This is a genomic window from Lentzea alba, from assembly GCF_047445655.1.
GTDB lineage: Bacteria > Actinomycetota > Actinomycetes > Mycobacteriales > Pseudonocardiaceae > Lentzea > Lentzea alba_A.
Genome location: NZ_JAJAEG010000001.1, coordinates 114,998 through 345,683 on the forward strand (window position 1 = coordinate 114,998; position 230,686 = coordinate 345,683).

Sequence of the window (230,686 nt, forward strand, 5' to 3'; positions counted from 1 at the left end):
CGGCAAGGCGCCGACGGACGCGCACGTCGTCTACGTGACGAAGCTGCACACGTTGCCCACCGTGGGTGAGCCCGGCAGCACTGTGCCGTACGTGATCCGCGACGGACGGGCCTCCATCCGCCTGACCAAGGGCGAGTGGGCGTTCAACATCGCGATCAGCGACGGCAACTCCGGAACGCTGCTCGTAGAACCGTTGGTGCGCACCGACAGCAACATCTCGTTGACGTTCGACGCCCGCCGCGGTGTTCCGGCCGGGTTCAAGGTGCCACGCGCCGACGCGGTGTCCTACTACAACACCCTCTTCACGCAGTACACGGCGCAAACCGCCGATGGCAGGCGCGCCAACAAGTTCCTGCTGCGCCCCGCGACGAACGACAACGTCTTCATCGCACCGGTGGAGGCTCCCGTCCCCGACCGTTTCGCGTTCGGCATTCAGGGCCAGCTGGGCTCGGCACCAACGGCCGCCGAGCCGTTCGTCTACAACCTCGCGTGGGGCGAGGGCGGCCGCATCGGCACGAACCTGCTGCGCCGCTACACCTCGCGCCAGCTCGCGACGTTCGTCTCCCGTTACCGCGCGCTGGGCGTCCCGGACACCGTCGCCGAACGTGCGGTGATGCCGAAGTTCCTGCCCACCCAGAACCTCATCACCGGCCCGTACCTCACGGTTCCTCTGCCGACCCGCAAGCGGACGGAGTACTACGGCACCGAACCGGGCGTGACGTACAAGCAGGTCATGACCCCGCACCACACCAGCGTGCCGGTCGTCGGCTGGGGCCGGATGGACGGCAACCCCGAGACCTATCGCGCGGGTTCCGTTGTCACCAAGAACTGGAACACCGCCGGCCTCAGCACCCAGACCGACATCCACGACAGCGCCCAGGGCATCTGGCGCGACGGCAACCGGCTGGTCACCAACTTCAGCGTCTTCACGCCGGAGGACCCGGGCCTCGGCTCGCTCTTCCTGAACTCCCAGGGCAACGGCACGAACGTGCTGGAGCGCGACGGCACGGTCCTGCGCAACACCCCGTTCCCCGACATCGGCGGCAGCAACGTGCCCGCCGACGAGGGCCGCTACACCGTCACGTCGACTGCTTCCCGGAACGTCGCGTACTCGGCACTGTCCACAAAGGTCACCGCGGCGTGGACGTTCACCTCGGCTCCGACCTCGGCGCTGACCTACCTGTCCGTGCCGACCGTGCGGGTCAGCGGCGACTTCGACGACTACAACCGGGCGCACAGCGGGTGCTCGTTCCCGTTGCGGATCACGGCCCGCACGCAGGACGGCGCTTCGGCTTCGCGCATCACGTCCGTGTCGCTGGAGGTCTCCGACGACGACGGCCTCACCTGGAAGCGGGTGCGCGTCCACGGCAACCGTGACGCGCTCGTGCAGCACCCGGACAAGCCGGGCGGCTTCATCTCGCTGCGGGTCCGCGCTGTCGCGGCCGACGGCGACACCGTCGAACAAACGATCATCAGGGCCTACGGCCTGACCTGATCGTCGCTGGTGGGGCCCGTCGCCGATGGGCCCCACCCCACTTCGAGCAGTTCGTGGCAGGATCGACCGTTGTGAGTGACATTCAACGTGTGGGAGTCGTCGGTTCCGGCCTCATGGGCTCCGGAATCGCCGAGGTGAGCGCCCGCGCCGGCCTCGACGTCATCGTCGCCGAGGTCAACGCGAGCGCGTCCGAGGCAGCGCAGGGGCGGATCGCCGCGTCGCTGGCCAGGGGCGTCAAGTCGGGCAAGCTGAGTGAATCCGACCGCGAGGCCGCACTGGCCCGCATCCGGTTCACCACCGACATCGGCGAGTTCGCCGACCGGCAGTTCGTGGTCGAGGCGGTCGCCGAGAACGAGCAGATCAAGACCGACGTCTTCACGGCCCTCGACAAGGTCGTGAAGGACGAGGAAGCGATCTTCGCCTCCAACACCTCGTCGATCCCGATCATGAAGCTCGGCATGGCCACCAGCCGCCCCGAGCAGGTCATCGGCGTGCACTTCTTCAACCCGGTGCCGGTGCTCAAGCTGGTCGAGATCGTGCCGTCCCTGCTGACCGGCGCCACCACCCAGGTCCGCGCCGAGGCGTTCGTGCGCGCTGTTCTGGGCAAAGAGGTCATCCGCTCGCAGGACCGCGCCGGCTTCGTGGTCAACGCGCTGCTGATCCCCTACCTGCTCTCGTCGATCCGCATGCTGGAGTCCGGCTTCGCCTCCGCCGACGACATCGACAACGGCATGGTGCTCGGCTGCGCCCACCCGATGGGCCCGCTGCGCCTCACCGACCTGATCGGCCTCGACACCACGAAGGCCATCGCCGAGTCGATGTACGACGAGTTCAAGGAGCCGCTGTACTCGCCGCCGCCGCTGCTGCTGCGCATGGTGGACGCGGGCCTGCTGGGCAAGAAGTCGGGCCGCGGGTTCCACAACTACGCCAAGTGACCGAAAGCTGGACCATCGACGGCGACCACCTCGCACCAGGCGAGGTGGTCGCTTCGTTGCGGGCACGGATCGGTGACGGGCACCTGGAGACTTGGCTGACCAGCTCGTGCGGCCGGTCGCTGGCGTTCGTGACCAACACCGAGCGCGCGATGGTGATGCTGCTCAACGAAGAAGGCGACCCCGGCGAGCACGCCGTCGACCCCGCAGCCGAGGGTGAGAGCGGCGGGTTCGTCCTCTCCAACGGGCAGAACGACGACTACGCGGACGCCGACACCGTGCCGATCGAAGGGGCGTTCCGGATCGTCGAGCACGTCGTCCGCGAAGGTTCCTGGCCCCCGGACGCGCACCACGTGAGCGATCACTAGCCGGCTGCTTCAGCCAAGGTGCCCTGGTGGAAGTAGATGCGCCAACCCGCCGGAGTCAGCCGCCACAGGGAGCTCCGCCACGCCCGCCGCCCCTGATGATCGCTGAAGTACGTCAGGTGCACGACGCCCGGAGCGAGGACGGTCCCGGACATCTCGCTGACCTCGACAAGAGCCTCCGAGGTCACCGTTCCGTCGCCGGTCACCGCGAGAATCGACTCCGCGTCCCACCAACGACCAGAAGCCCCGATCTCGGTGAACTCCGGATCCAACAACTCCGAGACGAGAGCCGGCGAAGCACGCACCTCAGGATCGAGCAGCCGCAGCTCCCCGTCCACAGCCGCGCGCACCGCCCGCTCGTTCTCGTCCGTCATGCGCGGATCTTATGATCACTACACGGCCGCTTCCAGCCGATTCATCGAATGCTGGATCAGCCCGACCAGCACCGACTTCGACGACTCCCGATCACGGGCATCACAAAGCACCACCGGGATGGCGTCGTCCAGATCCAACGCGTGCCGAACCTCGTCGACGGTGTAGAGCTGCGCCCCGTCGAAGCAGTTCACCGCCACCACGAACGGAATCCCGCGGTGCTCGAAGAAGTCGATCGACGGAAAAGACGAGTCCAGCCGCCGCGTGTCCACCAGCACCACCGCACCGATGGCACCGGTCGCCAGCTCGTCCCACATGAACCAGAACCGGTTCTGCCCCGGCGTGCCGAACAGGTACAGCACCACCTTGGTGTTGATGGTGATGCGCCCGAAGTCCAGGGCGACGGTCGTGGTGTCCTTGCCCTCGATCCCGGCGAGGTCGTCGACGTGCACACCGGCTTCGGTGAGCAGTTCCTCGGTTCGAAGCGGTTCGATCTCCGACACCGACGCGACCATGGTGGTCTTGCCGGTGCCGAACCCGCCCGCGATGACGATCTTGACCGCGGTCGGCACGGTCAGCTGGTCGTCAGATCCCACGAACACCATCCAGTACTGCCTGCAGGAGATCCCGGTCCGGAATCTGGGGGGACGAGTTCTGCACGAGCACGTCACCGCGCTCGATGAGGTCCGACAGCAGGACCTTCACCACGATGAGCGGCACGTCGAGGTAGGCGGCCACCTCGGCCACGGACAAAGGACGCGCGCACAGGGCCATGATCTCGCGATGCTCGACCGTCAGCGACGTCTGGTCGGCCGCAAATGAGGAGGCGCGGACCTGGGTGACGAGGTGTAGATCAGGCGCGTTCGGCCGGGTGCGGCCGCGCACCATCGCGTAGGGCCGCACCAGCGGCCCCGCGGCCTCGTCGTACCACCAGTCCTCCCGCGCGGTCATCAGCGCGACTCTCGTGCCGTGGGCACGGTCGCCTGTTCTGCGCGCGGGGCCGACGACAGGTAGGTGCCCACCCGCTTGACCAGCATGTTCATCTCGTAGGCGATCATGCCCATGTCGGCGTCTTCCTCGCCCAGAACCGCGAGACACGCGCCGTGGCCGGCCGCCGTCACGAACAGGTACGCGTGCTCCATCTCGACGATGGTCTGCCGCACCGCGCCGCCGCCGAAGTGCCGGCCGGTGCCGCGGGCCAGCGACTGGAACGCCGACGCCATCGCGGACAGGTGCTCGGAGTCGTCGCGGGACAGGCCGGCCGAGCGGCCGAGCAGGAGTCCGTCGGCGGACAGCACCACCGCGTGGCGCGCGCCGACCACGCGCTGGATCAGGTCCTCCAGCAACCAGTTCAGTTCGCCGTGCTGGCTGGTGTTGTCCTTCATGACGAGGGGGCTCCTTCTGATCTCCAGTCGTCGGTCAGCCGGGCGTCACGGGTGCCGCGCTGGAACGCGGCGAGCCCGTCACGGGTCCGCTCGGCCGACCTTTCGCCGGTCACCGGCTCGGCGTGGGGCGGCTCCTCCGCGGACTGCATGAGTTGCGGCGCGAGGTTCTGCCGCTTCTTCCTGCGGGGAAGGGGAGCCTTCCCGTCCGTGGGTGGTGCCGCTGGGGTTGGTTCGTCCACCGATGCGTCTACTGCGGGAACGGCTGCGGAAGCCGCGGAGTTCACCGCCTTGTTCAGTTGTGCGTTCAGCGCCGCCTGCACCTCGGGGTTCACCGTCACGGGGAAGCTCGGGTGGTCCTCGACGTGCCCGTGGTGCTGGTCGTGGAACGACCGCACCGGCATCTGGGTGGTCTCGGTGATGTCGCCCGCGGTGTTGTGCGGGGCGACGATGTTCGGCGGCAGCACGCACAACGCCACCGTGCCGCCGTACGGCGAGTCGCGGAGCTCCACCTTGATGCCCCGCCGTGCGGCGAGCCGAGCGACGACGAACAGCCCCAGCCGGGATTCGCCCCGGAACGCCATCGTCTCGAAATCGGGCGGGTTGGAGAGCTTCGCGTTGGCCTGGAGGCGTTCCTCCTGCGTCATGCCGAGACCGTGGTCCTCGATCTCGATCACGATCCCGTGCGGCACGGCGCTGGAGTGGACGATCACCTCGGACCGCGGCGACGAGAACGCCGTCGCGTTGTCGACGAGCTCCGCGAGCAGGTGGATGGTGTCGGCGACAGCCACACCCACCAGCGCGCGGTCCGGCACCGGGTTGACCCTGACCCGGACGTACTGTTCGGTCTCGGCGACCGCGGCGCGGATGACGTCGCTCAGCCGCACCGGCTTGCGCCACTGCCTGCCCGGCTGCTCCCCGGCGAGGATGATCAGGTTCTCCGCGTTGCGGCGGGCCCGCGTCGCCAGGTGGTCGAGCTGGAAGAGCGAGTCCAGCTGCTCGGGGTTCTCCTCCTCGCGCTCCAGCTTGTCGAGGATCTTGAGCTGGCGGTGCACGAGGCCCTGGTTGCGGTGCGCGATGTCGAGGAAGACCCGGTTCACGCCCTCGCGGGCCTGCGTCTCCTTCACCGCCGCCGCGACGGCCGTGTACTGGGCGGTGTTGAACGCGTCCGCCACCTGGCCGATCTCGTCGTTGCCGTAGTCCAACGGCGGCATGTCGCGGTGCACGTCCACCTGCTCACCGCCGCGCAGGCGCGCCACGATGTGCGGCAGCCGTTCCTGGGCGAGCCGCAGCGTGTCCTCCCGCAGCGACGCCAGCCGCGTGACCAGGGCACGAGACACGAGCCGGTTCGAGATCCGCAACGCCAGCACGATGCCGACCACCACCGCGAGCAACGCGATGAGGCTGCCGATCAGCACGGCGGTGAACCGGCTGGTGGCCTTGTCGAGCCCCAGGTTGGCGCCGTCCTCGGCCTGCCGCACCGCGATCTGCACGAGCTTCTCGTGCACCGGCGCGGTCGCCGCCCGCCACTGCTGCTCGGTGACGCCGGGATCGCCGTTGATCAGCTTGCCCTCGAGGTCGATCAGCGTCCGGTACTCCCCGGTGCTGCGCAGCGCGTCGTACTGCACCCGCGGCTGCTCCAGCGCGTACGGGATCGTGGAGTCGACACTGGAGTGATAGGCGCCCACGAGCCGTACGAACTCAACGCGCTCGGCGGGGGTGAACTTGCCGTTGAGCAACCCGCGCGAGCCGATCGTGGCGCTGCGGGACATCCAGTCGGCGGCCTGGAAGATCGTGACGGCCTGCACGTTGGCCTGGCTCGCCTCGGCGTCCGGCACCAGGCGGGCCTGCCGGGAGAACAACGCCACGCCCGAGTCGACGAGGCTGTTGTAGTAGTCGTAGACCTCTTGCGGGTTCGCGCGGCCGGCCTCGACCTCACCGCGGTGCCGCGGCAGCTGGTCCAGCACCGTGTTGAGCGCGTTGATCCGGTCCCGGATGTCCTGCGGCGAGCTGTCCGCGAGCTCCGCGAACGCGTCCTTCATCTTCCGGACGCCCTCGTCGGTCTGCTCCTGCTGCAGGTTCAGCGCGGCCGCGTCGGTGCCGCCGGTCCGGCTCAGCAGCACGAGGCTCAGCTGACGTTCCTTCTGCAGCCCGACGAACGCCTCGGCGGACGGGATCGTCACGTCCTTCACGCTCGACGCGATCGAGCGCATGTAGAAACCGTCGAAAACGGTGTAAGAGGAGAAAACGGCCCACATGACGAGCAAGACAACGCTTGGTACGACCACGACACCGGCCAGCCGGGACCGAATGGTCCGGTAGTTGGTCGGTGTGTAACCGCTCTTCTCGTTCACAGCGCTTCTCACGGTCTCCTGTGTCCCACGGCTAGCGCTGCGGGTAACCCGAGTCACTCCTTCGGCTGCAATACGGTAACAAGCAGAGATCATCGTTACCCAATGACAGCGATCACACGCAGTACGCGGTTGGCAGGCTACCCAGTCGAGTGAGCGGTGCAACACCCGGTCCGGGGGTTCTCACAAGGCAAGAACCCCCGTACGGGCTAGTTCAGCTGGAGTTCTACGGCCGTTCGATCGCGACCACGTTGTAGGTCGTGTCGGGCGTGGGCGGCGTGGTGAAGCGGGCATTCGGCAGGTAGAGGCGCTTGCCGAACGCGGCCACCGTCGTGGGAACGTCGAAGCGCTTGTCCTCGTGTTCCGCGGCGAGCGTTGCCGAGGATCCGTCACGACTGAGCGTGTAGCGCGCGACTTTGTTCAACCTGTTTTGCACCACGTACAACTGCCGTCCCTCACGCAACAACCCATCACCATTGGTCAGTGTTTGACCGCTCAAATTGATGTTGATCGTTTTTCCGCTGCGAGGATCGATCCGGAACAGCTTGCCGAGGTTGCTCTGCACGGCGATGAGGTCACCGTCGAGACCCGTGACGATGCCGTTGAGGTTCGTCTGGCCGGGCGTGACGGCGAGGTCGCCGGTGAGCTGCAGGGTCCGGTGCGGCTTCAGACTCAGCGGCACCTGGTAGAGCACCGCCTTGCGCGAGTCGGTGAACCACGCCGACTTGCCGGTCAGCACGACGTCGTTGACGAACGTGTCAGTGGTCGCGAACTGGAACTTCGCCAGCAACGCGCCCGTGCGGGTGTCGTAGACGCGTCCGTCGCCGCCAACACCACCCGCGACCCACAGCCGTTTCTTCTCATCGACCTTCATGCCGAGCGACGGCGTGCCCGGCCCCTTCGCGAACACCTTGCCCTGACCGGTGCGCAGGTCCGCCGCGTAGATCGACCCGTCGGCCCGCGACCCGAAGTAGGCCTTGGTGCCGCTGATCGCGATGCCTTCGGGTTGCCACCCGTTGGGCAGGGAGAACTCGGTGGGGAAGCTCTTGGACGCGTCTGCGGTGGCCGGCGCCGCGGCTGTGAGCGTGACGCCCAGGACCGCCGCGAGCAGGACACCGAATCTGCGGTACATGCCGCCTCCTATTTCGGATTGGGGAGCGCCTCTGATCCTTCTCCCTGCGGCGGCCGAACCGGAGTTTTCTCAGGAATCCGACATCTCTACAGCTCAGCGGCGGCCTCGGCGATGAGCTCCAGCGACTCGCCCTCGCCCAGGGCCAGTTCGCGCAGGCTCGCGAACCGCTGCGCGCACTGCTCGGTCAGCCCTGGGTCCTCGACGTACTCACCCTTGATGAACGTCTCCAGGTACGCCACGTCGTTGTGCTGGCGGTGCGGGAAGCTGAGCAACGTGAACGGCGACCCCATCGCCGGGTAGGCCCCGGCCCCGCGCGGCACGACCTGCACACTGACCGTCGGCTGCTCGCTGACCTCCATCAGGTGCAGCAGCTGGGCCTTCATCACGCGCGGCCCGCCGACCACCTGCCGCAGCACGGCTTCCGGGAACACCGCCTGCACGACGAGTGGATCTTTGTCGGTGAGGCGCGTCGACCACGCCTCCCGCGCCATCGCGAGCCTGGCCGTGCGCACGGGATCGTCGTCCTGCAATGCGGCGTGCGTGTACCCCGCGAGCTGAAAGACGGCCGGCACCAGATCCGTCGTGAACACCCGCAGCAACGTCGACTCGAACACGAGATTCGCGAAGTCCGCAGCCGGATCAAAGCGCGCCGCGTTGTTGAGCGCGCGCGTACGGACGTGTTCCGCGTACTGCGTCTGCAACACCACGGCTTGCCATTCCGGAGTCGGCACCTTGTACACGTATCCGAGCGCCATGATGTCGACGGCCGCCGAGGGCTGCACGGCGTTCTCCATCATGGACAGCTTGGCGCTGCTGAAACCCACGCGCTGGCCGGCCTCGGTGAGGCTGAGCTCCCGCTCGTTGCGCCACCCGGCCAGCTGCCGCCCGATGGCGCGTTCGAGCGCCGTGGCCCGGAAATCCTTCGGCATGACGCGAAGGATATGACCAATTCGGATTCCCGAATGGAAGACCCGCTGTGGACAACCCTTTACCGCCAGGTTTTCCCGTTTATCCGGCCCCTATGTCGTTAAACGCACCTAACGCATTGTTAGCGTTTCGTGCGCGCATGAGCACGCACGAGCTCATGGAACCTGAACGCGTCGTCTCCCACCTCGGTCAGCAACGACTTCTCGACCAGGTCGTCGAGCGCGTCCTCGACGTCGCACTCCGGCTCCCCCGCGATCGCCGCCGCGTGCGGCACCCCGAACGCGCCGGACTCCCACGCGCACAGCCGGTAGAGCCGCGCCTGCCGTTCCGGAAGCTCCACATAGGACAGATCGAGCAGGTCTTTCAGCCGTTCGGTGTCGGTGAGCGGCTCGACGTCCATCTCGTGAGCTCGCTCAAGGTCCAGCTTCTTCCGGCTGGTCACCAGCACCGTGCCCGACGCGGGCAGCAGCGGCGTTACCTGCTCGGCCGAATCGGCGTTGTCCAGCAACAGGGTGAGCTGCCGCCGCACCACGAGACTGCGGAACACCGCCGCTCTCTCGTCAGCGGGCACACCGTCGAGCCGGAACGCGCGCAGCACCCTGCCCAGGACCTCCGGTGCGGCCAGATCGACGTACAGCCCGTCGCCGGATCCCCGGTCCCGCAACCACTTCAGCGCCAGCGCGGTCTTGCCCACCCCGGCAGGCCCGCTCAGCACCGTCACTCCACCGGCCCGGATCTTCTCGAGCTCGGCGTCCCTGCCGACGAAGTGCCGCGGCGGCGCCGGAGGCCGGAACTGCGCGGGCACCTCGTTCCAGCCTCTGTAGCGGACAACCCCTGTGGTGGTGCCAGTCAAAACATCGCTCATCGCCCGTAACCTCCCCGGACTCTTGAAGCTACGGTCTTTCCCCGTCTTGCGTCAGACGGCCATCGAGTGATCGCACGTGAGCGCCGCCCCCTCGTTGGAAGTAGCGGACCGCACCTCCCGCCCGTTGATGATGATCTTGCACGTCAGCTCGCCCTTCACGCCTTCAAGCCTGATCATCACCCGCCCGTTGCGCGCTCCCATGCGTTCGAACGGCATGTCGGGGTTGCGCAGGGTTCGTTCCTGCTCACCGGGAAACGTGTACGTGAGCTGGTCCGTCGTGCCCGTTCCCTCGACCATCACGCGGATGTTGGGCTGTGCGGCGCAGCCGGTGGTTCCGGCCAGCAGCAAGCCCACGAGTAAGGCGGCGGTCTTCATGAGCGGAACGGTAGGAAGTGCGGCCGTGCTCCGGCATCAGCCTTAAGGCTCAAGAAGAGTCAGCCGTCAGACTGACAACCGTCACCTGAAACGTGAACGGACGAACGCCCGCCCACCTCAGGCAGCCGTCACCTTGCGGGGACGACGTTGACCCGCGCCGGTCGGCGCGGGTCTTCCCGTGGCGATACCCCTGCCCGCAGTGCGCGGGTCTGACGTGGGTTTCCATCGGGCTCGTTTCCTGTCACCCACCAACTGCGGGAAGACACCAACGACGCCAAGTTGCGGGCGACGTTGAGATCACGATCGAGCACGAGTCCGCACCCGTCGCACCGATAGCTGCGTTCGGACAGGCGCAGCTTGGCTTACACCGCACCACATCCCGAGCAGGTCTTGCTGCTGGCGTACCAACGGTCGGCGGCGTGCACGTAACTGCCGGACCAGGCCGCCTTGTACTCGATCTGGCGTCGCAGCTCCGCCATGCCCACACCGGCGACGTGACGTGCCAGCCTGCGGTTGCGCATCACGCCGGCGACGTTGAGGTCCTCGAGAACGATCACGCCGAACGATCGGACAAGCCGCGTCGAGAGCTTGTGCAGACCGTCACGACGAGCATTCGCCACCCGTGCGTGCAGAACGGCCACGCGGGTACGAGTCTTGCGCCACCGTTGCGACGACTCCTCGGCGCGAGAACCTGGACCTCGGCGTCGTGCCAGCTGACGCTGCAGCCGGAGCAACTCGCGTTGTGCAACTTCGAGATGCTTCGGGTTCGGAACTACTTCGCCGGTAGACAGCACCGCGAGCGACTTCACGCCAAGATCCACGCCCACCGTCGAACAAGGGCGGGCAGGCGTCACGTCGTTTCGGGTGATCTCCACGGAGAACGACACGAACCACCGGCCGGCCCTGAACGACACGGTGGCAGAGCGGATGCGGGCAGCGCCACGTTCCACGTGCCGAGCGAGCTTGCGGGTCGACTCGTGCGTCCGGATCACGCCGAGGGTGGGTAGTCGAACGTGCCTGCGGTCGCGATCGACCAACCAGGTACTTCCTGTGGTGAAACGGCACGACTGCGTCGCACGCTTGCCCTTGAACCGGGGGAAGCGCATCCGGGCGCCGCGACGCCTGCCAGCCGTGGAGGCGTTCCAGTTGGCCACGGCCGTCGCCAGGTTCGCAAAGCCTGACGAGTACACCTCTTTGGAGTTCTCGGCCCACCAAGGCGCAACGACGTGCTTGCGCTGGTTCCACTCCTTGCGCAGGGCATAGGCAGACCAGTTCAGCGGCGGCGTCAGTTCATCGTCGCCGAGACCACAAGTTCGTTCGGCGATGCGCTGAGCGAGGTTTGCCCTGACCTTCGCCAGACCGCAGTGCGACCTGTTGCTCAGCACTCGGGTCCAAGACGAACCGATATGCCTGCAGCACCGCACTCACTCGGCGAGTAAAACGTATGTTCGATCTCCTACACCGACAGTCCTCTGTGGCGAAGGCACTCTTCCAGCCGCAGCCGTTCGATGTCGCGGTCCACTCCCTCAGGCAGGGCGTCCAGCGAATGCTCGACGTCCAACGCCGCGCAGGCTTGGATCAGCAGCCCGTCGTAGGCCTGCCGAGCCCCGATCCGCTTGATCGCCGGAGTTCCCGGCTGGAAGCACGACAGCACCCGCCGCACCCGCCGCAGGTCGGCCGCGATGCACTCGATCGGAGGGTTCTCGGACACCAGTTCCGGGCGCCGCAGCCTGCGCAGGAGGCGCGGCACGTTGAACACCGCCCAGAACAACGCACTGGGCGCTACCGCCGCGATGGCGAACAGGACGACGTTGCCCGCAACAGACTGGGGCATACGTCCAATTTACCCCGCTTGCAACGCCAGGAAGAGGTCCACGCGGGCCTCGAACTCGGCCAGGTCGACGCCGAGCAGCTCCTCGACCCGGCCCACCCGGTACCGCAGGGTGTTGACGTGCACGTGCAGCTTCCCTGCCGCCGCGGTCCACGAGCCGGAGCAGTCGAGGAACACCTTCAAAGTCCCCACGAGATCCGAGCCGTGTTCGGCGTCGTAATCCAGCACGGGACCGAGCAGCCGGCGCCTCAACGAAGTGCGCAACTCCTCCGGCACGCCTGCGAGCAGCAGTTGGTGCAGCGCGATCTCCTCACCCGCCACCACACACGTGCGACCACCGCGCCGTTCGCTCAAACGGCGCGCGTGCGTCGCCTCCTCCGCAGCGCCACGCAGACCGCGTGACATGACCGGCGAGCTGATGCCGACGAGCACGCGCGACGAACCGAGCCCGGGCTCCATCACGCGCACCGCCTCGCGAACGTCGTCCGGCACCGAATCCTCGGCGCGAGCGATGCAGTAGACGGTGTCGCCCACAGGCGTGACCAAAGCGCGCGGCAGCGTTTCCTCCAGAACCGCGGCCGCGAGCTCGGCGCGTTGATCGGACGTCACGGCGCTGATGACGCGCAACCGCACGTTCTCCAGACCAGCCGCCGTCAGCCGTGACTCGACATCTGCGGAACCGCTCAACACAGCCGCAACGAGAGGGGCGGCGGTGCGGTTCTCGATCTGCCGGCCCTGTGCCTGACGAAGCCGTTCCAGCCCGACGAGCGAGGCGAGCTCGGCAGCGGCCTCTTGCTGTGGTTCGCCGCCCACGACGAGGATCCAGCTGGTGAGCCGGCTACCGCCGCGTTCGGAGACGGGCACGAGGGTCATCCCCCGGACGGTCCGGGGCAACCGGTCTGCCTGCAGGAACTCCTTGACCAGTGCCACCCGCTCGGGCAGCTCGCCGCCGGCGACCACGCGCCCGGTCGTCGACAGCACCCAGCACGACGCGCTCAGCTCGTGGCCGCCCGCCAGCAACAACGCGGGCAGACCCGATCCCTCCGCCACGACGTTCAGGAGCCGGCGGTGCCTCGACAACCCGACAAGTTCCATCGACACGCGTTCGGTGATGGTCGCGAACGACAGGTCGACCGGCACCTCCAGCAGCGGCACGTTGTGGCGCTCGCAGGCGTCCACGAGGTCAACGGGCAACGCGCGGTTCTCGGTCTCGGAGGCGGCCAGGCCGGCCACGCGCGCCGACGCGAGCGAGCGGACGAACGTCTCGGAGTCCTGCGGGCCGTGGTGCCAGAGCAGGCCGGACAGCACGAGCTCACCGCCGGAGAGATACCGGCTGGGGTCGGGCAGCTCCGTTCCGTACACGCGGGTGACCGTGCGGTCGAGCTGGTCCGCACCGGTTTGCAGGCTCAGGCGCAGTTCCGGCATCTGCAGCAACGTCCGCAGGAGCAACATGAGAGGTCACTTTCGTCCATTCGTGTTTGTAGGAAAGCACAAATTCGTTACGTGTAGGAGCCTCCTGATTCATGTGTCCCGGCCGTAGAGGTCCGGACCTGTGGCTATGTGTACTGGCTCACAACCAGATGGGAGGGCGAGTGACGATCTCCACGCACGTGCTGGACGCGGCCCGCGGGAAGCCGTTCTCGGGCATCGCCGTGTCGCTGCAGCGCCGCGACGGGACCGAGGTGAGTTCCGCTGAGACGAACGCCGATGGCCGGATCACCGGATGGGGTGAAGGCTTGGAGGCGGGGGTCTACCGGTTGGTCTTCGACACCTCGGAGGCGGCGCCGTTCTTCCCCGAGGTCGTGCTCACGTTCGCCTACTCCGACCCGGCACAGCACTACCACGTGCCGCTGCTGCTGTCGCCGTTCGCCTACTCCACCTACCGAGGTAGCTGAGATGGACTTCCTTCGACCGGAAACGCTTGCGGAGGCGTTGGAGCTGAAGGCCTCCCGGCCGGACGCCGTGCCGATCGCCGGTGGCACGGACGTCATGGTGGAGCTCAACTTCGACCACCGCCGCCCGGCCGCCCTGATGGACCTGACCCGGGTTCCCGAGCTGACCACGTACTCCGAGGGGCTGCGGGTCGGCGCGGGTGTGCCGTACGTGCGGATCATCAACGAACTGGGCTCCCAGCTGCCGGGCCTGGCCATGGCCGCACGAACGGTCGGGTCGCCGCAGATCCGCAACCGCGGCACGGTCGGCGGCAACCTGGGCGCGGCCTCCCCCGCCGGGGACACGCACCCGGTGCTGCTGGCGTCGGACGCGGTGATCGAGGTGGCCTCGGTGCGCGGGACGCGGATGATCCCGGCTGCCGAGTTCTACGTTGGTGTCAAACGGAACGCGTTGGAGCGCGACGAACTGATCGTGGCGGTGCACCTGTCGCCTGCCAAGGGGCCACAACAGTTCTCCAAGGTCGGTACGCGCAACGCCATGGTGATCGCGGTGTGCTCGTTCGCGATCTCGCTGTTCCCCGCGGAGAACCGGGTCGGCGCGGCGGTCGGGTCCGCCGCTCCCACACCGCGACGCGCCCACGAAGCCGAGCAGTTCCTGGCTTCCGAACTGGACTTCGCCAGCCCGAAGCCGCTGCTGGACTCGGTGAAGCGCGAGTTCGGCGAGCTGGTCTCGCAGGCCGCGTCGCCGATCGACGACGTGCGCGGCTCGGCGGCGTATCGCAAGCACGCCCTGGCGGTGATGGCTCGCCGGACCTTGGGCTGGGCCTGGCAGGAACTTCTGGATGGGGAGCAGCAATGCGCGTGAACGTGACCGTCAACGGCGAGCAGCGCCAGGCCGACGACGTGTGGGAGGGCGAGTCGCTGCTGTACGTGCTGCGCGAACGGCTCGGGCTGCCCGGTTCGAAGAACGCCTGCGAGCAGGGCGAGTGCGGCTCCTGCACGGTCTACCTGGACAACGTGCCGGTGTGCGCGTGCCTGGTCGCCGCCGGGCAGGTGCAGGACCGCGAGGTGCGCACCGTGGAAGGCCTCGCCGACGGCGACCAGCTGGACCCGGTGCAGGAGGCGTTCGTCGAGGCGGGCGCGGTGCAGTGCGGGTTCTGCACGCCCGGTCTCGTCGTGGCGGCGCACGACCTGCTGGACCGCGTGCCGGCGCCGTCCGACCCGGAGATCCGCGAGGCGCTCGCCGGGAACCTGTGCCGCTGCACGGGGTACGAGAAGATCCTGGACGCCGTGCGATTGGCGGCGTCGCGCCGATGATCGTCCTCGACCGCTGTGCGGTGTCCACTGTGGATTCGGCCGGTACCGAGCACGCCTCGGGTCACGTCGTCATCGCTGATGGCCGGATCCAGTCCGTCGGGTCCGGCGCATCCCCGCGCCCGTACGAGTCCCACACCTACGTCGACGCGTCGTCGTGCCTGGTCACGCCGGGGCTGATCAACACGCATCACCACCTGTACCAGTGGGCGACGCGCGGGCTGGCTCAGGACGCGACGCTCTTCGAGTGGCTGACCACGCTCTACCCGGTGTGGCGCGGGCTCGACGACTCAGTGACGCACGCCGCGGCTTCGGCAGGCCTGGCCAAGCTGGCGCTGACGGGCTGCACGCTGGCCGCCGATCACCACTACGTGTTCCCGTCGGGCGGCGGTGACGTGTTCAACGCGCTGGTGTCGGCCGGGCGGCGGATCGGGATCCGGCTGGAGGCGATCCGCGGGTCGATGGACCGCGGTGAGTCCCAGGGCGGGTTGCCGCCGGACAACCTGGTCGAGGACACCGAGGCCGCGCTGATCGCGACCGAGCAGGCGATCGGCGACTACCACTCCACCGCTGACGACGCGCTGATTCGCGTTGCCGTTGGGCCCTGTTCGCCGTTCTCGGTGTCGCGGGAACTGATGACCGGGGCTGCTTCTCTGGCACGCCGCCACGGCGTTCGGCTGCACACGCACCTCGCTGAAACGCTGGACGAGGAAGAACAGTGCTTGGCGGAGAACGGTTGTACGCCGACCGAGTACGCCGAACAGCTGGGCTGGCTGGGTTCTGACGTGTGGCTCGCGCACACCGTGCACCTGTCGTCGGACGCGGTGAAGCGACTGGGCGCCACTTCGACCGGTTCGGCGCACTGCCCGACGTCCAACGGGCGACTGGGCACCGGGATCGCACCGGTGCGCGACCTGCTGGACGCCGGTGCGCCGGTCGGGCTCGGTGTCGACGGTGCCGCGTCCAATGAGGACGGTGGGCTGGTCGTCGAGCTGCGCGCGGCGTTGCACCAGGCGCGCCAGCGGGGCGGACCGCGTGCGCTGGACGTCCGCAAGGCGTTGTGGATGGGCACGATGGGCGGGGCTCGGGTGCTCGGCCGCGACGACTCGCTGGGCTCGATCGAGCCGGGCAAGGTGGCGGACCTCGCCGTGTGGGATCTGTCCGGAATGGACTACGCGGGCATCGCGGACCCGGTGGCGGCACTGGTGCTGGGCACGCCCCCGCCGTTGAAACTGTTGATCGTGGGCGGTGAGGTCGTCGTGCGGGACGGGGTTCTGCTGACGGCGTCGACCGACGAGCTGGCGCGTGACCTCTCCGCGGCCAGTCTGAAGCTTCAGGAGGCAGCGCGATGACCCTCACTCCCGCCGAACTCACCTCCGCGGTGTCTGGTGGCATCGGGACGTCGCCGCAGCGCCCGGACGGCAATCTCAAGGTGCGCGGCGAGTTCGCCTACGCGTCCGACCTGTGGCACGAGGACATGATCTGGGGCGCGACCCTGCGTTCTCCGCACCCGTACGCCCGGATCATGTCCGTCGATCTGACGGAAGCGTTGAAGGTGCCAGGCGTCTACGCGGTGCTGACGCATTCGGACGTGCCTGGGCGCAACCTGTACGGGTTGGAGCACAAGGACCAGCCGGTGCTCGCGGTGGACGTCGTGCGCTACCAGGGCGAACCGATCGCGCTGGTCGGTGCCGACCACCCCGAGACGGCTCTGCGCGCCATGAAGAAGATCGCGGTGGTCTACGACGTGCTGGAGCCGGTGGTCGACATGGAGACCGCCGTGGACGACACCCCGCTGCACCCCGGTGGCAACCTGGTGAGACACGTCCCGATCCGCCGTGGTTCGCAGGACGTCACCGCCGACGTGGTGGTGACCGGGCGGTACGAGGTCGGGATGCAGGACCAGGCGTTCCTCGGGCCGGAGTCCGGGCTCGCGGTGCCGGCCACCGACGGTTCGGTCGACCTGTACATCGCGACGCAGTGGCTGCACGTCGACCGCGACCAGATCGCGGCCGCGCTGGGGTTGCCGCAGGACCAGGTGCGGCTGACGTTGTCCGGTGTCGGTGGCGCGTTCGGCGGCCGTGAGGACCTGTCGATGCAGGTGCACGCGTGTCTGCTCGCGCTGCACACCGGCAAGCCGGTGAAGATGGTCTACAACCGCGAAGAGTCGTTCTACGGGCACGTGCACAGGCACCCGGCCGTGCTGTACTACGAGCACGGCGCCGATCACACCGGCAAGCTGGTCTACGTCCGCACGAAGATGTATCTGGACGGCGGCGCTTACGCCTCCTCGACTCCCGCTGTGGTGGCCAATGCGGCGACTCTGGGCGTTGGGCCGTACGAGGTCGACAACGTCACGGTCGACGCGTATGGCGTCTACACGAACAACCCGCCTTGCGGCGCGATGCGTGGATTCGGTGCGGTGCAGGCCGGGTTCGCCTACGAGTCCCAGATGGACAAACTGGCTGAGGCCCTGGGAATGTCGCCCGTCGACGTCCGGGTGCGCAACGCGATGACCGAGGGTTCCGTGATGCCCACCGGGCAGGTCGTCGACTCGGCCGCGCCCGTGGCCCAGCTGTTGAAACTGGTGCAGGACAAGCCTTTGCCCGCCGGAACCTCCACCGACATCCGCGAGCTGCCCGGTGGTGTTTCGAACACCACGCACGGCGAAGGTGTCGTGCGTGGCGTCGGATATGCCGTCGGTATCAAGAACATCTGCTTCTCCGAGGGCTACGACGACTACTCAACCGCGCGCGTGCGCGTGTCGATGGTCAACGGCGAGTTGGCCGCTGCTGTCCACACCGCTGCCTGCGAGGTCGGCCAGGGCCTGGTGACGATCATGCAGCAGATCGTGCGGACCGAGCTCGGCATCGAGCTCGTGACCGTGCTGCCGATGGACACCACGATCGGCAACGGCGGCTCTACCTCGGCCTCGCGCCAGACCTACGTGACCGGCGGCGCCGTGAAGGCCGCCTGTGCGGTGGTTCGCGGCCTGCTGGACGGCCGGACCGACATCGGCGACGAGGTGATCGACGAGACCGTCGAGTGGCGTCACCGCGCGACCGAGCCGTTGGATCCCGAGACCGGACAAGGCAATGCGCACGTCCAGTACGGCTTCGCGGCCCACCGCGCCGTGGTCGACGTGGACGTCGATCTCGGCCTGGTGCGCGTCGTGGCACTGGACTGCGCGCAGGACGTCGGCAAGGCGCTGAACCCGCAGGCCGTGGTGGGCCAGATCCAGGGCGGTTCCGCCCAGGGACTCGGCCTCGCGGTGATGGAGGAGATCCAGACCTCCGGCGGCAAGGTGCGCAACCCGTCGTTCACCGACTACCTCATTCCGACCGTGCTCGACATGCCCCCGATGAGCATCGACGTGCTCGAACTCGCCGATCCCCATGCCCCGTACGGCATCCGCGGCGTCGGCGAACCGCCCACCATCTCGTCCACCCCGGCGATCGTGGCGGCGATCCGCGCGGCGACCGGCCTGGCGCTCACCCGCGTCCCGGTCCGCCCGGAACATCTCACCGGTACTTGAGTTTGATCATTTTGGGAGAGTTTCTCGCTGTGAACGCACATCTGCTCGCCACCATCGACCTGGCCACCCGCAACGTGGCCTCCGGCGGAGGCCCGTTCGGCGCCATGGTCGTCCGCGACGGCCAGGTCATCGCCACCGGCGTGAACCAGGTGACGCCCACGCTCGACCCCACCGCTCACGCCGAGGTCGTCGCGATCCGCGCGGCCTGCCGGGCGCTCGGTGACTTCCGTTTGACCGGCTGCACGCTGATCTCCTCGTGCGAGCCGTGCCCCCTGTGCCTGTCCGCCGCCCTCTGGGCGCGGGTGGACAGGGTCGTCTACGCCGCCGACCGCCACGACGCGGCGGCGGCCGGTTTCGACGACCGCGAGTTCTACGAGCTCTTCAGCAAGTCCCGCGATGACTGGGACCTGCCCGTGCACCAGATCTCCACAGGCGAGGACAACGCCCCGTTCACCGCGTGGATGTCACTCGCGACTCGTATCGACTACTAGGCCAAAAGCCTTTTTTCGCTGACCGGAGCTTGCATCGCTTAATTGCGTTCCGGCGTTGGAACGCGCCCACCGGCATGGGAAAGGCCGCCCCTCCATGACTCAGTTACGAACCCGGCAGTCGTCTGCCCTGGATCAGTTCTTCCGCATCAACGAACGCGGCAGCACCTTCGGCCGTGAAGTGCGCGGCGGCATCACGACGTTCGTCGCGATGTCCTACATCGTGCTGCTCAACCCGCTGATCCTCGGCGCTTCCGCCGACATCACCGGAGCCAAGCTCACCATCGCCGAGATCACCACCGCCACCGCTCTCGCGGCCGGCGTGATGACCGTCCTGATGGGACTCGTCGGCAACGCACCGCTCGCGATAGCCGCGGGCCTCGGCGTGAACGGCGTGGTGGCCTTCCAGATGGCGCCGACCATGACGTGGGCGCAAGCCTTCGGCCTGGTGGTGCTGGAGGGCGTGTGCATCGTGATCATGGCCGCCTCCGGCGTCCGCGAACGGATCATCAACGCGATCCCCGAACCGTTGAAGATCGCGATCACCGTGGGCATCGGCCTCTACATCGCGTTGGTGGGCCTGGTTTCCGCCGGTTTCGTGACCCGCACGCCGGACGCCGTCGGCTCGACCGTGCCCGTGCGGATGGGCATCGACGGCCACCTCAGCGGCTGGCCGATCGTGATCTTCTGCCTCGGCCTGCTGCTCATGATCGTCCTGATGGCGCGCGGCGTGCCCGGCGCCGTCCTGATCAGCATCGTGGTGGCCACGGTCGTCGCCGTGATCGTGAACTCCGCGTTCAACGTCAAGGGCTGGGGCCTGGTCGAGCCTTCGTTGCCTTCCTCGGTGGTCGGCTCACCGGACTTCGGCCTGTTCGGCAGGGTGGACCTGTTCGGCGGCTTCGTGTCGGCGGGCGTGATCGCGGCGACGATCTTCCTGTTCACGCTCGTGCTGTCCGGCTTCTTCGACGCGATGGGCACCATCACCTCGGTGTCCGACGAAGCGGGCCTCACCCGTGACGGCCGCGTCGAGGGCATGGGCAAGATCCTCATGGTCGACGGCGCCGGCGCGATCGCCGGTGGCGTAACGGGTTCAGCTCCGAACACCGTGTTCCTGGAGTCGGCGGCGGGCGTTGGCGAAGGCGCCCGAACCGGCCTGGCCTCACTGGTCACCGGCGGTCTGTTCCTGGTCGCGTTGCTCTTCACCCCGCTCGCCACCGTCGTACCCGCCCAGGCAGCGGCCCCGGCGCTGGTGGTGATCGGCGGCCTGATGATGACCCAGATCCGCCGAATCCCCTGGCAGGACACGGACTTCACCATCCCGGTGTTCCTGACCGTGGCCATCATCCCGTTCACCTACTCGATCACCAACGGCATCGGCGCCGGCCTCGTGTCCTACGTGGTCCTGCGCGTCTGCAAGGGCCGCTGGCCGGGCTGGCTGATGACGAGCCTCGCCCTGATGTTCGCCGTGTACTTCGCTGTGGACCTGATCAGCGGCAAGTGACCCGCGAGCCTCGGCCAGGCGGCCACCTGGCCGAGGCTCTCGTTCCTGGAGGTCTCATGCGTGACCTGGCATCGACTTTGCTGTCGTGGGACCGCTTCGCGGTCGCCTCGGTGGTAGCCGTCCGCGGCAGCGCACCCCGCCCGGTGGGCGCCGCGATGGCGGTCGGCCCGTCCGGCGAGGTGATCGGCAGCGTGTCCGGCGGCTGCGTGGAAGCCGAGGTCTACGAACTCGCCTGCACCGTGCTCGCGACCTCCTCGCCCGCCTTGGCAACGTTCGGCTACTCGGACGACACCGCTTTCTCTGTCGGCCTGACGTGCGGCGGCTCGCTGGACGTCCTGGTGCAGCGCGACAGTCCTTCTCTGCGCTCGGCCCTCCAGGCCTCTTTGGACGGACACCCCCTGTCGGTGCGCTTTTCCGTTGAGGGCCGCACTTTTGTGGAGTCGTGGCTGTCTCCGCCGCGCCTGCTGGTGTTCGGCGCCATCGACCACGCCGCCGCCGTGGCCGAGATCGGGCGCTTCCTCGGCTACCACGTCACGGTGTGCGACGCCCGCCCGCTGTTCGCCACTCCTTCACGCTTCCCTGCTGCCAATGAGGTCGTCGTCGACTGGCCGCACCGCTATCTCGCTTCGACGCCGACCGACTCCTCGACAGCCGTGGTGGTTCTGACCCACGACCCGAAGTTCGACATCCCCGTGCTGACCGAGGCGTTGTCCCGCCCGTTGGCCTTCGTCGGCGCCTTGGGCTCCCGCCGCACGCACGCCGAGCGCCTTTCACGGTTGCGCGCGGAGGGCGTTTCGGACGCCGCACTCGCTCGCCTGCGTTCACCGATCGGCCTGGACCTCGGCGGCCGCACCCCTGCCGAGACCGCTGTGTCGATCGCCGCCGAACTGGTCGCCCTGCGACACGGCGGCACGGGCCTGCCGCTGTCCACGCTGTCCTCCCCGATCCACTCCCCAGGTCAGGAGAACCATGGCACTGATCTTCCTCAACGGCGGCGGCATGCAGGGCGGCCCGCTGCACTCGCAACTCCAGGGCACCCCGATGGTCTGCCGAGCCCGCAGTGCGCCCAAGTACCGGTACTTCTCGGTGCGGGGGAAGTTCCCCGCGATGCACGAGTCGGGCTCGGCCTCGGTGGTAGGTGAGCTCTACGACCTGCCGCTGAAGATCCTGCGCGACCACCTCGTCCCCGCCGAACCACCGGAGCTGGAGATCGGCGTCATCGAACTGGAGGACGGCAGCGCCGCCCTGGCCACCGTCCTGCGGGACGCCGTCCTGGACTCACCGCTACTCCAGTCGGGTGACATTCGAGACATCTCGTATCTGGGCGACTGGCGCGAGTTCCTACATCGCGAGGGGTGAGGGAGTGGCAAGGGGGAGTTGCCGCAGGCGGCGGGGCCAACCGAAGTGGCCCCGCCGCGGGGGACTGCGGCGGCGCTGCCACTCACCGGGCCTGACCACCACCGGGCCCGGTTCGACCCGCCCTCAGTTCAGCGCCGCGCTGACCTTGGCGAGCTGCTCCGGGATGAAGGACGTCCCGTTGTGCGGGCAGCGGTCGCTGTAGGCGCCGTCGCAGATCCAGACACCGTCGCGCTCGCGCCAGTTCGCGCGGCCCCACTGACCCTGCTCGTCCAGCAACAGCCCGGCGAGCAACTCCGGCTCCTCGACCCAGGTCAGCTCGGCGAGAGCAGCGGCCACGCGATCGGTGGCGCCCAGCGGCACGTCGGCGTCACCGAGCATCGGCAAGAGCAACAGCAACGACCGCGCGTCGGTGGCCACGCCGTCCAGCTCCCGCCACGACAGCCCCGGCCCGCGGAACGAACCTTCGTCGCTGGCGAGGAGCAGCGCCTCCCCCGCCGCCGGGTCGTGGAGCACGTAGTCGACGCCCGCGTCACCTTCGAAGTTGCGGTAGATCACACGAATCACGCACCCGCTGAACACGGGCACGCTGAACACCGGCCAGCGGTCAGCCGAACCGAGCTCGGCGTGAAGCTCCTCGGCCGCCTCCCAGTCCGCGCCGAACGCGAGCTCCTGCGCCTTCTCGTCACGCAGCCACGACCCCAGGTGACTCGGCCAGAACAACGGCCGGTCCAGGTACTCGTCGCCCTCGACGAGCGGATCGTTCTCAAAACCCGGAATCACCGCTCACGCCCCCTCAGCAACCCGCGCTCGTAAGCCACCGCCACGGCCGCAGCCCGGTCCGAAACCCCGAGCTTCGCGTAGACGTGCAGCAGGTGTGTCTTCACGGTCGCCTCGGAGATGAACAACGCCGCCGCCACCGCGCGGTTGGTCGACCCCTTAGCCACCAACGCCAGCACGTCCAGCTCCCGCCCGGACAACGGCTCCAACGCAGGTTCACGCACCTGCCCCAACAGCCTCGTAGCCACCGCGGGCGACAACACCGCCTCGCCCGACGCCGCCGCGTGAATGGCGCGATGCAGCTCGTCGCGCGGCGTGTCCTTCAGCAGGTAGCCGGTGGCGCCGGCCTTGATCGCGGGCAGCACGTCGCGATCCGTGTCGTAGGTCGTGAGGACCAGGACGCGGCACGGATGGTCGCGCAGCCGTTCGATCGCGGAAAGCCCGTCGGAACCCGGCATCCGCAGATCCATGAGCACCACGTCGGGCGATACCGCCGTGACGACCGCGACGGCTTCGTCACCCGAGGCGGCCTCGCCCACCACCGAGAAGTCCGGTGAGGCGAGCATGCCGCGCAGGCCGTCGCGGACCACCGGGTGGTCGTCGACGATCACCAGGCGGATCACGGACCGCACGCCTTCACAAACACCACACCACTCACGCACGCTCCCCCGTCACATCCACGGACATCCACGCCACTCACGCCCACACCCCCGTCACATCCAAGCCACTCGCACGGGCCCCCCAGGCCGACGCCGAACCGCGCGCCTTCACGAACGCCACTCACACACGCAGCCGCTTCACATCCACGCCAGCCACGCGGGCACCCGACCACACGCCCTCACGACGCCACTCACGCACACTCCCCCGTGACATCCGCACCACTCACACGGACACGCGCGCCGATACCGGACCGCACACCTTCACGAACGCCAGACCAGTCATGCACGCTCCCCCTTCACATCCAAGCCAGCCACGCAGGCACCCGCGCCGACTCCGGACCGCACACCCTCACGAACGCCAGACCACTCACGCGCGCTCCCCTTCACCTCCGCGCCACTCACGCGGGCACCCGTGCCGAGATCGCCGTCCCCGCTCCGATCTCCGACTCCACGAACAGCGCGCCGGACAGCCGCCCGACCCGGTGCCTCATCGCGGTCAGGCCGAAGCCCGACGACGGCACCGCCAGGTCGAAGCCCACGCCGTCGTCGCGGACGTCCAGGGTCACCACGTCCTCCATGTACGACAGGGTCAGGCCCACGCGGGTGGCCGAGGCGTGCTTCGCCACGTTCGACAGGGCTTCCTGGGCCGTGCGCAGCAGGGCGACTTCCACGTCCGGGTGCATCACGCGCACGGAACCGGTCAGGGTGACCGACACCGGCACGCCAGACACCGAGGACCAGCCCGAGGCGACTTCGCCCAGCGCCTCGTGCAGCGCCGCGGAGTCCAGAGCCGGCGGGCGCAGGGCGTGCACCGAGCGGCGGGCTTCGGCCAGGTTCGAGCGGGCCAGCGAGGCAGCCACCGACACGCGGCGTTCCCAGTCGGCAGGCGTGGCCGCGGAGAGTTGCGTGATGATGCCCGCCAGGCCTTGGGCCAGCGTGTCGTGGATCTCGCCGGCCATGCGATGGCGTTCGTCCTGCACGCCGGCCTCGTGTGCCTGCACCAGCAACTGTGCGTGGAGGCCCTCGTTCTCCTCCAGCAGTTCCTTGCGCAGGCGCGCTTGTTCGGTTGTCACGTGGCCGACGAACGTGAAGGTGCACGCCACCACCAAGAAGATCAGCAGCAGCAACCAGAAGGCGGGTCGTGCCTCGGGAGGTGGGTAGCCGCCGAACAACGAGAACGTCGCCAGCACGGCGGTCACCCCCACCGCGATGAAGATCCAGCGGCCGCGCAGACACGCGCTCGCGTAGATGTAGACCGCGTAGGACACCGCGCCGAACAGGTCGTCGCGCAGGCCGAGCACGCCGTAGAACACGACCAGGCCGCCGACGAACACGGCCATCAGGTCGGCACGGCTGTGCCACGCGGGGTGCAGCGTGAACCACCACGCCATCCACGCGTAGCCGAACGCCACGACGCCGTAGGTGATCCAGCGTTCGGATGCCGTGTGGTCGGTGAAGATCGTGTACATCACCGTGGTCACGGTCAGCACGAAATACGGGATCACGTGTGCGATGAAAGCGAGCCTGCGCTCCCACCTGTCCAACGCGGCCATGTCCACGAACTACTCCCAGCGGAACGTTCTGGCCGCGACGGTACCCGCCACGAGGCTCACCAGCCCCATGATCGCGAGATGCCTCCAGTCCGGCGCGGTGCCGAGCCACGCCTGTTGCAGCGCCTCCACGCCGGGAGGCGAGTACGAACCGATCGTCTGAACCACATTGGGCAGCATGAACCGCGGCAGGTACACGCCGCCGAAGAACATCAGCAGCATGAACACCGCCGTCGCCCAGCCGCCGGCCGCTCGCGCGTTCGGGGCCAGTGCGGCGATCACCAGGCCCAGCGCGAACGTCCCCGCGCCTCCCAGCACCACGGCACACGCCAGGCCGAGTGGATGGTGAGGCAGGTCGACGCCGAAAACGACGTATGCCACCAGGATGGTGACGAGCACCGACAAGATCGCTGCGGAGAAGTTGACCACCATCTGACCGACCAGCAACCGCGCCGGATGCATCGGCGTCGTGGACAACCGCCGCAGCACACCCTTCTCGCGATACGTGGCCACAACCGTCGGCACGCGCTGCAACCCGATGAACGCCAGCGTCAACACCACCAGCGAAGACATGTAGCTGTCGATGAAACGCATGCCGCCGAACTCGGGTGCGGGCGTCCGCAGCATCGGCACCGCCCCGAGCACCAGCAACAACAACGTCGGGAACACCAGCGCGAACAACGAGTTCAGCCGATCGCGAACGAACAGCCGCGCTTCCACCTCAATGATTCGCCACATCACTACCCCCGGTGAGCTCAACATAGGCGTCGTCCAACGAAACCTGGTCAACACGCAGCTGCCGCGCCACGATCTGCTTACGCGCCAACAAAGAAGTCACGGCGTGCAGCAGGTTCTCCGACCCGCTCACGACGAACTGCTCCCCCACCATCTCCACCCCGGAAACCTCCGGCAAAGCCAGCAAAAGCGAAGAATCCAACGCGGCAGAAGGAACGAACCGAACCCGCGATGAACCGTCCACACGCGACACCAGCCCGGAAGGCGTGTCCAGAGCAGCGATCCGCCCGTCGCGGAACACGGCCACCCGGTCGCAGAGCCGCTCGGCTTCCTCCATGAAGTGCGTGACCAGCAGGATCGTCACGCCGGCCGCCCGCACCTCCTCGATCACCGACCACGTGTCCCGCCGCGCCTGCGGATCGAGCCCGGTCGTCAGCTCGTCCAGAATGGCCACCCGCGGCGACCCGATCAACGCCAGTGCGATCGACAACCGCTGCTTCAACCCACCCGACAACTTCCCGAACTCCACCCGTAGGTGCTCAGAAAGCCCAAGCCGCTCAGACCAGTCAGCAGGAGACGGGTAGAACGACGAGAACAGCGACAACGCCTCACCGACCCGAATCCGTTCGGGCAGCTCCGAAGCTTGCAGCTGCACCCCGATCGCGGAACGAACGTCCGCAGGCGCCTGCCCCAGCACCGACACACTCCCCCGGTCCGGCGTCCGCAGCCCCGACACGCACTCGACGGTCGTCGTCTTGCCCGCCCCGTTCGGCCCCAGAATGCCGAAGATCTCCCCCTCGGCGACCTCGAAAGACACCGAGTCCACCGCGACGCGAGGCCCGTACCTCTTGCCCAGGTCGCGCACTTCGATGATTGCCATGCCACAAGCCTCGAAGAACACAACCCGAAGATCATCGAACAACGAGCCACACCCGCATCAACCGATCGGTTGACTACTCCGTCTCCAGAACGGCTGAGCGCAAAGCGGCGGCCACGCGCGCGACCGGCTCCGGCACCGGTCCCGGCAGCCGCGCGAGCAGAACCCGACGCTGCTCGGCAGGCCCACCGCGCACCGGCAGAATCCGCACCCCGTCAGGGAGAACCGCGCCCAGCGACGTGGGAATCGTCGTGATGCCGAACCCCGCCGCGACCAGCTGCAGCTTCGCCAGCCAGTCGCGAGCGGTGTGCGCGACGACGGGTCGTTCGTCCAGCCCCGGCCACACCCCCATCACCCAAGGGTCGCCGGGACCCGAGATCCACCGCTGGCCACGCAGGTCGTCGACGTCGATGAAGTCGTTGCGCGCCAACGGATGTGCCGAAGGAACAGCCACGCGCAGACTGCGCTCGACGAGGGTGTCGACCTCCAGCGCTGGAATCTCGTCGTCCGGAGCGCGGAACGGCGGCGACGACGAGATCAACGCGACGTCCAACGTGCCCGCACGCAGCGCGCGCACCAACGCCGGTGTGCTCCCCTCACGCGTGACCACCGTGATCGACGGGTGTGTGCGCGCCAACGCCGTCAGCGCCTGAGGAAGCAGCCACGCCCCAGCAGTCGCGAACCAGCCGAGCCGGACGGTGCTCGCGTCCTCAGGCAGGCCAGCGAGCTCCCGCGTGCCCGCGTCGATCTCGTCCACCACGACAGCCGCGCGCCGCAGCACGAGCCGCCCGGCCGCGGTGAGTCGCACGCCGTCGTGGCGCCGCTCCAACAACTCCGCCCCTGCCGCTCGTTCGAGGGCAGCGATCTGCCGCGACACCGCGGACTGCGTGTAACCCAGCGCTGTCGCCGCCGCGGTCAACGTGCCACGCTCGGCAACCTCGCGGAACACGCGCAACGCGACCAGCGACGCGTCGGTGAAGGCCATGACATCTACGCATACCTCACTTGACACATTCTCGCTACCCGCATACCTCTGAGCGGCCTAGCGTCGAGGCGTGATCAAGACTCAGTTCGGATTCAGCAGCACCGCCGCCGAGGTCGCCGAGGGCATCGACCTGCCGGGAAAGCGCGTGATCGTGACCGGCGCGTCCTCCGGCATCGGCGTCGAGACCGCGCGGGCGCTGGCCGGCAGGGGCGCCGAGGTCACCCTCGCCGTCCGCAACACCGACGCGGGCGAGAAGACCGCCCAGGACATAGGCGGCAACGTCCGCGTCGCGCAGCTGGACCTGACCGACCTCGCCTCCATCGACGCGTTCGTCCGCGGCTGGGACGGCCCGCTGCACGTCCTGGTCGCCAACGCCGGCGTGATGGCCACCCCGCAGCGGTACACCGACCAGGGCTGGGAATGGCAGTTCGCCACCAACCACCTGGGCCACTTCGCCCTGGCCACCGGCTTGCACCCGGCGCTCAAAGCCGGCCGCGCCCGCATCGTCGTCGTCAGCTCCACCGGCCACATGCTCTCGCCCGTCGTCTTCGACGACGTCAACTACGCGTTCCGCAACTACGACGCGTGGACCGCGTACGGCCAGAGCAAGACCGCCAACGTCCTGTTCGCCGTCGAGGCGACCCGCCGCTGGGCCGAGGACGGCATCACCGCGAACGCCCTGATGCCAGGCCAGATCTTCACGAACCTGTCGAGCCACCTCGACATCAACCGCGACGACCTCAACCTCACGACGATGAAAACGGTGGAGCAGGGCGCGGCGACGTCGGTCCTGCTGGCCACGTCGCCGCTGCTGGAGGGCATCGGCGGCCGCTACTTCGACGACTGCAACGAGGCCCCGGTCGTCGACAGCCGCAAGGAGGCGCCGCCGCTGCACGGTGTCGCGCGCTACGCCGTCGACCGCGACAACGCCGCCCGCCTGTGGACGTACTCCGAGACCCTCCTCGCGAAGGCCTGAGCCATGACGATCACGCTGGTCACCGGCGCCACCCAGGGCCTCGGCCTCGCACTGGCCCAAGGGCTCGCGCAACGCCTGGAGCCCACCGACACCGTCTACCTGACCGGCCGCGACCTCAGCAAGATCACCGCCGCCGTGCAGGCCGTGCCCGGCGGCGGCGCCCAAGTCCGCGGCGAACTGCTGGACGTCGCGGCCCCCAACGCGGCGGCCGACCTCGCCAAGCAGATCGAGGAACGCCACGGCGGCATCGACATCGTGTTCGGCAACGCCGTCATGCGCATCGGCCCCGACGACAACCCGCGCGAGATCATCGACGACTACACCGAGGTCAACAACTTCGGCACCACCAGGCTGCTGAAAGCCTTCGCCCCACTGCTCAACGACAACGGCAGGCTGCTCGTCGTCGCCAGCTCGCTCGGCACCCTGCACCACCTGGCACCGATCCTGCACAAGCGCTTCACCGAACCGTCCTCTTTGGACGAGCTCGACGAGCAGATCGCGAACTGGCGCGACGCGGTGAAAGAGGGCCGCACCAGCGCGTGGCCGGCCTTCGTCAACATCCCGTCCAAGATCGGCCAGGTCGCCGCAGTGCGCATCCTCGCCTCACAACACGACTACCTGGCGCGCGGCATCCTGGTCGCCGCCGTGTGCCCAGGCATGATCAACACACCGACCTCCGCACTGTGGTGGGACGTCAGCACGGCACCGACTCCGGCCCAGGCAGCGGAAGCGTTGCTGGACCTGGCACTCAAGCCGGTCAAGCCGCAGCACTACGGCGAGCTCGTGCGCTTCGGAGAGGTCGTGCCGTTCAGCTGATCCGCTGATCCAGCCCGTGCACCACCTGGTCGAGCAACGTCTGGATGACCGCCTCGTTGTACTCGGTCCGCCCCGGCGTGATCATCCGCGACGTGGCCTCGACCATCGCGTGCACGAGCATCGCCCGCAGCTGCGCGCGCTGCACCCCGGCCGTCTTGAAGACGCCGACCAGCGGCGCCAGCAACCGTTCGTGCTCGGCCCTGATCTGCTCACGCGACGAGTCCGGCAACGTGTGCGCGGACAGGGCCACCACCGCCCCGTGACTGCCGTCGGTGATGATCGCCAGCTCGGTACGCAGGTAGGCCTCGATCTTCTCCGGCACGGACGACGCGCCGTTGACCGCGTCCTCCAGCTTGTCCGCCCACTCCGGCAACGCGTCCGACACGATCGCCGCGACCAGTTCCTCGCGCGACCGGAAGTACTCGTAGAGGCTCGGCCGGGACAACCCCACGCGTCTCGCGAGCGACGCGAGCGTCAGCGCCTCCGCCCCCTCGGTCGCCACGATCTCCCGCCCCGCGTCCAGCAGGGCGCGCAACCGGTTGGCGCGGTGCTCCGCCACGGTGTCGGCGCTGATCCTCGGCACCCCGGGATCCTATCGCGCTTGCTTTCCCGACGGGGAGTTGGAATAGTTCCCGACAGAGCGTCGGAATCAAGGAGGGCCCATGTTCATCGCGACGAACCGCCTGTTCGTCCCCGCCGAGCGTGCGGAGGAGTTCGAGGCCCACTTCCGCAGCAACATGCGCACGTTCCTGCCCGGCGTGCCCGGCCTGCTGCGCAGCACGCTGCTCAAGCCGACCAAGGAAGACCAGCCGTACGTGTCGGTCAACGAGTTCGAGTCCGAGGAGCACTTCCGCGCCTGGGTCGCCTCCGACTCGTTCCGCGAGGCGCACAAGCGCAACCGCGGCATCGCACGGCACGTGACGGGCAACGCCGTCGAGACCTTCCAGCACGCCGAGGACCTGGTGCTGCCGCAGCAGCGCGTCGAGCAGTAGGCGATACTCCCCCGTGTGGGGGACGTCCGATTCCTGATCCTCGGCCCACTGCGGGCGGAGGTCGACGGACGCCCGGTCGCACTGCCCACGGGTCGTGGCCGGGCCATCCTCGCGAGGCTGCTGGCCAACGCCGGACAGATCGTGGAACTCGACGAACTCGGTGACGCCTCGTCCACACGCACCGCCGTCAGCAGGCTGCGGCGCGCGCTGGGCGAGGCGAACTGCATCCAGACCCGCGGCACCGGCTACCTCGCCCACGTCACCGACTCCGACCTGCTGGACTTCCGCGCGTTGCGCGACGAAGGCCGCTACGCCGAAGCCCTCGCGTTGTGGCGCGGCGAACCGTTCGAGGACGTCGACGGTGTGAACGACATCGCCGAGAAGCTGACCAACGAACGCAAGGCCATCGAGGCGCTCGTGCCCGTGCCACGGCAGGTACCCGCCCCTCTCGCCCAGTTCGCCGGCCGCGAGAGAGAACTCACCGCACTGCACGACACCGGGCCGGTCACCGTGCTCAGCGGCACCGGCGGCGCGGGCAAGACCACGCTCGCACTCCAGTGGGCCAGCACCACCGACTTCCCGGCCGGGCAGCTGCACGTCAACCTGCGCGGCTTCGACCCGACCGCACCCGCACGGCCGGAGGAGGTCGTCCGCGGCTTCCTCGGCGCGCTCGGCGTCCCTCCCGACCGCGTGCCCGCAGGCTCCGCCGACCAGGCCGAGCTGTACCGGAAACTGGTGCGGGGCAAGCGAATGCTGCTCCTGCTCGACAACGCCCGCGACGCCGACCACGTGCGCCCGCTGCTTCCCCGGGACCCGGCGTGCCGCGTGCTGATCACCAGCCGCAACCGGATGGACGACCTCGACGCCGCCAAGCTCCGCCTCGACGCCCTCGCTCAGGCCGAGGCGGAGGAGGTGCTGGCCCAACGGATCGGGCGCGACCGCGCGGCAGCCGAACCCGAGGCGGTCGCCCGGCTCGTCACGCTCTGCGGCGGCCTCCCGCTCGCACTCGCGATCGTCGCCGCCCGCGCGGAACCCGGTCTTCCGCTCGGCGCGCTGGCCGACGAGCTGGCGGGCGACGTGCTCGACTTCCTCGACACGGGCGACGAGACGACGAGCGTCCGTTCCGTGTTCGCGTGGTCGTACCAGCGGCTTTCCGTTCCGGCACAGCGACTTTTCCGGCTGCTGGGTGTCCATCCCGGACCGAACCTGTCAGCCGCCGCCGCGACCAGCCTCATGGGCGAGCCGCCGCCGTTGGCGGAACTCGCCGACGCCGGACTCGTCACCGTGCACGCCGGCCGTTACGAGCTACACGACCTCGTCCGCGCGTACGCACGCGATCTCGTCACGGAGGAGGAGAAACGCGCTGCGCTGCGACGGATGATGGACCACTACCTGCACAGTGCGCACTTCGCAGACGCCCGGATCCACTCGTTCCGGTCCAAGGTCGTCGTCGATCCTCCAGTCGCCGGAGTCGTGCCGGAGATCGTGCAGGACCACGAGGAGGCACGGCACTGGTTCACGGTCGAGATCGCCGTACTGGCCGCCTCGTGCGAGCTGGCCGCGGCCAACGGACTTGACCGCCACACCTGGCAGCTGGCGTGGTCCGTCCGAACCTTCCTCGACCTCATCGGCGGCTGGCACGAGGCGCTCTCCCTGCTCGAAGCGGGGCTCGCCGCCTCAAGGCGTCTCGGAGACGACAACGGGTCCGCGATCATGCACCAGCTGATCGCGCACACCCGACACCGACTGGGCGAGATGCCGGCCGCCGAGGCGCACCTCACCGAGGCATTGCGACTCAACGTCCGCACCGGCAACCTCGACGGACAGATCCGCACGCACCGCAACTTCGCGCACTGCATGGAAACCGTGGGCGACCTGAACCGCGCGCTCGTGCACGCCTGGCAGGCGGCGACGCTCAGCGAACGCGCTGGCGACACCTCGGGCCTCGCCGGAGCCACCAACCAGGTCGGCTGGTACCTGGGCCTGCTCGGCAGGCACGAGGAGGCGTTGGAGCAGTGCCGGATCGCGCTCGCGCTGCATCTCGGCTGCGGCGACCGGCTCGGCGAGGCCAGCACGCTCGACAGCATCGCCTACAACCTGCACCACGTGGGTGACTTCGCCGGCGCGATCGAGCACTACCGGCAGTCGCTGGTGGTGTTCGAGGCGATCAGCGAGCAGTTCGAGATCGCCACCACCATGGTGAACCTCGGCGACACGTACGTCGCGACCGGCGAGGTCACCGAGGCCCGCCAGGTGTGGGAAGAGGCCGAAACGATCTACGACCGCCTCGGCCACGCCGACGTCGCGAAGGCCCGCCGCCGTCTCACAGAGTGGGCAGCAGCGCCTTCATCCGGTTGATCTCGTCGGACTGCGTGGCGACCACGTCGTCCGCCATCTCCTCGACCTGGACGTTGGTGCCGGCCGCCCGCACGTCCGTCGCCATCTTGATCGCACCCTCGTGGTGCTTGATCATCAGCTCCAGGAACATCCGGTCGAAGTCCTTGCCCCGCGCGGCACCCAGCGCGTTCAACTGCTCCTGGGTGGCCATGCCCGGCATCGCGCTGTGGTCGGCGTGCCCGCCAACCACGTTGAACGTCCGCTGCCACTGCTTCATGGCGCCGATCTCGGGCTCCTGACTGAAGCGGATGCGCTCTGCCAGGCCTTTCACGGTCTCGTTCTGCGCTCGTTCGGGCGCGAACCGAGTCATCGCGAGCGCCTGTTCGTGGTGGACGATCATCATCTCCACGTACTGGCGGTCGGCGTCGTTCGGCGCAGGCTGCTGCGCACGAGATGCGTCCGAAGGGGCGATTGTCGGCGCCGAACCGCCGGGTGTGTCCGGCGCGATGATCGGCGCCGACTCCGGCTCCGACGTACAGCCTGCCAACGCCACTACCAGCGCGATCACCGCGACCCCAGTACGCATGGTTAGCGAGAATACCCTCCGAAAGACGCTGGCCCTTAGCAAGGCGAAAGGTACATACTCCCCCTCACCAACCCGTACTGAGGGGGTAAAGCTGTGACTTCACGCGAAACGGCCCGACGGCGCAGAACGCCATTGGCGCTTCTGGGGGCGCTCGCGCTGACCCTGTCGACGTTGACCGCACCGGCGTACGCCGAGCCCGACCTGCCCAGCGACGGCGCCGGGCTGAGCGAGGCTCAGCTCGAGGCGCAGGCTGAACCGGTCAACGGCATCCCGGGTGAGAACGAGATCAGCCGCAGCCGCAACATGGTCCTGGTCTCCCACCTGGACAAGCAGGCTCCGCTCAGCTCGACGCAGACCGACATCGCGTTCCAGGGCAACTACGCGTTCGTCGGCAACTACGACGGCTTCGTCATCTACGACATCCGCAACCCGCGGAAGCCGAGCATCAAGAGCCAGGTCCTCTGCCCCGGCTCGCAGAACGACATCTCGGTGTACGGGAACCTGCTGTTCCTGTCGACCGACTCGTCGCGCAGCGACAACTCGTGCAGCAGCGTCTCCCAGCCGGCGACCGAGAAGTCGTCGTGGGAGGGCATCAAGGTCTTCGACATCAGCGACAAGGCGGCTCCGAAGTACGTCGCCGCCGTCGAGACCGACTGCGGCTCGCACACCCACACGCTGGTGCCGGGCAAGAACAAGAAGGACGTGTACCTCTACGTCTCGTCCTACTCGCCCAGCGCCACGTTCCCGGACTGCCAGCCGCCGCACGACAAGATCTCGATCGTCAAGGTGCCGGTGAAGGCTCCGGCCCAGGCGTCCCTGCTCAAGGCTCCGGTGCTGTTCCCGGACGGCGGTAACCCCGGTTCGGGTGGCGACGGCAGCAACATCGAGGTGCCGTACACCAGGCCGACCACCGGTTGCCACGACATCACCGTGTACCCGCAGCTCGACCTCGCCGCCGGTGCCTGCATGGGTGACGGCGTCCTCTGGGACATCTCCGACAGGGAGAACCTGAAGGAGATCCACCGGGTCCAGGACGACAAGCACTTCGCGTTCTGGCACTCGGCGACCTTCAACAACAACGGCACCAAGGTCGTCTTCACCGACGAGCTCGGTGGCGGCGGCGCGGCGACGTGCAACGAGAAGATCGGTCCGACGCGTGGTGCCAACGGCATCTACGACATCGTGGGCAAGGGCAAGGACCGCAAGCTGGTCTTCAAGTCCTACTTCAAGATCCCGCGCATGCAGGCCGACTCGGAGAACTGCGTCGCGCACAACGGTTCGCTGATCCCGGTGCCGGGCAAGGACATCATGGTCCAGTCCTGGTACCAGGGCGGTGTCTCGGTGTGGGACTTCACGAACTCGAGCAAGCCGCGTGAGATCGGCTTCTTCGAGCGCGGCCCGATGCCGAACAAGGCGGGCGGCGGCACGTGGTCGACCTACTGGTACAACGGCTACATCTACTCCTCGGAGATGGGCCGCGGCTTCGACGTGATCGACATGCGCGACCCGCGCACGTTCGTCGCGAAGTTCTTCCGCACGGACGAGCTCAACGTGCAGACCCAGGGCAACTTCTACCGCGGGTAGGCGTGCCATGAGGGTGACTTTCATGGACCTGAGGTCCATGAGGGTCACCCTCATGAAGTAGCTCTCTGATCAGCGCGGCTGTCGTTTCTCGGCAGCCGCGCTGACTGCTGTCAGGACCAGAGTGACCGCCACACCACCGAAAACGGCCCAGATCGGCGACCCGACGTCCATCGCCCAGGCCGCGACGACAGCCGTGAGGCCATAACCCGCGCCGGTCACCGCGTACATCATCGAGAACCCGGCCGCGTGCGCACCGACCGGAAGCCGTTCACGCAACGCGAGACTGCGCGTCACCAGCACCCCGGACTGGAAGAGCCCGGCCGCCAGCAACGCGCCCGCGATGCCCGGCAGGTTCGGGAACAACGCCACGGCCCCCACACAGGTCGCGGTGATGACGAGCAGCACCAAACCCTGCGTGCGCAACGATCCAGGCCACGGCCGCAGCCCGTACAGCACCGCCCCCAGCGCACTGCACGCGGCGAACCCCATGAGCAACGGCCCGATCCAGCCGATCGCAATCCCTCGGTGCTCCAGCAGCGCGGGCAGCACCAGTTCCGCGACCGCCAGCTGCGCCAACGCGGCCGCACTCACCAGGTAGATCGGCCACGCCGACGCGACGACGTGCGGTTTCGCCCGGCCGGACCGCGAAGTCACGTGCCCGCGCGGCAGGATGAACACGAGCCAGGCCGCGACCACGACGAGACTGACCGACACCACCACAGGCGCCCGCCGATCCACGCTCAACGCCAGCACGGTGACCAGCGCGGGCGCCACCGCCCACACCACCTGCGTGATCATGGCGTCGAAGCCCATCGCCTTGGGCACCAACGAGTCCGGCACCAGCCCGAGCAGCATCGCGCGCAACCCGCCCGGCGTCGTCGACGGCCCGGCGCCCGCGATGAACGCCGCAATCGCCAGCACGGTCACGTTGGTGGTGAGCGCGAGCGTCGTGAACGCCCCCGCACCCACGATGAGCCCGGCCGACAGCTGGCCGCGCATCCGTGACGGGTCGAGCAGCAACCCCAGCAGCCCGGCACCGAGGATCTCCCCCAGCACGTAGACGGCCGTGAGCGACGCCGCGAGCACGTAGCCGCCTTCTAGGCCCCTGGTCAGGAACACCATCATCAGCGGTGTCATCGACATGGGTAACTTCGCGGCGACCGTGACGACAGCGCACGCGAGCACGTCCCGGTTCGCGAGATCGCGGTAACCGGCAGCGGAGATCGTCACTCGCCCAGCTCCTGGAACAGGGTCAGCTGCAGCCCCGCGGGCGCTTTCAGTCTGGCGTTCAACGAGTTCCACGGCGTGCGCGTGGGTTCCGCGATCACCTCCGCGCCTGCGGCTTCCAAGGCACGAGTCGTGCTTTCGGAGTCGTCGACCTCGAACGCGACCCGGATGTGCCCGGCCACCCGCTGCCCCACCTCGACCCGGTCGATGAACTCGGCGTGCGGCGGGTCGGTGATCTCCAGCGTCGCCCGGCCGGCCTCCAGGATCGTGACCCGCCCACCGTCGGACGCGAACGCCGCCCGTTGCTCTAGGCCGAGCACGTCGCGGTAGAAGCGCAGGGCCTCGTCGTAGTCGGCGGCGGTGACGACTAGGCGGAGTTCACGAACACCGGTCATGCGCTGATCATCGCACCAGCCGTGTCAGAAGGAAGAGAACCCGCGAAAGTGCGGCGCCTGACAGGATGGCGGCCGTGCTGAACGGACTTGATCAGGTGAACTGGGCGAGACTGACCCACGCCTACGGACCTGCCGACGACGTGCCCGACCTGATCAGGGCGCTGGTGTCACCCGATGCCGCTGCCCGCAAGAAGGCGCTGTGGAAGCTGAACGGCAACATCTACCACCAGGGCACGATCTACGAGGCCACGGCCTTCGCGGTTCCGTTCCTGCTGGAGGTGCTGACCGCGCCGGAGTGCGACGAACAGCCGCAACTGCTGAGCCTGCTGACGTCCATCGTGACCGGGTTCGACGAGATGTGGCTGCCCGCCGGCCTGCCGGTCGCCGAACACCGCGCGGCAGCCGTGGGCGGCGAGGCGATCCTGGCCGCGGCGCCACGGCCCGGTGACGACGACTTCGACGAGGACGAGGCGGACTACGAGTACGTCGACGGTCTGCCGGACGAGGACCAGGCCCGGATGTTCGCGTACATCTGGGTGCGGGCCTACGACGCCGTGCGCGCCGGGGTTCCGTTGTTCCGCGAACTGCTGACCTGGGAACCGCCGGTGCAGTGCATGGCGGCGTACGCGCTGGCGTGGTTCCCGGAGGAGGCACCGGAAAGCCTGCGCGCACTGGCGAACGTGACCGAGGGTGATCCCGAAGGAGTCGTGGCGGCGACCGCGTCCGTGGCGATGGGCCTGCTCGGCGGACGCCCCGTCGTCACGCTCGACGATCCGCGGCCGATCGCCCGCTGGGGTGCGGCGATCGCGCTGGCCACCGTGGACGGACCGGACGCGGGCCACGACGTCGTCGACGAGTTGATCACCGTCACCGCCGGGTCGATCGGCGACAGCGACCGGGTTCCCTTCCTGGAGGGCAACGTCGCCGCCTACGCCGCCGGCGCACTGCGCCTGACCGGTGACGGGCACGCGGCGCGGACGTTCGGCGCGCTACTGGCACGCATCCCGTCGGTGTCCGGCAGCAGCGCGTTCCACGTCGTGAAGGAGACTTTGAGGCTGGCATTCCCCTCGGGTGCGCTGCCTTCCGGTACCGGCTACGCGGACCTGGACGACCGCCAGCGCCGCCTCGTCGACGTGCTCGCCGCCTCCCCCTCCACCTGGCTGATCAACGGCAGGAAGTTCGGCAACTTCAGCGCGCTGGTCGGCGGGTACGGCCTACCCGCCGCCAGCGAAGCCCTGCGGACCTACACCGAAACGCGCTGAGCAGGCGACTGCACCAACCGAGTGAGGATCACGACAACCAGGGTGATCCCCGCCGCGACGTGAATCGGGGCTGGTCCGAACGTCGCAGCGAGCACTGCGACCGCACCGATCGGCAGCAGGTACTTGCGCGCCCCCGCCTGCCCGGGACAGTCCTGCACGTACCAAACGCACATGAAGAAGATCGCCAGCGGCACCGTCGTGAACGGCGCGATCACGATCCCCGGCGCGTGCGCGATGTGCAGGTCGTAGTCCACCGAAGCCGCGAGCCCCGCACCGAGCGCCGCGATCGACCCGAGGATGAACAGGTGCGCGTAGCCCCACAGGAACGCCTTCTTCAGCGAGTGCAGGTGCGACGGCGCCTCGAAGTAGATCCACCAGACCGAGAACACGATGACCAGGCTGGCCACGGCGAGCGAGATCAGGTTGACCCCGCTGTCGAAGCCCTTTTGGAACGCCATCGTGGTCGACAGGATCGACTCGCCGAGCACGATCAGCGTGAAGAGCCCGTGCCGTTCCGCGATGTGGTGCGGGTGCCACGTCGTGGTCTCGGCGCGCTCGGCCCACACCGGCACCAGCAGCTCACCGATCATGAAGAGCACCCACAACGGGAACTGCAGGCTCGGCGGCGCGATGAGCACCCACAGCACCCAGAGCACCTGCATGCCCGTGATACCGGCGGCGTAGCGGCGCGTGCAGTTCCGGTGCGTCGGGTTGTCCCGCGAGGCGCGCAGCCAGTGCGCGACCATCGCGAGCCGGATGACGACGTAGCCACCCACGACGATCCGGTAGTCCTGCCGCTCGAACACCGCCGGGATGCCCGCCGCGATGACGAGCACGCCGGCGATCTGGACCATCGTGATGATCCGGTACAGCGTGTCGTCGTTGTCGAACGCGCTGGCGAACCACGTGAAGTTGAGCCACGGCAACCACAGCGCGAAGAACGCCATGCAGAACGCCAGCAGCCCGGCACCCGCGTGGTTCTCGGACACGGCGTGGTGCAACGAGGCGGCGGCCTGGGCGACCGCCACCACGAAGCTCAGGTCGAACAACAGCTCCAACGGCGTCGCGACCCGGTGGGCCTCCGCCGTGTCGCGCGCGAGGAGCTTTCTGATCATCTGACGTCCTCCGAGTAGACCCGCTTCACCCGACTGCACGGGTACGACTGCGGATTGCCAGCTTCAGCACGGTGAGTGGGCAGGTGAAGCGGGCGTTCAAACACCGCTTCTATCCGACCGAGGCGCAGGCGGTCGAGTTGACGCGCACGTTCGGGTGCGTTCGCAAGGTCTACAACCTCGCGCTGCAGGCCCGCGCGGAAGCGTGGGCCTTGCGCCAGGAACGTGTCGGCTACGACACGACTTCGGCGTTGCTGACCGCGTGGAAACGCACCGAGGGGCTGGCGTTCCTCAACGAAGTGTCGTCGGTACCGCTGCAGCAAGCGCTCCGGCATCTGCAGACGGCGTTCTCCAGCTTCTTCGCCAAGCGTGCTGGACACCCGCGTTTCAAGTCTCGGAAGAAGTCCCGCGCGAGCGCTGAGTACACGCGTTCGGCATTCCGTTGGCGTGACGGGGTGCTGACTTTGGCCAAGATGTCCGAGCCATTGGCCATCCGCTGGTCCCGGCCATTGCCGACCGGAGCAACGCCCTCGACGGTGACCGTTTCGCAGGACTCTGCCGGACGTTGGTTCGTGTCCCTGTTGTGCGAGGACCCGAACGTGAGGCCGATGCCGGTCATCGAATCGGCAGTGGGCATCGATGTGGGGCTCGACCACCTGCTCGTCTTCTCGACCGGCGAGAAGATCGCCAACCCTCGGCACGAAGTCCGTGCTCGGCGGGCGCTGGCCAAGGCTCAGAGGGCCCTTTGCCGCAAGCAGAAAGGCAGCAGCAACCGGGCCAAGGCACGCGTCAGAGTTGGACGCATCCACGCGCGGATCGCCGATCGGCGCGCTGATCACCTGCACAAGATCACTACTCGGCTCGTGCGTGAGAACCAAACGCTCGTGATCGAGGACTTGTCCGTGTCCAACCTTGCCGCCAACCGCAGCCTCGCCCGCTCGATCGGCGACGCGGGCTGGCGGCAGTTCCGACAGATGCTGGAGTACAAAGCAGCCTGGTACGGACGGACCGTGATCGCGGTCGATCGCTGGTTCCCGTCGTCCGAGCTCTGCTCGGTCTGCGGGGCGCTCGCAGCGGAAATGCCGTTGCGCGTACGCACGTGGACCTGCGTCTGCGGCGCGACCCATGACCGGGACGTGAACGCGGCGCGCAACATCCTGGCCGCCGGGCTGGCGGTGACGGTCTGTGGAGCCGACGTAAGACCTCAACGGAACCCTCCGGGCGGGCAGTCGGCGACGAAGCAGAAATCCCCGCAGCGCGAGCCGCAGGGATCCCTCGTCCACGTGGGAAAGGTCAACCAGGCACCACCATGATTCGCGATTCGCTGAGGTCCAGTGCGACCTTCGTGCCGGGCTGGTAGGCCCCCGCCTGGTTGGACGGCTGGTCGATCCGCAGGATCTGCTCGCCCACCTTGACGGAGATCCGCGTGACCGGCCCGAGGAACGACTGGGTCAGCACATCGCCCACGATCTTGCCATTCGAATCACCGTCGTGCGCGGAAACGCCGATGTCCTCCGGCCGCACGATGACGCGAACGTCGCTTCCGGACGGTTGGTCGTGCGACGCCGCGACCGTGATGCCGTTGACCACGACCGTCTGCCCCTCGGCCTTGGCGGCCACGCTGTTCGTGACGCCGACGAACTGCGCGACAAACGCGGTCTTCGGCTCCCGGTACACCACGGACGGCGTGTCCAGCTGCTCCAGCCGGCCGTGCGACATGACGCCGACCCGGTCCGAGACCGCGAGCGCCTCTTCCTGGTCGTGCGTGACGAACAGCGTGGTCATGCCGAGCTCCGTCTGGATGCGACGGATCTCGTCACGCAGGTTCACGCGGACCTTGGCGTCCAATGCGGACAGCGGCTCGTCCAGCAGCAGCACACGCGGCTGGATCGCCAACGCACGCGCCAACGCGACGCGCTGCTGCTGACCGCCGGACATCTGGTGCGGGTAGCGGCCGCCGAGGTGGCTGAGCCCGACCAGTTCCAGCAGCTCACCGGCGCGCTTCGGGTCGGAGGCCTTGCGCATCTTCAGGCCGAACGCGACGTTCTGCGCCGCGGTCATGTTCGGGAAGAGGCTGTAGGCCTGGAAGACCATGCCCATGTCCCGCTTGTTGGCCGGCACGCGAGTGATGTCCTTGCCGCCCACGGTGACCGTGCCGGAGTCGGACGTCTCGAAGCCCGCCACGATGCGCAGCGCGGTCGTCTTGCCGCAGCCCGACGGCCCGAGCAACGAGACCAGCTCGCCCTCGGCCAGGTCGAGGTCGAGGCCGTCCAGCGCCGTGTTGCCGCCGAACGACTTGCGAAGTCCCTTGAGTTCCAGGTGGCCCATTGTCTCAGTTGCTCCCCGGCAAAATTTCTTCTTCGGCAACGGTCTGACGGCGCCGCTGGCCGACATAAGAGAGTGCGAACAGGAGGACGAACGCGAAGAGCAGGCACAGCAGCGACACCGCGATGGACACACCCGCGTTGCGCTTGCCCAGAAGATTCACCTGCACCTGCAGCGTGTCGAAGTTGAGCAGCGACGCGATGGTGAACTCGCCGAGCACCAGTGCGACCGACAGCAGCGAGGCGCCGATCAGCGCGACGCGGATGTTCGGCACGACGACCTTCCACAGCACCGTGAACCACGACGCACCGAGGCTGCGCGCGGCTTCGGCCAGCGTCTTCAGGTCGATCGCGGCCAGACCGGCGTCGACCGCGCGGTAGGCGAACGGCAGCACCAGGATCGTGTACGCGAACGTCAGCGTCAGCGGTGAGTCGCCGAAGAAGTAGTTCACCCACGCGTAGAGCGGCGCCATGCCGACCACGAGCACGATCGCGGGGATCGCGAGCGGCAACAGACACAGGAACTCGACGAGCCGCTGCAGCTGCGGCAGTCGCAGCCGGATCCACGCCATCGTCGGCACGAGCAGCACCAGCATCAGCACCGCTGAAGTGACGGACAGCAGCAGCGAGTTGACGAGCGCTTCCATCAACCCTTCGTCGTCGACGATGGACGTCCACGACTCCATGCTGCGCGTGTTGTTCTTGCCGCGCGTCGAGAACTCCGCCATCGCGATCAGCGGCAGGATGAAGTAGACGCCGAGGACCAGCAGGATGATCGTGCGCAGGACGCGCTGCTTCACTAGCGAACCCACTTGGCCACCCTCTTCTGCAGCAGCACGTTCACGCCCATCGCGATGCTGACCACGATCACCATGCCGAGGCCGAGCGCCTTGCCCAGGTTCTCCTGGCCGAGCACGACCTCACCGGTGAGGAAGCCGCGGATCTGCAGCGGCACGATCGGGCTGCCCTGCGAGACGAGCGCGGCGGCCGTGGCGTAGGCGCTGAAAGCGTTGGCGAACAACAACAGCAGCGCGCCGAGGAACGGCGGCGTCAGGATCGGGCCGCCGACGTGGCGCCAGTACGTCCAGCTCGTGCCGCCGAGGCTCGCGTTGGCCTCACGCCACTGCGGGCGCAGCCCGTCCAGCGCCGGCAGGAACACGATGACCATCAACGGGATCTGGAAGAACGTGTAGACGAGCGTCAGGCCGGGCAGCTCGAACAGCCACGCGCTGCCGGCGAACAGGTCGATGCCAACGTTGTCACGCAGGAACTTCGTGACCAGACCCTCGAAGCCGACCGTCGCGAGGAACGCGAACGCCAGCGGCACGCCACCGAACTGGGCGAGCACACCGGACGCCGCGACGACGGTCCGGCGCAGCATCCCGTCCGGGTTGCCGACCGCGATCGCCCACGTGAGCAGCGCGCCGAAGATCGCGCCGATGACCGCCGTGAGCGCGGAAAGTTCGATGCTTCGCACGAAAGCGTCGAACACAACACCCGTGAACAGCGTCGAGAGGTTGTCGAGGGTGAACGCGCCGTTGGAGTCCTGGAAGGCGCCGAACAGCACGAGCACCGTGGGGTAGACGAGGAAGATGCCGACGAACGCCAGGAACGGCACCGCGACGAGCCAAGCGGCCGCAGATGGCCGACCGGCGGCCCCACCCTTGATCTTGGTGGAGCCGCCGGGGGTCGTCGCTACGGGAGCGACTGAGGTCATCCGATGGCCTGCGCCCAGGTCGCCGTGAGAACGGCCTTGGCCTTGTCGGCCTGGGCCTGCGTCTGGAACACCTGCTTGCCCTCGGTCTTGGGCAGCTTGTCCTTCGCCGCCTTGTCCGCCTTGTCACCCATCTTGTCCAGGCGAACCGGGCGGGACATGCCCTTCAGGTAGAGGTTCTGGCCCTCGTCGGAGTAGAGGAACTCCTGCCACAGGCGCGCGGCCGCGGGGTGCGGCGCGTCCTTGCTGATGGCCTGGTTGTAGTAGGCGCCGATCTGCGCGTCGGCCGGGACGACGACCTTCCAGTCGAGCTTGCCCTTGAGCTTCTCGGTCTGGGCGGCGTTGGTGTAGTCCCAGTCGATCACGACCGGCGTCTGGCCGGACTCGATCGTCGCGGGCGACGGGTCGACCGGCTGGAAGTTGCCGGCCTGCTTGAGCTGCTTGAAGAACTCGACACCAGGCGCGATGTCGTCGGCGGAGCCACCGTTGCCCAGCGCCGCCATCATGACGCCGGAGAACGCGGCACCGGCCTGCGTCGGGTCGCCGTTGAGCGCGACCTTGCCCTTGTACTCGGGCTTGAGCAGGTCCTTCACACTCGTCGGCGCCGGCACCTTGGCGGCGTCGTAGCCGATCGACATGAAGCCGCCGTAGTCGCCGTAGTAGGCACCGTCCGCGTCCTTGAGCTCCGCGGCGATGTCGTCCCAGGTGCTCACCTTGTACGGCGCGAACAGGTCCTTGTTGGCCAGCGCCACGTTGAGCCCGAGGTCGAACACGTCCGGCGCGCGGTCGTTGCCCTTGAGCTGCTTGGCGGCGTTGATCTCCTCCTGGCTGGAGGCGTCCGGCTGCGCGGAGTCGACCTTGATGCCGTACTTGGCCTCGAACGCCTTGATGATCTCGCCGTAGTTCGCCCAGTCCGGAGGCAGCGCGATGACGTTGAGCTTGCCCTCCTTCTTGGCAGCCTCGACGAGCTTGTCCATGCCGCCGAACTCACTCGCCGACTTGGCGGTTCCAGCGGCCCCGGTCTGCGTGTCCTTGGCGGGCGGGGCGCCACAGGCAGCCACCGCCAGCACCAACGCGCCGACACCAATCAGTTTCGTGGTGACGTTCCCTCGCTTCAGCACAGGCGGAGGATTCGCGCGGACTGCTTTCGTTGTCAAGCCAGCCGCGCCGGTTGAGACCTTCTCGACTCCTACGGTGAATTCTCGGTGCATCACAGGTTGCTGCTGAATGCTTTCCGAGCTTCGCTCAGGTGCTGTGCCGTGATACCGGTCGCGGGGTCGACGTGGACGAGTGCGGTGGTCAACGGTCGTCGCTTGTGGACGAATTCCCGGCACCTGTCCCGGTCCAGCGCGAAGTCGTCGTCGAACCAGGCGAGGGGCCGTTCGTAGGCGTACCGGGCGACCGCGGGGTACTTCCAGCCGTGCGCGTCGTGGAACTCGACCACCTTGAGCTCGGGCAGGCCGATCCTCGGCCCTATCTCGGTGTTCGCCCGGTGCAGCCAGGTCGTGGCCCAGGCGAGCTCGGCGCCGGTTTCCTCCGCCAGCCGTCTCAATTGGCCGCCGTGCTCCGGGTCGAGCCAGACGCGGAGCTTGCGCCACCAGCCGACCCTGATGTCGAACGGCCGGTAGTTCGGCGGCTTGGGGTTGGCCGCCCACGGGTTGAGCGGGCCGTCGACGTCGATGAGGATCAGCGGTCTCACCCCGCCCAGGATGCCCCGTTTCCCAGGCGGACGCCGCCGCTCAGCCCTACTGTTGGCAGACATGAGACGTCTCGCGCTCCTCGTGCTGCTGTGCGCCTCGCTCGTGGGGTGCGCGGCGATCGCCGACCTGGCCAACCTCCAGATCCGCATCGAGGACGCCGGCTACACGAACGTCTCGCTGTTCCACCGTTCGAACAACGGCACCGATCTCCTCGAGATCACCGCGACCGGTTCGGACCCCGAGAAGGTCGCCGAGATCGTCTGGGACACCTACCCGGAGCACGTCGACCAGGTGGCGATCACCCTCAGCGGCACCCCGAAGGTCTACACCGAGGCCGAGCTGCAAGCGGCGTTCGGCGACCGCGCGGTGACAGAGAAGCCCGACGACGACTCCGACATCATGAAGTCGATCATGACCTGGCTGATCGTCGGCGTCATCGTGTTCGTGCTGCTCATCGCCGGCGTGATCGTCCTCGTCGTCGTGCTGGTCCGCCGCTCCAACCGCCGCAAGGCCCAGCAGCAGCCGTACTACCCGCCGCCACCACCGGGCTGGCAGCCGCCCGGACCGCCGCCCGCCGCCTAGGACTCCATCACCGTGACGCAGCCGCCCTACCAGTACGGCCCGCAAGAGCCCAACCAGCCTCATGGGCAGCAGCAGCCTTGGCCGCAGCAACAGCCGTATCCGCAGCAGCAGCCGTGGGGCCAGCCGTACCCCGGCATGCCGCCGATGCCGCCCCCTCCGCCTCCGAAGAAGAAGTCCCCGGTGACGTTCATCGTGATCGGCGTAGTGGTCCTGATGGCCGCGGCCGGCGTCCTCGGCACCGGCCTGCTCTGGCCGGGCTGGATGAAGTCGAGCAGCACGACGAGCTCTGCCCCCGTGGACCAGTCCACCCCGGAAAGCACCGCGAACGCCGTCGCAGACGCCCTGAACCGCCGCGACATCGAGCAGTTCGTGAACGTCCTGGTGTGCAAGGACGGCCGCAACAAGGCCGAGAACAAGGACATCACCCTCGTCGAGGAAACCCTCTACCGCGACATCAAGCCGTTCGACCCCAAGAGCAAGGTCGAGGACGTCAAGCCGACCTTCAAGGTCGACGAGGTCCGCAAGATCAGGCCAAGCGACGCCGTCTACAACGACGGCAACAAGGACGCGACCGTCGCGATCATGTCCGTCGAGTACCCGAAGGACAGCGGCCTGGACAAGCAACGCGGTGTCCTGGCCCTGTTCGAGGAGGACAGCAAGTACGTCGTCTGCGAAATGGGCTTCGTGCCGGTGTCCGAGTCCCAGGAACCGCCACCGGACCCGGACCCGGCCAGCCCGACGGGCCGCATGCAGGCGTTCGCGAAAGCCGTCAACGACAAGGACATCGCCTCCGCCCGCAAGTACATGTGCGCGACGGCCCGCGCCGTCAACACGTGGGCGGAGAAGGCCATCGCGGCGGGCGGCAAACTGCGCCTGCACGACAAGGTGCAAACCACCAAAGCGGAGGACAGCGGCCAGGTCCGCATGTGGTACACGCTGAACGGCGCCGAGACGAAGGCGGGAGGGTTCCTGAAGAAGGAGTCCGACGGCTGGTGCCTCTTCACGTTCAACAACGACGCCAAGTAGTCGAAACCGCCCGGCCCTGTTCGTATAAGAGGCATGTTCACCGAGGACGAGATCGCCTACCTGCGATCACAACCGATCGCCCGCCTCGCGACCCTGAACGAGGACGACCAGCCCGACGTCGTCCCGCTGTCGTTCGAGTACGACGGCACACACTTCTGGGTCGGCGGCGCGGGCGAACAGGTCCTGCACACCCGCAAGTTCCGCAACATCACCGCGGGCCGCCGCAAGGTGTCCCTGGTGATCGACGACCTGGTGTCCTTCGACCCGTTCGTCGCCCGCGCGATCCGCGTCTACGGCGTGGCGGACGACCCCATCGAACGCGTCGGGCTCGTCGGCCCCGGCATCTACTGCCGCATCACACCGACGCGCGCGTGGGCGTGGAACATGGCGGGCGAACCGGCCGGCGAGACCTGGTACGAACCGCGCCGGTCATGAGGCGCGACGGGCCGAGCACGCCGCCGACCCACCCCACCGGACGCCGTAGAGAAGCCCTGGCAGCAGCCGACGGAACCGCAGGTGGATCTCCCCGGCCCGGTCCACGGCGTACTGGGTCCCGCTCGGCTCGGCGTCAGTCCGCTGCAGCACCCCGTCGAACGTCCGCACGAGCCGCTTGCGATCGTGTTCGAAGCGCACGCGTAGATCGAACATCTCGCACGGCCGTTCAGGCACGTGGAGCACGCACGGGTGCATCACGTCGCGGTTCGACAGCCGGTAGCGAATCGCGAAGTCGTGGGTCTCGCCGCGCCCGAGCGGTTCGGCGGGGAGCAGTCTGAAGCCGGGGCGTTCCACCGCGGAGCCGCGGTCCTGCAGCGTTCCGCCGTACAGGAGGTGGACGTCGACGTCACGCCGCCGCACGGGGAACACAGCGGCGAACTCCAGGTGATCCACCCGGTCCTCGTCGACCACGACCTGATACCGCTCCAGCACCTCGGGCTGTCCCTGGTCGAGCACCACCGCCACGCTCAGCTCCGCCGTGTGCCAACCGCCGGCGACGCGCCGCGTGGTCGTCGCGGCCAGCTCTGCCAGCTGGTCGACGGCCTCGTCCACGCGGCGGCGCACAGTGCGGGTGTCGCGGTCGATCGCCGCCGCCACCCAGCTGACGCGTTCCTGGTAGAGCGGGTGCCGGACCTCGGGGATGAGACCGAACGCCGCCCGCACCGCGAGCTGGAGGTCCTCGGGGAGCTGCTCGACCAGCTCGGTCAGCCTGGTGACCAGCTTCTGCCTGGTGGCGGCCGGCCCGTCGGCCCTGGTGATCCCGCACGCGGCGGCCAGGGCCGTGCCGACCCGTTCCACGATCCGCCCCGCGTGCACGCCTCGTCCCTTGCGAAGGGTCTTCAGCTCACGGACCAATGTCGCGTGTGTCGTCGTCATCGCCGCTCTCCCTCCCTTGCGCACTCACGTGCGGCGGAAGCAGGTTGCGATCGGCGTGTGGACGAGAAGTGGACACACCGTGGATCGGTCAGACGTGGTCTGACCGCAGGACCGTCCTGGTCACGGACGAGGCCAGCGCGACGCCCAGCCGGACACCGTCCCCGCCGAGGAACACCCGCGAGGTGCCGATGCGGGCCAGCACCAGCTGGTCGACGGCCCCGAGCCCGAACGCGATCATCTCCGGGCACGGCACCGCGGCGGTGAGCCGCGCCAACGCGGCCGGCCACCCCGGATCGGTCGGCCTGCCGTCGGAGATGAAGAACAGCACCGGACGGCGCACCCGGATTCGCTGTGCCTTGAGGCTTTTCACATCGTGCTCGATGGTGTTGCGCACGAGGGTGAACGCGGAACCGAAGGCTGAGCCCGATTCCTGGTGCGGGCTGATCGGCCCGGCCGCGTCGAGCACGGGCCGCAGGGGCCGCGCGACCAACGGTCTCTCCGCGAAAACGACCACACAGAGCCGAATCTGCGCGCTCACACGACGATTCGCGTGCACCACACCGCGGAACTCGCGCATTCCGGCGTTCACCTCGTCGATGTGGGCGCCCATCGAGAGCGACACATCGCACACCACGTAGCACGGCAGCACATCGGACACCATCAGTCTCTTCCCCCAGCTCAAGGCGTGACACGGAACACGGTTACCGGATCGTGTTGATCAAACGTGGACAAAAAGATGATTCGTTGACACACCAACGGGCCCTTGCGCGACATTCCTCCCAGACGGAGGCTCGGACACCAGGAGGACGGCGTGGAATTTCGCATGCTGGGTCCATTGGAATCGTGGCACGGCAACGCGCCCGTTCCCTTGGGCGACCAGCAACAACGCTTCATCCTCGTCGTACTTCTCTTGCACGCGAACAAACCCGTGTCACCCGAACGGCTCACCGAGATCGTGTGGCCGGACAACCCCGATCGCCGAAGCCTGGTCCGGAGCTACATCAAGAGGCTTCGCACGGCGTTCGAGCACACCGAAGCGTCGATCGAGACGACAGCGACCGGGTACGTGCTGCGCGTCGACGACGACCAGATCGACACCGTGCGGTTCGACCGGCTGCGTGAACAGGCCGTGAAAGCGTTGCAGGACAACGATCAACGCAAGGCCGTCGACCTGCTCCGAGCCGCGGTCGCGTTGTGGCGCGGCAGGTTCCTGGAGGACATCGACATCGACCGGGTCGGCGGCACCGAGGTGATCGTGCCGGACGAGAGTTACCACGACGCACTCGGTGACCTGGCCGAATTGGAGCTGGTCTCCGGCGACCACCGGTCGGCCAGGGACCGGATGCGCCGCGCGGTCCGCACCTCTCCCGATCACCAGAAGTACGCCGAGCTCCTGATGCGCGCGTTGATCGCGGGTGGCGACCGGGCAGGCGCGATCCGGGTGTTCGACACCGCGGTGGACGCACTCGCCGGGCTCGGCGTCGAGCCCGGCACCGTGCTGCGCAACCTCGCGGAACGGGCCCGGCGCGGCGAACCGGCCAGCTCACTGCCGTCCCGTCCAGGCGGGTTCACCGGTCGGTCCGGCGAGCTCGCCAAGGTCGAAGCGGCTGCGGCGGGTTCGGGCGAACGGCGAGCGGTGTGGATCAGCGGCGCACCCGGTGTGGGCAAGACCGGTCTGGCCGTGGAGGCCGCCCACCGGCTTCGCCACCGTTTCCAGGACGGGCAGCTCCTGGTGCGGCTCAACGGGTTCACGCCGAACGTGGCGCCGATGTCCGTGTCCGACGCGCTGACCCAGCTGCTGACCGAGCTGGGTGTGCCGGCCGAGCAGATCCCGGACACGGTGGGCCGCAAGGCCACGCTCTACCAATCGCAGCTGTACGGCACGAAAACGCTGGTGGTGCTGGACAACGCGGCGTCACCCGAGCAGGTCCGCCCGCTGCTGCCGGAGACGCGGGAGTGCTTCGCCGTCGTCACCAGCAGGAAGATGGGCGAGCCGGACATCAGCGAGCACGTGCGGCTCGGTCCGCTTCCCCCGGAAGACGCTTCCGCGCTGTTCCGCGCGCTGACCGATCCGTTCCGCGTGCGCGGCAGGTCGGCGGACGTGGCCGGGCTGGTGAAGCGCTGCGGATACCTGCCGGTGTCGATCAAGGTCGCCGCGGCGTTGCTGCGCAGGCACGACAGGTGGTCGCTGGACCACCTGCTCGGCAGGCTGGACGAGAACGGGCCGTGGCGGGAAGACGGTGCCGCCGCCGTGCACGCCTCCTACCGGCAGCTCGACGACGAGCTGCAACAGGTCTTCCGGCTGTTCGGACATCTGCCGGGCCCTGACGTCGATCTCGTCGGCGCAGCGGCGCTCGTGGGCCGCGACGTCGCCGGCACCCGCAAGCTGCTCGACGACCTGCACGAGGTCTGCCTGCTGGAGGAGGTCGCGCCGGACCGCTACCAGATGCTCGACTCGATCAAGGAATTCGCCGCCCTCGAACCTCCGCGCGCGGACGCGGTGCAGCGCCTCCTCGACTTCTACCTCACGACGCTGGCCAACGCGGTGAACGTCGCGTATCCGTTCGACCGCACCGTCTTGCCCTCGGTGGACCGCGAAAGCCCGCTCGCGCTGCAGTTCTCGAGCGAGGACGAGGCAATGGCGTGGATCACCGTCGAGCGCGACAACCTGATCGCCGCGATCCAGCACTCCGGACAGGACCACGCGTGGCGGCTGGCCGCGTTGATCTGGCGGCACTTCAACACCACGAACCGGTTCGAGGACTGGATCCACGCCGTCGAGGCCGTGCACGCGGACGGCGACCGCGGTCAGGCTCACGTGCTGCTGCGCCTGTCCATCGCGAACGAACGGCGCGGCCACCACAGCGAGGCTCTCGCCCTCGCCGAACAGGCCCTGCCGAGGTGGGCGCGGCTGGACGACGTGGCGGGTGAGGCCGCGACGCGGTGCGCACTCGCGATCTCGTCGTTGCAACTCGGTGCGCACGACGTGGCGATGCGGCACCTCGAAGCGGCACTGCCGAAGTACGAGCTGTGCCAGGACCTTCGTGGCCGGGCGCACGCGTTGAGCATGCAGGGCTACATCAACGAACAGCACCAGAAGTACGATCTCGCGCTCACGCAACACGACGAGTCCGTGCGGATCCTGCGAAAGATCGGCCACCAGCAGGGACTGGCCCACGCTCTGAACAACCTCGGCGCGATCCGGCAGCACCTCGGGATGATCGAGGAAGCCATTCCCGACCACTTCGAAGCGCACGAGATCGCCGTCGAGATCGGGGACGACTGCGTGGCCGCGTTCGCGTTGACCAACATCGCCGACGCCCACCGGCTGGCCGGCCGGCTCACGGAGGCGTTGCACCACCACGACCTCGCGGCCAAGGCGGCGGCCGGGCTGACCGATCCGGACCTGCAGGCGAGGCTCCTGCGCGACCGGGCCGCCACGATGCGGGACAGCGGGGACCTGGTCGCGGCACTGCGTCTCTACCAAACGCTGCTGGACGTGGCCGTCGGCACGGGCAACCGCACCAACCAGTCCCACGGCGAGATCGGCCTGGCGCGAACGCTGCACGCACTGGACCGGCACCCCGAAGCCGTCGCGCACTGGGACGCCGCCGAGACGGTGTTCCGCGACCTCGACCAGCCGGAAGCCGAGGAAGTGCGCGACGAGCGCGCGACCCTGACCTGCGCGTGCGGTCAGCGGTGAGTCAGGAGTCGTTTCAGGTCCGGGTAAACGGCGCGGACCGCGCGGTGGTTGTGCCATCTGCCCAGGGCTCTGGCCAGCTGACGCAGGTCGGTCCGCACCGTGGCGGAGTCGACGTGCGCGGCGTCGTCCAGCGTCTGCACGAGCGTGTGGCAGCTCTCGTCGACCTCGCCCGACAACGCGTGCGCCAGCGACCTCCTGGTGCCGAAGCGAGCCCTGGCACGCCGGGACGTGGCGGGCACGAGCGCGAGTTGCCGGTCCAGCACGAGCGCGGCCTCGGCGTTGAGCCCGAGGTCGGCCAGCGCCCATCCTCGCGCGAGCTCCAGCGGATCGGGCGCGCTCGATCCGAGCACCGGGTACGGACTGTCCGGCCGGACGAGCTCCATCAGCCCCGCGGCGCGGTCGAACGCGCTTTCCGCCGAGTACCGGTCTCCCGCCAGAGCGTGTCCCTGCGCTTCGCGTCGTGCGGCCAGCGCGAGGATGCGTGAGCCGGCGCTGCCGATCCACTGCGCCTGCTGGGAGAGGCTGATGGTGGCGGCCGCGTCCTGCCGGTAGAGCGCGAGACCCGCCTCCCGCACGAACGCGTAACTCGCGATGTCCGGATCACCTGCCGCGCGGGAGAGTTCCGAAGCGTGCCTCGTCCACCACAGCGCACCCTGCTCGTCGCCCGCCTCCTGGCACATCCAGCCGGTGTACTCGGCGATGCGCGCCGCGAGCCGCAGCAGCCGCGTGCCGATCGGCCCGGTGTTCTCCCGCGCCATCCCGTGCACGGCGTGCTGCAAGGCTTTCAGCGGTTCGAGTATCAGCATCGGACTGGTGTGCAGGCCGAGATTCCTCAGGTTCTCGAACGAGGTGCGCATCCCGGCGATCACCTGCTCGTCCGGCACCGGCCGCGGTCCACTGCCCGCGATCGCTCCGACGCCGAGCATCGTTCCGGCCACGAGCACCTGGCGCCGGCCGAGCGCAGGCCCCCGGTGCGCGGCGGCCTCGACCAGCCGGCCGCCGACGTCGAGCACGCCGTCGCACAGGCGCGCCACCGTCGGAGTGGGCGGCTTGAGGTCGTTCTCGATCTTGCTGAGATAACCCTTGCTGTAATGGATCAGCTTTGCCAGTTGCCCCATCGACAGACCTGCGGCGATGCGATGCTGCCGCAACAACTCACCAAAAGTTTCGGCCACGATTGCCTCCCGCTCCGGCGTGTGCCGAGTACATCATCCGAACCTGTTCAACGCAATCGCCCCGGCCGTGACAAAGAATGGCCGGGGCGCATTTGCGGTTATCTCACCCGTGCCAGACGTTGCCGCCGCCGTTCTGGGTCTCCGTGGTGGTCGGCGTGGCAGGCGGCGGGTTCTCGTCCGCGATGGCCGTCCCACCACCGGAAACAGCGGCGGCGACGGCGAGTGCCGTCACGAGCGTGGTGGCACCGGCGACGAAAGTGGACACGATTTTGGACATGACGAATCCTCCGAAGGAAATCGCGATTGATTCGGGATTTCGCCCGCCGTTTGCGGGCTACTTCGAGGATTCGTCCTCACAAACCGTGAAACCAGGTGTTTCCCGTTGCCCACGGCAGTGGTCAACGCGTCCACTCCTCATCCACTTCTGGTCAACACCCGGCGTGGATGCTGCGCGCAACCGGCCGCCGGCCGGTCCTGCAGGAGGAGGTTGGAGTGATCGAATCCGCGACCTACGACATCGCCGTGTCGTTCGCCGAGGAACAGCGCGCCGTGGTCGACGAGGTGGTCGAGGCCTGCCGGCAGCGAGGCCTGAGGGTGCTGGAGGGCAACGACCTGCCCCAGGCACAGGTGCGCTTCTTCGTGCCGTTCGTGTCCACTGTGGATGAACTCGCCACGAACGGCGACGAACACGTGCTGCCGGTGCTGACCGGCGAGGCCCCCGAGTCGTCCGCCTACCTGCGCGCCGACGAGGGCCTGGTGGACGCCCTGGTGAGCCGCGTCGAGGCCGCCGAAACCGCGGGCCAGGACCGCGTGGCCGTGGCCGACGTGGCAGCAGCGGTCGAGCAGCCGCCGCCACCCGCACCCGCACCGCCTGCTTTGCGCGCCCTGGCCGAACAGTTCGCCGCCGCGTCACCGGGCCGCGATCTCTCCGGCACCCTGCACCTGGGCGACACCACGATCGCCGTGCGCGTGGAACGTTCGGGCGACACGGTGTACGCGGTGGAGGCCGGCGACGACACGGTGAACTTCGTCGTCCTCGGCGGCTCCCCCGACGTGCTTTCCACGCTGTACCAACGAATCGAGTCCATGCTGACCGCGTGACGCGAAAAGGGCGGTGCCCCCTCGGGGACACCGCCCTTTCTCACTGCTTCCTGGCTCGCTCCACCACTTCCTCGAGCCGCAACGGGCTGGGCGGGTGATGACTCAGGCACAACGGCGCCCGCATCCGCCGGAACCCGAACCCGTCCCCGGTGACGTAGAACTGCCCGCGCTCCAACCGTGAGATGTCCGCGATCGAACTCCCCTTGGCCCGCGCCATGTCCGTGGCCGCGGCGATCTGCGCCGGACTGTTCAACCGCCCGAAGAACTGCGTGGTGGCGTTACCGGTCACCTGGTTGTGCACCCCCTTGGGCGCCTGCGTGGCGAGCAACAGCCCCAACCCGTACTTGCGAGCCTGCGAGGCCAGCAAGATCGTGGTCTGCAAACTGGCCGTGGCCCCACCGGACGGCGCGATCATCTGCGCCTCGTCCATCACCATCAGCCCACCGAGCGGCCGATCGACCGCCGGGTTCCGCTTGATCCAGGCGAACACCTCCAACTGCAACTGACTGATGAACCCCTGCCGCTGCTCCTCCGACGGCAACCCGACAAAACTGATCACCGAAACCCGAGCCCGCTTACCCTGCGCCGGCGTGAGCAACACTCCGGGATCAGTCGGTTCCCCCTGCCCACCAAGCAACGGATCGTTGACCATCGCGGCCCTGAGCGTCTCGGCCAGATCAGCAGCCGTAGCCGCCGCCGAGTTCAACTTGCTGACCCCGTCCGGCAACTCCGCCAGCAGATCCACGAGCCCGTTCAGGTCACGCCGATCCTCCCGCGCATACCTCTTGAGCGCCTCCCGAAGCACAGCCCGCCCTCTAACGGCGAACTTCGTCTCATTGGCAATCCGCGCGTGCGGCACCAACCGCGCCACCGCAGCCTCCACGGCAGCGCTGAACTCGTCCTCATCTCCCCGCACCTCAGCGAAGTCCGGCAAGGGATGAAAACTCAACGGCCGACCACCCGCCCGCCCCGGTGTCCACACGACAACCTCGGTGTTCGCGACGTACTCGGCAGCCTTCGCCTCGTCCCCGGCCCGCCACTCCCCCGGCACCTCGGGCCAGGCATCCCCGAGCCGCGCCAGGTCGTTGTTGGGGTCCAGCACGATCGCCGAAACCCCTTGCAACGCACACTCTTCAACGATCCGGCGCAACAACACCGTCTTGCCACTACCCGAGCCCGCGAACACGATCGCGTGCTTGCGCAACGACTCCAGCTCGATCCGGATCTCCCCGTCCATCCCGAGCACGATCTCGCCGGCACTTTCCAGCTTCGACCGCGGCTTCGGCGGAGGTCGTGTCTCCTGATGGCTCGCCGCGGTCCGCTCCTGATCCGGCAGCACCGACCGCAGGAACGCGGTGCCGCTGGCAGGTTTCCGCGCCACCAGCCAGGCCAGCAGCTGGTGGGTCTGGACCGCGCAGATCTCCTTGAGCGCACTGAACGTCCGCAGATCGTCGTCGGTGATGTCGACACACCGGCCGCCCGCGCGCTCCAGGTCGGCGACCATCTGCTGGGTCACGGCGCCGTTCCAGCCCTTGACCCCGTTGCGAATGATGATCAGATGCCTGCCCCGCCCACCACGGGACCCTTCCGCGGCAGCACGGGCGTCACGCAGCTTGCGCAGCACCCGGTTGCCGTGGCTGCTCGCGATGAACCGCATGCCCCAGCGTTCCTGGATGTCCAGCTCCTCGTTGACGGTGAGCCGCAGACCCGCGTGCAGCCGCATGTCGTCCGAGTGCGGTTCGGGATGCCACTTCAGGTCGTCGTTGCCGACCTCGGTGATCCAGGACTTCAGCCCGGCCAGGAGCAACGCCGGCAACACCTCGTCCTCGTTGGACTGCCTGATGTCCGCGGCGGTGATCTCGGCCGTCTGCTTCAGCTGCGCGAACCTGGCATCGAACTCGGCCATGTAGTCCGGCTCCGGCCCCGCGACCACCGGCGCGGTCACGACCTCGGTGGGCTGCGGCTCGCCGAACGAGCCCAGTTCCCTGATCTCACCGTACAAACAGGCTTCCGCGTGCTGGTGCACCCGCTTGAGCAGCTGGCGAGGCGTGCGGTTCGCCCAGTTCGCCGGGTCGAAGGCGCTACGCGCCACCGGCCAGGTCGAGTGCGGCGGCACGATCCCGTTGCGCTGGTAGATCACGCCGAGCCACTTCTCGACCAGCTTCCTGCCCAGCGCGGGATCAGCGATCGAGGCCAGGATCGGGGTCGTGGTGAAGCGGTCCTCGACAGTGTCGCTCGCGACCGACTTCAGCATCTTCCACGTGTTGGGCAGACACGCCACCACCGTGATGGTGCGCCGAGTGGTTTCGCGGAGCTGCATCAGACCATCCGAGATGTCGACGAGCTCCTGCACCAGCTCGGGGTTCGTCACCACCTCGCCGGTCACGTCCTGGCTCTTGTTGACCAGCGTGTCCAGCTGGTCGACGGCGATGACGCACGGGCCGGTCATCGCGAGGACGCGGGAGACGTCCCTCACGATGGTCCTGGACGAGTTCGCCTCGGAAGGCAAGCCCCAGCGGCGGCGTTCGTCGCTCGACTCGTCCACTCCCTTCAGGTAGGACTTGCCGACGTCCGAGTGCTCCGAGGCGTACAACACGAGCGCCCGGATGCTGTCTCCGCACTCCACCGCGATGCGACTGTCCACTTTGCGCAGTCCACCGAGGAAGGTGCTCAGGTGATCGGGCATCAGCTTCGACTCACCTGTGATGGCACTGGCGACCTCGGCCGGCACGTCGGCACCGAGACACAACTGGCGGAGCAACACCGTGAGCTGAATGTCGCCCTCGTCGTTGGCCCTGCGCAGCTCACTGCGCATGGCATCGGCGACGTCGTCCCAGAACGCCTTGCCCGACGTGACCTCGACCAGGAAGAAGTAGCCGCCCTGCTCCTGGACAGTGCGGCGCACCGAGCCCAGCAGGTGCGTCTTGCCGACGCCCTTCTCCCCCTGCAGCACCAGACCGCCGATGCTCGGCCCGACGCTGGCCCTGGCATCCGCGATGCCCGCCCGCAGCCGATGTTCCGCCCTCGTGTGCAGACCCTCGATGTGGAAGGGCGAGGCGTGCCAGACGTCGTCGGGAGTCTCGGCCGAGTTGAAGCGCACGACCGCCAGCGCCTCGCGCAGCTGCTCGGTCATGATTCCTCGATCGCCATGAGGTGCTTGTCCTCGCCGCCGATCCGGATCGCGGCCGCGTGGTCCTCCTCGGTCAGCATCTTGCGGTTCGAGTCGGGCACCAGGTGGGTGGTGCCGGTCTTGACCATCTTGAGCAGGGTCTCGTCCACCTCGTCGCGGTCAGCGCCGTTGAGCCGCGGCCGGATCCTGGCAAGCCGGACCCAGTCCTGAAAGCCGTCACCCAGCTCCAAGTAGACCTGCCGGATCAGCTCTTGCAGGCCCCGAGATCGGATCGCCTCGGCCAACAGTCCGCGTTCGCGCAGAAAGGGAACCATGCGCCGCAGCAGTTCCTGGTTCACCCGCGCCTGCGGCCCGACACGAGAGGGCAGTTCACTCTCGACGAGATGGGTCATGCACCAGTCGATGCCCTTGTCGGTGATCTTGTGGACGAACCGCCGCCCTTCCTTCCACGTCTCCAGGAGCTTGTCGCGGTTCACCGGCTCGCGGTCCTTGGGTACGAGCGAGATCTTGTAGGTCTCCTTCAGCTCCACGTTGGGCACTTCGCGATTGGCCAGCATGATGACCAACAGTGCCGACTTGGCGCTGGTTGCGTACTTCTCCGGCATCACGCCGCCTTTCAGTCGGTGAACGCGTTGATTCGTCGCTCGATCCGGGCGAGCAGTGCGGTCGCCTCGGTGCGCAGCTGCGCCGGTACCGCCACTTCGGCCCCGCTCCGGTGCGGCTTGCTCAGCAGCAGCAGGTCGGCCGACATGTCGCGCAGCAGGTCCATGTCGCCGACGTCGAAAGCGCCTGCCATACCGCGCACGGTGTCCTCGACGAGCGCGAACCTCCCCGCATACGGCAGCTGCTCCGGCAACTCACGCAGCGCTGCCTCGGCGTCCCTCAACGCTTCCTGGTCCCGCTCGGGCTCGGGCGCGGGGGTCGCCATGATCAGGTCGTGCAGTTCCCTCGCCACCTGCACGGGCCGCGAGGACTTTTCGAACTCCAGGTGCCGGAGGCTGCGCAGGAATCCCGGCAGCAGCTCGCGGTTCGTACCACGAGTGACCAGGCAGAACATTTGTCTCTGCGCACCGTCCGGCCCAAGTGCGCGGCGTGCGAACCGTTCCGCTTCAGAGAGCTGCCACCGGCTCAACGCTCCGTCGATGACAAGGCACAGGTGCTCTGCCGGGTCGCCGGTCTGGTCGAGGATCTCCGGATCACCGGACACGGACCTGTCCGCCTTCACCCCGAGCAGCCGCAGCTCGGTGATCAGCTCGGTGCTCGTGCGCCACAACGTCCTCGGAGACGACACCAACAGATCCAGGTCGAAGTTGCGGCGTCGTGAGCGTGCGGCCGCCACGTAGGCGTCGCGGTTGTCGGCCAGCAGGTCCGTGCGGTCGAACTCGTGCGCGATCACCGCGGCGACCGTCTCGAGCGCGAACGAGATCTGGTTCGGTGACGGAGACTTCTCCTCCAGCACGGGCAACAGCTCGCCGAAGCTCCAGTACGAGACGTATGGCACCGTGAGGTGACGCAGCATCAGGTCCGGCTGCACGCTCTTGACCAACCAGTTGCGGAAGAGCGGGGCCACCACCTTGGCGGACTTCTTCTGCCAGTCCGCTGCCCGCTCGTACTCGACGGTGTTGTCCAGCCGGGACAGGAGGGGCATCACCTGGTGCCGCGGCCGGTCGTAGGGCAGCCGGTCCCTCGCCTGGTCCGCGAGATGGGCGATGTCGACGACGTCGTTGAGGTTCTGGTCGTTGGCGGTGAACACCACCACGAGCCGATCGGGCAGTTGCGCGGTGCAGATGCTCGCGATGTCCGAGACACCGGTGCGACTGTCGAGCAGCACGAAGTCGTACTTGGCGATCCACTCGGCGCGGCGTTCTTCCAGGAACTCGGCGAACCCGTCCTCGTACAACGCCTCCCAGTTGATCTCCTGCATCCTGGGCGCGTAAGAGGGCCCGAGCCGGCCGTCGACGACCTTGCCGGCGGCCATGAGGTCGAGCACACCGCCTTCGACGTCGACACGAACGGTGTGGGAGGCGGGATACTCGACTCTTTGGATGAAGTCGTAGGCGAGATCGACCACACCGCTGCGCGGCATCTCCGAAAGGTGTGGGCGGAAGTAGAGGTGAAGACCCGGAGCTTCCAGGTCCCAGTCGACCACGAGCACCCGATAACCCCAGCGTGCAAGCAGCACCGCTGTGTTGGCCAGGGTGAAGCTCCGCCCGACGCCGCCTTTGTAGGAGTAGAACGTGATCACGGTTCCGGACATGGCTTGAACCTCGGTAAGGGCGGGCGCGGGGTGACGATCGGGTCGGGACGTTCGACGATCGGCCAGTCCTCCTGCCAGGCAGGCACCTGTTCGACCAGCTCGACGAGATCACGTGCCAGTTGTTTCACTTCTTTGTGGAAGTGGATGTAGTCGACCGTCTGCTGGTACACCGGATCAGGATGCGCAAATTCCTTGAAGTCGTGCCATTTGCGCATCCGTTCCGTCTCCGGGAAGTTTTCCGAATCCGAGAACAGGATCGGGTAGATCAGCCCTTGCGGGATCTTGGCGCTGGCGAACCCGAGCATCTCCTCCCGCGCCCGCATGCTGTCCAGCTCCGACATGCACCAGCCTGACCGGTAGTAGCTCGGCGTCATGACCTGGATCATGATCTTGCTGTGCCGCAGCGAGGTCTGCAGGTTGTGAGCCCACTCCACGGCCTTCGGCATGTGGCGGTCCATGTATATCCGCGGTGCGGGGGCGCACTCGTCGGCGAGGCAGTCCTTGAGCTTGTTGTAGAAATGGTTGAGCAGCCATTTCTGCACATTGCCCTCACGGCTGTAGCTGATGAAGAAATCGAACTCGTAACCGGACACAGCACTCAACGGTAGAGGCCGCACCCCTGTCGATAAAAGACAAAAAAGTGGGCATTTTCGGCCGTTCCGACCAAAAATTGGACAAAAACTGGGCTTCTAGCAGTTCTGCCCTCGAACAGCAAGAAGCCCCCGATCACGTTCGATCGAGGGCTTCCTGGATGAGTGGACGATACTGGGATTGAACCAGTGACCCCTACCGTGTCAAGGTAGTGCTCTCCCGCTGAGCTAATCGTCCGAGGCGGAGACGGGAATCGAACCCGTGTACAGGGCTTTGCAGGCCCTTGCCTAAGCCACTCGGCCACTCCGCCAGGAGCATGACTCCACAGCGGACGACCACTGGGGAACCACAGAGCGGATGACGAGACTCGAACTCGCGACCCTCACCTTGGCAAGGTGATGCGCTACCAACTGCGCTACATCCGCGTGCTCCGCAGGTTTCCCTTGTGGGGTTTCCCGTGGCGCGAGAGGAACTGTATCCGACGTCCCTGGCGACTTCCAAATCGGCTGATCTTGGGCTTCCGGCGGCCCCGAGCGCGTTCGCGAGTCACCTCTCGTCGCCTGGTCGTTGTTACGACATGATCCGACATGAGCCAGGTTGAGGGCATCTGCTCACGTTGACCGGCCACGCCGGCGAAGTGAACGCTGTCGCGTTCAGCCCCGACGGATCTCGGCTCGCCGCCGTCGGCAACGACCAGACCGTGCGCCTGTGGGCCGGCACCACCGGCGAACAGCTTCGCACCCTCACCGGGCACACCAGCGAAGTGAACGCCGTCGCGTTCCGCCTGGACGGCGGCAGGCTCGCGACCATCGACGACGATCATTCCGTGCGCGTGTGGGACAGCGCGACGGGCGAACACCTACTCGTCCTCGAATGCGACGGATCAGTCGCGTGGGGCGGCAAGAACGCCGTGATCTTCAGCCCGGACGGCACGTGGTTGGCCACTGGTGACGGCGAGGGCCGAGTACGCATCTGGGACAGCGAGACAGGAGAACGGCTGTTCGACCTGGACCTCGACCACAGCGGCGAGGTGCGCACCCTGACCTTCAGCCCGGACGGCCGTCAGCTCGCCACCGCCTGCGACGACGGCACTACGCGAGTCTGGGACTTCGACGGCGACAAGCTGCTGTGGCTCGCCGCCCAGTTCCCGGACGGGGCCGCCGCGTCGTAGTCGCCGGCCGAGGATCGTCTGATCGCGACGATCGGGGACGCCTGGAGGTATCTGCGCGCCGCGTGCTTCGACGAGCGGGGTCGCGAAGTCGGCCTGCGGCCGCACGAGCGGTATTACTCGATGCCGCGGCACGAATAGGGCCAGGAACGCCGAATGGCTCCGACCAAGTCTGGTCGGAGCCATTCACGCTTCGAGTGGACGATACTGGGATTGAACCAGTGACCCCTACCGTGTCAAGGTAGTGCTCTCCCGCTGAGCTAATCGTCCGAGGCGGAGACGGGAATCGAACCCGTGTACAGGGCTTTGCAGGCCCTTGCCTAAGCCACTCGGCCACTCCGCCAGGAGCATGACTCCACAGCGGACGACCACTGGGGAACCACAGAGCGGATGACGAGACTCGAACTCGCGACCCTCACCTTGGCAAGGTGATGCGCTACCAACTGCGCTACATCCGCGTACATCACTGACTTCGTGATGTTGAAACAACCTTATACGAGGGGTTCAAGCGGGTTTCACCGGGGGTACCCGCACCGCCTTCACGGGCCCCCTACCTCGGATTTTCAGCTGAGGTCGTTCGAGATGAGGTGCGTGAGCGCCTCGTCGACGTTGACCCACAGGTGCTCGTTGCCCGGCACGACGACGTCGTAGGTCCGGTCGAGGAAGTCTGCGAGTTCCTGGGCGGACGCCTCGAACATGGCGTGCCCGGAAGGCGAGCTCAGCTCGATCACGACGACCTCGGGGTCGTCGGCAGCCGGGCGGATCCGGACGTCACCGTCACCGGCGTCGGCGATGAGACCGTCGGCGAGCAGGTCGCGGGCGTACACCCACTCGACCCAACCGGCGCGGCCGGTCCGGAACGCGGCCACGACCGCGTACGGGTCCTTCGTGTCGTATCGAAGCTCCACCTGGACCGGAACCGCAGGGGTCCTCGGCGCCAGCAGGTCGAAGACCGCTGTCGAGCGGAGCGTCACGTGGTCGTTGCGCATCGTCGTTACCCTCTTCTCCCTTCCCGGTCAATGAAACGACCGAGCACCTTAGTTGTGACGTGCATGTGGCGAGGAACGCTCAGGAATCGGGCGCAGATCACCCCATCGGGTCAGCTTCACTGCGCACAGCGACCGCTTGCACGCGCTCCGTGTCCTCCTCGTCCGTTAGCCCGCGTTCAGCCACTCCCATCTTGCTGGGTCTAACCTGAACCCGGTACCGGCTGTTGCGCGAATGTTGGACGTGAGGACATCTCTGGTGGCTGACTCGCCCGGCCCATCCGCCGCGTCACGCGACGGCCGGCCGACCGATTTCGAGCTCGTGCAGAGGCTCGCACAGGGCGATCGGTCAGCGTTCGGTGAGCTGTACGACAAGTACGGCACACCAGCATATTCGCTGGCCAGACGCATCTGCGTGGACCCCGACCTGGCCGAGGACGTGGTTCAGGAAGCCTTCCTCGGCCTCTGGCGGCACCCTGCCAGGTTCGACCCCACGCGCGGAAGTTTCGGCACCTGGTTGATGACTCTCGTTCACCACCGCGCGGTGGACGCCGTACGTAAAGAGAACACGCAGCGTCGTCGGACTGTTCCCCTCACCGACGACGTCTCACCACCGGTCGAAGGCTCCGAACACGAAGCGTTGACGAGCGTGGTGAGTGCCGAGGTCAGGGCGGCCCTGCGGACGTTGCCGGAAGAGCAGCGCCAAGTGATCGCCCTGGCCTATCTGGGCGGCTACACGCAGTGCGAAGTGGCGAAGCTGACCGGCGTACCGCTGGGCACTGTGAAATCGCGCACGTTCGCGGCGATAAGACGCCTGAGAGGCACGTTGGGGAACTTGTGGGCCGGCGAGACCGGCGAGACGACAGGAGTCCACCGGTGAACGGCGAGTTGTGCCCCCACGAGGAGCTCGCGGTCGGCTGGGCGATGCACTCCTTGGAACCCGACGAGGAAGCAGTGGTCCGCGACCACCTCCCGACCTGCCCGACGTGCCAGCGCACGGTGCGGGCGACCCAGGAGGTCCTGGCGGGCATCGGCGGCGCAGTCCGCCAGGAGCAGCCACCACCCCGCCTGCGCGCGAGGCTGATGCAAGAGATCGAACACATCCCGCAGGACGTGCCAACCCCGCACACCCCGCGCCACGCGGCCCCGACTCCCCTGCGCCCGCAACACGGCCGCCGCACCGGCCGCGTCCTGCTGGCCGCAGCCGCAGCCCTCGCAGTCCTGGCAGGCGGCGGCTACCTGGGCACCCGCGTGAACCAGCTGTCGGGCGAGGTCACAGCCGCCGAAGCCCGCACCGACGAACTGAGCAAGGCCCTCTCCCTGGCCGCCGACCCGTCCACGAACAGGGCGGTCCTGCGCAGCGGCTCCGGCGACGACGTGGCCATCGTCCTGTCGAACCCGAACTCCGGCGCAGTGATGCCGATGAACCTGAAACCGAACGACTCAGGTCACGTATACGTAGTTTGGGGTGCAAGTACGAAAGCGCCGGTACCGTTGGCGATGTTCGACGTGCGCCCAGGCTCGACCGACCCGCTGCTGCTGGCCTGGCCGTCCGACGCGCACAACCACAAGACCTTCGCGGTGTCACTAGAACCCGGTCGCCAGCTCCCACCGAAGCCCTCGGAGGTCCTGGCATCGGGCCAGGTTGCACCCGCCTGAGTCCCAACAGGATGATCGACACATGACCAAGCCCGACGTGAAGCCCGACGAGCACAAGGGCTGGCGCCACTGGTTCCACCGCAACCCGGCGCTGAACCTCGCCTACCGCATCGGCGTGGGCGTGATCGGCGGCCTCGTGCTGATCGCGGGCATCATCATGATCCCGTACCCGGGCCCAGGCTGGCTGGTGGTCTTCGCGGGCCTGGCAATCCTCGCCACCGAGTTCGAGTGGGCAGGCCGAGTCCTGCAGTTCGCCAAGCGCTACTACGACCGCTGGGTCGAGTGGCTCAAGCGCCAACCCGCCTGGGTCCGCGGCCTGGTGATGGCAGGCGTCTGCGGCATCGTGCTCGTCACCTGCTACTTCCTCAACGTGTTCGCGCTGGTCGGCGGCTGGTTCGGCGTGGAGTGGAGCTGGTTGCAGAGCCCGATTTTTGGTTCTCGTTGATGATGTTGTAGGCTATGGCCACACCGCGAGAGCGGGACAGCAACACAACAGAACACGGGCGTTTAGCTCAGCGGGAGAGCGCTTCGTTCACACCGAAGAGGTCACTGGTTCGATCCCAGTATCGCCCATTGCAGGTCAGAGGCCCGGAGCCATTCACGGCTCCGGGCCTCTGGCGTTGTTGCAAGCAGCGAAGTACAGCAGCACCTCAAATGTCGAGGCTTTCACTCAGCTGCTGTAGCGCCTTCCGCGTCGTCTCGTCCGAGACCTCGGTGTAGATCTCCATCGTGACCTTCACATTCGCGTGCCGCAGAATGCGCATGACCACCCGAGGGTGCACGTTCAACTCCGCGAGCAGAGACGCACAGCTCCGTCGACCGTCGTGCACGGTGATCTTGGGAACGCATGCCTTCTCGCATCGGCGGTCCCATGATCGGTTGAAGTTGCGCGGCTCGATCGGCGTGCCGTGCCGGGTGGTGAACATCAGGCCGCTTTCGTGCCATGCCACATCCGCCTCCGCCTTGTCCGCCGCACGCTGCTTCCTCCTGAGCCTCACGGCCGTGGCCGCGATCGGTGGCATCGGCAACGAGTCGTCAGAGGCTTCGGTCTTGGTCTCGCGGTACAGGAGCTGACTACGCACCCGTTGCAGCTGCCACCCGATGTCGAGGAGCTGCTCGACCTCGTCGACCGCGTCCTCGGGCAAGCCGAGCACCTCACCCTTCCGCATGGCCATGGCGACCACGAGCACGTACGCCGCATAGAACGGATCATCGTCCTTGCGCGCCGACACCAGGAACGTCTTCGCCTGCTCCGTCGACCACCGCTTGCGTTTGGCCCCTGCGGGGTCGCTGTGTCGCACTGCTTATCCCGTCCGGCAAGGGGCTTAACGGCCCCGCCTCTTTGTCGCTCGGGCAAGCAGGCGGGGCCCGGCCTTCGGCCACCCACCCGCGCCCGGCGACGGGAGGTAGGGCCTACCCCGACCGGACGGGACAGCGACCCACCGACCCAGCGGCCCCACAGGAACCGCGAGGACGAGTGAGAGGTCCCGCACCCATCTCCCTCCATCGTTAACGCCTGGACGGCGGTGCCAAGAGCGCTTCGCGTCGCTACGCGATGGCCTACGGCCACTCTTGACACCGCCGTCCATTCGCTAAGCGCAGCAGGGACAAGGGACCGGGGAGGTGTGGCACGTCTGCCCTGACGCGAGGCTGGACATGATCGGGTTTTTACCCGTCGCCAAGTGCCCAGATCGTCTCGTACGGCTGCGGACATGAACGGTCCTGAGCACTACGCAGCCGCCGAGAGATTCCTCAACATCGCCGCCGACCTCGAAGCAGGCGACCCTGAGGAGGTGTCGAAGCTTGCTGCTGCACAGGTCACGCAACCCTGGCGTTAGCCGCAGCCACAGCACTTGCGGCCATAGGGGATGCGGCGCCCGGACTGCCGGCGCTCACGATGAGCGTCGCCTGCCAGCGTTGTGGGACCACCACGTTGCCAGTCATGGGACCACCGACAGCAGCGCAGAAGTGGAACAGGACATCGCGCTGACGATTGGCAAACGCTGCGTTCCCGTACGGCCGAAATGCGGCATGCGCGGACGCGTTGCCCTTGCGAAAACCATTGGTGACCGACTTGCTCCGCTGATGTACTGATGGCCACCGTGAGTCTGCCGCGTGACGGAGGTAGTAGTTGTGAGCAGCTATAACGCGCTTGCCGAGGTGTACGAGTGGCTCATCTCGGATGCAAAGCTGGCTCCGGCCGAGTTCGCCGCGTCGTTCGACGACGTCCTCAGTCTTCTGCCGTCGAACGCTCACGTCCTCGATTGTTCGTGCGGGACCGGACAGTTGGCGGTTGGCCTCGCCGGTCTTGGCATGCACGTTGTCGCAACTGACGCCAGCGAAGCGATGGTTCGTCGGACTGCGGAGTTGTCTGAGGAGTTCGGGGCATCTGTCCGGACAGTGCGGGCGGACTGGCAAGAGTTGCCCGACCATTTCGATGACGACACCTTCGACATGGTGTTCTGCGTTGGCAACTCGCTGCACCATGCCGAGGGCGCGCGAGGCAGAGTTGCTGCTCTGGAGTCGATGTCACGGCTTCTGCGCCGTGGCGGGCGCTTGGTACTCACCTCCCGCACTTGGGAACTCGTCAGGGCCAAAGGTTCCCGACTGGACATCAGTGACCGACTCGTCCGCCGGAACGGGCGCGATGCCGTCGTGGTCTACCGCTGGGACATTGCGCCCAACTGGGAGGACGAGCACCACATCGAGATTGCGATCGCGCAAGTGGATACGGCTGGGTCGGTTCTTGCCCGCTCGGAATTGCTGTCGAGCTGGCCCTACCGATACGAAGAACTCGAAGCCGAGTTGCACCGGGTCGGACTCCAGACGGAAATGAGCACGTTCAACCTTGAGGCCGAGAACTACATGGTGGTGGCGAGCAAGGTATAGACAGCGGGCTCTCAGTCCGTGGCCGGACCGCGCGGTTGCAACCAGGAGGCTTGCGTCCTCTCATCGGCATGAGCGGGCGTCGGAACTACATGCGGTGCCTTGGGGACACCACCTGGCTCTTGAGCGCGAGTGTGCACCTGGCCACGAAACCTAAACACTCAGTGGCTCAACCGAAGGTCTGCTTTGAGGCCGTTCAGGTCCGTTGACCAGCCGTTTGGTGCAGTTGAGCGCGGTTGAGGTCGGTTCTAGGACTCCTTCTGTGTGAACTATGGCACTGATACCGCGCTGACGTCTCGTACCGCTACGACGACTCCGGCAACGTCAAGCGAATCGCGGACTCGGTCAGCTCGGACACCCAGTGCTTCCAGACCGACTACCTGCGCCGGCTGACCGAAGCCTGGACTCCTGCCTCCGGTGATTGCACGGCCGTGCCGACTGTCGCCGGCCTCGGTGGTCCGTCTAAGTACTGGCATTCCTACAGCTACTACGTTGCGGGCGACCGCACGAAGCTGGTGGAGCACGGCACCAGTGCGGGTGAGCGCACGACGGACTACACCCTGACGGCGGGCAAGCACAGTTTGGCCAGCCTTGCCGACGTCAGACGGCCGATGCTGGTTGCTCGTGGTCGGCCACGGTCGGGGTGGTTGCTGTACTTTGCTGCTGTACAGCAGTGCGCTGACCAGGTGCTTCTTGCTGGGAGTCTACTTCTTCGCGACTCCGGCGGCAGCCTGCCAAGCCTTTGCGTCGGGGTCGGGCATCAACGTTGTCGTTTGCCACCGTCGTGGGACCACCGCGTTGCCAGTCATGGGACCACCGACTGCAGGTGATCCACTGAGAGAGCAGCTTCCAGATCTGCCTGAGGCCGGTCACAGCGACGGCAACCCAAACGTCCGGAAATGCCGATGAGCGGACGTTTCTGAGCGCAGTGCAGTCGTGTGTTTAGAACCGGGGCGTGCTCGGTGCGTTGCTGGGCGGCGCCTGGCGATACTCAGCCATTCGGGTCAGCGTGTCGATTCCGGCTACCTGGCGGAGGACGTTCGGAGCAGCGGCCCGAATGGTCGGCTCGTGCATGTTCCACACGCCCGGCGGGGTGCGAAACAGATCAGATCCACTATGGCCAGTTCACCATTCCGCTGCGCTGTTTGACGGCAAACGCTATGGTGCGATCGGAGGGGCAGCCATGGGGGGATACGAGGTAGACATCGCCGCGCTGCGCAAAGCCGCGGAGTCCGCGGTCAGCGCCGGCGAACAGGCGAAGCAGGTCAAGCTGGGTGAGGGCCCGGCCGAGATCCCGGCAGGCATGCGAGGCTCGCTGTCCGCGGCCACCGCGCCCAACCTGGCCAAAGCCTGGGACGCGAGGCTCGCCGCGTGGGCCGGCGAGATCACGAACTTCGCCGCCGACGTCCGCGCCGCCGCGGACCGCTACGAGAAGGACGAGAACGCCGCGGAGGACGACCTCTCGATCCTGGGCTGGTTGTTCAAATGACCTTCACCTACCACGACGTGCGCACCTGGAACTCGGGCGCGCTCGAGAGCGCGGCCGCCACCGTCAAGGCACGCAAAGACAAGATCATCGGCCTGCAGGACGAGCTCAACCTCGCGTTCGGCCCCGTCTACTGGCACGGCGACGCGGCGACGGCCGCACAGACCAAGCTCGCCGCCCTCGTCGACCGCGCAGAACACGTCGTCGCCGAAGCCGGCACCGTGCTGCGGACCCTGCACGACTCGGCCGACGCCCTCACCGCGCTCCGCCACGAGGTCGAGAACACCGACTCCACCGCAGCGTCCAACCAGTTCACCATCAGCGCTCAGGGCGACGTCGTCGACGAACGTCCGCCGGACGCGCAGGACACGCCGGAGAGCCTGCACCAGCGGGCCCGTCTCCGTGCTGAGCTCACCGAGGCCGTCGGCCGGATCCTGCGGGCGGCCCACGAGGTCGACGCGGTGCTCAACAGCGCGCTCACCAAAGCGGAGCAAGCGCAGATCTCCGACGGCGGCGCGACGAGCCTCGCCGAGGCGGACGTCAGCAACAAGACCAAGGACGGCCGCTACCGGATCGGCCCACCCGACCGTCCAGACATCAAGTTCGACGAGGACTTCGTCTACGACTCCAAGGAGTCCACGGCTGGTGACCATCTGGACAAGGCGAAGTGGCTCGCCAAGCTCCGCGGTGCCCAGGCGCTCGGCATGATGCCCGACGGCACCGAGATGTACGAGCACTACTGGAAGAACACCGGTGAGCCCAAGGAGTTCGACTACGAGAAGGCGTACCGCGACGACTCGGGCATCCGCCAGGGCGTCGACTCCGAGATCACCCGCGCCGCCGCTGCGGCCGAGGAGCTCATCCGCAGCGGCAACACCAACTTCCCGATGACAGGGCAGGCCTCGGTCGCCCAGCCCTACCCGACCACGGAGAACTGGCAGAAAGCGGTCGGCGGCTACCAGGTGTGGAGCCACTCCAACGTCCGGGTCGAGGGCAACAAGGTCACCATGGAGATCACCGTCAAGGCCGAGGACAGGTACAACTTCAACCGCGGCCAGGCCGACATCGCCACCGGTGCCGGCGACAACGAGAACGGCCGCTTCACCGAGATCGGCTGGGCCAAGCCGTTCGACACGCACGGCACGATCACCAGGACCGTCACCTGGGAGGTCGGCCACTCACCCGGTGGGCCGACAGGGGAGCCGGGCGACGATCGTGAGCCACGCGGGTCGGGCCGCGACCGGGGACCGACCCCCGACAATCCCAGGGAGCGCCGGTGACTTCCACCAGGTTGACCGCCGTGCTGCTGTGCGCGGTGCTAACCGCGGGCTGTCAGTCGTTGTGGAACGGAGGAACGAACGTGCGCACCACCGACGCCGCCGGCAAGTCCGGCACCGGCGAACTGCGAACCGACCTCGAGCCGCTCACCAAGCGGTTCGCGGCCCTGGGCACTCCGGAGCGGGCCCGCTGGATGTCGGGCACCCTCGGCTCCGACCGCGCACCAGGCCCGTCGACCTACTGGATCGATGCCGTGATCACGCTGCCGGAGAGCAAGATCGACGAGCTGAAATCCGCGTACAGCCCCGAGTCCGCAGGCAAGGCGCCGGACGTCGTCGATGGCCTGCGCGGTGAGCTGCCCAGCGGCAGCTTCCTCACCAGTGATCGGCTCGACCAGGCCTTCGCCGCCGACAAGTGGTTCGCCAAGGCCTACCTCGTGCCGGACGACCGCGCGCTCGTGCTCGTCGCCACCGGGAGCTGACGCCTACGGCACGTACCCGTTGCCGTTCCTGAGGTGCAGCTCGGCGCGGACAGCGTCGAGGTAGGTGCAGCCAGTGGTATAGAGATCCGCGCTCTCATGCCGCCGAGCGTGCACGCCGGCCTCAGTTGAGAAGCCGATGAGCCTTGGGAGCACGGAGTGGGAGCAGATTGGGAGCAACTCCGCGCATTGAACATGCCTAAACGGTCCTCAATGGACTTGAACGGACCCGCGCCAACCTGCAAGAGTCTCATTTCTGCAGGTCAGCGCGGCATCGGTGCCATAGTTCACACCGAAGAGGTCACTGGTTCGATCCCAGTATCGCCCATACCACCCGAAAGCCTCTGACCTGCAGACCTCTTGTTCCGGGGCCTCGGTAGTAAAAGTGGTAGTAAACCGGCGTAGTTCCACGTCAGACCTGTGGAGTGCCAAAAACACGGCCCGATAGGCCTGACCTGCGCATCAAGCAGCTGCAGGCGGCTTCCACGGCTACGGGACGATCACGGCCGGCAGGGCTAGGCGGCCGAACCAGCCGCGGCTGTGCGCCTTGGGCAATGGGATCTGACCCATCATGGACGAGCGCGCAAACCTCCGAGACATCCCTCTCCCGCGCACAGCACACCTCCGTGCACTCGGCAACGGCGTCGTCTCGCAACAAGCGGCCCACGGGACTTCACAACTGCTGAACGACCTTGTTGGCCATCTTCAACACGATCCAGTGTGCGGGCGTTCCGAGGACAACGCTGCAGCAGCGATGAACCGGAGCTCCCGGAACTGTCGGTGCTGAGAGCCACACTGACGGTTCAGTCCGCCGTTCACAGAGCTCGGTGGCGCGGTAAGACAGCGCCTCGTCAACGATCTCGGGTTGTGGCACCGAATTGTGGCGGCAAGGGGTTTGTTGAGCCCGGTGTGAGAGGGCTATGAGGCCGCTATGAGCGGTCTGTGACCGGGCAAGCCCATCGTCGCTCCATGCCCGCAAGGTCATCGGAGTGAGAGGTCCCCGGCCATGATGCGTTGGATCGTCGGGTCGAGTCAGAGGTACCGCCGTCTCGTCCTGGCGGTCGCGGTCGCCCTCATCGCGCTCGGCTTCGTGCAGCTGCGCAACAGCAATGTCGAGGCGCTGCCGGAGTTCGGGCCGGTTCGGGTGGACGTTCAGGTGGAGGCGCTGGGGCTCTCGGCGGAAGAGGTCGAGAACCTCATCACGAACCCCATCGAGAACGAGTTCTTCAACGGGATCCCGTGGCTCGCGAAGCTGGAGTCGCGCACCATTCCTGGTCTCACGTCGATGGAGATGACGTTCGAACCTGGCACGGATCCCATTCGCGCGCGGCAGGTCGTGCAGGAGCGGCTGACCATGTCGACCGCGCTGCCGCAGGCGTCGTCCAAGCCGCCGCTGGTGGTGCAGCCGCTGTCGTCCACCGGGCGGCTGATGATGGTCGGGATGTCGTCCAAGGACAAGTCGCTGATCGACATGTCGTTGCTGTCCCGGTGGACGGTCGTGCCGCGGCTGCTCAGCGTGCCCGGCGTGGCGAACGTCGCCATCTGGGGCTTCCGCGACCGGCAGCTGCAGGTGCAGGTCGATCCGTCGCAGCTCGCGAAGAACGCCGTGACGCTGGACCAGGTGCTGCGCACCTCGGCCAACGCGCTGTGGGTGTCGCCGCTGACGTTCGTCGAGGCGTCCACGCCGGGTCTGGGCGGCTTCGTGGACACGAAGAACCAGCGCATCGAGATCCAGCACAACCAGCCGATCAAGACGGCCAACGAGCTCGGCAAGGTGACGATCCAGGGCGCGGAGGACCGCGGCCTGAGGCTCGCCGACGTCGCTACGATCACCGAGGACCACCAGATCCTCATCGGCGACGCGGTGGTCAACGACCAGCCGAACCTGATGCTCGTCGTCGAGCGGTTCCCCGGTAGCAGCGTCTCCGAGGTCACCAGGAACGTCGAAGCCGCGCTGAACGAGCTCCGTCCGGGCCTGCCCGGTGTGCAGATGGACACGACGATCTACCGGCCCGCGTCGTTCATCGACCGGATGAAGGAGAACCTGGTCACCACCCTGCTCGTCAGCGGCCTCCTGCTGCTGCTCGTGCTCGGCGCGTTCCTCTTCCACTGGCGCAGCGCGCTGGTCAGCTTCGTCACGGTGGCGACGTCGGTGGCGGCCACGGTGCTCGTGTTGTCCTGGTTCGGGATTCCGCTGAACATGATGACCCTGGCGGGCCTGGTGATGGCGCTCGCCGTGGTGATCGACGACGCCGTCGTGGGCGTGGAGAACGTGCGTCGACGTCTGAAGGAGCGCACAGAGACGTCAACAGGGGCCGTCGACGTGATCGGCGCGGCGATCCTCGAGATGCGCGGGCCGTTGTTCGTCGCGGCGGTCATCACCGCGGTGTCGGTCGTGCCGCTGTTCGTGCTCGACGGCGTCAAGGGCGCGTTCCTCACGCCGGTGGCGATCGCCTTCCTGGTCGCGACCACGGTGTCGTTGCTCTGCGCGCTGACCGTCGCTCCGGTGCTCGCCACGGCGCTGCTGGCGAAGGAGTCGTTGGCGCACAAGCCTTCCCCGGTCGCCGAATGGCTGGAACGCGGATACGCCAGGGTGTTGACCACGTTCGTGACCTTCCGCGCTGCGGGGTACGCGCTCGCCGCGGTGCTGTTGATCGCGGCCGCGACCATGCTGCCGTTGCTCGTCTCGCAACCGCTGTCGCCGACGCTTCAGGAACGCGACCTGCTGATCAAGTGGGAGGCCGCGCCCGGTGCGTCGCGCCATGAGATGAACCGGATCACCTCAGCCCTCACCACGGAGTTGCGGGCGACGTCCGGCGTGCGCAACGCGGGCGCGCACACCGGCCGCGCGATGGCGTCCGACCAGATCGCCAACATCAACTCCGGTGAGGTCTGGGTCAGCATGCGGCCGGAGGCCAACTACGACAGCACGCTCAACGCCGTGCGCGGGGTCGTCGAGGGCTACCCCGGGATCCGCAGCGACGTGCTCACCTACTCGGACCGCCAGGTCCGCGACGTCCTCAGCCGTGGCAGCGCGGCAGACCTCGTCGTGCGCGTCTACGGCAACGACTACAACGTGCTGAACGACAAGGCGAACGAGGTGCTCGGCATCATCAAGGGTGTCGACGGCGTCGCCGACCCGCGGATCAACTCGACCGAGGTCCAGCCGACCATGGAGATCGAGGTCTTCGTGGACCGCGCGGCGAAGTACGGCCTCAAGCCCGGTGACGTCCGCAGGCAGTCCGCGACGCTGGTCGCGGCGACCGTCGCCGGCAACCTGTTCGACGACCAGAAGATCTTCGAGGTCGTGGTCTGGGGCAAGCCGGAGCTGCGGCAGAACCCCCACTCCGTCCAGAACCTGCTGATCGACGCGCCGACCGGCGGGCCGGACGGCGGCCCCACCCAGGTGAAGCTGAGCGAGGTCGCGGACGTCCGGGTCTCACCGAAGCCGGCGATGATCACGCACGACCAGGTGTCGCGCAGCATGGACGTCGTCGCCAACGTCCGCGGCCGCTCGCTCGACGACGTCACGGCCGCCGTGTCCGAACGGGTCAAGGGCGTGAGCTTCCCGCGCGAACACCACCTCGAGGTGCTCGGCGAGAGCCAGGCCCGGTCGGCGACGGACTTCCGCGTCTGGACCTACATCGCGGGTGCGGCAATCCTGATCTTCTTCCTGCTCCAGGCCGGCCTGCGCAGCTGGCGGCTGGCGACGCTGCAGTTCCTGCTGCTGCCGGTGGCGCTGTCCGGTGGCGTGCTGGCCGTCGTGCTCGATCGGAACTCGATGTCCGTGGCCGCGCTGCTGGGGCTGCTCGCCGTGCTGGCCGTGGCCGTGCGCACCGGTGTCCTGCAGATCGCGCATCTGCAGCGACTGAACGCGAACAGTCCGGATCTGGTCGTGCAGGCAGCACGCGAGCGGTTCACCCCTGCGGTGACGGGTCTGCTGGCGACCGGCCTCGTGCTCGTGCCGTTCGTGGTCTACGGCGCCGTGACCGGGCTCGAGATCCTCGCACCGCTCGCGTTGATCGTGCTGGGCGGGCTGTTCACCACCGCGCTGGTGAACCTGTTCGTGCTGCCCAACCTCTACCCCCAGTTCGCCGCCCAGGAGGCGACAGATGACCAGGAGAAGACTGGTGCCCAGGAGAAGACCGATGTCTAGCCAACGATGGGCCGCGGCGACCCTGGTCGTGCTCGGGCTCGCAGCAGCGGGGTGCAACGCCACCACTTCGGCCAGCGACGCGCCGCAGGAGAAGCCGGCGAAGGTCGAGGCCGTCCAGGGCAAGAACGTGAAGAGCGTGACTCTGACCGAACAGGCGATGAAGCGCGTCGGCGTGGAGACGACCACGGTCACCGCCGCCGCCACCGGGACGGTCGTGCCCTACCAGGCGGTGCTCTACACACCGGACGGCAACACCTGGGTCTACACCGTCACCGCGCCGCGCCAGTACATGCGCGAGCAGGTCACCATCGCGAACGTGGGCGGCAGCGCGGGCTCCGAGGCGTTCCTGTCCTCGGGCCCCGCGGCGGGCACCACGATCGTCAAGACGGGCCTCATCGAGCTGTACGGAACCGAACTCGGTGTCGGGAAGTAGCCGGCCATGATGCGCTGGATCATCGGTACGAGCCTGAAGCTCAAGTTCCTCGTGGTCGTCGGTGCGTCGATGCTGATGTTCTTCGGCGTCCTGCAGCTCAAGGACATGTCGATCGACGCGTTCCCCGAGTTCGCCCCGCCCCGCGTGGAAATCCAGACCATCTGCATCGGACTGTCCGCAAAGGACGTCGAAGAGCTCGTTTCCGTGCCCATGGAACAGGGGCTCAACGGCATCGAGGGACTGACCGCGATGCGGTCGAAGTCCGTGTCCCAGCTGTCGTCGATCGTGATGATCTTCGAACAGGGCACAGATCTGATGAAGGCGAGGCTGCTGATCCAGGAACGCGTCAACGCGATCACACCACGCCTTCCGCGGTGGGCCAACCCGCCGTTCATGATCCAGCCGCTGTCGTCGACCAGCCGCGCCATGAAGATCGGCATCTCGCAGGCGGACAAGTCCGACCAGGCCCACATCGACATGGCGCTGCTGACCTACTGGACGCTGCGGCCCCGACTGATGCGCGTGCCCGGTGTCGCGAACGCGGCGATCTGGGGCGACCGGTGGCACGTGAAGCAGGCGCTGGTGGACCCGGACCTGATGGCGAAGCACAACGTCACCCTGCAGCAGGTGCTCGACTCCACGGGCAACGCGGTCGACGTCGGGCAGCTGAAGTTCAAGGGCGGCTTCGAGATCGGCACCGGCGGGTACGTCGACACGGCCAACAACCGGTTCCCGGTGCAGCACCAGCTCCCGCAGCTGTCCGGGCAACAGCTGGCCGAGATCCCCATCGAGACCCCACCCGGCAAGCCGAAGGTCTACCTCAAGGACGTCGCCGAGATCCGCGACGACGTCATGCCACCGTCACTGCTCACCGGCGACGCCGTCATCAACGACGGCCTCGGCGTCATGATCATCATCGAGAAGTTGCCGTGGGCCAACACGTTGGAGGTCACGCGCGGCGTCGAGCAGGTGATCAAGGACTTCGAGCCGGGCATGCGGGGCCTGCAGGTCGACACCGAGATCTTCCGGCCGGCGACGTTCATCGAGACGTCGGTGAGCAACCTGGGCCGCGCGATGCTGATCGGCTTCGGCCTCGTGGTGCTGATCCTGATCTTCTTCCTGTTCGAGTGGCGGGTGGCGTTGATCAGCGCGATCACGATCCCGTTGTCGCTCGTGGCGGCGGGGCTCGTGTTGAACGCCATGGGCGCGACGATCAACGTGATGATCCTGGCAGGCCTGGTCATTGCGCTCGGCGTCCTCGTGGACGACGCGATCATCGACATCGAGAACATCGTTCGACGAATACGGCAGCATCGCCGGGAAGGCGGCGACAGGTCCACCGCATCGATCATCCTGGAGGCCTCGATCGAGGTCCGCGGCCCGATCGTGCACGCGACGCTGATCATCCTGGCGTCGACGGCGCCGGTGTTCCTCCTCAGTGGACTGACCGGAGCCTTCTTCCGCCCGCTCGCGTTCGCGTACGGGTTGTCGATCCTGGCGTCACTTGTGGTGGCGTTGACGGTGATCCCGGCGCTGGCGTTGATCATGCTGCGCAACGCACCGGTCGAACGCCGCGAGTCACCGCTGGTGCGGTGGCTGCAACGCGGCTACACGGCACTGCTGGCGCGGATCGTGCCACGGCCGGGCGTGGCGTACTCGAGCGTGGCCGTGGTGATGGTCGCGGGCATCGCGATCGTGCCGTTCCTCGGCCAGAACCTGTTCCCCGCGTTCAAGGAACGCGACTTCCTGATGCACTGGGTCGCCCAGCCGGGCGCCTCGCGCGAGGAGATGGTCCGCATCACCCAGCAGGCCAGCAAGGAGCTGCGCGCGATTCCGGGTGTGCGCAACTTCGGCGCGCACATCGGCCAGGGCACGCTCGCCGACGAAGTCGTCGGCATGAACTTCACCGAGAACTGGATCAGCATCGACAAGAACGTCGACTACGCGAAAACCGTTGCCGCCGTGCAGAAAGTCGTCGACGGCTATCCGGGTCTGCAACGCGACGTGCAGACGTACCTGAAGGAACGCACGAAGGAGGTGCTGACCGGCTCCAGCGACGCGATCACCGTCCGCATCTACGGCGACGACCTCGACGGCATCCGGCAGAAGGCCAACGAGATCAAGGACTTCATCGCCGGGATCGACGGCATCATCGAGGAACACGTGACGCTGCAGACGAACATCCCGCAGGTGGCCGTCGAGGTCGATCTGCAGAAGGCGTCGCAGTACGGGATCTCGCCGGGCGAGGTGCGGCGGACGGCCTCGGCGTTCATCTCCTCCGAGGAGGCAGGCGACATCTGGCGCAACGGCAAGAACACCGAGGTGCACGTGTGGTCGCAGCCCAAAGCCCGGTTCAGCGTGGAGTCGGTGCGCCAGTTGCTGATGGACGCGCCGGACGGCCGGAAGGTGCCGATCGGTGACCTCGCCTCGGTCAAGGTCGTGTCCGCGCCGAACCAGATCCTGCGGGAGAACGGGTCGCGCCGGATCGACGTGGGCGCCAACGTGGCCGAGGGTTTCGCGCTCGGCGACGTGGCAGGCGAGGTCGAACGGCGGCTGGCTCAGGTTTCGATGCCCGCCGGGTTCCACGCCGAGCTGCTGGGCGAGTACAAGGAGGCCACCGCGGCGCAGAACCGGTTGCTGATCTTCGCCGGCGCGGCGCTCATCGCGATCCTGCTGATCCTGGTGACCGCGTTCGGCAGCTGGCGGCTCGCCGTGCTGGTGCTGCTGACGTTGCCGATGGCACTGGTCGGTGGCGTGCTCGGAGCGTGGCTGACCGGCGGCATCCTGTCGCTCGGGTCGCTGGTCGGGTTCTTCACGGTGCTCGGCATCGCGGCCCGCAACGGAATCCTGATGATCAACCACTTCCAGCACCTGGAGAGGGAGGAGGGCGAGCCGTTCGGCAGGGACCTCGTGCTGCGCGGTGCCCGTGAACGTCTCGCGCCGATCCTGATGACCTCACTGGCCGCCGGTCTCGCCCTGGTGCCGCTGGCCATCGCCGGCGACCTGCCGGGACACGAGATCGAGCACCCGATGGCGATCGTCATCATCGGCGGCCTGTTCACCTCGACCCTGCTGAACCTGTTCGTGACCCCGTCCCTCTACCTCCGCTTCGCCGGGCCACGCCGCAGCAAGCCAGAACCCCCGCCCGACCCTCAACCCAGGCCTGCCACCGCCTAGCCCCCCGAGCCCAAGTGCCATGAGGGTGACTTTCATGGACCTGAGGTCCATGAAAGTCACCCTCATGGCACACGACCCGGAATTGTCAGGGGTGCTCGGCAATATGGGCTCATGGACCGAGGTAGGTGGGATCGCGCTGATGGTGAGCTGTGGCGACACAGCCGATTCGGCGTTATCCGGGCATCGACGCTGGAGGAGCTGGGAATCAGCCAGAAGACCGCGTACCGGCAGTGCCAGCCGGGGGGACGCTGGCGCCGCCTGCTGCCAGGCATCATGTTGCTCGCGCGATCCCAGCCGAACGAACGTCAGCGGATCGAAGCAGCGCTGATGTTGGCGAGGGATGACGCGGTCGTGACCGGTCTCCAGGCAGCGCGCCTCTACCAACTCCGCGACGGCATGGATCCCGAGTTCGTCCACCTGCTGGTCCCGCACGGTCACCAAGTCCTCAGTTCAGGATTCGCAGTTGTGGAACGCACGAGGTTCCTTCCACACGCGATCTACCGGGACGGCGTACCGCTCGCCCCTCCGACGCGAGCTGTTCTCGACGGGGTACGTCGTATCCGGGAGCTCGATCCCGTACGTGCGTTGTTGATCGAAGCCATCCAACGTGGCCTCACGAACACGGCCGACTTGCGTCGCGAACTGGATACCGGGACAAAGCGAGGAACCGCCTTGCCCAGACGCGTGCTGAACGAACTCGATCTCGGTGTGCGGTCGGTCGCTGAGGCCGACGCGTTGGAGGTCTGGCACAAGGCGGGCTTGCCCGTGCCGCACTGCAACGTCGTCATCGTGGACTCGGACGGCACCTACATCGGCATGCCTGACACGTGGTGCGACGAAGTCGGCCTCGCCTGGGAGATCGACAGCAACGAGTTTCACTACAGCAAGGACGCATACGCCAGAACGCTCGCGCGCAATTCCAGGTATGCCGCCGCAGGTATCAGCGTCGTGCAGACGCTGCCGACACGCCTGCGCGTCGAGCCTGACGTGGTGATCGCAGAGCTTCGCGCCGCCTATGCAGCCGCCAAGCAGCGACCACGCCCAAACGTATCCATCAGGAAGACGACAGCAGCATGATCGGCTTCAACGACCATGAGGGTGACCTTCATGAACCTGAGGTTCATGAAGGTCACCCTCATGGTCGTTCAGGCTGTGTTGCGTAGGCGGCGGCGGACCGCGTAGACCGCGGCCCCCAGCAGGATCGGCACGAGCAGCGCGATCGGCAGCGCACCACCGGCGCTGAGCGTGCGCCGCCCGGCCACCTCGACGTGGATGGGTGGACTGACGGACAGCGAGGCGGAGCCGTCCGGCAGCACGACGGCGTACACGTTGAACACCCCGGCGTTCACCGCCTGGATGTCCCACGACACCTCGGCGCGCTCCCCCGGCCCCAGCGGCGGCAGGGACTGCGTCGGTGCGGCCGTCCAGTCCTCCAGGTCGACGTAGACATCGTTCAGCGAAGCCACGTTCAGGTGCGCGATCAGCTTTCCGGTCGGTGCCGACCCGGTGTTGGTGACCGTCGAGGAGATGTTCAGGTACTGACCAACGGTGCCGGTGATGCGAGACTCCGACACCGCCACCTCGACGGTCGCCGACGCCGTGGCGGGGAACAGCGTCAGCACCAGTGCGGCGAGCAGCAGTCTCATTCCGACGGGCAATCTCATCCGGAACCAACCCCTCCCGTGAGCCGGACGATGCGCGGCCCGGTCACAGCCAGCGCCACGGCGGTCGCCACGACGGCCACCACCGGTGAGATCAGGTACGACAGGTCCTGGGTCCACGTGTGCCCCTTGAGCAGGACCAGCCCGATGTAGTGCATCCCGGCCGTCACCGGGTTGATCCGCACCAGCAGGTCGCCCACCGACGACGTCGGCATCGCGGGCAGCTGCGTCGGCGCGAACAGGGCGAGCAACAGGAACAGCGACGCGGCGAGGCTCACCTTGTTGGTGGAGGACCGGGCGCTGATCAGCAGGCCGACCGCCGCCATGGACAACGCCAGCAACGTCCCGATGACCAGGCCGAGCAGCACCGCCTCCCCGACCACGGCGACGCCCTTGCCGAGCACCCACAGGTACGGCAGCGCGACCACGAAAACCGCGCCCCACAACGACATCGCGGCCACCAGCTTGCCCAGCACGATCGAGCCGCGGGACACCGGTGTGAGCAACAGGCTTTCGAGGGTGCCGCGCTCGCGTTCGCCGCTGATCGCGTCCGCGGCGACCACCAGGGTGAGCAGCACCCCGACCGCGACCGCGATCTGCAGCACCAGGTTCACCGACTCCCGCTGTTCCAGGAAGTTGAGGATCTGGTTGGTGGCGGCCAGGTACGTCACCACGCTCAGCAGCACGGCATAGGCGAATGTCAGCACCGGGCCGCGACCGCTCAGCCACAGGTCGCGACACTCCTGGCCGGCGACGATCCGCGCGTTCACGACGTGCCTCCCCTCGTCATCGCCAGGAAGGCGTCGCTGAGCCGCGCGCCGTCGACCTCGAACGCGACCACGGTGAGCCCGGCGTCGAGCACAGCGGACAACGCGTTGTTCATGCCGTCCGCCGACGTGACGGTCACGACGTCTTTCAACACCTCGACCGAGACGCCGGGCACGCGGCGCAGCACCTCGGCCGCCCGCGCCATCTCCTCCGGCGGGACGCGCAGCCGGCCGGACTGGTGGCCGGCCGCCTCCGTGCTCGTCACCTCCGCCACGCTGCCGGACGCCAGGACCTTGCCCTGGTTCAGGATCAGCACCGAGGAGCACACCTGCTCGACCTCGGGCAGCGTGTGCGTCGACAGCACCACGGTCGTGCCGCGCGCCTCGGCGATCGTCCGCACCAGGGTGAGAATCTCCCGCTGTCCGGCGGGATCCAGTCCCAGGGTCGGTTCGTCGAGGAACACCACGGACGGGTTGTTCACCAGAGCCCGCGCGATGCCGAGGCGTTGCCGCATGCCCCGGCTGTAAGTCGCGATCCGGGACTGCGCGCGGTCCGCGAGCCCCACCTGCTTGAGCAAACGCACGGCGGTCTGCCTGGCCTCGGCACGAGACAGCCCGAAGAGCCTCCCGTGGTACATCAGGTATTCCAATCCCGTCTGGAACGCGGGATAGCCCGCGCTCTCCGGCAGCACGCCGATGCGCGCCCTGATGTCCGCGGGCCGGGACGACGGCACACCTGCGACGGCGAAGTCGCCGCCGGTGGGCGACAGGATCGTCGAGAGCATGCGGATCGTCGTGGTCTTTCCCGCCCCGTTGGGGCCGAGAAGACCGATCACCTCGCCCTCCTGGACGGCGAAACTCACCGAGTCGACAGCCGTCCGGGAACCGAACCATTTCGACAACTCACGAGCTTCGAGGCTCACACCCGACATGGCATCTCCTCCTCATTCGGAGCAAGTGCCCATAAGTGAAGTCAATAGAGATAAGAGGATGATGAGAGTCAATTGAATTGGCTTCCAAAGAGCCTTCAACCTGCAGCGATAGGTTGCACACTCCGGGTGATGCACTCCAACGGAGCAACAACAAAATGCGTGATTCGACCGATTTACAGATAGGGAGGACCAGGCGGAGGGGGCGCATCGTGGAGTTTCGGCTACTTGGCGCAGTCGAGGCTTGGGAGCAAAAGCTTCAACTCGACCTGGGACCACGCAAACAACGTTTCGCCTTCGCGGTGCTGGCGTTGCACGCGAACCAGCTCGTGCCCGTGGACAGGCTGGTCGACCTGACCTGGCCGACGCAACCGCCGCGCACCGCGCAGCACGCGATCCACGTGCGGGTCTCGCGGTTGCGCCGAGCGATCGCCGACGCGAGGCCCAGCCAGAACGACGCGGACATCATCACCCGCGGCTCGGCCTACATGCTGAAGGTCAACCCGCTGTCCGTCGACGTGCACCGGTTTCGCGCGCTGGTCACGGGCGCCAGGCAGGAGACCGACGACTCGGTCAAGGTGTCGCTGCTGCGGCACGCGCTGTCGATGTGGCACGGTCCACCGCTGGCGGACGTCACCACGCCGGACGCCGCCTCCGTGCTGTGCCAGGGGCTCGAGGACGCCCGGCTGTCCGCGCTGGAGGAGTGCCTGGACGCCGAGCTCCGCCTCGGCAGGCACACCGCGGTGGTCGAAGAACTGACCGACCTCGTGGCGCAGCACCCGTACAGGCAACGACTCCAGGCGTTGCTGATGCTGGCGCTGTACCGGTGTGGCCGGGTGACCGAAGCGCTCGACACCTACCGCGCGACCCGCTCCCGGCTGGCCGACGAGCAGGCACTCGAACCCGAGTCGCGGCTGAGCGACCTGCAGCGCGCGATCCTGCGCGCCGACCCCGTGCTCGAGCCGCCGCTCGTGCGAACACTCGTCAGAACCCAGCTGCCGCACGAGATCTGGTCGTTCGTGCGCACCGACCCGCTGTCCGACGAGATCACCGTGGACGTGCGCGACCTGTCGAAGTGGTACGGCACGCGGCGCGTCGTGAACGGGGTGAGCTTCACCGCCCGCAAGGGCGAGGTGCTCGGCCTGCTCGGCCCGAACGGCGCCGGCAAGACCACGACCCTTCGCATGCTGTCCACCGTGATCAGTCCGACCCACGGCGAGTTCTCCGTCGCCGGTGTCCCCGGCACCCGCCAGCGCGACCTGCGCAAGCTCATCGGCGTGTTACCGGAGAACGCCGGATATCCCGGCCACCAGACGGGTGTGGAGTTCCTGATCTACCACGGCCGGCTCTTCGGCCTGTCCCGCACGGAGGCACGCGAACGCGCCGCCCGGTTGCTCGGCCAGGTCGGGCTCGGCGACCGCGGCACCGCCCGCATCGCCACGTACAGCCGCGGCATGCGGCAACGCCTCGGCATCGCAAGGGCTCTGGTGAACGACCCGGTGGTCGTGCTGCTCGACGAACCCACGATCGGCCTCGATCCACCCGGCCAGCGCGATGTCCTCACCCTGGTGCGGACGGTGGCCGAGGCACGGGGAATCACGGTGTTGCTGTCCACGCACGACCTGCCGGAGGTTGAACGGATCTGCACCGGTGTGCTGATACTGGAACGAGGCAGGCTGGTGTCCAGTCAGGTGATGGCATGACCCCGTTGGGCCGGGTGCTGGTGATCGAGGACGAGGCGTCGTTCGCCGACGCACTCGCCGAAGGTCTGCGCCAGGACGGCTTCGAGGTCGAGACTGTCGCCGACGGCCTGCTCGGCCTGGACGCCGGACTCACCCGCCCGTTCGACGCGATCGTGCTCGACCTGATGCTGCCGAGCCTGCCCGGTCTCGACCTGTGCGGTCAGCTGCGCCGCGCGGGAATCCGGGTGCCGGTGCTCGTGCTCACCGCACGCAACGGCGAACTCGACCAGCTGCGCGCGTTGCGCATCGGGGCGGACGACTTCCTCACCAAACCGTTCTCCTACCGGGTGTTGCTGGCCCGCCTGCACGCTCTGCTGCGGCGGTCGGGGCTGCGGCGGGCCGACGTGCTGACCGCGGGCGACCTCGCGCTGGACCGGGTGGCCCGGCGCTGCCGCCGCGGTGAGACCTCGATCGACCTGACGCCGCGTGAGTTCGCGTTGCTGGAGCTGCTCATGTCGCGGCCGGGTCAGGTGGTGTCCAAGCGGTTCGCGCTGGACGAGGTGTGGGACTCGGCCATCCCGGTCGGGTCGAACGTGCTGGAGGTCTACGTCGCCTACCTGCGGCGCAAGATCGACCTGCCGTTCGGCAGGCACGCCGTCGAGACCGTCCGGGGATCCGGCTATCGGCTGGCTCCCGATGGCGGCTAGCCGGCGCGCCGGCGTCCGCGTCCGGTTGACCGCGCTGGCGGTGCTGGTCGTGGGACTGGGGCTGGTCGCGGGCGGCGCGGTGGCTCTGACCCTGGTGCGCGATCAGCTCACGGGCAACGCCGAGGCCGAGGCACGCCGCCAGGCCGGCTCGTACGCGCCGATGATCTCCGGCGGTCTGACCTCCGCCCTGCCGCCGCTCGTCCAGGTCGTGACACGGGACGGCACGGTGCTCGGCGCCGGTTCCGAGCTCGCGCACACCCGGCTGCTCGCGCTGTGGCCGGAAAACGGTGCGGTGAAAGGCACTTCGCGACTGCCCGATGGCGAGCACTACGTCGTGGCCGGCGTGTCGGCCTCCGTGCGTGATCGCCCTGTCGCGGTGTACGCCGCGGTGTCGCTGGAACACGCCGACGAGGGCGTCGAAGCGGCCACGACGGCGTTGGTGATCATCGTGCCGATCCTGCTGATCGCTGTCGGCGGCACCGCGTGGCTGGTGGTGGGGCGCACGTTGCGTCCGGTGGAGGCGATCCGGGAGCGGGTCACCGAGATCACCGCGAGCCAGCTCGATCGCCGGGTGCCGGAGCCACCGACCGACGACGAGGTGGGCAGGCTGGCCCGCACCATGAACGAGATGCTGGCCCGCCTCGAAGAAGTGCACGACCGGCAGCGCCGTTTCGCCGCCGATGCCGCGCACGAGCTGCGCAGTCCGCTGGCGAGCCTGCGCACCCGGTTGGAGGTCGGCCTCGCCCACCCGTCCCGCACGAACTGGGTGCGGCTCGCGGGCGACCTGCACCGCGAAGCGGTCCGGCTCGGCGACCTGACCGACGAACTGATCGTGCTGGCACTGGCGGACGGCGTCACCGAGCCCGTCGAGCAGGTCGACCTGGACGAGGTGGTGCTGACCGAGATCGACGCGGTCCGCACCCGCGGTGTCGTGGACGTCGAGCTGACCCCGTTCTCCGCAGCCCGGCTGCGCGGCCGAGCGGGCGAGCTCAGCCGCGTGGTGCGCAACCTGCTGGACAACGCCGAACACCACGCCGCGCACCGGATCACAGTGGGCCTGTGGTCCGCAGACGGGTTCGCCGAACTGGTCGTCGCCGACGACGGTCCCGGAATCCCGGCCCCGGACCGGGCGAAGGTGTTCGAACGGTTCTACCGCTCACAACGCGCCCGTGACCGCGACACCGGTGGCGTCGGCCTAGGGCTCGCGATCGTGCGTGAGGTGACCGAACGGCACGGCGGCGCGGTGTGGCTGGCCGACTCGGCCGACGGCGCGTGCTTCCACGTGCGCCTGCCCCTGGCCGCCGATCCGGCCTGATCCTCACGATCCTCTAATCCGCGGGCCGCACCGTCGGAGCATGAAGTGCCCCCTACTGACAACGGCGGCGTCCACGATCGTGTTCGGCCTGCTCTTGTCACTGGTGCTGGGCAAGTGGACCCCGTTGCTGGCCGTGGACGACGGCGCCCGCGACGCCCTGCACCGCTACACCGCCGAGAACCCCGCCTTCGCCACGGCGATGAAAACGTTGAGCACCATCGGTTCCGCACGGGTCTACCTCACGGCATTCGCCCTCGTCGCGGCGCGGCTGCTGTACCGGCACCGTCCGAGGCAGGCGGTGTTCGTCGTGGTGACCGTGGTGGGCAGCGCCCTGCTGAACGTGTTGGTCAAGAGAGCTGTCCAGCGAGCCCGTCCGATGGTGTCCGACCCGCTGATCACTGCCCCAGGCCTGAGTTTTCCCAGCGGCCACGCCCAATCGGCCGTCGTCACCTACGCGACTCTGCTGGTGGTCTTCTGGCCGGCGATGCGGTCCGCATGGCGCCGGATCGCAACCGTGGCAGCGGCGGCGATGGTGCTGGGGATCGGCCTGTCCCGAGTCGCTCTGGCGGTGCACTACGTGTCCGACGTGCTCGCGGGCTACGTCCTGGGCGCTGCCTGGCTCGTCGCGACGATCGCGATCTTCGACCTCAGGCGCTCCGGCAGCCGTGACGGCCACACCTCCGGATGGCCATCACGGCGTCGATCTACGGGACGCTGACCACCGACTCACAGGTCGACGCGGTGTCCACGCCACGTGCCGCCGACCGTGCACGCCGGCCTCAGACGAGACAAAGCCGAGGAACCTCGGGAGCACCGAGTGGGAGCAGATCGGGAGCAACTCCAGCCGCCCAGCCACCTCTCGACCGAGCTCCTCATCGGCCGGAACCAGCCAACTCGGCGAGCCGCAAATCGGCGGTGTGCCGTGATTACCGCCGCTCAGCGCGACACAAGGCCGGCTCGCCTTCGGCGTTGCCCTGCGTGACATGAGGCCTGCAACGATGTCCGACCGAACCTGCTCATGCGACGACGTCAGGAGGTTGATCACGCCCTCGCCCGCGGACGGGCCAGCGGTGAGGTTGGGCTCAGCGCATCCGGCAGCCGGAACAGCGTCCTCGTGATGATTTCGCACGAGACCCGCATAGGAGTTCAGCTGAAAGGTTGTTCACCGCAAAGCTCATTGAACCCCTCCGTCCAGCGTCAGACAGGGGCAGACAACAACCAAGTCAACCCATCCGGACACCTCACGGCAGTGGCATGCAACTCGATCAGGTGATCCAGCACCTCATCACCGGGCTCGTCCGGCTCGTTCGATCGGTCTTCCCCGGCCAATCCACGAGATCTGCGCGAAGTCCAGCTACCAAGATTTACAAACTCGCAGATCAGCGGATTGACGACAAACAGATCGCTGGTGACCTCTTCGCCACCGCCCAAGAGGTCACCAGGCGGAGTTGCAGGTGATGCGGAGACGTTCTCCGGCAGGCCTCGCACGTCACCCACTCACGCACCACAGCGTTGCGGGCCCAGGCCATCCGGTGTCCTCGACGACCACGTCATCGGCGCAATCCGAGCACCGACAGGGCCGTTGAGCGAGGAGCAGCTTCGCGCGAAGCGAGCGCGCTCGATCGACATCGTCGATGGTGACCGGCTCAGCGTCGCCGGCTACGAGATCGACTGCGCCGACGGCCGCTGCAGAACGGGCCGCTCACTGCGAGGTGAAGCCACCCCGGACGGTGAAGGCATCAGCCTGCGCGACATAGGTGTCGGGGCGGGCGTCGCGCCGGCCAGGGGCGTGGTTGTACTGGGCTGCGAAGGTGTGCACTCCTTCTGGCACCGTACGGCCCTGCTTGAGTTCCCAGCGGTAGACCACCGCCCCGCCGGTCTCCTTCACGGTGACCGTGAAGTCGTCGCCGGCCATGGTCTGCCACTGGCCGGTGGTTCCCACGCCACCCGTCTGCGCGATGCGCAACTCCACGCTGAACGCGGAGAGCGGCTGAGTGGTTTTGAGGACCAGCCTGCTCTGCGCCCAGTTGGGGTGCTCGTGCAGATCGACGAAGCCCATCGACGACAGCGGTCCGTCCGTGACCGGCTTGCCGCTGAGCGGCGCCGGATCCGCCGCCGACGTCGAGGTGCCGGTGGAGGTCCGCTCCGGCTCGCCCTGGACGGGCGGCACGACTGGTGCGCCGGGGCTCTCGCTGGTGCGCGCGGGGGGCGTGGAGCTCGTGGTCGCGTTCGGCGACGACACCGTCGGGATCGTCCCGGTGTCCGGAGGGGGAGCCGACCCGACGATGGTGGCCACGGCGAGGCCGGCGGTGGCCAGGGCGCCTGCCGCGGCGAGGCCGGCGAACGTCACCCTGGTCCAGGACCTCGCGATGCCCGGTCTCGGGGCGGGGACGCTGGAGCCCGCCATGCCCTGTCGCACTCGTGCCAGCATCCGGCCGCGGTCCGGCTGGTGCGCCTCGGCGGCCTCGTGCAGCTTCCTGCTGATCTCGTCGTTCACCGGGTCCCCCTCCCCGACACCGCGTCCCCGGCCTCTCGTGCACCGAGAACGCGTTCCAGCTCGGCCATTCCCTTCGAGGTCTGGCTCTTCACCGCGCCCACCGAGATTCCCAGCGCCGCTGCGGTGTCCTTTTCGGACAGATCGAACGCGTGGCGGAGGATGACACAGGCCCGTTTGCGGAACGGCAACCGGTCCAGCGCTGCCCGCACGTCCACCACGGCGGCCATGTCCGGTCCGTGTGTCTGTTGTGGACCGCGTGACCAGAACAGCGCGACCCGCCGGCGTTCGCGGGTCACACTGCGGATTCGTTCCCGTGCCAAGTTCGCCACCACGCCACGGGCGTACGCCAGCGGATGCTCCGCCGCGCGCAGCTTGTCCCACCGTTGCCACAACGCGACCAGGGCGTCCGCCGCCAGATCATCGGCGACATCCGCCTCGCCGGTCAGCAACCAGGCGAACCGGGCCAGGTCGGCGTGGTGGCGGTCGAAGAAGTCGTGGAACTCCGCCGATCTGTGGTCGACGACCATGTTTCTCGGTTGCCCTCTCCCCGCCACGCCGCCCTCGGGCGGCAATGTACCTGCTGCTCTGGTAGGCCGGGCGGCCCCAACCCGGGGCATGGGCCGAGGCCGCCCGGTGATCAGGACGGGTCTCCGTACAGGACGCCACGGCCGTTGGTGCCCACGTAGACGCGGCCGAACACGTCGGGGTCACCGGTGATGACACCGCCCGCGGTCCCGCCGAACTGGTTGCGGTCGTCGTTCACCCGTGTCCACGTGGTACCGCCGTCGACGGAGCGGAAGATCCCGGTCACGCCCTTCACGGTGCCGATGAGGTAGAGCGCCTGGTAACGGGCGCCGGGCGCGGCCTTGCCGAACCCGACGGCATCGGCCCGCTGGACGCTGCTCAGCTTCTGGAAGCTCGCCCCTCCGTCGGTGGAGTGCGAGAGCCCGTCGTGGCTCGCGATCCACAGGTCCCCAGCGGTGCCGGGAGCGGCCTTGAGGCGGTCCCCGGTGAGCCCGCGTGCCTTGGCGCCGAAGCTCTTTCCGCCGTCGGTGCTGGCGAACAAGGTGCCGCCGTTCAGCGCGTAGAAGGTGCCGGCCGCGGAGCGGTCGGCCAGCACCGCCGTGCCCGGCGGCAGGCCGGAGGACGCCTTCCACGTCTTGCCCAGGTCGGTGGAGACGTGCGGCACCTGCCCGGACGCTGTCCACACCACGGTGCCGCCGTCGGCGGAGACCGCCACCGTGCCACCGCCCGCCGCGTTCACCGGTGCCCCGGTGAACGGCTTCCAGGTCGCGCCGCCGTCGGTGGAGTGGGCGCCGCGCTGCTCGTCGCCGTAGCCCACGCGAACCACGACGTTCGGCTTGGCCTGCGCGAAGTCGATGCCGGTGGTGTTGGTGAAGCGCGGTCCGGACGAAGCACCGGCAGGCACCCGGTTCAGGTCGTCGTGGCGGAACCCGCCGACGTCGCCCAGCGCGCTGACCAGCTTGCCACCGGGAGGAGCGATCAGGCCCAGAACCGCGGTCTCCTCCAAGCCCTCGACCGGGATCGACCAGTGCGTGGCGCGCCCGCTGTCCGCAGCGGTCAGATCCTTGGTGGCCCACAGACCCGATCCGGTGCCGTACAGCGCGTGCCCGGAGTCGAACGGGTCGATGGCCAGCGCGCCCATCCAGTGACCGACACCGGTACCGACGTACGGCGCGGCGGACGAGTCACGCACGGCCGAGCCTCCGAGAGCCTTCCAGGTGGCACCACCGTCGGTCGACCGGAACAGCTCGTCCGACGGCCACCAGCGGTCCAGGGTCGTGACCATCACCGTCGACGGGCGCTGCGGATCGACCGCCAGGCCGGCGAAGCCGAAGCCGTTGCCGGGCATCGGCGAGATGTCCTTCCACGCACCATTGGACGGCGTGTGCTTCCAGACCGACCCCGCCTTCACCCCGTTCGGGCCGGGGACGTCGGTGTAGGTCACGTAGAACGAACCGTCACCGGACAGCACGCCGTGGTGCGGCAGGTACCCGGCAGGCTGGCCGGGCACGGCGTCCCAGGTGGCGCCGCCGTCGGTGGAGCGGTACAGCGAGGTCGTCTTGTCGGCTACGCCCACGTAGATCGTCCTGCTGCCGGCCGGCCCGAAGGTCACGAAGGAGAGCCCGACTCCGCTGCTGGCGCCGTCCTTGACGGGGAACGCGGACACCTGGCTCCACGTCACGCCGTGGTCGGTGCTGCGCCACAACCCGTTCTGGCGGGTGCCGAGGTAGAGCGTGCGGTGGTCGGCCGGGTCGATCGCGAGCCGCTCGCCCATGGACCGGCCGTCCTCGTTGCTGCCCAGTTTGAACGGCAGGTCGGTGCGCTGGAACGTCCTGCCCTGGTCGGCGGAACGCAGGATCGCGCCGTTGCCGGCCCAGTCGTTGGTGTAGGTGCCGGCCGCGAGGTAGAGGCGCTCCGGATCGACCGGGTCGGTCGCGACGCTCTCGATGCCCAGCAGGTTCCAGTCCGAGACCCAGTCGGTCAGCGGCACCCACCGGCCGGCCTTGCCGTCCCAGCGGTACGCGCCACCCATGTCCGTGCGCGCGTACAACAGGTCCTTGCGGCTCTGGTTGAAGACGAAGCCCGTGATGAAGCCGCCACCCGCGATCTGCACGTTGCGCCAGGTGTACGGGCCCGAGCCGGTCGCCGGGGTGGGCGGCGCCTGCGGCGTGGTGGACGTGGTCGGGGAAGGCCTCGTCGCGGCGGCCACGACGGGGGCGGAGGGCGCGGCGGGCCTGTCCGCCTTCGCGAACTTCCACTGCTGGTCGGCACCACCGCGGTCGTCGGCCTGGACGACCGCCTGGCCGTCATCACCGTCGTTCGCGCACAGGACCTTGCCGGTGCTGCGCGAGACGATCTTCACCGCGCCGTCGCCGACTTCGGTGAGCTTCCACTGCTGGTGCTCGGCTCCGGTGTCCGACTGCTGCTCGACGTTGGCCTGTGCCGTCGAGGCCTTCGGTACTCCCAGGACCTTCTTGCTGTTGTTGTTGACCAGCTGGTAGTAGCCGCCGTCCACCGGCTTCAGCCGCCACTGCTGGCTCGCGGCGTCGGGGCTGCGCTTCTCCTGCTGGATCCGGACACCGTCCGCGCTGTCCGCCCCGGCCACGTCCAGCGCGTTGCCGCTGCGCACCGAGAGGAACTGGTAGTAGGAAGCCGCGTCGACCGTCACCGGCCCCGAGTCGCTCCACACCAGCCCCAGGTACGCGCCGGCCAGCGCCGACGCTCCCAGCGCCGCGGTGATCGCCGTCGCACGGCCGCGGTGGCGCGTGCGTCCCCGCGGCCCACCTGTCCGACGGACCGCGGTGGACTCGGTCTTGCTCATAGCAGCGCTCCTTGTGTCTGCCGTGCCTCGCACACGGCACCGAGGTCGGTGATCGTCTTCCGACCTGCCCACAAGTTGCCGCCGCGCCTCCGAAAGGTTTCCGCCGGATCCGAGAAATTTCACAGACGTCCGGACCACCGCCGCGGTGGCCAGGCGGCCGTCGGCTGGACGTCCGCCTGGCCACCGGGATCAGAACGAGCCGGGCAGGACGAGAATCGCCCAGGCCGCGATCGGTCCGAGAGCGACGATGACGCAGGTGTAGGAGATCACCTGACGGTAGAAGCGGGTCCGGTCGACGCCGCGGGCGTTGGCGAGGACGAGCGCGCCGTTGGTGGAGAACGGGGAGACGTCCACGATCGTGGTGGAGATGGCCATGGCGGCGACGACCCCCACGACCGGCAGGGAATCGGTGAGCAGCAACGGGATCGCCATCGGGATGGTCGCGGTGAGAATCGCCGTCGACGAGGCGAACGCCGAGGTGACGCCGACGATGACGCACAACACGAGCGCCACGAGCAGCGGGGCTCCCAGTCCGACCGCGCCGTGGGCGACCCAGTCGATGGTGTCGGAGTGCTCCAGCACTCCCACGTAGGTGACCATGCCCGCGACCAGGAGGATGGTCGGCCAGCTGATGCCGTCGACGGCCTTGCCGAGGTTCTCCCGGTCGAGCAGGGCGAGCACGGCACCCGCGGCGAGCGCGAGGAAGCCGATCTGCAGGTGGAAGGCGAGCGCGCCGACCACGAGCACGACCAGCGCCGCGAGCGTGGCGCGCTGGCGCCAGATCACGGTGGTCGTCTGCGGCTTGACCGCGGTAGCGACACCACCACCGGCCGGCCTGGATGCGCTTCCTCCAGTCGACCCGTCAGCTCCGGACGCCTCGTTGTCCGGGTGCTCGACGAAGCTCTCCTCGCCGCGGCGGCGGAGCAACACGTAGGTGCCGCCGGCGAGCAGCAGGTTGAAGCCCATGCTGGCGAAGAACAACGCGGCGTGGGAGATCGTCAGGCCGGACTTGGCCACGATGCCGTACACGAGCGCGCCGGACACCGCCATCGGCGAGAACGCCCCCGCGTGGGCGCCGCAGATCACCATCATGCCGATCATCAGCGGGCTGATGCGGTAGGTGAAGGCGAAGCTCATCCCGATCGGCACCAGCAGCGCGACCGCCGCCGGGGTGAAGGTGCCCAGTGCGGTCAGCGTGGCCGCGACGGCGAACAGCACCCACGGGACCAGGATCGCGCGGCCTCTCACGAGCCGGATTCCGCCCTGTACCAACAGGTCGATCGTGCCGTTCTGCTTGGCGACGGAGAACAGGTAGGTGACTCCGACGACGGTGACGAACAGCGAGACCGGGAATCCCGCGAAGATCTCCTTGTCCTCGAGGCCGAACACGAACGTGCCGACGACGAACGACGCGACCAGCGCGAGAATCCCGATGTTGATGGGCAGCACCGTGGCGATGACGAACATGGCGCCCAGAACCAGGATCGCGATTATCTGTGATGACATCATTGTCCTCTTTGTTCATGCGGCCGGCCCTGACGCTTCCGTCCGGGCGGGACGGTGGGGGTCAGGAGGCCGAGGCAGCGGCCAGTACCGTGAGAGGGGGCTCCAACGGCTCGTCGTCGGGCAGCACGAGGATCGCGTCGCCGATGCGGCGCGTGGTCCGGGTGACCCCGATCGCGAGCAGTCCGTCGCGGGTGCCCGCACGGGTGGTCACGACTCCGGCTGGAGTGTCGAGGCGCAGCACCTCCTGCTCGCCGGCGGTGAAGTCGGACAGGACCGTACCCGCGGTGTGGGCGGCAGCGGTGAGCGCGACGCTGCCGGTGATGGCGAGCGCGGGATGCGTGCGCCCCATGGACAACATCCGCACCGTCACGTCCGAACTGGCGGGCCTGCCCGCGCTGACGAGGGCGATCTTGGGGGTGGCCCGTGCGGCTTCGGCGGGATCGGCGGCGAGACCCATGCGGACCGCCGCGATGCGGCGGATGCGGTCGAGCCGGCGCAGCAGATCTTCCTGGGAGTCGAGTGCGGCGGGAGAAACCTCGCCGTCCGCGCCTACCTCGTCCGCGGGGACGAGGACCACGGGAGCCCCGGCGTCGAGCAGCGTGACGCGCACCCCGTCCACCACGTCGACCGCGTTGCCCGTGGGCAGCAACGCCCCGGTCGTGCGGCCGGCCGGATCGACGAACCACAGCTGCACTCCGAGGCCGGGCTGGGCCACTCCGGGAATGCGCTCGGTGCCCTGTTCGGTCACCTGGCCCGAGGGTGTCGGCACGTCGACGACGATCAGCTGGCCGGTGTTGGTGTTGTTGATCCGCACGGTGGTCACCTCGCCGGTGGGCACCACCCAGCCGCGCCGCAGCGCGTAGGGCCCGACGACGGCCGAGCAGTTGCCGCAGTTGCTCGTCCAGTCCACCCGTCCGTCGGTGATGCCGATCTGGGCGAACGTGTACTCGACGTCGATGCCCGGCCGGTCGCTCCTGGCGAGCACGACGGCCTTGCTGGTGGTGGAGGTCGCCCCGCCGACGCCGTCGACCTGGCGCGGGTCCGGGCTTCCGTACAGCCGCAGCAGCACCTCGTCCACGCTGCGACCGGGCACCGTGAGCACGTCGCGCTCGAACACCCAGCACTTGCTGGTGCCACCGCGCATCCACGTCGCCGGTATCTCTCGCACTGTCACTCCTTCGCGACGGCGGCAACACCGCCGTAACAACCTGGGAATGACGGCAACCGTGACTCTCGCCGAGGTTGAACACAATCACGAGAATCTGAACACCCGTGAAGGGTTGCTTCACGCTCAAAGCGGCTGTCCAACGGGCCAGTCGGAGATGCTTCGGACATAAACCCAGCTGAGCTGACGTAAAGTAGCCTGAAGTAGAACTGCACAGAAGTCATCAGTCGGTGAACTGACGGCATCGAAATTTTCGAGGAGTGACCCCGTGCTGGACGTCCGACGCCTGGCGCTGCTCGCGGCCGTGGTGGACACGGGTTCGATGACCGCCGCCGCGGAGCAGCTCGGCTACACCCCGTCCGCGGTCTCACAACAGCTGCGCCGGCTCGAGGTGGAGGCCGGTCAGCCGTTGCTCCACCGCCAGGCCAGAGGTGTGCGCCCCACCGAGGCGGGCGCGCTGCTGGCAGGCCACGCCCGCCACGTCCTGCGCCGGCTCAGCGCCGCCGAGGCCGACCTCGCCGAACTCGCGGGACTGCGCCGCGGCACCATCGCGGTGGGCGTGTTCCCGACCGTCGCCAGCGCCCTTCTCCCCCAGGTCGTCAGCCGGTTCCGCCGCCAGTACCCCGACCTGCGCCTGGACGTGCGCAGCACCCGCTTCGACGAGCTCGTCGAACTGCTGGAGAACGGCACGGTCGGCATCGCACTCCTGTGGGACTACGCCTGGAACCGCGTCGACGTGCCCGACATCTCGCTGACCCCGCTGCTCGACGACCCGACTGTCCTCATCGTCGCCGCCGACCACCGCCTCGCCCGCAAGCGGTTCACCACCATGTCCGAACTCGCCCACGAGGACTGGATCGTCCGCGCCCACGACCACCCTGTGGCCGAAGTGCTCGAACGCAGCTGCCGCGCCGCCGGGTTCACACCGAAGATCGCGTTCGAGGCCAACGACTACCAGGAGGCGCAGGCCATGGTCAGCGTCGGACTCGGAATCGCACTCGCGCCCAGGACCGCGGTCCGCAACCCGCACCCGGACGTCCGCGTGCTCGCCCTCGGCACCGACGTGCCGGCCCGCCGCATCCTGCTGGCCCACCGCCAGGACCGGCTGCGCGCACCGGCCGAACTCGCCATGCACCAGCTCCTGGTCGACGTCGCCCGCGAGTACCAGACCAAGCCCTGACCGCCGTCAGGTGGCGGGCATTTCCGGCCAGTGGGCGGAGGGTGGTTCGACGGCCGCCGTGATGTTCTGGTCCAGGCGGCTTCGGACGGCAGTACGGGAATCCGTTGTCACCGGCCGACTTTCCGTGCGTGCGGTCGGTGCGGCAGCAACCAGGGGCGACGAACTCCGCCTTGAGCAGCGCGCCGAGCGGTGCACGCCGGCCTCGGAAGAGACAGAGCGATGTGCCTTGGGAGCACGGAGTGGAGCAGAGTGGGTGCAACTCCGCGTGTTGAACGTGCCGGAACCGTCCTCAATGGACCTGAACGAACCCGCGCCGACCTGCACCGACCTGCACGAGTATTGTTTCCGCAGTTCATCGCGGCCCCGGCACCACAGTTCACACCGAGATCACGGCCGGCCGACAACCCAGCAGCCCTGAATCCCCCGTCTCGGCGGCGGCCGCATCGCCTGGTGCGCGGTGGAGCCCGTCGACGTACTCGTCGCCGGGTTCCCCTGCCAGGACATTCCGCCGCCGGCAAACGAATCGGTGTCAAGAAGGGCGAACGCAGTCGCTTGTGGACAGACATCGTGGCGGGCCTTCGCGTACTACGACCCGCGTTGCTCATCGTGGAGAACGTCGCCACGCTTCGCTGGCGCGCTGGAAGGCTTCGAAGCCGGCGGGACAACCGGCCACGAACTGCGGTGACTCCTCGCTCGACTCGGCGGCGAGCATCGATGAACTGGGTACGTGGACCGCGGAACAGACGAAGCGGTGAGCGGCCGCGGTTGCGCGGACCGCGGCCGGGACGCCTTGCAGAGACGGATCTTTGTGCCGTTGCCGTTACCGATACCGCGCTCGCGGTGACGCGCGGGCGGCGGCCACCGCAGATTCGCACTGGCCGCCGCCGCACGTGAACTACCTGCGTTCCTTGGCAGTCCTGGCCGAGCGGGTGCAGACGTCACCGACATCGGTCGTCTGACCGCGGTCGACGTAGATCTCCGCGAGCCCGACCAGCTGGCCGCGCGAGTCGCTGCACGTGAGGGTGTACGGCTCCTTGGGGCCATAGGTCGCGGGCAACGGCGAGGCGAACTCGACGGTCAGGTTGGACCAGTCGTCCGTCTTCGCCGGGTCGGCCTGGGAGTAGTTGACCAGCACGGCGGTGTAGTCGCCGGCGGGCGGGTCGAACAGCCGGGCCTTCTCCGAGTTGGTGCCGCCGGAGGCCGACGACGTGACCAGGTTGCCCGCCGAGTCGAAGACGTAGAGGTCCCAGTCGGTACCGGCCGTGCCCCAGCCGACGCTGATCTCCAGCTTGCCGTTGTCCGCGGTGGGCATGCCCTCGACCCGGAACGGGATGCGCTCGGCGACCGGGTTGTTCGGGAAGTCCGTGTTGGGCGCCGGTACGCCGTCGGGGTTGGCCAGGGTGATCTTGCCCTGCGCCGGGCCCTGCGGGTCGCGGCCGTAGCGGCCAGCGACGTACGGACGGGTCGACGGGTTGACCGCCCAGCTGAACTTGCCGCCGTTGCTCACCAGGTCGGACTTGATCACGTCCGCCCACTGGATGGGGTCCGACGTCGTGCCGCCGGGCTGGATCACCCGCGAGGTCGGCGTGCTGAACGCCTTGCGCACCTGGAGCTTGTAGCCCTTCGGCGCCGTACCGGTGAGAGTCGAGTGCGCGGTCTGATCCGCGGTGCTCGCCAGCATGTCGACGAACGCCTGCCGGTTGCCGCCCTTGCCCTCACCCGCCGCCGGAGCGAGGCCCGCGTACTCGGCGACGACCTTGCTGAACTGCGGGTGGAACTCGTCGGGGCCGACCTCGAAGGTGAACCCCCAGCCGCCGGTCGCGTAGTACGACCAGTCCTCCAGGCTGCCGGTCGTGTCGTAGAGCTGCCACGACGGCTGGCTCTTGTAACCGTTGCGGGAAGCCAGCTTGTCACCGAGCGCCTGGTAGGCGGGCTCCTCCAGCGGCGGCCGGGCCTCCGCGGTTCCCGGCACGCGCAGCACCAGGTTCGAGTAGGTGTGCAGGGTGATCAGGTTCGTCACCGCCTGGTTGGCGATGACCGAGCGGACGTTGCGGGTCTCCGGCTCGGAGAACGGGCCGGAACCTCGGTAGATGTCGCTGCTCCAGTCGAACGACGCGCCGGGACCGCCCCAGTAACCCGCGTAGTTGCGGTTGGGGTCGGTACCGCGCAGCCGACCAGCCGGGTTCGCCCCGCAGGCACCGGTCCGCAGGTTCTCCGGCGAGTCGGACACGTTGCAGGTCTTGCGCTTCATCTCGTAGTCGAACTGGCTGAAGTCTCCCTTGGGCTCGGCCTCGCGGGAGACGGCGAACCCGTCCGGGTTCACGATCGGCACCACGATGTTCCGAGTCTTCTGCACCAGCGGCTTGAGCTCACCGCCCGCCTGGTAGCCCTTCACCAGTTCATACGCCCATTCGATGGCGTGCTCACCGGCCGGCCACTCGCGTGCGTGATGCACGCCCATGGTGAAGTTGACGGGCTTGCCGTCGCCCGTCCTGCCGACCGGGGTGGCGATCTCCACGCCCACGACGTCGCGGCCCTCCGAGGTGGGCTCCGGCAGGGTGAAGGCCTTGACCAGGCCGGGGTTCCGCCGAGCCAGTTCCTTGAGCTCGTACTCGTACTCGTAGAGGTGCCGGTAGGCGGTCCGTCCCGACGGCAGAACGGACGTCTCGGTGCGCGCGTCGTACTCGACGTCGGCTTTCGCGTTCTCGACCGACTTCGCGGAGAGGTTCGGCAGCACGACGGTGGAGCGCATGCCGCTGTCGCGCAGCTTCTTGCGGTCCTCGTCACCCGCCAGCACGACCTCCACGCCGGTGGCGTCGGCCTTCTCGGTGACATCGAGACCGAGCGCGAACAGGTGGTCCTTCTGCTTGCGGGTGGGCGTTTCCACGTGCACGATCTCGGCCTGCTGGCCGGTTGCCTGCGGTGCGACGGCGAGGAAGTCCACGCCCAGGGTGACCGTGCGAGAGGAACCGGAGAGCCGACAGGCCTGCACGACGAGCTGCTGGCCCTGCTTCACGAAGCTCTCGGCGAGCTCGGCGCTGCGCAGCGCCGCGGAGGCCGCAACGACCTTGCCGCTCTCCTTGTCGAACACGGCGACGTCCCAGTCGCCGGATCCGTTGCCGTGCGGGCGAAGCCGTGCCTGGACCAGGCCGTCGACAGTCGAGGTGACCTGGCGGAGTGCGACACCCCGATCGCCCTTCGCCAGCGGCTTCGCGAAACACGAGCGCGCGACGGCGTGGTCACTGCGCAGCGTGCTGTCCTCCGCGCTGGCGGTCGACGCGCTCAGCCCGGCGACCACGAGCCCGGTGACCCCCAATGCGGCGATCGTCCGCCATGCCGGCAGATGGACAAGTGAGGTTGGTACAGGGACGCGCACGATGAATTCTCCGAATTCCCGAGGAAGTCGCGTAGGTGTGAGAGCGCGACCGTAGCAACGAGTTCCGTCTCAATTGAGAGCCGGTCGTATGGTTTCCTCCTGGGAGTTCGACTGTTCACGGCCGTTGCCATGTCGTCCTGCATGGCCTGACGTGGCCCAGGATTTCCGCAAAGCGCGGAACTTTTCGTGCGAGAACCGCGATCTCAAGAAGCTGCGCCGCGCGCCGGCAGCGACATCGGCGGCAGCTCCACTCCGGACTGCCATCCGTTCGGACCTACCGGCCACGGGCGCGGCCCGCTTCCCCGAACTTCGGATCTGTTTCCACGATTCGCGCATACCAAGACGAAGGCGAAATCGACCGTCCACACTGGAATGTGCACATCGTGTCCAGTTGAGGAGAACCATGCGCGCAACCGTGACAGCGATCGCGAGTGCCGTCCTGATCACCGGGCGCTCCCACACCTGCCACCACCGAGATCAAGCCGGTGGCCGCGATGGGCCTGGAGGCACCGGATGCTGCCGCCGGCCGGCAGAGCGGCGTCACCTACCAAGCGGGTTCCGCCGGGCGCCACGATGTCGGCCGGCACGTCCGTCGCGAATGGACTTACAACGGTGAAGCTCTCGGTGTCCGACCTGCTGCCGAACACCAAGACGAAGTACTCGATCGAGCATCAGAGCTCGGCGACCTCTTCGCGCCGGTCGCACAGGACCGAGCATCTCCATCTGACTGATGTCGCAGAGGTGGTCGGTGTTCTGGCGGGCAGCAGCCCCGCGCGATCACAACAGTGCCACTGAGCTGCAGCAATGACGTGTGACAGATCGCCTCCACGGGTAACCGGCCGACTGACGGGTAGCCGATGACGGGAGCGCGTCATGCGTGGTGACGTGGAGACCTACTTCGAAGACGGCCAGTGGAAGAACAAGGTCGAAGGCAACGAACGCGCCTCCAGCGCGCACTCCACCGAGGAGGAAGCGACCGGCAAGGGCCGGGACATGGCCATCGAGCACGGCGTGGAGCACATCATCCGCAACCAGGACGGCAAGATCGGCGAGCGCAACACCTACCCGCGCAGCCACGACCCACGCGACATCTCTGGCTGAGCGCGATCTGAGCAGCTGGTGCGGATGACCTTTTGACAGACAGGACGACAGGCATGCTGACCGCGGTGCTGTACGGCTTGGCCGCATCGAGTGCGTTGGTGGTCGGCTCGATCGCCGGCTCGTTGTGGCGGCCACCGCGGTGGCTCACCGGAGTCCTGCTGGCTTTTGCCAGTGGGGCGCTGATCTCGGCCCTTGCCTTCGAGCTGTTCGAGGAGGCGTTCCACCTCGGTGGCGCGGTGCGGTCCGGGCTCGGCCTGCTCGCCGGTGCGGCCACGTTCGTGCTGGTGGACTCCGCCCTGGATCGCTACGTCACCGGACACTCCGGTCCCGAGCAGCGGGAGGTGACGAAGGCCGGGGCGCGCGAGGGCGTCGGCTTCGCGCTGCTCGCTGCGGTGACGCTGGACGGGGTGCCGGAGAACCTGGCGCTGGGGGTGTCTCTGGCCAGCGGGGTGTCGTTGACGTTGCTGGTGGCGATCTTCTTCTCCAACCTTCCGGAGTCGCTGGTCGGCGCTGTCGCCATGCGTGAGTCGGGACAGAGCAAGCGAACCGTGATCATGACGTGGGCGACCTGTGCGTTGCTGCTGGCCGGCGCGGTGGTGCTCGGCAGGCTGGTCGCGGGTGGGCTGAGCGACGCCGTCCTGGCTGTGGCGCTGTCCTTCGCCGGTGGGGCGGTGATCGCGTCGCTCGCCGACACGCTGATGCCCGAGGCGTTCGAACATGGCAGGCCGCTCAACGCGTTCGCCACGGCCGGGGGCTTCTTCCTGTCGTTCATCCTTGCTGCATAAGCAGTCCAGGCAAGCACCTGTGCTGCTGCAGACCGGCAATGGTTGAAGCGGTCCAGGGCGGGTCTGGGATGCGGAGAACAGCTCTGGTGTTCAGGCCGCGCGCAGCGAGCCGGCCGCGTCCGGGTGGGCGCGATCAGTGATCAGGTGCAGCCGGACGAAGCCCACCGCGGTGGTCAGCAGACCGAGCGGGAAGACGATGAGGATCGGGTGCACCGCGTGACCGGCGGCTCGGACGCGACCGCCCATGACCGCGGTCCCTCCTGAAGCCGACTTGCCTCAGGAGGGACCGCCGTCACCGCCCTCAACCGCGCCGGCCCTCGTCGGATGGTGCTCCGGCTGTGCATGCGGATGTCAAACGATCTGTGTTTGCCCGTGCCGTTGAACGGGTATCAGAACGGCCGAAAGTGGCACCGTGACAAGGGGTTGGAGCCAGGCCTGTGTGGTGAACAGGAGGAACGACCATTATCGCGGTAACCGAACTTGCGCCCGTGGGTTTCGCCGTTGTGGACGAGCGGATGCGGCTCCTCTACGCCAATCCGGAGTTCGTTTCGGTACACGGCCTGGCAACACGTGACTGCATCGGGCGCACGATGAACGAGGTGACACCGTCCGTGTACGCGACCACGGTGGAGACCCGCGTCGCCGAAGTGCTCAGCACCGGCACCGTGCACCGCGACGTCGAGACGCGTGCCGACATCGGGGAAGCCACCAAGCAGCTCCTGCTGAACCTGTTCCCCATGTGCGGCAATGATGATGAGGTGGTCGCCGCCGTGATCGCGGTGCAGGACGTCACCGGGTTCCACGAGGTCGCCGAGCTTCGAGGACTGCGCCTCCACGCCGAATGGACCGACCGGTTGGATCGGACGCAGCGCGTCGGCGGCACAGGGTCCTGGGAGATCGACCTGCGCAGCGGGCAAGTCGTGTGGTCGGCCAACCTCTGCCGCATCGCCGGTGTCACCCAGCCCCCGCACACCCTTGAACAAGTTCTTGCGCTCGTGCACCCCGACGACCTGAAGCTGGCCCGAGCGTCATTCACGGGCCGCACACCGACACCGGACGTCGAATACCGGCTGTGCACGCCCGACGGACGAGTCGTTGTGCTCTCGTCGATCGTCGAGCCGGTCATGAACGACGCCGGCGCCGTGGTGGCACTGCGCGGCATGTGCGTCGACCGCACCGCCCGGCGAACCGCCGAGGCCGACATCCGGGCGGCCGTGGTGCGAGTGGACGAGATGACGGCACAGCTGAAGGACGAGCGGGAGATCGTGCTGCAGCTGCAACGGGCTCTGCTGCCGCCCAGCATCCCCGACGTCGAAGGCGTCGAGCTGTTCGCGGCTTATCGACCCGCGAACAGCTCGGCCGGCGTGGGCGGCGACTTCTACGACGCGTTTCCCCTGCCCGATGGCAGACTCGCGATCGCTGTGGGCGATGTGATCGGCCACGACATCGAAGCCGCCGTCACGATGGGCCGAGTCCGCAACGCGATCCGCGCGTACGCGATGCAAGACCCATTGCCCGAGCGCGTACTGCGCAACCTGAACCGACTCATCTGCTTGTGCGGCGACATGACGATGACCACGGTCTTCTACGGCGTCTACGCCCCGCAAGACGGCACACTCCGCTACGCCAATGCCGGTCACCCTCACCCGCTGCTGGTCCGCGGCGACATCGCCCTTCCGATGGCGCACCGGCACGGACTGATCGCCGGGGCCGTGCAGCACGCCGAGTACCTCGCGTTCGAGACCTCGCTCCAGCCAGGTGACGCGCTGGTCGTCTACACCGACGGACTCGTGGAACATCGTTACGACGACATCGACGCAGGTGTCGAAAACCTGTGCACTGCCGTCACCGCACCGCATCTGCCCGAACCCCTTGCCGAACTCGTGCCCGCAGTGATCAACGCTGTCGCTCCCGAGCAGGGTCGTGACGACATCTGCGTGCTCGCACTACGCCACAGACCGGGGCGCTGAAATCGCACATGGGACGTTGCCCATGACTGCGCGAGCCGCTCTAGTCGCCGGGAAACGTCTCGGCTGTCGGCCGGAGCAAGGCGTAAATGGTGGTGCCGTGCGAGGTCGTGTGGATGCGGACAAGATCGGCGAACTGGTTGACCAGCAGCACACCTCGTCCGCCGCGCAGGCCAGGGGGCCGGGGTCTGCGTCCGGCAAGAGGGTCGGTCAGCTGTCCCGTGTCGCGCACCTCGCAGACGACGTGGCCCTCGTGGCTCCAGATGCGCAGCCGGCATCCGCCGGACGTGTGCGTGAGGCTGTTGGTGACCAGTTCCGTGGCGATGTACTCCAGGTCCTCGATCTGCCCGGCGTCGAGTCCGTGTCCGCCGCCCAGTTCGGCGACCCACCTGCGAGCGGCACGTAGCTGTGCCGGCTCGGTGATCACGAGCTCGTCCGCGCCGGCGTGCTCCGGCAGAGGTTGGTTGTAGCGGGCCACCACCTCGTCAGGTGCGTACAGATCACTGCGGTAGCGGCGGTTCGGCTCCCACACCACGGGATGAGTGGCGCGCGCGTCGGCCACCACGTGCTCCTCCAGCCCGGCCGTGTCGTACGGGCACAGGATGGTGACGTCACGCCCGGCGAACGCATGGTTGATCAACGCTTCGTGTTGCGCGCAAGCCGGGTACTCACTGGCGGTGCGGCCAGGCCAGATCGGTTCGCCGACGATGCGCAGGTGCCGGTCTGGATGCGCGTCAGCGAACCGGCGCAGCACCGAGGGGATGATTCGCCCCGGGTTGCGACCGGCCTCGGTCATGTCGATCCACGTCACGTTGTCCGCGGCATCTCCCGCAGCGGACCGCAACATCTCCAGACGAGCGGTGGGGACCACCACGGCGACCGGCTGGTTGTCGGCCAGGCCTTCTGCGATGAACGGCACGAGCACCGCGAGGTACTCCTCGTCGGAGGCGTAGAACAGCGCGGGATGTACGAACGGTCCAGCCGGCGGCACAGTCCGGGCATCGGTCTCGGCGGTCACGCGATGTGCCACCTCCCCAGCCCGGGAACGCGATGAGTCTCGGCGCGCCCGACCCGGACGGTACCTCCTCAGCGCACACGCGGTGGCGCCGAATCCGGATAAACCCGACTTCGAAGGCTGTTCGGCGGCAGTTGTCCTTCCGCACGCCGCACCTACCCGAGTCCGTCCCGGCGGTCTTGGGTGTCGCGGCGCACCTGGTCGGTCTGCGCGGTGACCGCAGCGATCTGGTCTGCCAGGGCGGGGTGCGACGTCCGGAGCTGGTCGTGCGCCTCGGCCAGTGGGCTGAGCAGCTGCGCCGCGTCGTCTCCGGACAGCGCCTGGCGGACGGACGGGTCCACCTCACCGACGTGTCCGGCGAGGCTGCGCAGCGAGGCGGAGTTGTCGCGGGCCCACTGCGTCACCGCGCGATCGCCCGCGCGGCGGTCGCGTTCCGCCTGCACGCGCTCATCCCCGGTCGCGCCGGCGAGATCGGACGGCCGCAGGCGCAGGTAGCGGCGTTCCGCGGCCTGCCGGCTGGCCACTCCCAGCGCGGGCGCCAGGTCCGCCCAGCTGGTGCCGAGCTCACGGGCAGCGGCGATCAGCTGCGGCTCCCAGCCGGCGAGCTCGGCCCGCAGCTCGCGCAGCAGGACCAGTGCGGCCAGCACCTGGGTCGTGCTGAGGTCCTCGTTCGCGCACGCGGCGGCGCGAACGGCCTCGTAGTCACCGATCGCCATCTCGTCATCCTTTCGACGACAACCCGTCTTGTCATCGTTCCGACGACATGCTACAACAGATGTGCGCGTTGACAGCAGTCGAATCGAGGAGGTGCCGGATGTTGATGCGCACTGACCCGTTCCGGGAGCTGGACCGCTTGGCACAGCAGGTGTTCAACGGACCGGGCACGTGGACACGACCCACGGCGATGCCGATGGACGCCTACCGCTCGGGCGACGAGTTCGTGGTGGCGTTCGACCTGCCGGGCGTGTCCGCGGAGGCGATCGAGCTGGACGTGGAACGCAACGTGCTGACCGTGAAGGCGGAACGACGGCCGACCCTCACCGGCGACAACGTCGAGATGCAGGTCGCGGAACGACAGCTGGGCGTGTTCTCCCGCCAGCTCTTCCTCGGCGACACCCTCGACACCGAACGCATCCAGGCCTCGTACGACGCAGGTGTCCTGACCCTGCGCATCCCGGTGCTGGAGAAGGCCAAGCCGCGCAAGATCGCCATCGCGAACACCGAGCAGGACGTGAAGCAGATCGACGCCTGACCGGGAGCGGTCATGGTCGCGCAGACACTGGACGACGAGTTCCTCGCGCTGCTGTGCGAGGACGAAGACCTGGTGCGCGCCGAGTTCGACGAGATCATCGAGGCGAACTGGGGGGAGCCACCGCTTCCCCCAGCACCTCGCCGGCCGGTCCCCTCGACGCCGTACCGGGAGATGCTCCACCCACGCGAGCAGAACCACGTCCCCCTCCGCACACCGGCACGGCAACGTTCCCCTCCGCCACGGAAGGCAGGTGATGCGTGGAAACCACGAACAGCAGGAGCGCGTCCGGCCGACCGCTCGCACCGTCAGACCGACCCCGAGGTGGCCAGCGCGGCTGATGCCACCTGAGCGCGTGGGCGCAGAGATCCGCGAGCCGCCCGGACTCCTCCACCCCGGTGGCCCCGTACCGCCAGATCGCGGTACGGGGCCACGGACATCAGTCACGAGCGGGCCGCCCCCACGAGGATGTCCGCCGTCAACGGCGGAGTGATCAGGGCTCTGTGACTGACCGGCCTGCCGCACCGTTCGGGCGCAGCAACGAGCCAGCGAGTTCCTCGAGGAGCGCGACCGCCATCAGCTCACCGTCCACCGGTCCGAACCGGGCAACGGCCTGCCGGTGAACGCGCGGGACAGGTCGTGCTGCAAGAAGTCACTGCCGGCCGCGCTGTTCGCCACGTGCCGATTCCCTGATGGGGCATGAGTGTCTGCTGGTGCAGATCCAGGACGTCGACGCGTCGTCCACGAGCTGCCCCGACGTCCCGGTCTTGGTGGTCACACGCCGCGCAACGGCGGGTACGGCCCGTCGGGCGTGTCCGAGGGAGGCGGCACCTGGGTGTTGAGGCTCCTGGCTTCGTCGAGTTGGTCTTCCAGGGTGACGATGCGGCAGGCGGCGTCCAGGCCGATGCCCTCGTCGATCAGGGCGCGGACGCGGGCCGCCAGGCGCAGCTGGGAGCGGGAGTAGCGGCGATGTCCGCCGGCGGAGCGCTGCGGCTCGATCAGCTTCGCCTCGTCGAGCGTGCGCAGGAACGCTGCAGTGGTGCCGAGCATCTCCGCGGCGCGGCCCATGGTGTATGCGGGGTAGTGGTCGTCGTCGAGGTTGTCGGCCGCGGTGTGCGGTTCGGTGGGTTCTGGCCGGGGTGTTTCAGGGGTCATCGCGCCTCCGCATCACGAGGGGCCCCGATGCGTAGTAGCACCGGGGCCCCAAGGGTTTATGGGTTTCACTTCCATCAACCGACCGTGAGATCGGCTTCTTCTGACCGCATGATCTGCGCCAGGGGCGCGTGCTGCGGGGATCGTTGCTTCTGCTTAACCGAAGACCACCTGCCTATCTCGATGGAACTGCGGTACCCGCTCGGCGGAGTTCAGCCGGAGGCGGGCGATCCGATGGTGTGCAACCCCTTCCCTTCTCCTCTGGTACCTGACTTTTCTTCTCTTGCGACTTGCACTTGCTTCAACACTGCGTCTTGCACTTGCTACTTCACGGCCGTCGGCGCCGGGGTCGTGCGTACTGCGGTCGTGCTTCCGGTGTTGCCCTGCCGACTGCCCTTGGTCGCCGCCGGAACCCCTTACCACTGATCGGCTCCGACGCGTCGACCGTCTTGCACTGACTCACGGGTAGTTCGTCATCTCCCGTGCCGATATGACGTTCTCTCTCTCACGACATGGAGAAGACTACAACCGACCAGAGCCGAATGTCTACCCCAGCCACTACAGATTTACTCGACCGGATGACGCAGGCCTGCTGACCTCGGACTTTGGTCAAGACACCACCCTCAGGTGAGCTAGCCTTGGTCCAGATTGTGGGTGACTGATGAGTGAGCCTGACTTAGGCCCGTTGAGCCGTCATGGCTCTGAGTTGCTCGACAAGAGCACCGAACAGGCGCCGCACGAGCGGGCGATCGAAGTGCTCGAACAGGCTGTCGCGGCGGGCGAACCCGCTGCCGCCCGGCTGCTGGCCCTCGGTTACCTCGAACAGGGCCGGCTCATCGAGGCACACGAGCTGCTCGGTCCTCTGGTCGCGGCCGGACGTGCCGATCTCTCCGACGTGCTGGCCGATGTGCTGGCCGACCTCGGTCTGACCGACGACGCCGAGCGCGCGTACCTGATGGCGGTCGACGAGGACGACGGCAAGGCGATGAACAACTTCGCGTTGTTCCTGGCCGAGCAAGGCCGCCTCGACGAGGCCGTGGCGATGTTCGAACGCGCCGTCGAACTCGGCGACACGCTGGCGCCCGCCAACCTGGCCCGCACCCACCTGCACGACCGGAGCGACGTCGTCACCGCGCTCGCCGTCGCCGAGCAGCATCTCGACGCGGCCAAGCCGACGACCTACTGCGCGCTCGCAGAGGTCTACGCCGAACTCGGACGCCTGGACGAAGCCGAGCAACTACTGCGCACGGCCATCGACCTGGACGCTCAGCAAGCGCACGTCGACTACGCCAAGTTCCTGCACCGCCGCCGGAACGATCCCACGGCCGCCGAACGCGAGTTCCGACTGGCCGATGAGCTCGGCGAGCCCGCTGCCGGCTACCACCTCGGCGCGTTCCTGCTCGACCACGGCGATGACAACGAAGCCGCTGACGTGCTTGAGCGGGCCGCCTCGTGGGGCGATCTCGACGCTCGACGGCTCCTGGACACCGAGTTCGAACTCGTCACGGATCCGTGATGGCACAACGACGGACTTGGATGACGACGACCTGACCTGAGCCCGGGGTCAGTTGCCGCGGGGACCGAAGGCGTCGTCGAGGACGTCGCGGGCAACGGTCGTGCCGAGTCGATGCCCGTCCGTCGTGGCGAAGCGGTAGTGCACCCCGGCCCAGACCCTGGCCTCGTTCAGTTCGGCCGTGGCCTTGGCGAGGCTGCGGTAGTGGCGGGTGGTGCCGGAGTCGGTGCTGTCGGCGCTGAAAGACAGGTCGTCGCGGCCGAAGTACTTGCGCAGGGCTGTGGTCGTGGCCGCGGTGAAGCAGGCGTGCCCTGACGGGTACTCCGGTGACGGCGCGGTGGTGCGCAGCGGGGTCCAGGCCGGGTCGGCGTCGGTGGCCGGGTTGCCGTCGGTGTCGGCCAGCGGGATCGCCGTCACCGGGCGCCAGTAGCTCCAGCGCTTCTTCGCCTGGTAGCAGGCGATCAGCGTGTCGGCGGCGGCCAGGTCCACCATCGCGAACATGCGGGCTGTCTGCAGCGTGCCGAGGCGGTGGGTGGTGGCCAGCTGGCGTTTGATCGACCACTCCACCAGGCGCGGGTCGTCCCACCAGATCGCGGCTTCGGTCTGATCCGGTGTCCGGGTCTTGCTGGTGGCCGAGCCGAGGGTCTTGACCTCGTTCAGGTCGCGGGCGTAGGCGGCGCTGGTCAGGGGTGGCGGGCCTGGGGTGCGGTAGTCGCTGGGACTGATGACGAACGGCTTGAGGGTGGCGTACCAGGCGCCGACCTGGAGGAAGCCCGGTGGCGTTGGGCGCCACTGTCCCGGGGCGGTACCCACGGGCCAGGTCGCGTCGGAGAACGCGCCGTCGTTGCGGCGGGCGTTGATCATGGCTGTGGCCGTGGCCTGGCCTACGACGATGCCGCCGCGCTTGGAGGGGCCGTCGGGGATTGCGGCCAGCGACTCCTCGTACTTGGTGCGCAGGAAGTCGGACTGGGCCGGGAAGAGCCAGGCGAGGGTGCGGTAGGCCGCGGTGGCCACGGCCGCTGGGGCCGAGTCGCCCGGGCGGCTGCGGGGAGCGATCAGGTATGGCTCGTACGGTTTGCCGGCGATCGCGTTGACCGCGTCGTACACCGCTGCCTGCGCTATCGCGAAGCTGCGGGAGGCCGCGGTCGGCGACTGCTTGGCCACCTCGTAGATGGCCGTCTGGGCATGCAGGTTCCAGGTGATGACGGCGTTGGGGGCAGCGGCTGTGGACACTGCCGGTGTGGTCACGGAAAGCGCGGTCACGAGAGCAACACCGCACAGTTTTCCAAGCGCACGAACACGTGCCATGGGGATCCCCAGAGGCTGATCGATGCCAGTTCCCACGAAGGTTCCAGTATCCAGCCGTGGTGCAGCACGGGCAACGCGCCTTGCTGGGCAAGCAGGTACTCCGAACGCTGACCCCAACGGACGTCCTAGTGACGGCTGTCGGCGGCGTCGAACCAGTTCAGCGTTCTGCGCCAGGCCTCCGTCGCGGCGTGCGCGTTGAAGCGCGCTCCGGTGTCGTTGAAGAAGGCGTGATCGGCCGCGGTGAAGGTGAGGAGCTCGTACTTCAGCCTCGCTGCTTCCAGCGCTGCTTTCGCGGCCGGGCGGGTCGCGTTGACGCGGGCATCGAGTCCGCCGTACACACCGAGCACGGCGGCGCGGGAGCCTTGGAAGTTGCCGCCTTCGGGGAACGGCCCGTAGTAGGCAGCACCTGCCGCGAGGCGTGGCTCGTTCGAGGTGAGCAGGCGCCACACCATGTTGCCGCCGAAGCAATAGCCGACCGCGCAAAGCTTCTTGCCGCGCACGCGTCGTTTGAGCTCGGTGAGGCTCGCTTTCATGTCTGCCACGAAGCGTTCCGGCGGGATCCGCGACAGCGCGGCCGCCACCTCGGCTTCACCGGGGAACGCCCCGGTGCCGCCCTCCTCGGACAGCAGGTCCAAAGCCAGTGCGGAGTACCCGCTCGCAGCGAATCGCCCCGCTACCGTGCGGATGTGCTCGTTCAGCCCGCGGTTCTCGTGGATGACCAGCACCCCGCCGCGGGGCTTCGCTGCCGGTGCCCACGCGGCCAGCAGAGGCACGCGTGGGCCCGCGAACGTGATCGACTCACGAGGGACCGGCGCCCAGCTGGTTTCGGACGAGGAACGTTTGCCCGTCTCCGGCTCGGCCGCCGCGCTGCCCGACGCGAACGAGGTCAGCAACCCGCTCGCTGCCGCACCGGTCACACCGAGCAGGCCGAGGCGGCGTATCGCTTCCCTTCGGTTGATGATGCCGTCGGCGAGGTCTTCCGCGACTTCTTCCGCGAGATACCGCTGAATCTCCGTCATGGCTGCTCCCAACAGACTCTGCGAGAGTGGCACCGGCAGGTGGCCGGCAGCCCACGGTGGCGCGGACGAGCGTAGACCTGACGGCGAGGCCTGGCTGACACTTGCGAGTCCCCAGTTGACAACGCTGACCCCGTCCCGCACTGTTCCGCCCGTACGCGACAGAGCCCTGGGGGGACACGTGAAGCTCACGCCTGCGTTGCTGGCGGTCGGCGCATTGCTGCTGGCCTCGATCACCGCGCCGACACCGGCCACCGCGCAACCCGCGCTGTCCCCGGCCGCGGCGGACCCGAACAACTTCGCCCCGGCGTCACGCACGCTGAAGCCGGTGTCGGTGTTCAGCACGGCCGGCACCGTGACCTCGCCCGGCAACCTCGTGACCGGCGGCTCGGCGCGGCTGACCGGCCGGGAGTCGCGGGTCGTGCTGGACTTCGGCAAGGAGGTCGGTGGCCTGGTCACGCTGGGGTTCGCCGGCGCCAGCAACACCAGCCAGCAGGTCGGGCTCGCGTTCTCCGAGACCGCCGCGTTCGTCGGCATGGACAGCGACCTGAGCAACCAGGACTTCCGCAACACCCCCGATGGCGCGATCTACGCCGCGGCCAACGGCACCTACACGATGCCCAAGGCCAAGCTGCGCGGCGGATTCCGTTACCTGACACTGTTCCTGAGCACCGACGGCTGGGCCGACATCAACGACGTCACGTTGCAGTTCACGCCGGACCCCGACCGCACGAACCCGCGCGACTACCCGAACTACTTCCGCTCCAACGACGATCTGCTCAACAAGCTCTGGTACGCCGGGGCGTACACGGTGCAGACCAACACCATCGCGCCCGACACCGGGCGGACGGCGAACGCGCCGAAGCCCGGCTGGCAGAACTCCGGTCTCATCGGACCCGGCACCAGCGTGCTGACCGACGGGGCCAAGCGCGACCGCACGGTGTGGCCCGGTGATCTCGGCGTCGCGCTGCCCACCGCGTACGCGTCGCTCAACGACACGTTGTCCTCGCGCAACGCGCTCGAAGTGCTGTTCCAGCACCAGCGGGCCGAGGACGGCATGCTCCCGTACGCCGGGCCGGAGATCGGCGCGTACGTCTCGGACACCTACCACCTGTGGACTCTGGTGGGGACCGGGCTGTACCACCGCTACACCGGTGACATCGCCTGGGTGGGGACGATCTGGCCGAAGTTCACCAGGGCGATGAACTTCAGCCTGGCGAAGGTCGACGGCACCGGACTGGTGAACGCCTCCGCGCCGATCGACTGGGGCCGCACCCCCGGCTCTGGGCACACGATCTCGGCGAACGTGTTGCTGTACCAGGCTCTCAGCTCCGGCGCGACGCTCGCCGACGCACTGGGCGACTCGGCGCTCGCGAACACGTGGCGGCAGCGGGCGGCCTCGATCAAGGCCGCGGCCAACGCACGGCTGTGGAACCCGGTGACCGGGCTGTACCGGGACTTCCCCGGTGCCGACGTGCATCCGCAGGACGGCAACTCGATGGCCGTCTGGTTCGGGCTCACCGACAGCCCGGCGAAGAATGCCCTGATCACCAAGAACCTCACCGCGAACTGGTCCGACATCGGCGCGGTCACGCCGGAGTTCCCCAGCCTGATCGGCACGTTCACCGGGTCGATGGAGCTCGCGGCGCACCTGGTGGCGAACAACGACACCGACGCGTTGGAGCTGATGCGCCGCGAGTGGGGTTACATGCTCAACTCCCCGAACGGCACCAACAGCACGTTCTGGGAGAGCTTCCACTTCGACGGAGCCCCGTACTTCGGCTCGTACATGAGCGCCGCGCACGGCTGGGCGAGTGGTCCGACCAACACGCTGACGTTCTACGTGCTGGGTCTGAATCCCACCTCTGCCACGCACTACGACTTCGTGCCGCACCTCGGCGACCTCACCCAGGTGGAAGGCAACATCACCACGCCCAAGGGTGCGGTGAAGGGCACGTGGAACTACACGCCCGGCACGTTCACCTCGACGCTCACCTCTCCGGCCGGCACCACGGGACGGATCGGCGTTCCCACCTACGGTTCCGCCTCGGTGACGGTCACCGTGAACGGCACAACCGTGTGGAGCAACGGGCAGTTCCAGCCCGGCGCGGGACTCTCCGGCGGCTCGACGGACGGCACCTACATCTACCTCACCGGCGCGGGCGGTGGCACCTACAACGTCACCGCGACCGGTGTCGTGCGGCCGGGATCGTTCGACGTCGGGGTGGTGCCCGACCAGCTGCCGCCGGGCTACGCGCTGTGCGCGACGGAGGGCGGGAGCTGCACCCCGAACGGCACGCAGGTGCTCGCGTTCGGTGCGGGCGCCTACTCGTACCGGACGATCAACGGCCCGACGGCCTGCGAGACCTTCGGGAAAGATCCCGCGCCGGGACTGGTCAAGTCCTGCTACCTCGCGCCCGTGGGCGGTCCGTCCGGTGCGAGTCTGTGTGCCTCCGAGGGTGGTGACTGCCAGGTGAACGGGCGGCGCGCGGTCGCGTACGGCGCGAATGGCGCGTTCCGGTTCATGACGGTCAACGGCACCGCCAAGTGCACCGTCGCCGCGTTCGGTTCCGATCCCCTGCCCGGCGCTGCGAAGTCGTGCTACGTGCTGCCGGACGCTCCGGGTGGCTCGTGGGAGTGGTGCAGGGACGAGGGTTCCACGTGCGTGGTCGCGGGCACGCAGGCGTTCGGCGCCAGGGGTTCTTACTGGACGGCGAAGTCCGACTCCACGGCGAAGTGCGGACTGGGCTCGTTCGGTGTCGACCCGCTCTACGGAGTCCTGAAGGCCTGCTACGCCTGGACGGGCAAGCCCGCCGGGTTCACGAAGGACTGCGCTGTGGAGAACGGAACCTGTTCGTTCACCGGTGTGCAGACTGTCGCTTTTGGACGGAACGGGTCGTACACGTACAAGACCTTCACCGGTTCGGCGCCCTGCACCAACGAGGCTTTCGGCACCGATCCGGTCTACGGCGTCGTGAAGTCCTGCTACCTTGTCAGCTGAACTACTGCGGAGGCTCCTTGCGCTGACGTGATCCGCACACGACGGCCGTCAGCAGAAGCAGCAGCACCTCGAGTGCGCGAGCGGACAACAACGACGTCTCAACAGTGATGTTCATTGGTCAAAGATGACGGCCTCCGGGAAGCTCGTCACCCTCCTGTTCAGGAGGGTTCCCGCGAAGGACCTTCCAGGTACCGTGCAGGAGTGCACTTCAACGACGAAGTCGACTGGCCGCAAGTGTTCCTGGGCTACATCTCCCGCCCCAGCCTCGCCGATCCGCACAATCCCCGCCGATCCGTCTACGTCAGCACGATGGTGTTCCTGGAGGGCGGGCTCCGGGAGATCGACGACCAGCTGTCCGGCCGCAACTCGCGCAGCCGGGACGAGCTCGCGGGGGCGCGGCTGACGCGGGACATCGTCCTGCGCCGGGCACGAGAGATCGCCGCCGAGGTGCCGGAGGAGGTGCACGTCGGCGCGGGGGCGTTTCGTGATCGGTGGCCGGGGCGCGGCGGCATGGCGAACTTCTTCATGTGCCTCATGAAGTACACCTGCACGGCGCCGCGGTGGGGGCTCTTCCTCGACTACGGGCCGCGCAGGGCGCTCGCCGAGCTGCCGATGGTGCAGAGCGGCGAGCGAGAACTCACCGACCTGATCGCGCGCATCGCCACGCACGACCTGAGGATGCGCACGAGATTGGCGCGGTACTGGCTGTTCCAGCTCTCGCTGACGATCGACGCCAAGTGGCGATCCGTTGCCACGAAGGCATATCGCGAGATGCTGGAGGCGTATTCCACGCGATGGGCGCCGGTGTACGAGGAAGGGCTGCAGCTCCTGGGGGTGAAGTTCCGGCCCGGCGTCACGCCGAGTCAGCTCAGCTCGATGGTGTCCGCGCTGACGTCGGGGTTCGCGCAGCACATCGCCGGCACCGGTGAGGACAGCAGGGAAAGCCGCGACCAGTTCGTGGCGTCCGTGCAGGCGCTGATCTTCGCCGCGCTCGACCCCGGCGACGGGGACGACATCGCCGGGGCGTTGCGGGCGATCCTGCGCTGACCTCAGGAACGGCGAACGTGCTCGATCAGCTCGTCGATCGCCGCGCGTTGCTGCTCCAGCCATTCGACGATCTTCTCCTGCTCCCCCGGCTCCATCCGGTTGTCGACGTGGTCGCGCAGACCTGCCAGGGCGTCCTGCATCTGCTCGGGGACGTTCCGGCGCAGGTAGGCCTCCGCCTCGGGGTCGCCCGAGTTCCAGGACGCGTCGCGCAGCGTGCGGGTCAACGCCTCGTCGGTGGCGCGGAAGTTCAGCACCAGCCGGACGATCGCGTCCCTGACCGCCGCGACGTCCGGTGGCCCCACGCCTGAGCGCCAGCTCCGTTCCCCGCCACGGCGTTTGTAGTGCTGCTGCATCGCCTGCTTGGAACGTTCGCCGTAGGCCGCCCCGAGCTGTTCCCACGTGAAGCCGCTGTCGATCACCGACTCGATCAGCACCCGCTCGGCGCGTTCCACCGACTCGCGGGCCCACGGCATCATGCCCAGCGCCTTGAAGGACTCGTTCTCCTGAATCACCCCGTCAACGTATGCGTTGACGACCAGTTCGTCAACCGATGCGTTGACAGCGGTCAGCTGAGCGTCCAGGTGGCCGTGTCGGTGTAGGCACGGCCGTCGCGGACGCCGGTGATCGTCACCGTGTTGGCGCCCGGCCGCAACGTGATCGGCCACGTGTAGATGTGGTCTGCCGCAGGGGGTTTCGGCGCGCCGACCGCCTGGCCGTTGAGGATCAGCTGGACGTTCTCGACGGTTCCGTACGCGCGGACCGTCGTCGCCGCCACCGTGCGCTGCGTCCAGCGCGCGCTGTTCAGGTGGACGAACGGCGTGTTGGTCCAGTTCGCCTTGTAGAGGTAGAACGAGTCCTTGCGCGTCGCGCGGTCGTACGTGACGAGACCCTTGTCGTTGCGCCCCAACGTGTCACCCTCGGAGCGACTGTCCACAGCGAAGTCGAACATGTTCCAGACGAACGATCCCCACAGGAACTGACGGGTCTTGATCTGCGCCCAGTGGTTCTCGTGCACCAGGGTCTGGTACTCCTCGGGGTGCCAGCGTCCGGTGGTCACGGGCGGCTTCGGGTTCTCCTCGTGCTGGTTGACGCTGCCGCCCGCGCCGTACTCGCTCAGCGCGATCTTGCGGCCGGGATCACGGGCGTGCAGGCTGTCCGCCCACGCGCCGGGTCCGGTGTCGCTGTGGCCGTACCAGCCGAAGTACTTGTTGTAGGCGGCCAGTTCCGCGTGCGACGACACGGGATCCAGGTCGCCGATGTGGCTCGCGTACGTCGAGTGCCGGCCGGAGTCCTCGGCTCGGACGGACGCCGCCAGGTCGCGCAGCAGGTTGTTCGTCGCGGCGTTGCTGGTCTTCTGCTCGTTGCCGATGCCCCAGAACGCGATCGACGGGTGGTTGAAGTTCTGCCGCATCATCTCCAGCAGCTGCTGCTGGGCGTTGGCCCGGAACGCCGCGGTGTCGCTCACCTCGTTGACCAGCGGGATCTCCGTCCACACCACGTAGCCGCGCGCGTCGGCGAGGTCGTAGACGTTCTCGGACTGCTGGTAGTGGGCGGTGCGGTAGGCGTTGACGCCCATCTCGTCCATGAGGTCGAAGTCCTGGCGCTCCTGCGCGGGCGTGACGGCCCAGCCCTGGTTCAGCCGGTCCTGGTGCGCGTTCACGCCGTGCAGCCGCAACGACCGGCCGTTCAACGAGAACCCGGTGTTCGCGTCGACCGCGGTGGTCCGCAGGCCTAGCGGTTCGGTGACGACGTCGGTGACGCGGTTCGTGTCCGCGTCGATGATCTCGACGCTGACCCGGTACAGGTACGGATCAGCCTTGCCGTTCCAGCGGTGCGGGCGCGGGATCACGACCGTCTGCACGGTGTCGAACCCGGCGCTCACCGAGCGAACCGCCGTGGTGTTCTCGCCGGCGATCACTCCCGCGTGGTCAGCGACGACCGCGCGAACCTTGACCCGCTTGGCGACCGTGTTGTTGTTCCACGCCTTGGTGGTCACCTCGACGCGCGCCTCGGCGTCGGTCAACGAGCGCTTCCTGAGGTAGACACCGGGTCCGCCGTAGTCGCCCATGCGGATGCCGAGCGGGTCGACCGAGGTCAGTCGCACGCTGCGGTAGATGCCGCCGAAGAACGTGAAATCCGCCGAGAGCGGGGCGATGTCGGGCTTGGCCGCGTTGTCGGCCTTCACCGCGATCACGTTGTCCTGCCCCAGTTTCACCGCACTGGTCGCGTCGTACCGGAACGCCGCGAAACCGCCGCGGTGCTGGCCGAGCTTGACGCCGTTCACCCACACGTCCGCGACCTGGTTCACGCCGTCGAACTGCAGCCACAACCGCTTGCCGGCCAACGACGTGGACGGCGTGAAGTGCTTGCGGTACCAGCCGATTCCCCGGTAGTAGTTCGAGCCGCCGTCCTGGCCGTCGGCCGCGTTCCACGTGTGCGGGACGGTGACCTGGCTCCAGGCCGAGTCGTTGAAGCCCGGTGCCTGAGCTCCGGCCGCGTCCGCGCGCAGGAACCGCCAGCCCGCGTCGAGGTCCACGTTCTGGCGGGTCGCGGGCGGTTCGTAGGCCGAAGCTGTCGGTACTCCCACGAACATCGCCGAGACGAGCACGAGCAACGCCACCAGACGTGTCATGTCCCAGGACGCTATTGGCGCCGGGAAAGGCACGTCAACGAATCGGGCCAGTTCCGGTACAACGGGTTCGGGAAGTTCACATACGTGCTCGCTGCTCCCTCTGCCCGCGTCCAGCGCAGCAGGAGGTTCGCCTTCGCCGGCACCGACGGGCTCTCGAACAACGACGCCAGCAACGCGGGGGAACCGTGATCCTGAGCGTAGGCAACGAAAACCTCCGCCGCCTCCGCCCACACGTCCAGACCGGGATGCCGGTCCAGCACCGCCCCGGCGATCTCCGTCAGGTGGTTCACGACGAGGCAGTACTGGAGCCGTTCCCAGCCCTTCGCCTCGCTCACACCACGCCCATCAGCGTCCACTTCGGACAGCAACGGGCCGTGGTGCGACTCCAGCAACCGCATGCCTTCGTGATCGCGGTAGAACGCCTGCACCGGCATGCCGGATGCGTCCACACCCACCAGGACGTTCTGCAGATGGCACTCCATCACCACACCGTGCGCGAAAAACGCATGCAGCACAGGAGGAACGATGACCGAGACGTACTTCCGGAACCACCGCAGGGCGTCCTCCCGGCTCAGTCCGTCCAACGGGTTCCCGTCGAAGCCCTCGCTGATCCCGGCCGCCAGCAACGGTGTCACGCCGGGCATCGTGTGCCGCCGGATCCCGTCCCGCACCACAACAGCAAGGCCCTCAAAGGAGTCCGGCGAGGTCCGGTAGCCGCGGTCGATCAGGAAGGCCGTGCCGGGGTAGGTGGAGGCGATGTCGGAGAACACCGGACTCAGCACGCGCGCGAGCGGTGGGATCCAGCGCAGGTCGTGCGCCCAGAGCCGGCGCACGTCGTTCGTGATCTGCACGTCGAGGCTGAACTTGTAGAACAGGTCGGCGGCCGGGTCGTAGACCGTGCGCACCGAGGACGTCGGCCACACCTCGTGATCAGCCACTTCTGGGGCGATCCCCAGCAACGAGAGCTGCAACGGATGCGCGAGGAGAACCCCTGCGGGCAGCAGCGACACGTCGCCGTCGTCGATGAACGAACCTTCCAGGTGTGCCAACGAAAAGGCGGTGTGCACCTCGGGCGAGTACGGCAGCCACTCCCGCGCGGGCAGACCGCCGCGACCCTTGGGGGCCGGGTGATAGCGGTGCCCGGCGATCAACGCCTGCTCGGAGCGTTGGTAGAGATCGGCCGGCGCCTCCCCGCGGGCGTCGAGGATCGCGGCGATCGCCGAACGGGAGCCCGCGATCTCGTCGAGGAACCCGATCGGCGGGTCGCCGAGCTCCTTGGTGATCAGCACGGCGAGCTCGTGCCACGTGATCGGCTGCCAGGAGCCCGAGAACACTTCGGGATCCGACAGCCAGCGGCCCTGGCGGACGCGCAGCTGGGTGCCCGTGCGCGGCAAGCGGATCATGTCGCCGGTGCGCTGCCCGACCTCGCGGTGCAGGCAGTTCAGCAGGGCCGTCGAGGTGATGCCGTCGGGATCAGTGATCGCTTCCACCGGTGTCCGCTTTCCCTCTGGCGATGTGTCAGTATCGGATCATTCTCACGCAAACGCAGGTCGAGAAGGAATTCGCCGCCGCACTGGACGGTGAGCGCGCCGAGCGGTTCCTCGCGGCGCTGCCGGGGGCTCGCGCGGCGGTTCTCGCACGCGTCGAGCGGGCGCTCAGGATCGAGCCGTTGCCGCAGGTCAACATCGACACGGCGCGCTATCAGCACCCGGTCGACCTCCTCAGCGCGCTGGCCTGGACCGGCAGCGAGAACCTGATCCGAGAGGTCGCTCACAGCGTCGCGGGACTGGCCCTCTCCCGCACAACGAACCCGCTCACGACGCCATTCCTCGAACGGTCGTTGGAGGAGCACGAGCAGAGCGTGGTCGACGGCCATCCGCTGCACCCGTGCTGCCGCAACCGCACCGGCTTCACCGCGCTCGACCACCTCGCCTACGGGCCTGAGCACCGGCCCGTGGTCGCGCTGCGCCTGCACCGCCCGGAGCATCACGTCGTCCACGGCGACTGGCCGGACGAGCTGCGCGACGGCGAACGGATCCTGCTCCCGCTGCACCCGTGGCAGGCCGATCGCCTTCGGATGCCGTCGGTCGGCACGCTGGACGCGGCACCCCTGATGGCGCTGCGGACCCTGTCGGCCGGGCCGTGGCACGTGAAGACCACGCTGAGCGCGCAGATCACCTCGGCCGTGCGGGACATCTCGGCCGGTTCGATCATGGCCGCCACCGCGGTCTCCGAGTTCCTCGACGGTGTCGTGGAAGGCATCGAGCTGCAGCACAACAGGGCGGCCGCCGCGATCCTCACGGACGGCTGGCCGAACCGCGAGCTGGGTGTGATCCTGCGGGACAAACCCGTGGCCCACCCCGGCGAAACGCTGCTGCCACTGGCCGCCCTGACGCGCGCGACGATCAGCGACCCGGTCGAGTGGCTGCGCGAGTTCGCCGAGCTGGCGGTGCCGCCGTTGATGACGCTGCTCGCGCGCGGGGTGGCGTTGGAGGCGCACGAGCAGAACCTGCTGGTGGGACTGGTGAACGGCAGGCCGCGCCGGGTGATCTACCGCGACCTGGCCGACATCCGCGTGAGCCCGCGCCGGCGCCTGCCCGAACGTCTGCACGCGAGCCCGGAAGCCTTGCGCGCCAAGACGTTCGCGACGTTCTTCGCCACCGCGATGACCGGGCTGGTCAACACCCTTGAGGCACCCGACGAGGAGCTCTGGGACGTGGTGGCGAAGTCGGTGCCGGACACGCCGGACCGGCACGCGCTGCTGCACGAGCCGATCCCGGCGAAGCCACTCACGTTGATGCGGCTCGACCCGAGCACGAAGGCGTGGGCGCTGCTGCCCAACCCGTTCCGGCGCTAGCCCGCGAAGTCGTGCGTCAGCCAGACCGTGCCCTCGGCGTCGCGCGTCACCACGATCCCGACCCTGGTGAACTTCTCGCTGAGGATGTTGCGCCGGTGCCCGTCGTTCGGCGGCTTCTCGTCGATCATGCTCTGGGTCAGCCCGAGCGCCTGCTTCGAGATCGGCTCGAGCGCGTTGGCCACCGGCCCGCCCATCCCGACGTTCTCCCCGACCGTGCTCCACTTGACGCCCGCAGCGGTGGCGCGCTCGCCGAGCCCGGACTCGCCGGGGCACTTGTGCGACAGCCCACAGCCCGCGATCATCGCCTTGTTGTGCCGGTCGGCGGCGGTGACCAGCGCCGGGTCCATCGTCATCGGCGGCAGTCCCGCGGCTGCCCGAGCGGAGTTGATCAACGCCAGCACGCGCTCTTCGGGAGTGGCGGGCTTCGGAGGCGGCGTCGTCGTAGTGGTGGTCGTCGTGGCCGTCGTCGTGGTGGGCCCGACCGAACTCGACGATGACGACACCAGACTCGGTGAAGGAACAGTGGCCGAGCTGGACACGACCGTCTCAGCGGCCAACGCGGTGGCGGGACGGTCCGCGGGAGACAACACCACCGCGCCGACCACACCGACGACCGCGGCCACCAAAGCGGCACCGCTCGACACCATGACGGGCTTGGCGGCCGCGAAGTGCGCGATCCGCTGGAACACACCCGCAGGCGGTGCCAGGTTCTCCAGCAGCTGCGGCAGGTACCCCGCGGGCACCGTGAGCAGCGCGGCACCGGTCAGGACGCGCTCGACGGGCACCCGGTCGGCATCCCCCGTCTGGCACGACCCGCACTCGTCGATGTGCCGCAGCAACCGCTTGCGCCACACCGGCTCGGGCCGTCCGGACCAGCCCTCCGCGGCCCGGTCCAGACCGGCGCACCGAGGTTCGGCGGCCAGTGCCCTGACCAGCACGCGGATGACTTCGAGCCGGTTCTTCAGCCGGCTGACGCGGACCGTGACCGCGTGCGCGCCGAGGTGCAGCGCCTCGGCCACCTCGGCACGGGTCAGCTGGCCGGCCCGTTCGAGCGTCCACAACGCCAGCAGCTCGCTGTCCGCGGGGTCGAGCCACCGCGCCGCCTGGTCGATCTCACGGCGCTGCTCGGCGAGGTGCAGGCGGGACAACGCGACCTCGACGAACTCGGCGCCCGGATCCGGCCGGTCGTACTCCTCCAGCGGGGCCGGGGCGGCGTCCCGGCGGCGGTGGTGCTCGCGGATCTGGTTGATCGTCACGGCGACCAGCCACGACCGCAGCTTCTCGGGCTCCCGCAGCGACTCGATGCCGCGGATGACCCGGACCATGGTCTCCTGCACGACGTCGTCCACGTCGGCGGCGGAGGACAGCGCGCGACCCGCGATGTTGTACACGAGAGGCAGGCCGGCCTCGACGATGGCGTCGAGCGCCGCCCGGTCACCGGCCCGTGCCGCGACGACCTGCGCCACGTCCACCTGCCCCAGCCACTCCCGACCCGTCACGGCCACACACCCTCACCTCGCCGACGTTTCCCGTACGTGAACGGAGACCGGGGAGGCTCGCACCGGGTCACAGAAACCGGGCCTGTTAGTGACTCAAGTCACATTCGGCGAGCAGTACCTCACGGTGTTGCCACGCCAGCGACAACAGCGCGGCGCCGGCGGCCTGCGTCGGTTCGTGGTGCACGAACCGTTCGACGTTCTCGGCGTTGAACGCAAGCCCTTCGAGCACGCGGCCCTCGTCGTTGTGGGACACCAGATCGCCGAACAGCACGTCGAACCGCTTCGCCTCGATCACCGCCACGGTCAGCATGTCGGTCGCGAACGTCAACGGGTCCACACCCATGCCGAGGCACGACACGCGCGCCGCCGCGGTCAGGTCCTCCACGAAGGCCGGCGAGATCGGCTCCCCCTCGGGAGCGCCCAGCAGCTCCTCGGCGAACTCGCGGACCATGCACTGCCACAACGAGAAGCCTTCTTGGAACACGCCGACCGGCAGCACCTGGTACATCCCGCCCGCGTGCCCGACCTTGCGAGGGTCCCGCCAGTGCAGGAAGAACGTCGCGTCACCGGTCGCCTGGTCGTGCCGGATGGTCAGGGTGCTGATGGCGACGTTGGTCGGCCGCCGCGCCGGATCACACGGATCACCGACCGCGGCACGGAGAGGCAACGACTCGATGTGCCCGAGCTCGCGCGCCGCGTACTCGTGCGCACACGCCTCCCCCACGTCGATGCCGTCGAAGTACGTGCCGTCGCCGAACGTCAGGGTCTGCCCGGTGAAGCCGAGCAGCCGGTAGGTCGGCCGGTTCTGGAACACGGCGGGCGCGGCCAGTTTCGCCATCGCCTCGGAGTAGCTCCCGAACCCGTCGGGCAGGAGGTGCGCACTCGCGAGATCGAACTCGCGCGACTGCCCACGTTCCAGCGAGAGATCACTCAAAGGCACTGGTTCGGACGTCCAGGTGGCGAGCAGCGGGGTGTCCGCGACCCTGGGCACGTCCCGGTACTCCCCGGCGGCCTGCACCGCCAGCGCGTGCCGGTGCTCACCCAGGTGGGCGCGGACTTCGAGCCACTGCTCAGACGTCGGCATGCCGCCATTGTCCGGCCAGCCAGTCGCGGATCACCGGCCACGTCGAGTGGTTCGGGTCGACCACGTCGAAGTGGTTCGCGTCCGGGATCCGCCGCAGCTCGGCCGACGGGTGCCCCGCGTGCTCCAGCGGGATGACGTCGTCGTTCTCGCCGAGGATCTGCAGCAACGGCACGGTCAACGGCTGGACGGCGCGGGCGTACCGGTCCGGGACGTCCTCGCGGTGCCCGCCGAACAGCGCGTGCGGCATGCCCTCACCGGCCAGGGCCGCGATGACCGGCCCGAGCTCGGGGCGTGCGGCCTCCGGAGCGTCCGCGGGCGGCGGGGCGTCCGGGTCGGCGAGCTCGGCACCGGCCTTGCCCGCGTCGGCGGTGACCACGTCCAGCAGCTCAGCGATCGACACGGCGGACAGGAACTGCACCTTGGCGTCCGTGCGCCCGGCCGCCCAGACCGCGAGCTGGCCGCCAGCGGAGTGCCCGACGACCTGGACCCGGCTCAGGTCGAGCGCGGGGTGCGGGTCGGCGACCGCGTCCACGGCCGCCGCGACGTCGTCGAACGTGCCGGGCCAGCCGCCGCCCTCCTCACCGAGCCGGCGGTACTCGACGTTCCAGACCGCGTACCCCTCACCCACGAGCGCGTCGGCGAGCCGCGTCGTGCCGCGACGGTCCCACAACGCCGTCCAGTAGCCGCCGTGGACGAGCACGATCACCGGGAACGGGCCCTCGCCCGCCGGCAGGTACAGCTCACCGACCTGCGACGGATGCGGCCCGTACGCGATCGTGCGCACCGCACGGTCTGCCGGGTCGTCGTAGCGGGCGCCGCGCTCGGAGCTGACGACGGCCGCGATCGTGCCGAAGAAGGTGGCGATCTCCGGCTGGTTCGCGCCTTTGAGCTTGGACTCGTCCCACGCGGTGTCGTCGATCCACTCGACCGCGTCCAGCCAGGTGTCGTCGGAGAGACGGATCAGGCGTGCGGACAGGAACCCGCGGCGGTCGCGGCGGAAGGCGTCGAGCATGCCGGGGCGGGCGGCGAGCATGGCCGTCGTGCTGCCGGGCTTGACGGTGAAGGTGGTCAGTTCGACGACGGACATCGGCGTTCCCCCCACTCAGATAGTCACCAATCTTGACTATCATCAATCCTTACCACAAGGGGTTGTGACGCAGCTCCTGCCGTGAACTGATCGAGAGCTTGCGGTACGCGGCCGCGAGGTGGCTCTCCACCGTGCGAACGGACAGCACGAGCGTCTGCGCGATCGCCCGGTCGGTAAGGCCCGACGCCGCGTGCCGCACCACCTCCAGCTCCCGTTTGGTGAGCCCGAACCGGTCGTAGCGCTCGGCCTTGACCAGTTCCTCGAACCGCCGCGCCTCGGCGAGCATCCCGGCCTCGCGATGGGCCTCCGCCGCGGCCCGCAGGTCGACTCCGGAACCCGAAGCGCGGGCGCAGACGCCGATCGCGCGAGCCCTGGTCCGCGGTGCCTCGAAGGTCCGGTCGCCGAGCACGTGCACGGCTTCGGCGGCCGCACCCAGCTCCGCCGCCGAGGCGAGGTAGAACACCATGCAACGCAACGATCCCGCCTCTTCCGCCTCTCTGGCTGCCGCGAGGTGCAGAGCGGCTTGTCCAGCGACCGCCGCGGATGCCCACAGCCCGAGGCCGGGCAGCACCGCCACCTCGTCCGGCTTCCGTTGATCCAGCAGTGCTCTCGCCGTTTCGCCGCACCCGGTGGACGCCTCGGCCACGACGAGGTGGGCGATCGCCTCGGACAGGAACGCTCCCCTGCCGTTGGTCTCCGCGAGGTGGGTCTCGCGGAGGAACGCCAGGTCCGGGGCGCAGTGCGTTTCCGCGGTGAGGAGGGCGACCGACTTGGCGAGGCCGCGGTAATGCGGCGACAGGTCGGCATCAGCGGTCAGCTTGTTCATCGCTACCGCGGCTTCGTGCGGACGGTCCGCCAGCGCGAGGGCGGCGGCGCTGACGAGGGTCGCCCTCACCCACGCGGTTTTCGGCGGGTCGTTCGCGAGGACGCGTTCGGCGCGGGCCAGCGCGTCGGCCGGGCGGGCGGAGAACAGCGTCACGACCGCCGCGGCTGACTCCAGATCGGCGTGAAACCGTTGGCACATCACGGTGTTTTCGATGAGTTCGAGCGCCTTTGCCGGATTTCGGTCGCACCAGACGGTGAGCGAGGCCTGCGCCAGCAGCACGGCCAGCAGGTCGTCGTCGTTGCGAACCCGTTGTGCCGCAATGCGATGCGCCTGCCAGGCCTCCTCGGGCGAGCTGGACTCGGCGTGCGCGTCGGCCAGAACCAGCGCTGCCTGCGGGCCCGGATCGGCGGCGAGCGCCCGTTCCGCGAGCTGCACGGCGAGTTTCGGTTGATCCAACAGCACGGCCCGTGCGGCTGCTACGAGCTGTGTCGGGTCGGTCGTGCCGGAGTCGAGCAACCAGTGGGCCCTCTGCGGTCCTGGATCGGCGGCGAGAAGCCGGTCCACGAGACGACGTCTTCTCAGCGGCGTGAGGTGCGGTGCGGCGGCGGCAGCCAGCAACGGATGTGCGAGCCGCACGGTGCCTGCCTCGCCGTTGACCAGACCACGTTCCTCTATCTCAGCGACGCCCTTGTGCGAGGCGACCTCGCTCAGCACGTCCACGGCGACCGGTTCGCTCAACACCAACGCGCAGAACGCCTCGACACCTTCCGCGGACAGGCCGTTGATCTGGTCCTGCGTACTGGACACGGGCGGTAGTTCGTCGTCCTGCCACACCCACACGCAGCCGGACCGGGTGAGCTTGCCGGTGAGCAGGCCGTGCTGCACCAGTTCGGTCAGGTGCCGCCCGTTGCCCCGGCTCCACCCCCACAACAGGTCCGCGGTGCCCGGCGCGATCTCACCGTCGAGCCCTTCCGCCAGTGCGCCCGCGGTGTCGTCGCGATCGAACGGCTTGAGCGGCACCTCGTCGAGGAGCCCGTCCTTGGCCAACGCCCTGACGGCATCCGGCGCCGCGTCGAGCCTTGCCGTGACCACCAGCTTCGTCGTCGTCGGCGCCAGCGCGAGCAGTGTCGTCGCGGAGGCCTCGTCGAGCAGGTGCGCGTCGTCCACGACGAGCAGCGACTTTGGGCCGAGCTTGCGCCGCAGGGCGTTCAGCACCGTGATGGGGTGCAGTTCGGTGAGGTCGTCCGGGAGGAGCGCGATCAACGCTCCGAACGGAATCGAGCGGCCCGTCTCCGTCGCGACCACCCAGTGCACCTCCGCGCCGGACAGCGCCGCGAGACACCGCGCGAACCACGTCCTGCCGACGCCGTGCTCACCGGTGACCAGCACCCCGCGCGTGCCGATCCGCTTGACCGCGAAGTCGAGCTGCGGCTCGCGCCACCGCCGGCCGGTCGTCTCGATCGCCGTCGGACATCTGCGCACGGCGAGCTCGGCAGGGTTCATGCGCGAAATGGTGACAGCCGCCGGGGTCGGCGGCGAGCAATTTCGTTGAAGCTTCCCGTTTCCCGATCAGTCCACAGTGGAGCCCAGGGGCCTTTGACCAGGCCCCTGGGCTAAACCGTTCAGTTAGTGGAGACCTGTCAGCTGGCGCAGCCGTGTCAGCTGGCGCAGACCTGCCAGTTGTTCAGGCCCCACGAGTTGCTCGTGCCGTCGTCGTCCTCGATCGCGAACAACGACACCTCCTGGCTGCTGTTCGGCAGCATCGCCATCATGTGCGCCTGGCCGAGCGAGTCGGTCAGGTCGAACATGGGCCCGAGCAGCTTCTTGCCCGCAGGGCACGTCCGCGACGTGGACTTGCTGAGGGAGTGGATCGGCCCCGGCTTGTTGACGATCTCCCACCCGACCGGCTGGAACGCGCAGACCGCGTAGGCGTCGAGGAACCAGTTCTTGGACGTACCGGCCTTGCCCTCGAACGCCTTGGTGAAGACCTGGTTGGTGCCCGGCAGCAACTCGTCGACCAGCACTTCACCCTGCGCGCCGGTGACCCCGAACCCGCCACCGACGACGACCTTGCCGGGAGAACACGTCGCGACCGCGGGCTTCTCGAACTCCGACCCGATGTTCGCGCTGCGGCCGAGCTTGATCTCGTACCCCGGCAACGGGTTCGAGCACACCGCGAACGCCTTGACGCTCCACGGCCCCGACGTCCCGTTGGCGTCCTCGCGAGCGGTCACGAGCACGAAGTGATCCCTGATGATCATCTCGTCGATGACGACCGACCCGTTCTGGCCGGACCCGACCGCGGTGGTGAACCCGCCGCCGAGCGCGACCATGCCCGCCGGGCAGTTGGCGACCGAGTCCTTGACGGCGGTGGAATCGAGCGCGCTCTCCTTCCCGTCCACCTTCACCGTGGTGACCGCCAGCGCTCCTACCGGTGCCGCTTGTGCGGTGGCCGTGAGCGTTGCGATCGCCACCAGTGCTGAACCGAGCAGCGCGCCTAACCTGCGCATCCGAGTTTCCCCCTTCGCTGTGATTGCTTGCGGGTCACAGTTCAGCTGGCGGGGTGCGGTGCGCACATCCGTGGAGCGGTACGGAGATTTCCGCGCACGGGTACGGAGACTGGACAATCAGCGGCATGGGGGAGGTTGCGCGCAGTCAGGGCAAGATCGTGCTCGTGTCCGTCGGGCTGGGGGTGGCGGCCGGCGGGTGCGCCGCTCTCATCGCGGTGCTGTGGAGATGGCTGGGGACCGCTGAACGGCCCGCCGCCGCACCACCGAAGCCGCTCGCGACCTTGAGCCTGGCCGCGATCGGTGTGTTCGTCTGCTGGTTCGCCGGAGTGGCGGTCGAGGCCTTCTTCGGCTGGACGCTGGACTACTTCTTCGACGGCGACCGGGTGCCGTTCGGGGCAGGCGTCGTGGGCGGGGCACAAACCATCTTGGGCGTTGTGACGCTGTGGGCCGACCTGTCCTCGTCGTGGCTGTGGCTCGGGGCGGCGTTCTGGGCCGCGTTCGTCGCGGTCGCCGCCTTCGCGGCCGGGCAGCGGGAGTTCCTGCTGGACAGGCGGAAATGACCGGGTCACCCTGACTGACCCGGTCTCCGCTCTATGAGGCTTTGTCAGGCCCGCCAGCGCCTGGACGCGTGGACCACGTCGCCCACAGCACGAGCAAGACTGCCGTCGGCGTCGACGTGGCGCTCGTACTCGGCCGGAAGCGGCTTGGCCACCTCGGGCGGTGCCTCGTACGGGTCGCTGTCTTCCCAACGCAGCCTGCGCGCCGTCTTGACGAACGCGACCGCGGCGGCCAGCAAGAGCACGCCGATCGCGACCGGCCACAGGACCGATTCCGCGATGGCGATGGCGAACTGGACCTGGGCCACCACGACGAAGACGACCGTCAGTCCGACCACCGACCACGGGGCCGAACGTGAGTCCCGTCTGCGCTTGGCGGCACCGGTTGCCCCCATTGGCGTCACCTCCACCGATGTTGCCGTGGACATCGGCGATTGATCGCACGGAGTTACAACGCCAAGCGTACTCCCTGGTCGTTTGGTTGCGGACCGTCATCGTTGGCAGTCCACCTACCAGGCACGAATCCGCACACGCCCCGTGCACGATTCACCCGGCGGTGTGATCATCAACCCGTGTCAGCTCAGCACGCGGGAGACCCCGCCTCATTCGCCGCCGATGTTCTGGACGAGGGTCCGCCCGAACTCGAGTACGAGCCCGGCGTCGCCTCCCGCCGCCCCACCAAGACCTCGGCCGGCGGCGCGCTGATCCGTGATTCCACGGGACGTGTGCTCTTCGTCGTGCCCACCTACAAAGCGGTGCTGGACATCCCCGGCGGCATGACGGAGGACGACGAGTCCCCGAAGGCCGCCACGGTCCGGGAGATCCGCGAGGAGCTCGGTCTCGACATCGCGTTGGGCCAGTTGCTCGTGGTCGACTGGACACCGCGCAACGGGGTGTGGCGCGACTGCCACCAGTTCGTGTTCGACGGTGGCGTGGTCTCCGACGCCACCGCTTGCGACCCCGAGCTGGAGGCCGTGGTGTACCTGACGCTCGACGAGGCTCGGTCGCGCATCTACCCGTCGTTGCACCGGCGGCTGACGCTCGCGGTGAAGGCGCTTGAGAGCGGTTCCACGTTCTACGCCGAGTTCGGCCGGGAGGTCTAGGTGCGGATCGTGTCGCTGCTGCCCGCCGCCACCGACATCGTCGCCGAGCTGGGCCTGATCGACCACCTCGTCGGGCGCACCCACGAGTGCGACTGGCCAGCCGAGGTCGCGAACGTCCCGGTCGTCACGAGCACCGGGATCGACCAGAACACGTTGAACAGCCGGGAGATCTCGGCGACCGTCCACCACGGCTCGTCGCTGTACGGGTTGGACGCCGACCTGCTCAACGACCTCAAACCGGACGTGATCCTGACCCAGGACCTGTGCGACGTCTGCGCGATCTCGTACGAGAAGGTCACCGAAACCGTCCGGGTGATGGACGTCGGCCCGAAGGTCCTCAGCCTCGAACCCTCCACATTGGACGACGTGCTGGACTGCCTGAAGACCGTCGGCGACACCCTCGGCGTCGACAGCGACGACAGGATCGCCGCCCTGAAGCACCGCATCGACGCCGTTGAACAGCAGACTCGGCACCTCCACCACCCGAGGGTCGCCGCCATCGAGTGGCTCGACCCGGTCTGGCCCGCCGGGCACTGGGTCCCGGAGCAGATCACGATGGCCGGCGGCACTCCTCTCATCGCCGAGAAGGGCGAGCACACCAAGCCGATCACGTGGCAGGTCGTCCACGACGCGAACCCGGACGTCGTGCTCCTCATGCCGTGCGGCTTCCCACCGGAACGGACGCTGAAAGAACTCCCCGACCAGCAGCTCCCGGAAACGTGGGTGCTGGACGGCCCGGCCTACTACAACCGCCCCGGCCCGCGGGTCGTGCGCGGCATCGAGGTCCTCGCCCACGTCCTGCACGGCGTCGGCCCCGCCCCCGGCCCGGGAGAAGCAATTAAGCTCGCCCCATGGACCTGAGCGCCTTCCCCCGAGTCACCCTGGGCAGCTGGCCGACCCCGCTGGACGAAGCCCCGAGGCTCGCGAAAGCGCTCAACAGCCCACGAGTCCTCATCAAGCGCGACGACGTGAACGGCCTCGGCGCCGGCGGCAACAAGCTCCGCAAGCTGGAGTTCCTCCTCGGCCAGGCGATCGAGCAGGGCGCGGACACGATCATCACGTTCGGCGCGCTGCAGACCAACCACGGCCGCCAGACCGCCGCCGCCTGCGCCAAGCTCGGGCTGAAGTGCGAGCTCGTCCTCACCGCCAAGGTCCCGATGAAGGGCGACGCGTACGAACGGTCCGGCAACATCGTGCTGGACCACATGTTCGGCGCGAACGTCCACATCTGCGCGGACGCCGAAGAAACCGTCAAGGCCTACGAGAAGGTCAACCACGACAAGGCGGTCACACTCCCGGTCGGCGGCTCGAACGGCCTGGGAACGCTCGGCTATGTCGCCGCCGCCCAAGAACTCATCGACCAACTCGATGACCGCGGCATCGACAACGCCCTGATCGTCGTGCCCGACGGCAGCGGCGCCACGGCCGCGGGCATCGCGCTCGGCACCGAACTCCTGAACTGGTCCGGCAAAGTCCACGCCGCCAGCGTGTCCCACTCCGCCGAAGACGCCGGGCAAGAGCTCAAAACCCTCGCAACCGAAGCCGCGGAACTCCTCAAAGCACCAGCCCCGAAACTCGGCCACGTCACCGTCACCGACGACACCATCGGCCCCGGCTACGGCATCCCCACGCCGGACATGTGGAGCGTCCTGAAGCTCTTCGCCGAGACCGAGGGCGTGATCCTGGACCCGGTCTACACCGGCAAGGCCGCGGTCAAGTTCCGCGAGCTCGCTCCCCAGAGCGAAGTCCCCGTGGTGTTCGTCCACACGGGTGGTCTCCCAGGTTTCTACGGCTATGCCCCGGAAGCCGTCGCCCAGTTCTGACCGCCCTTCTCATAAACGCAACCTATCGATGCGTTTCATTGCCACACCTGACAAAACATCGGGCAGCTATTGTCCAGGTTTTGTCCATGATTTTTGCCCAAATGACCGGGCATAATCGCGCCCATGCACGCCCACGTTTCACCGCCGACCAATTTTCACTCGCACGGCGCAGTCAGATTCAATCCATGCGCACTGGAATACGTTGACCAGCACTTATTAACGGGACCGGGAACCACAAAAACGCGGTAACAAGCCGCCGCACGCGCTCGATCGAAATACCGCGACCCGCCCGAGCTACATTCCACCAGCGTCAGTGGGTGAATTGACTCATGCGTCCCTCAGTGCTCGCCTCGACAGCAGTCGCGTTACTGCTGGCCACACCCATACCCGCAGGCGCGGCACACCGACAACAACCCGAGCCCGTCATCACGCCCGCGAACATCGTGGTGCTGGTCGACGAGTCCAGCAGCATCAGCGCGCAGGACATGGACCGGGAACGGGAAGCCGCCGCGCTCATCGCGCTCGGCGAGTTCGCGCCGTCCAGCACCATCGCGGTGGTCGGGTTCGGCAGCGACAACGGCGGGCAGTCGCCGGTCGACGTCGTGTGCCCGCCCAGCACCGTCGCGACCGCGCAGGACCGCCAGCGGCTCAGCGACTGCACGAGAAACCTGAGGAGCCGGACTCCTGGCCAGGGCGAGGGCACCGACCACGCGGCCGCGCTGCAGCAGGCGCTCAGCTACCTGCAGGGCGACAAGAACGGCCCGAAGCTGATCTTCCTGCTCACCGACGGCAAGCTCGACGTCTCGGACAGCCCCAGGTACGGCCCGGACAACATCGGCGACCAGCGCAACCGCACCGCGTCCGAGCTCATCGGCACGCTTCTCCAGCAGGCCAACAAGGAGAAGGTGGCGGTCTGGCCGCTCGGGTTCGGCAACGTCGACCAGGCCCAGCTCGACCGGTTCGCGAAGGGCTCGTTCCAGGGGCAGTGCGGCGTGAAGTCGCCGACGCCGACTGCCACCGTCGTCAGCAGCAGCGCGGACGTCGCCCAGGCGCTCATCAGGGCGTTCCAGGCGGGCCGATGCGTTGGCGCGGGCGACATCCAGCGCACCCCGCTCAGCAGCGGCGGTACGGCGGAGGCGAAGGTCACCATCCCGGTGATCGCCACCGACGGCTCGATCCTGGTGACCAAGCACGACTCGCGCATCTCGGTGTCCTATGTGGACCCAGAGGGCAGGACCGTGCCGAAATCGGGAACACAGGGCGACTCCACGTTCCAGGTCAGCGGTGAGAACGGCGCGGTCGAGGGACTCAGGATCGTGAACCCGTTGCCGGGCACGTGGACCGTGAAGATCACGTCGGCGCCGGGTGTGCCGGCGCTCGACGTCAGCACGGTCGTGATGTACCAGGGCGCGGTGCGGTCGAGCATGACCGTGAACCCGCCGGCGCCGCAGGCCGGGCAGGAGGTCACGGTCGCGCTCAGCCTGCAGACCAGGAGCCGTTCGATCACCGACCCGAACGCGCTGAAGGACCTCGCCTTCACCGCCGACGTCACCGGAGACGGCTTCACCACACCGATTCCGCTCAACGACAACGCGCAGAACGGCGACAGCCGCGGCCAGGACGGCGTCTACTCCGGCAAGGTCGTCATCCCGGACCAGGCGAAGGGCAACGTCAAGTTCACCGGCACGGTCGCGGGCATCGGCATCAGCAGCGACACCAGGACCGTCGACGCGGCGCTCGTCACCGGCCCGCCCGCGCTGACCGCGCTCACCACGTTCGGCAACACCGACTGGCAGGTCGCGCCGGGCGACACGGTCAAGGGCACGGTCACCGTCACGAACAACTCCGGTCGCGCCCGCAAGGCCCGGATCATCATCGGCGACACCGCGCCCGGCACGGTCGCGAGCATCCCCGGCGAGCAGACCGTGCTCGAAGTGCCGCCGTCGGGCACCAGCACGTTCGACTTCGACCTCGCGTTCGCGGACAACACCGTCCTGGGCGCCAACGCGTTGACGGTCAAGGTCGTCGACGACGAGAACCCGGACGACGTGATCTACGAGTGGCGGATCACCGCCAACGTCGAGAAGCCGCCACCGCTGGTCCCGATCGCGATCATCATCACCGTCGCGGCCGTCCTCACCACCGCCCTGGTCCTCTTCATCTACCGACGCAGGCGGCGCGACGTCCGCGGGCTCGTCGTCTACCTCTACGACGGCCACAAGTCGCGCGGTGACCTCGCGGCGCCCGAGCAGCCGTCGCCGGTGTTCCGCTTCCACCTCGGCGAGGTGCAGGCCGGTATTCCGCAGCTCGCACACTCCGCGGGCGGTGAGGACAGCTACGAGCTGCGTCGCGTCGGCGGACAGCTGCGGCTGAGCACTCCCTACGGCGACACCCAGGACCTGCAGCTCGGTCAGCGCGTGGACGTCAGCCCGGCCCTGTCGATCGAGGTGCTCGACGAGCACGCCCCCATCACCTTCACCGACGACCAGGACCCGTTCCCGGCGGCAGAGCAGGAAGACCGGCCGTCCGGCAGCAACCACCACCTGCTCTAGCCCCACCCCGGAAGGACTTCGATGCAGATCTACCAGCCCATGCTTTATGTCGGACTGGGTGGCACCGGCTGTCGAGTCGGGGCCGAGCTGGAGCGCAGACTGCGCGAGGAGCTGTGCGGACCGGACGGCACCGAACTGCAGAACCGCATGCAGGGCAAGAACTTCCTGCCCTACCAACTGCCTTCGTGCCTCCAGTTCGTCTACGCGGACCTCAGCGAGGACGAGTTCGGCTCGCTCGAACGCCGGGTCGTCCCCGATCCCGAGTACCTGCCCGCCGCCGAACGCACGATGCACCTCGTCCGAGAACTCGTGCCGCACCACGACACCTACCCCGAGGTCGCGCGCAGCCTGCGCCTGGCCGCGTCGAAGTACGTCGACACGTGGCTGCCACCGCCGACGGGCGAACCGCGGATCGGCCCGCTCGCCCGCGGCGCCGGCCAGCTGCCGACGGTCGGCCGCGCCGCGCTGTTCGAGACGTTCCGCGGCGGCACGTCGGCCGCGCAGGCCCCGTTGCGCAAGGCGATCGGCTCGATCAACAACTCGCTGGGCGAGCTGGCGCTGCTCGGCGGCGGCAAGAGGTCGTTGTCCTGCGACGTCTTCGTGGCCTTCTCAGTCGCGGGCGGCACCGGCAGCGGGATCTTCTTCGACTTCCTGCACCTGATCGGCGACGTCTTCGCGCACCAGGACTACCGCGCCCGCGTGTTCCCGCTCGTCCTCATGCCGTCCGCGTTCGACGAGGGCCTCGGCGGCGGCCGGGCGGCGCGGCTCAACGCCGGCCGGTCGCTGCTCGACCTGTTCCGGTTGGTGGACGACCAGAACGCCCAGGTCGCGGGCACCGAACTGGACAGCTCCGGCATCAGCGGGTCGCTCGCGGTGAAGTACCCGGAGCGCGAGGAGATCCGGCTGCGCGCGTCGACCGTGCAGACCGCGTTCCTGTTCGGCAAGGGTGCCGGCGTGCAGCGCGAGGACCTGCACCGGTCGATCGTGTCGCTGGTGCTGTCGTTGATCGGCACGGACCTCGGCACCGACGGCGACGGCGGCAGTCAGGCCATCGCGCAGACGTACATGAGCTTCGCCGACTCGTTCATCAACAGCGCCGTCGAACGCGAGGTGCCCGCCCCGACCGGCATCGGAAACCGGGGGGTGTCAACGAGTTCGGTCGCGTCGATGACCGTGCCGGTCGACGACATCGCGGACATCATCAGCTCCCGCCTGCTCGCCGCCGCGGTCAACGAGCTGGACGAGCCGGGCACCGGGCAGGCGGAGAACAACTCGACGTTCATCGAGCGGTTCTTCACCGAGTCCAACTTGGACCCGCTGCGGTTGCGCGCACCGGTGCCGATCAACGACGTGTCGGCGGTGGCCGGAGCCGAGGCCATCGCCCGCGCGCTGGCGACCAGGGCCCGCACGATGGAGTCCGGCCTGCGCACGCTGGACCAGCAGCTGACGCGCCAGATCCCGGACATGGTGCAGACGTTCGACGCGGGCCGCGCGGTGAAGTCGTTGCTGGGCGAGGTCGACCTGTTCCGGCTCAGGCGGATCCTCAACGGCCACGAGGGGCTGACCGACGAGCCGAGCGCCTACGGGTTCGCCAAGATCCTCGAAATGCGCCGCGGTGAGCCCGTGGCGCCGCCCGGCATGACGCTGAACCCGCCGGTGTCGGCCGGCATCAAGGGCAAGTTCCTGCGCAAGCTGCAGTTCTCCGACCCGGCGGTGCGGGCGGCGCTCGCCCGGCAGGACGAGTGGTACGCCTGGCGTGCCAGGCGGGTCTGGCACGCCGCGTGGAACGACCAGGCGGTGCGCTGGGACCTCAAGCTCAAGGCCGTCCAGCAGCAGGTGCTCTCGCTGGTGACGGCGTTCGAGGACCACGCACGGCAGAGCGAGCGCAGGTTCACCGCCCGCGCCCGCGAGCTGTACCAGCAGCGGGTCGGCGTCACGTACCTGTTGCCGCGTCAGGGAGACCTCGAACCGTTCTACCAGGCCGTGGTGCGCCGGTTCGTCGACTACTACGTGCACCAGGGCGGCAAGCTGCGGCCGACCGCGACGCCGGGCGACCTCGTGACCGAGATCCTCGGTGAGGAGGGCTGGAAGCACGCGTACGACATGGTGCTGGACGGCCGCGGCCCGGCGATGGCGGTGGCGCACGTCAAGGACCGGGTGAAGCAGGCCGTGAAACGGCTCTTCTCCTACCGCGACGGGCAGCACCGGCCGTTGCTGCCGGCGTTGCAGGACCTGCTCGCCGCCGCGGCGGGCAAGCCTGGCGTTCGGGTCGGCGACGACGAGCTGGCGCAGTTCCGGGAGAAGCTCGCCGGGCTGGTGCCGGGCGGGTTCGCGCCCAGTGGCACCGGGCGGCTGCGGATACTGTTCAGCTACCCCGCGTCGGCCAAGGACTTCGAACTGGAGAAGTTCCTGCGGCAGGAGGTCTCGCTGCCGCGGCAGGACGCCGTGGTGGAGTTCCGGCCGATCGCGGCCGAGTCGATCACCGTGGTGCTGTTCCGCAGCTCGATGGGCCTGACCGAGGTGCCGGAGGTCCGCGAGGTGCTCAAGCACTGGTCGGACGCGCTGAAGAACGAGGAACAGCAGGACTTCCTGCGCTGGCGCCAGCGCCTGGGCTACGACTTCGGTTACCTGGCCACGATTCCCGAGCACCGCGAACGGATTCTGCACCACCTGCTGTGCGCGGCGTGGAACGACCAGATCTCCGTGGTGGGCGACGAGGACTCGCCGTCCGCGATCACCGTCAAGCTCGGCGACGGCGCGCAGGCCAGCATGCGGCTGCCGCTGGAACCGTTCGGGCGGATGTCGAGCTGGGCCAGCCTGCTGTCCGCGTACGAGGCGTGGGTGCTCACCGACGACGAACAGATCCGCCGGGACTTCTGCGCCAAGCTGATCGCGACCACCCCGCACGGCGTGGATCGGCGGCCGGACAAGCCTTCACGCCTGTTCGACCGGATCATCGGCATGGCCGCCGGCGAGCTGGACCGGGTCGACAGCGAGCTGAACCAGCGCACCGGCGAGAGCGGCACGCGGCGACTGCACGCGGTGCGCGAGTTCTGGGACGAGACGCTGCCGGGCGCGCTGCGGCTGCCGTTCCGCGGGGTCAACAACCCGTTGCAGGACAACCTGCACGACCTGCGCGAGTGGGTTGCCCGCGACCCGGAATGGCTGCGCCCGTGAACCCTGATCCGGTGATGACGCTGGACCTCCGCACGCCGGAGGGCCAGGCGTACGCGCAGAACCTGCAGCGCCGCAACGCACCCGAGCTCGGACCGTCGAGCCGGGTCCTGGTGGTCGACACCACGGACGCGTTGAGCGAGCACCACGTGTACTTCGAACGACTCGCACGACTTCCCCAGGTCACCGGCGTCGTGCTGGTGGCGGTCGGAGGTATCGACCCCACCGGTGACGGCCCAACGCTCCGCACGCCGTCCGCGCTGGCCGGGGTCGGAGTGACGCTCTGGGTGGGCGACGGACCCGGAGTGCCGTGGGAAGGCGGTTCGCAACGACCCGGCGCCGGTCGTGGTGAGTCCACTGTGGACGACCTGCTGGCCGCCCTGCGGTTCCCGAAGGTGTTCGACCGGGTGTTCGCGGACGTCGGCGTGATGCCGCACCAGGCCGCGAACCCTGGCCTGGCCGTGGACTACGCGACGGTCGAGCCGGGCATGATGCGGGCGCTGAAGCTGCGGGCGTTGCGGCAGCTCGTGGCCACCGGTGTCGCTGCACGGCTGCACGACCGCGAGTCGACCGAGCTGACCTCGGTCGTCCGGTCCGCCACCGAGGGCGACGCGACCTCGGTCCGGCAGGGATCGCCGCTGCACGAGGCGATGGCGACGGCCCAGCGCGAGCTGCAGGCCGCCGCGCGGTCGATCGAGAGGTGGCGGAGCTGGCGCGGGCTCTTCGGCCTCACGAAGGCGCATCGCGTGGTGCTGGACCGGCTGTCCGCGGCCGGTGACGCGCTGCTGCGGCACCACCGGGTGGCGCGCAGGGCGTTGGAGGACGTCGACTCCAGCCTGGGCGAGGGTTATCCGCCGCCGAGCGAGCTGGTCGAGCAGGGCCTGCCCACGCCGGCGCCGGTCAACTCCGAGGAGATGGCCGAGTCGGTGCGCAAGGCCGTGACGACCGAGCTGATCGGCGGCCGCACGTTGCCCGGCATCGCCGAGCAGGCCCGCAGGCTGGGCAACCAGCTCGGGGCCGCGCGCAGCCTCGCCGTGACCGAGCAGGACTCGGCCGCGGACCTGGAAACCTGGGCGCGCGGGCTGATCTCACCGCCACCGGTGAAGGTGTGGCCGGCCCCGGTCGCCCACCTGCTGCCGGTGATGGTCCTGACCTGCCTGCTCGGCACGGCGCTGCCGGGGCTGGGCGCCTGGCCGCTGCTGCTGATGATTCCACTGTGGACAGGCCTGATCGCGTTGCTGTCGGTCAACTCGCCGGTGGACATCGATCTCGGGCTGATCTACGGCGCGATGGCGTTCGCGTCGGCCGTCGGCGCGGCGATCGGGCTGCGCTATCCGGCCGGGTTCTCGTTCGAAACGCTGGTCAGTGCCGGAATCCTGGTCCTGCTGGTGAGCGTCTCGGTGGTGTCCTCGTACCTCGCCTGGCGCAGCGTCGTCGACCGGTGGCGGGACGCGATTCCGTTGCGCAAGGCGGTGAACGCGAACAAGCGGCTGTCCGAGCAGGTGTCGCGGACGATCGAGCAACGCTGGTCGCCCGCCGACCGCGTCCGTCGGCTCGCGGACTCGCTGCTGGTCGTCGCGGGCGGGGTCGACGCCGTGGTCGAGGTCTTCACCGACGTGATCGAGCACGTCAAGGACTCCGACAGCGAGCACACGTTCGGCGGCGACCGGTCCGCCGGGCTCGCCGAGGTGCTGCACCACGACCTGGTGGCGATCACGCTGGAGGTGCTGCGGCCGTCGTTCGACGCGATCGCCTCGCGAATGCCGCTGTCCGGCGACTCGCACCGCTCCCTGTTGCGGGCACAGGAACTCGTGGCCGACTACAACGACCACCTCGAACACTCCGGACTGCGCGAGCTTCCGGCGTTCGTCACCGACGAGGGGCCGCGCCGCCGCCTGGCCGCGACGTTGTGGCAGAGCTCCGCGTCCTCCCGCCGAATCCTGCAACTCACCGAACGCAGCCGGATGACCCAGCTGTGCGCGGCCGAGGACGTCCGGCTCCTGCAGGCGGACGGCGCCCGGCTCGTGCACTTCGCGTCGGCGGACATGGACCTGCCGCCGATCGACGGCGGCTCCGACGAGGTCATCCGCACCAAAGGCGACGCCGTGGGCGCACTGCGGCTCACCCCGATCCTCGCGCGGTACGTACAACGCGAGGTGCACGCCCAGGGAGAGGCCCAGTGACTCACGCCGCCACCAACTACGACACGCTCGCGGGCCGAGATCCCGCGGGCCGCGAAACGTCCTGGCTGGTCCGCACCCTGGACGCGCTGCCGGAGCAGGACTCCGCTCTCGCCACCGAACGCGTCAAGACCCACGACGGCAGCACCCTGGTGCGAAAGTCGCTGCCCCCGACCACCAACCCGGTCGACCAGGCACTCGCGGAAATGCTGCTGGACAACGAGATCCGCGCGTTGACCCGGCTGCACGCCCGCTACCACCGCGCGTTGCCCGAACTGCCCAGGATCGTCGGTTACGACTTCGACTCCGCGGACCCGTTCGTGCTGCTGGAGCCGCCGATCGGCAAGTCCGTCGACGGCGGTCTGCGGACGTTGCTGATCGACGAACGCCGCCGGTTCATGATCGGTCTCTTCCGCGCTCTGGCCCAGCTCGACGCCGTGGACCTGGTGCACAGTTCGGTCGGTCTGTCGTCGCTGTGCTGGGACGGTGCGACGACCCAGCTGGTCAACCTGGAGCACGCGGTGAACGCGGGCGAGGCGCCGCGATCCGGCCTGTCCCGCAACGGTTCCGTCGCGCACCCCGGCCACGACGTGCGCGCGGCGGGCCGGGTCGTGTACGAGCTGTTCACCGGCAAGCACGTCGAGCTGGGCGACACCCCGGACCTGGCCTCCCAGCCCGAGGTGCTGGCGTCGTTGCTGCGCGGCGTGTTCGAGGCGGATCCGCGGCACCGGCCGACAGCGCTGCAGATGCTGGAGCGGCTCAACGACCGGGATCCGTTGCCGCGGCCGGTGAACGTGACGGCCGCTATGAAGCAGGGCTACGACCGGTTCGACGAGTTGCGGCCACCCAAAGCCCTCGAACCCGCTGTGCCGCAGCCGACCGTGCCACGACCTCCACGCGTCACGCCGAAACCGAGGCAGGTGCCGCTCATCCCGCTGGCCATCGTCGTCTTCCTGCTGGTGGGAGCGATCGCGACCCTGGTGACGGTGATCTGGTGACCGCATCGGAATCCGGCAAGCGCGTGCAGTGCCCGATCTGCCTGGAGTTCTTCACCTGGCGCGAGGACGAGCTGTACAAGCGGGTGGTCGACGACAGCGGCGCCCGCTGGGTCAAGGCCGACCTCTCCGGCATCAACAACCCGGTCAAGCGCAAGGACCGGCGCGCCCGCTGCTACGTGAAGTGCCCGAACCCCAGCAAGGAGAACCGCGAGCACTTCCTGCCGGTCTCGCACCGCGACCACGGCGACCCGATCGTCATCGGCCTGGTCGGCCGGCACGAGTCCGGCAAGACCCACCTGCTGACCGCGATGATCCACGAGGCGTTGCGCGGCGACCTGCGCCACCACGGGCTGACGTTCGAACCGGCCGACGAGCTGCGGCACGCGGCGTTCCAGCGCGAGATCGAACAGCTCATGCGCGGCAACAAGCTGCAGTCCACGAAGGAGCTCAAGGAGGATTTCGCCACGTACCTGCTGGTGCGCACGGCGGCGGGGAAGACCAGGCCGATCGTGTTCTTCGACGTGGCCGGGGAGGACTTCGTGCAGTCAGGGCAGCACTCTCTGGGCGGCCAGTTCGTGCTGGGCGCTTCCGCGTTGATGTTCGTCGACCACCCGGACGGTGCGGTGCCGGCGTTGCGCGGCACCCAGGAGATGAACAGCAATCCGGCGTTCTCCGGCGCGCTGGAACGCATGGGGCGGCGCGAGGACATGAAGTCGCTGCCGGTCGCGGTCGTGCTGACGAAGGCCGACGAGCTGCGCTACGAGCACCCCGTCGACCACTGGATCCGGCGTGACGACCTCCGTGAAGCTCTGGACGCGGAGGTGTTCCGCGCGGAGAGCCGTGACGTGTACGCGTTCCTCGACCGGTACGAGGCCCGGCCGATGCTCGACGTCTTCGAACGGTTCCACCGCAGCACGTTGCACGTCGTGTCGGCCACGGGTGCCGAGGCCAACGACGACAACCTCTTCCCGCGCGGGGTCCGGCCGGCTCGGGTGTTGCGGCCGCTGCTGGCGTTGCTGTCCATGTGCGGGCTGGTCGATCACCCGCAGGCGATGGAAGTGGGGACATGAACGGGACAGCACAGCCGCTCGTCGCGTCGATGTCGATCGACGGGCCGCCCAACCGCCGGACGAGCACAGGGGTGGGGACGTGACGTTGCACCAACTGCTCTTCGCCGTCAGCGACCTCAAAGGCATGGACCTCGTGGCGGCGTCGTTCCCCAGCCAGGACTACGACGCGTGGGACGGCTGGAACCAGAAGCTGCGGCTGCACGCCCGGCTGCTGAGCGAGACCGGCGGCAACACCGCCCCGAACACCTCGTTCAGCCACCTCACGTTCCCGGACGGAACTGCCGCGCTGCTGCGGCGATCCGGGCGTCCCGTCGACGTCGGCCGCAACATCGCGCACGCGCTCGTCGGCGATCACCGCGTGATCGACCGGCTGGTGCCGGCGATGACGACCTGCTGGTTCAAGTGGCTCGACGAACGCCCCCAAAGCAACCGCCTACCGGCCGTGACGATCGAGGAGTTCGATCCGGGCGTCCGGCCGAAGATGCTCGACGACCCGATCCTCGTCCCGATCCTGGCCCGGGCGGTGACCTGGCTCAGCGGCACGTTCAGCGTGATCGGCGTGCCGCCCGGCCAGGAGCTGCAGGTGCTGTGGACGTTGCGCACGCTGCTGCCGGATCGCGAGTGGACGTTCTCGACCTACGAGCAGAACGACGCGCATCAACCGAACCTGCCCCGGCTGATCTTCCTCCCCGACTGGCCGGCGCGCGAGGTCATCGTGCAGGAGGGCCGGCTCCGGGTCGACGTGCGCGAGGAACGGCGTCCGAACGACCGGGCCACCAAGATGGCCGAGGAACTGCTGAACCAGCTCAGAACCCGGGTTCCGGTGTCCTTGCCACCGACTGGCAACCACGTCGTGGTCCACCCGGTGGCCAACGCCGTCCCCGTGCAGGTCCCGGAACCGCCGCCGGTGGTTCAGCCGGTGACACCCCCGAAGCCGGTGTCCTGGCCGGACCCCGTCCTCCTCGACCTGGTGCACGGCGACGTCCCGCTGCCGTTGCGGCTCCTGCGGTTCCACGAACTGGCCGGGCAGGTCGACGGCGAGGCGTCACACGAGCAGATCAGCGCGTGGATCGAGGACCGCGTCAACGCGCCGGGCCCGTTCGCCGCCGCCCTCGTGGAGGCTCAGCGCGCCAAGGGTCACACCGGTTTCGACGTCGCGATCAGCCGCCGCTGGCTGGCCGAGCAGGGCGTCGAACCGGCCCTCCGGCCACCTCCCGAGACGGTGCTGCCCGCCACGAGACCACCGATCGACCAGGCGGCCGCCCGCGCGATGTGGGGCAAGCACGAGGCGTGGTCCCGCACCGCCGACCACCACAAGAACCTCGCGGTGAAGTACCGGATGGCGGTGCTCGGGACGCTCGCGGGCAGCGCGCTGCTGACCGTGATCGCGGCGCAGTTCAACCCGATGTGGCTGCCCGTCACCAGCATCACCGTCGCCGTGCTGACCGCGACTCTGGTCGTGGCCGGCATCTGGTTGCGCGCGGTCAGGGAACCCGCGGCACGCGAGCAGTGGACGACCGCCCGGATGATCGCCGAACAGGTGAAGGCCGAGGTGTGCAAGTACCTCGCGGGCTCCGCGCCGTACCGCGACCCGAGGGCGGTGTTGCTGCTCAGGCAGAACATCGACCGCGCCGAACGCGGCGAGACGATGCACGAGGTCGCCTCCGCCACTCCGCCGATCCACGACCTGCGGTCCTATGTGGAGCATCGCGCACGCGAGCAGGCCAAGTACCACCGCACGACCGCCAAACGCTTGCAGCGCGACCTGCAACGGCTGCGCATGGCCGAGTACCTCTTCCAGGGCATGGCCGCCGCACTCGCCGCGGCCGGTGCGGTGCAGGGCTACCAGCTCGCGGTCTGGGCGGGTCTGCTCGCCACGATCGCCGGTGCCGTCGCGGCCCACATCGCGCAGTCCGGCTACGAACGGCTGGTCGCCCGATACCGCCGCACGGCGATCGACCTCGACGAGCTGATCACCACGTTGCCCGACCGGAAGGATCCGGTGGCGCAGGACGGTTTCGTGACGAGCTGCGAACAGGTCATCGCCCGGCAGAACGACGACTGGCTGGCGCAGTTGAGTTCGCCCGCGAAGGGACAACCGTGAACCCCGAACTGTGGAGCGTCTTCCTCAGCCACAGCACCAACGACAACCGCGACGGCGTCGCCCGCGAGGTGCTGGAGCGGCTGCAGTCCGAGCTGGAGAAGCTGCGGTTCCACGTCTGGGTCGACGACACCGAGCTGCGTGAGGGCGACGAGTGGCGCAGGAAGATCCGCGACGCCATCGCCACCAGCCACGTCGGCGTCGTCCTGCTCGACGAGCGGGCGCTGCACCGAAGATATGTCCAGCACGAGGTCGACGTGATGCAGGCGCAGCCGTCCGGCCGCAGCTACCGGATCATCCCCGTGCTGATCGGCCTGACCCCGGAAGCCGTGCAGCACAGCGGCATCGAGCCGTTCAACACGCTGGTCACCGAGACCCAGTACGTCGAGCTGAAGGGCGAGAAGACCGTCGAGGGCGTCGTCGCCGAGATCGTGGACGTCCTCGGCAGCACAGAGCTGGGCCTGCTGCCGGACGGCGAGATGCGCCTGGTCAAACGCATCGCGAAGATGCTGCCCACCGATCCGGCCGAGGCCATCAGGCTGGCGGCGTTGTTCAAGAGCACGCTGCCCGTACCGCCGCTGCTCGCCACCGAGGTCCTCGCCCACCGGATGCTCGCGGCGCAGCTCGACTCCCCTGTCGGCGCGGTGATCCGGCACTGGCAGGCGCACTTCGTCCACGCGGACCGGGACTTCCGGCGCACACTCGTCAACCTGATCAAACCCAGCTGGATCACGCTGGACCAGGCCGAACCGATCGTGCCGCCACAGCAGGCCAGCAACCGCGTCGGCGTCCTGGCGACCGCTCCCGGCACCACACCGGAGCCGATCTCGGTGGAGGCGGGCGTGGACCTCGTGCGCCGCGCCACGCACTGCGACGACCGGGTCGGCAAGGTCCAGCCGTTCGCGCCGGTGCCGATGGGACCCGAGCCGTACCAGCTCGAAGAGGACCTGAGGAAGGTGCCGTGGGGCGCGGACAAGACCGGTCGCACGAAGTACCTGGTGCTCGAAGCCGGCAAGTTCCCGTCGACGCGGCTGGACGGCGTGCGGTGCGCGCACAAGCTGTGGCCGAACGTCGTGGTGGTGCTGGTGATCGGGCCGGACGCGGAGTCCGAGGACTTCGACGCTCATCTGGGCACGCCCTGCTACTGCCGGGCGTCGCTGCCGCGGGCCGACGAGGAGAAGGCGGCAGCGGCGATCGAGGAGATCTGCGAGGACTTGATGATCAACACAGGGGTGGAATGATGGTGACGGGCAGGGCCGCCGAGAAGATCTGCCGCAAGCCGGTGATCACCATGGGCGCAGTGTGATGGCGGGCGCGCAGGTCGAAGAGCAGGGTAGCCGTTACGTGTGCCCAGAAGGCTTGGAACTGGCAGTCCGAGTGGCGCGGGCGACCAAGCGGCCGCTGCTGCTGTTCGGCGCCCCCGGCTCGGGAAAGTCCTCGCTGGCCAAGTACATCGCCTATCAGCACCGCCTGCGCTACTACGAGCAGGTGATCACCGCCCGCACCACCGCGCGTGACCTGCTGTGGTCGTTCGACAGCGTCCGCCGGCTGGGCGACGCTCAGACCAAAACCGGTATCAAGACCGACCGCGACTACATCGCACCCGGCGTGCTCTGGTGGGCCTTCGACCGGACCAGCGCGGCTTCCTTCGCGCGGGCCGGCGAACCGCACCCGGACTGGAACTCCAGCCGCTCCGGCGACGGCGCGATCGTGCTGATCGACGAGATCGACAAGGCCGACCCGGACGTGCCGAACAGTCTGCTGGTGCCGTTGGCGGACAGGTACTTCACGGTGACGGACCTGGAGGAGGCGCAGGTGGTCCAGGAAACCTCCAGGCCGGAGACCCTGATCGTCATCACCTCGAACGAGGAACGCGACCTCCCGCCCGCGTTCGAGCGCCGCTGCGTGGTCTACCGGCTGGAGGACCACGACGAGGAGGCGTTGCGCCAGATCGCCACGAACCACGTGCCGGACCAGGACACCTATCCGTTGAAGCACCTGATCGACGAGCTGACCGCGGCCCGCCGGCAGGCCCGTGACGCCCAGCGGCGCCCGCCGAGCACCGCGGAGTTCATCGACGCGATCCGGGCGTGCATCGGCGAGGGCATCACCACGGCGACCCACTCGGACCTGGAGGACGTCCTCAAGATGGTGTTCCGCAAGAACACCAGGGGTGACGCGGGTCAGGGGTGGCCGGCGTGAGAGGTGAGGCGTGGCTCGGCGACCTCGTCCGCGCGGTCGCCGCCGTCACGCCGTCCGGTCAGCGCCCCGATCCCGACGTCGTCCTGCGCGTCTCCGCGATGCTCGGGTTCACCGAGCCCGTGGAGATCACCGAGTTCGCGCAGGGAAGTCAGTTGCCCACCGCGCAGATGGAAGAGCCGGTCACGCCCGCGTTGCCCTCGGACGACGTGCCGATCGGGGAACGCGGGGACGCGACCGCACCGCAGTTCGAGGAACCTCGGCGGGACAGCTCGAACGGGCAGTTGATCGGCCTGCGCCGGTCGTGGGTGGAGACCAAGGCGCCACCCCAGGTGTGGTCCGATCCGGACGTCGACGCGCTGGAAACCGCCACCATCACCATGCTGCGCCAGCCACTTCCGCACGAACCGCTGCTGCGCAGGGCGTCCACGTCCGCGCTCGTTCAATCACTGCTGTCCCAACGACTTCCCGGTGACGAGATCGACGTCGACGCCCTGGTCGAGGACGTCGCGGCGGGCCGAGCCGTCACTTCCCTGCCTCGGCTCCCGACGCCGACGTTGCGCTGCGGCGCCCACGTTCTGATCGACGACTCGGACGCGATGTCGTTGTTCTGGCGTGATCAATGGGAGCTCGCGCGCGTTGTGCGCAACGTCGTCGGACCTGGCCTGACCGATGTCACCGTGTTCTCCGGCTCGCCGCTGCTGACCGATGCCGGCCGGGATCCCGAGCCCCGGCGTGCGGTTCTGGTGTTGTCCGCGTTCGACGTGCTGCGGGGCGGAGCTGAGCGCGACGAGTGGGAGGACTACGTCTGGGGCCTGCGCAAACGCGGCTGCCGGGTCGTCGCGCTGGTGCCGTTCCCGCGCGAACGCTGGCCGCGCTGGCTCACCTGCTTGATGCCGGTGATCTGCTGGGACCGCAGCACCACCGTGGGCACCATCCGTTCCGCGCTCGGGCGGGCCGCGTGATCAGGGCACGGCTCGACGCCGAACTGACCCGGCCGCGCCTGCGTCCGGACGTCGAGCTCGCCGTCGCACTGAGCGTCGCCACGCGCATCGAGACCGAGCTCGTGCGCGCGGTCCGCCTCACCGTGCTGCCCCACCTCGACGTCGGCGCGGAGTCGGACTTCTGGTTCAGCGAGTGGGTCGGTGCCCGGCAACCGCAGGTCGTCGCGCTGCGCCAGGAACTCCTGGAACCGCTGAGGGAACGCCTCGGCGTCCTGTTCCGCGCCGGGGCTCTGGGTTCGTTGCGCGAGGTGATCCGCCACGTCCACCAGACCATCTCCCCCGCCCTGCAGCTGGAGGAGGACGTCAACTGGCGCGTCTACACCGGCCAGGAGGGTGGCGTCCCGGCCGCGTGCGCGTTGCTGCGCAAGGGAACCAAGGCGATGGTGGACGGCGGCCGCGAGGGCGTGGCCGGGTGGGTCGCCGAGGCCAAGGACCGGCTGCCGCCCCAGGTGATGGCGAGCGCCGACGGCTGGCAGCTCGTGTTGCAGGCCAAGTGGTTGCGCCCCAACGACATCACCGAAGAGATCGACGAGGACTCCGAGCACCTGCTGCAGTCGGTGCTGATGCCCGTCGCGCACGGCAAGACTCCTCGTCACATGCGCGGTTCGATCAACCTCCGCTGGCAGGGCGACGTGCTGGAGCTCGGCGGTGACTTCGAGGGCGCCGTGACGATCCCGATGCCCCACCACGTGCCGCCGTGGGTGGAGCTGACCGAACACGGCAGCACGATCGGCACGTGGCTCCTGGCCGACCGCCGCCGCGAGTTCCGGCCTTCGGTCAAAGGCCCGGTCCGCCTGCGCACGCTCGACGGCCGCGTGTTCCACGTGCCCGATGCCGTCGGCGACTCCGTGCAGGCCTCCCCGGTCCTGGTCCGCATGCACGGCCCCGAGGGGGAACCCGCCCGCTTCTGGCTGCAGCCCGTCCGCTTCGACACCGACGCGCGGGCCAGCAGCGGCCAGCCGATCGCCTTGCTGGGCAAAGTTCTGAGCACGATCCCGGCCGACGACGGCGCGTTGCAACGGTTGCGGACGTGGCTCGACATCGAGGACCGCGCAGCCGTCCGCCTTGTCCACGGCTGGACCGAGGAACAACGCCTCCGCCTCGCGACCCAGATCGCCGCCGAGGCGGGCCAGGCCGGCTGGCGGGTCTACCGCGGCCGCCAGGACCCGGAGGCGGCGCACTGGCTCTCCACCGGCAAACCCGATCCCGGCACCCGCGGCCTGCTGCTGGTCGTCGACCGCGCCGACACGTGGCATCCCCGCCACCTGCAGGACCTGCTGGCCGCTTTGACCGACGACGCCATGAACACCCGCGTCCTGCTGCTCGGCACCGAGGCCGGCTTCTGGTGGAACGCCCTGACGCGTGCGTTGGGCGGCGTGGAAACCGCGGTCCAGCAACTGGTCCAGCGCGACCGCACCGGTGACCAGCTCTTCAGCCGCGCCCTCGACGTGCTGGCCGGCACGATGGAGGTCGACCTGACGTCGTTGCGCAAACGCCGCGTGGCCTTGCGCACCGACGTGGAGCACACCGCGGTCGCGGCGGCGCTCGACACGCTGACCAGGCGTACACCGTCGTTCTCCCGCGTGCACCGCGCAATCCTGCACCACGAGCAGAACTACCGCGCCTCTCACGAACCCGAGCACCGCGACGTGCTCGCTCAACTGATCTTCCTCGCAACCTTGCTGCGCCCCTTGGAGCTGGAGCACGCCCGTTCGCTGGCGCTCTTGTTGGGACTGTCCGATGAGGACGAATGGTCGTCATTGTTGGCGGCTTACGAACGCCACTACCCTCTCGACCAGGACGTGCTGGATCCGTTGGGCGGCAGTCAACTCGGCGATGATCTGCTCGCGTGTGTGCTGGTGGACGACGACGACTTGACCGGAGTCTCACGCTCGTGGGCGCTCACAGTCCTCGAATCGCTCGACCGCTCCTTCAAATCTCGCGCGGTAGGCGTACTGGCGCACGCGTCCGACCGCTTCCCCGCGCTGGCGTTGCAACACATGAACCCGCTGCTGCGGGTCGATCCCGGCCTGCTGGTCGACGCCGGCCCCGCCGCGATGATCGCCGCGACCCGCCACGCCGACACCGACCTGCTCCGCCAGGTGAGCGCCGCCGTTCCCCCACCTCAACGCCGTGACCTGCGCCTGGACCCGGCCGTGGCCCAACTCGAGAAGATCCTGGCCCAGCACAGCTTCCGCCAGGGCACCCCGGGCCCGCACCGCGACGCACCCGTCTTCCTCCGGCTGGCCCGCAGCCAGGCCCGCGCGGGCTTCACCGAGGCCGCCCTGACCTCCGCCCACCAAGCCTCCGAGCAGTATCGCCGCCTGACCGTGACGGGCCTGCGCACCTACACCACCGACCTGTGCGAAAGCCTGATCCTGGAAAGCGAACTCCTCGGCGAACTGGGTCGTGCCGGCGAGGCGTTCTCGATCGCCAACGACGCCGAACGACGAATGCGCGGCCTGCAACGCAAACTCCACGAACGTCCCGGCGCGAACCTCGGCGTCGCCCTGGCCAACCTGGGCCGCCAGAAGGCCCGCGCCCACGGCGACGCCCAGCAGGCCTACCTCGACGTTTCCGAAGCGGTGCGAATCCTGCGCGGCCTGGCCAACGGCCAGTCCGCCGAGTACGAACCCGAACTGGCCGAAGCCCTGGTCAACCTCTCCGACCGCGCTCACGACGCCGGCCGCCTGAACGAGGCCATGTCCAGCGCCCGTGACGCGGTCACTCTCTGCCGATCGCTCTCTTCGCGCAACGCGTGGGCTCACGGCTACCGCCTGGCCGCTTCGCTGCGCTGCCTGGCCGCTCTCGTGGGCCTGAGCGAAGCCCTGCCGCACACGTCCGAGGCCGTGACCCTGTACCGCCGCGCCGCCTCCGCCGCGCCCGAACGCTTCAGCCCGCTGCTGGCCAGTGCTTTGGTGCACCACGCCGAGGTCGTGCTCTCCCTGGGCTCGGGCGAGGACGCTCGTGCGCTGGCCGAGGAGGCGATCAGCCTGTACTCACAGCGTGCACGAGGTAACTCCGCCGGTTTCGCCGACGAACTGGCCGCCGCTGTAGCGCTGCGTGACCGCTGCTCGGCGGGGTCACCGTGATCAGTACCCTGGTGTCGTGACCGACTTGGCCGACGACCTGAGCCTCCTTCGCGACCTCGAACGGCGGTTGCTCGTCTACAAGTTCGCGATCGAGGAACTGATGACGAAGCTCCGGATCCTCAGCGAGGAGTTCGACTCGGTCCATCGCCACGACCCGATCGAACACATCACGAACCGCGTCAAAAAACCAGAAGGCATCCTGGACAAGCTGCGGCGCAAGGGCTTGCCCCTCGACGTCGACTCGATCGGCGAGGTCCTCGACGACATCGCCGGCGTCCGCGTGATCTGCCCGTTCGTGTCCGACGTGTACCGCGTGTCCGCGATGCTGGCCCGCCAGCACGACGTGGAAATCCTGCGCACCAAGGACTACATCGCCACCCCGAAGCCGAACGGCTACCGCAGCCTGCACCTGATCGTGCGGATCCCGGTGTTCCTGTCCGACCGGGTCGAGCACGTGAAGGTCGAGGTGCAGCTGCGCACCATCGCCATGGACTTCTGGGCAACGTTGGAGCACAAGCTCTTCTACAAGTACGACGACAGCCCGCCCGCGGACTTCGTCGACGAGCTCATGTCCTCCGCGATGATCGCGGCCCAGCTGGACGAGCGGATGGAGTCGCTGCACCGGCGCATCCACCAGGACGACCACTAGACGAGTAAGTCCTAACTGATCAGTGGTCGTAGGCGAGCAGAGATCGGTGATGGGCTGGCCGGTGGCGCGGTTGTGCCAGATCGCGGCGGTCAGGGCGAGGACACGTCGGGCGATGCGGGCGGTCACGCCGTCGACGGTGCGGCCACCGTGCAGTTCGAGGTCGAGCTGGCCTTTGAGGGTGTCATTGACCGACTCGATCAGTTGGCGGACGGGTTTGAGCAGGTGCTGGGCTGGGTGTGGGGTGCGATTGCGGTAGTTCGGGCGCAGCAGCCGTACCCCGCGCTCAGCAAGGTAGGCGTCGTCCGTCTCCAGGCACCGCCCGGACTTAGGACTTACCCGTCTAGAACGGCGGCAGGTCGCCGAGCACTGGTTCGGGGTCTCGCCGGTAGGTCTTCCCGGCGGGGCTGCGGAAGCAGAACCGTCCGGGCTTCGGTTGGCTGACCTGCCAGGCCGTTCGGTGCTTTACGCGGTGGTGGTGCTTGCAGAACGGGCCGAGGTTCGCTTTCGACGTCGATCCGAACGGGAACGGCACCGTGTGGTCGAGTTCGGACCTGTGGGCCGGGCGCGTGCAGCCGGGGAAGCGGCAGGTCCGATCCCGCGTCCACACGAACCTCTTCAGTGCCGCCGGTGGCCGGTAGGTGCTGGTGCCGAACTCCAGCGGCTCGCCGGTGATCGGGTCGGTGAGCAGGCGCCGCCACGTCGAGTCCCCGGCCAGCTCCCGAGCCAGGTCGGCGGTGATCGGCCCGTACCCGGCCAACTCACCCGGCTGCCCGGACAGGCCCATCAACGTCGCCGCGGAGATCGCCACGTACAGCTCGACCTTCACCGCGCTCTCCGTGCCCGGCGTGGCAAGGAGCAGGTCAGCGACCACGTCCGCCCGCACCTGATCCAACGTCCGCGGATCCGTCGGCGTCTTCACCTGCCGGGCGATCGCATCGACCCGCTGGTAGCACGCGGTGGCCAGATGCGCCGGAAGGTAGGCCCAGAACCGGGCCATGTCCTCTTCCATCGCGTCGATCCCCGTGCAGCGCTGGGCCTTGCGCATCTCCGCCCGTTCCTTGTGCCCCTCGGGATCGACCCGCATGACCACCCGGTTGGTGAGCTGGCGCATCTGCGCGCCGGTCTGATCCGGTGCCTTGGCCAGCACCCGCTGTTCAACCTGCGCGGCGAGATCCGCGGACAACGGCACGGTCTTGTCGTAGAGCACCCGCGCCTTGTAGAAGTCGATCTCCCCCTTCTCCAGGGCGTTCAACGTCTGCGGCAACTTGGACGCGAGGTCCAACGCCATCGCGATCTGGTCCGTCGTCCACCGCGTCGTCCACCGCATCGCGGCAGCGATCTCAGCGTCGAAGAACTCCTCGCCCTCACACTTAATGGCGTAGGCGGCGAGCACCCGCATCTGCTGCGCCTGGTGATAAGCGATCTGTTTGTCGTGATAAGCGAGAGCGTCCAGAAACTCGACGTCTTCCATGCCTTCAATTCTATTCTTGATCAAATCTCAATTTGACCAAACCGACCCACTCGATCAGGTGAACTAGCAGGTCAAACCCATGGCATCGTGCGCGTTCTTCTCTCTAGACGCAACGCAACCACTAGCAACCACGCACGCAGCAGATACGCAATCGCACGCAACTCGCCCACGCCCCGCAACCACCTAAGAAAATGGACCAAAGCAATTTCGTCCCGGCACACGCCCGACGAAGGAGGGCATGTGCCGGCCCGGCGAAGCCGGCCGTTCGAAACTCTCGCCCAGCTGGCGGGTGGTTCCACGAAACGCTTGGGGGACAATGGCTAGATGGACGACGAGCCGCCGCGTGGATCGATCGTTCAAGCCAGCGTCATCCACGGTGACATCAACCTCGGAGACCGCACCACGTCACAAGTAATTCCATGCCAGCTGCCCGCCCACACGCCAGCGTTCGTCGGCCGCCAAAACGAACTGGATTGGCTGGACGAGCACATGGCCGCACAACCGAACACAGTCACGATCGCCGTGGTCAACGGAGCCGCAGGCATCGGCAAGACCGCGCTCGCGCTGACCTGGGCACACCGAGCCAAACAACACTTCCCCGACGGCCAGCTCTACGTAGACCTGCGCGGGTTCGGTTCCCAGGAACCGATGACGTGTTCCCAGGCGTTGCACGGTTTCCTCACCTCACTAGGCGTCGCTCCGGAGGCCGTACCGACTGGCCCGGACGCGAAAGCGGGCCTGTACCGCAGCCTCGTGCACCGACGAAGCCTGCTGGTGGTGCTGGACAACGCCAGGGACACCGAACACGTAAGGGCATTGCTGCCAGGCAGTTCCACCTGCGTCGTCATCGTCACCAGCAGAAGCCGGCTGGACAGTCTCGCCGCACGAGAAGGCGCGCATTCACTGTCGCTAGGACTGCTCGACCACACCGACGCCATCACGTTGCTGGAGCGCCGCGCAGGCCGAGAGCGGGTCGCCGAGGAACCCGAGAACGCCATCGAACTGGTCGGCCGCTGCGCCAGGCTGCCACTGGCGTTGAGCATCGCGGCGGCGCGGGTCGCCAACCGTCCAGGTGCCCGCCTCGCCGAACTCGTCGAGGAGCTAGGCGATGAAGACAGCCGCCTGGACGCTCTCGACCTGGGCGACGTCGACCTCGACCTGCGGGTCGTGTTCTCGTGGTCGTACCGGGCGCTGTCACCCACCGACCAGACGGCGTTCCGGCTGCTGGGCCTCCACGTCGGCCCCGACATCAGCGACCTGGCCGCAGCGAGCCTGTTCGGGGTGTCACTGCCGGAGTGCCGCAGACAACTCGGCCGGCTGGCGGCCGCGCACCTCGTCGAGGAGCACCTGCCCCGCCGATTCCGCATGCACGACCTGCTTCGAACATATGCGGCCGAACTGGCCGCCGCCGACGATCATGCGAACCGCGCAGCCGCAGGCCGGTTGCTAGACCACTACCTGCACTCCAGCTGGGCGGCGGAACGTTGCCTGTACGCCTACCGGGACCCAGTCCGGCTGCCGCAGCACGAACCCGGCGCCGTGGTCGCGACGGTGACGACCTACGCGGAAGCGGTGGCCTGGTTCACCGCCGAGCACGCCGTCTTGCTGGCAGCGACAGGGCAGGCGCGAGCACAAGGGTTCCACCAGCACGCGTGGCTGTTGCCGTGGAGCCTGGTCACCTACTACGACCGGCTCGGCCATTGGCTGGACGAGATCCGGGTGCTGACCACTGCCCTGGAATCAGCCACCGAACACGGCGACGAACTGACGCTGGGCAGAACACTGCGCTATCTCGGCCGGGCGTTCACGCTGGTCGGCGAGCACCAGCAAGCGGAAGAGCACTACCGCCGCGCGCTGGCGATCGCGGAGTCGTTGCGCGACACCGAGAGCCAGGCCCGGACGCACCGGGGCATGAGCATGCTTTGCCAGATCACCAAGGAATACGAGGAAGCGCTGGCCCACGGCGAGACCGCGATCAAACAGTTCCAGCAGACCGGGAACAAGAACGGCGAGGCGCGCTCGCTGCACACTCTCGCGCGCTGCCAAGCCGAACTCGGCAGCTACGAGGCCGCACTCGGGCACAGCAGGGAGGCCATCCGACTGTTCCGCGAACTGTCCATTTCGGACCCTCAGGGCGAGGCGAGCGCGGTGGACAGCTACGCGTACGCCCTCCACCGCCTCGGCCACCACCACGACGCCATCACCCACTACGAACACGCGCTCGTGCTGTGGCGACGGCTGGGCAACCGGTTCTACGAGGCCGGCACCCTGACCCGGCTCGGCGCCGCCCACCGCAGCGGAGGCAACGCGCAGCAGGCCAACGAAGTCCTGCTGCTGGCGTTGGACATCTATCAGCAGCTCAACCATCCTGACGTCGAACTGGTGCGCGCCACCCTCACGGCCTGACGATCTCCAGCTGCAGTTCGGTGACCCAGTCCGCGGGATCCCCGTCCCCGTAGTTGAGGTAGACCTCGCGAGCGAACCCGTTCTGCTTCAACCCCTGAGCCTCGATCCACGTGGCCACGGCCTGATAGGTGGCATCCACATCGTCCATCGGCCCCCGGTGCACGACGGTCGCCGCCTCAGCCAACGCCGGCAGATCCACCACCTCGAAGTCGTGCTGATCAGACCCGGAAACGGCCACCGTCACCCCGGCGTGCACCAGCACCTCTTCCCCGGCACCAGGCTCGTAGGTGGCGATCCCGTACCCGGTGATCGGCACCCCGGCCCGCCCCAGCCGTTCCATCAACTCCGGGTACAACGGCTGGATCACCGGCCCGATGTCCTCCGGCCCGTACGAGGCAGCAGTAGCGGTCAACCGGGCAACCCGAACAGCAGGAACAGGCTTCACAACAACGTCGTCAACAGGCATGGCGCCTTCCCTTTCAATGGCGCGGAGACGTGCCTCGACCCGGCGCAACCGCGACTCGTCCGCAAGAATCTGCTGCCGCAGCTCGGCGCGCCGCAACGAAAGCATTCCGTGCAGCTGCTCGACGGAAAGCTTCTCGTCGAGCACGATTCGCACCTGGTCGAGCGTCAGACCGAGGTCTTTCAACGCGACCAGCCGGTTGAGCCGCGAGAGTTGCGCGGCGGTGTAGAAGCGGTACCCCGAGGAGGGATCCACGGCAGCCGGGTAGAGCAAGCCGACCGCGTCGTAATGGCGCAGCATCCGCACCGACACGCGCCCCAGACGGGCGAAGTCTCCGATGGTGAACATGACTGCTCCTGTGTAGGGGCTGACACGGTGTCAGGGTCAAGAAGATGATGGTTTGAGCAACGACTCCCCTGCGCATCCTGGGGCGTTGAGCGAAAGGTGGCACGATGACGTTCGCGCATCCGGCGCTGTTCTACTCCGATGAGGAGTCCTACATCGACGGGACGGTGCCGTTCGTGGTCGAAGGGCTCGCGAACGGCGAACCGGTCGCCGTGGCGGTGCCCAGCCGGAACCTGGAGCTGCTGAAAGAGGCCCTGCGCGGCGTCGCGCACCTCGTGACGTTCATCGACATGGCGGACACCGGCCGCAACCCCGGCCGGATCATCCCCGAGCTCCGCGCGTTCGCCGACCGGCACCGCGGGGCCGTGCGGATCATCAGCGAACCGGTGTGGGACCTCCGCAGCGAGGTCGAGTACCCGGCGTGCGCGCTGCACGAGGCGCTGGTCAACTACGCGTTCGGCGGCCGTGACCTCAGCATTCTCTGCCCGTACGACACTTCCGCGCTCAACCACGACGTCCTCGCCGACGCCGAGAAGACCCACCCGGTCGTGATCGACGCGAGCGGCCACCGGCCCAGCGACCACTTCCACCCCGCACGGGTGGTCGTCGCCGCGCACTCGATGCCGCTGCAGACCCCTGCGGACGCGGCGAGCACGTCGGCCGCCGTCGGTGCGATGGCGGCGGTGCGGTCGTTCGCACGTGAGCAGGCCACCAAGCTGGGGCTCGGCCCCGATCGCGTCGACGACTTCGCGCTCGCGGTCACGGAACTGGCGACCAACAGCGTGCGGCACGGCGGCGGCGAGAGCACGGTCCGGGTCTGGGCAGAAAGCAGAAGTATTGTTTGCCAAGTCAACGACAACGGGCACATCACCGATGTTCTGGCCGGACGCACACCCGTTCACGCAAACGAACCAGGCGGTCGCGGTCTGTTGCTGGTGAACCGTTTGGCCGACCTCGTGCGCACCCAAACGACGTCGTCGGGCACTGCAATCCAGGTCAGATTCGACCTGGGTGACAAAAAGGCAACGTGATCGACATACATTTGGGCGATCTCGTTATAGCTTGAGCACGTGCACGACGAGGAAGCGACAGAAATCGGTTACACGGGGGCGCGTTTCGGGTCTCCGGCGACCCGTAGACGACTGCGCGCCGAACGGACACCAGAACCGCACGGCGCGGAGACGCAGCAACTGCCTCGTCAGCAACCGTTGCGCCAACGCCCACCGGAACCGCCCCCGGAGTGGCCGATGCAGGAAGAAGAACCTCCCCAGGTTCCCACGCGTGACAGCGCTCTCGTTCGTCCGTACGCCCGCACCGGCGGCCGTACGTCGGCCCGGCACGACCTGCGCCTGGAAACGCTGCTCTCCACGGACGAGGACCGGCTGTACCGCGCGAACAACGACCAGGCGTCGATGATGCGGCTCTGCCTGCAACCGCGGTCGGTCGCCGAGATCTCCGCGCTCATGAAGATCCCGCTGGGTGTCACGCGGGTGCTGCTGAGCGACCTGATCACGCTCGGCCTGGTCGCCGTGCACGAACCCGGCGACAAGCCGAACATGGCGCTGCTCGAACGGGTCCTGTCGGGCCTGCGCAGGTTGTAGTAGCTCGTTTGCCAGCAGGCGGGATCACGTCAGATCGCCGATAATCTGATCGTGGCGAACCCGAGCGACGAGACCCCGAAGACGCCGATCACGGAACCGATCCCGACCGCGCCCCCGGCCGCGCGACCGGCGGCCGCACCGAAGAAGCTGCGGCCCACGCGGATCAGCGGCACGTGGATCGCCGTGCTGGTCGCGATCGTCGTGCTGATCTTCCTGCTCGTCTTCATCCTGCAGAACGGCGACAACGCGACGATCTACTTCCTGTGGGGCGAGGCCAGCCTTCCGCTCGGCGTGGCACTGCTGTTCGGCGCGATCGGCGGCGCCGTGCTGGTCGCGGTCGTCGGTGCGGCCCGCATCCTGCAGCTGCGCCGTCAGGCGAAACGGGTCACTGGTCGTCCCGACTCCTCATCACCAGCTCGACGCGAGAGCTGATCCCGAGCTTCCGGAAGATCTTGCGCAGGTGGAAGTTCACCGTGTGCGGCGACATGAACAGCTGCGTGGAGATCTGCCGGTTCGTCTGCCCCTTGGCCACCAGGTTCGCGATCGCCCGTTCGGTGTCGTCCAAACTGGACCATCCGGACGCCGGACGCACCGGCGCCGCACGCCGCCGCCGGCCGAGCTTGCGCAACCGTCCCAGCACCCGCGCGCTGTCTCGTGACGCACCGATCTCCCGGTACAGCCCGAGCGCGTTCTCCAGCGCCTTCACCGATGCCGCGCGATCGGTCGAGGTCGTCAGCATCACGCCCAGGTCCTCCGCCGCGTTCGCCCGCGCCCACAGGTCCCGGTGCTGCTGCGAAGCCTGTTCCAGCAACGACGCGTCGCCGTCGAGCAGACCTCGCGCGTGCAACGCCGCAGCCGCCACCGCGCGGAATTCGGAGTTCTCCTCCGCCAGCCGTTCCACGCGATCCACCACGGCCTTGGCCAGCCGCTCGTCCCCCGCCTCCAGTGCCCGGCGCACGAACCACCCGGCGGCACGGGGTTCCTCGGCGAACAACCCGGACGCGACCAGCCCCGGATACTCGTCCGTCAGCAGTCCAAGTGCTTTGTCCAGCCCGAATCCGACGTACGACACGAGCACGTCGGCCCACTGGTAGTAGGCCCGCGAGAACATGATCCCGTCGACCGGCACGCGTTCGCGGTAGCGCTCGACGCTCTCGATCGCGGCGGGCAGGTCACCGGTGTGGATCGCGACCATCGCCAGCACCGCCAACGCGGGCGCCGTCAACGCGGCGTGCCCCGTCTCCTCCGCGATCTGCAACGCGCCGCGCGCCTCCACGGCCGCTTCCTCGATTCGCCCTGCCTGCAACAGGATCCGCGCCTGCACGACCGAGGTCATGAGCTCCTTGGTCACCACCGCGGACGGCCCGCTGCGCGCCCGCCGCACCACGCTGTCCGCCTCCGCGAACTCGCGCAGCCCCGAGTGCAGCGTCGCGAGCAGCAGTTGCGGGTACGCGCAGAGGTCGTGCGACGTCACGGACTGCGCGGCTTCGCGCGCCAGTTCCAGTGCCGCACCAGGCTGTCCGGTGTCGCGCGCGATCGCGGCCAGCACCGCCAACGCCGTCGCCAGCACGTCGTCCGGTGAGCCCGTGTGGGTGCGCACGACCGCCTCGGCCAATTCCTCGGCTCGCCGCCGATCATGGCCGAGCAACGCCATCATCCGGGTGATCTCCACCCACGGCACGAGATCCGGCAGCAGATCCGGTTCTTCCAGCAGCGCCTCGGAGATCTCCACCGACTCGGCGTGCTGCGCGCCCAGCAACGTCGTGGTGGCCACGCAGTGCCGCAGCTTGGCGGCAGGTTCCGGGGAGACCTGGCGGGACAACGCGTCCTGCGCGAGCGCTTGCGCCGCCGTCAGCTTTCCGGCCGCCGTCAACGCGCGAACCGCGATGACCGTCCGGTGCACCAGCGAGGCCGAGGCCTGGTCGGTGAGCTCGAGCGCCCGCACCGCGAGCTCGGCCGCCGCGTCCGGTGCGTTCCACAGCACGGCTTTCGCAGCCGCGACCAGCCCGTCGATCGAGCGCACGTCACCACGCTGGGCGCCGTGCAACAGGTGCTGCGCGGCCGTGACCGCGGAGTCCCCGCGCCCCAGCAACATCTCGCCGGCCTCGCGGTGCAGCGCGCGCCGCACGGGCGGGGGCACCGAGTCCGCGACCAGCCGCCACACCAGTTCGTGCCGGAACGCCAGCCGGTCCTCCAGCGACGTCACCACGCCCGCGCCGATGACCTCGTCCAGCGCGGGCAACAGGATCGCGGTGCTCGACGCGAGCATCTCCGCGACGTCACCGGGTTCGAACCGCGGCCCGAGCACCGACGCGACCTGCAACACGTGCCTTGCTTTGCCGGACAACGAACCGACGCGGTCGCGGATCAACGCCTCGGTCCGCCGCGGCGACCGGTCGGCGCGCAACGACGCGTGCTCCCCGACGATCTCGACGTGACCGTCTTCGAGGAGGGCTTGAAAAAGACCAATGAGCGCAGCGGGATTTCCTTGTGCGGTGGACGCCAGCGCGCGAAGATCATGATCTGGAATTCCGCCGGCGAGATCGGCGACGAGGTCCGCGACCACGTTGTCGGTCAACGGCCGCAGCTCGATTCGCAGGGCGCCCCGTGCGGCCGCGGCGGCGAACAGGCGGTCCGCACCCTCGCCACAGCGGCGGGCGAGCAGCCAGACGACCTTCTCGTGGGTGGAGGCGGGTAGCAATGCGCGTAATGCGGCCAGGGTTCCCGGCTCGGCCAGGTGGAGATCGTCGAGCACGACCAGCGTGGGGCCGTCCGGCTGCCGCTCTGCCAGCCGGGCCAGCAGAAGTGGCTGGTCCAGCTCGTCCTGCGCGGTGGCGACCGTGAAACCGCGGCGCGCGGCGACGGTCGCGACCTCGGCCAGCAACCGCGTCTTCCCGGTTCCCGCCGCGCCGTCGACCAAGACCACACCGGTGCCCGCGTCCAGCACTCCGCTCAGGAGGTCACGTTCTCCCTCACGGCCGCGAAACACCCCGTCCCGATTCCCCGACACCCATTTTTCCTTTCGCTCCGCGGCGGCGGAGAACAAGCGCTGCTTTACCACAACGACCCACGCGGCGACCAGCCCTGAGGCAGCACCCCTAGGCCGTCCGGATGACCATGTGAGGCCGCCTCCCGGCTGCCGCTACCCATTCGAGTAGTTGCCCGGCGGATCATACGGGCAACAACCCTGTTGAGACGCCCATAGCGTAAGAACCTTTACCTGGGCAAGTGGCGCTGTTTCTCCTAGCATCAATTCCGCTGATCCATTCACCCACGGATTGTGGAGAGATCTTGGAAAACCGGCTGAAAGTGTGGTGTGCCGGAATCAGCGACCAGGTGACGCCGGGCACGACCACCGTCGTGGAAGGCGCACCCGGCACCGGAAAGACCGCGGCGGTCGACGATCTCGCCGCGCGCTGGGAAGCCTCCGGGCGGCACGTCGTGCGGGCGCGCGGCAGTGCGCTGGAAGCCGATCTGCCGTTCGGGATCGTGGCTCAACTCTTCGACATGATCGATCCCGGCCTCGTCCCGTCCGAGGCGCTCGGGGCACTCCAACTGACCGCGCCGACCGCGGACTTCACCGTGCTGCACGGCGTCTACCGACTGGCTTCAGCGCTGGCGGGCTCTTCGGGACTGCTCATCGCGGTGGATGACGCGCACTGGGCCGACGCGGCGTCGCTGCGCTGGCTCGCTTATCTGTCGTTGCGGGTGCGGCGCCTGCCCATCGCCGTCTTGCTGACCGTTGGGGTCGGTGAACGGTGCGACGACCCTTCTTATGGCGAGATCATGGCCGCGTGCCAACGCGTCACTCTCGACAACCTGTCCTCCGACGGTGTCGCCGCTCTGGTCTCGCCGGCGCTCGGTCCCCCGGCTCCTGAGTTCGTGCAGGCGTGCGTGGAGTCGACGGGCGGCAACCCGTTGACGGTGACCCGCCTGATCAAGGGGCTGGTCGAGGACGGCGTGCCACCGACCGCCGAGGCCGCGTGGCGGGTCGCGCAACGCGGCGCCGAGGTCGCCGGCGAGATCATGGCGGCTCGCCTGCGCCGCCGCCCGGCCTCTGTCGTTACGGCTGCGCACTGCATGGCCGTGCTCGGACCGTCGCCACATCCCGGTGTGCTGGCCGAGCTCGCGGGCCTGAGCCCGGTCGAACTGGCCGAGGCGATGCGAACAGTCGAACTGCTCGGCGTCGCCGGGCCGGCGGTTCTCGACGACATGCCCGCGCCCGCGCGGGCTGCTTTGCATCTGCGGGCCGCCCGGTCGTTGCGCACCCACGGCGCCTCTGACCGAGTCGTGGCCGAACATCTGCTGGAGACCTCGCCGGGACTGGAGCCGTGGGCGGGCGAGGTGCTGGACCGTGCCGCGCAGGAGGCCGTGAACCGGGGCGACACGTCCGGGGCCGCCCGGCTGTTGTGGCGGGCTTTGCGCGAACCGGTCGCGAACCCGTCGCGGGCGTTGCGGCTGCTGGGCGTTGCCGAGCTGGTCGGCAACCTCCCCGGTGCTTCGGCCCGGTTGCGCGAGGCTTTTCAGTCCAATGAGGACGATGTCGAATCCGCTGTGGCACTGTCCTATGCCCTGCACGCCGAAGGAAAGCCGGCCGAGCTGACGGCGGTGCTCTCGCGCGGTTCCGCTTGGGCGCAAGCACATCTCGCCGTGCACGGGCTGGCGTGGCAGGAGGCCGTCCCGTCGTCGATCTCGCTGGACACGCCGGCCGGAGTGCTGCACCACGTCATGGTCGGCGACATCAGCGCTCAGGACGCGGTACCGCTGGTGTCCACGTCGACCACCATGTCCTCGCTGACGTCCGCGATGATCCTGAACCTGGCCGACTCACTGGACGCCGCGCTCGCCGTGCTGGACGACGTGGATCGCGCGCAGGCCCCGGCGCTGCGGGCGCTGACGTACGTGATGCGCGCGAACGTCCAGCGCCGCAAGGGAGATCTGACCTCCGCCCGCGCCGACCTGACCCTGGCGTGCGACCACCTGCGCCAGGACCGCCGCTGGCACGCAATCTCGGCCTGGCACGCCGCCCTGCTGGCCGACATCCTGCTGGAGGAGAGCCGCCCGGACGAGGCCGCCACGGTGATCGCCGAGGCCTCCTCCGACGAGGCACGGCGACTGTGGACGTTCGGCGGTCTGCTCACCGTGCGCGGACGGATGTTCACCGCGCGAGGCGACGACCACGAGGCGTTGGAATCGTTCCTGGCCGCCGGACGACACTGCGCGGCCTGGCCCTATCGCAACCCTGCCGCGCTGGCCTGGCGTTCCGGCGCTGCGTTGGCCTGCGCGGCGCTGGGCGACGGTGAACGGGCAAGAAACTTTGCCCTGGAAGAGGTGGAACTGGCACGCGCCTGGGGTGCGCCACGGGCGTTGGGCATGGCGTTGCGCGCGGCAGGCCGGGTCACCGCCGGAACCGCCGGCCGCACGTTGCTCGAAGAAGCCGTGCGAGTCCTACGCTCTTCCCCCGCGCGTCTGGAGCTTGCGCGCGCGTTGGTCGACCTCGGCGTCGTGCTGCGCCGTCAAGCCGACACGTCCGGTGCGCGCGCGTGCCTGCGTGACGCGCTGGATCTAGCCCAGAAATGCGGATCGTCCGCAATGGCCGCCCGCGCCTACTCCGAGCTGGTGGCGACCGGTGCCGGACCTCGGCGAATGCGGCAGACCGGGCCGACCGCACTCACCCCGACCGAGCACCAGGTGGCGGCGCTGGCGGCACGTGGGCGTTCCAACGAGGAGATCGCCACGACGTTGCTGATGCCCGCGGACGCCGTCGAGGGCGTTCTGTCCGGTGTGTACCGCAAACTCGGCGTTTCCGGCCGCCTGCAGCTGGCTGAAGCACTCGATGTGGACTAGACCGCTGACTGGTTCGGACCCGTTCGGCCGATAGTTTCCGTTGCAACATTCGGCCTATCGTGCTGCGCATGGCCAGCGACTTGCAGCGACGCAAGGTGACAGTGGTGTTCCGCGCGATGGACGCCAACGGTGACGGCTACCTGGACGAGAGCGACTTCCGCGCCCTGACCGCACGCTGGGTGGCGTTGCGCGGCGGCGACGAAGAGCTGCTCTCCCAGGTGATGATGGGCTGGTGGGCGACCCTGCAGGCCATCGCGGGCAACGACAAGGTGACTGTGGACAACGTCCTGTCCATCGTGGACGCCCTGCCGAAGACGCCCGAGGCGGTCACCTCGACCGCGGACGCGATGTTCGCCGCCGTCGACGAGAACCGCGACGACTACATCTCCGGCGACGAGTACGCGACCATGATCGCGGCCTGGCTCGGGTACGACGGTGTGCTGGACTTCGCCGCGCTGGACTTCGACGGTGACGGCAAGCTGTCGCGCGAGGAGTTCGCCGACCTGTGGTTCGAGTTCTGGGCCGGCGACAACGCGGAGGCCGCCGGCACCTACGTCTTCGGGCCAGTCTGACGGATCACGGCCAGGCGACCGGTCCGCACCGACCCGTCCTGGTGCCACGACCCGGTGACCACACCGACGGCGTCCTCGGCCGGGCCGTCCGGGACGATCCGCCGGTGCAGGTCGATCATGACCGGCTTCTGAGTCGGGCGGATCAGCGTGCCGCGCACCTCGACCGGGCCGAATCCACTGCGGGCGGCCCGATGCGCGACACCACCGGTGGCGACCAGGTCCGTGATCGCGGCGATCCACACCGGGTCCGTGACCGCGTCGTAGATCCACCGCGTACCGAGCACGCTGTGTTCGGCCGTCGCGACGAGCGCACCCCCGGCGAGCGGCGCGGGGCGGTAAGTGAGCGGCACCTGCCACACCGTTTCGCCGTCCCGGAGCAGGTGCGTCTCCACGCCGACCTGGCCCGCCGGGTCCTCGAACCGGAAGAACCCGGTGGGCCGCAGTGCTCCGTGCCCGTCGTACCAGTCCTGGCTCGTGACCCAGGCGGGCAGGAAGTCGCGGAACGACGGCGTGAGCGTGGCACCCGTGTGAATCTCCCCCATGCGCCCCAGTCTAGGAGTGCACGAGCGTGAAGAACTCCTGACGTGACGCGGGATCCGACCGCAGCACCCCCTGCAAAGCGGACGTGACGGTGCGAGACCCGTTGACCCGCACCCCGCGCAACGTCATGCACATGTGTTCGGCCTCGATCACCACCCCGACCCCCTTGGGCTGCAAGTGTTCCTGCAACCAGTCCGCGACCTGCTTGGTGAGCCGCTCCTGCACCTGCAGATCCCGAGCGAACATCTCCACCACCCGCGCGAGCTTCGACAGCCCAAGAATCCGCGCCCCGGGCAGATACCCGACGTGCGCAACCCCGTGAAACGGCAGCATGTGGTGCTCGCACAACGACTGCACGGGAATCCCGCGCGCCAACACGAGTTCGTCGTACCCCTCGTCGTTGGGAAACGTGGTCAGGTTGAAAGCCCGCGGCGTCAACAACTCCGCATAGGCCTCGGCGACGCGGCGGGGCGTGTCGGCCAGGTGCACCGAGAACGGGTCCTTCCCCAGTGCCTTCAACAGGTCGGCCACCGCCTGCCGCGCCGCTTCGACGTCGACGGGGTCCGTCATCGAGCCGCCGCCAGCCGGGACAGCGCCAGCGCGCCGACCAGCAGACCGAAGTCGCGCAACGCGATGTCGTAGTAGCCGGGCCCGGTCACCAGGTTGACGATGATCCCGAGCAGCCACGCGGCGACGACGAGCCCGCCCCACTTCGGTGCGAGCGCGACCAGCACGCCGGCCACGATCTCGATCACGCCGACGATGTACATCGCGGTCTGCGGCGTACCGGGCACGATCGAGTCGATCCACGGCGCCAGGTAGACGGGCCAGTCGACGAGCAGGTTGAAGAACTTGTCCAGCCCGAACAGGACCGGCGCCACCGTGAACACCGTCCGCAACAGCACGAACGCCTGCGTCGTGGGATCCGTGCGCGTCAGGACTTCCATGACTCCTCCTTCTAACGACAACTTCGGTTAACGTTAGAACTGGGTGCCGATTTTCGTCAACTGGAGTAGGTTTTAGAGATGTCCGACCACGTCGCCGCCGTCGCGGCCCTGGACGAGCCGAACCGGCGCAGGCTCTACGACTTCGTGGTGCGCCAAACCGCGCCCATCAGCAAGGACGAGGCCTCGGAGGCCATCGGACTGCCGCGCACGACGGCCGCCTTCCACCTCGACAAGCTGGTCGAGCTGGGACTCCTGGACGTGCTGCACGAACGCCGAAGCGGCCGCACCGGACCTGGTGCGGGACGGCCCGCCAAGCTCTACCGGCGGTCGGGCGAACAGATCGAGGTGTCACTGCCGGATCGGCGGTACGAGGCGGCGAGCCACCTGCTCACGGACGCACTCCTCGAAGCCGAGACCACGGGCGAACCCGCGCGGGAGATCCTCAACCGGCGGGCCTACGAGTGGGGCGAGGACCTGGCCTCGCAAGCAGACAACAACGTCGTACAAGCGTTGGAAGAACTCGGGTTCGAGCCGCGGCAGGAAGCCGAGACGATCCTGCTGGGCAACTGCCCGTTCCACAGCCTGGCCCAGAAGCACACCCAGCTGGTGTGCGGGATGAACCTCTGCCTGATCAGCGGACTCCTGGACGGTATCGAGGCCCGCAGTCACACCGCGAGCCTCGATCCGTCACCTGGTCACTGCTGCGTCCGGCTCCATCGAGAACGATGAAGGGCTCTTTCGTCCACCTCAGGTGCACGAAAGAGCCCTTCACACATCAGGCGCCGTCTTCCAGGTCGCCCTCGGTTTCGAGGTACGCCGCCCTGAGCGCGTCCAAAGTGGACGGCTCCGGGTGCTCCCACATCTTCCGCTCGGCCGCCTCCAGGAGGCGTTCGGCGATCCCGTGCAACGCCCACGGGTTCGAGGCCTGCAGGAACTTGCGGGTCTCCGGGTCCAGCACGTACGACTCGGTCAGCTTCTCGTACATCCAGTCCGCGACCACGCCCGTCGTGGCGTCGTAGCCGAACAGGTACTCCACCGTCGCCTGCAGCTCGAACGCGCCCTTGTACCCGTGCTGCCGCATCGCCCCGATCCAGCGCGGGTTCACCACGCGGGCGCGGAAGATCCGTGAGGTCTCCTCGGTCAACGTGCGGGTGCGGACCGCCTCCGGACGCGTGCTGTCACCGACGTACGCCGCGGGAGCCTTGCCCGTCAACGCCTTCACCATCGTGACCATGCCGCCGTGGTACTGGAAGTAGTCGTCCGAGTCGGCGATGTCGTGCTCGCGGGTGTCGATGTTCTTGGCCGCCACCGCGATCCGCCGGTACGCCGACTCCATGTCCGCACGCGCCGCCACGCCGTCGACCCCGCGCCCGTACGCATATCCGCCCCACACCGCGTAAACCTCGGCGATGTCGGAAGAATCGCGCCAGTTGCGGCTGTCGATCAACGGCAGCACGCCCGCGCCGTACGCACCCGGCTTCGATCCGAAGATCCGCAGCGTGGCACGCCGTTCGTCACCGTGCTCCGCCAGATCCGCGACCATGTGCTCCCGCACGAAGTTCTCGGGCTCGTCGAGCGATGCCACCAGCTGCACGGCATCGTCCAAAAGGGACACCACGTGCGGGAAGGCGTCCCGGAAGAACCCGGAGATCCGGACCGTCACGTCGATGCGCGGCCTGCCGAGCTCGTCGGCCGGAATGACCTCGAGCCCGGTCACGCGGCGCGACTGGTCGTCCCACACCGGCCGCACGCCGAGCAGCGCGAACACCTCGGCGATGTCGTCACCGGCCGTGCGCATCGCGGACGTGCCCCAGACCGACAGGCCGACGGACGGCGGCCACTCACCGTCGTTCTCCTCGCGGTACCTGGCGAGCAACGAGTCCGCCATCGCCTGCCCGGTCTCCCACGCGAGGCGCGACGGGATTGCCTTCGGGTCGACCGAGTAGAAGTTGCGCCCGGTCGGCAGCACGTTCACCAGGCCGCGCAACGGCGATCCGGACGGCCCGGCGGGAATGTAGCCGCCGTCCAACGCGTGCAGCACGTGCGTCATCTCGTCCGTGGTGCGCGCCAGCCTCGGCACGACCTCAACGGCAGCGAACTCCAGGATCTTCTGCACGTCGACCGACTCGTGCAGAGTCGAAGCCACCGCGGCATCCCAGCCCGCGTCCTCCATGGCCTGGACGAGCCCGCGAGCCTGTTCCTCAACGGCGTCAACATCTTCACGCGCAGTGGAGGAGAGCCCGAGCGCCTCCCGCAGCCCCGGCAGCGCGGCGACCTGACCGCCCCACATCTGCCGCGCCTGCAGCATCGCGAGCACGAGGTTCACCCGCACGCTTCCGGTCGGCGCCTCGCCGAGGATGTGCAGCCCGTCGCGGATCTGGACGTCCTTGACCTCGCACAGCCACCCGTCGACGTGCAGCAGGAACTCGTCGAACTCCGCGTCGTGCGGCCGATCGTCCAGCCCCAGGTCGTGGTCGAGCTTCGCGGCCTGGATCAACGTCCAGATCTGCGCGCGGATCGCCGGCAGCTTCGCCGGGTCCATCGCGGAGATGTTGCCGTACTCGTCCAGCAACTGCTCCAGCCGCGCGATGTCGCCGTAGCTGTCCGCGCGGGCCATCGGCGGCACCAGGTGGTCGACCAGCGTCGCGTGCGCGCGCCGCTTCGCCTGCGTGCCCTCACCGGGGTCGTTGACGAGGAACGGGTACACCAGCGGCAGATCACCGAGCGCCGCGTCCGTGCCGCACGATGCCGACATGCCGACGGTCTTGCCCGGCAACCACTCCAGGTTGCCGTGCTTGCCGACGTGCACCACCGCGTCCGCGCCGAACGACGACTCGATCCACCGGTACGCCGCGAGGTAGTGGTGCGACGGAGGCAGGTCCGGGTCGTGGTAGATCGCGATGGGGTTCTCGCCGAACCCTCGCGGCGGCTGCACGATCACCACGACGTTGCCGGACTCCAGCGCCGCCAGCACGATCTCGCCTTCGCGAGACTTCGAGTGGTCGACGAACAACGTGCCCGGCGCGTCACCCCAGTGCTCCTGCATCGACTCGCGGAAGTCGTCCGGCAGCGTCTCGTAGAACTCGCGGTAGTCCGCCGCCGCGATGCGCACGGGGTTGCTCTCGAACTGCTCCTGCGTCAACCAGTCCGCGTCCTGCCCACCGGCGGCGATCAACGCGTGGATCAGCGCGTCGCCGTCCAGCTCGTCAACGCCCGGCAGCGCGTCGCCGATGTCGTAACCGTGCTCCCGCATGGCCTTCAGCAACCGCACGGTCGACGCCGGCGTGTCCAGGCCGACGGCGTTGCCGATCCGAGAGTGCTTGGTCGGGTACGCCGACAGCATCACCGCGATCTTGCGGTCCTCGACGGGAATGTGGCGCAGCTTCCCGTGCCTGACCGCGATACCGGCGACGCGCAGCGCCCGTTCGGGATCGGCCACGTACACCGTGAGGCCGTCCTCGTCGATCTCCTTGAAGGAGAACGGAACCGTGATGATCCGCCCGTCGAACTCCGGGATCGCCACCTGCGTCGCGGTGTCCAAAGGAGACAGTCCGTCGTCGTTCTCGTCCCACGACTCACGGCTCGAAGTCAGGCACAACCCCTGCAGGATCGGCACGTCGAGCGCCGCCAGCGCCCCGACGTCCCAGGCCTCGTCATCGCCACCGGCACTGGCCTTGGCCGGGTTCGTGCCACCCGCCGCCAACACGGTCACGATCAGCGCGTCGGCCTGCCCCAGCGTCTCCAGCAGCTCCGGCTCGGCCGTGCGCAACGACGAGCAGTAGACCGGCAGCGGCCTCCCGCCCTTGGCCTCGATCGCGTCGCACAACGCGTGCACGAACGCCGTGTTGCCCGCCACGTGATGCGCCCGGTAGTAGAGCACCGCGACCGTGGGCCCCTCACCGGCTTGTGGACGCTCCAGCACACCCCACGTCGGCGTGGCCACGGGCGGAGCGAACCCGTGCCCGGTCAGCAGGATCGTGTCCTCCAGGAACTTGTGCAGTTCCGTGAGGTTCTGCGGGCCGCCGTGCGCCAGGTAGAGGTGCGCTTCCGCGCAAACACCGCCCGGCACCGTCGACAGCTCCATCAACGCCGCGTCCGGCTGCTGCTCACCGCCGAGCACCACGACCGGCAGCCCGCTGGCCAGCAGCCAGTCGAGCCCCTCCTCCCACATCCTCCGGCCACCGAGGATGCGCACGACGACGAGGTCGACACCCTCGACGAGCGCCGGCAGGTCTTCAACGGTGGTTCGTGCGGGGTTGCCGAGCCGGTACTCGGCACCACAGGCCCGAGCCGACAGCAGGTCGGTGTCGGAGGTCGACAGCAGCAGGATCACGCAGGCTCCATCCCTCGTGGGGTCCTCGCCCCAGGTTGCGGGTGACCGACGAAGCGGAGTTCCTGACTCCCAGAGGGCTATCCCCTGGTCACAGTGGCGGGACCGCGCCGGATTCGCACCGGCTTCCTCCTGCGCTTCGCAGTTCGGGCTCACCCTAACCGGCGGGTTACAGTCCGACCTATGCGTACTCACCCGGATGCCTGCCCCGGCGCCGTCGAGCTGCATCAGGCAGCCGATGGCGGCCTGGCCCGCATCCGGGTACCGGGCGGCACCCTTTCCGCAGCTCAGTGGGACGTCGTCCGGTTGGCCGCGCTCGACCTGGGCAACGGCACGCTGGAGCTCACCTCGCGCGCGAACCTCCAGATCAGAGGCCTCGCCGACGGTCTTGAGCTGGGTTCGCGGCTGCGTGCCGCCGGCCTGCTCCCGTCCGACACCCACGAACGCATCCGCAACATCATCGCCGCACCTCTGGAGCCCAACCAGGCGCTGGTCGACGCCCTGGACGCGGCCGTGTGCGCGGACCCGTTGCTGGCCTCGCTGCCAGGCCGTTTCCTGGTCACCGTCGGGTTGCCGGTGAGCGGTCTCGGCGGCGACTTCGGCCTGGTGGACGACGTTCTGCTGCTCGCGGGCACCGATACCGGCATCCGGGTGACCGACCCGGTGGACGCTGTGGTGACAGCAGCGCGCCTCTTCCAGGAGATGCGCGGAACGGCCTGGCGCCTGTCCGAAGTGGACGGCGGTGTGCGAAAGATCACCGAGCACTTCGGCGCCACCGACGCCCCGCGCATCACCCCGGCTGTGACCCCGGTCGCACCCTCTCCGACCGCTCCGGGTGTGCCGCTGGGCCGTCTGGACGCACACCAGCTCGCCGGCGTGCCGATCCGGCTGACCCCGTGGCGTTTGCTGATCGTGCCGCCCGGCACCGACACCACCGGTTTGATCACCGACCCCGCCTCGCCGTGGCACGGAGTCAGCGCCTGCACCGGCCGCCCCGGCTGCGCCAAGTCACTCTCTGACGTACGCGCCGACGCTGCCGCGTGGGTAGACGGAACACACCACACACACGCACCCGGCCGGGTACCCCCAATTTCAATTCTAGGGACCAGGTCCGACATCCCCGGCCAGGTCCACTGGTCGGGTTGCTCCCGCCGCTGCGGCCGCCCGGCCGGCGATGTGATCGAGTTCGTCGCGACCGGCGATGGCTACGAGGAGATCAGGTGACGCAGTACATCAAGGACGGCGCGGAGATCTACCGCCAGTCCTTCGCCACCATCCGCGCGGAATCGGACCTCACCAGGTTCCCCGAAGACGTCGCGAAAGTGGTCGTCCGCATGATCCACGCGTGCGGCATGACCGACCTGCCGAACGACGTGGCCTTCTCCCCCGACGTCGTCCGCAACGCCCGCGAAGCTCTGCGAGCAGGCGCCCCGATCCTCTGCGACGCCAACATGGTCGCGTCCGGCGTGACCCGCCGCCGTCTCCCCAAAGACAACGAAGTCCTGTGCTACCTCCAGGATCCCCGCACGCCCGACCTCGCCAAGACCATCGGCAACACCCGCAGCGCAGCCGCCCTCGAACTCCTCCAGGACCGCTTCGAGGGCGCCGTGATCGCGATCGGCAACGCCCCCACCGCTCTCTTCCACCTGCTCGACCTGATCGACGCAGGGGCGCCACGACCAGCCGCCGTCCTCGGCATCCCGGTGGGCTTCATCGGCGCGGCGGAATCCAAAGAAGCTTTGGCCGCAACGGATCTGGAACACCTGGTGGTCCACGGCCGGCGCGGCGGCAGCGCCATGACGGCAGCGGCCATCAACGCGATCGCGAGCGAGGAAGAATGACGGGCAAGCTCTACGGCGTCGGCCTGGGTCCGGGCGACCCCGAACTCGTGACGGTCAAGGCCGCGCGACTCATCAGGGAAGCCGACGTGGTCGCGTTCCACAGCGCCCGCCACGGCCGCAGCGTCGCGAAAACCATTGCGGAGCCGTACTTCCGCAGCCAAGATGATCCAAATCCGCAGATCCAGGAACAGCTGATCTACCCGGTCACGACCGAGGACACGGACGACTACCAGGGCGAGATCGACCAGTTCTACGAGGAAGCCGCAGCCCGTCTCGCAGCTCACCTCGACGCCGGCAGGAACGTGGTCGTCCTCGCCGCCGGAGACCCGTTCTTCTACGGCTCCTACATGCACATGCACAAACGCCTCGCCGACCGCTACGACTGGGAAGTCGTCCCCGGCGTCACGAGCGTCAGCGGTGCCAGCGCGGTCCTGGGCACCCCGCTGGTCGAACGCGACGAGGTCCTCACGATCCTCCCCGGCACCCTGTCCCCGGAAGAGCTCGCGACGCGCCTCGCCGACACCGACTCGGCCGCGATCCTCAAGCTGGGCCGCACCTTCGGCAACGTCAAGGAAGCACTCGACAAGGCGGGCAGGCTCGACGGCGCGTGGTACGTCGAACGCGCCACCACGGGCCGCCAGAAGACCTCGAAGCTCGCCGACGTCGACCCCGACAGCGTCCCGTACTTCTCCCTGGCCCTGCTCCCCAGCCAGTCCAAGCCCACCAAGCCGAAGGGCGAGGTCGTGGTCGTGGGCCTCGGCCCAGGCGCACGAGAATGGCTCACCCCCGAGGCCAAACAAGCCCTGGAGTCCGCCGACGACCTGGTCGGCTACAGCACCTACCTCAACCGCGTCCCCACCCGCCCCGGCCAGACGAAACACGCCTCCCACAACCAGGTCGAGTCCGAACGAGCGGCGTTCGCCCTGGACCTGGCCCGCAGGGGCAAGCGGGTGGCGGTCGTCTCCTCTGGCGACCCCGGCATCTTCGCGATGGCCACCGCGGTCCTGGAGGTCGCGGCAGAAGCCCAGGACGTCCCGGTGCGCATCATCCCCGGCGTCACCGCGGCAAACGCCGTGGCAGCAAAGGCAGGCGCCCCACTCGGCCACGACTACGCGGTGATCTCGCTGAGCGACCGCCTCAAGCCGTGGGACGTCATCGCGGAACGCCTGACCGCCACCGCCAAGGCCGACCTGGTCATCGCGATCTACAACCCGGCGTCCAAGGCCCGCACGCACCAGGTAGCGGACATGCGCGACCTGCTGCTGAAGCACCGCGCCCCAGAAACCCCACTGGTGGTAGGACGAGACGTCGGCGGCCCCGAGGAAGAGATCCGCGTCCTCACGCTCGGCACGCTCGACCCGGCCACGATCGACATGCGCTGCCTGCTGATCATCGGCTCGTCTCAGACGATCGTGACCGACAAGGGAGTCGTGTTCACCCCGCGACGCTACCCAACCACCTGACCGCAGCATCGACGTCGGCCACCGTTTCCGCAGGCGGGAGCGGTGGCCGGCGCACGACCACCACCGGAATCCCCAGCAACCGCGCGGCTTCCAGCTTGGCCGACGTCATCGAGCCACCGCTGTCCTTGGTCACCAGAGCATCGATCCGCCACGATCGCATCAGCTCCAGCTCACCGTCCACAGTGAACGGTCCGCGCGACAGCAGCACCTCGATCCGTTGCGGCACAGGCGGCGATGGCGGCTCGACCATCCGCGCCAGGAACCACTGCGAACACCCGGCGAACTCGGCGAGATCCTGCCGCCCGGTCGTGAGGAACACCCGCTCACCAGGCAGGTTCGCCGCCGCCTCGGCAACGCTGTCCACCCAACGCCACCCCGGCTCAGGCGTGAACCCAGGCCGCCGCAGGATCAGGAACGGCACCCCAACCGCCGCACAAGCCTCAAAGGCGTTCGAGGTGATCCGAGCCGCGAACGGATGGGTGGCGTCGACCACGGCGTGAATGTTGTTGTCCCGCAACCACTGCGCCAGCCCGTCCACGCCCCCGAACCCACCGACCCGCACCTCACCCACCGGCAGCCGCGGCGAACTCACACGACCGGCCAGGGACGAGATCGCCGGAACCCGGGAAGCCAGCTCACGTGCCTCCCCGGTCCCACCGAGGATCAAGATCATCGGACGCGCGTCGCCGAGTACAGGTGGCTGTCCGGGAACTGCGTGGCCCCCAGCGTCTGCCCCACGATGATCACCGCGGTCCGCTTGATCCCCGCGGCCCGCACCTGATCAGCGATGTCGTCCAACGTCCCCCGCAGCACGATCTCGTCAGCCCGCGACGCGTACGCGACCACCGCGACCGGGCAGTCCACGCCGTAGTTCGGCACGAGCTCCGCGACCACGTCGGAAATCCGCTGCACAGCCAGATGCAGCACGAGAGTCGCGCGACTGCGACCCAACGTGTCCAGGTCCTCACCGGGAGGCATCGGCGTGGCGCGCTGCGAAGTACGGGTGAGGATCACCGTCTGCCCAACCCCGGGCACGGTCAACTCACGCTGCAAGGAAGCCGCAGCAGCTGCGAACGCCGGCACCCCCGGCGTCACGTCGTACGAAATCCCCAACGCGTCCAACCGGCGCATCTGCTCGGCCATCGCGCTGAACACCGCGGGGTCCCCGGAATGCAGCCGAGCCACGTCCAAGCCCTGTTCATCAGCCGCGACCAGCTCCGCGAGGATCTCGTCCAGCGTCAGCTCGGCCGTGTCGATCTTGCGAGCCCCGGCGGGGCAGAAGTCCAGCAGCTCAACAGGAACCAGCGCACCCGCGTAGAGGCAGACCGGCGAGGAGGCGATGAGATCCCGCCCCCGCACCGTGATCAGGTCAGCGGCCCCGGGACCAGCGCCGATGAAGTGCACGGTCACTTGGTCACGCTCCACGTCGTCACGGGCATCTGCGGCCGCCACCCCGTGAACCGGCCGACCGACGACCCCCGGTTCACCGCGATCCGCACCAGGTCACCGCCGACCTTCGCGTACCACTGCGCCACCACGGCCTCGGACTCCAGCGTCACGGCGTTCACCACCAGCCGCCCACCGGCGCCCAGGGCGTCCCAGCACGTCTGCACCATGCCCGGCACCGTCAGCCCGCCACCGATGAAGATCGCGTCCGGCTTCTCCAGCCCCTCCAACGCCTCCGGAGCCCGTCCGATGTGGACCTCGACTCCGGGAACACCCAGCGAGGCAGCGTTCCGGACGATCCGCTCAGCCCGTTCGGCGGACTGCTCCACCGCGATCGCCCGGCACGTCGGATGCGTCCGCGACCACTCGATCGCGATCGAACCCGACCCGGACCCGACGTCCCACAACAGTTGCCCTGGCAACGGCCCCAGTGTCGACAGCGAAATCGCCCGCACCTCACGCTTCGTCAACTGGCCATCGGTCTCGTACGCGTCGTCCGGCAACCCCGGCACCCGCGAATACCCGCTCCCGGTGCACTCGATCGCGATGACGCACAACGGGTCCGAGCTCTCCCCGGACCACTCGTAGACCCGCTCGGCGGGCCCACCCAACTGCTCCAGCACCGTCACCGGTCCGGCAAGCGCAGCCACCGCCGCCGGATCACCACCCAGGACGAGCACGCGCCGCCCAGGCGTCAACGCGGGCCGCAGCAGATCGGCAGACCGCCCGACCAGCGACACGACCTCGACCTCGTTCAGCGCCCACCCGAGCCGAGCACAGGCCAGCGACACCGACGAGGGGTGCGGGATCACGGTAACCCGCGAACCCAGCAAACGGACCAAAGTCGTGCCAATGCCGTGAAACATGGGATCGCCGGACGCCAGCACACAGACGCCGTCGCGATACTTCTCGAAGAGCGCGGGCAACGCCGGTACCAGCGGCGACGGCCACGCGACCCGTTCGAACTCCCCCGGCACCAGATCGAGCTGCCGCCGCGACCCCATCAGCACCTTCGCGCCCCGGACCGCGGCTTGGGCAGCAGGAGACAGCCCGTCCCACCCGTCGGCCCCGATGCCGACGACGACAACGTCAGAGAGTTCCGGTGACACGCCGCACCTGGATCTCGATCACGACGCGCTCGGGGTTGACCCGAGGCTGCTTGTAGCGAAGCGCATACCGCCGCACGGCCTCCGCAACGGATTCCACGTCGTCGCGAACAACCGCCGGACCCTCCAACGTGGACCAACGCCGTCCGTCCACCTGGCACACAGCGGCGTACCCGGCCTTGCGCACGTGCTTGACCTTCCACGACGCACCGTGCGTGATGATCCGCGCCAGGCCGGCCTCCTGGTCGAGCGTGACCCCGACCGGCACGACGTGCGGAGTCCCGTCCGGACGCACGGTGGACAGCGTGCACAGGTGCCGCTCAGCCCAGAACTCGGCGAACTCCGCGCCACGCTCGATCGACATGCAACGCATCATGCAACGCCGTCCCGACGAAACGAAATCGACCCACTCACGAACGCCGCACGGGCCGCCCGTCGTCGTGGTAGAGGCGGTCGATCACCTGCCAGCCGCGGCCGGTGCCCAGGAACCACCAGCCCAGGTGCGGGTCGTCGGGCAGGGTGCCGTCCAGCAGCCGCAGAAACCCGTCGGCCACCTCCAGCACGCACCCGACCCGCACAAGCTCCTCGCCGGTCCGCGAACCACACGGCGAACGCGTCGTACAACGCCCAGAAGTAGCGCTCCCCCACGGTGACCGTCGTCGTCTTGCTCACCCAGCGAGAATACGGCCCGCCACCTCAGGTGACGGGCCGTATTTCACGACGCTGCTACGGGTAGTTGACGACGTTCACCGGCACCGTGCCCGGCGGCGTCACCGCCCCCACGTCGTTGACCACGTGGGTGATCGTTCCCTGGTAGTTGAGCGACACGGTCAACAGGTTGTGCAGCCTCACTCCAGGCCGGTTCGGCACCTCGAACGCGTGCTCGGCCCGCACCGACGGGTTGACGTTGAAGAAGCAGTAGCTCCCCAGTCCCCACGCCTCGTGCGTGGTGACGTGATCAGCCACCTTGTAGGCCGCGTACCCGGCCACCCCGTTCGGCGCCATCCAGGACGCCTGGTTCGGCACGTCGTAAGGCATCTCGTTCTGGAAGAAGATCGTCCGCCCGCCCTGACCGTTCCAGATCACCTGGTACTTCTGGTAGTGCTCGACGAACAACCCCGTGGCCAGCACGTTGTTCCCGTTCACGATCACGCCGGTGTCACCGATCGCCTCGTCCCAGCCCCACGTGCCGGGATTGCCGTGATCGGCGCGCCAGACCCAGGTGTGGTCGATGATCGTGTTGTGGCTGTTGACGACCAGGCTGTTGGTCGCCTTGCCCGCGATCGCTCCACCGACCCGGAAGAACACGTCCTGCAAGGTCGTCGGGTTGGCCGCGTGCGAAGCCGACGAACCCGCAGGCCCCACGGTCAGCAACGAGTTCGACAGCGTCGTGCCGGCGTCGAACAGGATGCCCTTGATGCGCACGCCGTCGACGTCCGCGACCTGCATCGCGGTCACGCCGTTCTGCGGCACGATCGTCGGGTAGCCGATGCCCAGCACGACGGTGTTCGGCCGCGTGATGTTGATCGTCTGGTTGACGTTGTAGATGCCCGGCGTGAAGAACAGGTTGCAGCCGCTCGCCAGCGCCGCGTTGATCGTGGAAGCCGTGTCGCCGGCCTTCACTACGTAGAACTGGCTCATCGGCAACGAGCTACCAGGCGTGCCACCGTTGATCCACGACGCGCCGGAAGCGTTGGTGCGCAAGGAAGGCAGGAACACGCGGTACTGGCCACCCTCGAGGTAGAGGTAAGGCACGTCCCGCGAGATCGGCGTGGTCGCCAGGTTCGTCTCGGGCGGCGTCGGGAACGTGTTGGGCGGCGCCCCCGGCGTACCGGAGAACACCATGTTCCACACACCGCCTTCCCAACTGCCGTAGTTGGAATCGCGCGTGTACCACTGCTGCTGCGAGATGGACGCCGTCAGCCCAGACACACGACTGTCAGCCGTGTAGCCGCCTGACGCAAACCCGTACGACGCCGGGTACAGCGCCAGGTTGCCGCGAATGTCCATCCGCCGGAACGGCGCCGCCTGCGCGACCGCCCACCGGTTGGTGCCGTTGCTCGGGACGACCGCCATGTTCTCCGCTGAGCGCCAGAAGTTCTGCAGGGCAACACCCTTGTCCGACTCGTTGAACGCATCCACGGTGATGTCACCGTTGATCACCACGTCGCCAGGGTTGCGCCCAAGACCCGCAACCGACGTGTAGTAACCGACGTCGTCATGGATGCCGTTGTACGTGCCGGGCTTGAACAGATGCGCGACCCGGCGCGGCGCCATCTGCGCCGTCAGCGTGTCCTTCTGCATGTTGAAGTCCGCGTCCAGCTGCGTCTGGATGCTGGCCGGGGACATGCTCGGGTCGAAGATGCGCGTGTTCGGCCCGAAGTTCGGGTTGTCCGACTGGACGCATCCTTGCGTCGTGCCGATCGTGTAGGTGGCGCTTCCCACTGCGGAATTCGCCAGCCCCGCCTTGATGCCGATCGCGTTGATCGTGCGACTGGTCGGCACCGAGATCGGCCCGGTGTAGAGCGGAGAACTGCCCGTCGGCGTCGAACCGTCCACTGTGTACCGGATCGCGGCGCCGGCGGTGGCCGTCGAGATCGTCACGGTCTGCGCGGACGTGTACGCGCCACCCGGCGGGCTGAACGTCGGCGTCGCAACGGGCTGTTGCGTGTTGCCGTGCGTGTAGGTGAAGTGCGGCGAGTCGTACTGCGGGCCGCCCTTCTCGTAGGTGAACCAGTACTCGATCTGCGTGCCGGAAGACAGCGAACCGACCGTCTTCTGCCAGGTCCCGGCGTTGTTCGTCATCCGGAAGTTCTGCTGCGGAGTACCGGTGATGAGGTAGTGCACGTCGACGTACAGGGCAGGGGTCGTCGGCGTGAAGTTGATCCTCGCCTGAGTGGAGTCCAGCGCCGTCACGTTCTGCGTGTAGTCCTCGGCCGCTGAAGCAGTCGTGGACGAGGCAAGTGACGACAGGGCAATCGCTGCGGCGGCCAGGCCGGCCAGCCATCTCACCTTTGAGAGCGCTCTCACACTTGAACGATAAACATGAGATGTCGTTAAGCGAAAGATGCAAGCCGAGGGAAAGTAGTACCGGGACGCGGCCACCGTTTTCACCCGAACGAGCGGCTTCTTGAATTGAATACAACCCATAGCGTCGACGCATGACTCCCTCCACCGCTTACAGCAGGGACCTGGGCGACGAGCTACGGCGGCTGCGCGAGACGTGCACCGGGCTCAAGGGCCACGAGCTCGCCGAGAAGCTCGGCTGGGACCCGAGCAAGGTCTCCACCGTCGAGCACGGCAAGGCGCGTGCCAGCGAGATCGACCTGATCCAGTACTTGTCCATGTGCGGCAAGGACATCGACTTCGTGACGAACTTCAAGCAGCGCTACCAGTACGCCTTCGACGAGTACATCGTGCAGGTGTCCGGCAGCCTCCGCACCGTGGCGATGGCCGAGTCGACGGCCAAAAAGATCACCAGCTACTCGCCCCAGTCGATCCCAGGCCTCCTCCAAACTCCGGAGTACGCCGACGGCCTCTACCGGATGACCGGTGTCGTCACCGAGGAGCGCATCCCTGCCCTCGTCCAGTTCCGAACCGACCGCCAGACGATCCTGCGGCGGCACAATCGGCCGACTTGCTTGTTCTTCGTCCACGAGCATGCGCTGCAACTGGAGGTCGGGAGCTGCCAGATCATGGAGGACCAGTACGCGCGACTGCTGTTCAACACGCACACCATCCGGATCGTGCCTGCGAACGCACCAATGGCTGCCACAGGCTGCGTGTTGTGGGAGTTTGAGAAGGCGAGGCCGGTCGTCTTCAGCGAGACCAACCTCGCAAAGGTCTTCGTGGAGGATCCAGGCGCGATCGCTCGGACGAGGCTCCTCTTCGACCGCTTGGACCAGGTCGCCTTGAGTGCGGAACAATCGCGGAGCAAGCTGGCGGAGTACGTCGGCCAACCGCGAGAGGGCCTAGATGACTCAGGACCGAGCCTGGCGTAAGAGCAGCTACAGCGACGGCACCGAAGAAGGTGAGTGCGTCGAGGTTTCGCTGGACCACGACGCGCTGGTCAGGGACTCGAAGAACGCGAGCGGCGACGTCCTCGCGTTCTCGTCCCCCGCCTGGAAAGCCCTGCTCAGGTCCCTCGGTTCTCGTTGAGGTAGTTGTAGATCGTGTACCTGGTGACCTCCAGGACACCCGCCAGGTGATCCACCGAGTCCCGGATGAGGAAGAACCCCGCCTCGTCCAACACCCGCACAACCTGCGACTTGTGCACCTTCTTCATCAGCTCGACGGGCACACCAACGTCAGCGATCGCCTTCTCCACCAACACCCGCTGCAACGTGTCAACATCCTGTGGAAAGTGCTCAACCGGCCCAGAAGCCTCATGCGCCGCCAACTTGTTGACGCACAAACACCCCACAGCCACCCCAGCCGCATCCCGCACAAAGGTGGTCGACGACCAGATCGCCCGCCCATCAGGCGCATACGTCTCATACCCAGGCATATCGGTGGTCGTGCCACGCCGAACCAGCCCGAGCAACAGGTCGGTCATCGGCCCACCCACCTGCCGCCCGGTCAACGACCCGGCGATAGCGATGATCGAGTTGGGCAACCGAGACAGGTCATGCACCACAACCTCGGTATCCGGCCCCAGCGCCGAGGCAAGCGAGTCCACGGTCGGCACCAGCGCAGACAACGCAGCCGGCACCGGCGAAGCAGCCGCCCCGGACAACGACTTCAAGGCAGCCCGCACCCGCTCCAACGTCCCACGCGAAGTAGTGGCATGCGGCGACAACCGAACGTGCTCAGGCCGAACAGTCGCCGTGATCCCAAAGGCGTTCAAAGCCTCCCCGACCACCGAAGCCGCCTCAGGCATGGTGAACGCCAAGATCCCGGCCCGCCGCTCCCGAGCCGACACGATCTTGCCGCCACAAGACAGCACGATCTCCTCAAGCTCCGCGACCACCCCCGAAACCGCCGCATCGAGCTCGCCAACCCCAGCGAGCTCGACCAGTTCGAGGGCCTCCGCGAACGCCCCCGACACCACCGGCGAAAGATTCGTGATGTTCCAGGAAGCCGCATCGGACGCCGCGTCGTGCACGGAGTTGTCGAACAACCCGGCGTCCACCGCACCCGTCCACCCGGACAGCACAGGCGAAAGCCGCTCCAACGCCCGATCCGACAGCACCACGAACCCGGTGCTCCACCCGGCCCGCAACCACTTCTGCCCACCGACCACGAGCACATCGGCGAGTTCCCAGGGTTCGTCGACCACCCCAAAGCCCTGGATCCCGTCGACGATCAGCAGCCGATCACCGATGACCTCGCGCAACGTAGCCAGATCCGCCCGATACCCGGTCCGGAAGTCCACAGCGGACACCGACAACGCGGAAACCTCAGGCGTCAGGTGGTTCGCGACAGCAGCCGCCGCCACCGGCCCTTCCAGCACAACGGATGGCAGCCCAGCCCGCACCCACGGATAGGTGTTGGAAGGAAACTCAGCAGCGCTGTACATAACAGTCCCAGACAACCCGAAAGCCGCCTGGAACAGACCGATCGACGTGTTCGGAACCAGCGCGACATGATCGGTGTCGGACCGGCACAACCGCGCGACGGCGGCCTTCACCCGCTGTTCCTCGCGCATCAGCGTGTCCACTGTGGATGGACCGGCGAGCGAGGCCTGTTCCATCAGACGCGACGTGGCCGTGACGACCGCCAGAGACGGCGGACCGAAGCGGGCGAAGTCGAGGTACCCCTCCGGTTCACGGAACTGGGCGAGGTACGAGGAGTCGATCAACTTAGAGCACCTTTGCGAGGAACTGTTGCGTGCGCGGCTGCTGCGGATTGTCCAGCACGTCTGCAGGTGTGCCGCTCTCCACCACGGCTCCGTCGACGAGGAACACCACGCGGTCGGCGACCGAGCGGGCGAAGCCGATCTCGTGAGTGACCACGATCATCGTCATGCCGTCGCGGGCCAGCGAGGTCATGACGTCGAGCACCTCGCCGACCAGCTCCGGGTCCAGCGCGGACGTGGGCTCGTCGAACAGCATCAGCTTGGGCTTCATCGCCAGAGCACGCGCGATCGCAACACGTTGCTGCTGGCCACCGGACAGCTGCGCGGGGTAGGCCGAAGCCTTCTCCGCGAGCCCGACCCGTTCCAGCAGCGCCAACGCTTCCGCGCGCACCTCGCCGCGACCCCGCCCCAGCACCTGGACCGGGCCTTCCATGATGTTCTCCAGCGCCGTGCGGTGCGGGAACAGGTTGAACCGCTGGAACACCATCCCGACGTCGCGCCGCTGCCGGGCGACCTCGTGTTCCCGCAGCTCGTAGAGCTTTCCACCCTGCGCACGGAACCCGACCGGCACACCGTCGACCCAGATCCGGCCGGCGTCGATGGTCTCCAGGTGGTTCACGCAGCGGAGAAAAGTGCTCTTCCCCGCACCGGACGGCCCGAGCAGGCAGACGACCTCGCCGCGCTCGACCTCCAGGTCGACGCCCTTGAGGACCTCGGTGTGGCCGAACGACTTGCGGACCCCAATCGCCTCAACGAGGGCCATAAGCACGCTCCAGGTAGTGCTGCCCGATCGACGCGACGGACACCATCACGAGGTACCAGGCCGCGGCGGCGAACAGGGTTTCCATGATCTCCAGGTTGCGCGAGGAGATGTTGTTCGCGGCGTGGATGAGCTCCAGGAAGGCGATCACCGACGCCATCGAGGTGCCCTTGATCATGTTGATGAAGTTGTTGCCGGTCGGCGGGATGATCACGCGCATCGCCTGCGGGAGAACGACTCTGCGCAGCGTCACCAGCGGGGTCATGCCGATCGACTTGGCCGCCTCGGTCTGCCCCTCGTCGACGCTGGAGAGCCCCGCGCGGACGATCTCGGCCATGTAGGCGCTCTCGTTGAGCCCCAGGCCGAGCAGTGCCGCGACGAACGCGGTCATGACCACGTTGGTGGGCACGGAGAACAGCATCGGGATGCTGATGTTCTGGAACACCAGCGCGAGGTTGAACCAGATCAGGATCTGCAGCAGCACCGGCAGCCCGCGGAACAGCCAGATGTAGCCGACCGCGAACCACCGCGCGACGGGGTTCGCGGACAGCCGCATCAACGCGATGACCACGCCGAGGATGATCGCGCCACCCTGCGCGGCGATGGCGAGCACGATGGTGTTGAGCAGGCCTTCGAGCATCACGGGGTGCGTGAAGAACCCCGGCACGTCCTCCCACTGGATCTGCGCCTCGGCCATCGCCCAGCCGAGGCCCGCGATGATCAGCACGATCACCACCCCGCTGAACCACCGCCAGGGGTGGCGCAGCGGGACGACGACCAGTTCTTCCCCGGTGTCGGTGGTGCGGAGATCACTTGCCATTGATGGCGGCCTTCGTGATCGCGCCCTGCTTGATGTCCCAGGTGGTGAGGATCTTGGTGTAGGTGCCGTCGTCGATCAACGCCTGCAGCGCGCCCTTGATCGCCTCGGACAGCTTGGCGTTCTGCTTGTTGACACCGATGCCGTACGGGCCGCCGTTGATCGGCGGGAGCTGGACGACCTCGAAGAAGCTGCCGTCACCCGCGGTCTTCGCGACGTAGACGGCGGTCGGCAGGTCGTTGAGGATCGCGGCGACGCGGCCGGTGCGCAGCTGGTTCTGGTTGCCGGTGTCGCTGTCGGTGACGGCGAGCTGGACCTCGGGCTTGCCCTGGTCCTGGCACTTCTGGCTCTGCTCCTTGGCGAACTGCTCCTGCGAGCTGCCGAGGTTGACCGCGACGCCCTTGCCGCACAGGTCGTCCGGGCCCTTGACGCCCTGCGGGTTCCCCTTCTGCACCATGATCGTGATGCCCGAGGTGAAGTAGTCGACGAAGTCGATCTTCTGCTGGCGCTCGGCGGTGTCGTTCATCGCCGCCATCGTCACGTCGACGCGCTGCGTCTCCAGACTGGTGATCAGCGAGCTGAACGCCATGTCGCTGTGCTCGGCCTGAAGCCCGAGCTTGGCGGCGATCGCCTTGATCAGGTCGACCTCCGACCCCATCGGCGTCTTGCCGTCCTCGGCGTAGAAGTTGTTCGGCGGGTTCTGGATGTTCGACCCGACCTTGAGCTTCCCGGTCGACGCGATCGCGGGCGGCACCAGCGCGGCGAGGGCGTCGTCCTTCTTGACCGTGGACAGGTCCGACGACGACGGCGTGGACGTCTGCGCGTTGTCAGACGTGCCACCACAGGCAGCAAGCGTTGCGACGAGCAACGAGGTGACGAGCAGGCGCGGCATCATGGCGGGCACCGTACAACGCCCAGTTGAACCCGTCCACAAAAAGTTGAAGTCACCCCCCTGCTCTGCCCCCTAGACCCTCCCTGACAGGTGACGGCGGGCAGCCCGTCTCGACACGGGTTGTCGCACTGAATCGCGCTCCGCATGCTCGATTCAAGGTGTGGACCTTTGCGCAAAGGAGAGCTGGCGATGGCGATGCCGATTCCACCCGCTCATTCCTGCCCAGATAATTCCTGTCCCGACACCGATGTGCTCGTCATCGGCCACGGCCCGGTCGCCCAGGTCCTATCGATCCTGCTCGCCCAACGCGGCTGGCTGACCACGCTCGCCGACCCCGTCGCCGTTTCTCCGACGTATCCCCAGGTGGTCGGGTTGAACGAACAGACGATGCGCGTTCTGGCGAGCTGCGGAATCGGCTCGGTGCTGGACCTGATCGGCATCCCGGGCACCGAACTCGAATTCTCCGGCGCGGTCCTGCGATTCCACCGAGGCCCCGGCGTGACGATGTTCCACCATTCGGCGTTGACCTCGGTGCTGGACTCACGCGCCGCCCAACTGCCGAATCTGCAAATCCTCCGCGGCCGCTCCACCGCCTTGCTGGTCGACCACGGCCGCTACGCCGAAGCCGTCACCGGCGGCGAAACCCTCACGTCGTCCTGGGTGATCGACTGCGACGGCCGGCACAGCGTCCACGGCCACCCCGGCAGCCGCCGCTCGGGCCGGATCCTGCTCCCCCCACCCGGCGACATCTCCGACGCCGCGACCCTCACCTGGAAGCTGGACCTGGTGCTGCGCAACAGAGCCCACGACGCCCTGCTCGACGGTTTCGACGCGGACGGCCCGCTGCTCCCACCCGCCACCGTCCAAACGGCGAACGAGCACGGCCCGTTCGACTCGGTGCTCGGCCCCGGCTTCGCACTGCTCGCGCGGTCCGACGTCCGTCCGCTCCTGGGCGCGGCGCGGCGCGCGTTCCTGGACGACATCAACACCAAGGTCGTCCACCTGCTCCCGGCCGGAACCGCGGCGGACGCCCACACCGCGGTCGACACCGAAAACGTCTACCTGCCATTCCTGGCCCGGTTCGACGCAGCAGCCGCCCTGATCCGCCCGGACCACCACGTCTTCGGCTTCGCACACGGCGACGACGAGCTCCTCGACCTGGTCGACGACCTCCGCACCCAACTCTTCCACCCGAGAATGCGCCCTCGTCCGATCGAGTGAATCACACCTTTGTTCCCGACCTCGCCGCCACTTTCCGTCGTGGCGAGTTCGTGAGGTTGATCGGACGAGCGAACCAACTCGAACTACTCGGCACGATGCTGGGCCAAACCCTTTCCGGAAATGGACAGGTAGCCTTGGTCACCGGCCCCGTCGGCGCCGGCAAGACAGAGCTGGTTCACACTTTTGCGGAAATAGCGTCAGCGACCGGCGTGCGTTTGGGCACCGCCACCTGCACCCCCTCGGAACAACGCCTGCCCCTCGGCGTCCTGTCCCAGCTCCTACCGGTGTCGCCGACGGCGAACCCGACCCTGGACCCCGTCGAGCTCCACGACCTGGCCCGCCAGATCACGGCCTCCGACGCACCGCTGCTGATCACCGTCGACGACATCCAGCACGCCGACCCGTTGTCCCTGGACTGCCTCTTCTACGTGGCCCGCCGCATCAGCTCCGTGCGCGTGATGCTGCTGCTGGTCGAGGCTGACGGCCCCACCACGCCCGTACACACACCCTTGGTCCGCGAACACCACTGCCACCGCGTGCGCGTGGGCTGCTTCGACGTGCCCTCCACGGCCCTGTTAGCCGGCGCACGCGCCGTTGAGGTGCATCAGCTGACCGCCGGCAACCCGCTGTTGGTCCACGCCGTACTCGATGCCGCTTCTCTGCGCGAAGACCTGCTCGCATGCGTGCACCGCAGCCATCCGTCCGTGCTGCAGGTCGCCCTGTCTCTGGCCGTGCTGGGCCCATCCTCTGGGGACTTGGTGAGCCAGCTTTCCGGCTTGGATCCCGCAGCCGTCCCACGCGTGCTCTCGACGATGTCTGAGGCCGGCCTCGTCTCTGCCGGTTGTTTCCGCCACCCGTCGGCGGCCGGCTACCTGCTCGATTCGCTGCCGCGCCACGAACGCGGCGACCTGCACCTGCGCGCCGCCCGCCTGTTGCACGACCGCGGTAGCCCCGCTTCTTCGGTCGCCCCGCACCTGGCCGCCGCAGATCGCCCGCTGGCGGCGTGGGCGGCGCCGGTGCTGCAGGAGGCCGCCGAACAGGCGTTGCTCGACGGTTCGGCCGATGTCGCCGCACGGTATTTGGAACTCGCCGCGCGCACAGCGGTTGACGACTCGTGCCGCGCCTCAGTGCGTGCGCGCCTGGCCTCCGTGGAGTGGCACGACTGTCCGGTTAGGGCTTTCCGGCACGTTCCCGCTCTACTGGCGGCGTCGCGCTCACGGCTCCTGGACCCGCAACAGGAGATGTCGCTCGCACGGCTGTTGCTGTGGCACGGCCGAACTTCGGAGGCCTCGGCGGTCTTGGCCGAGCTGCCCTGGACCGAGCCGCTGCGGTCGTGGTTGTTTTGCCACCTGCCGGGCCATGCCGCGCTGGCCAGCCACGCCCCGCCGACCGACGCACGCGCGATGGCCACGCACCACACACACGACACCCGCCGGGTACCCCCAATTTCAATTCTAGGAAGCGGGTCTGACAACGCCGGAACGCCAGCGGACCCGCCACCGAGCACCGAACCCCCAACCCGCGCGATGGCCACGCACCACACACACGACACCCGCCGGGTACCCCCAATTTCAATTCTAGGAAGCGGGTCTGACAACGCCGGAACGCCAGCGGACCCGCCACCGAGCACCGAACCCCCAACCCGCGCGATGGCCACGCACCACACACACGACACCCGCCGGGTACCCCCAATTTCAATTCTAGGAAGCGGGTCTGACAACGCCGGAACGCCAGCGGACCCGCCACCGAGCACCGAACCCCCAACCCGCGCGATGGCCACGCACCACACACACGACACCCGCCGGGTACCCCCAATTTCGATTCTAGAGAGCGGGTCCGACATCGCCGGGGCGCCAACGGGCTGGCCGACAACCACCGAGCCGTGGGCCCGAGCCACCACGACTCTGGCGTCGGTCCTCAAGGGATCCCGAGACACCACCACCGCCGAAGAACTCCTCCAAGGCGCCAGCACCCACGGCGTGAACGACTACCGGATCACCGCACTACTCGCGCTGACCTACGCCGACGCCCTCGACACGGCAGCCCACTGGTGCGACCAGCTCCTGCAGTCCGCCCAACGCTCCACCACCCTCCGAGCCATGCTCAACGCCATCCGAGCCGAGATCAGCCTCCGCACCGGCGACCTCACCACGGCAAGCAGCCAGTCAGCAGCGGCGTTGACAACGTTGTCACGACAAGCCTGGGGCATAGCGATCGGCTTCCCCCTGAGCACCGCACTCCTGGCCGCCACCAGAAGAGGCGACGACCCAGCAGCCCAGAAACTCGCCGAAATCCCAACCCCACCAGCCATGCACCAAACCAGGGCAGGCATCCACTACGCGCACGCACGCGGCCACCACCACCTGGCCAACAACAGGAACCACGCGGCGTTGAGCGACTTCCTGACCATCGGAGAGACGCTGGCGAACTGGCAGATGGACGACATCGTGCAGTGGCGTGCAGGCGCCGCCGAGGCATGGCTGAACCAGGGAAACAAGGCCAAAGCAAAAGATCTCGTCAACGACCCGCGCAACGGCCACGAGCTGAGACTCCTCGCCGCCTGCGAGGAGAAGCGCAAGCGACCAGGGCTGCTGACTGAAGCAGCCGAAGCCCTCCAAGACCGGTACGAACTGGCGCGCACCCTGCACGACCTGAGCCGAGCCTGGCAGGCAACAGGCGAACACCGCCGAGCGCGCATGACCCAGCGCAGAGCCTGGCACGTGGCAACTCGAACAGGAGCCACCCCGCTGCTGCCCCCGGACACGGACGCCAACACCCTGTCCGACGCCGAACGCAAGGTCGCAAAACTCGCAGCCCAGGGCCACACCAACCGGGAGATCGCGGACAAGCTGTTCATCACCGCGAGCACCGTCGAACAGCACCTGACCCGCGTGTACCGCAAGCTCAACGTCAAGTACCGGACCGACCTGCCCGCCGACGTGGCGGGGTGACCGCAAGCACGCCGGGGAATTCCGAACACGAGTGCTCCGTTAGAACGGGTACCCCAGCAAACGAGGAGGACCAAGATGGCGACGGTCGAGCTGACCACGGAGAACTTCGACGATGTGGTCGGCGGGTCCGGCATCGTTCTGGTCGATTTCTGGGCCGAGTGGTGCGGCCCGTGCCGTGCGTTCGCGCCCACGTACGAGGCGGCGTCGGAGAAGCACGAGGACCTCGTGTTCGGCAAGGTCGACACGGAGGCGCAGCAGGAGCTGGCGGCCACGTTCGGCATCCGGAGCATTCCGACGCTGATGATCGTGCGCGAGGGTGTTGTGCTGTTCGCGCAGCCGGGTGCGTTGCCGGGCAACGCGCTGGACAGCCTCATTCAGCAGGCGCGTGACGTGGACATGGAAGAGGTTCACGCGAAGGTGAAGGAAGCCCAGCAGGGCTGAGCCCGAGGTTCACAGACGCGAGCTGTGGGTACCTGACGTGCATGAACACCGACACGTCGACCGCACAGCTGGTCAATCAGCTGTCCGAGCAGGTGAGCAGGCTCGCGCGCGATGAGATCCGACTCGCCGTCGCCGAGCTGAAGGACAAAGGCAAGCACGCCGGTGTCGGCGCCGGGATGTTCGGCGCGGCCGGCGTGTTCGCGTGGTGGGGCGGGCTCAGCGTCGTCGCGGGCCTGATCATGCTGCTGGCGCTCGTAGTACCGCCGTGGGCGGCCGCGTTGATCGTCGCGGCCGCTCTTTTGCTGTTCGCGGGCATTTTCGCGCTCGCAGGACGCGGTCAGGTCAAGCAGGCCGCGCCGCCGGTGCCCAGGCAGGCGATGGACAACATCCAGCAGGACATCGCGACGATCAAGGAGAGTGCGCACCGATGAGCGACCCCAAGGAACAGCTCCAGAAGGACGTCGAGCGCACGAGGCGTGAGCTGGGCGAGACCGTGGAGGCGTTGGCGCACAAGGCGGACGTGCCCGGCCGGGTGAAGGAGCAGGCGCACGAGACAGCAGCGAAACTGACCGCGGCCACCAACGAGGCCATCGCCTCCCTGCCCGATCCCGTCGCGGAACAGGTCGAGAAGGCGCGCCGGCATCCTGCTGCCATCGCGGCCGTGCTCATCGCACTGGTCCTCGTGATCTGGAAACTTTCCAGGAGGAATGGATGAAGTTCCTGTACCGCCCACTGGGAATGTTGCTCGGCGCGTTGGGAGGACTCCTCGCAACCGCGATCTTTGGTCAAGTGTGGAAAGTCGTCGGGAACGACCAAGAAGCCCCGAGTGCCACCATGAGGAACCGGAGCTGGCGCGAGGTCCTGCTCGCCGCGGCGTTGCAGGGGGCGATATTCGGCCTGGTGAAAGCCGCGATCGACCGCGGCGGCGCCAAGGGATTCCAGAAGCTCACCGGCAAATGGCCCGGTGACGAAGAGGATTGATCACATCTGGAACCGGTCCCGGCGCACGGTCCAAACGAGACGCAAAGGTACACACCAATCGCATGGCGACTTAATCTGACTCGGTCGCCTGCGAAAGGGCCAGTGATGACTCGTCAGCTGCGGGCTCGTGCGCTGTCCTCGAGGTTCGAGCCGCTGTCCGCCGTGCCGGACGACCCGGCCCGCTCCCGGCTGGGGGTCGTGCGTTTCACCGACACCTCGTTCAACCCGGTGCTGCGGGCCGGGCACCCGGAACTCACGGTGCACCTGGCCGACGACGACCGGCGTGGATTCGCCGAGGTCTGGACGAGCACGCGCGGCGTCGAATCCGGTGAGCACAAAGCGATCACTTACGGCCACGACGGCGAATACCTGTTCTGCGCCGGGCGGATTCCGCCGTGCGACGAACACACCTACGCGGGCAGGCTCGCGTTCCGCGCGGCTTTGGAACTCGCCGGCAAGCTCGGTTATCACCACGTCTTCCGGATGTGGAACTACCTGCAGGACCTCAACCCGCAGACCTACCGCGAGTTCCTGCTGGGCCAGGCGGAGGCGTTCGCGAAACGCCCTGTCACGTGGAGCGGCCTGCCCGCGGCGACCGTGATCGGCTCGCGCGGCGGCGGTATCGCGTTCCACTTCCTGGCGTGCCGCACGGGCACCCCGATCACGATCATCGCACCGAGCGGCGCGCGCGGCGTTTACGTGCACGGGCGGCTGTTCTTCTCGGCGCCGTCGCTGGACGACGCCGAGGACCTGATGAGCGCGGCGAACCTCTCGCATTGGGGCATCGACGACGGTTTCGGGTTGCACGACGTGACGTCGCTGCGGGTCTACGCGCGGCAACCGGGTGATCTTTCGCTGGCGCGGTTCGAGTGCGACACCAGGCTTGATCGGGAAACCGCCGTCGCGTACCTGCAGGCCGCTCTGCTGCAGGAAGAGCGTTCGGTCGAGTTCGAGGGCGTGACCGGCTGAGAGCCGCTTCCGACGCTGCGAACGCTTGAATTCTCAACTATTCTAGCTCGCATGCCACAGCCAGAAGGTGCGGAGCTCGACGCGATCAGGGCCAAGCGCGACGAGTTGCGCGAACAGTACGTCAAGCCGCTCGACGAGCGCGGCGGCTCGCCGACAAAAGGCGTGCACCACATCGCGTTGATCTGCAAGGACGTCGAGGAAACGATCAAGTTCTACCAGGAGTTCCTCGGCTTCCCGCTGGTCGAGCTCGTGGAGAACCGCGACTACCGCGGCTCCAGCCACTTCTTCTTCGACCTGGGCAGCAAGAACCTGCTGGGGTTCTTCGACTTCCCGGGCCACGACCACCCGGACTTCACGGAGACGATCGGCGCCGTGCAGCACCTTGCGCTGTCCATCTCCCCCGAGCGGTTCGACGAGATCAAGGCCAAGCTGGACGCCGGCGGGATCGAGTACCTGGGCCCCGACCGGGGCGTCGAGGACAGCCTGTACATCCGCGACCCCAACGGTGTAGGGATTGAGTTCTACCGGGAAGAGCTCGGCGAGTTCGAAGGCACGACTTTGATCAAGTGAGAACGGAGTCGCAGCGTGGCGCAAGAGGTCAAGGGCATCGTCGCCCGTGGCAAAGGTCAACCCGTCGAACTGACCTCGGTGCTGGTGCCCGACCCCGGTCCCGGTGAGGCCGTGGTGAAGGTCCAGGCGTGCGGCGTCTGCCACACCGACCTGCACTACCGCGAGGGCGGCATCAACGACGAGTTCCCGTTCCTGCTGGGCCACGAGGCCGCGGGCGTGGTGGAGTCCGTCGGCGACGGCGTCACCGATCTGGAGCCCGGCGACTTCGTCGTGCTGAACTGGCGCGCCGTCTGCGGCACGTGCCGCGCATGCCGCCGCGGCAAGCCCTGGTACTGCTTCTCGACGTTCAACGCCTCGCAGCCCATGACGTTGACGGACGGCACGAAACTGTCGCCCGCACTGGGCATCGGCGCGTTCGTCGAGAAGACCCTGGTCCACTCAGGACAGTGCACAAAGGTCGATCCGACCGCTCGCGCGGCCGCCGTCGGCCTGCTCGGCTGCGGCGTCATGGCCGGCGTCGGCGCCGCCATGAACACCGGCGGCGTCACCCGCGGCGACTCGGTGGCCGTGATCGGCTGCGGCGGCGTGGGCGACGGCGCCATCGCGGGCGCCCGCATCGCCGGCGCCGCGAAGATCATCGCCGTCGACACCGACCCGCAGAAACTGGAGTGGGCCAAGGGTTTCGGCGCCACGCACACCATCAACGTCCGCGACGTCGACGACGTGGTCACCGAGATCCAGCGCCTGACCGACTCGTTCGGCGCGGACGTGGTGATCGACGCGGTGGGCCGCCCCGAGACGTGGAAGCAGGCCTTCTACGCCCGCGACCTGGCCGGAACCGTGGTGCTCGTAGGCGTTCCGACCCCGGACATGCGCCTCGACATGCCGATGATCGACTTCTTCTCACGCGGCGGCTCGCTGAAGTCCTCGTGGTACGGCGACTGCCTGCCCACCCGCGACTTCCCGATGCTCGTCGACCTGTACCAGCAGGGCCGCTTCGACCTCGACGCGTTCGTGAGCGAGGAGATTCCGCTGGACGGCGTGGAAGCAGCCTTCGAGAAGATGCACCACGGCGAGGTCCTGCGATCGGTCGTGGTCTTCTGATGGCGTTGCGCGTCGACCACACCGTCACGTCCGGCACGTTCTCGCTGGACGGCGAAACCTTCGACGTGGACAACAACGTCTGGGTCGTCGGTGACTCCGCCGAGTGCGTGGTGATCGACGCCCCGCACGACGTCGACGCGATCCTCAAGGTCGTGGACGGCCGTCGGGTGGTGGCGATTCTGCTGACCCACGCCCACGACGACCACGTCCGCGTCGCCCCGGATCTCGCCCACGCCACCGGCGCACCCATGGCGCTGCACCAGGACGACCGCATCGTGTGGGAACTGACGCACATGGGCGTGATCCCGCACCTGGCGTTGGAAGACGGCCAGGAGATCACCGTTGCGGGCGAACGGATCGAGGTGCTCCACACGCCCGGCCACTCGCCCGGCGCGGTGTGCTTCTACGTGCCGTCACTGGGCGCGGTGTTCACCGGCGACACGCTGTTCCAGGGCGGGCCGGGCGCGACCGGCCGCTCGTTCTCGGACCGGCCGACGATCGAGAAGTCCATCAGGGAGAAGCTTTTGACGCTTCCCGGCGAGACCGTGGTGCACACGGGCCACGGCCCGGACACCACGATCGCCGCCGAGGTGTTCTAGCCGGGAAGAGTTCGAGGTTGGGCTGCGGCTGGTCCGACAAGCAGGTCAGACCAGCTCTTGCCAGATCTGGAAGTCACGCGGCGTCTTGCCGGCGACGTGACGCACGATCGGGCTCTGGGCGACTTCCGTCAGCCAGACCTCGAACTCCTTTCCCTCACCGGGAAACCACCAATCCGCATGACGGCCGGCACCGGCCAGGTCGTCGTCGAGCGGATACCTGAACTCGAACTGCACCTGGACGTAGGCCTCATGTTCGCCGGAGGAGTCCTCGACCTCCAGCTGACGAACGAGACCGAGCACGAAGGCCGGCTCGGAGAACCAGCTCGCCTCGCCGTGCTGGAAGAGATAGCCGTCAGCGTCCGGCGCGTCCGGAGTGTCGAACTCGATGGCGGCGAACCGGCGGGCGAGATCGACCAGGGCGGCAACGGGGAAGTCGAGGCGAGAGGTCGCGTCGAGGAGCCCCCGTGCGACCGCTACCGCGTCGCAGACCTTGTTCCGCACGGCTTCCCGCTAGTCCGTGAAGACGATGTCGACGGACTCGGGGAACTCCACCGAGTCCGTCAGCACGTAGAACGGGTTCGGGCCGGGCTCGAGCCAGAACGTCAGCGACACGTAGTCGTTCGGGTCGCGCACCACGGCCATCCCGTGCGCAGACATCAGCACCCCGGAGAAGTACGGCAGCGTGGCCGCGCCGGCTTCCGACGAGCCGCGCCAGACCCGCACGCTGACCATCCCGTCAACGGAGGGCATCACGCCGAAGACGGCGGTGTCGTCCTCAACGTTGAACCGCGCCTCTGCCGGGTTCCACGAGTCGTGCCGCCCCTTCGCCTGCCGGTCCTCCAAAAAACAGGCAGCCGTGCTCGGCCGGGGCGGTGAACGCCACCATCAGCTCACCCACGTCAGAACCTCGGCGGCCGCTTCTCCAGGAACGCCGACACGCCCTCCGCGTAGTCCGCGCTGGAGGCGGCCTCCGCGTACAGCTCCCGCACGAAGTCGTCCTCGTGCCCACCATCGGTGATCGAGTTGATGATCTTCTTGGCACCCCGCACCGACACCTGCGCGCGCCCAGCGATCTGTTCGGACAATTCCTTCACGCGGGCGTCCAAAGACTCCACGACCTCGTTGACGAGCCCGATCCGCAACGCCGTCGCCGCGTCGATCAAATCCGCCGAGAACAGGATCTGCTTCGCCCACGCCGGGCCGACCGCGTCCACGAGCTGCTTGGTGGACGTGAAGTTGTAAACGATGCCGAGTTTCGCGGGCGTGATCCCGAATCGTGCGTCCGAAGATGCCACCCGGATGTCGCAAGCCAGGGCGATCTCGCACCCACCGCCGACACAGAAACCGGAAATCGCGGCAATCGTCGGCTTGTCCAGCTGGGCAATCGCGCGCTCGCCGTTGTGCACCGCCTCGCCATAGCGAGCGGCGCCCTCGGGACCGCGCCGCAAGGTCGAGAACTCGGCGATGTCGGCGCCCGCGGAGAAGTGCTCGCCGCCCCTGATGACCAGCACCCTGATGCTCTCATCAGCGGAAACACGCCCGATCAACCCTGGCAGCGCGGACCACATCTCGTGACTCATCGCGTTGCGCTTCGCCGGGCGGTTGATCGTCAACGTGGCGACCGGACCGGCCGCGGAAAGCTCCAGGAACTCGCTCACAGGCCGCACGATACCCACCGCACACCAGCGGCACGCCCGGTCTCATATGGGTAAGAAGTACTTCACGCCCTTGTAAAGTGCCTTGCCGAAGAAGGGAGGAAGCGTGACCGCGAGCAGCATCGGTGCCTCCACCCTGCGCACGTTCGCGGTGCGGTTGCGCACCAGCGCGCCGGTCTCCGCGCGCATCCTCTCCGAACTCGCCAGCGAACTCGACCGCGGCGGACCGGTGGCCGACCTGCTCTGCTCGCACACCGCCGTGCACAGCCCCCTGTTCGGCATCCAGGCACTGGCCGGCGTGCGACTGCTGATGCTGTCGGGAAAGGCGCCGGAACTCAGCCAGCGGTTCGCCAGCGCGCACGCCGCCGCGATGGCCGGCGAGTCCGACTCCACCGCGCTGCTGGCGTGGCTCGCGGCCCGGCGCGCGATCGTCGAGAACGCCGGAGAGATTCTGGCCGCGCTCGACCGCACGGTGCAGCAGCACCAACCGAAGACGGCCGGGTTCCTGCTCAGGGGCCTGACCATGATCGGCGCGCCCAAGGTCCGCCTGCTCGAGCTCGGCGCGTGCGCGGGCCTGAACCTGATCCTGGACCGCTACCGCTGGTTCGGCCTGGGCTGGGAGTGGGGCGAGAAGGACTCCCCCGTGCGCCTGGCCGCCGTCGGGCCGCGCCCGCCCGAGCTGGAGATCGTCGAACGGGCCGGCTGCGACCTGCAGCCCCGCGACCCGGCGGACCCCAAGCACGCGATGATCCTGCACTCGTTCATCCCGCCCGAGCACGACGCGCTGCGCTGGGACCTCGACGACGCCATCGAGGTGGCCGCCAAGGTCGGGGTGAAGGTCGCCCGTTCGCCGGCCGGGCGGTGGTTGCGCGAGAACCTCGTGCCGCCCGACGAACGCGGCACGTACACGGTGATCTGGCACAGCTCGTTCTGGCCGTACCTGACCGAGGACGAGCGCAACGAGATCGAGACGACGCTGACCGCGGCGGCGGGCTCGATGCCTCTTGCGCGCGTTGCCTACGAGTCGATCGACTTCCGTTCGAACCCGCGGCTGACGGTCACCATCTACAGCTGATACCTGGCCGCGAGAAGCTCGCGGACCGCCTGGGCAGTCTCGGACGGATGCGGGCCGACCCCCTCGGTGGTGCCGATGATCATCGGCCAGAAGTCGTCAGCGCCAACGCCTTCCGGCAGCCTCGCGAACCACTGAAAGCCGCGCGGGCGGTGGGGCAGCCCGCAGTCGCGCAGGTACTCGTCGATGTCGTCGTCGACCACGTCCTGCTCTTCCTGGCTGCGCTCCCGCTCGTAGCGAGCGCCGTCTGGCCCGGTGATCCTCGTCGTGTGCAGTCCCGGTGAATCGGGCAGGCGGACGACGTTCCTCATCCCGGCGAGCCAACCGACCATCGCCCCAAAACCGTTCTCCGTGAGCTCGACGTAGCCGGCGGGAACCTCTTCCACGACTTTTGCTTCATCCCAGGAGGACATGGCGGCGATCATCTCACGATCGACGCGGCCGGGCCCGACGGACCCGGCCGCCCCGTTATCAGTAGGGGAAGTAGCACCGATCGTTGAGACTGCCGTAGCAGTGGAAGTAGAGCGACTCAAGAACACCCATCACGTAAAGCGGATGTCCGCTCGGAGTGAATCGCCCACTGACCGCCATGTAGTATTCGTTGGAATTGTCCAGACGATTGCCGTAAAGAGTTCCACTGTTCCAGCGCCACCCGACCGGCCCGATCACGGGCGCGCCCGCGTAGTGGTTGCCGCAATTGGTGTCCGGCCAGTTGTTGATCTCTTCCCAGCAGTTCCCCCAGACCTCGTTGAACTGGATCGCCGGGCCGCTGTCCCAGATCAAGGTGATCTTGGTCTGGGCCTGGCGCCCGTTGAGGTTGATGCGCATGACCACGTCGAAGGTGCCGATCACGCCGTTCTGGTTGCCGTACGCGGCGTTGCCCTTCGTCTCGGCGGCGTAGTCGTTGATCTCGCGGTGACAGACGCTGCCGAACTCGCACCAGCTGTCGTAGTCGTCGAGCGCGGTAACACCACCCGACTCCACCGATGGCGCCACTCCCGGACTGATCGGGGTGAACGACTGCTTGCCGGAGTTGCCGGCGACAGTCAATCCGGCCGGCGTGCACGTCCACGATTCTGCCTGCGACTTCAGTGCCGCCTCGATGCATCCGGCGAGCACTTGCGAGGTGCCGTCATGTCTCTGCGGATCAGCTGCCGATCGAGCAGTTGCCGAGTTCTCGAACGACACCACGAACAACAATGCGAACAGCGGAACCAGAAGTCTCCGCCACAATCCGTTTCCCATCAAAGGATCGCCCCCAGGAATCCTAGGCCCGGATCACTGTCGACCCGGACAGTAAATCGGACGCGCCAGTTTCCCGCCGAAATCGGACGAACAGCAAGAGAAACCCTCGTCCAGCACCTGTACAGCGTATTGATCAATAATTCGGGACACCGTCCGTGGGCGTGCGGTTGTCCGGAATCAGCCTGCATCGGTTCCGGCAGTCACCTGATCGCACCACCGAGGGTGAACGCTGCGTGAACCTGCCACCCGCAGCCCCGCGCACCCCTAGTCTGCGCCGTCGTGAAAACGATCCGCGCCACCCTGATGGCCGTCGCTCTCTTCACCACGGCCCTGACCGCCCCAGCCCACGCCGCCGTCTCGGACTACGACCTGGCGTTCCACTGGGCCCCGATCCACCACCAGGACACGGACGACTCCGATCACGACGCCGACTACCTGTCCACTGTGGACTTCGATGGCGACTGGAACACGCTGAACAACTGGGAGAACCAGACCCAGCTCGCGAAGCTCACCGGCGCCGCCTACTACTCGGTGGTCGAGACGTCGACGCACTGGTTCATCGTCTACGGCTTCTTCCACCCGCGCGACTGGGACGACCAGCCCGACCCGTGGAGCATCACGACCCACGAGAACGACCTCGAAGGCGTGCTGCTGGCGATCCGCCGCGACAGCGGGTTCGGCCAGCTCGAAGCCGCGGTCACGGTGGCCCACAGCGACTTCTACTCCTACGTGCCCGCCGGATCGCCGTACCGCAACGGCTCCGAGACCATCGACGGCACGTTGCTGCTCAACAACGGGCGCCCCACCACCCGGCAGGAAGCCAAGGGACACGGCCTGTACCGCTGGGACGGCAACAACTTCCCCGGCGGCGACGGCGTCATCTACTACCCTGCCGCCACCGGCGAGGTCCCGTCCGGCGGCAACGACCGGAACGTCAACTACCGCTTGGTGAACACGTTCGCAACGAACGGCATGTGGGCGCGCCGCAACAACTCCGAGACGTACGCGTCGTTCGGCACGTTCCGCGGTGACAACGGCAAGGACAACGCCGCCAACGCGCCGTGGGGCTGGGACGACGGCAACGACGGGGCGGTGTACCGCGGGTACATGGCCACCGATCCGGCGCTGCTGATCGACAAGTACTTCTCCAACAAGGGCAGCTTCAGCCTGACGTACACGCGGAACGGGTTCCGCTGATCTCCCAGTAACCGGCGTAGCGGCCACGGCGCAGCAACAGCTCGTCGTGGCCGCCCTCCTCCACGACCCGTCCACCGTCCAGGAACACCACCCGGTCGGCGCATTTCCCAGTGCCACAGCCAGTTCGCGGCGGAACGACAGCTGCACCCGCGTGTCGAGCCGATGCCCGATCGCCGACGACAGCGCCGTGAAACCCAGTCGCACCAACAAACCCGCGGCGCCCAAGACCACCACGAGCCACACGTGATCCGCATGAGCACCGGTCAGCAACGAGCGGCCGAGCTCGACGACGGCGAGCAGCGGTGCCAACCCCGCGACGGCACCGATGACCTGAAAGCCGACGACCGCCGCGAAACTCCCGAGAAACGGCCTCAGCACAGCGCCCTGCGCAACACGTCGCTGATCTCCGCGAACTGCCGCTGCGACACCTCGGCGGACAGCAACGCCTGCGAACCGTGGAACGTGCCGGGCCACTGGTGCAGCTCGACCTGCACGCCCGACTGCAGGAGACGCATCGCGTAGGCGAGGTCCTCGTCGCGGTTCGGGCAGAACTCGGCCGTCGCGATGTAGGCAGGCGGCAGGTCGGACAGGTCCTCAGCTCGTGCCGGCGCCGCGTACGGCGTGGCGAGCTGCCCGCCCAGGTAGTGCCCCCACGCCTGCGTCGCCTTGGCGCGGTTGTACCAGGGCGTATCGGTGAAGTGCCGCGCCGACCACGTGGTCAGCCGGTCGTCGAGTCCCGGCTGGTGCAGCAGCTGGAACCGGATCGGCGGTCCCTGCTCGTCACGTGACTTCAGCGCCAACGCCGCCGCCAGCCCGCCACCCGCGCTGTGCCCGGCGACCGCGAGCAGGTCCGGGTCGGCGGTGTTCTCGTGCGCCCACCGCAACACCGTCCACGCGTCGTCCAGCGCGGCCGGGAACGGGTTCTCCGGCGCCAAGCGGTACCCCACCGAGATCACCGTCGCCTGCGACCGTGCGGCAACCCGTGACGCCCACGGATGTTCGGTCTCGACGTCACCGATGCACCAGCCGCCGCCGTGCATCCAGACAACCGTGCCGCGCGCCTCGAGCGGCCGGTAGATCCTGACGGGCACCTCGGGACTGCCGGGCACCAGAAGGTCCTCGACCTCCATGCCGTCCGTCTCCGCCGGGATGCCGCCTGCGAGCTCGGCGAGGAACTGGCGTTCCTTCACCACATCGGTCAGCTCGGCCTTCGGGAAGAACGGGACGAAAGCTTCCAACTCGGGATCCATGCGTCCCATCCTCGTGAGCACCGGCCCGGTCTTCAGCCGACGCACGTCGCGCATTCGGGGCCGGTGACGCGCCGATCGTCGCTATCGTCGGGGCATGGAGGCGTTGGCGACGCGGCTGTCGAACCTGGACTCGCACGTCGAGGGCGCGATCCGGGTCGTGATGTTCTACGACACCCTGATGCGCCGCCGGGTCGATCTTCCCGCCCTGACGCGGGCTTCGGCGGGTCTCGCCGAGTGCGTCGCCGGCATCCGGTTGCACAGCACGGGCCAGGTGATCCGCATGTCGCCGGGCGGAACTCCCGCCGCCGAACCCGCTGGGGAGCCTTCCCCCACGGCGGTGATCACGCTCGACGACGAGGAGATCGGCCAGGTCTGGTTGGAGCGCCTCGCTCCTTCAAACCCCCTCGACGAAGTCCTCCTCGACCGCCTGGCCATCGCCGCAGCCTCCGTCGTCGAGCGCTACGGCCCAGCGCGCACCACCATGGCCGATCCCGCTCTGGTGGAACTCGTGATCAGTGCCGACACCGACGAAGCCGGCCGCGCCCGAGCGTTGCGCCTGCTGGGTTTCGCCGCGGACAAGCCCGTCCACGTCGCCGCGATCAGCTCGGACCAGGCGTTGGACCGCGTGGCAGCGGTCGTCTGCCCATCACATCTCGTGAAAGCCGCGCCGGTGGCCGGCACAGGCGTCCTCCTGGCCACCAGGCTCGGCGACTTCCCGCCCGATGTCCGAGCAGGCATCGGCGCCGATCCCCACCCCTCCCGCGCCTGGTCAGAAGCCCAAGCCGCCCTCCGCTTCACCACCCCGCGCACCCCCGTCGTCCACTACCGCGACCTCGGCGCACTGGCCCTCCTCGCCCAGCTCCCGCCCGACGCCCTCCGCGCGAACGCCGACGTCGCTGCGGTCGCCTCGTTGTCCGCCGAAGACCTCGAAACCCTGGACGCCTACTGCGCCACCGGCTCCCTGCGCCGCGCCGCAGACCTGCTGCACCTGCACCACAGCAGCGTCTCCCGCCGCCTGGAGCAGATCCCGCTCGACGTCTCCGACCTGGCCCGCGTCAAGCTCGCCCTCGCCGCGTTCCGACTCCTCGACTAACGGACCGCAAACGTTTACAGTCTTTCTGCAACGCCGCCGCCCAACGTTGCCTTCACTGTGGAAGAGGGACGTCGAATGGACGGCAGGATCAACCGTCGGCTGCTGATGAAGTCCACCGTCGTGGCCGCGGTCGCCACACCGGCTCTGGCCCAGGCAGCAAGAGCAGCGGTGCACACGGCGTTGAATCATTCGGTAGCGATTCCGGTGCTGCCCTGGCCGGCCGCCAACGAGATCGTGCGGAACACGAAGCTCCCGTCGTTCCCCGACAAGAACTTCAACGCGACCGCGTACGGCGCCAAGGGCGACAACAAGACCGACAACACCGAAGCCTTCAAGAAGGCCATCGCCGCCTGCAACGCGGCCGGCGGCGGCCACGTGATCGTGCCGAAGGGCACCTACGTCACCGGCGCGATCCACCTGCTGAGCAACGTCGACTTCCACCTCGAGGACGGCGTGCTGCTCAAGTTCTCCAGCGACGGCTCGAAGTTCCCGACGGTGCTGACGCGCTACGAGGGCATCGAGTGCATGAACCGCTCCCCCATGGTCTACGCCTACAAGCAGACCAACATCGCGATCACCGGCAAAGGCACCCTGGACGCCGGCGCGACGAGCTCGTGGAACAAGGGCAGCGACCGCTCGTACCTGGAGTCGTTGGTGGCCAAGGGAACCCCGCCGGAGAAGCGCGTGGTTCCGGGCTCCGGGAAGAACATGCGCTCCACGTTCATCGAGCCCTACGACTGCAACACCGTGCTCATCCAGGGCGTGACGCTGAAGAACCCGAAGTTCTGGCAGATCCACCCAACGCTCTGCAAGAACGTCACGGTCGACGACGTGCACACCGACCCGACGACGTCCGCCAACAACACCGACGCCGTAGACCCGGAGTCGTGCGACCACATCGTGATCGCCAACAGCGACCTCGGTGCCCACGACGACAACGTGGCCATCAAGTCGGGCCGCGACGAGGACGGCCGGCGCCTGAACGTGCCGTGCCAGAACATCGTCGTCGTCAACTGCCGCATGAACGGCAACTGGGGCGCCATCACGTGCGGCAGCGAGCAGACCGGCGGCATCCGCAACGTCTACGGCTACAAGCTGAACTGCGTCAACGCCACCAAGTTCGCGCTGTACGTCAAGTCGAACACCAAGCGCGGTGGCTTCTCGCAGAACATCAACCTGGACAGCGTGTCCGGTGTCTTCGCGCGCGCATTCGTCTACGTCACCACGACCTACAACTCGCAGACGGGCAGCCACGTGCCGAAGTTCGGGCCGTTCTACCTCTCGAACTGCAGCAGCACCAAGGCTTCCAAGGTCCTCGACGTGTCCGGCCTGTCCCAGGAGCACGTGAAGGGGCTGGAGCTGCGGGACTCCAAGTTCACCGTCAGCTCCACCACCAACACCGTCAACAACGTCGACGGCCTGAAGTTCACCAACGTCACGGCGAACGGCAAACCGATGACGAAGTAGGCCCTACGCGGCCCGCGGGTACATGCGGGCCATTCCCGGCGGCGCGGCGAAGGGTGCCCACGTACCCTCCGCCTGCGCCAGCCGGTCAGCCACCACCCACAACACGGTGGCGTTGAACCCGTACCCCAGGTGCGAGGACGACACCTGCACGTTTTCCCTGCGGTGACCCGGTTCCTCGACGCACGACTCCCACGAGACGATCCCGTCCGTCTTGGAGTAGATCGACGTGGCGGGCACCGGGATCGGCGGCCGGGTCGACTCCAGCGGCGGGAACTCCTCGCGCGGGATGTGCAGGCGCGAGAACAGCGAGAAGGCCGGCATCGCCCGTGACTGCACGGGATCCGACATGTTGTACGGCGAGCCCATGGTGATCACCTGGCGCACGCGGTGCGGGTGGTCGCGCGCCATCTCGCGCGCGAAGATCCCGCCGAGCGACCAGCCCACGACGGACACCGGGCCGTGCTCGTCGGAAACCTTCTTCACCAGCGCGTGCATGCCGTCGACGGCGCGGCGGGTCGGGCCGATGTTGCGGCCCAGGCCCCACGGCGACACCTGATAGCCCAAACCGGACAGAAACCGGCGCAGCATCACGGTCGACGAGTCGGTCGCCCCGAGACCGGGGAACACGAGAACCGGATGGCCGTCACCCGACGGTGCGCCGCGCAGCATCGAACGCGTGACGACGAACTCGCTGACGTCGAGCGCGCAGCGGGTGGGCTCGGTGAGGTACCAGAACAGTCCCGGGGCGCTTCCTCTGACGAGGTGCAGGGGAGAAACAGCAGGAACATCGAAGACTTCGTCTGAAGGTACGGCAGACATAAGAGCCTCCCCACACGTCGACAACCCCGAGCCGGCGCCCCCGGGCCTCGTTGCCCAGTACGTCCATGATGTTTCGTGAACGATCTTTTCGCCAGCACTTTCGAGTCTCGATTCGCCACGTCCAGGTAACACGTTGGCAACCTCACACGTGTGCAGTGCCTCTCACCTGCATGGACGTCGATTCAGATGCAAACGTCCTCTACCATTTTTCGAGTGGATCGGATGAGCTCACTGGACGCAAGCTTCTACTTCATCGAGGACGAGAACGTGCCCATGCACGTCGGTTCCGTCCTGGTTTTCGACGGACCGGCCCCGTCCTACGGCGACGTGATCCGCCTCTTCGCGTCGCGGCTGGACCAGGTGCCGCGCTATCGGCAGAAGGTGAAGGCCCTGCCGTTCCACGTGGGCCGTCCGGTGTGGGTCGACGACGACCACTTCAACATCCTCTACCACGTGCGGCACACCGCGGTGCCGTCGCCGGGCGGTGAGGACCAGCTGCGCAACCTCGCGGGCCGGCTCTTCGCGCAGAAGCTCGACGACAAGAAGCCGATGTGGGAGGTCTGGCTCGTCGAGGGCCTCGAAGGCGGTCGCTGGGCCATCATCTCCAAGGTCCACCACTGCATGATCGACGGAGTGTCCGGAACGGACATGCTGCAGCTCCTGCTGGACTTCAAGCCGGAGACCGCGCTGCCGGAGCCGAAGGAGTGGAAGGCCGCGCCGACGCCTTCGACGCTCGACCTGGTGGTCGACGGCGTGCGCGACGCCGTGGTGACGCCGGTGCAGCACCTCTCCGCGTTGCCCGCCATCGCGCGGAACATGCGGTCGCTCAACGAGATCGTGGACTTCGGCAAGTCGGTTCTCGGCTCGATTCCCGGTACCGCACGTCGTTTGGTCACGCGTGCCGCGACTTCACTCAACGGTCCTATTGGGCCACACCGCCGTTGGGTGTGGGCGCGCGCGAACCTGGCTGAGATCAAGCAGGTGCGCAAGGCCGCCGGTGGCACGGTCAACGACGTCATCCTCACGGCGATCACGCGCGGTTTCCGCGACCTGCTGGAGAAGCGCGGCGAGCTGACCGAGGGCATGGTCGTGCGGACCATGGTGCCCGTGTCGATGCGCAAGGCCGACCAGCACAACGAGCTGAACAACCGCGTCAGCGCCGTGCTGGTGAACCTGCCCGTGGGCGAGGCGGACCCGGTCAAGCGGCTCGCGTCGATCCGCGCGCAGATGGACGACCTCAAGAACTCGCGCCAGGCCGCAGGTGCGGACGTCATCACGAACCTGTCGAACTTCGCCGCGCCGACGTTGATGGCGCTGGGTTCGCGGACCGCGATGCGGTTCCCGCAGCAGATCCTGCAGACCGTCACGACGAACGTGCCCGGCCCGCGCATCCCGCTCTACATGCTCGGCCGTCCACTGGTGGAGATGTTCCCGTACGTGCCGGTCGCCTCGACGATCCGGATCACTGTCGGCATCTTCTCCTACCTGGACAGGTTCACGTTCGGCATCAACGCCGACTTCGACGGTGTGCCGGACGTGCAGCTGCTCGCCGACGGCATCCGGGCCGGGTTCGACGAGATGGTCGCGCTGGCCGCCGAGGCCGAGGAGAAGGCCGAGGCCGTCGCGGAAAAGGCCGCGCTGGTCGAGGTCAAGGCGGACGCCAAGCCGGCTGCCGTGAAGCCTGCCGCGAAGCCCGCCGCCGCGAAGCCGGCTGCCAAGGCCGCTGCGGCCAAGCCTGCTGCGGCCAAGCCTGCTGCGGCCAAGCCTGCTGCGGCCAAGCCTGCTGCTGCGAAGCCCGCCCCCAAGCCGCGCGCCGTGAAGGCGACCTCGAAGGCGGCGAACAACGGCGTGAAGCCGGAGACCACGGCCTGAGACACGATCTGACGGTTCAGGCGGGTGCGCACGACCTGCACCTGACCGTAGTAGGACTCGACGCACGGCTGGGCGCCCTCGGACTGGCGCTCGGCCAGGTCGACGACGTCCGCATCGAGCTGGAGAACGTGCGGTGGTCGCGCTGGCGTGCTCGCCGCGCGACCGTCGTGTGCCGGGACGTCCACGTGAACCCGCCCGCGACCCTCGTGTCGTCACCGGTCGAGTTCCGGGTGGAAGTGGCGGTTTCCGACATCCAGGAGTTGCAACGAGTTAGTTGGTTGCCACTGACCGTCCAGTTGGTCGGCACGGAGCTGCACGTCCGGCTCCACCGCTGGCTGCCCGCACGCGTCTTCGCCGTGCCTGAGCTGCCCCGCGGCATCGAGCTGACCGGCGTGGAGCAGCACGAGGACCACTTCGTGCTGACCGGAGCCGCCCCCGTGCTGCGGGAGCGGCTCACTCTGGGTCAGCTGGCCTCGGTGCTCAGGCGGTTGGCGTCCATCCAGGCCAGGACCCGCTCGGACACCACGTCGGGGATCTCCATCTGGGGCACGTGACCGACGCCCGCGTACTCGTCGTAACGCCAGTGCGGGTGCCTGCGCGCCGCGTACCGGGCGGCGGCGACGTTGACCAGCCGGTCCCTGTCGCCGCTCATCAGGAACACCGGCACGCGCACCTTGCTCATCGCCGCGAAGTAGGCGCCGCGCTTCGACGTGGTGAGCACGGTGCTGCGCGCCGCCGCGAGGAACGCCGCGTCCAGGCCCTGGACCTTGGCGCGCTCGCCGATCAGGTGTTCTGACGCCTGCTTGAGCTCCTCCGGGATGCCCGACGGGTCGGCACAGACCAGTTCCAGGAGGCGCTCGACCTGCGCGCGGGGTGGCGCGGTCTTCGCCCTGGCCAGGAACCGCTCCCCCAGCCCCGGCACCGAGTACATGAAGAACGTGCTCAGCATCGTCGGATCGGGCCGCGTCCCGAACACCATCGGCAGCGCCGGGTCGACCAGCACCAGGCCCCTGACCAGGTCCGGGCTGTAGGCGGTGTGGAAGAGCGAGATCATCCCGCCCATCGAGTTGCCGACCAGGACCACGGGCTCGTTCACGATCTCCCTGACGAACCGGCCGAGCAGCCTGGCGTTGGCCTGGACCGTGGTCTTGCGGCCCTCCGGGTTCGTCAGCCCGTGACCGGCGAGATCGACGGCGGTCACCCGCGCCCTCTTCGCGAGCAACGGCGCCAGCAGCGCCCAGTTCAGGTGCGAGCCACCGAGCCCGTGCACAAGCACCATCTTCGGCCCGTCATCCGGTCCGCCGAAGTCGACCCAGTGCACGGGCCCGTCGAGGTCCGCGTAGTGGCTGGTGCCGCCGAAGTTCGCCACAGTCGTCATACCAACCAGTATGTCGCTTAGGCCAACCGGTCGGTAGCGGCCGTTAGCGGCCTCACTTCCACGGCAGGGCCGGCAGGCACTCATCCGTCGGCGTTTGCCGGACGCTGCCGACGAGCGCGCCGGTCTCCGGGTTCTCATAGCACGTCTGCCACGACGTGTCGCTGCTGCCGAGCAGGTTCCCCGCCGCGTCGTAGGCCCGGACGACGGGCGTCCGGTCGTTCTCCGGGAAGCGCCACGTCGACGGGTAGTAGATCCGCGCGACATAGGTACCGTTGGCGACCTTGGCGTCGACCACCTGGTCGTCGGCGCTGAGCGTCACCCGCGCGACCTTCTCGTCGACGCGTCCACCGACCTGGTGGAAGCCGCGCTTCCCCGCGTCGGCGGGCTTGGCGGTCGGAACGTCGCCACCGGCGGCAGAGATCATCTCCTCGACCGAGAAGTACCCCGGCAGCCACCTCATGTCGCCCTGGACCGAGCCGGCGCTGTAGTCGTTGCCGACCAGATGGCAGCTCAGTGCCGCGTTTTCGCTGTAGAGCAACGCCCACCGCGACTCTTCGAGCACCAACTGGCGCAGCTTCGCCGTGCCGACCCTTGCCGCCTTCGCGCACCCCTCCTCGATCGCCGCAACGGTCTCCGGCGGCACCCCCAGGTCGTAGGAGGCCGGAGGAGGCGACGTCGTGATCTGCACGGCGGGCGTCGGGTCAGAGGGTCCCGGCCGCAGCAACACCACACTCGTCGCCACCGTGAGCACCGCGGCCGCCGCGGCGAGGATCGGCACCGTGAACCTGGAACGCCGGCGGCCGACCGCGCGTTCGAGCTCGGCCCGGATCTGCGTGTGGCGGCCCGGTGGCAGGTCGCGAGTGGGCGGAAGCATGCTGGTCATCGGTCCTCCCCGGTGTGCACGAGCTCGCGGTGCTGCTGGAGCTTCGACTTGGCCTTGCTGACCCTCGCCCGAACGCTGCCCTCGGTGATGCCGAGCACCGCCGCGGCATCCGCGTACGACACCCCGGACCACACGCACAGCGCGATGGCCTCACGTTCGTTGCGCGGCAACTCCGCCACAGCGCTGAGCAGCTCTTTCATCCGCCGCTGGTCATCAAGCCGCTCCACCACCAGATCCGCGTGATCGGGCACCGGCCGCTCCTCGCCCACGCGCCGCAGGTTCTTGAGCCGCCTGCTGAGCGAGCGCTGCCCGTTGCGCACGACGTTGGTCGCCACCGTGAGCAGCCACGGCAACGCCGACTCGCGCTCCAGCCGCACGTCATCACGCCTGCGCCAGGCCAGCAGGAACGTCGCCTGCAGGTGGTCCTCGGCCTCGGCCCAGGACGCGGTCAACCGGAAGCAGTGGTTGTAAACCGCCTTCGCGTGCCGGTCGAACAGCATCCCGAAGGCGTGCGCGCTGCCCCCGGCGGCCTGCGACCACAACGCGCGGTCGTCAGGGTCTTCGGTTGTCATACCTGTTCGTGTCCGCCCAGCCGGGAAGTGTTGGCACTCATTCCGCGTGCAGGACGAAGAACAGGAAGCTCGGGGCGGTCGACAACAGGTCGAACTCCTCGGGGAACAGCTCACGGGCCTCCGGCGCCGGCTGGGGTTCGCTGATCACGGAGATCCGGAACCCCGCCGCGGTGAAGGCGTCGGTCATCGCGTGCAACGGCCGGTTCCACAGACTCAACCGGATGGTCTGCCCGTTCTCGGTCCACTCCCCGATCGAGTTCCAGGTCGAGAAGTAGTCGGGCCTGCGCCCGGCCAGGCGCTCGATGCCGTACTCGGCCGTCGGGTGGTTGACCGAGGCGATGAGCCGGCCGCCGGTCCTCAGCACCCGCCGCAACTCCGCGAGCGCCGGGCCCCAGTCCTCCAGGTAGTGCAGCACAAGGGACGCGACGACGTCGTCGAACTCGGCATCGGCGTAAGGCAGCGGATCTGCCAGGTCGGCCTTGCGCAGCTCCACGTCCGGACCGAGCCGCCGCCGGGCCAGTTCCAGCATCCCGCCGCTCAGGTCGAACCCGGCCACGTCGGCGCCCCGGTCGCGCAGCGCCTCGAGCAGCGGTCCCGCACCGCACCCCGCGTCGAGGATCCTGCGGCCGGTCACGTCCCCGGCGAGCGCCAGCATCGCGGGCCGCTCGTAGTAGGCGTTGGCGAGGTTGGTCTCGTTGGAGGCCGCGTACGCCTCGCCGAAGCTGTCGTAGTCGTTCGCCTGAACCGTCATGTGATCAATACTGCCCGGCCGGGAAGTGTTGGCACCCACTTCCCGGCCGGGGCCGGCTAGATCTTCCCGGAATCAGATTTCGAGGTAGTCCAGGTTGGGCCCGCCGTTCGCGGTCGTCGCCACCGCCCGGACCGTGTTCTCACCGGCCACGAGGTCCAGCGTCACGGTCACGGTCTGCCAGGACGTCCACGCCCCGGTGCCCGCGAACGACTGCTCGTCCACCGCCAGCGACCCGTTGACCGAGATGTCCAGCGGCCGGTTCGCCGTGGTGCCGTTGGCGAACCGCAACGTCACCTGCCGCGGCCCCGCGACGTCCGCGTTGACCTTGAACTCGACCGCGGACCCGGACACGTTGTCGTAGTTGACGAACCCGGTGCCGGAGAACCCGGCGTGGTTCGACTCCACGACGCCCTGCGACACCAGGCCGTTCTCCGCCTCGTACCGCGACTCCGGCGTCGGCACGCCCGCACCCGGATAGGCCGAGCCGAGCCACGCCTCGTCGACCCGCAGCTGCGCCTTGCCCTGCGTGGAGGTCTTCTCCACCCGGATGTGGCGCGCGGTCGTGTTCGCGGGCAGGTCGATGAACTGCACACCGCGGTGGTTCGCCAACGACCCGGACTTCACGTTCGTCCAATTGGAACCGTCGTTGGACGTGTAGACGTTGTAGTTCTTGATGCGCGCGGAGTTCGCCACCGGATGCGTGGTCGAGTCCTCGCGCTGGTTCAGCGCCACGTACGAGACCTTCTTCGCCGAACCCAGGTCGAAGCGCAGCGACACCGTGCCCGCACCCGTTGCGTCCCAATAGGTCTGGTAGTTGCCGTCGGCCGCGTGCGAGGCCGGGTGACCGGATCCGGAAGCCGACGCGCTCATCGTGTACGACGAAGCCGGGATGATCCCCTCACGGCCGGCCGTCTCGACCTTGAACACCGTGTCGTACTGGTCCCAGTTCGACACACCGCTCAACGTCAGCGTGCCGCCGGCCTGCGCCCACGACACGGCCGCACCGGTGCGCAGGTTCGTGACCCGACTGATCTTGTAACCGTTGTCCCGCACCCGCAACGTGCTGCCGGACGGCTTGGTCAGCACGTGGACGTAGTGCTGGTTCGGGTTGGCCTTCGACACGGTCGTGACACCGTGCGCGCCGTCGTTCCAGAACCCGGGCTTGAGCCCGCCGTGCAGGTAGCCGCCGCCGTACGTGCCACCGATCGACTCCCAGATGTCGCGCAGATAAGTGGCGGTGAAGTTGTTGAAGTTCGCCTGGTTCGACGGGAACTTGCCGTTGACCATCGCGGTCTCGGCCATCAACGCCTTGACGTCGCTACCGGCGTTGGTGATCAACCGGCCCAGCGTGAGCTTGTAGTCGACCGCGGAGTTGCTGCCGCTGTACCACCACGCGCCGGAGCTCGGCAGCTTGAAGCACGCCTCGATCAACCGCGGCGCCGCCGTGTAAACCGCCTGCGGGTAGTCGTAGTTCGGCGTCATGCCGGTCTTCTGCTCGTTGCTGATCGTGTCCATGATCGCCGTGTCCTCGTTGTTGTTGCTGAGGACGTAATGCGGCCGGTCACGCCGGATGCGCTCGTACAGCCCGTTGCGCTCCCAGTAGGCGTTGTCGTTGTCGATCCAGAACCCGGCGAGCTTCGGGTAGCGCTGCATCACCTCGACGAACAGGTCGTAGCTGTACTCACCGAACCCGTCGCGCGTCGTCAGGTTGACGTTCTTGCCCTTGTACTTCGAGTACGCCGCCGAGTCGGTCCACTCGGTGCCACCCTCGGCGTGCCACTGCGGGTCGTCCGTCATGTAGTTGATGACGTACAGCCCCTCCTTGCTGGCGGCCTCGATCAGCTCGCCGAGGAAGTCGCGCTTCGTCGAGCACGTGCCCGGGATGCTGGACGGCCAGGCCTTCGCATAGCCGAGCCTGCTGTGGAACGACGCCAGCACGAGGTACTGCGCGTGCAGCTTCTTCGCCTCGTCCACCCAGTACTTGGCGGACCAGCCACCGTTCGTGACGGCGGCCTCCCAGGCGGCGCAGTTGGTGTAGCCGGGGTTGGTCCGCATCCCCCAGTGCAGGAACAGACCGGAGGTGGACGCCCGCAGCCAGTCCTGCCGCGGATGCAGCACCTCGGCGTGCGCCGGAGAGCTCACGCCGACAACGAGTAGAGCGGCGGTCATCAACACGCCGAGACGACGCAACGTTTTGCGCACGAGCCAGCCTCCTGGTGGACGCCTCCTGCGGCGGTAGGAAGACGTGCTCGGTGTTACCGCGCAAAGGTCTACGCCACCTGGTGGCCACAGTTCAATAGGTCATCGGAGGTATGACCGTGTTACACGCTCTCCTGAATCGATAAATGCTCCAAATGAGCCGATGTCTAACGCTCGTCCCGCTTGAACATGCGACCGACCCCGGTCACCAGGCAGATGGCCGGCACCCACCCCACGACCGTGAACGCCAGCGACACCCACCGGGCCGTCTCCTGCCCGGTCTGGTGCCCGCCATCGGTGCCACCGAACAGGAAGCCCACGCGCTGGACGCCGAGCTCGAACGGCTGATCGTGCCCGAGCACGCCGTCAAACAGCTCGCGAGCCTGCTGAAGGTCGAGCACCTGGAACTGGACGAGGAGCTACCGGCCGACCTGCCAGCCAGTTCGCGGCGCTACCCGTGTGACGGGTGGCCGTACAGCCCGGCCCCCGCGATCTCCAGAGACGTCAGGAACGCCGCCGACGCCACGTACGAGGCGTCGACCAGCTCGGCGGTGTGCGAGAAGTCCAGCGGGGTCACGGCCTGCACGGGCGGCCCCGGCAGGTACAGCACAGGCGCGTGCTGCGAGGCGAGCTCCACCTCCAGCACCGCCTGGTTGCGCATGCCGAGGGTCGCCCAGAACAGCAGGGTCTCGGCGAGCGTCTCCGGCACCGTCGGCAGGTGGCCGGGGAACGCGCAGTCCAGCACCACCAACGATTTCGCGCCCATCGCCAACGCCTGCCGGATCGGCACGTTCGCCAGCACGCCGCCGTCGTACAGCACCCTGGAATCGATCTTCACCGGCGGGTACACGCCGGGAATGGCCGCGCTGGCCAGGATCGCGGGCACCAGCGGGCCGGACGTGATGTTGACGGCCTCACCCGTCACGCAGTCCACCGACACCGCGCCGAACGGCAGCGTCAGGTCAGCGAAGTCCTCAACCCCGTCCAGCCCCTCCGCCAGCACGTCCGCGAGCCCGGTGTTCGGGAACAGGTAGGTCTTGTTGGTGCGCAACGACCGGAGCTGCGCCAGAGGCCCACCGGGGAACACCCGCTGCCGCGTCATCCCCTCCCACATCACAGCCAGCCGCTCGGCCGCCTTCTCCGGGTCCAACGCCAGCAAAGATCCGTTCACGGACCCCACGGACGTCCCGACGACGAGATCGGGCCGCACGCCGTGCTCCCGCAGTGCCCGCAGCATGCCGACCTGCGACGCGCCGAGACTGCCTCCGCCGCCGAGCACGAAGGCGACCGGTCCGGGCAATGAGATCGTCACGAGCAGAAAGTACAAGAAGGCTCCAGCGACAGCACGCCGGCCGGAGCGTGCAGCGAGGAACCCGTGCAGCGCTGGAAGATCTCGGCAGCCCGCCCGTGCTCACCCAGCAGCGACCACGTCTCGGCCGCCGTCAGCGCGTGCCCGGTCGACAGCGCGATCTCCAGCGCCGAGTCGAGCCGCGACTGGCCGAGAACCGACAGCGTGTTCAGTGCGCGTGCGTGGATCACCTGGAAACCCCGCTCGACAGCCAGTTCCAGCGCCAGAAACGCATGCCGGGCCGCCTCGACACGATCACCCGAAGCCGCCAGAGCACGCGCCAGCGACACCCGCGACCAAGCCTCCTGATAGGCGAGGTCACGATCCACGGCCAGGGTCACACCCCGGGTCAGCTCGGCGATCGCGAGGTCGAACCGCCCGAGGTGGCAGTGCACGTTGCCGATCACGTCGTGCGCGCGCAGCAGGTAGTGCGCGTTCGCGGAGGCTCGGACCGCCTGTTCGCGCAGGCGGGTCGCCACCGACAACGCTTGCGCCGACGACCCCGTGTCCAGGTGCAGCATGGACTCCACGTGCAGCACGCACAGCTCCCAGTGAGGCACACCGGTCGCCCCTGCGGCGGCCTGCGCGATCAGCTCACGCGCGCGGGGAATGTCTCCCAGGGCCAGGGCCACCTCGCCGGTCCAGCCGAGCACCGGGACGTCGTCGCCCATGATCTGGATGGCCTTGTCGTAGTGCGCCATCGCCTCGTGCAGGTCGCCCGTCGCCACGTACGCCGGCCCGACCGTCACCATCGCCAGCGAGGTCTCAGAGGCCCCGACCTGGACTTCGGAGGCCTCGCGGTACGCCTCCAGCGCCTTGAGCGGGTGGCCCTGCACGATGTAGCACGCACCGAGGTTGTGCAACGCCCGGTGCGCACCGACCAGGTCGCCGGCCGTCCGGAACAACTCAGCCGCGCGCAGGAAGTGCTCACCCGCCGTCAAAGCGTCCTGCCCCATCAACGCGGTCCCGAGCGCGGACTCCATCGTGGCCTGCCCGACCACGTCACCCCGCTCCGAGGCGTGCCGCAGCGCGGCCGTCGCCACCGCGTGGGCGGTGTGGTGGTCACTGCACATCCACAGGTAGCGGCGCAGCGCGTCGGCCATGTGCCAGCAGCCGCTCAACGCCAGCGTCACCATGCTGTCCCGCTCACTGTCCAACCAGGACAGTGCGGACGAACGGCTCCCGAACGGCGGCACCTCGACCGAACGCGACGGGCGCTCGGCGTGCAGCATGCGCGGCACCAGCAGGTCCAGCGCGGCGTCCGCGGTGAGCACGTAGAAGTCGAACAACCGTTGCTTCGCCTCGGAATCCGCCCCGAGTCCACGGGCGTAGAGGTGCAGCAGGTCGTGCAACCGGTAGCGCCCAGCGGTGTGCGGCTCGACCAGGTTCGCGACCTCCAGCGCCGCGATGCAGGACCCGGCCGACGCCAGCGACTCCCCCAGCAGCGCCGCCGCCGCGTGCACGGTGAAGTCGGTGCGCGGCAACAACCCCAGCAGCCGGAACAACCGCGCGGGCCCAGGTGCCAGCTCGCGGTAGGAAAGATCGAACGCCGCCGAGACCACACCGCGCTGGTCACCGCGGATCGAGAGCAACGACAGCCGGTCCTCGCCCTCCAGCGCCGCGACGGCGTCCGCCACCCGATCGCGGGAAGCAGCCAGGTTCGCCGCCGCAACTCGCAAAGCCAACGGCAGATGCCCGCACAACCGCGCGAGCGACGCCACCGCCTCGGGCTCGGCCAACGCCCGCGCAGGCCCCAGCATCCGGCCGATCAGCGCCGCGGACTCGGGCGGTGTGAGCACGTCCAGCTCCAGCCGATGCGCGTCGTCGACGGCCATCAGCCCGCGCAGGTCGTTGCGGCTGGTCACCGCGACGACGCAACCGGGACTGCCGGGCAGCAACGGCCGCACCTGATCCTCGGAGACAGCGTTGTCGAGCAGCACGAGCATCCGCCGTTGCGCCAGCACCGACCGGTACAGCGCGGCCTGCTCCAGCTCGTCGCCGGGCACCTGCGTGACGCCCAGCGCCCGCAGAAACCCCGTCAGCGCCTCGGAAGGGGTGATCGGCGGCGCGTCGTCGAACCCGCGCAGGTTCACGTACAGCTGACCGTCCGGAAAGGACTTGCTGACCCGATGCGCCCAGTGCACGGCCAACGCCGTCTTGCCGACACCCGCCACGCCCGCGATCGACGTGATCACCACGGTCGAGCTTGACTCCAGCAACGCGTCCAGCTCCCGCAGGTGGTCGTCCCTGCCGGTGAACCGCACCAGGTCGGCGGGCAGCTGCCGGGGCACGACGGACGACACCACACCCGCGTCCTGCGCCAGCACCGCGTCGTGCGCCTCGCGCAGCACCGAACCGGGCTCGACACCGAGCTCGTCGACGAGTCGCCGATGTGTGACCCGGTACAGCTCCAGCGCGTCGGCCTGCCGATCGGACCGGTACAGCGCGGTCATCAGCAACGCCACGAGCCCCTCGCGGAACGGGTGCTCTGCCACCAGCGCAGTCAGCTCCGGCACCAGCTCACGATGCCGCCCCAGCCCGAGCTCCAGCGCACAGCACTGCTCGGTCACGGAGATCCGCCGCTCGTTCCACCGGTCGGCGTCGACCCGCAGCTCCGAGCTCACCAGCCCGGCCAGCGCGCTGCCGCGCCACAACTCCAGGGCCGAGCGCAACACCGGCGCCGCCTGCGAGGGTTCGAGAGCGGCGGCCGACCGCACGCAGTCCTCGAACGCGGAGACGTCGGTGAAAGCCACGACGCGATACGCCGTTCCGTCCGTGATGATCACCGAGGAACCGAGCACCGCTCGCAACGACGCGATCGACTTCTGCACCTGATGCCGTGCGGTGGAAGGAGGATCGCCGTCCCACGCGACGGCCACCAGGTGGTCGAGGCCGACCAGCCGCCCGGACGCGAGCGCCAGCGCCGCCAGCACCTTCTGGTCCCGCGTGCTGCCGATCCGCACCCGCTCGCCGCTGCCCGCGAGAACCTCCAGAGGTCCGAGCAGCCGGATTTCCGTCACGGAAGGAACATAACGACCAATTGCCCGCGACTGACCATCTGAGACAGTCAGCGGGCACAAACCAGCAGTGGAATTGCCAATTCTTGTCTCGTTCTAGACCCGTGAAAGCCGTTCATCACGCTGAACAAGGGTTCCGCCTGGCCACGAACGATCACCGCCGAGTTTTTCATTGCCACGACAACATTCCCGATGCGGTCGAGCGCGAGCGGGCTGACCGGGCCGAACCACCCTGCGTCGACGGCTTCCTCTCGCCGCACCACATCCGCGCGGTCACCGAGGAAATCACGCCAGACTTCGAGCACCTCATCACTTTCGGTGTGCAGGTAGCGCACCCGGGGTTCCCCGGTGATCACCCGGACTCCCTGCCACAGCAAGGGTTCGGTGTCGAAGTCGATCCGGTCGTCCGCGGTGATCATGCCGTGGTCCGCGGTGACCACGAGCAGCGAATCCGGTGGCATCCGGGAAGCGATGCGGGAAGCCAGCGCGTCCACGAACTCCAGCTGCAGCAGCCACTCGTCGGAGCCCGGCCCGTAGATGTGCCCGATCATGTCGAGATCCGCGTGGTAGGCGTAGCAGAACGAGCGGTCCTGCCGGACCGCCGCGACCGCGCCCAGCGCGAGGTCGCCGAACCCGGCCGCGCCCCGGAACCACGACCCGCGCAGCACGGCACGGGTCAGCCCGCTGGTCCGCTGGTTCAACGGAGCGACCGTGCTGACCGCCACCCCGGCCGCCGCGGCGCGCTCGAACACCGTCGGGTGCGGCTGGACGACCTCGGGCACGAGCGTCTTGCGCAGGTCGTGGTGGCGATCACCGGCACGCGACCAGGTCAGCGCGTTGAGCACCTCGTCCCCGACCGAGAACGACACCCCGACGATGCCGTGCTCACCCGCCAGCAGCCCGGTGCCGATCGAGGCGAGGCTGGTGGCGGTCGTCGACGGGAACCCCGCGTCGATCTCGCGGCCGGACAGACCGGCGAGGAACGGGGCGTGCTCGGCGTGCTCGCGCAGCAGCTCGTGGCCCAGCCCGTCGACGAGCAGCAGCACGACACGCCGGGCGGACGGCAGGTCCAGGGTGTTGTCGGCACCCGGAACGTCCAGGCCGGAGAGCAGTGACGGGACGACCTCGGCGATGGTCATGAGGACACGGTGTCACGTTGATTCGGCCAGCGGGCAGAATGGCGCGCTGTGACAACGCTCATCCACCAGAAGATCGCTGACGAGCTCGGCGTGGCCAGCGGCCAGGTCAGCTCTGCTGTCGAACTGCTCGACGGTGGCGCGACCGTCCCGTTCGTCGCCCGATACCGCAAGGAGGCGACCGGCGGTCTCGACGACGCGCAGCTGCGCACGCTCGAGGAGCGGCTCGGCTACCTGCGCGAGCTGGAGGAGCGCCGCGCGGCAGTCCTCACCTCGATTCGCGAGCAGGGCAAGCTCGACTCCGCACTCGAAGCGCAGATCCTCGCCGCCGACTCCAAGGCGCGGCTCGAGGACCTCTACCTCCCGTACAAGCCGAAGCGCCGCACGAAGGCCCAGATCGCGAAGGAGGCCGGTCTCGAACCGCTGGCCGACGCGCTGCTGGGCGACCCCGGTCTGAACCCGCAGGAAGAAGCCGCGAAGTTCGTCTACCCCGCCAAGGAGGTCGCGGACGCCGCGGCCGCGTTGCAGGGCGCGCGGGCCATCCTGGTCGAGCGGTTCGGCGAGGACGGCGACCTGATCGGCGAGCTGCGCGAGCGGATGTGGACGCGCGGCCGCGTGGTCTCCAAGGTCCGCGAGGGCAAGGAGACCGAGGGCGCCAAGTTCGCGGACTACTTCGAGTTCGACGAGCCGTTCGCCAAGCTGCCCTCCCACCGCATCCTGGCGCTGTTCCGCGGCGAGAAGGAGGAGGTCCTCGACCTCGTCCTGGAGCCGGAGGAGCCGGTCGAGGACGGGCCTTCGTCGTTCGAGGTGCAGATCGCCGCCCGTTTCGGCATCGACGACCGCGGCCGCCCTGGAGACAAGTGGCTCACCGACACCGTGCGCTGGGCGTGGCGGACCCGCATCCTCGTGCACCTCGGCATCGACCTGCGCGGACGCCTGCGCCAGTTCGCCGAGGACGAGGCCGTGAAGGTGTTCGCGTCGAACCTGCGCGACCTGCTGCTGGCCGCCCCGGCCGGCACGCGCGCCACGATGGGTCTCGACCCCGGCTACCGCACCGGCGTGAAGGTCGCGGTCGTCGACGCCACCGGCAAGGTCGTCGCGCACGGCGTGATCCAGCCGCACGTGCCCGCGAACCGCTGGGACGAGTCGATCGCCAAGCTCGCGGTGCTGGCCAAGCAGCACAACGTCGACCTGATCGCGATCGGCAACGGCACGGCGTCGCGCGAGACCGACAAGCTGGCCGCCGACCTGATCAAGCGTCACCCGGAGCTGAAGCTCACCAAGATCGTGGTCTCCGAGGCGGGTGCGTCGGTGTACTCGGCTTCCGCGTACGCCTCCTCGGAACTGCCCGGGCTCGACGTGTCGATCCGCGGCGCGGTGTCGATCGCGCGCCGGCTGCAGGACCCGCTGGCCGAGCTGGTGAAGATCGACCCGAAGTCCATCGGTGTCGGCCAGTACCAGCACGACCTGGCCGAGGCGAAGCTGTCGCGGTCGCTGGACGCGGTGGTCGAGGACTGTGTGAACGCGGTCGGTGTCGACCTGAACACCGCCTCGGTGCCGTTGCTGACCCGCGTCTCCGGCATCACCGCCGGGCTCGCGGAGAACATCGTGCTGCACCGGGATCAGAACGGCCCGTTCAAGACCCGCAAGGCCCTGATGGAGGTCGCGCGGCTCGGCCCGAAGGCGTTCGAGCAGTGCGCGGGCTTCCTCAAGATCCGCGGCGGCGACGAGCCCCTCGACGCCTCCTCGGTGCACCCCGAGGCGTACCCGGTCGTGCGGAAGATGCAGGCCACGGCCGGCGCCGAGCTGATCGGCAACACCGCGGTGCTCACGAAGCTGCGGCCCGAGCAGTTCGTCGACGAGCAGTTCGGTCTGCCGACCGTCACGGACATCCTGCGCGAGCTGGAGAAGCCCGGCCGCGACCCGCGACCGGCGTTCAAGACGGCGACCTTCGCGGACGGCGTCGAGAAGATCGCCGACCTCAAGCCCGGAATGGTGCTGGAGGGCGTCGTGACGAACGTGGCCGCGTTCGGCGCGTTCGTCGACGTCGGCGTGCACCAGGACGGCCTGGTGCACATCTCCGCGCTGTCCGACACCTACGTGAAGGACCCGCGCGACGTCGTGAAGTCCGGTGACGTGGTGCGGGTCAAGGTGCTGGAGGTCGACGAGGCGCGCAAGCGGATCGGTCTGACGCTGCGGCTGAACGACGAGCCGGGCAAGGCCGCGCCCAAGCAGCAGGGCGGCGGTGGCGGTCGTGACCGTCGTCCGCAGCAGCGCGGCGGTCAGCAGCGCGGTGGGCAGCAGCGCAACTCGCCGCCGCCCGCGTCCGGCTCGATGGCGGACGCACTCCGCAAGGCCGGCTTCGGCAAGTAATACAAACCGATGAAGGGAACCTTCCTCCACCTGAAATGGAGGAAGGTTCCCTTCATCGGTTCTCAGGCCGGTTGTGAGTTCTTGATGTGCACTTGCGGCCGCGGACGTGCAGACGCAACGGCATAGGCGGCGCGCAGTTCCGCGATCACCGCCTCGGGCTCAGCGCGCAGGCGGGACGGCAACGTCTGCACGACGCCGATACCGAGTGTCGCGTACCTGGAATTGCGCGCCAGTGTCTTCGCGTACAACTCCTTGCTGTAGTGGAACTCGTTGCTGTCGATCTCCCAGGCGAGCCCGACCTCGTCGCACCACAGGTCCGGCATGCCCGCATAGACCCCCTCCGAGTCCACCAGGACAGCGTTGCAATGTGGTGTCGGCAGTCCTGCCTGATGCCAGACCTCCACCGCGTCCGCTTCGGCCACGGACCGCACACCCAAATCGATCTCGTTGAGCACTCGTCGCGGCAGGGCGGTCCCTCGCTTGGCGCCGGTATCGAGTTCGCGACGGAGTTCGGTTGTGTTCGTGAGCCCGCTCTGAACGGCTTCGATCAGCAGAGCACGCACCGGACCGAGTTCCCGTATGCGGCGCACTCCGTCCAGAACAGCGCGGGCGGGCGGAGCCAGCGGAATCCCGTCACGAAAGTACGAAGACGGAAACAACACCGTGCGTTCCACCACAACGAACCCGGAGCTGCGCACGCAGTACTTGTGAGGTACGAGGACGTGCACGAACTGCGGATCCGGGCCGGCACGCAGGTTGTATTGGCGCGCCGCCTGGAGACCGGTGACGAGCGCGTCGTGTCTCACGAACATCAACGCGGCCTCGATCCTCTGCCGAGACGTCGGTTGCGAACGTTCAAGCAGCACGATGCCGGGTAGCAGGTGCCGCCACCGGCCACCAGGTTGGCATTGCCGATACGTGGTCGTCTGGCCGATTCCGAGCGTCTCGAGGTCCGACGCTCTGATTACGCCGACGCGACTGTGCTGCCATAGCTCGTCCTCGACGCTGTTCCACTTTCCTCGCTCCATGAGCCCATGGTGCTCAGCACCCCTGACAATTCCGGGTGCGCTCACGATGAAGGGAACCTTCCTCCACTTGAAGTGGAGGAAGGTTCCCTTCATCGTTGGAACTACTTGGCGCGGGTGCCCTTGGCCTTCACCAGCTCGGACTCGAACAGCTCCTCGACGGTCGTGAGACCACCGGGCGCCGACCTGTCGACCTTGGTGATGTACGACTGCGTCGAAGAAGGACGTCCCACCAGCGAGTAGTGCAGCGCTCCGGTCAGGCCCTTGGTGTCCAGGCCGTTGGTGTCGTGGAACGCCTTGAGGACACCGTCACGGCTGAGGTCGCCGTTCTTGCAGGCCTTCTCCACGACCGCCAGGAACACCATCGCGACCGTGTAGCCGTGGTCGACGTAGAGCGCGGGCTTGTCGTTCGGGTAGTTCTCGTTGAACGCCGCCGCCACCTCACGCGGCCCGGCGGCGCTACCGGTGAACGGCGCCACCGACGTCACCACGGACACCTGCTTCTCCACGGCCGGGCCGACCGGCGAGTCGAGGATCGCGGTGTCGAAGCCGACGACGTTGACCATGAACGGCACGTCCCACTTGAGCGCCGCGGCGACACCGACGGCGGCCGCGGTCTGCGCCGGCGTGGTGCTCAGCACGACGGCCTTCGCGCCGGAGGCCTTCAGCGTGGCGATCTGCTGCGCCAGATCCGCCGTGGTCTCACCGATGGGCTGCTCGGCGACCTTCATGTTCCACTGCTGCCCGACGAACCGGCTGCCCTCCACGGCGTTGTCGCCGTAGCTGCCCTGGACGTACACGTGGCCGATGGTGTCGCCCTCCTTGATGACACCGCGGCGCTTGTAGTGATCAAGCCCGTTGATGACGTCGAGGTCGTACGTCGTGCCCACGATCATCATGTGCGGGTTGCCGAGCAGCGACGCGGCCCAGCTCGCCGGCGCCGTCAGCGTGCGCGTCTGCATGATGTCCGGCTCGATGGCCGCGGTCATCGGCGTGCCCGCGAGCTCCAGCAGACCCAGAACCTGCGGCTCCAGGTCGAAGTAGGCGTCGAGCGCCTTCTGCACGTCGTACGCGTGGTCCTTCGTCTTGAGCTCGACCTTGCGACCGCAGATGCCCCCGCGGTCGTTGACCTGCTTCAAGTACAGCTCGTAGCCCTTCATGCGGACCAACGCGGACGCTTTGAACGGCCCCGTCATGTCCGTGAGGATGCCGAGCGAGATCTTGTCGTCCGTGACGCCAGGCCCGGTCTTCACCTTGGCCTTGTCGTCTTCCTTGGCGCCGCAGCCGGCCACGAGGACGGCGAGCGCTAAGGCGGTGGGTAGGACGTGGCGGCGGAAGGGCATGCAGGAGTCCTTTGAAGCTAGACATACTAAGCGGTAGCTCAGTATTCGTTGAGGCGTCACATAATGCCTCTCTATGTGGTACGTGACACAGGATTGTTAGGTTCATGTGACTACCGCTCGACTACGGAGTGTGCTAGTTCTTCGGCGCCGAACGAAATGAGATACGGCGTTGTCGATCACTTTTCGGGTACCCGGTCGGCATGGCTGACGACGTGATCACGCTGCTCCACCGGCAACACGAGACCATCCGGACGCTGTTCACCGAGGTGGAGACCGCTGCCGGCGACGAACGCAAAGACGCATGGCATCAGCTCGTGCGGCTGCTGTCGATCCACGAGACCGCGGAGGAGGAGATCGTCCACCCGGCCATCGCTCGCGTGAACGGCGGCAAGCCGATCGTGGACGCACGCATCGCGGAGGAGCGACGGGCGAAGGAACTCCTCAGCACGATGCACGACATGGGTCCCGACGCCGAGGGTTTCGACACTCTGCTCGTGCAGCTCCGCGACGACGTGCTCGCCCACGCGAACCACGAGGAGGAGGCCGAGTTCCCGCTGCTGCGCAAGGTGCACGACCAGGAACGGCTCGAACGCATGGCGCGCGCGGTGGAGGCTGCCGAAGCGATCGCGCCGACCCGCCCGCACCCCGGTGTGGAGAGCCCGATCGCGAACATGGCACTCGGCCCGCTGGTCGCCGTGGTGGACAAGACGCGGGACGCCATCCGCAAGGTGCTCGGGTGAAGATTGTTGTCACCGGCGCCTCCGGCAACGTCGGCTCGGCGTTGCGCCGTCACCTCACGTTCGAGGACGTCGGGGTGGACGTGCGCACGCTGTCGTCGTTGCGGGACGCCATCCGCGGTGCGGACGTCGTGGTGCATCTGGCGTGGGCCATCAAGCCAACGGACCGTGAGACGAACGTCGACGGCAGCGAGCATGTGCTCGTTGCGTGCATCAAAGAAGAAGTCGGTCACCTGATCTGCGCGTCGTCGGTCGCGGCCTACGAACCGGCGCCGCGTTGGTCACGTGTCGACGAGTCGTGGCCGGTGACGGGCATTCCCGGCAGCACGTACAGCGCGCACAAGGTGCGGCTGGAGGAGATGATCAGCCGCTATCCGTTGCCGTGCACGGTGATCAGGCCGTGCGGCATCGGCCAGGCGTCCGCCGCCCAGCAGCTGCGCAGGTGGCTGCTCGGCCGCTGGATCTCCCCGAAACTGCTGCCGTTGCTCCCAATGCCGTTGTGGAACGGCCTGCGCCTGCAGCTCGTGCACTCCGACGACGTGGCGCGCGCGATCGTCGAGATAATCAACCGTCGCGCGTTCGGCGCTTTCAACCTCGCTGCCGAACCGGTGCTGACCGCGCCGATGATCGCTCACGACGTGGGTGCCGGGCGGGTTGCCGTGCCGTATCCGCTGGTCGAGAAGCTGGCCGGCGCAACGGCACGGCTCGGGTTGCAGCCGCTGACCCCGGAGTGGGTCCGGATGGCCGATCAGGCGCCGCTGGTGCGAACGACCCGAGCGCACCAAGATCTGGAATGGTGGCCCGAACACGACGCGCGTGATGTGCTGCGTGAGGTGGTCGGTGCAATGGAGGGGCTGCGTGACCGAAACTAACACTGTTGACGCGGTCGTCATCGGCTCGGGCCCGAACGGCCTGGTCGCCGCGACGTTGCTGGCGGACGCGGGCTGGGACGTGCTGGTGCTGGAACAGCGTGACACCCCCGGCGGCGCCGTCACGTCGGCCGAGATCACCGCGCCGGGCTTCACGAACGACGTCTACAGCGCGTTCTACCCCCTCGGCCTCGGCTCGCCCGTCCTCGGCGCGTTGAACCTCGACGTGCAGTGGCAACACGCACCGGCCGTGCTCGCCCATGTGCTGCCAGACGACCGTGTCGCGCTCCTCTCTCGTGACGTGGAAACCACAGCGAAGTCCGTCGGCACCTTCGCGCATTCCGACGCCGACAAGTGGCAAACGGAGTTCTCGCAGTGGCGCAAGGTCCGTGACGCCGTTCTCGACTCACTGCTGCGCCCCTTTCCTCCGGTGCGTGGCGGCATGTCGTTGCTGCGGTCCGCAGGCGTCGGTGGCGCCCTACGCCTGACGCGCATGCTCACGCTGCCGGTGCGCCGTCTGGGCGAGGAGCTCTTCGAGGGCGAGGGCGCCCGTGTGTTGTTGGCAGGCAACACAATGCACACAGACCTGGGCCCGGACCAGGCCGGCGGCGCGGGCTTCGGCTGGCTGCTGGCAATGCTCGCGCAAGAGGTCGGCAACCCGGTCCCACGCGGCGGCGCCGGTGAGCTGACAGCCTCTCTCGTACGCCGCTTCGGCGGCCGCATCGAAACGAACGCAAAAGTCACCGACGTGCTGCACGCGCGCGGTGTAGCCGTTGGCGTGCGTTTGGAAGACGGCTCAGTCGTGCGCGCACGCCGCGCCGTCCTGGCCGACATCCCCGCACCGTCGCTCTACCTGGACCTGATCGGACCCGACGCACTACCCGCAAAACTCACCGCCGACCTCGCCCGCTTCCAGTGGGACGGCGACACGATCAAGGTCGACTGGGCTCTGTCCGGCCCGATCCCGTGGACCAACCCGGAAGCCGCGCAGGCCGGCACCGTCCACCTGGGCGGCGACGTGAACGGCATGGCCGGCGTCGCCCACGAACTGGCGTGCGGCAAGGTCCCGCGCAACCCGTTCATGGTCATGGGCCAGATGACGACGACCGACCCGTCACGCTCTCCCGCCGGCACCGAAGCCGCCTGGGCGTACACACACGTACCGCTGGGCGGAGCGTGGACCCCAGACCGCCTGAAGCGCCGCGCCGACCGCATCGAGCAGATGATCGAGGAACGTGCCCCCGGCTTCCGCTCCCGCATCGTCAAACGCTCGGTGCTGGGCCCGGACGAGATCGGCACGGTCAACGGCGGCACCGCGGCCATCCACCAGCAGCTGGTCTTCCGCCCGGTGCCGGGGCTCGGCCGCACGGACACGCCGTTCGACCGCCTCTACCTCGCGGGCTCGTCGGCGTGGCCGGGCGGCGGAGTGCACGGTGCGGCCGGGGCGAACGCGGCTCGGGCGGCGCTGGCGCGGTGGGGTGCGGCGGGTGAGCTGTACCGGACGCTGATCCAGGGTGCGAACCGAGCGCTCTACAGCTGAGCGAGTGACTGCTGGTGCGCCAGCAGCTCGGCGGCGTGGGCGTGCTGCAGATCCACCAGCTCGGCTCGCATGCGGTCGATCTCCTGCCGCAGCTGGAAGTGCTCCAAGCCGCCGAGTGCCCGCAGATGCGCGGTCAGTTGGTCGACCTGCAGTTGAAGCGCTGCCACCACCTGTTCCAGCGAGGCGATCTTCTTCCGCTTGCTGCCGAACATGTGGCAACTCCCCTGAAGCGACGGCTGTACCGACGTCATCGCCCGGTGGCATCCACCTGTTAGACAGTTCGATCAATCCCACCCGAACGGCGGATCTACCGACGCGCCAGCTTCCGGGTCCGCGACGCCCGCAGATACCCCATCACCAACGCCTCCAGATCGGGATGCGAGACCTCCCACCCAGAAGGCGCAGAACCTCCACGCACCAACGCGGTCAGCTGCCGAGAAGTCCGCGAGGAGTCGACCACAACCCCGTCCGTCTCCAGCTCCACCCCAGCCGGCCCAACGACAACCCGATGATCCGCCAGGATCTCCTCGATGTCCCCGGCCACCTGCACCCGCCCTTCGTCAAGCAGCAGCAGGTGATCACAAACATCCCCGAGGTCGGTCAGCAGATGCGACGACAACAGAACAGTCGTCCCCCGCTCCGCCACATCGGTCATGACAATCCGCAACGTCTCGTCGCGCGCCAACGGATCGAGGTCCGACAACGGCTCGTCGAGCAGCAACACCGTCGGCAACCGCCCAAGCGCCAAAGCAAGCGCAACCTGAGTGCGCGCGCCAGCGGAGAGAGTGCGCACGGGAGCGGAAACATCCACGCCCGCAAGCAGATCCAACACCTCGAACGCGCGGTCAGCAGACCAACGGTCGTTCATCGCCGCCCCGGCGCGCATCATCTCGCGCACGGTGAACTGCTCGTACAGGGGCCGCTTCTGCGTCAGCAACGACACGTCAGGATGGATAGCCCCACGCACCGGAGTCCCACACACCTGAACCGAACCGGCAGTAGGTCGCAACAGCCCAGCGATCACCGACAGCAGCGTGCTCTTGCCCGCGCCGTTCGGCCCCACCAACCCCGTGACACTGCCGGCCGGCAGCGCGAAGCTGCACGAGTCGAGTGCCCGAAGCCGGCCGAAGTGCTTGGCCAGATCAGAAGCACACACCGGATTCATCGAAACTCCACAGTGGACATCAGTAGTGCTCCGAGCGCACGTCCGTGTAGATCGCGTCGACCTCGTCGGCCGACAGCCCCTCGCCGACCGCGCGGCCCATCCACTGGTCCAGGTCCTGCCGCAACGGTGCGTCGGGGCGGGCGAACGAGGTGGCCAGCGAGGCCGTGACGAACGTGCCCATGCCCCGGCGGCCTTCCACCAGGCCCTCGTGCTCCAGTTCCCGGTACGCCTTCAGCACGGTGTTGGGGTTGACCCTGGTGGCCTCCACCACCTCCCGTGCCGTCGGCAGCTTGTCGCCGGGGCCCAGCAGTCCCATCCGCATCGCCTGTTTGACCTGCGCTGCGATCTGGAGGTAGGTGGACACCCCGGAGTGCCGATCGATGCGAAACTCGATCACGCCGCTCAGCATAGGTGTCCACGCCCTCACACCTGCCTGCGCACGGCCCACACCGCGCCCAGGACGAACACCGCCGCGAGCCCCGTGAAGATCGACGCCTCCAGCAGGTGCAGCGTGGTCGCCTGGTCGGCCGGGATGATGTCCGCGTACGACTGCGCGAGACCGTTCTTGCGATAACACGCGGCCAAGTCCGTCACGACGGGCTCGTCGCCGCGCGAACCGCAGTTCATCCGCGACCCCGCGTCGGCCACCACGGCGCCTCTGTCGTCCAGGAAACCCGAGTCGACCACCAGCGGCACTCGATCGCCGACCGCCGACACGGTCGGGTCGTCCGATCGCACGCGGGTCGGTGTGATCATGAACTCCCGCACCCCGGTGAGCACGAACCGCACCACGACGAACGCCGCGAGCGTCAACGACATCGCCACGAGCGTCCTCTTGAACAAAGCGCCGGCGAACATGCCGAACGTGTAGGCGAAGAGGGCGTACGCGATCGGCGACACCCCCTGGGCGTCGAAGGTCGTGAAGAAGAACGGTCCCGTCGCCAGCGGCCCGAGCTTGCCGGCCGCGTCCAGCCAGCTCTGCACGGCGAACTGGAACACGACCACGAACACCAGCGCCGGCAGGGCGGCGACGACGAACTTGGTCACCATCCACCGCGTCCGGCTGACCGACTGGGTGAACGCCAAGGCGTGCGTGCCCTGCTCGAACTCGCGCGCGAACAGCGGCGCGCCGACGAAGACACCCATCAGCGCGGGCACGGCGATCACCGCGCCCTGCGCCAGGTGCAACCGGTCGTACCAGGTCTGCTGGAACTCGAAGGCCGCCTTGTCGCGACACGCCTCCAAGCCCTTGCCCACGCAGTCCAGGAGGTTGCGGGCACTCAGGTCGGCGACCATTCCGGCGCGCAGCAACAGGATGGCCGCCACCGCCACGATCAGCCCCACGGCGAGCGTGATGAACACCGGGCGCTGCTGACGCCACACGATCCACGTCATGCCGCCACCTCCGAACGCATGTAGGCGAGCGCGAGTTCGCTGAGCCCGCGGCCGTGTTGCCGCATCAGCTGATCAACATCGCCAGCCAGGCGGACGCGTCCCGACGTGAGCAGCACGAGGTGGTCGCACACGTTCTCCAACTCGGCCAGCACGTGCGACGACAGCAGCACGGTGATGCCGTGCGCGCGTGCCTCCTCAACGAGCGTCTGCAGCACGGTTTCGCGCGCCAACGGGTCGAGATCGGCCAACGGCTCGTCGAGCATCAGCAGCCGCGGTCGCTTCCCCAGCGCCAGCGCCAGCGCGACCCGCGTGCGCTGACCGCCCGACAGCGTCCCCACCTTCGCCGCGAACGGCACCTGCGCCTTGCGCACCAGTTCCTCGGCGTACGCCTGGTCCCAGCCGGGGTTGGCGCGCTGCCCGTACCGCAAGGTCTCTGTCACCGTGAACTGCGGGTACAGCGGCTTGGCCTGCGTCAGGAACGCGACCGAGCGGTGCATCCCGCGCCCGTTCGGCACGTCGCCGAACACCGCGATCCGGCCCGTCGTCGGGCGGAGCAGTCCGGTGATCATGCCCATCAGGGTGCTCTTGCCGGCGCCGTTCGGCCCGACGAGCGCCACCACGCGGCCCGCCGGGATCTCCAGCGCGCAGTCCCGCAACGCCCAGCCCCGCGTGTACTTCTTCCCCAGGTCCTCCGCCACGACCGGCGGATGCTCCCTCTGACTCATGGGAGCAACCCTATCACCCTTTCACTAGTTACCTAGTGAAAGGGTGATCAAGCCCGTCCGCGAGCAATCGAGTCGAGGCGTTGCAGCGATTCCTTGTTGCGTGGAATCAGCAGCGCGTCCTGAAGGAACTTCGGCAGCAACGACGTGGGCCCGCGCACCACGCGCTCGGCCATCCGCACCTCCGTGAGGTCTGCGGACCGCGCTGTCAAGGTGAGGGTGATCCGGGCGGCACCGACCGGCCACAGCCGTGCGTCCAGCTCCAGCAGGCGCGACGGCTCGCACCGCACCACCTCGGTCGTGTCCTGGATGACCAACGGCCACGGACCCACGCTGTGGTGGATGCGCGTGCCGCACTTGGGCCAGCCGGCGTCGACGTCGCGGATGTGCGTCGCGCCCACCACCCAGCCCGCGTAAGACCAGCCATCGGCGAGAACCGTCCAGACGGCCTCGATGGGCGCTTCGACGTTCAGAGAAACCTCAGCCACGCTGGGGAAGTACCCCAGGGGTCACGATGCAATCCGGCGAGTGCGGCGGCTGTCCGCCTTGCGCTGCAGGTGGTCGGCGGTGAGCTCCAGCTCGTACATCCGCAACGCCTGGTAGCGCGGCGCGATCCGGAGGGCGAACGTGCCGCTGAGCCGCTCGATCGCCGACGTCGCGCGATCGAGCCGCCTGCGGGCGGCGTCCAGGCCACCGGCTCGCAACATGCGCAGGCAGTTCTCGGCCTCGCAGTTGTACGAGCGGAGCATCAGCGCCGACCAGTCCTCGACGAGCCGGCGCCCGGTGGCGTCCGACCCGTTGTAGGTGACCTGCCCGCCGCCCTCGATCGCGGCGCCGGTCTTGATCAGCGTCTTCATCTCGTCGTGGATCATGTCGAGCTGGGCCTGGTGGTCCGCGGTCGCGTCGGTGCGGAACACCCCGGCCCGCTGGAAGGTCAGCTCTTCCTTCAACGGCTGGAGCTCGGCGCGCGCGTTCTTGATCCGGTGCCGCAGCGCCACGAGCTCGGCGCCGGCGCGGTCGACCTCCTCCAACGCGATTGTTTGCGCTGTTCGGGCGTCACCGATTCGAGCGAGCAGCTCCTGAAGGCCTTCCACGGCCCGCTCCAGCTCAGCGATCCGGCGGTTCTTGCGCCCGAGCATGCTTACCTCCCCGAACAGCGACGAAAGGCCCACGACCGTTCCATCGCAAGGAGGAATCCACCGTTATCTATCGCGCTATGCACTCACACCATCGAGTGAACCCACAAAACGAACGAATCCTTCGGGGTCCTCACTCGTGGCCGACTGCTGCAAGATCACGCTGGTAGCGCCCGCTTCGGCCACCTGCGACACCAGGTCCGCGACGAACGCGCGGTCCCTCGAATCGGTCTCCACGTAGACGACGATCGGGTGCTCACGGGTCGCGCGCGTCTCGCGCACGCGGGCGAGGTCGGCCGACGCGTCCAGGATCGTGCCGTCGCCGATCTCCCCGGCGAGATCGAGGGTCTTGGGGCCGAGCCCGCCCACGTAGATCGGCATCGGCGCGGCGGGAGGCCAGTCCAGCGCCACCCCGGTCAGCGACACGTACTTGCCGGAACACGTCACCTGTTCGCCGGCCAACAGCGCCTTCAACGCGTCGGTGTACTCGCGCAACAGGGTCAACGGCGACGGCACTCGCGCGCCCACCTGCCCCATCCACGACTGCAGCCCGTGCCCGACACCGATCGTGACGCGACCGGGGAACAACCGGTCCAGCGTCGCGGCCTCCATCGCGGTCAGCGCGACGTTGCGCAACGGCACCGGCAGCAGGCCGACACCCACCTTCAGGCGGGACGTCCAGGCGAGAGCAGCGGAAGCGCAGGCGATACCGCTCTCCAGGAAGCAGTCCTCCCACAGCCACAACGAGTCCACTCCGGACTCCTCGGCTGCGAGGACGACGGAACGCAGATTCTCAGGCGGGAGCTGGGGCCGGTAGACGGCGCCGAGTGTGGTCACCCGACAACTACTACCGGCCCCGAGCGGAGTTCAGCAACCGCGTTGGTTCAGCAACCGCCGCAGTTGTAGTACGTGACGTCCCAGTGGTTCGACTCGCGGTAGTAGATGTTGCCCGAGCCCGACCGCCACTTGCTGCCACCGATGGAGGTGAAGGTGCGCGTGATGTAGTTGCTGACGCACGTGGACAGCGAGTAGTCCAACTTGTAGCCGTTCCAGTGCGAGTAGGTGCCCGACGCGTGGCCGGTCTCGGTGCCACCGGTGATGTTCAGCGCGCAGCCGGACGCCCGCTTGAACGTGATCGCACCCGAGATGCTGGTCTGCCGGACCTGTTCGAACGACGTGCAGTTCGGACGGTTGCGGTCGCTGCAACCACCGCTGGACGACCAGGTGATGCCGGCCGCGCGCAGCTGCGAGGTCGCCTGGGCGTGCGTGAGCTTCGTGGCCGCCTGTGCGACCGACGCGCCCATCACGAGGGCGGCGAACATCGCGATCACCGCGGTGATCATGCGAACGAGCATGCTCTCTCTCCTTCTGCCCAAACCAAGGTCGGGCAGAAGCTAGGAACGAGCGGTAAAGGCACGCCTAAATCGACCTTTGGCCGATCTTTGGCGCTGCCGTGGACAGTTCCGGTCACCAACAAGTCGATCGGAGCAACAACGATGCGCATTCGCCACGCCGTCGCGGCGACCGCTCTCTCGCTCGGGCTGCTGTCCGGCATCACGGGCATCGCCCACGCCGCCCCGGAGGGTCCTGCCGAGCAGGAGACCGCCATCTCGCAGGTGGAGGCGGCGGCCGGGTACGGCGGCTCGATCTCCCGCACCGAGGTCATGAAGCGCGCGAAGGACTGGTGGGACCGCAAGATCCCGTACTCGCAGACCGCCTACGCGTACGACATCAACCGCGGCAAGAAGTACCGCACGGACTGCTCCGGCTTCGTCTCCATGGCGTGGAAGCTGACCACGAGCCGCAACACGTCCACTTTGGACGAGGTCGCCACGAAGATCGCGTGGGCGAACCTCAAGCCGGGCGACATGATCCTGCGCAACGGCCACGTGAAGCTGTTCGAGAAGTGGGCCAACGCGGCGCACACCTCCGTGTGGATCTACGAGGAGGGCAGCACCGCGACCGACATGGACCACGAGACCGTGTCGATCGCCACGCTGAAGAGCGGCGGCTACGCGCCGTGGAAGTACAAGAAGATCACTGGCTGATCACGAGGTTCCACTGGACGGGCCACTGGAGCGCCTCCCCGGACTCACGGGTGCCCAGTCGCCCGAACAGTGCTGAGGCCTCACCCCAGCAGCGGCCCGCGCCTGCGTTGTCCCCCAAGCAGGCGTGGGCCGCACCGAGGTCTCTGAGCGTGCGCGCCCGCCACAACCGCAGGCCGAGGTCCGTCCACGACGCCAGCGCGTCGGTCAGCACCGTCCGCGCACCGGTGTAGTCGCCGCCCGCGAGCCGCCACTCCCCCAGCGTGCGCCACACCAGCGCCTCGCCGAAGCGGTCGCCGACGTCGCGGCAGCCGACCAGTGCGGTGTGCAGGAGCTTCTCGGCCGCGTCGAAGGAGCCCTTTCTTATCAACACTTTCGCCCACGCCTGGGCGGTGTAGCAACCGAGCAGCTCGTCACCGGTGCCCGCGACCATCTCGTGGGCGCGCACGATGTGCTCCTCGGCCAGGTCCAGCTCGCCGCGAGCACGGTGCACGAGTCCGATCCCGCGCGCTGCCAACGCTTCTCCCCGCCTGCTTTGCGCCCGGCGGTAGGTGGTCTCGGCTTGTTCCAAGGTGTCGAACGCCTGGTCGTCCTGCCCGAGTTCTCTTGCTATCGAACCGATTCCGTACAGCGCGTGGGCAACGCCTTCGGGATCCGTCGCCTCCAGCAGTTCCCTGGCCCGGCCCAGCGCTTCCAGGGCGCACGGGTACTCGCCGAGATCGCGGCAGACCATGCCGATGCCGTTCATCGCAACGGCTTCACCGCGTTTGTCGCCCAGGTTCACGAACAACGTCTGCGCGGTGTCGAACCACGACCGCGCCTCGACGAGGTTGTCGCGCTTGTAGTGCATCTGACCGAGGCTGCAGCGCAGGACCGCTTCGAGCCTCAGATCTCCGGTCTTCCACACGGCTTCCAGCGCCGCTGTGTGTGTTCGTTCCCAAGCCTCATAACGGTTTCTGAGCCCGAACCAGGCGAACACCAGCACCTCGGCGAGCTGCGACGCGATCTCCGCGAGCCCCAGCTCCGCCGCTCGTTCGACGAGCTTGGTCAGCAGCGACTCCTCCCTGGCGAACCACGCGTCCTTGTCGGTCGGGCGAGCCGCTGCCGTCACCACTCCGAGCGAGTCCTGCATCCGGGGTACAGCAAGGAAGAGCTGCTCAGTAAGACCATCTACTGTGGACAGTGCGGCCAGGACGGCCCTTCTGACGAGATCTTCGCGGTCCTGTTGGGGGTCTTCGGCTTCGGCGAGCTCGCGGGCGTGCAGCCGCACCAGCTCGTGCATCCGGTACCGCGCGCTGCCGATGACGTCGAGCAGCCGCGCGTCCACGAGCTGGTCGAGCACGTCCTCGTCGAGCAGGTGCACCCACAGGTAGCTCGGCACCTCGGGCAGCCCGAGGAACCCGAAGATCCGGTACGCGCCCTGGACGTCTTCGGGGAGCCCGCGATACGTCAGCTCCAGGCTCGATCGCACCGCCAGGTCGTCCGCGACCAGCTCGTCGAGCCGGCTGCGTTCGTCACTCAGCCTCCTGACCAGCTTCGACACCGGCCAGTGCGCCCGGCCCGCGAGCCGCGCCCCGGTGATCCGCACGGCGAGCGGCAGATACCCGCACAGCCGCGCCACTTCACCGGCCTGGTCGGGCTCCGCGGCAACCCTTTCGTCGCCGAGGATCCTCTGCAGCAGCGTGACCGCCTCGTCGCTGCTCAGGACGTCGAGCGGAATCCTCCTGACACCTTCCAGCCCGCACAACCGGCTGCGGCTCGTGATCAACGTCAGACAACCCGGGCTACCCGGCAGGAGCGGCCGCACCTGCGACACGCTCACGACGCCGTCCAGCACGATCACGACCCTGCGCCCGCCGACCGTCGCCCGCCACAGCGCCGCGCGTTCCTCCGCCGACTCCGGAATCCGCTCACTCGGCACGTCCATCGCGCGCAGCAACGCGTCCAGCGCCCCCGACGGCGAGTGCAGATCCACGAACAACTGCCCGTCCGGATACCGATCCGCCAGCCGATGAGCCGCGTGCACGGCCAGCGCACTCTTGCCCACGCCCGCCGGCCCCTCGATCCACCACACGCCGCCGTCGCAGTCGAGCAGCCGGCTCAACTCCCTGTCCCGCCCGGTGAAGTCCCCAGCGTCACGCGGCAGGTAGTTGCGCCGACTTTCTTTGGTTCCCTCAAGCACGTCCCGGTACAGCTGCTGCATCTGCTCGCCCGGCTCGACCCCGAGCTCGTCCACGAGCACCTTGCGCGTCTCCCGGAACACCCGCATCGCGTCCGCCCGGCGCCCGGCCCTGGCGAGCGCGGTCATGAGCTGCCCTCTGAGCCGCTCCGCCAACGGGTACTCGGCGACCAGCGTTCCGAGCCGTTCAACCAGCTCCGCGTGCCGCCCCAGCGCCAGCTCCGCGTCCACCCACTGCTCCGCGGCCGCAAGCCGTTGCACGTCGAGCGTCTGCGCGAACACGACCGGCGCCCCGCGCCACAGCTGCAGCGCCTCGTTGAGCGTCTCGGCCTTGGCCTTGAGATCGGTCTCCCCACCGGCCCGCGTGACAAGCCTGCGGAACAGGTGCAGGTCGACGTTTTCCGGCTCGGCGTTGAGCACGTACCCCGCCGCCCGGTGCTCGACCGGCAGCCCGGCCCTGCGCAGGCTGCTGATGTGCACCTGCAGCGACTTGCGCGCCTGCGGCGGCGGCTCCTCACCCCAGATGAGATCGATGAGCCTCTCGACGGGCACGATCTTCCCGCACTCGACCGCCAAGACGGCTAGTATCTGCGCGGGCTTCGGCGGCACTGTCGGCTCGACCGGCCCGAGAATCCTGACCTCCACTGTGCCCCCACCAGTGTTGAAGATTCACCATGTTCTGCGCGGCATTGCCAAATTTTGACGCAGCCTGGGACGCTTAGGTTCCACTTCTGGGTGAATGCACTCGAACGGACGCAGATCTGGATGCAACCAGACCAGACAACACTGCGTCCAGCCCACTTTCAGTGGGCATAAATGTGAACCTTTGTGCCGGTTCACAGACTTGCTTTGAGCCTGCCGAACTCCTCGGCAAGTGCCGGCAACTGCCAGTGCGCGTTCAACCCGCTCGGATTGGGCAGCAACCACACCCGCGTTGGGCCGATGGTGTCCAGCTGCAGCCCGACCTGTGCTTTCTTCCGGCTGAAGGCCTGGCGATACACCGTCACGCCGAGCACCGCGAGAACCTTCGGTGAATACCGCTCGACCTTTTCGGTGAGCTCTCGGCCACCTTGACGCATTTCGTCAATTGTTAATTCGTCGGCTTTGGCGGACGGCCGCGCGACGACGTTCGTGATGCCGAGCCCGAGATCGAGCAGTTGGTCCTGCTCCGCAGGCAGGAGCAGCCGCGGGGTGAAACCGGACAAATGCAGAGCGGGCCAGAACCGGTTGCCGGGCCGCGCGAAGTGGTGGCCGGTCGCTTCCGACACGAGGCCCGGGTTGATGCCGCAGAAGAGGACGTCGAGGCCGGGCTTGATCACGTCGGAAATCACGCGCCCAAGCCTACGAGGTGCCCGCAGGTACCGTGACGCCGTGGCCGCGCTCCCCATCCTCTTCCTCGACGTCGACGGCCCACTCCTCCCCTTCGGTGAAGGCGTCCCGGGCACCCCTGGCCTGTCCCGCCTCGACCCCGTGCACGGCCCCTGGCTGAAAGCCCTCCCGTGCGAGCTCATCTGGGCCACCACGTGGATGGACACCGCGAACGAGCACCTGGCGCCCTTGCTGGGCCTCCCGAAGCTGCAGGTGGCCACCTGGCCGGACGACCCGGCAACCGAAGAACAAGACGCAACCCAGGGCCTGCACTGGAAAACCCGCGGCCTGGTCACACTCGCCGGCACCAGGCCGTTCGCCTGGGCAGACGACGAGCTGACCGAAGCAGACCGCGCGTGGGTGGCCCAGCACCACCCGAAAGCCCTGCTGCACAGGGTGAACCCACGCCACGGCCTGACAGACGCCGACTACCTCACCCTGGACGCCTGGCTGAGAGCCCTTCAAGCAGCAGGCACCCGAGGCCGCGGCGTCCACATCGTGTAGCCAGCACGGCGCGCATCCTCCGGCGAGTGGAAGAACGCATCGCCCTTCATCCTCTTGTAGTAAGGGGATTCCGGCGTGTGGAACATCATCGTCCGCGAGTTGGCCTTGATCGCGGGGGCCACCACGATCTCCTCCATGATCGACAGAGGAGCCTCGGGCACGACCACGCGTGGCCTCATGGTGAGCCAGGTCAGCAGGACAC

The 230,686-nt window shown here is 68.2% G+C and carries 208 protein-coding genes, 7 tRNA genes, 3 pseudogenes and 1 riboswitch (2 of these 219 cut by a window edge); of the genes and pseudogenes, 102 read left to right on the forward strand and 116 right to left on the reverse strand.

Annotation, left to right across the window (positions count from 1 at the left end; all coding sequences use genetic code 11):
- The 3 genes from LFM09_RS00545 to LFM09_RS00555 all read left to right on the forward strand — a co-directional run.
- Positions 1–1,495 carry the 3' end of a S8 family peptidase gene (locus LFM09_RS00545; protein ID WP_414094201.1) on the forward strand. The gene continues 1,697 nt to the left of window position 1, outside the view, so the window shows 1,495 of its 3,192 coding nt (coding positions 1,698–3,192); the start codon falls outside the window, past its left edge; the stop codon is at positions 1,493–1,495.
- A 71-nt stretch (positions 1,496–1,566) separates the two neighbouring features.
- Positions 1,567–2,430, forward strand: a complete 864-nt coding sequence (locus tag LFM09_RS00550) for a 3-hydroxybutyryl-CoA dehydrogenase (RefSeq protein ID WP_414094202.1) — start codon at positions 1,567–1,569, stop codon at positions 2,428–2,430.
- Positions 2,427–2,795, forward strand: a complete 369-nt coding sequence (locus LFM09_RS00555) for a hypothetical protein (RefSeq protein ID WP_414094203.1) — start codon at positions 2,427–2,429, stop codon at positions 2,793–2,795. The genes LFM09_RS00550 and LFM09_RS00555 overlap by 4 nt, the downstream gene beginning before the upstream one ends.
- Here LFM09_RS00555 and LFM09_RS00560 read toward each other — a convergent pair.
- The 12 genes and pseudogenes from LFM09_RS00560 to LFM09_RS00615 form a co-directional block, all read right to left on the reverse strand.
- Complete coding sequence (locus LFM09_RS00560; protein WP_414094204.1) at positions 2,792–3,166, reverse strand: DUF4440 domain-containing protein; 375 nt, start codon at positions 3,164–3,166, stop codon at positions 2,792–2,794. The two genes, LFM09_RS00555 and LFM09_RS00560, sit on opposite strands and share 4 nt — an antisense overlap.
- Positions 3,167–3,184: 18 nt before the next feature.
- Positions 3,185–3,769: a GTP-binding protein gene (locus LFM09_RS00565; protein ID WP_414094205.1), complete on the reverse strand. Its 585-nt coding sequence runs from the start codon at positions 3,767–3,769 to the stop codon at positions 3,185–3,187.
- A complete protein-coding gene (locus LFM09_RS00570) occupies positions 3,750–4,115 on the reverse strand; it encodes a DUF742 domain-containing protein (RefSeq protein WP_414094206.1) in 366 nt (121 codons plus the stop codon). The genes LFM09_RS00565 and LFM09_RS00570 overlap by 20 nt, the downstream gene beginning before the upstream one ends.
- Positions 4,115–4,549 carry a roadblock/LC7 domain-containing protein gene (locus tag LFM09_RS00575; RefSeq protein WP_045312938.1) on the reverse strand — a complete coding sequence of 145 codons (435 nt, stop codon included), beginning with the start codon at positions 4,547–4,549 and terminating at the stop codon, positions 4,115–4,117. The genes LFM09_RS00570 and LFM09_RS00575 overlap by 1 nt, the downstream gene beginning before the upstream one ends.
- Positions 4,546–6,912, reverse strand: a complete 2,367-nt coding sequence (locus LFM09_RS00580; RefSeq protein WP_414094207.1) for a nitrate- and nitrite sensing domain-containing protein — start codon at positions 6,910–6,912, stop codon at positions 4,546–4,548. Before LFM09_RS00580 ends, LFM09_RS00575 begins: the two co-directional genes overlap by 4 nt.
- Before the next feature lie 211 nt (positions 6,913–7,123).
- Positions 7,124–8,029, reverse strand: coding sequence for a superoxide dismutase (locus LFM09_RS00585; RefSeq protein WP_414094208.1), 906 nt, complete (start codon positions 8,027–8,029; stop codon positions 7,124–7,126).
- Positions 8,030–8,115: 86 nt separating this feature from the next.
- Positions 8,116–8,958, reverse strand: a complete 843-nt coding sequence (locus LFM09_RS00590) for a helix-turn-helix domain-containing protein (protein ID WP_414094209.1) — start codon at positions 8,956–8,958, stop codon at positions 8,116–8,118.
- 119 nt (positions 8,959–9,077) lie between these two features.
- Positions 9,078–9,821 carry a hypothetical protein gene (locus tag LFM09_RS00595; protein ID WP_414094210.1) on the reverse strand — a complete coding sequence of 248 codons (744 nt, stop codon included), beginning with the start codon at positions 9,819–9,821 and terminating at the stop codon, positions 9,078–9,080.
- A 51-nt stretch (positions 9,822–9,872) separates the two neighbouring features.
- Entirely contained in the window at positions 9,873–10,196 is a 324-nt protein-coding gene (locus LFM09_RS00600) for a hypothetical protein (protein WP_414094211.1), read from the reverse strand.
- A 128-nt stretch (positions 10,197–10,324) separates the two neighbouring features.
- Positions 10,325–11,620, reverse strand: a pseudogene (gene tnpB / locus LFM09_RS00605) (IS607 family element RNA-guided endonuclease TnpB).
- Between the two features lie 32 nt (positions 11,621–11,652).
- Entirely contained in the window at positions 11,653–12,030 is a 378-nt protein-coding gene (locus tag LFM09_RS00610; protein WP_414094212.1) for a hypothetical protein, read from the reverse strand.
- A 9-nt stretch (positions 12,031–12,039) separates the two neighbouring features.
- Entirely contained in the window at positions 12,040–13,479 is a 1,440-nt protein-coding gene (locus tag LFM09_RS00615; RefSeq protein ID WP_414094213.1) for a PucR family transcriptional regulator, read from the reverse strand.
- 128 nt (positions 13,480–13,607) lie between these two features.
- On the opposite strand from LFM09_RS00615, the gene uraH reads away from it, so the two are divergent.
- The 9 genes and pseudogenes from uraH to LFM09_RS00660 all read left to right on the forward strand — a co-directional run.
- Positions 13,608–13,922: a hydroxyisourate hydrolase gene (gene uraH / locus LFM09_RS00620; RefSeq protein ID WP_414094214.1), complete on the forward strand. Its 315-nt coding sequence runs from the start codon at positions 13,608–13,610 to the stop codon at positions 13,920–13,922.
- A gap of 1 nt (position 13,923) precedes the next feature.
- Entirely contained in the window at positions 13,924–14,784 is an 861-nt protein-coding gene (locus LFM09_RS00625; RefSeq protein ID WP_414094215.1) for an FAD binding domain-containing protein, read from the forward strand.
- Entirely contained in the window at positions 14,775–15,236 is a 462-nt protein-coding gene (locus LFM09_RS00630) for a (2Fe-2S)-binding protein (protein ID WP_414094216.1), read from the forward strand. Before LFM09_RS00625 ends, LFM09_RS00630 begins: the two co-directional genes overlap by 10 nt.
- Positions 15,233–16,585 carry an 8-oxoguanine deaminase gene (locus tag LFM09_RS00635; protein WP_414094217.1) on the forward strand — a complete coding sequence of 451 codons (1,353 nt, stop codon included), beginning with the start codon at positions 15,233–15,235 and terminating at the stop codon, positions 16,583–16,585. Before LFM09_RS00630 ends, LFM09_RS00635 begins: the two co-directional genes overlap by 4 nt.
- Complete coding sequence (locus tag LFM09_RS00640) at positions 16,582–18,768, forward strand: molybdopterin cofactor-binding domain-containing protein (protein ID WP_414094218.1); 2,187 nt, start codon at positions 16,582–16,584, stop codon at positions 18,766–18,768. The genes LFM09_RS00635 and LFM09_RS00640 overlap by 4 nt, the downstream gene beginning before the upstream one ends.
- Before the next feature lie 29 nt (positions 18,769–18,797).
- Positions 18,798–19,259 carry a nucleoside deaminase gene (locus LFM09_RS00645; protein WP_414094219.1) on the forward strand — a complete coding sequence of 154 codons (462 nt, stop codon included), beginning with the start codon at positions 18,798–18,800 and terminating at the stop codon, positions 19,257–19,259.
- Positions 19,260–19,353: 94 nt separating this feature from the next.
- On the forward strand, positions 19,354–20,757 hold the full coding sequence (locus tag LFM09_RS00650) for an NCS2 family permease (RefSeq protein WP_414094220.1): 1,404 nt from the start codon (positions 19,354–19,356) through the stop codon (positions 20,755–20,757).
- Positions 20,758–20,813: 56 nt separating this feature from the next.
- Complete coding sequence (locus tag LFM09_RS00655) at positions 20,814–21,899, forward strand: XdhC family protein (RefSeq protein ID WP_414094221.1); 1,086 nt, start codon at positions 20,814–20,816, stop codon at positions 21,897–21,899.
- A pseudogene (locus tag LFM09_RS00660) lies at positions 21,796–22,116 on the forward strand (gamma-glutamylcyclotransferase); the annotation flags it as partial. The gene LFM09_RS00655 and the pseudogene LFM09_RS00660, both read left to right, overlap by 104 nt.
- Positions 22,117–22,239: 123 nt before the next feature.
- Here the strand turns inward: LFM09_RS00660 and LFM09_RS00665 are convergent.
- The 6 genes from LFM09_RS00665 to LFM09_RS00690 all read right to left on the reverse strand — a co-directional run bounded on the left by LFM09_RS00665 (position 22,240) and on the right by LFM09_RS00690 (position 27,699).
- Positions 22,240–22,896, reverse strand: a complete 657-nt coding sequence (locus tag LFM09_RS00665; protein WP_414094222.1) for a hypothetical protein — start codon at positions 22,894–22,896, stop codon at positions 22,240–22,242.
- Positions 22,893–23,516, reverse strand: a complete 624-nt coding sequence (locus LFM09_RS00670) for a response regulator (protein WP_414094663.1) — start codon at positions 23,514–23,516, stop codon at positions 22,893–22,895. The genes LFM09_RS00665 and LFM09_RS00670 overlap by 4 nt, the downstream gene beginning before the upstream one ends.
- A gap of 434 nt (positions 23,517–23,950) precedes the next feature.
- Positions 23,951–25,105 (reverse strand): sensor histidine kinase, encoded by a 1,155-nt coding sequence (locus LFM09_RS00675; protein WP_414094664.1) that lies wholly within the window; start codon positions 25,103–25,105, stop codon positions 23,951–23,953.
- A 9-nt stretch (positions 25,106–25,114) separates the two neighbouring features.
- Entirely contained in the window at positions 25,115–25,840 is a 726-nt protein-coding gene (locus tag LFM09_RS00680; RefSeq protein WP_414094223.1) for an ABC transporter permease, read from the reverse strand.
- Entirely contained in the window at positions 25,824–26,717 is an 894-nt protein-coding gene (locus LFM09_RS00685; RefSeq protein ID WP_414094224.1) for an ABC transporter ATP-binding protein, read from the reverse strand. The genes LFM09_RS00680 and LFM09_RS00685 overlap by 17 nt, the downstream gene beginning before the upstream one ends.
- A gap of 73 nt (positions 26,718–26,790) precedes the next feature.
- The gene (locus LFM09_RS00690; protein WP_414094225.1) at positions 26,791–27,699 is read right to left on the reverse strand and encodes a LysR family transcriptional regulator; all 909 of its coding nucleotides are present in this window, start codon (positions 27,697–27,699) and stop codon (positions 26,791–26,793) included.
- Between the two features lie 70 nt (positions 27,700–27,769).
- On the opposite strand from LFM09_RS00690, the gene LFM09_RS00695 reads away from it, so the two are divergent.
- Positions 27,770–28,675: an SDR family NAD(P)-dependent oxidoreductase gene (locus LFM09_RS00695; protein ID WP_414094226.1), complete on the forward strand. Its 906-nt coding sequence runs from the start codon at positions 27,770–27,772 to the stop codon at positions 28,673–28,675.
- Between the two features lie 3 nt (positions 28,676–28,678).
- Positions 28,679–29,491 carry an SDR family NAD(P)-dependent oxidoreductase gene (locus LFM09_RS00700; RefSeq protein ID WP_414094227.1) on the forward strand — a complete coding sequence of 271 codons (813 nt, stop codon included), beginning with the start codon at positions 28,679–28,681 and terminating at the stop codon, positions 29,489–29,491.
- Here the strand turns inward: LFM09_RS00700 and LFM09_RS00705 are convergent.
- Complete coding sequence (locus tag LFM09_RS00705) at positions 29,484–30,074, reverse strand: TetR/AcrR family transcriptional regulator (protein ID WP_414094228.1); 591 nt, start codon at positions 30,072–30,074, stop codon at positions 29,484–29,486. The two genes, LFM09_RS00700 and LFM09_RS00705, sit on opposite strands and share 8 nt — an antisense overlap.
- A 79-nt stretch (positions 30,075–30,153) precedes the next feature.
- On the opposite strand from LFM09_RS00705, the gene LFM09_RS00710 reads away from it, so the two are divergent.
- Both LFM09_RS00710 and LFM09_RS00715 read left to right on the forward strand, forming a co-directional pair.
- Entirely contained in the window at positions 30,154–30,483 is a 330-nt protein-coding gene (locus LFM09_RS00710; RefSeq protein WP_414094229.1) for an antibiotic biosynthesis monooxygenase family protein, read from the forward strand.
- 15 nt (positions 30,484–30,498) lie between these two features.
- Positions 30,499–32,841, forward strand: a complete 2,343-nt coding sequence (locus LFM09_RS00715) for an ATP-binding protein (protein ID WP_414094230.1) — start codon at positions 30,499–30,501, stop codon at positions 32,839–32,841.
- Here LFM09_RS00715 and LFM09_RS00720 read toward each other — a convergent pair.
- Positions 32,807–33,406: a DUF305 domain-containing protein gene (locus LFM09_RS00720; RefSeq protein WP_414094231.1), complete on the reverse strand. Its 600-nt coding sequence runs from the start codon at positions 33,404–33,406 to the stop codon at positions 32,807–32,809. The two genes, LFM09_RS00715 and LFM09_RS00720, sit on opposite strands and share 35 nt — an antisense overlap.
- A 132-nt stretch (positions 33,407–33,538) precedes the next feature.
- Here LFM09_RS00720 and LFM09_RS00725 point away from each other — a divergent pair, with 132 nt between their 5' ends.
- A complete protein-coding gene (locus LFM09_RS00725; RefSeq protein WP_414094232.1) occupies positions 33,539–34,990 on the forward strand; it encodes an LVIVD repeat-containing protein in 1,452 nt (483 codons plus the stop codon).
- 69 nt (positions 34,991–35,059) lie between these two features.
- On the opposite strand, the gene LFM09_RS00730 is transcribed toward LFM09_RS00725, so the two are convergent.
- Positions 35,060–36,220 (reverse strand): MFS transporter, encoded by a 1,161-nt coding sequence (locus tag LFM09_RS00730; protein WP_414094233.1) that lies wholly within the window; start codon positions 36,218–36,220, stop codon positions 35,060–35,062.
- Positions 36,217–36,612 (reverse strand): VOC family protein, encoded by a 396-nt coding sequence (locus LFM09_RS00735; protein WP_414094234.1) that lies wholly within the window; start codon positions 36,610–36,612, stop codon positions 36,217–36,219. The genes LFM09_RS00730 and LFM09_RS00735 overlap by 4 nt, the downstream gene beginning before the upstream one ends.
- A 74-nt stretch (positions 36,613–36,686) precedes the next feature.
- Between LFM09_RS00735 and LFM09_RS00740 the strand changes: the two genes are divergently transcribed.
- Positions 36,687–37,874: a hypothetical protein gene (locus LFM09_RS00740; RefSeq protein WP_414094235.1), complete on the forward strand. Its 1,188-nt coding sequence runs from the start codon at positions 36,687–36,689 to the stop codon at positions 37,872–37,874.
- On the opposite strand, the gene LFM09_RS00745 is transcribed toward LFM09_RS00740, so the two are convergent.
- On the reverse strand, positions 37,856–38,989 hold the full coding sequence (locus tag LFM09_RS00745) for a low temperature requirement protein A (protein ID WP_414094236.1): 1,134 nt from the start codon (positions 38,987–38,989) through the stop codon (positions 37,856–37,858). The two genes, LFM09_RS00740 and LFM09_RS00745, sit on opposite strands and share 19 nt — an antisense overlap.
- Before the next feature lie 71 nt (positions 38,990–39,060).
- Between LFM09_RS00745 and LFM09_RS00750 the strand changes: the two genes are divergently transcribed.
- Complete coding sequence (locus tag LFM09_RS00750) at positions 39,061–40,299, forward strand: RNA-guided endonuclease InsQ/TnpB family protein (protein ID WP_414094237.1); 1,239 nt, start codon at positions 39,061–39,063, stop codon at positions 40,297–40,299.
- Here LFM09_RS00750 and LFM09_RS00755 read toward each other — a convergent pair.
- From LFM09_RS00755 to LFM09_RS00775, 5 genes are all read right to left on the reverse strand, one after another.
- Entirely contained in the window at positions 40,280–41,314 is a 1,035-nt protein-coding gene (locus LFM09_RS00755; RefSeq protein WP_414094238.1) for an ABC transporter ATP-binding protein, read from the reverse strand. The genes LFM09_RS00750 and LFM09_RS00755 overlap by 20 nt on opposite strands.
- Positions 41,315–41,318: 4 nt before the next feature.
- Positions 41,319–42,122, reverse strand: a complete 804-nt coding sequence (locus LFM09_RS00760; RefSeq protein WP_414094239.1) for an ABC transporter permease — start codon at positions 42,120–42,122, stop codon at positions 41,319–41,321.
- Complete coding sequence (locus tag LFM09_RS00765; protein ID WP_414094240.1) at positions 42,110–43,027, reverse strand: ABC transporter permease; 918 nt, start codon at positions 43,025–43,027, stop codon at positions 42,110–42,112. Before LFM09_RS00765 ends, LFM09_RS00760 begins: the two co-directional genes overlap by 13 nt.
- Entirely contained in the window at positions 43,024–44,145 is a 1,122-nt protein-coding gene (locus tag LFM09_RS00770) for an ABC transporter substrate-binding protein (protein WP_414094241.1), read from the reverse strand. The genes LFM09_RS00765 and LFM09_RS00770 overlap by 4 nt, the downstream gene beginning before the upstream one ends.
- A gap of 89 nt (positions 44,146–44,234) precedes the next feature.
- Entirely contained in the window at positions 44,235–44,723 is a 489-nt protein-coding gene (locus LFM09_RS00775) for an HAD domain-containing protein (RefSeq protein ID WP_414094242.1), read from the reverse strand.
- Positions 44,724–44,784: 61 nt separating this feature from the next.
- On the opposite strand from LFM09_RS00775, the gene LFM09_RS00780 reads away from it, so the two are divergent.
- Genes LFM09_RS00780 through LFM09_RS00790 form a run of 3 tightly spaced genes read left to right on the forward strand, consistent with a single transcriptional unit; the run spans position 44,785 to position 46,767 of the window.
- Positions 44,785–45,306, forward strand: coding sequence for a hypothetical protein (locus LFM09_RS00780; protein WP_414094243.1), 522 nt, complete (start codon positions 44,785–44,787; stop codon positions 45,304–45,306).
- 12 nt (positions 45,307–45,318) lie between these two features.
- Positions 45,319–46,332 carry a hypothetical protein gene (locus LFM09_RS00785; protein WP_414094244.1) on the forward strand — a complete coding sequence of 338 codons (1,014 nt, stop codon included), beginning with the start codon at positions 45,319–45,321 and terminating at the stop codon, positions 46,330–46,332.
- A 33-nt stretch (positions 46,333–46,365) separates the two neighbouring features.
- Positions 46,366–46,767, forward strand: a complete 402-nt coding sequence (locus LFM09_RS00790) for a PPOX class F420-dependent oxidoreductase (protein ID WP_414094245.1) — start codon at positions 46,366–46,368, stop codon at positions 46,765–46,767.
- Here the strand turns inward: LFM09_RS00790 and LFM09_RS00795 are convergent.
- Both LFM09_RS00795 and LFM09_RS00800 read right to left on the reverse strand, forming a co-directional pair.
- Positions 46,762–47,703 carry a hypothetical protein gene (locus tag LFM09_RS00795; protein WP_414094246.1) on the reverse strand — a complete coding sequence of 314 codons (942 nt, stop codon included), beginning with the start codon at positions 47,701–47,703 and terminating at the stop codon, positions 46,762–46,764. The genes LFM09_RS00790 and LFM09_RS00795 overlap by 6 nt on opposite strands.
- Before the next feature lie 88 nt (positions 47,704–47,791).
- Entirely contained in the window at positions 47,792–48,364 is a 573-nt protein-coding gene (locus LFM09_RS00800) for a vWA domain-containing protein (RefSeq protein ID WP_414094247.1), read from the reverse strand.
- 150 nt (positions 48,365–48,514) lie between these two features.
- Here LFM09_RS00800 and LFM09_RS00805 point away from each other — a divergent pair, with 150 nt between their 5' ends.
- Complete coding sequence (locus LFM09_RS00805) at positions 48,515–51,406, forward strand: BTAD domain-containing putative transcriptional regulator (protein ID WP_414094248.1); 2,892 nt, start codon at positions 48,515–48,517, stop codon at positions 51,404–51,406.
- Here LFM09_RS00805 and LFM09_RS00810 read toward each other — a convergent pair.
- Positions 51,397–52,581: a helix-turn-helix domain-containing protein gene (locus LFM09_RS00810; RefSeq protein WP_414094249.1), complete on the reverse strand. Its 1,185-nt coding sequence runs from the start codon at positions 52,579–52,581 to the stop codon at positions 51,397–51,399. The two genes, LFM09_RS00805 and LFM09_RS00810, sit on opposite strands and share 10 nt — an antisense overlap.
- A 103-nt stretch (positions 52,582–52,684) precedes the next feature.
- Positions 52,685–52,858 carry a hypothetical protein gene (locus LFM09_RS00815; protein WP_414094250.1) on the reverse strand — a complete coding sequence of 58 codons (174 nt, stop codon included), beginning with the start codon at positions 52,856–52,858 and terminating at the stop codon, positions 52,685–52,687.
- Positions 52,859–53,073: 215 nt separating this feature from the next.
- On the opposite strand from LFM09_RS00815, the gene LFM09_RS00820 reads away from it, so the two are divergent.
- Entirely contained in the window at positions 53,074–53,682 is a 609-nt protein-coding gene (locus LFM09_RS00820) for a hypothetical protein (protein ID WP_414094251.1), read from the forward strand.
- Positions 53,683–53,722: 40 nt separating this feature from the next.
- On the opposite strand, the gene LFM09_RS00825 is transcribed toward LFM09_RS00820, so the two are convergent.
- From LFM09_RS00825 to LFM09_RS00855, 7 genes are all read right to left on the reverse strand, one after another.
- Positions 53,723–56,815, reverse strand: a complete 3,093-nt coding sequence (locus LFM09_RS00825; RefSeq protein ID WP_414094252.1) for a helicase HerA domain-containing protein — start codon at positions 56,813–56,815, stop codon at positions 53,723–53,725.
- Complete coding sequence (locus tag LFM09_RS00830) at positions 56,812–57,369, reverse strand: hypothetical protein (protein ID WP_414094253.1); 558 nt, start codon at positions 57,367–57,369, stop codon at positions 56,812–56,814. The genes LFM09_RS00825 and LFM09_RS00830 overlap by 4 nt, the downstream gene beginning before the upstream one ends.
- A gap of 59 nt (positions 57,370–57,428) precedes the next feature.
- Positions 57,429–59,069 (reverse strand): tyrosine-protein kinase family protein, encoded by a 1,641-nt coding sequence (locus LFM09_RS00835; RefSeq protein WP_414094254.1) that lies wholly within the window; start codon positions 59,067–59,069, stop codon positions 57,429–57,431.
- A complete protein-coding gene (locus tag LFM09_RS00840) occupies positions 59,054–59,662 on the reverse strand; it encodes a TIR domain-containing protein (protein WP_414094255.1) in 609 nt (202 codons plus the stop codon). The genes LFM09_RS00835 and LFM09_RS00840 overlap by 16 nt, the downstream gene beginning before the upstream one ends.
- Before the next feature lie 163 nt (positions 59,663–59,825).
- A tRNA-Val gene (locus tag LFM09_RS00845) sits at positions 59,826–59,897 on the reverse strand.
- A gap of 1 nt (position 59,898) precedes the next feature.
- Positions 59,899–59,970 (reverse strand) — tRNA-Cys (locus LFM09_RS00850).
- Positions 59,971–60,012: 42 nt separating this feature from the next.
- A tRNA-Gly gene (locus LFM09_RS00855) sits at positions 60,013–60,085 on the reverse strand.
- A 191-nt stretch (positions 60,086–60,276) separates the two neighbouring features.
- On the opposite strand from LFM09_RS00855, the gene LFM09_RS00860 reads away from it, so the two are divergent.
- On the forward strand, positions 60,277–60,831 hold the full coding sequence (locus LFM09_RS00860; protein ID WP_414094256.1) for a WD40 repeat domain-containing protein: 555 nt from the start codon (positions 60,277–60,279) through the stop codon (positions 60,829–60,831).
- 195 nt (positions 60,832–61,026) lie between these two features.
- Here LFM09_RS00860 and LFM09_RS00865 read toward each other — a convergent pair.
- From LFM09_RS00865 to LFM09_RS00880, 4 genes are all read right to left on the reverse strand, one after another.
- Positions 61,027–61,098, reverse strand: a tRNA-Val gene (locus LFM09_RS00865).
- Between the two features lies 1 nt (position 61,099).
- Positions 61,100–61,171: transfer RNA gene (locus LFM09_RS00870), tRNA-Cys, on the reverse strand.
- Positions 61,172–61,213: 42 nt separating this feature from the next.
- A tRNA-Gly gene (locus tag LFM09_RS00875) sits at positions 61,214–61,286 on the reverse strand.
- 105 nt (positions 61,287–61,391) lie between these two features.
- Positions 61,392–61,817, reverse strand: coding sequence for an SsgA family sporulation/cell division regulator (locus tag LFM09_RS00880; protein WP_030477975.1), 426 nt, complete (start codon positions 61,815–61,817; stop codon positions 61,392–61,394).
- 256 nt (positions 61,818–62,073) lie between these two features.
- On the opposite strand from LFM09_RS00880, the gene LFM09_RS00885 reads away from it, so the two are divergent.
- The 4 genes from LFM09_RS00885 to LFM09_RS00900 all read left to right on the forward strand — a co-directional run bounded on the left by LFM09_RS00885 (position 62,074) and on the right by LFM09_RS00900 (position 64,046).
- The gene (locus tag LFM09_RS00885) at positions 62,074–62,694 is read left to right on the forward strand and encodes an RNA polymerase sigma factor (protein ID WP_414094257.1); all 621 of its coding nucleotides are present in this window, start codon (positions 62,074–62,076) and stop codon (positions 62,692–62,694) included.
- Entirely contained in the window at positions 62,691–63,473 is a 783-nt protein-coding gene (locus LFM09_RS00890; RefSeq protein WP_414094258.1) for an anti-sigma factor domain-containing protein, read from the forward strand. Before LFM09_RS00885 ends, LFM09_RS00890 begins: the two co-directional genes overlap by 4 nt.
- A 22-nt stretch (positions 63,474–63,495) precedes the next feature.
- Complete coding sequence (locus LFM09_RS00895; RefSeq protein ID WP_414094259.1) at positions 63,496–63,918, forward strand: TIGR02611 family protein; 423 nt, start codon at positions 63,496–63,498, stop codon at positions 63,916–63,918.
- A gap of 56 nt (positions 63,919–63,974) precedes the next feature.
- Positions 63,975–64,046, forward strand: a tRNA-Val gene (locus LFM09_RS00900).
- Between the two features lie 77 nt (positions 64,047–64,123).
- Here LFM09_RS00900 and LFM09_RS00905 read toward each other — a convergent pair.
- On the reverse strand, positions 64,124–64,774 hold the full coding sequence (locus LFM09_RS00905; protein WP_414094260.1) for a site-specific integrase: 651 nt from the start codon (positions 64,772–64,774) through the stop codon (positions 64,124–64,126).
- Positions 64,775–65,185: 411 nt separating this feature from the next.
- Between LFM09_RS00905 and LFM09_RS00910 the strand changes: the two genes are divergently transcribed.
- From LFM09_RS00910 to LFM09_RS00950, 9 genes are all read left to right on the forward strand, one after another.
- Positions 65,186–65,311 (forward strand): hypothetical protein, encoded by a 126-nt coding sequence (locus tag LFM09_RS00910; protein ID WP_414094261.1) that lies wholly within the window; start codon positions 65,186–65,188, stop codon positions 65,309–65,311.
- 295 nt (positions 65,312–65,606) lie between these two features.
- Positions 65,607–66,362: a class I SAM-dependent methyltransferase gene (locus tag LFM09_RS00915; RefSeq protein ID WP_414094262.1), complete on the forward strand. Its 756-nt coding sequence runs from the start codon at positions 65,607–65,609 to the stop codon at positions 66,360–66,362.
- Positions 66,363–67,542: 1,180 nt separating this feature from the next.
- A complete protein-coding gene (locus LFM09_RS00920; RefSeq protein WP_414094263.1) occupies positions 67,543–67,848 on the forward strand; it encodes a type VII secretion target in 306 nt (101 codons plus the stop codon).
- Complete coding sequence (locus LFM09_RS00925; protein WP_414094264.1) at positions 67,845–69,125, forward strand: WXG100 family type VII secretion target; 1,281 nt, start codon at positions 67,845–67,847, stop codon at positions 69,123–69,125. The genes LFM09_RS00920 and LFM09_RS00925 overlap by 4 nt, the downstream gene beginning before the upstream one ends.
- Positions 69,122–69,604: a hypothetical protein gene (locus LFM09_RS00930; RefSeq protein ID WP_414094265.1), complete on the forward strand. Its 483-nt coding sequence runs from the start codon at positions 69,122–69,124 to the stop codon at positions 69,602–69,604. The genes LFM09_RS00925 and LFM09_RS00930 overlap by 4 nt, the downstream gene beginning before the upstream one ends.
- 1,003 nt (positions 69,605–70,607) lie before the next feature.
- Positions 70,608–73,757, forward strand: coding sequence for an efflux RND transporter permease subunit (locus LFM09_RS00935; RefSeq protein ID WP_414094266.1), 3,150 nt, complete (start codon positions 70,608–70,610; stop codon positions 73,755–73,757).
- Positions 73,750–74,190, forward strand: a complete 441-nt coding sequence (locus LFM09_RS00940) for a hypothetical protein (protein ID WP_414094267.1) — start codon at positions 73,750–73,752, stop codon at positions 74,188–74,190. Before LFM09_RS00935 ends, LFM09_RS00940 begins: the two co-directional genes overlap by 8 nt.
- 6 nt (positions 74,191–74,196) lie before the next feature.
- A complete protein-coding gene (locus LFM09_RS00945) occupies positions 74,197–77,367 on the forward strand; it encodes an efflux RND transporter permease subunit (protein WP_414094268.1) in 3,171 nt (1,056 codons plus the stop codon).
- A 111-nt stretch (positions 77,368–77,478) separates the two neighbouring features.
- Complete coding sequence (locus LFM09_RS00950) at positions 77,479–78,444, forward strand: hypothetical protein (protein WP_414094269.1); 966 nt, start codon at positions 77,479–77,481, stop codon at positions 78,442–78,444.
- A 68-nt stretch (positions 78,445–78,512) separates the two neighbouring features.
- On the opposite strand, the gene LFM09_RS00955 is transcribed toward LFM09_RS00950, so the two are convergent.
- Genes LFM09_RS00955 through LFM09_RS00965 form a run of 3 tightly spaced genes read right to left on the reverse strand, consistent with a single transcriptional unit; the run spans position 78,513 to position 80,727 of the window.
- Positions 78,513–79,031, reverse strand: coding sequence for a hypothetical protein (locus LFM09_RS00955; protein ID WP_414094270.1), 519 nt, complete (start codon positions 79,029–79,031; stop codon positions 78,513–78,515).
- On the reverse strand, positions 79,028–79,798 hold the full coding sequence (locus tag LFM09_RS00960) for an ABC transporter permease (RefSeq protein ID WP_414094271.1): 771 nt from the start codon (positions 79,796–79,798) through the stop codon (positions 79,028–79,030). The genes LFM09_RS00955 and LFM09_RS00960 overlap by 4 nt, the downstream gene beginning before the upstream one ends.
- Positions 79,795–80,727, reverse strand: coding sequence for an ABC transporter ATP-binding protein (locus LFM09_RS00965; protein WP_414094272.1), 933 nt, complete (start codon positions 80,725–80,727; stop codon positions 79,795–79,797). The genes LFM09_RS00960 and LFM09_RS00965 overlap by 4 nt, the downstream gene beginning before the upstream one ends.
- Before the next feature lie 299 nt (positions 80,728–81,026).
- On the opposite strand from LFM09_RS00965, the gene LFM09_RS00970 reads away from it, so the two are divergent.
- The 4 genes from LFM09_RS00970 to LFM09_RS00985 are packed head-to-tail and all read left to right on the forward strand — an operon-like array spanning position 81,027 to position 85,146.
- Positions 81,027–82,427 (forward strand): BTAD domain-containing putative transcriptional regulator, encoded by a 1,401-nt coding sequence (locus LFM09_RS00970; RefSeq protein ID WP_414094273.1) that lies wholly within the window; start codon positions 81,027–81,029, stop codon positions 82,425–82,427.
- Complete coding sequence (locus LFM09_RS00975) at positions 82,424–83,113, forward strand: response regulator transcription factor (RefSeq protein ID WP_414094274.1); 690 nt, start codon at positions 82,424–82,426, stop codon at positions 83,111–83,113. Before LFM09_RS00970 ends, LFM09_RS00975 begins: the two co-directional genes overlap by 4 nt.
- On the forward strand, positions 83,103–84,428 hold the full coding sequence (locus LFM09_RS00980; RefSeq protein ID WP_414094275.1) for a sensor histidine kinase: 1,326 nt from the start codon (positions 83,103–83,105) through the stop codon (positions 84,426–84,428). The genes LFM09_RS00975 and LFM09_RS00980 overlap by 11 nt, the downstream gene beginning before the upstream one ends.
- A gap of 40 nt (positions 84,429–84,468) precedes the next feature.
- Positions 84,469–85,146, forward strand: a complete 678-nt coding sequence (locus LFM09_RS00985; protein ID WP_414094276.1) for a phosphatase PAP2 family protein — start codon at positions 84,469–84,471, stop codon at positions 85,144–85,146.
- Between the two features lie 479 nt (positions 85,147–85,625).
- Here LFM09_RS00985 and LFM09_RS00990 read toward each other — a convergent pair whose 3' ends face one another.
- From LFM09_RS00990 to LFM09_RS01015, 6 genes are all read right to left on the reverse strand, one after another.
- Positions 85,626–85,925, reverse strand: coding sequence for a hypothetical protein (locus LFM09_RS00990; protein WP_414094277.1), 300 nt, complete (start codon positions 85,923–85,925; stop codon positions 85,626–85,628).
- A gap of 205 nt (positions 85,926–86,130) precedes the next feature.
- The gene (locus LFM09_RS00995) at positions 86,131–86,925 is read right to left on the reverse strand and encodes a hypothetical protein (RefSeq protein ID WP_414094278.1); all 795 of its coding nucleotides are present in this window, start codon (positions 86,923–86,925) and stop codon (positions 86,131–86,133) included.
- A complete protein-coding gene (locus LFM09_RS01000) occupies positions 86,922–87,452 on the reverse strand; it encodes a SigE family RNA polymerase sigma factor (RefSeq protein ID WP_414094279.1) in 531 nt (176 codons plus the stop codon). Before LFM09_RS01000 ends, LFM09_RS00995 begins: the two co-directional genes overlap by 4 nt.
- Before the next feature lie 110 nt (positions 87,453–87,562).
- Positions 87,563–90,271: an RICIN domain-containing protein gene (locus LFM09_RS01005; RefSeq protein WP_414094280.1), complete on the reverse strand. Its 2,709-nt coding sequence runs from the start codon at positions 90,269–90,271 to the stop codon at positions 87,563–87,565.
- 189 nt (positions 90,272–90,460) lie between these two features.
- A complete protein-coding gene (locus tag LFM09_RS01010; RefSeq protein WP_414094281.1) occupies positions 90,461–91,777 on the reverse strand; it encodes an SLC13 family permease in 1,317 nt (438 codons plus the stop codon).
- Positions 91,778–91,838: 61 nt separating this feature from the next.
- Entirely contained in the window at positions 91,839–92,945 is a 1,107-nt protein-coding gene (locus tag LFM09_RS01015; RefSeq protein WP_414094282.1) for a PrpF domain-containing protein, read from the reverse strand.
- A 265-nt stretch (positions 92,946–93,210) separates the two neighbouring features.
- Here LFM09_RS01015 and LFM09_RS01020 point away from each other — a divergent pair, with 265 nt between their 5' ends.
- Positions 93,211–94,122 (forward strand): LysR family transcriptional regulator, encoded by a 912-nt coding sequence (locus LFM09_RS01020; RefSeq protein WP_414094283.1) that lies wholly within the window; start codon positions 93,211–93,213, stop codon positions 94,120–94,122.
- Positions 94,123–95,017: 895 nt separating this feature from the next.
- Here LFM09_RS01020 and LFM09_RS01025 read toward each other — a convergent pair.
- A complete protein-coding gene (locus tag LFM09_RS01025; RefSeq protein ID WP_414094665.1) occupies positions 95,018–97,447 on the reverse strand; it encodes a M14 family zinc carboxypeptidase in 2,430 nt (809 codons plus the stop codon).
- A gap of 564 nt (positions 97,448–98,011) precedes the next feature.
- On the opposite strand from LFM09_RS01025, the gene LFM09_RS01030 reads away from it, so the two are divergent.
- The 3 genes from LFM09_RS01030 to LFM09_RS01040 all read left to right on the forward strand — a co-directional run bounded on the left by LFM09_RS01030 (position 98,012) and on the right by LFM09_RS01040 (position 99,384).
- Positions 98,012–98,293, forward strand: coding sequence for a hypothetical protein (locus LFM09_RS01030; RefSeq protein ID WP_414094284.1), 282 nt, complete (start codon positions 98,012–98,014; stop codon positions 98,291–98,293).
- A gap of 78 nt (positions 98,294–98,371) precedes the next feature.
- Positions 98,372–98,599, forward strand: a complete 228-nt coding sequence (locus LFM09_RS01035; RefSeq protein WP_414094285.1) for a DUF2188 domain-containing protein — start codon at positions 98,372–98,374, stop codon at positions 98,597–98,599.
- A gap of 53 nt (positions 98,600–98,652) precedes the next feature.
- A complete protein-coding gene (locus tag LFM09_RS01040; protein WP_414094286.1) occupies positions 98,653–99,384 on the forward strand; it encodes a ZIP family metal transporter in 732 nt (243 codons plus the stop codon).
- 90 nt (positions 99,385–99,474) lie between these two features.
- Here LFM09_RS01040 and LFM09_RS01045 read toward each other — a convergent pair whose 3' ends face one another.
- Positions 99,475–99,630: a hypothetical protein gene (locus LFM09_RS01045; RefSeq protein WP_414094287.1), complete on the reverse strand. Its 156-nt coding sequence runs from the start codon at positions 99,628–99,630 to the stop codon at positions 99,475–99,477.
- A gap of 218 nt (positions 99,631–99,848) precedes the next feature.
- On the opposite strand from LFM09_RS01045, the gene LFM09_RS01050 reads away from it, so the two are divergent.
- Positions 99,849–101,354 carry a SpoIIE family protein phosphatase gene (locus LFM09_RS01050; RefSeq protein ID WP_414094666.1) on the forward strand — a complete coding sequence of 502 codons (1,506 nt, stop codon included), beginning with the start codon at positions 99,849–99,851 and terminating at the stop codon, positions 101,352–101,354.
- A gap of 40 nt (positions 101,355–101,394) precedes the next feature.
- Here the strand turns inward: LFM09_RS01050 and LFM09_RS01055 are convergent, their stop codons facing one another.
- Positions 101,395–102,369, reverse strand: coding sequence for an anti-sigma factor RsbA family regulatory protein (locus LFM09_RS01055; RefSeq protein WP_414094288.1), 975 nt, complete (start codon positions 102,367–102,369; stop codon positions 101,395–101,397).
- A gap of 152 nt (positions 102,370–102,521) precedes the next feature.
- The gene (locus LFM09_RS01060; RefSeq protein ID WP_414094289.1) at positions 102,522–103,082 is read right to left on the reverse strand and encodes a hypothetical protein; all 561 of its coding nucleotides are present in this window, start codon (positions 103,080–103,082) and stop codon (positions 102,522–102,524) included.
- A 98-nt stretch (positions 103,083–103,180) separates the two neighbouring features.
- On the opposite strand from LFM09_RS01060, the gene LFM09_RS01065 reads away from it, so the two are divergent.
- A complete protein-coding gene (locus LFM09_RS01065; protein ID WP_414094290.1) occupies positions 103,181–103,618 on the forward strand; it encodes an Hsp20/alpha crystallin family protein in 438 nt (145 codons plus the stop codon).
- 12 nt (positions 103,619–103,630) lie between these two features.
- Positions 103,631–103,966, forward strand: coding sequence for a hypothetical protein (locus LFM09_RS01070; RefSeq protein ID WP_414094291.1), 336 nt, complete (start codon positions 103,631–103,633; stop codon positions 103,964–103,966).
- A gap of 423 nt (positions 103,967–104,389) precedes the next feature.
- Here LFM09_RS01070 and LFM09_RS01075 read toward each other — a convergent pair whose 3' ends face one another.
- Positions 104,390–104,770, reverse strand: coding sequence for a MerR family transcriptional regulator (locus LFM09_RS01075; protein ID WP_414094292.1), 381 nt, complete (start codon positions 104,768–104,770; stop codon positions 104,390–104,392).
- A 658-nt stretch (positions 104,771–105,428) separates the two neighbouring features.
- Between LFM09_RS01075 and LFM09_RS01080 the strand changes: the two genes are divergently transcribed.
- Positions 105,429–106,283 carry a tetratricopeptide repeat protein gene (locus LFM09_RS01080; protein WP_414094293.1) on the forward strand — a complete coding sequence of 285 codons (855 nt, stop codon included), beginning with the start codon at positions 105,429–105,431 and terminating at the stop codon, positions 106,281–106,283.
- Between the two features lie 48 nt (positions 106,284–106,331).
- On the opposite strand, the gene LFM09_RS01085 is transcribed toward LFM09_RS01080, so the two are convergent.
- Together LFM09_RS01085 and LFM09_RS01090 are read right to left on the reverse strand one after the other, a co-directional pair.
- Complete coding sequence (locus tag LFM09_RS01085; protein WP_414094294.1) at positions 106,332–107,543, reverse strand: vanadium-dependent haloperoxidase; 1,212 nt, start codon at positions 107,541–107,543, stop codon at positions 106,332–106,334.
- Positions 107,544–107,713: 170 nt separating this feature from the next.
- A complete protein-coding gene (locus tag LFM09_RS01090) occupies positions 107,714–108,607 on the reverse strand; it encodes a dienelactone hydrolase family protein (protein ID WP_414094295.1) in 894 nt (297 codons plus the stop codon).
- A gap of 178 nt (positions 108,608–108,785) precedes the next feature.
- Here LFM09_RS01090 and LFM09_RS01095 point away from each other — a divergent pair, with 178 nt between their 5' ends.
- Both LFM09_RS01095 and LFM09_RS01100 read left to right on the forward strand, forming a co-directional pair.
- Positions 108,786–111,605, forward strand: a complete 2,820-nt coding sequence (locus tag LFM09_RS01095; protein WP_414094296.1) for an MGH1-like glycoside hydrolase domain-containing protein — start codon at positions 108,786–108,788, stop codon at positions 111,603–111,605.
- Positions 111,606–111,806: 201 nt separating this feature from the next.
- The gene (locus LFM09_RS01100) at positions 111,807–112,652 is read left to right on the forward strand and encodes a hypothetical protein (RefSeq protein WP_414094297.1); all 846 of its coding nucleotides are present in this window, start codon (positions 111,807–111,809) and stop codon (positions 112,650–112,652) included.
- A gap of 2 nt (positions 112,653–112,654) precedes the next feature.
- On the opposite strand, the gene LFM09_RS01105 is transcribed toward LFM09_RS01100, so the two are convergent.
- Genes LFM09_RS01105 through LFM09_RS01115 form a run of 3 tightly spaced genes read right to left on the reverse strand, consistent with a single transcriptional unit; the run spans position 112,655 to position 116,774 of the window.
- Positions 112,655–113,164 (reverse strand): hypothetical protein, encoded by a 510-nt coding sequence (locus tag LFM09_RS01105; protein WP_414094298.1) that lies wholly within the window; start codon positions 113,162–113,164, stop codon positions 112,655–112,657.
- 53 nt (positions 113,165–113,217) lie between these two features.
- The gene (locus LFM09_RS01110) at positions 113,218–115,284 is read right to left on the reverse strand and encodes a glycoside hydrolase family 2 protein (RefSeq protein WP_414094299.1); all 2,067 of its coding nucleotides are present in this window, start codon (positions 115,282–115,284) and stop codon (positions 113,218–113,220) included.
- Positions 115,285–115,295: 11 nt separating this feature from the next.
- Positions 115,296–116,774 carry an IucA/IucC family protein gene (locus tag LFM09_RS01115; protein ID WP_414094300.1) on the reverse strand — a complete coding sequence of 493 codons (1,479 nt, stop codon included), beginning with the start codon at positions 116,772–116,774 and terminating at the stop codon, positions 115,296–115,298.
- 23 nt (positions 116,775–116,797) lie between these two features.
- On the opposite strand from LFM09_RS01115, the gene LFM09_RS01120 reads away from it, so the two are divergent.
- A complete protein-coding gene (locus LFM09_RS01120; protein WP_414094301.1) occupies positions 116,798–118,141 on the forward strand; it encodes an IucA/IucC family protein in 1,344 nt (447 codons plus the stop codon).
- On the opposite strand, the gene LFM09_RS01125 is transcribed toward LFM09_RS01120, so the two are convergent.
- From LFM09_RS01125 to LFM09_RS01145, 5 genes are all read right to left on the reverse strand, one after another.
- Positions 118,138–119,640, reverse strand: a complete 1,503-nt coding sequence (locus LFM09_RS01125) for a sigma-70 family RNA polymerase sigma factor (RefSeq protein ID WP_414094302.1) — start codon at positions 119,638–119,640, stop codon at positions 118,138–118,140. The genes LFM09_RS01120 and LFM09_RS01125 overlap by 4 nt on opposite strands.
- Before the next feature lie 85 nt (positions 119,641–119,725).
- Entirely contained in the window at positions 119,726–120,724 is a 999-nt protein-coding gene (locus LFM09_RS01130; protein WP_414094303.1) for a hypothetical protein, read from the reverse strand.
- A complete protein-coding gene (locus tag LFM09_RS01135) occupies positions 120,711–121,811 on the reverse strand; it encodes an alpha/beta hydrolase family protein (RefSeq protein WP_414094304.1) in 1,101 nt (366 codons plus the stop codon). The genes LFM09_RS01130 and LFM09_RS01135 overlap by 14 nt, the downstream gene beginning before the upstream one ends.
- 49 nt (positions 121,812–121,860) lie before the next feature.
- The gene (locus tag LFM09_RS01140) at positions 121,861–124,140 is read right to left on the reverse strand and encodes a LuxR C-terminal-related transcriptional regulator (RefSeq protein WP_414094305.1); all 2,280 of its coding nucleotides are present in this window, start codon (positions 124,138–124,140) and stop codon (positions 121,861–121,863) included.
- A gap of 155 nt (positions 124,141–124,295) precedes the next feature.
- Positions 124,296–125,147 (reverse strand): hypothetical protein, encoded by an 852-nt coding sequence (locus LFM09_RS01145; RefSeq protein WP_414094306.1) that lies wholly within the window; start codon positions 125,145–125,147, stop codon positions 124,296–124,298.
- 125 nt (positions 125,148–125,272) lie between these two features.
- Between LFM09_RS01145 and LFM09_RS01150 the strand changes: the two genes are divergently transcribed.
- On the forward strand, positions 125,273–125,707 hold the full coding sequence (locus tag LFM09_RS01150; protein WP_414094307.1) for a hypothetical protein: 435 nt from the start codon (positions 125,273–125,275) through the stop codon (positions 125,705–125,707).
- Between the two features lie 44 nt (positions 125,708–125,751).
- On the opposite strand, the gene LFM09_RS01155 is transcribed toward LFM09_RS01150, so the two are convergent.
- A complete protein-coding gene (locus LFM09_RS01155) occupies positions 125,752–126,099 on the reverse strand; it encodes a hypothetical protein (RefSeq protein WP_414094308.1) in 348 nt (115 codons plus the stop codon).
- 177 nt (positions 126,100–126,276) lie between these two features.
- On the opposite strand from LFM09_RS01155, the gene LFM09_RS01160 reads away from it, so the two are divergent.
- The 14 genes and pseudogenes from LFM09_RS01160 to LFM09_RS01225 all read left to right on the forward strand — a co-directional run bounded on the left by LFM09_RS01160 (position 126,277) and on the right by LFM09_RS01225 (position 147,649).
- Positions 126,277–126,807, forward strand: coding sequence for an NUDIX domain-containing protein (locus LFM09_RS01160; RefSeq protein WP_414094309.1), 531 nt, complete (start codon positions 126,277–126,279; stop codon positions 126,805–126,807).
- A complete protein-coding gene (locus tag LFM09_RS01165; RefSeq protein ID WP_414094310.1) occupies positions 126,808–127,668 on the forward strand; it encodes a cobalamin-binding protein in 861 nt (286 codons plus the stop codon).
- Entirely contained in the window at positions 127,659–128,630 is a 972-nt protein-coding gene (locus LFM09_RS01170; RefSeq protein ID WP_414094311.1) for a D-cysteine desulfhydrase family protein, read from the forward strand. The genes LFM09_RS01165 and LFM09_RS01170 overlap by 10 nt, the downstream gene beginning before the upstream one ends.
- A 329-nt stretch (positions 128,631–128,959) precedes the next feature.
- Positions 128,960–129,592 (forward strand): annotated as a pseudogene (locus tag LFM09_RS01175) (VWA domain-containing protein); the annotation flags it as partial.
- A gap of 1,611 nt (positions 129,593–131,203) precedes the next feature.
- Complete coding sequence (locus LFM09_RS01180; protein WP_414094312.1) at positions 131,204–134,359, forward strand: tubulin-like doman-containing protein; 3,156 nt, start codon at positions 131,204–131,206, stop codon at positions 134,357–134,359.
- A gap of 11 nt (positions 134,360–134,370) precedes the next feature.
- Positions 134,371–136,539, forward strand: coding sequence for a hypothetical protein (locus LFM09_RS01185; protein WP_414094313.1), 2,169 nt, complete (start codon positions 134,371–134,373; stop codon positions 136,537–136,539).
- Positions 136,536–137,534: a hypothetical protein gene (locus LFM09_RS01190; protein WP_414094314.1), complete on the forward strand. Its 999-nt coding sequence runs from the start codon at positions 136,536–136,538 to the stop codon at positions 137,532–137,534. Before LFM09_RS01185 ends, LFM09_RS01190 begins: the two co-directional genes overlap by 4 nt.
- Positions 137,531–138,604 carry a TRAFAC clade GTPase domain-containing protein gene (locus tag LFM09_RS01195; RefSeq protein WP_414094315.1) on the forward strand — a complete coding sequence of 358 codons (1,074 nt, stop codon included), beginning with the start codon at positions 137,531–137,533 and terminating at the stop codon, positions 138,602–138,604. The genes LFM09_RS01190 and LFM09_RS01195 overlap by 4 nt, the downstream gene beginning before the upstream one ends.
- Positions 138,605–138,683: 79 nt before the next feature.
- Positions 138,684–140,708 (forward strand): DUF4231 domain-containing protein, encoded by a 2,025-nt coding sequence (locus LFM09_RS01200; RefSeq protein ID WP_414094316.1) that lies wholly within the window; start codon positions 138,684–138,686, stop codon positions 140,706–140,708.
- Entirely contained in the window at positions 140,705–141,946 is a 1,242-nt protein-coding gene (locus tag LFM09_RS01205) for a toll/interleukin-1 receptor domain-containing protein (protein ID WP_414094317.1), read from the forward strand. The genes LFM09_RS01200 and LFM09_RS01205 overlap by 4 nt, the downstream gene beginning before the upstream one ends.
- 118 nt (positions 141,947–142,064) lie before the next feature.
- On the forward strand, positions 142,065–142,907 hold the full coding sequence (locus tag LFM09_RS01210; protein ID WP_414094318.1) for an AAA family ATPase: 843 nt from the start codon (positions 142,065–142,067) through the stop codon (positions 142,905–142,907).
- Entirely contained in the window at positions 142,904–143,869 is a 966-nt protein-coding gene (locus LFM09_RS01215; RefSeq protein ID WP_414094319.1) for a hypothetical protein, read from the forward strand. Before LFM09_RS01210 ends, LFM09_RS01215 begins: the two co-directional genes overlap by 4 nt.
- Positions 143,866–147,000, forward strand: a complete 3,135-nt coding sequence (locus LFM09_RS01220; protein WP_414094320.1) for a hypothetical protein — start codon at positions 143,866–143,868, stop codon at positions 146,998–147,000. The genes LFM09_RS01215 and LFM09_RS01220 overlap by 4 nt, the downstream gene beginning before the upstream one ends.
- A gap of 16 nt (positions 147,001–147,016) precedes the next feature.
- Complete coding sequence (locus LFM09_RS01225) at positions 147,017–147,649, forward strand: GTP pyrophosphokinase (protein ID WP_414094321.1); 633 nt, start codon at positions 147,017–147,019, stop codon at positions 147,647–147,649.
- 340 nt (positions 147,650–147,989) lie between these two features.
- Here LFM09_RS01225 and LFM09_RS01230 read toward each other — a convergent pair whose 3' ends face one another.
- Positions 147,990–149,120 (reverse strand): DUF222 domain-containing protein, encoded by a 1,131-nt coding sequence (locus LFM09_RS01230; RefSeq protein ID WP_414094322.1) that lies wholly within the window; start codon positions 149,118–149,120, stop codon positions 147,990–147,992.
- A 324-nt stretch (positions 149,121–149,444) separates the two neighbouring features.
- Between LFM09_RS01230 and LFM09_RS01235 the strand changes: the two genes are divergently transcribed.
- Positions 149,445–151,526 carry an ATP-binding protein gene (locus LFM09_RS01235; RefSeq protein WP_414094323.1) on the forward strand — a complete coding sequence of 694 codons (2,082 nt, stop codon included), beginning with the start codon at positions 149,445–149,447 and terminating at the stop codon, positions 151,524–151,526.
- Here the strand turns inward: LFM09_RS01235 and LFM09_RS01240 are convergent.
- On the reverse strand, positions 151,516–152,337 hold the full coding sequence (locus LFM09_RS01240; RefSeq protein WP_414094324.1) for a MerR family transcriptional regulator: 822 nt from the start codon (positions 152,335–152,337) through the stop codon (positions 151,516–151,518). The genes LFM09_RS01235 and LFM09_RS01240 overlap by 11 nt on opposite strands.
- Before the next feature lie 104 nt (positions 152,338–152,441).
- On the opposite strand from LFM09_RS01240, the gene LFM09_RS01245 reads away from it, so the two are divergent.
- From LFM09_RS01245 to LFM09_RS01255, 3 genes are read left to right on the forward strand one after another with little or no spacing between them, the layout of a single operon-like run.
- Positions 152,442–153,365, forward strand: coding sequence for an anti-sigma factor RsbA family regulatory protein (locus LFM09_RS01245; RefSeq protein WP_414094325.1), 924 nt, complete (start codon positions 152,442–152,444; stop codon positions 153,363–153,365).
- 39 nt (positions 153,366–153,404) lie between these two features.
- A complete protein-coding gene (locus LFM09_RS01250; RefSeq protein ID WP_414094326.1) occupies positions 153,405–153,935 on the forward strand; it encodes a DUF742 domain-containing protein in 531 nt (176 codons plus the stop codon).
- Positions 153,936–153,986: 51 nt separating this feature from the next.
- On the forward strand, positions 153,987–154,367 hold the full coding sequence (locus tag LFM09_RS01255) for a LapA family protein (protein ID WP_414094327.1): 381 nt from the start codon (positions 153,987–153,989) through the stop codon (positions 154,365–154,367).
- Here the strand turns inward: LFM09_RS01255 and LFM09_RS01260 are convergent.
- Positions 154,321–156,945: a LuxR C-terminal-related transcriptional regulator gene (locus LFM09_RS01260; RefSeq protein WP_414094328.1), complete on the reverse strand. Its 2,625-nt coding sequence runs from the start codon at positions 156,943–156,945 to the stop codon at positions 154,321–154,323. The genes LFM09_RS01255 and LFM09_RS01260 overlap by 47 nt on opposite strands.
- Positions 156,946–157,226: 281 nt before the next feature.
- Between LFM09_RS01260 and LFM09_RS01265 the strand changes: the two genes are divergently transcribed.
- Both LFM09_RS01265 and LFM09_RS01270 read left to right on the forward strand, forming a co-directional pair.
- Positions 157,227–159,782, forward strand: a complete 2,556-nt coding sequence (locus tag LFM09_RS01265) for an AAA family ATPase (protein WP_414094329.1) — start codon at positions 157,227–157,229, stop codon at positions 159,780–159,782.
- A gap of 8 nt (positions 159,783–159,790) precedes the next feature.
- Complete coding sequence (locus LFM09_RS01270) at positions 159,791–160,354, forward strand: EF-hand domain-containing protein (protein ID WP_414094667.1); 564 nt, start codon at positions 159,791–159,793, stop codon at positions 160,352–160,354.
- Here the strand turns inward: LFM09_RS01270 and LFM09_RS01275 are convergent.
- Genes LFM09_RS01275 through LFM09_RS01285 form a run of 3 tightly spaced genes read right to left on the reverse strand, consistent with a single transcriptional unit; the run spans position 160,333 to position 161,841 of the window.
- Positions 160,333–160,896 carry a maltokinase N-terminal cap-like domain-containing protein gene (locus LFM09_RS01275; RefSeq protein WP_414094330.1) on the reverse strand — a complete coding sequence of 188 codons (564 nt, stop codon included), beginning with the start codon at positions 160,894–160,896 and terminating at the stop codon, positions 160,333–160,335. The genes LFM09_RS01270 and LFM09_RS01275 overlap by 22 nt on opposite strands.
- A gap of 10 nt (positions 160,897–160,906) precedes the next feature.
- Positions 160,907–161,464: a GTP cyclohydrolase I FolE gene (folE, locus tag LFM09_RS01280; RefSeq protein ID WP_414094331.1), complete on the reverse strand. Its 558-nt coding sequence runs from the start codon at positions 161,462–161,464 to the stop codon at positions 160,907–160,909.
- A complete protein-coding gene (locus LFM09_RS01285) occupies positions 161,461–161,841 on the reverse strand; it encodes a hypothetical protein (RefSeq protein WP_414094332.1) in 381 nt (126 codons plus the stop codon). The genes folE and LFM09_RS01285 overlap by 4 nt, the downstream gene beginning before the upstream one ends.
- A 78-nt stretch (positions 161,842–161,919) precedes the next feature.
- On the opposite strand from LFM09_RS01285, the gene LFM09_RS01290 reads away from it, so the two are divergent.
- A complete protein-coding gene (locus LFM09_RS01290) occupies positions 161,920–162,570 on the forward strand; it encodes a helix-turn-helix transcriptional regulator (RefSeq protein ID WP_414094333.1) in 651 nt (216 codons plus the stop codon).
- 46 nt (positions 162,571–162,616) lie between these two features.
- On the opposite strand, the gene cobN is transcribed toward LFM09_RS01290, so the two are convergent.
- Positions 162,617–166,174, reverse strand: coding sequence for a cobaltochelatase subunit CobN (cobN, locus tag LFM09_RS01295; protein ID WP_414094334.1), 3,558 nt, complete (start codon positions 166,172–166,174; stop codon positions 162,617–162,619).
- Positions 166,175–166,208: 34 nt separating this feature from the next.
- Positions 166,209–166,346, reverse strand: a riboswitch (cobalamin riboswitch).
- A gap of 8 nt (positions 166,347–166,354) precedes the next feature.
- Between cobN and LFM09_RS01300 the strand changes: the two genes are divergently transcribed.
- Genes LFM09_RS01300 through LFM09_RS01310 form a run of 3 tightly spaced genes read left to right on the forward strand, consistent with a single transcriptional unit; the run spans position 166,355 to position 169,475 of the window.
- The gene (locus tag LFM09_RS01300) at positions 166,355–167,395 is read left to right on the forward strand and encodes a hypothetical protein (RefSeq protein WP_414094335.1); all 1,041 of its coding nucleotides are present in this window, start codon (positions 166,355–166,357) and stop codon (positions 167,393–167,395) included.
- Positions 167,392–168,012, forward strand: coding sequence for a precorrin-8X methylmutase (locus LFM09_RS01305; protein WP_414094336.1), 621 nt, complete (start codon positions 167,392–167,394; stop codon positions 168,010–168,012). Before LFM09_RS01300 ends, LFM09_RS01305 begins: the two co-directional genes overlap by 4 nt.
- A complete protein-coding gene (locus LFM09_RS01310; RefSeq protein ID WP_414094337.1) occupies positions 168,009–169,475 on the forward strand; it encodes a precorrin-2 C(20)-methyltransferase in 1,467 nt (488 codons plus the stop codon). The genes LFM09_RS01305 and LFM09_RS01310 overlap by 4 nt, the downstream gene beginning before the upstream one ends.
- Here the strand turns inward: LFM09_RS01310 and LFM09_RS01315 are convergent.
- From LFM09_RS01315 to LFM09_RS01340, 6 genes are all read right to left on the reverse strand, one after another.
- The gene (locus LFM09_RS01315) at positions 169,447–170,148 is read right to left on the reverse strand and encodes a cobalt-precorrin-6A reductase (protein ID WP_414094338.1); all 702 of its coding nucleotides are present in this window, start codon (positions 170,146–170,148) and stop codon (positions 169,447–169,449) included. The two genes, LFM09_RS01310 and LFM09_RS01315, sit on opposite strands and share 29 nt — an antisense overlap.
- Positions 170,145–170,885 carry a precorrin-4 C(11)-methyltransferase gene (cobM, locus tag LFM09_RS01320; RefSeq protein WP_414094339.1) on the reverse strand — a complete coding sequence of 247 codons (741 nt, stop codon included), beginning with the start codon at positions 170,883–170,885 and terminating at the stop codon, positions 170,145–170,147. The genes LFM09_RS01315 and cobM overlap by 4 nt, the downstream gene beginning before the upstream one ends.
- Positions 170,882–172,030, reverse strand: a complete 1,149-nt coding sequence (gene cbiE / locus LFM09_RS01325) for a precorrin-6y C5,15-methyltransferase (decarboxylating) subunit CbiE (protein ID WP_414094340.1) — start codon at positions 172,028–172,030, stop codon at positions 170,882–170,884. Before cbiE ends, cobM begins: the two co-directional genes overlap by 4 nt.
- A complete protein-coding gene (locus tag LFM09_RS01330; protein WP_414094341.1) occupies positions 172,011–172,391 on the reverse strand; it encodes a TIGR03618 family F420-dependent PPOX class oxidoreductase in 381 nt (126 codons plus the stop codon). The genes cbiE and LFM09_RS01330 overlap by 20 nt, the downstream gene beginning before the upstream one ends.
- 46 nt (positions 172,392–172,437) lie before the next feature.
- Positions 172,438–172,590, reverse strand: a complete 153-nt coding sequence (locus LFM09_RS01335) for a hypothetical protein (RefSeq protein WP_414094342.1) — start codon at positions 172,588–172,590, stop codon at positions 172,438–172,440.
- Positions 172,591–172,753: 163 nt separating this feature from the next.
- Complete coding sequence (locus tag LFM09_RS01340; RefSeq protein WP_414094668.1) at positions 172,754–175,030, reverse strand: chitobiase/beta-hexosaminidase C-terminal domain-containing protein; 2,277 nt, start codon at positions 175,028–175,030, stop codon at positions 172,754–172,756.
- Positions 175,031–175,188: 158 nt separating this feature from the next.
- On the opposite strand from LFM09_RS01340, the gene LFM09_RS01345 reads away from it, so the two are divergent.
- Positions 175,189–176,028: a helix-turn-helix domain-containing protein gene (locus LFM09_RS01345; RefSeq protein ID WP_414094343.1), complete on the forward strand. Its 840-nt coding sequence runs from the start codon at positions 175,189–175,191 to the stop codon at positions 176,026–176,028.
- Positions 176,003–176,185, forward strand: a complete 183-nt coding sequence (locus tag LFM09_RS01350; RefSeq protein ID WP_414094344.1) for a DUF397 domain-containing protein — start codon at positions 176,003–176,005, stop codon at positions 176,183–176,185. The genes LFM09_RS01345 and LFM09_RS01350 overlap by 26 nt, the downstream gene beginning before the upstream one ends.
- Here the strand turns inward: LFM09_RS01350 and LFM09_RS01355 are convergent.
- Genes LFM09_RS01355 through LFM09_RS01370 form a run of 4 tightly spaced genes read right to left on the reverse strand, consistent with a single transcriptional unit; the run spans position 176,163 to position 180,296 of the window.
- Positions 176,163–177,827, reverse strand: coding sequence for an aminotransferase class V-fold PLP-dependent enzyme (locus LFM09_RS01355; protein WP_414094345.1), 1,665 nt, complete (start codon positions 177,825–177,827; stop codon positions 176,163–176,165). The genes LFM09_RS01350 and LFM09_RS01355 overlap by 23 nt on opposite strands.
- 1 nt (position 177,828) lies before the next feature.
- Complete coding sequence (locus tag LFM09_RS01360; RefSeq protein WP_414094346.1) at positions 177,829–178,587, reverse strand: amino acid ABC transporter ATP-binding protein; 759 nt, start codon at positions 178,585–178,587, stop codon at positions 177,829–177,831.
- Positions 178,574–179,404: an amino acid ABC transporter permease gene (locus LFM09_RS01365; RefSeq protein WP_414094347.1), complete on the reverse strand. Its 831-nt coding sequence runs from the start codon at positions 179,402–179,404 to the stop codon at positions 178,574–178,576. The genes LFM09_RS01360 and LFM09_RS01365 overlap by 14 nt, the downstream gene beginning before the upstream one ends.
- On the reverse strand, positions 179,394–180,296 hold the full coding sequence (locus LFM09_RS01370; protein WP_414094348.1) for an ABC transporter substrate-binding protein: 903 nt from the start codon (positions 180,294–180,296) through the stop codon (positions 179,394–179,396). Before LFM09_RS01370 ends, LFM09_RS01365 begins: the two co-directional genes overlap by 11 nt.
- Positions 180,297–180,461: 165 nt before the next feature.
- On the opposite strand from LFM09_RS01370, the gene LFM09_RS01375 reads away from it, so the two are divergent.
- The 10 genes from LFM09_RS01375 to LFM09_RS01420 all read left to right on the forward strand — a co-directional run bounded on the left by LFM09_RS01375 (position 180,462) and on the right by LFM09_RS01420 (position 189,129).
- Complete coding sequence (locus LFM09_RS01375; RefSeq protein WP_414094349.1) at positions 180,462–181,514, forward strand: FAD-dependent monooxygenase; 1,053 nt, start codon at positions 180,462–180,464, stop codon at positions 181,512–181,514.
- Between the two features lie 50 nt (positions 181,515–181,564).
- Positions 181,565–184,465 carry a LuxR C-terminal-related transcriptional regulator gene (locus LFM09_RS01380; protein ID WP_414094350.1) on the forward strand — a complete coding sequence of 967 codons (2,901 nt, stop codon included), beginning with the start codon at positions 181,565–181,567 and terminating at the stop codon, positions 184,463–184,465.
- 75 nt (positions 184,466–184,540) lie between these two features.
- Positions 184,541–184,906, forward strand: coding sequence for a thioredoxin (trxA, locus tag LFM09_RS01385; protein WP_414094351.1), 366 nt, complete (start codon positions 184,541–184,543; stop codon positions 184,904–184,906).
- A gap of 41 nt (positions 184,907–184,947) precedes the next feature.
- Entirely contained in the window at positions 184,948–185,337 is a 390-nt protein-coding gene (locus LFM09_RS01390) for a phage holin family protein (RefSeq protein ID WP_414094352.1), read from the forward strand.
- A complete protein-coding gene (locus LFM09_RS01395) occupies positions 185,334–185,621 on the forward strand; it encodes a DUF3618 domain-containing protein (RefSeq protein WP_414094353.1) in 288 nt (95 codons plus the stop codon). The genes LFM09_RS01390 and LFM09_RS01395 overlap by 4 nt, the downstream gene beginning before the upstream one ends.
- Entirely contained in the window at positions 185,618–185,887 is a 270-nt protein-coding gene (locus LFM09_RS01400; RefSeq protein ID WP_414094354.1) for a DUF4235 domain-containing protein, read from the forward strand. The genes LFM09_RS01395 and LFM09_RS01400 overlap by 4 nt, the downstream gene beginning before the upstream one ends.
- Before the next feature lie 105 nt (positions 185,888–185,992).
- A complete protein-coding gene (locus tag LFM09_RS01405) occupies positions 185,993–186,856 on the forward strand; it encodes a hypothetical protein (protein WP_414094355.1) in 864 nt (287 codons plus the stop codon).
- 51 nt (positions 186,857–186,907) lie between these two features.
- Entirely contained in the window at positions 186,908–187,426 is a 519-nt protein-coding gene (locus tag LFM09_RS01410; RefSeq protein WP_414094356.1) for a VOC family protein, read from the forward strand.
- 15 nt (positions 187,427–187,441) lie between these two features.
- Positions 187,442–188,530: an S-(hydroxymethyl)mycothiol dehydrogenase gene (locus LFM09_RS01415; protein WP_414094357.1), complete on the forward strand. Its 1,089-nt coding sequence runs from the start codon at positions 187,442–187,444 to the stop codon at positions 188,528–188,530.
- Positions 188,530–189,129: an MBL fold metallo-hydrolase gene (locus LFM09_RS01420; protein WP_414094358.1), complete on the forward strand. Its 600-nt coding sequence runs from the start codon at positions 188,530–188,532 to the stop codon at positions 189,127–189,129. Before LFM09_RS01415 ends, LFM09_RS01420 begins: the two co-directional genes overlap by 1 nt.
- A gap of 45 nt (positions 189,130–189,174) precedes the next feature.
- On the opposite strand, the gene LFM09_RS01425 is transcribed toward LFM09_RS01420, so the two are convergent.
- The 3 genes from LFM09_RS01425 to LFM09_RS01435 are packed head-to-tail and all read right to left on the reverse strand — an operon-like array spanning position 189,175 to position 190,787.
- The gene (locus tag LFM09_RS01425; RefSeq protein ID WP_414094359.1) at positions 189,175–189,630 is read right to left on the reverse strand and encodes a hypothetical protein; all 456 of its coding nucleotides are present in this window, start codon (positions 189,628–189,630) and stop codon (positions 189,175–189,177) included.
- Between the two features lie 9 nt (positions 189,631–189,639).
- Entirely contained in the window at positions 189,640–189,972 is a 333-nt protein-coding gene (locus LFM09_RS01430; protein ID WP_414094360.1) for a hypothetical protein, read from the reverse strand.
- A gap of 56 nt (positions 189,973–190,028) precedes the next feature.
- Positions 190,029–190,787: an enoyl-CoA hydratase/isomerase family protein gene (locus LFM09_RS01435; protein ID WP_414094361.1), complete on the reverse strand. Its 759-nt coding sequence runs from the start codon at positions 190,785–190,787 to the stop codon at positions 190,029–190,031.
- 103 nt (positions 190,788–190,890) lie between these two features.
- On the opposite strand from LFM09_RS01435, the gene LFM09_RS01440 reads away from it, so the two are divergent.
- Positions 190,891–191,859, forward strand: coding sequence for a DUF2332 family protein (locus tag LFM09_RS01440; protein ID WP_414094362.1), 969 nt, complete (start codon positions 190,891–190,893; stop codon positions 191,857–191,859).
- Here the strand turns inward: LFM09_RS01440 and LFM09_RS01445 are convergent.
- The gene (locus tag LFM09_RS01445; protein ID WP_414094363.1) at positions 191,850–192,269 is read right to left on the reverse strand and encodes a DUF5956 family protein; all 420 of its coding nucleotides are present in this window, start codon (positions 192,267–192,269) and stop codon (positions 191,850–191,852) included. The two genes, LFM09_RS01440 and LFM09_RS01445, sit on opposite strands and share 10 nt — an antisense overlap.
- 58 nt (positions 192,270–192,327) lie before the next feature.
- Positions 192,328–193,044 (reverse strand): hypothetical protein, encoded by a 717-nt coding sequence (locus LFM09_RS01450; protein ID WP_414094364.1) that lies wholly within the window; start codon positions 193,042–193,044, stop codon positions 192,328–192,330.
- Positions 193,045–193,380: 336 nt separating this feature from the next.
- Between LFM09_RS01450 and LFM09_RS01455 the strand changes: the two genes are divergently transcribed.
- Positions 193,381–194,298 carry a hypothetical protein gene (locus LFM09_RS01455; protein ID WP_414094365.1) on the forward strand — a complete coding sequence of 306 codons (918 nt, stop codon included), beginning with the start codon at positions 193,381–193,383 and terminating at the stop codon, positions 194,296–194,298.
- 371 nt (positions 194,299–194,669) lie between these two features.
- On the opposite strand, the gene LFM09_RS01460 is transcribed toward LFM09_RS01455, so the two are convergent.
- Positions 194,670–195,548: an alpha/beta hydrolase gene (locus LFM09_RS01460; RefSeq protein ID WP_414094366.1), complete on the reverse strand. Its 879-nt coding sequence runs from the start codon at positions 195,546–195,548 to the stop codon at positions 194,670–194,672.
- A gap of 94 nt (positions 195,549–195,642) precedes the next feature.
- On the opposite strand from LFM09_RS01460, the gene LFM09_RS01465 reads away from it, so the two are divergent.
- Together LFM09_RS01465 and LFM09_RS01470 are read left to right on the forward strand one after the other, a co-directional pair.
- On the forward strand, positions 195,643–196,641 hold the full coding sequence (locus LFM09_RS01465) for a PucR family transcriptional regulator (RefSeq protein WP_414094367.1): 999 nt from the start codon (positions 195,643–195,645) through the stop codon (positions 196,639–196,641).
- Between the two features lie 75 nt (positions 196,642–196,716).
- Positions 196,717–198,108, forward strand: coding sequence for a glycoside hydrolase family 28 protein (locus LFM09_RS01470; protein WP_414094368.1), 1,392 nt, complete (start codon positions 196,717–196,719; stop codon positions 198,106–198,108).
- Between the two features lie 3 nt (positions 198,109–198,111).
- Here the strand turns inward: LFM09_RS01470 and LFM09_RS01475 are convergent, their stop codons facing one another.
- Positions 198,112–198,927, reverse strand: a complete 816-nt coding sequence (locus LFM09_RS01475) for an esterase/lipase family protein (protein ID WP_414094369.1) — start codon at positions 198,925–198,927, stop codon at positions 198,112–198,114.
- Positions 198,928–199,149: 222 nt separating this feature from the next.
- Here LFM09_RS01475 and LFM09_RS01480 point away from each other — a divergent pair, with 222 nt between their 5' ends.
- The gene (locus LFM09_RS01480; protein WP_414094370.1) at positions 199,150–200,799 is read left to right on the forward strand and encodes a WS/DGAT/MGAT family O-acyltransferase; all 1,650 of its coding nucleotides are present in this window, start codon (positions 199,150–199,152) and stop codon (positions 200,797–200,799) included.
- Positions 200,800–200,927: 128 nt separating this feature from the next.
- Positions 200,928–201,353 (forward strand): hypothetical protein, encoded by a 426-nt coding sequence (locus tag LFM09_RS01485; protein WP_414094371.1) that lies wholly within the window; start codon positions 200,928–200,930, stop codon positions 201,351–201,353.
- Here LFM09_RS01485 and LFM09_RS01490 read toward each other — a convergent pair.
- The 9 genes from LFM09_RS01490 to LFM09_RS01530 all read right to left on the reverse strand — a co-directional run bounded on the left by LFM09_RS01490 (position 201,263) and on the right by LFM09_RS01530 (position 212,086).
- The gene (locus tag LFM09_RS01490) at positions 201,263–202,177 is read right to left on the reverse strand and encodes an alpha/beta fold hydrolase (protein WP_414094372.1); all 915 of its coding nucleotides are present in this window, start codon (positions 202,175–202,177) and stop codon (positions 201,263–201,265) included. The two genes, LFM09_RS01485 and LFM09_RS01490, sit on opposite strands and share 91 nt — an antisense overlap.
- Positions 202,178–202,229: 52 nt before the next feature.
- Entirely contained in the window at positions 202,230–203,060 is an 831-nt protein-coding gene (locus tag LFM09_RS01495; protein WP_414094373.1) for a hypothetical protein, read from the reverse strand.
- Positions 203,057–203,632 (reverse strand): RNA polymerase sigma factor, encoded by a 576-nt coding sequence (locus LFM09_RS01500; RefSeq protein ID WP_414094374.1) that lies wholly within the window; start codon positions 203,630–203,632, stop codon positions 203,057–203,059. Before LFM09_RS01500 ends, LFM09_RS01495 begins: the two co-directional genes overlap by 4 nt.
- A 37-nt stretch (positions 203,633–203,669) precedes the next feature.
- Positions 203,670–204,383 carry a class I SAM-dependent methyltransferase gene (locus LFM09_RS01505; RefSeq protein ID WP_414094375.1) on the reverse strand — a complete coding sequence of 238 codons (714 nt, stop codon included), beginning with the start codon at positions 204,381–204,383 and terminating at the stop codon, positions 203,670–203,672.
- A 72-nt stretch (positions 204,384–204,455) separates the two neighbouring features.
- Positions 204,456–206,585 (reverse strand): discoidin domain-containing protein, encoded by a 2,130-nt coding sequence (locus tag LFM09_RS01510; RefSeq protein WP_414094376.1) that lies wholly within the window; start codon positions 206,583–206,585, stop codon positions 204,456–204,458.
- 164 nt (positions 206,586–206,749) lie between these two features.
- The gene (locus LFM09_RS01515) at positions 206,750–206,983 is read right to left on the reverse strand and encodes a hypothetical protein (protein WP_414094377.1); all 234 of its coding nucleotides are present in this window, start codon (positions 206,981–206,983) and stop codon (positions 206,750–206,752) included.
- A 50-nt stretch (positions 206,984–207,033) separates the two neighbouring features.
- Positions 207,034–207,894: a patatin-like phospholipase family protein gene (locus LFM09_RS01520; protein ID WP_414094378.1), complete on the reverse strand. Its 861-nt coding sequence runs from the start codon at positions 207,892–207,894 to the stop codon at positions 207,034–207,036.
- A complete protein-coding gene (locus LFM09_RS01525) occupies positions 207,891–210,950 on the reverse strand; it encodes a BTAD domain-containing putative transcriptional regulator (protein ID WP_414094379.1) in 3,060 nt (1,019 codons plus the stop codon). The genes LFM09_RS01520 and LFM09_RS01525 overlap by 4 nt, the downstream gene beginning before the upstream one ends.
- Before the next feature lie 47 nt (positions 210,951–210,997).
- A complete protein-coding gene (locus tag LFM09_RS01530; protein WP_414094380.1) occupies positions 210,998–212,086 on the reverse strand; it encodes an alkaline phosphatase family protein in 1,089 nt (362 codons plus the stop codon).
- Between the two features lie 48 nt (positions 212,087–212,134).
- On the opposite strand from LFM09_RS01530, the gene LFM09_RS01535 reads away from it, so the two are divergent.
- The gene (locus LFM09_RS01535) at positions 212,135–214,456 is read left to right on the forward strand and encodes a Tex family protein (RefSeq protein ID WP_414094381.1); all 2,322 of its coding nucleotides are present in this window, start codon (positions 212,135–212,137) and stop codon (positions 214,454–214,456) included.
- A gap of 62 nt (positions 214,457–214,518) precedes the next feature.
- Here LFM09_RS01535 and LFM09_RS01540 read toward each other — a convergent pair whose 3' ends face one another.
- Both LFM09_RS01540 and LFM09_RS01545 read right to left on the reverse strand, forming a co-directional pair.
- Positions 214,519–215,484: a hypothetical protein gene (locus tag LFM09_RS01540; protein ID WP_414094382.1), complete on the reverse strand. Its 966-nt coding sequence runs from the start codon at positions 215,482–215,484 to the stop codon at positions 214,519–214,521.
- A gap of 101 nt (positions 215,485–215,585) precedes the next feature.
- Positions 215,586–216,824, reverse strand: coding sequence for an ABC transporter substrate-binding protein (locus LFM09_RS01545; RefSeq protein ID WP_414094383.1), 1,239 nt, complete (start codon positions 216,822–216,824; stop codon positions 215,586–215,588).
- Between the two features lie 200 nt (positions 216,825–217,024).
- On the opposite strand from LFM09_RS01545, the gene LFM09_RS01550 reads away from it, so the two are divergent.
- The 3 genes from LFM09_RS01550 to LFM09_RS01560 are packed head-to-tail and all read left to right on the forward strand — an operon-like array spanning position 217,025 to position 219,970.
- A complete protein-coding gene (locus tag LFM09_RS01550; RefSeq protein ID WP_414094384.1) occupies positions 217,025–217,564 on the forward strand; it encodes a hemerythrin domain-containing protein in 540 nt (179 codons plus the stop codon).
- Positions 217,561–218,433: an NAD-dependent epimerase/dehydratase family protein gene (locus LFM09_RS01555; RefSeq protein WP_414094385.1), complete on the forward strand. Its 873-nt coding sequence runs from the start codon at positions 217,561–217,563 to the stop codon at positions 218,431–218,433. Before LFM09_RS01550 ends, LFM09_RS01555 begins: the two co-directional genes overlap by 4 nt.
- A complete protein-coding gene (locus LFM09_RS01560; protein ID WP_414094386.1) occupies positions 218,420–219,970 on the forward strand; it encodes a phytoene desaturase family protein in 1,551 nt (516 codons plus the stop codon). Before LFM09_RS01555 ends, LFM09_RS01560 begins: the two co-directional genes overlap by 14 nt.
- Here LFM09_RS01560 and LFM09_RS01565 read toward each other — a convergent pair.
- The 9 genes from LFM09_RS01565 to LFM09_RS01605 form a co-directional block, all read right to left on the reverse strand.
- Positions 219,961–220,182, reverse strand: coding sequence for a hypothetical protein (locus LFM09_RS01565; protein ID WP_414094387.1), 222 nt, complete (start codon positions 220,180–220,182; stop codon positions 219,961–219,963). The genes LFM09_RS01560 and LFM09_RS01565 overlap by 10 nt on opposite strands.
- Positions 220,183–220,277: 95 nt before the next feature.
- On the reverse strand, positions 220,278–221,135 hold the full coding sequence (locus LFM09_RS01570) for an ABC transporter ATP-binding protein (protein ID WP_414094388.1): 858 nt from the start codon (positions 221,133–221,135) through the stop codon (positions 220,278–220,280).
- Positions 221,136–221,154: 19 nt separating this feature from the next.
- Positions 221,155–221,532 carry a GntR family transcriptional regulator gene (locus LFM09_RS01575; protein ID WP_414094389.1) on the reverse strand — a complete coding sequence of 126 codons (378 nt, stop codon included), beginning with the start codon at positions 221,530–221,532 and terminating at the stop codon, positions 221,155–221,157.
- A gap of 26 nt (positions 221,533–221,558) precedes the next feature.
- Positions 221,559–222,530, reverse strand: coding sequence for a hypothetical protein (locus tag LFM09_RS01580; RefSeq protein ID WP_414094390.1), 972 nt, complete (start codon positions 222,528–222,530; stop codon positions 221,559–221,561).
- A complete protein-coding gene (locus tag LFM09_RS01585; protein ID WP_414094391.1) occupies positions 222,527–223,255 on the reverse strand; it encodes an ABC transporter ATP-binding protein in 729 nt (242 codons plus the stop codon). Before LFM09_RS01585 ends, LFM09_RS01580 begins: the two co-directional genes overlap by 4 nt.
- Before the next feature lie 47 nt (positions 223,256–223,302).
- Entirely contained in the window at positions 223,303–223,740 is a 438-nt protein-coding gene (locus LFM09_RS01590) for an SRPBCC family protein (RefSeq protein ID WP_414094392.1), read from the reverse strand.
- A 21-nt stretch (positions 223,741–223,761) separates the two neighbouring features.
- A complete protein-coding gene (locus LFM09_RS01595) occupies positions 223,762–224,391 on the reverse strand; it encodes a DUF4041 domain-containing protein (protein ID WP_414094393.1) in 630 nt (209 codons plus the stop codon).
- Positions 224,392–224,466: 75 nt separating this feature from the next.
- Complete coding sequence (locus tag LFM09_RS01600; RefSeq protein WP_414094394.1) at positions 224,467–225,225, reverse strand: LLM class flavin-dependent oxidoreductase; 759 nt, start codon at positions 225,223–225,225, stop codon at positions 224,467–224,469.
- A gap of 47 nt (positions 225,226–225,272) precedes the next feature.
- Positions 225,273–225,743 carry a hypothetical protein gene (locus LFM09_RS01605; RefSeq protein WP_414094395.1) on the reverse strand — a complete coding sequence of 157 codons (471 nt, stop codon included), beginning with the start codon at positions 225,741–225,743 and terminating at the stop codon, positions 225,273–225,275.
- A 141-nt stretch (positions 225,744–225,884) separates the two neighbouring features.
- Between LFM09_RS01605 and LFM09_RS01610 the strand changes: the two genes are divergently transcribed.
- On the forward strand, positions 225,885–226,436 hold the full coding sequence (locus LFM09_RS01610) for a hypothetical protein (protein ID WP_414094396.1): 552 nt from the start codon (positions 225,885–225,887) through the stop codon (positions 226,434–226,436).
- Here the strand turns inward: LFM09_RS01610 and LFM09_RS01615 are convergent.
- Entirely contained in the window at positions 226,426–229,257 is a 2,832-nt protein-coding gene (locus tag LFM09_RS01615) for a BTAD domain-containing putative transcriptional regulator (protein WP_414094397.1), read from the reverse strand. The genes LFM09_RS01610 and LFM09_RS01615 overlap by 11 nt on opposite strands.
- Before the next feature lie 191 nt (positions 229,258–229,448).
- The gene (gene mug, locus LFM09_RS01620) at positions 229,449–230,000 is read right to left on the reverse strand and encodes a G/U mismatch-specific DNA glycosylase (RefSeq protein WP_414094398.1); all 552 of its coding nucleotides are present in this window, start codon (positions 229,998–230,000) and stop codon (positions 229,449–229,451) included.
- Between mug and LFM09_RS01625 the strand changes: the two genes are divergently transcribed.
- On the forward strand, positions 229,984–230,484 hold the full coding sequence (locus LFM09_RS01625; RefSeq protein ID WP_414094399.1) for an HAD domain-containing protein: 501 nt from the start codon (positions 229,984–229,986) through the stop codon (positions 230,482–230,484). The genes mug and LFM09_RS01625 overlap by 17 nt on opposite strands.
- On the opposite strand, the gene LFM09_RS01630 is transcribed toward LFM09_RS01625, so the two are convergent.
- Positions 230,442–230,686 carry the 3' portion of a hypothetical protein gene (locus tag LFM09_RS01630; RefSeq protein ID WP_414094400.1) on the reverse strand. 55 nt of this gene lie beyond the right edge of the window, so only the last 245 of its 300 coding nucleotides appear in the window; the start codon falls outside the window, past its right edge; it ends in the stop codon at positions 230,442–230,444. The two genes, LFM09_RS01625 and LFM09_RS01630, sit on opposite strands and share 43 nt — an antisense overlap.

What these genes read in the sequence shown, in the direction of transcription:
- LFM09_RS00560 (WP_414094204.1), bottom strand. Translation starts at nt 3,166, where the DNA reads ATGACGGACGAGAACGAGCGGGCGGTGCGCGCGGCTGTGGACGGGGAG.
- LFM09_RS00565 (WP_414094205.1), bottom strand. Translation starts at nt 3,769, where the DNA reads ATGGTGTTCGTGGGATCTGACGACCAGCTGACCGTGCCGACCGCGGTC.
- LFM09_RS00570 (WP_414094206.1), bottom strand. Translation starts at nt 4,115, where the DNA reads ATGACCGCGCGGGAGGACTGGTGGTACGACGAGGCCGCGGGGCCGCTG.
- LFM09_RS00575 (WP_045312938.1), bottom strand. Translation starts at nt 4,549, where the DNA reads ATGAAGGACAACACCAGCCAGCACGGCGAACTGAACTGGTTGCTGGAG.
- LFM09_RS00585 (WP_414094208.1), bottom strand. Translation starts at nt 8,029, where the DNA reads ATGTACCGCAGATTCGGTGTCCTGCTCGCGGCGGTCCTGGGCGTCACG.
- LFM09_RS00590 (WP_414094209.1), bottom strand. Translation starts at nt 8,958, where the DNA reads ATGCCGAAGGATTTCCGGGCCACGGCGCTCGAACGCGCCATCGGGCGG.
- LFM09_RS00595 (WP_414094210.1), bottom strand. Translation starts at nt 9,821, where the DNA reads ATGAGCGATGTTTTGACTGGCACCACCACAGGGGTTGTCCGCTACAGA.
- LFM09_RS00600 (WP_414094211.1), bottom strand. Translation starts at nt 10,196, where the DNA reads ATGAAGACCGCCGCCTTACTCGTGGGCTTGCTGCTGGCCGGAACCACC.
- LFM09_RS00610 (WP_414094212.1), bottom strand. Translation starts at nt 12,030, where the DNA reads ATGCCCCAGTCTGTTGCGGGCAACGTCGTCCTGTTCGCCATCGCGGCG.
- LFM09_RS00615 (WP_414094213.1), bottom strand. Translation starts at nt 13,479, where the DNA reads ATGTTGCTCCTGCGGACGTTGCTGCAGATGCCGGAACTGCGCCTGAGC.
- uraH (WP_414094214.1), top strand. Translation starts at nt 13,608, where the DNA reads ATGGGAGGGCGAGTGACGATCTCCACGCACGTGCTGGACGCGGCCCGC.
- LFM09_RS00625 (WP_414094215.1), top strand. Translation starts at nt 13,924, where the DNA reads ATGGACTTCCTTCGACCGGAAACGCTTGCGGAGGCGTTGGAGCTGAAG.
- LFM09_RS00630 (WP_414094216.1), top strand. Translation starts at nt 14,775, where the DNA reads ATGCGCGTGAACGTGACCGTCAACGGCGAGCAGCGCCAGGCCGACGAC.
- LFM09_RS00635 (WP_414094217.1), top strand. Translation starts at nt 15,233, where the DNA reads ATGATCGTCCTCGACCGCTGTGCGGTGTCCACTGTGGATTCGGCCGGT.
- LFM09_RS00640 (WP_414094218.1), top strand. Translation starts at nt 16,582, where the DNA reads ATGACCCTCACTCCCGCCGAACTCACCTCCGCGGTGTCTGGTGGCATC.
- LFM09_RS00650 (WP_414094220.1), top strand. Translation starts at nt 19,354, where the DNA reads ATGACTCAGTTACGAACCCGGCAGTCGTCTGCCCTGGATCAGTTCTTC.
- LFM09_RS00655 (WP_414094221.1), top strand. Translation starts at nt 20,814, where the DNA reads ATGCGTGACCTGGCATCGACTTTGCTGTCGTGGGACCGCTTCGCGGTC.
- LFM09_RS00675 (WP_414094664.1), bottom strand. Translation starts at nt 25,105, where the DNA reads ATGGCCGCGTTGGACAGGTGGGAGCGCAGGCTCGCTTTCATCGCACAC.
- LFM09_RS00680 (WP_414094223.1), bottom strand. Translation starts at nt 25,840, where the DNA reads ATGTGGCGAATCATTGAGGTGGAAGCGCGGCTGTTCGTTCGCGATCGG.
- LFM09_RS00685 (WP_414094224.1), bottom strand. Translation starts at nt 26,717, where the DNA reads ATGGCAATCATCGAAGTGCGCGACCTGGGCAAGAGGTACGGGCCTCGC.
- LFM09_RS00690 (WP_414094225.1), bottom strand. Translation starts at nt 27,699, where the DNA reads ATGGCCTTCACCGACGCGTCGCTGGTCGCGTTGCGCGTGTTCCGCGAG.
- LFM09_RS00700 (WP_414094227.1), top strand. Translation starts at nt 28,679, where the DNA reads ATGACGATCACGCTGGTCACCGGCGCCACCCAGGGCCTCGGCCTCGCA.
- LFM09_RS00710 (WP_414094229.1), top strand. Translation starts at nt 30,154, where the DNA reads ATGTTCATCGCGACGAACCGCCTGTTCGTCCCCGCCGAGCGTGCGGAG.
- LFM09_RS00720 (WP_414094231.1), bottom strand. Translation starts at nt 33,406, where the DNA reads ATGCGTACTGGGGTCGCGGTGATCGCGCTGGTAGTGGCGTTGGCAGGC.
- LFM09_RS00735 (WP_414094234.1), bottom strand. Translation starts at nt 36,612, where the DNA reads ATGACCGGTGTTCGTGAACTCCGCCTAGTCGTCACCGCCGCCGACTAC.
- LFM09_RS00745 (WP_414094236.1), bottom strand. Translation starts at nt 38,989, where the DNA reads ATGATCAGAAAGCTCCTCGCGCGCGACACGGCGGAGGCCCACCGGGTC.
- LFM09_RS00755 (WP_414094238.1), bottom strand. Translation starts at nt 41,314, where the DNA reads ATGGGCCACCTGGAACTCAAGGGACTTCGCAAGTCGTTCGGCGGCAAC.
- LFM09_RS00765 (WP_414094240.1), bottom strand. Translation starts at nt 43,027, where the DNA reads ATGACCTCAGTCGCTCCCGTAGCGACGACCCCCGGCGGCTCCACCAAG.
- LFM09_RS00780 (WP_414094243.1), top strand. Translation starts at nt 44,785, where the DNA reads ATGAGACGTCTCGCGCTCCTCGTGCTGCTGTGCGCCTCGCTCGTGGGG.
- LFM09_RS00790 (WP_414094245.1), top strand. Translation starts at nt 46,366, where the DNA reads ATGTTCACCGAGGACGAGATCGCCTACCTGCGATCACAACCGATCGCC.
- LFM09_RS00795 (WP_414094246.1), bottom strand. Translation starts at nt 47,703, where the DNA reads ATGACGACGACACACGCGACATTGGTCCGTGAGCTGAAGACCCTTCGC.
- LFM09_RS00800 (WP_414094247.1), bottom strand. Translation starts at nt 48,364, where the DNA reads ATGGTGTCCGATGTGCTGCCGTGCTACGTGGTGTGCGATGTGTCGCTC.
- LFM09_RS00815 (WP_414094250.1), bottom strand. Translation starts at nt 52,858, where the DNA reads ATGTCCAAAATCGTGTCCACTTTCGTCGCCGGTGCCACCACGCTCGTG.
- LFM09_RS00825 (WP_414094252.1), bottom strand. Translation starts at nt 56,815, where the DNA reads ATGACCGAGCAGCTGCGCGAGGCGCTGGCGGTCGTGCGCTTCAACTCG.
- LFM09_RS00830 (WP_414094253.1), bottom strand. Translation starts at nt 57,369, where the DNA reads ATGCTGGCCAATCGCGAAGTGCCCAACGTGGAGCTGAAGGAGACCTAC.
- LFM09_RS00835 (WP_414094254.1), bottom strand. Translation starts at nt 59,069, where the DNA reads ATGTCCGGAACCGTGATCACGTTCTACTCCTACAAAGGCGGCGTCGGG.
- LFM09_RS00880 (WP_030477975.1), bottom strand. Translation starts at nt 61,817, where the DNA reads ATGCGCAACGACCACGTGACGCTCCGCTCGACAGCGGTCTTCGACCTG.
- LFM09_RS00895 (WP_414094259.1), top strand. Translation starts at nt 63,496, where the DNA reads ATGACCAAGCCCGACGTGAAGCCCGACGAGCACAAGGGCTGGCGCCAC.
- LFM09_RS00910 (WP_414094261.1), top strand. Translation starts at nt 65,186, where the DNA reads ATGAACGGTCCTGAGCACTACGCAGCCGCCGAGAGATTCCTCAACATC.
- LFM09_RS00920 (WP_414094263.1), top strand. Translation starts at nt 67,543, where the DNA reads ATGGGGGGATACGAGGTAGACATCGCCGCGCTGCGCAAAGCCGCGGAG.
- LFM09_RS00925 (WP_414094264.1), top strand. Translation starts at nt 67,845, where the DNA reads ATGACCTTCACCTACCACGACGTGCGCACCTGGAACTCGGGCGCGCTC.
- LFM09_RS00935 (WP_414094266.1), top strand. Translation starts at nt 70,608, where the DNA reads ATGATGCGTTGGATCGTCGGGTCGAGTCAGAGGTACCGCCGTCTCGTC.
- LFM09_RS00940 (WP_414094267.1), top strand. Translation starts at nt 73,750, where the DNA reads ATGTCTAGCCAACGATGGGCCGCGGCGACCCTGGTCGTGCTCGGGCTC.
- LFM09_RS00945 (WP_414094268.1), top strand. Translation starts at nt 74,197, where the DNA reads ATGATGCGCTGGATCATCGGTACGAGCCTGAAGCTCAAGTTCCTCGTG.
- LFM09_RS00950 (WP_414094269.1), top strand. Translation starts at nt 77,479, where the DNA reads ATGGACCGAGGTAGGTGGGATCGCGCTGATGGTGAGCTGTGGCGACAC.
- LFM09_RS00955 (WP_414094270.1), bottom strand. Translation starts at nt 79,031, where the DNA reads ATGAGATTGCCCGTCGGAATGAGACTGCTGCTCGCCGCACTGGTGCTG.
- LFM09_RS00965 (WP_414094272.1), bottom strand. Translation starts at nt 80,727, where the DNA reads ATGTCGGGTGTGAGCCTCGAAGCTCGTGAGTTGTCGAAATGGTTCGGT.
- LFM09_RS00975 (WP_414094274.1), top strand. Translation starts at nt 82,424, where the DNA reads ATGACCCCGTTGGGCCGGGTGCTGGTGATCGAGGACGAGGCGTCGTTC.
- LFM09_RS00980 (WP_414094275.1), top strand. Translation starts at nt 83,103, where the DNA reads ATGGCGGCTAGCCGGCGCGCCGGCGTCCGCGTCCGGTTGACCGCGCTG.
- LFM09_RS00985 (WP_414094276.1), top strand. Translation starts at nt 84,469, where the DNA reads ATGAAGTGCCCCCTACTGACAACGGCGGCGTCCACGATCGTGTTCGGC.
- LFM09_RS01000 (WP_414094279.1), bottom strand. Translation starts at nt 87,452, where the DNA reads ATGGTCGTCGACCACAGATCGGCGGAGTTCCACGACTTCTTCGACCGC.
- LFM09_RS01005 (WP_414094280.1), bottom strand. Translation starts at nt 90,271, where the DNA reads ATGAGCAAGACCGAGTCCACCGCGGTCCGTCGGACAGGTGGGCCGCGG.
- LFM09_RS01010 (WP_414094281.1), bottom strand. Translation starts at nt 91,777, where the DNA reads ATGTCATCACAGATAATCGCGATCCTGGTTCTGGGCGCCATGTTCGTC.
- LFM09_RS01030 (WP_414094284.1), top strand. Translation starts at nt 98,012, where the DNA reads ATGCTGCCGCCGGCCGGCAGAGCGGCGTCACCTACCAAGCGGGTTCCG.
- LFM09_RS01035 (WP_414094285.1), top strand. Translation starts at nt 98,372, where the DNA reads ATGCGTGGTGACGTGGAGACCTACTTCGAAGACGGCCAGTGGAAGAAC.
- LFM09_RS01040 (WP_414094286.1), top strand. Translation starts at nt 98,653, where the DNA reads ATGCTGACCGCGGTGCTGTACGGCTTGGCCGCATCGAGTGCGTTGGTG.
- LFM09_RS01045 (WP_414094287.1), bottom strand. Translation starts at nt 99,630, where the DNA reads ATGGGCGGTCGCGTCCGAGCCGCCGGTCACGCGGTGCACCCGATCCTC.
- LFM09_RS01060 (WP_414094289.1), bottom strand. Translation starts at nt 103,082, where the DNA reads ATGGCGATCGGTGACTACGAGGCCGTTCGCGCCGCCGCGTGCGCGAAC.
- LFM09_RS01065 (WP_414094290.1), top strand. Translation starts at nt 103,181, where the DNA reads ATGTTGATGCGCACTGACCCGTTCCGGGAGCTGGACCGCTTGGCACAG.
- LFM09_RS01070 (WP_414094291.1), top strand. Translation starts at nt 103,631, where the DNA reads ATGGTCGCGCAGACACTGGACGACGAGTTCCTCGCGCTGCTGTGCGAG.
- LFM09_RS01075 (WP_414094292.1), bottom strand. Translation starts at nt 104,770, where the DNA reads ATGACCCCTGAAACACCCCGGCCAGAACCCACCGAACCGCACACCGCG.
- LFM09_RS01080 (WP_414094293.1), top strand. Translation starts at nt 105,429, where the DNA reads ATGAGTGAGCCTGACTTAGGCCCGTTGAGCCGTCATGGCTCTGAGTTG.
- LFM09_RS01090 (WP_414094295.1), bottom strand. Translation starts at nt 108,607, where the DNA reads ATGACGGAGATTCAGCGGTATCTCGCGGAAGAAGTCGCGGAAGACCTC.
- LFM09_RS01110 (WP_414094299.1), bottom strand. Translation starts at nt 115,284, where the DNA reads ATGACACGTCTGGTGGCGTTGCTCGTGCTCGTCTCGGCGATGTTCGTG.
- LFM09_RS01120 (WP_414094301.1), top strand. Translation starts at nt 116,798, where the DNA reads ATGTGTCAGTATCGGATCATTCTCACGCAAACGCAGGTCGAGAAGGAA.
- LFM09_RS01130 (WP_414094303.1), bottom strand. Translation starts at nt 120,724, where the DNA reads ATGCCGACGTCTGAGCAGTGGCTCGAAGTCCGCGCCCACCTGGGTGAG.
- LFM09_RS01135 (WP_414094304.1), bottom strand. Translation starts at nt 121,811, where the DNA reads ATGTCCGTCGTCGAACTGACCACCTTCACCGTCAAGCCCGGCAGCACG.
- LFM09_RS01140 (WP_414094305.1), bottom strand. Translation starts at nt 124,140, where the DNA reads ATGAACCCTGCCGAGCTCGCCGTGCGCAGATGTCCGACGGCGATCGAG.
- LFM09_RS01145 (WP_414094306.1), bottom strand. Translation starts at nt 125,147, where the DNA reads ATGCGCAGGTTAGGCGCGCTGCTCGGTTCAGCACTGGTGGCGATCGCA.
- LFM09_RS01150 (WP_414094307.1), top strand. Translation starts at nt 125,273, where the DNA reads ATGGGGGAGGTTGCGCGCAGTCAGGGCAAGATCGTGCTCGTGTCCGTC.
- LFM09_RS01155 (WP_414094308.1), bottom strand. Translation starts at nt 126,099, where the DNA reads ATGGGGGCAACCGGTGCCGCCAAGCGCAGACGGGACTCACGTTCGGCC.
- LFM09_RS01170 (WP_414094311.1), top strand. Translation starts at nt 127,659, where the DNA reads ATGGACCTGAGCGCCTTCCCCCGAGTCACCCTGGGCAGCTGGCCGACC.
- LFM09_RS01180 (WP_414094312.1), top strand. Translation starts at nt 131,204, where the DNA reads ATGCAGATCTACCAGCCCATGCTTTATGTCGGACTGGGTGGCACCGGC.
- LFM09_RS01230 (WP_414094322.1), bottom strand. Translation starts at nt 149,120, where the DNA reads ATGGAAGACGTCGAGTTTCTGGACGCTCTCGCTTATCACGACAAACAG.
- LFM09_RS01235 (WP_414094323.1), top strand. Translation starts at nt 149,445, where the DNA reads ATGGACGACGAGCCGCCGCGTGGATCGATCGTTCAAGCCAGCGTCATC.
- LFM09_RS01240 (WP_414094324.1), bottom strand. Translation starts at nt 152,337, where the DNA reads ATGTTCACCATCGGAGACTTCGCCCGTCTGGGGCGCGTGTCGGTGCGG.
- LFM09_RS01245 (WP_414094325.1), top strand. Translation starts at nt 152,442, where the DNA reads ATGACGTTCGCGCATCCGGCGCTGTTCTACTCCGATGAGGAGTCCTAC.
- LFM09_RS01275 (WP_414094330.1), bottom strand. Translation starts at nt 160,896, where the DNA reads ATGGGGGAGATTCACACGGGTGCCACGCTCACGCCGTCGTTCCGCGAC.
- folE (WP_414094331.1), bottom strand. Translation starts at nt 161,464, where the DNA reads ATGACGGACCCCGTCGACGTCGAAGCGGCGCGGCAGGCGGTGGCCGAC.
- LFM09_RS01285 (WP_414094332.1), bottom strand. Translation starts at nt 161,841, where the DNA reads ATGGAAGTCCTGACGCGCACGGATCCCACGACGCAGGCGTTCGTGCTG.
- LFM09_RS01290 (WP_414094333.1), top strand. Translation starts at nt 161,920, where the DNA reads ATGTCCGACCACGTCGCCGCCGTCGCGGCCCTGGACGAGCCGAACCGG.
- LFM09_RS01300 (WP_414094335.1), top strand. Translation starts at nt 166,355, where the DNA reads ATGCGTACTCACCCGGATGCCTGCCCCGGCGCCGTCGAGCTGCATCAG.
- LFM09_RS01310 (WP_414094337.1), top strand. Translation starts at nt 168,009, where the DNA reads ATGACGGGCAAGCTCTACGGCGTCGGCCTGGGTCCGGGCGACCCCGAA.
- LFM09_RS01315 (WP_414094338.1), bottom strand. Translation starts at nt 170,148, where the DNA reads ATGATCTTGATCCTCGGTGGGACCGGGGAGGCACGTGAGCTGGCTTCC.
- LFM09_RS01330 (WP_414094341.1), bottom strand. Translation starts at nt 172,391, where the DNA reads ATGTCGATCGAGCGTGGCGCGGAGTTCGCCGAGTTCTGGGCTGAGCGG.
- LFM09_RS01345 (WP_414094343.1), top strand. Translation starts at nt 175,189, where the DNA reads ATGACTCCCTCCACCGCTTACAGCAGGGACCTGGGCGACGAGCTACGG.
- LFM09_RS01350 (WP_414094344.1), top strand. Translation starts at nt 176,003, where the DNA reads ATGACTCAGGACCGAGCCTGGCGTAAGAGCAGCTACAGCGACGGCACC.
- LFM09_RS01360 (WP_414094346.1), bottom strand. Translation starts at nt 178,587, where the DNA reads ATGGCCCTCGTTGAGGCGATTGGGGTCCGCAAGTCGTTCGGCCACACC.
- LFM09_RS01365 (WP_414094347.1), bottom strand. Translation starts at nt 179,404, where the DNA reads ATGGCAAGTGATCTCCGCACCACCGACACCGGGGAAGAACTGGTCGTC.
- LFM09_RS01370 (WP_414094348.1), bottom strand. Translation starts at nt 180,296, where the DNA reads ATGATGCCGCGCCTGCTCGTCACCTCGTTGCTCGTCGCAACGCTTGCT.
- trxA (WP_414094351.1), top strand. Translation starts at nt 184,541, where the DNA reads ATGGCGACGGTCGAGCTGACCACGGAGAACTTCGACGATGTGGTCGGC.
- LFM09_RS01390 (WP_414094352.1), top strand. Translation starts at nt 184,948, where the DNA reads ATGAACACCGACACGTCGACCGCACAGCTGGTCAATCAGCTGTCCGAG.
- LFM09_RS01395 (WP_414094353.1), top strand. Translation starts at nt 185,334, where the DNA reads ATGAGCGACCCCAAGGAACAGCTCCAGAAGGACGTCGAGCGCACGAGG.
- LFM09_RS01400 (WP_414094354.1), top strand. Translation starts at nt 185,618, where the DNA reads ATGAAGTTCCTGTACCGCCCACTGGGAATGTTGCTCGGCGCGTTGGGA.
- LFM09_RS01405 (WP_414094355.1), top strand. Translation starts at nt 185,993, where the DNA reads ATGACTCGTCAGCTGCGGGCTCGTGCGCTGTCCTCGAGGTTCGAGCCG.
- LFM09_RS01410 (WP_414094356.1), top strand. Translation starts at nt 186,908, where the DNA reads ATGCCACAGCCAGAAGGTGCGGAGCTCGACGCGATCAGGGCCAAGCGC.
- LFM09_RS01420 (WP_414094358.1), top strand. Translation starts at nt 188,530, where the DNA reads ATGGCGTTGCGCGTCGACCACACCGTCACGTCCGGCACGTTCTCGCTG.
- LFM09_RS01445 (WP_414094363.1), bottom strand. Translation starts at nt 192,269, where the DNA reads ATGTCCTCCTGGGATGAAGCAAAAGTCGTGGAAGAGGTTCCCGCCGGC.
- LFM09_RS01460 (WP_414094366.1), bottom strand. Translation starts at nt 195,548, where the DNA reads ATGGATCCCGAGTTGGAAGCTTTCGTCCCGTTCTTCCCGAAGGCCGAG.
- LFM09_RS01465 (WP_414094367.1), top strand. Translation starts at nt 195,643, where the DNA reads ATGGAGGCGTTGGCGACGCGGCTGTCGAACCTGGACTCGCACGTCGAG.
- LFM09_RS01470 (WP_414094368.1), top strand. Translation starts at nt 196,717, where the DNA reads ATGGACGGCAGGATCAACCGTCGGCTGCTGATGAAGTCCACCGTCGTG.
- LFM09_RS01475 (WP_414094369.1), bottom strand. Translation starts at nt 198,927, where the DNA reads ATGTCTGCCGTACCTTCAGACGAAGTCTTCGATGTTCCTGCTGTTTCT.
- LFM09_RS01480 (WP_414094370.1), top strand. Translation starts at nt 199,150, where the DNA reads ATGAGCTCACTGGACGCAAGCTTCTACTTCATCGAGGACGAGAACGTG.
- LFM09_RS01490 (WP_414094372.1), bottom strand. Translation starts at nt 202,177, where the DNA reads ATGACGACTGTGGCGAACTTCGGCGGCACCAGCCACTACGCGGACCTC.
- LFM09_RS01495 (WP_414094373.1), bottom strand. Translation starts at nt 203,060, where the DNA reads ATGACCAGCATGCTTCCGCCCACTCGCGACCTGCCACCGGGCCGCCAC.
- LFM09_RS01500 (WP_414094374.1), bottom strand. Translation starts at nt 203,632, where the DNA reads ATGACAACCGAAGACCCTGACGACCGCGCGTTGTGGTCGCAGGCCGCC.
- LFM09_RS01505 (WP_414094375.1), bottom strand. Translation starts at nt 204,383, where the DNA reads ATGACGGTTCAGGCGAACGACTACGACAGCTTCGGCGAGGCGTACGCG.
- LFM09_RS01530 (WP_414094380.1), bottom strand. Translation starts at nt 212,086, where the DNA reads ATGACCATCGCCGAGGTCGTCCCGTCACTGCTCTCCGGCCTGGACGTT.
- LFM09_RS01540 (WP_414094382.1), bottom strand. Translation starts at nt 215,484, where the DNA reads ATGGAGCGAGGAAAGTGGAACAGCGTCGAGGACGAGCTATGGCAGCAC.
- LFM09_RS01545 (WP_414094383.1), bottom strand. Translation starts at nt 216,824, where the DNA reads ATGCCCTTCCGCCGCCACGTCCTACCCACCGCCTTAGCGCTCGCCGTC.
- LFM09_RS01550 (WP_414094384.1), top strand. Translation starts at nt 217,025, where the DNA reads ATGGCTGACGACGTGATCACGCTGCTCCACCGGCAACACGAGACCATC.
- LFM09_RS01565 (WP_414094387.1), bottom strand. Translation starts at nt 220,182, where the DNA reads ATGTTCGGCAGCAAGCGGAAGAAGATCGCCTCGCTGGAACAGGTGGTG.
- LFM09_RS01570 (WP_414094388.1), bottom strand. Translation starts at nt 221,135, where the DNA reads ATGAATCCGGTGTGTGCTTCTGATCTGGCCAAGCACTTCGGCCGGCTT.
- LFM09_RS01580 (WP_414094390.1), bottom strand. Translation starts at nt 222,530, where the DNA reads ATGACGTGGATCGTGTGGCGTCAGCAGCGCCCGGTGTTCATCACGCTC.
- LFM09_RS01585 (WP_414094391.1), bottom strand. Translation starts at nt 223,255, where the DNA reads ATGAGTCAGAGGGAGCATCCGCCGGTCGTGGCGGAGGACCTGGGGAAG.
- LFM09_RS01595 (WP_414094393.1), bottom strand. Translation starts at nt 224,391, where the DNA reads ATGCTCGGGCGCAAGAACCGCCGGATCGCTGAGCTGGAGCGGGCCGTG.
- LFM09_RS01605 (WP_414094395.1), bottom strand. Translation starts at nt 225,743, where the DNA reads ATGCTCGTTCGCATGATCACCGCGGTGATCGCGATGTTCGCCGCCCTC.
- LFM09_RS01610 (WP_414094396.1), top strand. Translation starts at nt 225,885, where the DNA reads ATGCGCATTCGCCACGCCGTCGCGGCGACCGCTCTCTCGCTCGGGCTG.
- mug (WP_414094398.1), bottom strand. Translation starts at nt 230,000, where the DNA reads ATGGGGAGCGCGGCCACGGCGTCACGGTACCTGCGGGCACCTCGTAGG.